Genomic DNA, 223,391 nt, shown 5'->3' on the forward strand with positions numbered 1-223,391 from the left:
CGAGCGCCTCAAGATAACTGGTCATGAAGCCTTTGGCCCCCGACGCAGAGACCTGCATTTCCATACTCATCCGACCCTCCGATTCAGCCGTGTCGTTTCAGACACGATGACCTGAATTTCCGAAAAATCGGTTAAGTCTGATTTTCTTTATTTTTGAAATGTTTGCGCGATATCCGCGATCAGGTCAGCGAAAGGATCGGGCGTGTTCACCTGCCCAGTGACCCATTGATACAGGTCCTGATCGTTTTCCTTCAGAAGCGCGTCATACAAATCCAGCCGGGCCGTATCCATCGAGTTCAGGTTGCGCTCGGCATAAGCCGACAGGATCAGATCCATCTCTTTGATCCCACGCCGCATGGAGCGCATCTGCAGGCGTTTGATCCGAACCTCGCGTGTTTCAGTCATTCTTGTCCTGCTCCAGCATCAAACGCAGTTTCTTTTCCAACCGGGCGGCGCGCTCTGCGCTGGCCCGCATCTCACCACGAATGGCGCGCAATTCGGCGACCGCGTCCGCCAGTTCCAGATTGGCTTCGCCTTCTTCCAGAGGGGCCTCCATGCCCTCACCCTCACCAGTCAGCAGCCACATGATCGAGACGTTGATCATGCCCGCCATCATCGACAAGCGATTGGCGCGCGGTTCGGACAGGTCGTTCTCCCAGGCCGCGATCGTTGCCTTTTTGACCCCCAGACGGCGTGCCAATTGTGCCTGCGTCATCCCCGCCGCTTCGCGCGCCCCGGCCAGCCTGTCTCCGAACGTTGCAGCATCCGGTCCGTACCAGTCGGTTTCGTCGTTCATCGGGGTCTCCAATTCTCGTGTGTCATACAGCTTGATCGTCAATCGGGCGCACCCTATGACAGACAGGTTGAACATACAAACCGAGGCCGACCATGAGTTTCCTGTCTGCGACATTGTCACGCGTAAAACCCTCTCCGACCGTCGCGATGACAGCGAAAGCGGCCGAGTTGAAAGCCGCCGGGCGCGATATCATCGCCCTCAGCGCAGGTGAGCCGGATTTCGATACGCCGCAGAACATCAAGGATGCAGCCGTCGCTGCCATCGCTGCGGGCAAGACCAAATACACCGCGCCCGATGGCATTGCCGAGCTGAAACAGGCGGCTTGCGCCAAGATGAAACGCGATCATGGGCTGGACTACACACCCGCGCAGATCTCGGTCGGAACGGGCGGTAAGCAGACGCTCTACAACGCGCTGATGGCAACGATGAACGAAGGCGATGAGGTTCTGATCCCCGCGCCTTATTGGGTCAGCTATCCCGATATGGTCCTGCTGGCGGGCGGAACGCCTGTTGTGGTCGAGACCACTTTGGAAAACAGTTTTAAGTTGACGGCCGCGCAGCTTGAAGCCGCGATCACGCCCAAGACCAAATGGTTCATCTTCAACTCGCCGTCGAATCCCACAGGCGCGGGCTACAGCCGGGACGAATTGAAAGCGCTGACTGATGTATTGATGCGCTATCCGCATGTCTGGATCATGTCGGACGATATGTATGAACACCTCGCCTATGACGGGTTCGAGTTCTGCACCCCGGCCGAGGTTGAACCCGGCCTCTATGATCGCACGCTGACCTGCAATGGCGTCTCCAAAGCCTATGCGATGACTGGCTGGCGGATCGGCTACGCGGCTGGTCCGGTCGAAATCATCGCCGCGATGCGTAAGATTCAGTCTCAGTCAACGTCGAACCCCTGCTCGGTCAGCCAATGGGCGGCGGTTGAAGCGTTGAACGGCACGCAGGACTTTCTGGCCCCCAACAACGAGACGTTCAAACGCCGCCGCGATCTGGTCGTCGGCATGTTGAACGCCAGCGACGGGATCACCTGCCCGACGCCCGAGGGCGCGTTTTATGTCTACCCATCAATCGCGGGGCTGATTGGCAAGACCACGCCGCAAGGCACGGTGATCAACTCGGATGAAGCCTTTGCCACCGCCCTACTTGAAGAACATGACGTTGCCGTCGTCTTTGGTGCAGCCTTTGGCCTTTCGCCCAACTTCCGGGTCAGCTACGCGACCTCGGATGAGGCATTGACCGAAGCCTGTACGCGTATCCAGCGTTTCTGTGCCTCGTTAACCTAAGCCGGAGCCACGCATGACCGCAGAGCTGCCAGAGTATTATTTCCGCATCCGAGAAAACGGGGCCGTGGTGTTCAGGATCGACACCGAGAATCGGCAGCAGCGGATCGAGATGGATCAGATCGCGGTCATCAACATCCGCAACGGAGAGGTCAAGCCGCATGGTCAACGCACCCTGACCGAGGCCGACAAGGCCGAGATCGCCCGATGGATGGATGCGCGCAAGGACCTGCTGGCCCAGCGCGATATTGACGATATTCACCGGGCCGTCGACTACCTGAACCTGACCACGCAATGGGCGCAGTCCAAAGCGTCGGAAGAACAGCTTGAAGAGGTGACCGACCGGCTGTTGATGGCGATGCACGATTTGCGCTCGGTTCTAGTGCGCAAGAAAGCGGACCGGCTGAAAGGCGGCTGAGGGCTACTCGGCCGGTACGCCCACCTCGCGGACAGATCGCATCCAGAACCGTGCCATCAGCAGGACGGCTGCAAAGGCCAGCCCAAGCACAAGGCCCATCCAGACGCCGATCCCGTCCATGCCCTGCACGAAGCCGAAATAGTAAGAGGCCGGGATTCCGATCACCCAATAGCTAAGGGCTGCCATGATCATCGGCACTTGTGCATCCTGCAGACCGCGCAGAAGGCCCAGCGCGATCACCTGAGCACCATCGACCAGCTGAAACAGGGCTGCCATGGCCAGGAGGCCGGTGCCAATCGCCAAAATCTCGCCGCGCTGCGCGTTGTCGGCCTCCATAAATAGCGAGATCAGAGGCTCGGCACAGGTCAGGAACAGTATGATCGTCAGCACGGACACGACCAGAGACATGCCGGTAACCGCAATCGCGCCACGCTCCAAATGGGCGCGGTCGCGGCGGCCCAACGCATTGCCCGCGCGAATGGTCGCCGCGTTGGACAGACCCAGATGCACCATGAAGGTCGCCGAAGCGAGGTTGAGCGCAATCCCATGCGCCGCCAGCGGCACCTGCCCCAGCCACCCCATCATGATCGCCGAAGTCGCAAACAGAGTGACTTCGGCCAGTGTGGTCAGGCCAATCGGAACGCCCAGCCGCAGAACCCGGCCAAACATATCCCAATCCGGGCGCCAGAAGCGTTGAAACAGACTGTGCTCCGGCAGAACCCGAACCGCATAGATGATAACCGCAACCAGCGACACGATCTGTGTCACCACGGACGCAATTGCTGCCCCCATGACCCCAAGCTCGGGCGCACCCCAATTGCCGAAGATCAGGGCATAATTGGTGACGCCATTCACGACCGCGGCGATAACGGTGATCCAAAGCACGATTTGAGTACGCTCCAACGCGGCCAGATAGGACTTCAGCACCATCACCAGCAGCGCAGGAAACAACCCCCATCCTGCAACGCGAAGATATTCCGAGGCGGTCTGCGCCACCTGCGGCTCCTGTTTCAGGGCAATCAGGATGGGATAGGACCACCATAGCAGAGGCATCATCAGTGCGGCATAGAGCAGTGACAGCCACAAGCCCATGCGGGTCGAGCGGCGGATGCTGGTCTCATCCTCTTCCGCCGCGGCCGTCGCCACCATGGGCATAACGGCCCAGCCAAATCCGGCCCCAAACAGGAACAACACAAAGTAGTAGCTGCTTGCCAGTGTCACTGCAGCCAGGGCCTCAACCCCGTACCAGCCGAGCATCACCGTATCGGTCAGGCCGATCGCGAACTGCGCCAAATGCCCGCCAACCAGCGGCAGTCCAAGCACAGCAATCGCCCGGAAATGGGCGGGATATGTCATCACTTTCGTCATCTCGCCAGCCATAGGCCCGCGCCCTGCCCAAAATCAAGGCAGAAAAGAAAAACTCAGTGCGAGACTTTGGATGGATGCCCGCCGAAAGAAAGAAGCCGTTGAAATTTGGCACTCAACGGCTTCTTTCCACTTTGCGTTTTAGTTGGATTTGGCGTCCGGGTGCAGCGCTGTCCCCAGAATATGATCCGAACGGTGGATCACATGATGCGCCTGACCGACGATCAGCGGATCAGGCCGATCAACTATGGACACGTCTTTGTCCGGATAATCCAGCGTCGACAGGAAATGGCGCATGCAGTTCAGGCGCGCGCGTTTCTTGTCGTTGGATTTGACGACGGTCCATGGCGCGTCAGCGGTGTCGGTGTAGAAGAACATCGCCTCTTTCGCCTCGGTATAATCGTCCCACTTGTCCAGGCTCGCTTTGTCGATGGGCGACAGCTTCCACTGTTTCAACGGATCGGTTTCACGGCTCTTGAAGCGGCGCTGTTGCTCTTCCTGCGTGACCGAGAACCAGTATTTGTAGAGATTGATGCCCGAGCGCACCAGCATCCGTTCCAAATCCGGGGTTTGACGCATGAATTCCAGATACTCGTTGGGATCGCAAAAGCCCATCACCCGCTCAACGCCGGCACGGTTGTACCAGGAGCGGTCGTAGAACACCATTTCGCCAACGGTGGGCAGCTCCTGAATGTAGCGCTGGTAATACCACTGGCCTTTCTCCTCCCACGTCGGCTTGTTGAGCGCGACGACACGCGCCTGACGCGGGTTGAGATGTTCCATGAAGCGCTTGATCGTACCGCCCTTACCCGCAGCGTCGCGACCCTCGAACAACAACACGAAACGCTGACCCGTATCCTGAGCCCAATGCTGAACCTTCAGCAATTCGGCCTGCAACTTGGCTTTCTGCGTCTCGTAATCCTTGCGTGCCATCTTGCGACCATAGGGGTACTTCCCGCTTTCGAACGCGTGCCGAATCTTCTCGGCGCTGGGTACGGCCGGTTCGGGTGCAGGTGTGGGCACTACCTTGATGTTAACGGCTTCGGGTTTCTTCTGGGCGGTCGTTTCCATTCAGCTGTCCTCTTGTTGTTCTTGTCTTGAGAACGAGCTAGCAGAAAGCGCAAGATCCTGCGTTGATTGGGATCAAATTGGAACGAATTTCGACGAAAAAACCGGGGGTTCCGAGACGAGCAGCCTAGCGATGCCCCCAATCATCGGGATTGTCGGAATTGTTGGGCGACAACCCCAGCACATCCCCCTTAGTCGAACAGCCCAAACCCAGAACCGTCCGATTGGCGTAGTTGAAATAGGCGCAGACCTGGTTGATCTCGAGGATTTCTCCGTCGTCCCACCCGGCGTCGCGCAGGGCTGTGACATCGGCCTCGACCATGGCGCCGGGTGCTTCGGTCAACTTGCGCGCATAGTGCATCGCTGCGATCTGCGCTGCGTTCAAAGGCGTGGCCTCCGGATCGCCCAACTCAATCGCCGCGCGGATCGCATCCCCCCTTGGCGGATCGGCCAGTAACCGTTGTAGACCGTTGAAGTGATGCTCAACACAATAGGAACATGTGTTCAACGCACTGACCCAAACACCAAGCGTCTCCAGAAACCATTTGGGGATCGTGTTGGCCGAATGGTGCAGCACGTTTTTGTACAGCGTCATGTGGCCTTCCATCGAATGCGGGCGCAGGGAATGCGCCATCATGATGTTGTCCACATTATTGTCGGGCCCAGTCACCCGGTCATACAACTTTTTTAGCTTACCGGTCGCTTCCTGAAATGGCACGGTTTTGATCCAGCTCATTGAAACGAGGCCCCTTTTTCCTTGAACATTTTAGGTCACACACAGCTTGGCTACATTTGAGGCGAACAATCAACCACTATTGAAAACAGATGCCAAAAGGGTTGAACTCCCTCCAGAATCTTCATCCCGGACGCGATTTCTTGCCAGAGGCCACCGTGCGTATTCTCATTATTGCTTTTCTTCTATCCTCCGCCGCAACCGCCTTTGCCGCGCTCTCTCTGATTTCTATCGATTGGCTTTTGCTAACTGCCCCTTGCGCCATGGCCAGTGCGCTTTTGATCCTGGCAAGATGGCTTAAACGCAAGCCACGCAGCTGGGCCGTTGTCGACGGATCGAATGTCATGCACTGGAAGGATGGCGAGCCTCGCATAGAAACGGTGCGAGAAGTAGTCGAGAAACTGACCGGCGCCGGTCTAACGCCCGGCGTAGTCTTCGACGCTAACGTGGGCTACAAGATCAAGGGCCGCTACTTGCACCACAACGCCCTTGCCGATCTGCTAAACCTGCCCGAGGATCGCGTCATGGTGGCCCCAAGCGGCACGCCCGCTGACCCCTTGGTGCTGCAAGTTGCAAAAGACTATGGAGCAATCGTCGTATCAAACGACCGCTTCCGCGACTGGGCCGAGGAGTTTGGCGCGGTTTTGCAACCGGAATACTCCGTGCGTGGCGGATACAGGGATGGGGCGCTTTGGCTGTCTTTGTAGCATGTCAAACGCCGACATTTAGGCAATCCATCCACAAGACCTCGGGTCCCTCTTCCCCCGACCCACATCACCTGCCATAATAGGGGAAACTCAAAAACAAGAGCAGCACCGATGCCCGACGATCTGTTGACGCCCAGCGCGACCGCCACTTATGACGCCTCCTCGATCGAGGTGCTTGAAGGGTTGGAGCCGGTTCGAAAACGCCCCGGTATGTATATCGGCGGCACGGATGAGCGCGCTCTGCACCACATGGTCGCCGAGATCCTCGACAACTCGATGGACGAAGCGGTGGCCGGTCACGCCAACCGGATTGAGGTCGAGCTTCACGCAGACTACGCCCTGACGGTGCGCGACAACGGGCGCGGTATTCCGATCGACCCGCACCCTAAATTCCCCGACAAATCCGCGCTTGAGGTCATCCTATGTACCCTGCACGCGGGCGGCAAATTCTCGGGCAAGGCGTACCAGACCTCGGGCGGTCTGCACGGCGTGGGGGCGTCGGTTGTGAACGCGCTGTCGGATTCGATGGTCGTACAGGTAGCACGAGACAAAACGCTGTTCGAGCAGCGATTCTCGCGCGGAATTCCTCTGGGTCCAGTCGAAAAAGTCGGCGCGGCGCCGAACCGGCGCGGTACGACCGTAACCTTCCACGCGGATGCCGAGATCTTTGGTCACCATAAGTTCAAACCGGCGCGGCTGTTCAAATCCATCCGCTCCAAGGCCTACCTGTTCTCGGGCGTCGAAATCCGCTGGAAATCTGCCATCGATGATGGTGAGACCCCGACCGAGGCCACGTTCCACTTCCCCGGCGGCCTCTCGGATTACCTTAAAGAAACGATGAACGGCTCCTCCACCTATGCCGAACAGCCCTTCGCGGGCACCGTGGACTTCAACGAGAAATTCGGAACGCCGGGCAAGGTCGAATGGGCGATCAACTGGACGCCCTCGCGCGACGGGTTCATCCAGTCCTACTGTAACACCGTTCCCACGCCCGAAGGCGGCACTCATGTGGCCGGATTCTGGGCCGCGGTTCTTAAGGGTATCAAGGCCTATGGGGAACTGATCAACAACAAGAAAGCCGGTCAGATCACCCGCGATGACCTGATCACGGGCGGCTGCGCGCTAGTGTCGTGCTTCATCAGCGAGCCCGAGTTTGTCGGCCAGACCAAAGATCGTCTGGCTACAGTCGAGGCACAGCGGCTGGTCGAAAACTCCGTCCGCGACCATTTCGACAACTGGCTGGCGGCTGACACGAAATCCGCCGGCGCGATCCTGGATTTCCTCATCCTGAGGGCTGAGGAACGTCTGCGCCGACGGGCCGAGAAGGAAACACAACGCAAATCCGCCACTAAGAAACTTCGTCTCCCCGGCAAGCTGGTGGATTGCTCTAGTTCAACACGCGACGGCACCGAGTTATTCATCGTCGAGGGCGACTCGGCGGGCGGTTCTGCTAAAATGGGCCGCGATCGCAAGACACAGGCCCTTTTGCCCCTGCGCGGCAAGATTCTGAACGTGCTGGGCGCGGCCAGTTCTAAACTGGGCACGAACGCCGAGATCAACGACCTGACCCAAGCTCTGGGTGTGGGCCTTGGCACCAAGTTCAACGTCGACGACCTGCGCTATGACAAGATCATCATCATGACCGACGCGGATGTGGACGGCGCGCATATCGCGTCCTTGCTGATGACATTCTTCTTCACCCAGATGCGCCCGATGATCGACGCGGGCCACCTGTATCTGGCCTGCCCGCCTCTGTACCGCCTGACCCAAGGGGCCAAACGCGTCTATTGTCTGGATGAGGCCGAGCGTGACGAATGGCTTGAAAAAGGTCTGGGCGGCAAGGGCAAGATCGACGTCTCGCGCTTCAAGGGTCTGGGCGAAATGGACGCCAAGGACCTGAAAGAAACCACAATGGACCCGGCCTCACGCAAATTGATCCGCGTCACCATCGACGAGGACGAACCCGGTGAGACCGGCGATCTGGTCGAGCGTCTGATGGGCAAAAAACCCGAACTGCGGTTTCAATACATTCAGGAGAACGCGCGGTTTGTGGAGGAGCTGGATGTTTAGTGGCTAACAAGAAAATCGGCACCTGCCTCCTCACTGGGAAGACCGACAAGCTCGTCAAATGCCATATTTTACCGCAAGCCTTCACTCGTCCTGCAATAAACGGTGAGCCGCTTCTTCAGTCGACAAAAGGTGAAGGCCATAGAAGGCGTTGGACGAGTTGGTATGACGCTTCACTAGTGACACGTGCCGGCGAAGACATTCTAAGCGCGATCGATGACGTAGCTATAAAGGAACTGAGACGAGCGAAATTGGTGTGGTCAGGTTGGGGAATCGTGCCACCGGTTTTCGAGCCGATTGGCCCGTACCTGCCAGACCATGGCCTACGTACCGTCAAAAAAATCAATCAGGAAGCCATCTGGAGGTTTTTTTGGAGTATCGCATGGCGAGCTAGTGTTTCCCAAATAGCTGATATGAAGTACTTTCAGCTTCCCGAGGAAGTTGAGGTAATGGCGCGAGATGCCATCTTGAAGCAGAGAACCTCATGCTTGGAACTTCCAGTGTCACTTATCCAGTTGTCTACCAAGGGAGAAGCACACAATCATTCCCCCATCATTGATACGAAATTACAACCAAGTTCAGATGGCAAAAACGAGAAGCAGGTACCTTTCGCTAGAATTTACGTAGATGGGTTAGTCGCGCACCTTGAGTTCTCGCCAATATCCAAAACACACGACGGGGATCTCTCAATCTGGCTTGGCGATCGACCTAACATTGCTGTCAGCACGATTTCATACGAAGCCTCATTTCACTATCAGAATATGCTGAACATAGCTTACGAAAGCTATTTTGGCCCTCTTAGTGAGCCTGCTTAACTATTCCCAAGCAATCCTTCTTGCCCATGTAAGTCGATAACGCGCGGCATCTTCGCCCCCCGAAGCAAGCGTAGGATGGGTTTCCAACCCATCAAATTTCCCGCCTCCAGATGGGTGTAAACACCCATCCTACACCACCACAATCCCGGCGTCCGATCTCAGCGATATCCCCGTAGGCCGGGCTTCAGCCCGGCACACCGCAACCCCCTTGCCTAACCCGTTGATCCCGTTCACACTTACCCTCAAACCGTCATCCAAGAACGACATTTGAGGTTCCGAGCGTCCAAGACCCAATCTAACCACGAACAGAGTTTCGAACGGGAGGACGACATGAAAACACTTACCCTAGGTCTGGCGCTGGCCGTGCTGGCCTCGACCGCCGCCGCGCAGCAAACGCTTAGCCTTGCATCGCCCATACCGGATGGGGCCGAGAGCCGGTTCTGCTATTACGAAGGCTTGGCCTATTCCGAAGACGCCTTTGTCCTGCTGGTCGGCGACAACACCGTCACCGACACAATATCCACCGTGCAGGAACGCCTGCTACGATGCCACCGCGACAGCGACGGTACCTTGAAATGGCGGCCGCAGAGTACATTCTCGACCAACAACTAACGAACCTGGCTCTCTAACCAAGCTTCTGGTCCAGCCAGTCCGCGATCTGCGCGGCTGGTCCCTCCCACCCAGGCTCCATGAACAGGAAATGCGCGTGGTTTTCGACGGGCATGAAAGTTGCTCGGTCTCCATAAAGGTCCGATAAGGCGCGGCAGGTATTGGGGTTCACGGCTCGGTCCTCGGTACCGGAGACGATCAGCACGGGGCAGTCGACCTTATCGATGTCCACTTTCATCGCGTGATGGTCGTCGAACATCCAGAAGAACATCTCGAACATCACTCGCCCGCTTTCCGGGCCAAGCCGATCGAAGACCGCGTGTTGTTGCGCCTCGGGCAGCTTATTCAGCGCAAACGGGGCCATGAGTTCAAAATCGACCCGCATGGGCTGCTTCCAGAAGGCCCCACCCTCCATCAACGCACGCGGTACGGCACGTTCATCGTCGGTCTCGGGCAGAGTGCCCCAGGCCGCGTTAGGATTAATCAGAACAATGGCTCTGGCCAAGCCGCGCGCGGCGACCTGTTGCGCCACAACACCCGCAATGGCGTGACCCAGCAGCACAGGCTTGCTGTCGAGCCCTTCGACAAACTCCGCGATATCATCCGCATAGTCCATGACGCTCGTGTCAGTCAGGCCCGGATCAGGTTCGGCCTTGGGGTCCGCATCGTGATACCGCAGAGCCGGGGTGTGGACCGTCCAACCGCGGTCACGGAAAAAACCAGCGTAGTCCTCCATACACCAAGGGCCGGCAAACGCGCCGTGGATCAGGACAATATGCTTCTTCATAAAAACCTCCCACCTATTTCCGCCCAGTATGGTCATCCTGAAAGACGAAACAACAGCGCGTGATCGCTGTTGCGTGAGGGGGCGGACCACTTAAACTTGTCTCATGACTTTTGTGACCGAAAACCAATTGCCTCTGCTGATCCTATTCTTCCTGATCGGATCGGTTGGAACGGGCTTTCTGTTTCGTAAACCAGCCGGGCACAGGGCGTGGAAGCTGGCCGATTTGGTTTGGGTGGTCCTCGGCGGGATCGGCGCTCTGGTAGCCGTTCTAGCGGGGCTTTATACATCCGACAGCTCGCGGCTGGATCGGCAGATAGACGTGGCCTACGCAGCATCCTCGGCTTTTGACCGTGATGCGGCGCGGTTCCGGTTGCGGTTTTGCGACCCCGCCTATGACCCCGACACCGGTGCCTTGTGCGAAAAGGTCGAGTTTCTGTCGGCCTCAACCGCCAGCAATACCGATCTGCCTCTTTTCATCGCGGTCACAAACGAGGTCGCCCCCCTGCAGGGTTTGCATTTCCTGTTCGGTCGGCAAGAAAAAGACGAGATGGAGGAGATGGCTGCCAAAGCCGATGCATTCGATATTGAACAATTTCTGGTCTTCACCTCGCTGGATGACGAAACCCAAACCGCCATCGACAATTTGCGCCGCAAAGTCCCCGCAATTGCCGGAGACTATCTGATCCTCGCCCAAAGCTACGATGAGCTGATCGAGCAGGTCAGCAAGCTGAAAGATGAATGGGAGTATCTGCAGGCCAACGCCCACATTCTTGTTCTACAGATCGTAGCGCTGTGTCTTGTCAGTTTTGCCGCGCCCTTCCGATTGGGGAAATCCATTGTCGAGCTGCGGACAACGCTGCATCCTGACGCGCCGCAGGAGGTGACCGATACAGCGCCTGACAGCCCTAGCAAAGCGCAGGCAGACAGCTAGTGCAGGCCTGTCAAAGCACCGAAACCTACTGGTCTCGGCCACAAAACTCCCTATATCTCGGGGCCGAGGCAGATGATAAGGACCACGCCATGCCAACCCGTCGCATATTGCGCCTGACCGGCTCGGATACCGAGAGCTTTTTGCAGGACCTGATCACAAATGACATCAGCGGGCTGGATGCAGGGCTGGTCTATGCCGCGCTATTGACGCCGCAGGGCAAATACCTGGCCGATTTCTTCCTGAAACGCGACGGCGACGCCGTGTTGCTGGATGTGGCCGAGTCGTTGGCGGATGGCCTGATCAAACGGTTAAGCATGTACAAGCTGCGGGCGGATGTGGCGATCGAGGCCTCGGACCTTAACCTGCATCGTGGCACCGGGCCTGCGCCAGAGGGCGCACTGCCTGACCCGCGTCATCCTGACTTGGGCTGGCGGGCTTACATCGCGTCGACAGAAAGCGATGATGGTACCGATTGGGACGCAATTCGCGTGCGCCATTGCATCCCTGAAACCGGCGTCGAATTGCACCCCGACAGCTATATCCTCGAATCCCGATTTGAGCCGCTGCGAGGCGTCGACTTCAAAAAGGGCTGCTATGTTGGTCAGGAAGTGACCGCGCGCATGAAACACAAGACTGAGCTGCGCAAAGGACTGTGTCGCGTCGCCATCGACGGGGCAGCCCCTGTGGGCAGCGCGATTGAGGCCAATGGCAAGCCGGTGGGCACCCTGTTTACGCAATCGGGCGGCCACGCCATCGCCTATCTGCGCTTTGATCGGGCAACCGGTGACATGCAGGCCGACGCGGCCACGGTCCGTCTGATCGACTGATATTTGTTGCCCAATCGGCACGTGGCCAAAGCGGTCTGAGCGCTGACCGTTTGAACCCCTGTCCCTGCCCTGCCACAGTGCGGCTATTCGAATGAACCGGATACCCGCATGCTACGACTTTATTCCGCAATCTGGCGCGCAAGCGCCGGGCGTCAGATCCTACTTATCCTGCTCTCAGTGGCCGTGGCCGCTCTGGCCGCTGTTCCGCTGGAGTTTCAACGCGCAATCGTCAACCACCTGACCTCGCTCGATGTCGGGGCAGAACGCCTGATCTATCTGGGGCTTGGCATGATGGGGGTGATCTTGCTGAGCCTCGCGTTGAAATGGGTTCTGGGTTACCGCGCGGGTACTTTGGGCGAGGACATGATCCGCCTGATCCGCCAACGTCTGCTTTGGCGGTCCTCAGACATCAACGAAACCGGCGAGAGCGTGCGCAAGGGCACCATGACCACCGCAATCTCGGCCGAGGCGGAGGAGCTGGGCAAATTCGCAGGCGGCGCATTCTCGGACCCGGTGGTCCAGATCGGCACGTTGATCAGTGTCATCGGCTATATCTCATCCACGCAGCCGGGGCTGGGCCTGATCGCCTTTTCGATGATCGTGCCGCAGATCATCATCGTTCTGGTCTCGCAGCGCAAAGTGAATGTCTTCGTGGCCGAGCGTGTCCGCATCCTGCGCAGTGCGACAGATCAGCTGACGACCGAGGATCTCGACGCGGTCGAGCAGGATATCAACGCCCTGTTCGACGACATCTATGAAACCCGCATGTAGAAAAGCGTGCAATTTTGACCCCCTAAGCGGGGAAATCGGCGTCCAAATTTGACCCCTCCCTATGGTTGTAGACATCCTTTTCATTGAGCAGTCGATGGAGAGGCAAGCGGGATGATTTGCGTGGAAACTATTAGAAAAGTGCGTCGCTTACACCTGATCGAAAAAAAGAGCATCAAGGAAATTTGCCGTTCGCTCAATTTGAGCCGTGCAACGGTTCGAAAGATAATCCGATCGGGAGTGACGGAGTTCAAATATGAGCGCAAATCGCAGCCATACCCGGTGCTCGGGCCTTGGCGCGCGCGTCTGGATGAAACGCTTGAGGAGAACGAGGCGCTTCCGAAGAAACACCGCAAGCGGATGACCAAAATCTGGAAGGAACTCTCCGATGATGGTTTTGGCGGCGGGTATGACAGTGTTCGACGCTACACAAAGAATTGGCGCATTGCGCACGGCCGACAACAGGCGCAGGCGTTCATCCCGCTGATCTTTGATCCTGGGGAGGCGTACCAGTTCGACTGGAGTGTGGAGACGGTTTTGATGGACGATGCACTCACGACCGTGAAGGTTGCCCATTTCAAACTTTGCCATAGCCGCATGCCATTCTCCATTGCCTATCCGCGCGAGACGCAGGAGATGGTCTTTGATGCCCACGACGAGGCCTTCAAATTCTTTGGTGGAGGCTGCATCAACGGGATCTACGATAACATGACGACCGCCGTCGATGCGATCCTGTCGGGCAAGGAAAGAAAGTTCAACAAGGCATTCTCCCGGATGTGTTCTCATCATCTGGTGAACCCGATCGCCTGTACGCGCGCGGCCGGTTGGGAGAAGGGTCAGGTTGAGAATCTGGTCAAGGAGAGCCGCGCCTATAGTTTTACACCGCGTCTGGAGGTGGCCGACTTCGATGAATTGAATGCCCGGCTGCAAAAAGACGCGATCAAACGCGCAAAAGAACTGCGGCATCCGGAAAACCTGGAGGTGACGGTCTGGGAGGAGTTCCAGCAGGAAAAGCCGCTGCTGACGCATCTGCAGAAGCCCTTCGTCGGGTTCCGTGAAAAGACGGTCGCCGTGAGCCGAACCTGCCTGATCAACTTCGAAAGAAACAAATACAGCGTTGAGGCAAGAGCTGTTGGACGTCAGGTCCAGTTGCAGGTCTACGCCACGCGGATTGTCCTGCGCCAAGACGGTGAGATTGTCGGAGAGCACGAACGGTGCTTCGGCCGAGGAAAAACGATCTTCAACCCTTGGCACTATGTGCCCGTCCTCAAGCGCAAGCCTGGCGCTCTGCGCAATGGAGCACCGTTCCGTGACTGGGACCTACCACCGGCAATGACGCAGATCTGGACCCATCTGCGGGGCACATCCGACGGAGACCGGCAACTTGCCGATATTCTTTTCGCTGCTTACCAGCACGACATTGATGTGGTCGAGGCTGCCTGCGAAGAAGCTCTAAAATCTGGCCTGCGCAAGGCCGATGCGATCCTGAACATTGTCTCTCGGCGCACCAATCCCCCGCCGCCAAAGGCGATTGAGCCGCCTGCCCACCTGCAGCTGAAAATGGCACCGATCGCGGATTGCGCTCGCTATGACAGGCTTGGAGGCTCCCATGCAACTGCGTAAGGAAATTCTCGAACTTGCCCGTCAACTGAAGTTGCCAGGCATCGTCAACTGCTTTGACGAAGTGATGCAGGCCGCAGCCAAAAACAACTGGCGGCCCCAACAGGTCGTGGCCGAACTCCTCACGGCCGAACTGGCCGAAAAGACTGCGCGCTCGATCCGGTATCAGATGGGTGCCGCAAAGTTCCCGGTCTGCAAGTCCTTACCTGAGTTCGACTTCACGGTCAGCCCCGTCAACGAGGAAGTCGTGCGCAATCTTCATGACGGCGATTTTATGGACCAGGCCAGGAATGGCGTGCTGGTCGGTGGAACCGGATCGGGCAAAACGCATCTCGCAACAGCGATCGGGGGCCACGCGGTCAATAACCGCCGGCGGGTCAGGTTCTTCAGCGCTGTGGATCTCGCGAACAAGCTGGAGGCTGAACATCGCGAAGGCAACGCCGGGCGGCTCAGCGAGCAGCTGATCCGCGTCGACCTCGTGATTATAGACGAACTCGGTTATCTGCCGTTCGCAGAGTCTGGTGGACGATTACTCTTCCATCTCATCAGCAAACTGTACGAGCGAACGTCTATTCTGCTAACAACCAACCTCGCATTTGCTGAATGGCCGAGTGTGTTCACAGATGCCAAAATGACCACTGCTCTCCTGGATCGACTGACACACCATTGCGATATCATCGAAACCGGGAACGAAAGCTGGCGAATTAACCACCGCGACTAACCTCGAAATCGGGGAATAAATTCAAAACAGACAGCAGGTCAAACCTTCAGTCGAGCTACGCTCTCTTTTCGGTTTGACCTGCTGTCCACCCCCTCCTGAATCAACCTAAACACGACCCCCTCAACGCCCCTCTTAGCTCCAAGGGGGGTCAAATTTGGACGCCGATGGGGGGTCATTATTCAATGCCGATTGACAAACCCGCAAGCGAATGTTTCTGTGGAAGCTTTCGGCCAAGTTCCTGCTGAGTGTGATCAACGGCGCAGGAACGGTCGGCATATTGATGCTGGGCGGCTGGCTGGTGCTTGAAGGCAAAACCGATGTGGGGACCGTTGTGGCCGCCACCAGTGGCCTCGGCCGCATTCAGGGGCCGACGGCCTTCTTGATCGCCTTTTACCGGCAAGTCAGCGCCAACCGGATCAAATATGAACTGATGCTAGAGCTGTTTGGCCCCGACCCGACACGCTATCGCCACCGCGATTAAAAAAACCGCGCAGCGGCAGGCTGGCGCGGTCTTTTCGGAGTACAAATGGGCGGCTATCAGGCGCGCTCGGAATATTCCATGGTTTCGGTGTTCACCACGATCATCTCGTCCTGACCCACGAATGGAGGCACCATGACCTTGACGCCATTGTCCAGAACCGCCGGTTTGAACGAGTTCGCAGCAGTCTGACCTTTGACAACCGGCTCAGTCTCGACGATCTGGCAGGTGACCTTTTGGGGCAGCGTGGCGTTCAAAGCCTCAGATTCGTAGAACTCGACCACGATGGTCATGCCGTCCTGCAGAAACGGGCGACGCTCGCCCAGCAGGTCGGCAGGCAGTTCGATCTGCTCATAGGTCTCGGCATCCATGAACACCAGCATGCCATCAGATTCGTACAGAAACTGCTGATCCTTCTGCTCAAGCCGAACACGCTCGACCTTATCCGCTGACCGGAACCGCTCGTTCAATTTAGACCCGTTGCGCAGGTTGCGCAGTTCGACCTGCGCAAAAGCGCCTCCTTTACCGGGCTTTACATGGTCTACTTTTACAGCCGCCCACAGCCCGTCATTATGCTCAAGCACGTTGCCAGGGCGAATTTCGTTCCCATTGATCTTGGGCATGACATAATTCCTTCACAAACGGTTGATGCGTCAGTTGTCGTCCCTATATCTGGCAGGACCATCCCTGACAAGACAACGACACCTAGTGCTGCACATGCAGCAAGCCATGCAAATGACGCAACGCAACTATGCATTTTAGCTGTATCCGAATCGGAGCTAATAGGTCATAAGGACCGTCACACCGAAAATGCAAGAGCAAGAACAACAAGGAAGACGAGATGAGAGATTTCGTTGACGGCACTGCCTTTAACAATGAACAAGGCAATCGTGCACGCAAACTTTTCGCGGCTGTTGTGCTGGCCGCACTGGATGATGCCATCGCCGATGACAAGAAATACGGCAATGGCTCCGAACAAATCGCCCGCTGGGCCCGCTCGCGCGATGGTCGCGAGGTGCTGTCCTGCGCGGGTATCGACCCGAACGAGCGGGTTGTTAGCGGACTGATGGACTTCGTTGGCCGTGGTGTGCGGACGTCCGTCGCCCTGTCGCGCGAAGAAAGCGAGCGTCGCAACGCCGCCCAACAAGCCGAAGCCGCCTGATCCAAGGCGATTTCACTACGAAAAAGCGCGCCTCCAGACTTTGGGGCGCGTTTTTCTTTGGCTATGTCTAGAAAAACAGAACCCATTGCCGAGCGACCCAAATCTCGGCCGCCAGCAGCAGCGCGAAGAAGAGCTTTGCGGACAGCGACAGCCCCCTGCTCCAAAGCACGACATAAGAGCCGACGCAGAGCGCGATTGACACCGGCATAACCCAAATCGAGTGATGCGACGTGTCCCAATAGCTGACCGGGCTGTGAAAGACCCAATCGCTCAGCGGCCAGAACTGAGGGCGCCCGTCCCCCGCATGCAGCCCGAAATCCATCAGCAGATGCAATAAACCCGCCGACGCAGCCACCGTCAGGACACGCCATCCCCGCCAAAGCCCCAGCGCCAGTGCCACCCCCCACAGGATGAACGAGTTGTCGATGGCGAAAACCGTCTGCCATTGCGGTGAAAAATACAGCTCGTCGAACACCACATGGGGCGGGATGTTCAGAATATGCAGCGATACCCCCGCCATCAGGTAGAGCGACAGATCCGGCAACAGCGATCCAAGCACAGCCGCCCAAAGTATGCGCCCGCGTGCAGGCCGCGCAAAGGCGGCTGCGCCGATCAAAAGATGCGCGGGTGTGTTCATCTGGGGCTTTCCCTTTAGCGTCAAATCAGGTCATTTGCCCCCAACGTATAGGAGATACCCATGGTTCGCGCCATCATGATTCAAGGCACCGGCAGCAATGTCGGCAAATCGGTTCTGGTTGCCGGGTTGGCGCGGGCGTTCACGCGGCGCGGTTTGAAGGTCGCTCCGTTCAAGCCGCAGAACATGTCGAACAACGCAGCTGTGACGGAAAACGGAGGCGAGATCGGACGCGCACAGGCCTTGCAAGCGCGCGCGGCCAAACGCCCGACTCATACGGATATGAACCCGATCCTGCTCAAGCCCGAAACGGATACTGGCGCGCAGATCATCGTGCAGGGGCAGCGTGCCGGAACCATGAAGGCGGGCGACTATCGCAAGGACAAATCCAAACTGCTGGGGGCCGCGCTGGAAAGCTTTGACCGGCTCTGCGGCGACGCTGATCTGGTCTTGATCGAGGGCGCGGGTAGCCCGGCTGAGACCAACCTGCGCAAAGGTGATATCGCCAATATGGGTTTCGCCTGCGCCGCCGGGGTTTCAGTAGTGCTGGTGGGCGATATCCACCGGGGTGGCGTGATTGCGCAGATCGTGGGCACTCAGGCCGTGCTGGACGAGGGCGATCTGGCGATGATCCGTGGCTTTGCCGTCAACCGCTTCAAAGGCGATGTATCTCTGTTTGATGAAGGGCGCGATGATATCGCCGCGCGGACCAGCTGGCCTTGCCTGGGTGTTGTGCCGTGGTTCCACGACGCCTGGAAACTACCCGCTGAGGATATGATGGACATCCGCTCTCATACCGGTGGGGCCTGCAAGGTTGTGGTGCCTCAACTGGAGCGCATGGCCAATTTCGACGATCTGGACCCTCTGTCGGCTGAGCCCGGCGTCAGTGTCGAGATCATCCCCGCAGGGCGCGCCCTGCCCGGTGATGCCGATCTGGTGCTGTTGCCCGGCAGCAAATCAACCATCGGTGATCTGACCTATTTCCGGAAGCAGGGCTGGGATATCGACCTCCACGCGCATGTACGTCGCGGAGGTCACGTTCTGGGCCTGTGTGGCGGATACCAGATGCTGGGAAAAACGATCTCGGACCCCGAAGGCGTCGATGGTCGGCCCGGCACGGTTGAGGGCCTTGGGCTACTGGACGTTGACACGGTCATGGCGGGTAAGAAACACGTGACCCTGACCGAGGCCTGCGCCCTGCCAAATCGCGAACCTGTCAGTGGGTACGAGATCCACATGGGCCGGACCGAAGGGCCCGATTGCGCCCGTGCCTGGCTTGAGGTGCAAGGACGCCCTGAAGGTGCCGCCAGTGCCAATGGGCGCATTCTGGGCAGCTATCTGCACGGGATTTTCTCATCCGATGCCTTCCGCGCGCAATACCTATCGCGTTTGGGTGTCACCTCCGAGACCGCATATGAAGACGGAGTCGAACAGGCGCTGGATGATCTGGCAGACCATCTTGAACAGCATATGGATCTGGATCTGCTGCTGGAGCTTGCTCGGACGCCGCAACGGGCCTGAGCTTTTATTCCAGCTCTTTGGCAGTCAGCGCACGGTGAATCTCGCGCCGGACCATCTTGCGGACATTGCGGGTGATGCGTTCCCCTAACGCGCCCTGAAGCTCGGACCGGACAACCTCGGCGATCATCTCACGCAAGGCCTCCTCCTCGGACGCAGACAGCCCGATCTCGTCATCGATCATATCCTCGGACGCGTCCTCAACTGGCTCGGCAGCAGGGGTCTCGCCATGCCGAACAAATGTCGCCGACTTATCCGCCTCGCCTGAGGGCGCATCCACATCCTCGGCATCCTCGTCTTCAAAGGTGGGCGCAGGTATCCAATGCAGCGCCTTCGAGGGCGTGCCGGAATAGGCGTCGTCGCTGTCTCCGTCCGGCTCCCATTGGTCCTCGGTCCGCGCGATGGCGGCCTCAAGGGCTTCGGTCTTAGCACTCAGACTACCGGACAGGTTTTCCGACGGGGTCTCGTCGCCGACCTCCTCAGCACCATCGTGATTGGCTGCGTCGCCCGGCTGAACAATATCACAGGCCCGCAGGAGCATCGGCTTGGCCGAATCCTCGGGACTGTATTTGGGTTCCAGTTTCAGGGGTTCGGATTTTGGCGCGTCACCAACGCGCAGCGCGTCCGTCAAGACCAATCGCCCCGGCTTGCGTGGAGCGGTCGCAGTATCGGCATCCGACACTTTGCGACCGTCTTCGCTCACCAGTCGTTTTACCGACGACAGTACATCCTCGATACCTGAGGTCATGACGCTATCCGACATTGTTCTCTACCGCTCTTTTCTTGAGACCAAGTGTAGCCAAACACGTCGGGCGTCACAACCAGTAGTATAGATCAGTGTCGCTAACACGCGATATGTCCGGTGTATGTAACATGCGATCTGTCCGGTTCTATTCTGTCTCTGAGAGGAGGCGTTATGAACCGAGCAGAAGTGTTACAGGAAGTTCGACTGATGAAGTTTGAAGATGTGTATTCGCGGCGAAGCGCGAACAAGCTGACGCAAGAACAGGCGGCTGAGATACTGGGTGTATCCGTGCGCACCGTCAGGCGTTGGGAGGATCGATTTGAGGCGGATGGTGCAGAAGGTCTGTACGACCGTCGGCTTGGCAAACTGGCCAACAATCGTGTTGCCACGGATAAGGTCATGGAGATGCTTGAACTGTTTGATACCAAGTACTGGGATTACACGCCGAAGCATTTCCACGAGAAGCTGGTGGCCCACCATGGTTTCACACAGAGCTACAACTGGGTGCGGCTTACACTGCAGCGCCACGGCCGGGTTCAGGCAGCACCCCGACGAGGTGCCCATCGGCGCAAGCGGCCCCGCCGTCCGATGGTTGGCATGATGTTGCATCAGGACGGCTCCAGCCATGAATGGGTTCCGGGTCAGTGGTGGGATCTGATCGTCACCATGGACGATGCCACCAACCGGGTTTATTCGGCATTCTTTGTCGAGGAAGAAGGGACGATGAGCAGTTTTCAGGGGCTGACAGAGGTGATCGAGGCGCAAGGTCTGTTTTGCTCGCTCTATGCCGATCGGGGCTCTCATTACTGGCATACGCCCGAAGCGGGCGGCAAAGTGGACAAGGACAATCTGACCCAGGTCGGGCGCGCCTTGCAGCAACTCGGCATTGAGCTGATCCCGGCCTATTCACCGCAGGCCCGTGGACGGTCTGAACGCATGTTTGGCACGTTCCAGAACCGATTGCCGCAGGAACTGCGGTCCCATGGGATCACAACCATTGAAGAGGCCAATCAGTTCCTGAAAGAGGTCTATCTTCCCGAACACAATGCCCTGTTTGCAAAGGAGCCGGAGGATACGACCTCGGCCTTCGTGCCGTTTACAGGCAATGTGCGCGACACCCTGTGTGTGCAGGAAGACCGCGTCGTCGGCAACGACAATACGGTGCGCTACAAGGGCCTGGTCATGCAGATCGCGGCAGACAGGCACCGTCATCATTTCGTCAAGGCGAAGGTCAGGGTCCACGAATACCCCGATGGTCAACTGGTCATCTTCCACGGCCCGAGATGCATTGGCCGCTACCAGCCTGACGGATCACCCATCACACAGGAGGATAGCAAACACAAAGTCGCGTGACCCGCTTCGACGTGGCGCGAACGCGGTGGCCCAAATCTACGGTCGCCTACGGCTCCCTCCGAATTGGGCCACCGCGCAATCAACTGAAGCGGACAATTGGCATGTTACCTACACCGGACAATTCAGAATGTTCTCGACACCAGTAGTATAGATCAGTCCCGCCGCAACGCTTTGAGAACTCGATCCAGATCTTTGCTTTGCTTGCTAACCTGCGCCGGAGCCTTTTTGACCAGATTGTAGTACAGCGTCGGGTAGTAGATTTGCACCGCAAGCCCCAGACGTTCAGCCGTCAGAAGACCTTGCGCCTGCAGCAGCTGGTATGCCGCCAAGGACCGCTCGGTGCGCGAGGCGACCTCGGCCAATTGCGCGTCCAGAAGATCCTGCTGAGCGGTCAGCACGTCCAGCGTGGTTCGCGCGCCCAGCGTTGCCTCTTCGCGAATCCCGTCAAAGGCCACTTGCGAGGCGCGAACCCGCTCGGTCGAGGCCGTCAGGCTGGCCGTTGCCGTTTGGAACCGCACAAAGGCGTCTGTCACGCCCTGAGTGATATTCTTCTGCACGTTCAGCAGATTGGCCCGCGACGAATCCCGGGTCGCCATCGCCCGGCGCACGTTGGCCGCAAGACGACCGCCCGCATAGATCGGCTGGTTGAAGTTCAGCGAAACCGTGGCGTCGTTGATGTAGTCATCATTGTCATATCGCTGCGTCACACCCGCATCCGCGTTCAGGCTGACATTGGGCCCAAGGTTGGCACGTTGCTGCTGCACGATCAAATCCAGCGCCCGCACCTGGTGCTGAGCCGATAGAATCGCCGGGTGATTGCGTTGCGCGAGGCTGATTGCCTCGGATTGCGAGCGTGGGAGGTTCGGAAGCCCCGGCTGCCCAGCCGTACGCCCCGGCAACTTGCCGACCGCATTAACATACTCGGCCTGAGCGGTGCTGAGATCCCCTCTGGCATCCGCAAGATCCGCGCGCGAACTGGCCAGCTGCGCCTCAGAAAGAGCCACGTCAGTCCGCGTGACTTCACCCACTTCGAAGCGGTCGTTCGAGGCCCGAAGTTCCTCGCTGGACAGATCGACGTTGTTTTGCCGAATCTGAACCGTTTCTTCTTGCAGCAGGACGCTCAGATACGCGGTTGCGGCCCGGAAAAGAACTTGCTGCTCGATATCGATTAGCGACTGGCGCGTCGACAGAACCGTTTCCTGTGCGGACTGCTTGCCCAGCACCGATGCCCCGCCATCATACAAAAGCTGGCTGAGCGTCAGACCCGAGAAGAATCGCGACGGGTCGGTGCTTGTTCTGACGGAGTCAGTTCTTGTTCTCGTGTAATCCTGACTAACCTGAACCGTCCAGTTGATGATCGGGCGCAGCGCGGAAAGCGCAATTGCCACGTCTTCATCCGCTGCCCGCAACAGGGCTCGGTTCTGTTCCAGCAGACCGCTGGTGTTATACGCTCCGATGAACGCATCTGTCAGATTGTCAGCCCAGACGGCCCGTCCGGGAACAGTACTCAGGGCAATGGCCGCAGTCACTGCAAGCGCTTTGACCAGCTTTCCCGCTGTCTTTCCACGCATACCAAATCCTCTCAAATCGAAATTACGCTGCCTCTCCGGCAGTTTGCGTCTTTATGTTCAACTAATCAAGGTGGTGGAAACAACAGTCAGCGGACTATAGCGAAAATGCACACTCTTTGGAAAAACCGTCCAAAACCAGCGCACTGGCGTTGAAGGCATCCCGCCAACTGACCACGCCACCGGCCTTGCGACCGATGCGAACTGTACCCAGTTGCCCATCCACAAACAGACAGGCGATCCGGCCCTGATCCTTCAATTGGTCCAGCACCGCGTCGGGCACCTGTTCGACACCACCTTGTATCATAATCACGTCATAAGGGCCATGCTCGGCCGCTCCCTCTTCCAGAGGCCCGACATGAATGACGGCATTGTCTACGTTTTCTTCGGTCAGCACGCTTTGCGCTTCGGACGCAAGATGTTCGTCGGATTCGACTCCAACCACCAGCTGCGCCATTCGAGCGGCGATTGCGGTCGAATACCCGTAGGCCGACGCGATATCGAGGACCATTTCGTCATTCGAGATATTCAGCGCATCCAACATCTTAGCCAGAGTGCGCGGCTCAAGAATACAGCGGTTGTTACCCAGATCTATCAGCTCTTCGACATAGGCCGCTTCGCGCTGTGCGGTCGGTACAAAGCTTTCACGCGGAACGGACAGCATCGCGTCGATGATTGGAAACTTGGTCACATCCGAGGGTCGTACCTGCGTATCAACCATCGTGCGGCGCCGGGCTGCGAAATCTGACATCTGATCTCTCTTTTCAATCCCTTGGGTAATTGGCTTGTGCCACACTCGACCTGACTCGACAACGGCCCAGATGCCGCAAGCCTGGTTCACGATCCGTTTAGTCCGGCCGCCCACAAATATTGATTTGCGGCCCAAAATCGACGGCAATACTCTGGACGCCCCCGATGAAAGCTGCTAAAACGCCCATCACACCACGGCAAGTATTTGATTTTACTTGAAAAGGCGAGTTGGCGGAGTGGTGACGCAGCGGATTGCAAATCCGTGTACACCGGTTCGATTCCGGTACTCGCCTCCACATCCCCTTCCTAAAAATTTCGTCTCTGGAAATCAGTTTTCAGAAGGAACGCCCCTGAGGCACAACCTCGTACCCTGGTTCTTCCGGCTCATCGTCCTGCATTTCCGTAGGAAAACCCGGTGCGCGGATGTCCAAGCCCGTGGCCTCTTCCAGGCGTTTGATGATGTTTGGCGACAGCTCACGCTCGCCAAACCGGGCGATGCCGTCTTCAAAGATCTTGATCATCACCGGATTGATTTCCAGCGGAACACCGGCGCGATCGGCGACGTCCTGAAACAGGCCGATATCCTTTTTCACCAAATCCATGGTAAACGAGATATCGCGCGAGCCGTTCAGGATCACCTGGCTTTCGGTTTCGTGCACGAACGACGTCCCTGACGAAATCTTGATGGCCTCATAGGTGGTGTTCAAATCCATCCCGGCGGCCTTGGCGGTGACCAGAGCTTCAGCACAGGTGATCAGGTTGGCCGTGGCCAGATAGTTGGTCAACACCTTCAGGACCGAGGCCGAGCCGAGCTCTCCGGTGTGCAGAACCCGCCGACCCATGGTCGTCAAGAAGGGCAGAATGCGTTCGAACGTATCGCGGTCGCAGCCAGCGAAGATCGAGATATTACCCGTCGCCGCGCGGTGGCAGCCACCCGAGACAGGGCAATCTACGGCGGCTCCTCCGCGCCCTTGAACCAATGCGCCCAACCGCTTGACCTCGGCCTCGTCGGTGGTGGACATCTCCATCCAGATCTTACCTGGGCCAACCTCAGGCAGCATCTCCTGCATCACCGAGTCCGAGGCCGCAGGCGACGGTAGGCAGGTGATCACGGCATCGCAATCGCGCATCATCTGGGCCGGGTTTTCAGCCGCTTTGGCGCCTTGCGCGACAAAGGCCTCGACCAGATCGGAACTCAGGTCATGAACCGTCAGGTCGATTCCATTGCGCAGCAATGACCCTGACAGCTTGCCACCCACATTCCCAAGCCCGATAAAACCTACTTTCATGGATTTCGCCTCCGTTTGCGATTTGAGGCCATGCGACCATGCATCAGCGCCCTGTTCATGCCGCCTAGCGACGCTGGCAGGTCGCTTTTCAACGTGCCGCAGCGGTCTGAGCTGCATCGCGCTTGACAAGCTGCGGGTGCGTGCCGCATGAGCCTCATGTTGGTGTCTGTGAGAACAGATGAAAAGGGAATGCGTCAACGGGTTTTCCGCCAAACGCAGCCGCCCCCGCGACCGTGACCGGAGAGGGTGCCCAAGCCACTGGCGCAAAGCCGGGAAGGCGGGACATCCGACAGAGGACGCCTCTGACATCCGCAAGCCGGGAGACCTGCCAGCGCCCGAAGATGAAACCGGACGGGGTGTTCCGGTGTCGGGTCAAGGGACCCGCATGAAACCCCGTCCCCCACGATGAGGATTTGGGGGGATGAGAGACATGACCGAGACCGCTCCGGTCGAATTGCTGGTTTGCACCACCTGTCGTCGCGGGCTGCCCGTTGAAGACGATGCGAAACGCCCCGGCACCCTGTTGCACAAGGCGCTTGAACAGGCGGACCTGCCGGAAGGGATTACCCTCAAAGCCGTGGAATGCTTGTCCAACTGCAACGAGGGCTGTTCCATCGTGCTGCGTGGCGGCCCGGAACGCTGGACCTTCGTTTATGAACATTTGAACGAAACAGACCATATCGACGTGATCGTTGACGGCGCCACCAAGTACCTCGCGACCGAGGACGGTTTGGTCAAATGGCGTGAGCGCCCCGAACATTTCCGCAAAAACTGCGCAGCCCGCATTCCCCCGATTGGAGCCCTGAAATGAGCAACTTGGAAAAACTCCCCGTCACCGTGATCACTGGCTTCTTGGGCTCGGGCAAGACGACTCTGGTTAAGCACCTGATGCAGAACCCGCAGGGCAAGCGTCTGGCCGTGGTGGTCAACGAATTTGGCGATGTCGGCGTCGATGGCGATATTCTGAAATCCTGCGCCATCCCTGATTGCCCGGCGGAAAACATCATGGAACTGGCCAACGGCTGCATCTGCTGCACTGTGGCTGACGACTTCATCCCAACCATCGAAGCCCTGATGGCGCTGGAGCCGCGCCCCGATCACATCCTGATCGAAACTTCTGGCCTCGCCCTGCCCAAGCCGCTGCTGAAGGCGTTCGACTGGCCCGATATCCGATCAAAAATCACCGTCGATGGCGTCATCGCGTTGGCCGATGCTGAGGCCGTCGCGGCCGGTCGCTTTGCTCCGAATGTCGAAGCAGTGGACGCTCAGCGTCTGGCCGATGACTCGATCGACCATGAAACGCCTCTGTCCGAGGTGTTCGAGGATCAGATTTCTTGCGCCGACATCATCCTGCTGACCAAGCCTGATCTGGCCGGTCCCGAAGGCGTGGCAAAAGCGAAAGAGATCATCGCCGCCGAAGCCCCTCGCCCGCTGCCCGTTGTCGAAGTGGCCGAAGGTGCCGTGGATGTACGTGTCGTTCTGGGGCTGGAAGCGGCTGCAGAAGACGACATGGACGCGCGGCCCAGCCATCACGATGGTCACCACGATCACGAACATGATGACTTCGAAAGCATCATCGTTGATTTGCCAGAACAGACCGATCCCGCCGATCTTGTCGCCAAGATCGAACGTCTGGCCAATGAGCTGAACATCCTGCGCGTCAAAGGCTATGCCGCCGTTCAAGGCAAGCCTATGCGCCTGCTAGTTCAGGCCGTGGGTGCGCGTGTGCGTCACCAGTATGACCGTCCGTGGGAGCCCGGTGAAGACCGCCGCTCGCGCATGGTAGTGATCGCCGAGCATGACGACATCAAGGAAGCAGAGATCCGCGAAATCCTCGCGGGTGTCACCGAGGCCGCCGAGTAAGGCCCATGCACGTCGTCTTCCGCGAAAGCCACGGGTTAGAAGAAACGGAAACCCCAACCGATCTGGGCCAGAGCCCGGCGGATTTGGTGGTGCTGTCCTTCTCGGACAGCGACCTTGGCGCTTTCGCGGCAGGCTGGCATCGCGGCGGCGGGCCGGGAGGGCGTATGCCGACCCTGCGGTTGGCCAACCTGACGGCGTTGAAACACCCTCTGTCCGTCGACACCTACGTAGAACAGACGCTGGAGGGTGCGAAGGGCATTCTGATCCGTCTTATTGGCGGCGTGCCTTACTGGGCCTACGGGCTGCAGCAAGTGCTGTCGCTGGCGCAGGCCAAGGGGATCGCGTTGGCCGTCCTACCCGCCGACGGGCGTGAGGATACGCGGCTGGATGAGTATTCAACCCTGCCCGTCTCGACCCTGCGCCGTCTGGCACATCTTTGCGACACCGGCGGTGAAGTCGCGGCACAGGCCGCCTTGGCGCAGATGGCATTGGCGGCGGGGCTCTACGCCGGCCCTGTTATGGGGGCCAAGACCCTGCCCGAATCCGGCGCGTGGTGCCCTGTGCGCGGCGTGATCCCAGTTGAGACAGCCTTTGCGGGCGACGCAAAACGTATCGTCATCACCTTCTATCGCGCCTATCTGACCTCGGCGGATACGGCCCCTGTCGCCGCCGTGATCCGCAGCTTGCGGGATCGCGGGTTTCAGGCCGTGGGCCTCTTTGCCCCCTCGCTCAAAGCACCTGCTGCCGCTGAATGGCTGCGTGACAACATCGTCGCTTTGAAACCTTCGGCGATCATCAACGCCACCTCTTTCTCGGGCAAAGGCGCATCGGGAACGTCCCCTCTCGACGCAGCAGGCGTGCCGGTATTTCAGATGGCCCTCGCCACATCCCGTCGCAAGGCTTGGGCCGAGGCGGAACGAGGCCTCTCCCCCGCCGATCTCGCCATGCATGTGGTGCTGCCCGAAGTGGACGGGCGCATTTCGGCGGGCATCGCCTCGTTCAAGGAACCTGGCAAGCGCGATCCGCATCTGGAATATTCCCGCTTTGCCCACCGGGCTGAGCAAGAACGGATCGAAGCGATAATCAACCGTGTCACCGGCTGGCTAACCCTGCATGACAAGCCAAAGGCGGATCAGGTACCCGCGCTGGTGCTGTCGACCTATCCTGGCAAAGACTGGCAAATGGCGCATGCGGTGGGCCTCGACGCGCTGGCTTCGGCCGAGGCGATGCTGACCGATCTTCAGGCCGAGGGCTACAGAACCGCGCCGGCTGAGCCGATTGCGGAAACCCTGCTGGACGCGCGCATTTCGTGGCCTCTGGAAGATTACAAGGCAGCCCTAGCTGACTTGCCCGAGCAACTGCGCGCCGATCTCCAAACCGTTTGGGGCAAGCCCGAAGACGACCCGGATTTTACTGAAGGCGCGTTCCACTTCTCCGCCCTGCGCCGAGGCAACGCGCTCGTTGCTCTACAGCCCGAACGCGGCACACCCGAACTGCGCGATGACGACTATCACGACCTGTCTCGCACCCCGCGTCACAGCTACGTCGCCTTCTATCTGTGGCTGCGCAAGGGGCTGGGCGCAGACGCTTTGATCCATATCGGCGCGCATGGCACTCTGGAATGGCTTCCGGGCAAGTCCGTTGCTCTGTCGGCGAATTGCTGGCCCGAGGCGCTGATCCGCGACTTGCCAGTGATCTACCCCTTCATCGTCAACGACCCAGGCGAGGCCGCGCAAGCCAAGCGCCGGATCGGAGCCGTAACGCTGGGCCATATCCCGCCCCCGATGAAGGAAAGCGGCACCCCGGATCGCATGGTTCGGCTGGAATCGCTGTTGGATGAGTTCTCGAATGCGGATGGCCTCGACCCGAAACGCCGCGATCGCCTGCAGGAAGATATCCGGGACGAGGCGCAGGCGATAGGGCTGGAGAGCGATCTGGGCCTCAATCAGGCCACCTGCACTGCCGCGGCGATTACCCGCATCGACCGCTTTGTCTGTGACATCAAGGAAAGCCAGTTTGGCGACGGGCTGCATATCTATGGCCGTGCGCCTGAGGTTTCCGGTACTTTCGACCCTGCGCCCTCGGCCCATGCGGAACGAAACGCTCTGATCGACGCGCTGGCCGGGAAACGGATCGAGGCCGGGCCGTCCGGTTCCCCCTATCGCGGCCGCTCGGACGTTCTGCCGACCGGGCGGAACCTCTATACCACCGACCCCCGCTCGGTTCCGACGCGGGCGGCCTACACCCAAGGCGTCAAACTGGCCGAGGAATTGGTGCGGCGTCACCTTCAGGAAGAAGGCGACTATCCCAAGGGGCTGATCGTCGATCTGTGGGGCTCAGCCACCATGCGAACGGCGGGCGAGGAATTCGCCATGGCGCTGCACCTGCTGGGCGTGAAACCGGTCTGGGATAAAGGATCCGAGCGAGTATCGGGGATCGAGGTGCTGCCGATCACCGACCTCAGCCGCCCGCGCTTGGACGTGACGCTGCGTGTGTCGGGCCTGTTCCGGGACGTCTTCCCAACTCTCTCGGCGCTTTACGGTCAGGCCATCCGCGCCTTGGCGGCGCGGGATGAGGCGACCGACTGGAACCCCTATGCCGGTCAGGCACCGTCGGCTCGCGTCTTCGGCCCCGCGCCTGGCAGCTATGGCGTCAACATGACCCAACTATCCGAGGTCTATACCGAAGAGGCTCGCGCGCAGGCAGGTGAGGCATGGCTTGAGGCCAGCTCTTTTGCGCTGGAAGGCGAGAATATCGTTCAGGACAGGGCGGGCATCACCCAACGCGTGGCGCATGCCGACAGTTTTGTTCACCTGCAGGACTTGACCGAGACAGACCTGCTTTTGGCCAATGACTACGCCACGCACGAGGCCGGTTTTGCCGCCGCCAAGAAGGCCACGGGTGGCACCGCGCAGCTGTATCATCTGGACAATACCAACCCCGCTAACCCACGCGCCCGCACCTTGCCGGAAGAGATCAGCCGCGTTGTCCACGCCCGCGCTGCCAATCCGGACTGGATCGCCGGGATGCAGCGGCATGGCTTCCGTGGCGCGGCCGAGATCGCGGCGACTTTGGATCACATGGCCTCGTTTGCGCATCTGTCGGGTTCCGTTGCGCCGCATCTGTTCGACCTCTACCACGATGCCACTCTGGGCGATAAAGATGTGGATGCCTTCCTGCAGCAGGCCAATCCGCAGGCCCATCAGGCGATGCAGGGCAGGTTCCGCGCGCTGCTGGATGCCGGTTTGTGGAACACAAGGCACAACTCGATCCGGGCGGATCTGGAGGGGCTGGGATGAGCGCGCCCGCCCCAATACCGGTCGTCCAAGGTTGGTGCCCCGGCGCGCACCGACCGATGATGTCTGGGGATGGGCTCGTGGTGCGCGTGCGCCCTCGGCTGGCGCGGCTGACCGCACTGCAAGCCCTTGGCCTGTGTGAAGTGGCCCAAAGATTCGGCAACGGCACAATCGACCTGACCAACCGTGCGAACCTACAGTTGCGTGGCGTGCAGGAAGCCGATCATCAAGCTTTGCTGTCCGAGCTGTCCTCGCTAGGGCTGCTGGACGTGGAGCCGGGTATCGAAGTCCGGCGCAACATTCTGGTCTCACCGCTCTACCAGCCGGGCGACCTGACCGCACGGCTATCGCAGGAATTGATCGACCGACTGAACGAGTTGCCTGCTCTACCGGCCAAATTCGGCTTTGCCATCGACACTGGGCCGACGCGTCTACTCACGGCGGACTCGGCCGATATCCGGGTTGAGCGTTCCGCCGATGGGCTGATCCTACGCGCAGATGGAGCACAAACCGGACGTGCAGTCTCGGAGGCCGAGGCCATTGATCAACTGATTGCTCTGGCCACATGGTTTGCCGAGGTCTTCACACCAGACACCCGCCGCATGGCCCGGGCCGTGGCGGCTTTTGGTCTGCCCGCGGAATGGCAGGGCCGCGACCCCGGACCCATCGGCGCGTCGTTGCAACCAGGCGCTTGCGATTTGGGTAACCTCTATGGCGCGGCTTTTGGGCAATTGCCCGCAAATGAGCTGCACGCGCTGATCCGCGACAGCGGCGCCTCTGCCCTACGCGTCACCCCTTGGCGACTGATCCTGCTGGAAGGCGGGGCGGCGATACCTGCACCGGGTTTTGTCACGAACGGCACCGACCCGCTTATGACCACCGACGCCTGCCCCGGCGCACCGTTCTGCCCGCAGGCGCAAGTGGAAACCCGCGATATAGCGCGCGAATTGGCCCCTCTTGTGCCCGGCACCCTTCATGTCTCGGGGTGTTCCAAAGGGTGCGCCCGGATGGACCCCTCGGATGTGACTTTAGTCGGCCAGAACGGACGATTTGATCTTGTCAAACAGGGCCGCGCGGGGGATGAGCCAATCCTGCGCGGGCTGGACCCCGAAACACTGATGACGATGGACTTCACCTGATGCCCTACACTTACGAAACCGACGGCGCGGCGATCTACAAGGAGAGCTTTGCAACCATCCGGTCCGAGGCCGATCTGGCCCGGTTTGACGCCGATGAAGAGCAGGTCGCCGTTCGGATGATCCACGCGGCTGGCATGGTCGGGCTGGAAGAGTTCGTCCATTTCTCGCCCGGTTTCGTCAGTGCCGCGCGCACCGCGCTGGAAAACGGCGCGCCGATCCTGTGTGACGCGCGCATGGTCAGCGAGGGCGTGACCCGGTTCCGCCTGCCCACCGAGAATGAGGTGATCTGTACCCTGCATGACGAGCGCGTGCGCCCTCTGGCTGCAGAAATGAGCAACACACGCTCTGCCGCAGCGCTTGAGCTGTGGCGCCCGCATCTTGAGGGCGCTGTGGTCGCTATCGGCAATGCGCCGACGGCCCTTTTTCACCTGCTGAACATGCTGGAAGACCCCGACTGCCCGCGCCCCGCCGCCATCATAGGTTGCCCTGTGGGCTTTGTCGGCGCGGTCGAATCCAAGGACGCCCTGTGGGAGGCGCAGCCGGTGCCGTCCTGCATCGTAAAAGGCCGTCTCGGCGGCAGCGCCATCACCGTCGCCGCCATCAACGCCATCGCGAGCCGCGCCGAATGAGCGCCGGCAAGATATATGGCGTTGGCCTCGGCCCCGGTGACCCCGACCTGATGAGCGTGCGGGCCGACCGCCTACTGCGCAATGCCTGCCACGTTGCGTTTTTCCGCAAGCCCGGCCGTAGCGGTCAGGCACGTAAGATCGTCAACGGTATGATCCCGGAAGGTGCGGTGGAGTTTCCGATGGAATACCCCGTCACAACCGAGATCCCTCTGAACGACCCGCGCTACAACGAGTTGTTGGCCGCGTTCTACGAGGACTGCGCGCAGCATCTGAAAGCCCTTGCTGAGAAGGGCGAAGACGTCGTGGTTCTCTGCGAGGGTGACCCGTTTTTCTACGGCTCGTTCATGCATCTTTATACCCGCCTTCGCGATATCGCCCCCGTCGAGGTTGTCCCGGCCATCACCGGCATGTCCGGCGCTTGGACAGCAACAGGAGATCCGATTACATGGGGCGACGATATTCTGACCGTTCTTGCCGCCACCCTACCCGAAGAGGTTCTGGCCGAACGCATGGCGAAGACTGACGCGGTGGTCGTGATGAAGATTGGACGCAATATCGACAAGGTGAAGCGCGCGCTCAAGACCGCTGGGATGTATGACCGCGCGTGGATCGTGGAATACGCGCAAATGCCGAACCAACGCGTCTGCAAATTGTCCGAAAATTGCGAGGGGATCACCCCCTATTTCTCGATCATCCTGGTGCACGGTCAGGGGCGACGGCCATGAGCGGATGGGTCAAGATCGCAGGTCTCGGGCCGGGCAATGAAGATTTGGTCACGCCCGAAGTCTCCGATGCTCTGGCCGATGCGACCGATGTGGTGGGCTACATCCCCTATGTCGCGCGCGTGGCTGAGCGTCCCGGCCTGACGCTGCACGCCAGTGACAACCGGGTTGAGATCGATCGTTCGCAACACGCGCTACAGATGGCGGCTGACGGGAAACGCGTGGTTGTTGTGTCCTCAGGCGATCCGGGTGTCTTTGCGATGGCCTCTGCAGTGTTCGAGGCGCTGGAGAACGGTTCAGAAGAATGGCGCAACATTCCGATTGATGTGCTGCCGGGGATCACTGCGATGCTGGCCGCGTCTGCCCGCGCCGGTGCGCCTATGGGGCATGATTTCTGCGCCATCAACCTTAGCGACAATCTCAAACCCTGGTCGCTGATCGAAAAGCGGCTACGTCTGGCGGCGCAGGCGGATTTCTCGATGGCCTTTTACAATCCGCGCTCGAAGTCGCGGCCGGAAGGCTTTGTAAAGACATTGGAAATCCTACGTGAAGAATGTGAGCCCGAACGTCTGATCCTTTTCGCGCGCGCCGTGTCGCGCGAGGACGAAGCGATCCGGATCTCCACTCTGGCCGAGGCCACGCCCGAGATGGCGGATATGCAGACGGTGGTCATTGTCGGATCATCGCGCACCCGCGTGATCAAACGCGACGGCGCGCCGATCGTCTACACCCCGAGGTTCACCCCGGAATGAGCCAGCCAGTCCAGAACCTGTGCAATCGTCGACAGCTCGGTCCGCTCTGGCAGGACCGGACGGTCGATCATCAGCACTGGCAGGCCCAACGCCCGCGCCGCGTCCAGCTTGGCTCGCGCGCCCGTGCCGCCTGCGTTCTTGGACACAACCAACTGCGTCCCGTGCCTTTGCATCAGCGCGCGGTCATCAGCCTCGGCAAACGGGCCGCGGGCGACAACGACATCGGCACTCGGCAAGGGCAGCTCATCGGGCGCATCGACCAGGCGCAGCAGATAGTGATGCTGGGGCTGGGCAGAGAACTCCTCAAGGTGCATCCGACCAACGGCAAGGAACACGCGCTGCGCCTCGACGTTCAGCGCGTCAACTGCGACGGGGATATCGGGAACGTGTCGCCAGTCATCACCGGGCTGCGCGCGCCAAGCGGGTCGCGTCAGCGCGGCCAATGGCGTTTGCGCTGCACGGCAGGACTCAATCGCATTTCGGCTCATCTGCGAGGCGAAAGGATGCGTCGCGTCGATCACATGGCTGATCCCGTTGTCGCGGATGTAAGCAACCAGACCCTGCACGCCGCCGAACCCGCCGACCCGAACCGGCAAGGGTTGCGGGCGCGGGTTCTCGACCCGTCCCGCGTAGGAATAGGTCGCCGCAAGCCCATGTTCGGAAACGGCTTTGGCCAAAGCGTTCGCCTCGGTCGTGCCGCCCAGAATAAGCACATTGGGGATCAGGAGGTTGGTCATGTCTGATACTCCGTGGCTAACCGTTCTGGGCCTAGGTGAAGGTGGGCTTGATGGCCTGTCGCCCGCAAACCGTCAAGTGCTGGATCGTGCCGAGGTCATCATGGGCCCGCCTCGCCACCTGTCACTGGTGCCCGAAACAGGGGCTGAGCGGATCGAATGGCCGGTACCTTTCTCAGACGGTCTGCCGATTCTGACCGGGCTTCAGGGCCGTGCGACCGTGGTTCTGGCCTCGGGCGATCCGTTCTGGTTCGGGGCGGGTTCGGTGATTGCACGCAACTTCGACGCTGCCGAGTGGACCGCCCGACCAGGCCAATCGACCTTTTCGCTGGCCGCCGCGCGTTTGGGGTGGCCGCTGGAGGGCACCCAGACCTTTGGCCTGCACGCCGCTCCTCTGACGCGTTTGCGACCGCACCTGTCTCCGGGGCTGCGGGCGATCATCCTGCTGCGCAATGGCGCAGCCGTTGCGGAACTTGCGACCTATCTGACTGAGACCGGGTTCGCCGATACCCAGTTGCACGTGATGGAGGCATTAGGCGGCCCGCGTGAACGCGCGCGCTCGGTCTCGTTGACCGAAGCGCTTCTGGGCACGTTCGATCACCCGGTCTGCGTCGGGCTGGAGGTTGCGGGCGAAGGGCGCGTTTTCCCCAAGGCATCCGGCAAACCCGACGATATTTTCGAGACCGACGGCCAGATCACCAAACGCCCCATCCGCGCGCTAACCCTGTCGGCGTTGGCCCCGCAACGCGGCGAGCATCTGTGGGATATTGGCGGCGGCACGGGCTCGATCAGCATTGAATGGCTGATGTGTGATCCGACCTTGACGGCCACAACCATCGAACCCCGCGTAGATCGCGCCGAACGCATCCGGCGCAATGCCGATGCGTTGGGGCAAGATCGGTTGAATGTCGTTCACGGTACGGCGCCGGATGCGCTGTCAGGTCTGCCTCTGCCCGATGTAGTGTTCATTGGAGGCGGTCTCAGCGCCGATCTCTTGGCGTGGCTGCGCGATGCCCTTCCATCAGGCGCCCGCTTGGTCGCCAACGCCGTTACTTTGGAAAGCGAAGCGCTGCTGGCCCGCTGGCACGAAGAATTGGGCGGAGATCTTTTGCGGATTGAGCTTGCGCACTCGGCACCGCTCGGCCCTCGGCGCGGATGGAAATCGGCCTATCCGGTCGTGCAATGGAGTGTGACGCTATGATCGTCGCAGGCCTTGGCTTTTCATCAAGCGCAACAGTGGACAGCCTGCGCGCGGCTTATGACGCCGCTGCCGCTGATCATGACGTTCAAGCCTTGGCAACCGTTGCCGACAAAGAGGGTCACCTGGCTCTGGCCCGTTTCGCGGAAGGCCTTGCCCTGCCCGTGCATTTCGTTGCCGCAGCCAATCTGGCCGGGCAACGCACCCTGACATGCTCGAACCGCAGCCGCGCCACCTATGGCACCGGCAGCGTGGCCGAAGCATCCGCATTGGTCGCCGCCGGAACTGGCGCGCGGCTTCTTTCACCCAGACATATCTCGGACGACCGGCTGGCGACATGCGCCATTGCCATCGGAGGACACTCATGACCGTTCATTTCATTGGCGCTGGACCGGGCGCCGCCGATCTGCTGACCCTGCGTGGGCGCGATATCATCGCCTGCTGCCACGTTTGCCTCTATGCGGGATCTCTGGTGCCCGAAGAAATTCTGAGCCACTGCCCCGAAGGCGCGAAGATCATCAACACCGCGCCCATGGATCTGGATCAGATCATGGCCGAGATCGATGCGGCGCATAAGGCCGGCCAGGATGTAGTACGCCTGCATTCGGGCGATCTGTCGGTCTGGTCGGCAATGGGTGAACAAATCCGCCGACTGAAAGAGATGGGCATCCCCGTCAGCGTTACCCCGGGGGTGCCGTCCTTCGCAGCGGCTGCAGCTTCTTTGGGCACAGAGTTGACCTTGCCCGGCCTCGCGCAATCGGTGGTCCTGACGCGGACCCCAGGCCGTGCGTCCTCGATGCCCGAAGGCGAAACGCTGGAAAACTTCGCCCGCACCGGCGCGACACTGGCCATTCATTTGTCGATCGGCAATTTGGACAAAGTGATTGCCGATCTGAGCCCTGCCTATGGCGCGGACTGTCCCGTGGCGGTCGTCTACAGGGCCAGTTGGCCGGATGAGCGGATCATCCGCGCGACGCTGGCCACGCTCAAAGACGCGCTGGATGAAAGCATTTCGCGCACCGCGTTGATCATGGTCGGGCCTGCACTGGCGGGTGAAGGATTCGACGAGAGCTGCCTGTATTCGAAAGGCTACGACCGCCGCTACCGCCCACAGAGCGCGGACAGCCCGTGGTCAAGCTGGAGCCCCGAGGATGAATGACGCGATGACGACCCCTCCGGGCATTTTGATCTCCGCGCCCTCTTCAGGGACCGGCAAAACCACCGTGATGCTGGGCCTGTTGCGGGCGCTGGCCGAGGATGGCCTGATCGTGCAGCCGTTCAAGAGTGGCCCCGACTATATCGACCCGGCCTTTCACCGCGCGGCGGCGGGGCGAGCTTCGTTCAACCTTGATAGTTGGGCGATGGGCGACGGGCTGCTTGGCGCGATCTCGGATCAGGCCGAAGGGGCGGATATCGTGGTGGCCGAAGGCTCGATGGGTCTTTTCGATGGCGTCGCCAAACCCGGCGAGCTGGGCCACGGGTCCAGTGCCGAAACCGCGCAACGCATGGGCTGGCCCGTTGTATTGGTTTTGGACGTGGGCGGTCAGGCCCAATCGGCAGCGGCGACCGCGCTGGGGTTCAAGATGTACAACCCCGATCTGCCCTTTGCCGGAGTGATCCTGAACCGCTGCGCCAGCCCTCGGCATGAGCGGTTGACACGGTTGGGTATGGAACGGGCAGGCCTGCCGGTTCTGGGCGTATTGCCCCGTCGCGGAGACCTGACTCTGCCGGAACGTCATCTGGGGTTGATCCAAGCGGTTGAGCATCCCGATCTGGAAAGTGCCATTGTGGGTTATGCGGCATTCCTGCGGGAGCATGTGGACCTTGAGGCAATCAAACTAGCGGTTTCCTCAGGCCCCAAAGGGCCATCGTCAGCCGCGCTGCCGCGGCCTCCGGCGCAACGAATCGCGCTGGCCCGGGATGCAGCATTTTCGTTCACCTATCCGCATCTGTTGGAGGGATGGCGCGCGGCGGGGGCCGAGATCCTGCCGTTTTCGCCGTTGGCCAATGAAGCCCCCGCAGATGATGCCGATCTGGTTTGGTTGCCGGGTGGGTATCCGGAGCTGCACGCAGGCACTCTGGCCGCCGCGGACACGTTCCTGACCGGTTTGCGGAAACACGCAGAAACTAAGCCGGTGCATGGGGAATGCGGTGGCTACATGGCCCTTGGTGAGGTTCTGATCGACAAAGAGGGCGTGCCGCACCAGATGGCTGGATTGCTGGGGCTGCAGACCTCGTACCAGAAGCGCAAGTTCAACCTGGGGTATCGCCGGGCAGAACTGCTGTCTCCGATGCCAGGGTTTGCGCAAGGCGCATCGCTGCGCGGGCATGAGTTCCACTATTCCTCGATCATCGAACAGCCTGATGCACCGCTGGCGCGCGTGTTCGATGCCGAAGGGGATGAAGGCCCGCAGACCGGATCGCGCTGTGGCAACGTCACTGGGACCTTCTTTCACCTCATCGCCGAGGCCTCGGCATGAGCGGGTTTGTGTCATTCATCGGGTCCGGTCCGGGAGACCCGGAATTGTTGACCTTGAAGGCCGTGGACCGGATGCAGAAGGCCGACGCCGTGCTGTTCGACGATCTGAGCAGCGGACCCATTCTGAGCCACGCGCAACCGGATGCCGATCTTGTGGGCGTCGGCAAACGGGCCGGACGGCCCTCGCCGAAACAGGATCATGTCAGCCGTCTGCTGGTGGAATACGCGCAGACCGGTCAACGGGTCGTGCGGTTAAAATCCGGCGATGGCGGCATGTTCGGACGGCTTGAGGAAGAGATCGTTGCCCTGCGCGCCGCCGGGATCGACTATGAGATCATCCCTGGCATCCCCTCGGCCATCGCGGCCGCTGCCGCTGCCGGTATTCCGCTGACACGCAGGCTGACGGCCCGGCGTGTACAGTTTGTCACCGGCCACGATGTCAGCGGGCAGCTGCCCCCCGATCTTAATCTGACCGCTTTGGCGGATGCTGCGGCGACCACCGTTGTTTTCATGGGCAAACGAACCTTTCCGTTGCTAGTCGAGGCCCTGAATGCCAACGGCCTGCCGCTGGATACGCCCGCGCTGATGGCGGAATCCGTTTCCACACCGGATCAAAAGCTGCACCGTTCAACCATTGGCGCGCTGGCCGACACGCTGAAATCCGAGATCGGAACGGCCCCTGCCCTGATCCTCTATGGTCCATTGGCGGAGTTCGAGGATGTATGAGCTGTCTCTGATCGGCATCGGCACCGGCAATCCCGATCACGTGACCCTGCAAGGCGCACAGGCAATCCGCGAGGCGGATCTGATCCTGATCCCGCGCAAGGGTGAGAACAAAGCCGATCTGGCCGGGCTGCGCGAAGAAATCATCGCCAAGGTCACTGAGACCCCTCCGCAGATCGCGTATTTCGATATCCCCAAACGCCGTTCGGATGACGGATATCTGCAAGGCGTGGATGATTGGCACGATGCTATTGCTCTGCGCTGGCAAGAAGCGATGGCGGGGCATCCTGAGGCCTCGAAGATCGCGCTGTTGATCTGGGGGGATCCATCGCTTTACGACAGCTCGCTTCGCATTGCAGCGCGGCTGGACCCACAACCGCGCAAACGGGTGATTCCTGGGATTACCGCGCTACAGGCACTGACGGCAGCCCATGCCATTCCCATCAACGATATTGGCGCGCCTTATGTTGTTACCACTGGCCGTCGTATTCGCGACGAAGGCTGGCCCTCGGACGCCACCAAGGTTGCCGTGATGCTGGACGGCGAGTGTTCGTTCCAGGCTCTGGACATGGAGGCGTTCGATATCTGGTGGGGCGCTTATGTCGGCATGAAGGAAGAAATCCTGATCCACGGTCCGCTGGATGCGGTAGCCGAGACCATCTTGACCACCCGCGCGCAGGCCCGAGCCGATCATGGTTGGATCATGGACATCTACCTGCTGCAAAAGCGGTCACCCTGAAGACGCATACGAAAATGTGAATGCAGCGATGGGCGAAACCTGCTCTAGTTGGGCACCAACAACACGGAGACCCTGTGATGAGAGCAATTTGCGCTGCACTCTATTTGCTGGCCTCGCCTGCCCTTGCGGATCAGGCCCTGCCGGGATGGGCCGTTCATGACACGGGGAAATCCTATGACGCGCTGGTGGCTGACACCAAGGCCGCCGTCAAGGAACACGGGCTGATCGTGGTCACTCAGGCCGGGCCGACCAAAGCGGCGGCGGCCCGTGGGATCACCATTCCGGGCAATCGCGTGATCGGCGTGTTCAACAACGACTATGCGGTGCGGGTACTCGAAACCTCGACCGCAGCGATGATCGAGGCTCCGATTCGCCTGTATGTCACCGAAAATGACGACGGCACCGCGAGTTTGTCCTACAAAACCCCCAGCTTTGTGTTTGAGCCTTACGCGGATCAGGGCGGTCAGGCCCTTTCCGATATTGCCGCAGAACTAGACCAAAAGTTTCAATCCATCGCAGAAACAGCCGTCAAATAGTCACACTGATGTGAACCCGCTTGCCTCTTGCCGGTGTGTCAGACATTTGCTGTCACATATCTTTTTCTCGGAGCATGACTGATGCAGGACCTCTCTCCCCGCGCGGCGGATCTACTGGCTCAACGATTGTATGAGGCAGGGTGCCGCCATGCGTTCGGCATGCCGGGCGGCGAGGTTCTGACGCTGGTAGACGCCCTCGAACGGGCCGGCATCACCTTTCATTTGACCAAGCACGAGAACGCAGCCGGGTTCATGGCCGAAGCCGTCCATCACCGCGACGGCGCGCCTGCGATACTGGTTGCAACCCTTGGTCCCGGCGCGATGAACGGGATCAACGTGGTTGCCAACGCGCTGCAAGACCGGGTGCCCATGGTCGTGCTGACCGGCTGTGTCGACGCGGATGAGGCGCTGACCTACACGCATCAGGTTATGGACCACAGCCAAGTTTATCGCTCGATCACCAAAGGGACCTTTACCCTCACCGCCGAGGGCGCGGACATCATCGCAGACAAAGCGGTGTCGCTTGCCAACCAGCCCCGGCCCGGCCCGGTGCATGTCGACGTACCGATCTCGGTCGCGGATACCCGCGTCTTATCGACGAAACGCCGCCGTCTGGCCAAAGTGGCCGCAGTGGCCCCCGAAGGCGATTGCCTATCCAAAGCCCGACGCTGGGTGGCCGAGGCCGAGCGTCCGATTGCGATCATCGGGCTGGACGTCCTCTATGACGACTCTCGCAGCGTGGTTCAGGCGTTCCTGGAGCATTTCAGCATCCCCTTCGTCACGACCTACAAAGCAAAAGGCGTAGTGCCCGAAGATCATCCCTTGTGTCTGGGCGGTGCCGGGTTGTCCCCTCTGGCCGACAAACACCTTGTCCCGCTTGTGGAACAGGCCGATCTGGTTCTCTGTCTGGGCTATGACCCTATCGAAATGCGCCCCGGCTGGCGTGAGATCTGGGACCCCGAAGAAACGCGCGTCATCGACATCTCGGCCGTGGTCAATGATCACTACATGCATCAGGCCGGGCTGAACCTTGTCGCCGATACTGGCCAGACCCTCGAAGCCATCGCCAAAGGCAACCCCGCCCGCGCCACATGGCCTGCCAAAGAACCCGCGAAGGTCAAAGCCGCTTTGGCGGAAGCCTTCCCGCAGGATGACGATTGGGGCCCAGCTGGTGTGATCGCCGAGACCCGTGCTGCCCTGCCCGCGAATACTCTGGCAACGGCGGACAGCGGCGCGCACCGCATTCTCCTCAGCCAGATGTGGGAGTGTTCGGAGCCGCGCGGGCTGATCCAGTCCTCGGCCCTTTGCACCATGGGCTGCGCTGTTCCGATGGCGATCGGGCTGAAACTGGCGGAACCGAACCGTCCCGTGATCAGCTTTTCGGGCGATGCCGGTTTCCTGATGGTCGCCGGAGAGCTTTCGACCGCCGCCGAAATGGGCGGCAACCCGATCTTTCTAGTCTTTGTCGACGCCTCCCTCGCCCTGATCGAGTTGAAACAACGCCAACGACAGATGGGCAACAACGGGGTCGATTTCGATCGTCATGACTTTGCCGCCCTGGGTCGCGCGTTCGGAGGCTATGGACACACGGTCCGCAACCGCTCAGAACTGCGTGCAGCACTGGATGAGGCGGTCAAAGCCGACCGCTTCACCGTCATCGCTGCAGAGATCGAGCGTGGAGGATATGATGGCCGAATCTAATGGGCCGCTCAAAGGCGTAAAGGTTCTGGACCTGTCGCGCATTCTGGCCGGACCGACCTGCACCCAACTTCTGGGCGATCTGGGCGCAAGTGTTATCAAGATCGAAAACCCCTCGACCGGAGGGGATGATACGCGGCAATGGGGCCCTCCGTATGTTAAGGATGAAGCGGGCAACCGTTCCGACCTGAGCGCCTATTTCATGTCGGCCAATCGGAACAAGAAATCCGTCGCCATCGACATTGCAACGCCTGACGGACAAGCCGAGATCAAACGGCTGGCCTCGCATGCCGATATCCTGATCGAGAATTTCAAACCCGGCGGGCTGGCGAAATACGGGCTGGATTACAACAGCTTGTCGCAGGATCTTCCCGGCCTCGTCTATTGCTCGATTTCCGGCTACGGGCAGACGGGCCCCAACTCCAGCAAGCCCGGCTATGACCTGATGGCGCAAGGCTATGGTGGGATCATGTCCCTGACCGGCGACCCCGAAGGCGCGCCGATGAAAGTGGGCGTCGGCATCGCCGATGTGATGTGCGGCATGTACGCAACCGTCGGCATTCTGGCCGCGCTGCGCCACCGCGATCTGACCGGTGAAGGGCAACAGATCGACCTTGCCTTGGTGGATGCCCAGATCTCATGGTTGATCAATGAGGGGACAAACTACCTGACCTCGGGCCAGGTCCCTCAGCGACGCGGCAACGGACATCCGAATATAGTCCCGTATGAGGTGTATGAGACAGCAGATGGCCACGTGATTTTGGCCGTTGGAAATGACAGCCAGTTCCGCAGGTTCTGCGCATTCATCGGCCACGCCGATCTTGCCGACGACAACCGGTTTGCAACCAACCCAGCCCGGCTGGAGCACCGTGACGAATTGAACGCGATCCTGCGCCCGGCGATGAAACAGCATCCGACGACGACTGTGATTTCCGAGCTTGAGGCCCGCAAAGTGCCCGTCGGCCCGGTGCAAACGCTGGATCAGGTGTTTGACACCGATCAGGTCGCCGCGCGGCAGATGAAGATCGCCATGCAAGCCCAACCGGGAGAGGTGAATTTGATCGGCAATCCACTGAACCTGTCGCTCACGCCTGTAACATATCGGCATGCGCCGCCGGTCTTCGGGGCCGATACTGATGATATTTTAAGCGCTGAAAACCCGTTCGAAGATTGAAACACTTGCATGTTTCGGCGGCAACTTGCTGAAACATGCCCTTGAATCGGCGGTTTTTTTCACTTTTTTCACACACGCGATTTCACCAATTCGAGAGCAGGGTCGATACTGTTACGAGGCCGTCGCAGACTCTGGTAAATCGAACAGTGTCAAATACCGCAACCAGATTGGACTCAAGTATGAAACAAGACGTTTTTGGACAGATGAACACTCTGACCCACCCGGCGGCCGTCGAGGCATGGGACGGTGTTCTGCTTGGGTTCATGGCGCATGCGGCGATTACTCCTCAGCATTTGGGAAAAGTGTTGGAGCTTGAGCCCGACTTTGCTCTGGGCCACGCGGTCAAGGGCCTGTTCATGGTTCTTCTGGGCCGACGCGAGATGCTACCCGTCGCCGTCGACGCGCTGAGCGCCGCCACAGAAGCGATGAAACGTCAGCCCGTCTCTACGCGCGAGCAGCTATTTGTTGAGGCCCTGTCCCTTTATGTGGCGGACCTGCCCTCGCAGGCCGTGCAGAAATTCGAAGAGGTGCTGCGCGCCCATCCGACGGATTCGCTGGCGATGAAGCTCAGCCATGCGACCCGGTTTGTGCTTGGCGATGCAGAGGGCATGCGGCGTTCGATCGAACGCGTCATGCCCGCTTATGAGCCGGATCATGCGGGCCGTGGCTATCTGCTGGGCTGTCATTCCTTCGCACTAGAAGAGACCGGTTCCTACGAAAAGGCCGAGATTGCCGGTCGTCAGGCCCTGTGGATGGTTTCCGACGATGCCTGGGGTCTGCACGCGGTCGCCCATGTTCACGAGATGACGGGCAATGCGCAGCTGGGTCTGGATTGGCTGGCGGGGCGTGAGGATGCCTGGGCCCATTGCAACAACTTCCGCTATCACGTCTGGTGGCACAAGGCGCTGATGCATCTGGATCTGGGTCAGGTCGATCAGGTCATTGACCTCTATGACCAGCATATCCGCAAAGACAAGACCGACGATTATCGCGATATCTCGAACGCGACCTCGCTGCTGTCCCGGATGGAGCTTGAAGGCATTGATGTTGGCGACCGCTGGGAGGAACTGGCCGATCTTAGCGCCGCACGGACCGAAGATGGCTGCCTGATTTTTGCCGACCTGCACTATCTGCTGGCGCTGACCGGCGACAACCGCTCTGACGCTACGGCCAAGATGCTACAGCGCATCCAGAAAGACGCCCAGCGCAACCAAGGCGACACGCCGATCCGCATGTCTGACCCGGGCATTGCCGCTGCCAAAGGGCTTGAGGCCTTTGGGGACGGTCTCTACGGCGCGGCGTTTGATTTCCTCTCAACCGCCCGCTCCGGCATGCAGTTGGCCGGTGGCAGTCACGCCCAACGTGATGTATTCGAGCGCATCACAATTGATTCCGGCCTGCGCGCCGGGCGCCTGGATGCGGTCGAGCGTATTCTGGATGACCGCCGCGCCAAACGCGCCGGTGGTGAGGATAATTATGCACTCGCGCGCCGCGCCCTGATCAACGCAGCCCGCGACAACGGCGACGCACAAAGCGTTCCGGCTGAATAACAAAAAGACCAAGAAGGACAGAAAACGTATGGCGACTGTTTCGCCCGCTTCTGATTTTACGCCTGTTGCGGCCTCGGCCGCAGCGCCCACTGCCCGTGTGCGCGATCCGCGACTGGATTTCTATCGCGGCATCGCGATGTTCATCATCCTGATCGCCCATATCCCGAACGATCCTTGGGCCAAATGGATCCCGGCCCGTTTCGGGTTTTCGGACGCGACCGAGATCTTTGTGTTCTGCTCGGGCATGGCCTCGGCCATCGCCTTTGGCGGCGCCTTCCTGCGCAAAGGCTGGTGGATGGGGACGGCCCGCGTGGCGTTCCGCATCTGGCAGGTCTACTGGGCGCATATCTGTCTGTTCTTCTTTGTCGCCATGAGCATGGCCGCTCTGGACAATTCCGGCCTGTTTGAAAAAAGCTACGTATCGTCGCTGAACCTGCAGCATTTCTTCAATGACCCGCTGCCGCAAATGGTCGGGATTTTCACCCTGACCTATGTGCCGAACTACTTCGACATCCTGCCGATGTATCTGGTCGTTCTGGCGATGATGCCGCTCTACATGGCCCTTTACCGCGTCAGCTTTTGGCTGATGGCGGCTGTGTCGGTCGCGATCTGGCTTGTCGCCCAGACCGGAGTGCTGGCCCTTCCGGCTGAGCCGTGGTCGGACCGCCAATGGTTCTTCAACCCATTCGGTTGGCAGTTGCTGTTCTTCACTGGGTTCGCCTTTATGCGCGGCTGGCTTCCGGCGCCTCCGGTATCAAAAGCACTGATCTGGGCGGCCATTGCATTTCTGGTTCTGTCCGCACCCTTCGGGTCGTGGAAGGTTTTCCTGTGGGTTCAATCCGCGGCTCCCGGCCTGGCCGAACAAATCCGCGAACTGTGGCCTTTGACGAAAGAACTGCGTGGAAAAACCGAGTTCGGCCTGTTCCGCTACATCCACTTCCTGTCGCTGGCCTATCTGGGCTGGGTCGTTGCCGGTGAGCATGGTCACCGCCTGATCGCCACCGGGCATTCTGTGGGTGCGCGCATCTGGCAGGTTGTTCTGAAACTGATCACCAAAGTGGGGCAGCAATCGCTGGCGGTCTTTGTCTTCTCGATGGCCGCAGCGCGCCTGATCGGGGTCGCGCTGGATCAGACCGAGCGGGATGTTGCCAGTGTCTTTGTCGCTAACATGATTGGCTTTGCCATGATCATCGGGGTGGCCTATCTGGCCGCCTGGTTCAAATCTCAGCCATGGAAATCAAAGAAATGAATTTGACTCGCCGCGCATTTCTGGCCTCAACCTCTGCGCTATTTCTGGCGCCGGCCACCTTTGCCTCGGGGTCAGAGGTTCCGTTCGACCGCAATGACGTGGTTGAACTGGCCCGAGAACTGGCCAGCCGCCCCTTTGCCGAGCGAGAGATGGTGCCGCAGGAATGGCAGGACCTGACTTATACGCAATACCGCTCGATCCGGTTCCGACTGGACCGCGCGCTTTGGTTCGAAACCGAGACTCCCTTCAACGTCGATTTCTTCACCCCCGGCTTGTATTTCCCGCGCACGGTCAAGGTCTCGACCGTCCAGAACGGGATGGCCAAGCCGGTCGCTTTCGACCTTGAGATGTTCGACAAGGCCGAAGAGGTCCCAACCCTTCCTATTGACGAAACGCTTGGGTTCTCGGGCCTGCGTCTGCGCACGGAAATGCACCGCCCCGGCAAGACCGATGAGTTCTGCGTTTGGCAGGGGGCCAGCTATTTCCGCGCCATTGGTCTGCACGAAGTGTACGGCCTGTCTGCCCGCGGCCTAGCCCTGAAAACCGGCGACCCGGATGGCGAGGAATTCCCCGAATTCATCCGCTTTTGGCTGGAACGTCCCGAACCCGGTCAACGCAACATGGTTGTCCACGCGCTGATGGACAGCCCCAGCGTGACCGGTGCCTACCGCTTTAACGTCACCGCCGGCGCAGATTGCATCATGGATATCGAGGCCACCCTCTTCCCCCGCGAAGAACTGCCGCATGTGGGTATCGCGCCTGGGACCTCGATGTTCCTGTTCGATCAGACCAATCACAGCCGGTTCGACGATTTCCGCCCCGCTGTGCATGACAGCGACGGGCTGCTGATCCGCAACGGCGCAGGTGAGGTGATCTGGCGTCCGCTGGCGAACCCAACCCGTTTGCAAATCTCGTCTTTCGTGGACATGAACCCTCAGGGTTTTGGCCTGATGCAGCGCAAGCGCGAATTCTCGGACTACGCAGATCTTGAGGCGAACTATCATAAGCGTCCCAGCCTGTGGGTCGAGCCCGGCTCCGATTGGGGCAAGGGCACGGTGACGCTGGTCGAGATACCCGCCGATCAGGAGATCTACGACAATATCGTCGCCTACTGGCGGCCCGCCGAGCCCTATGCCGCAGGCAGCCAGGTTGACCTGAGCTATCGCTTGATCTGGGGTGAGGAACCACAGCGCACGCCGATGCCACGGGTCATCAACACGGCCATGGGTGAAAACACCTTTGGCGAAGGCCGTCTGGCCGTGATCGACTTTGAGCCCAGCCCTCTGTTCGACGATCTGGAGGCGGTCAGCATTTTCGCCAATTCTCCCCACGCGGAAACCTCGGACGGTGTGTTGCAGCGCAATCCGGATACCGGCGGTGTGCGTCTGGCGTTCTCATTCCAGCCGGGGGACCGCGACCATGTCGAGCTGCGCGCGCAGCTTCTGGTCGGCAAGCAACCCGCCTCCGAAGTCTGGCTGTACCGTTGGACCGCATGAGCCGCGACCTGCATATCATGCCACCCGAGGCACCGCTGGCAATGCCCGCGCAGGACTTCCGCAGTGGGTTCCGCGATGCGCAGGTCCCCGCGGGTGCCCGCCCATCGGCCGGGTTCTGGCGCGCGCTGGCGTTTTCGCCAGCAATGGCAGCCACGCTGGGTTTGCTATGGGTCATGAGCGACTGGTTCGGATCTGAAGGCATCAACCTTGTCGAAGCCATCCTTCTAACGTTGATCTCGTTCAACTTCTTCTGGATCTCGTTCACGGTCTGCACCGTGCTGCTGGGCATGATCTCGCTGTCCCGGCAGGAGCGCCCGATCCGACAAGACCGCGCGCAACCACTGCGCGTTGCCCTGCTGATGCCAACCTACAACGAGGTGCCGTGGTTCGTGCTGGGCAATGCCCGCACCATGCTGGAAGAACTGCGCGCCCGGGGCGGGCAGCATGAATATGCGATGTTCATCCTCTCGGACACCCGCGATCCGGACATCGCCGCGCAAGAGCAAGCCAGTATTGAGGCACTGCGCACCACGCTAGCCCCCGACCTGAAGCTCTACTACCGCCGTCGCGAACAGAATACTGACCGAAAAGTTGGCAATATCGCCGATTGGGTCAGCCGCTGGGGCGCGGATTGGGACGCGATGCTGGTGCTGGATGCCGACAGCCTGATGACAGGCCGCGCGATTGCTCGGCTGACGGATTCTTTGGCGCGTGATCCCAGCGCGGGCTTGATTCAAAGCTACCCGCAACTCATTGGCGCACAGTCCGTCTTTGCCCGGATGCAGCAATTCGCCAATGGCGTCTACGGCATCGCCTTTGCCGAAGGTCTGGCCCGCTGGTGTGGGCAAGAGGGCAACTATTGGGGCCACAACGCCATCATCCGCACCAAGGCCTTTGCCACCTGTGCCGGACTGCCCAAGCTGCGCGCCTTCAACGGGCAGGAAAAGCTGATAATGAGCCACGACTTTGTCGAGGCCGGTCTGCTGCGCCGTGCCGGGTGGGCCGTTCGGTTCCTGCCGCGCATTCGTGGTTCATACGAAGAAACACCACCCACCCTTATCGACCACGCCATGCGGGACCGCCGCTGGTGTCAGGGGAACCTGCAACATCTGAAACTGCTGGGCTCGCGCGGGTTCCGGTCCGTCTCGCGGTTTCATATGTTCCACGGGGCGGTCGGCTATTTGATGTCCCCGCTGTGGTTTGCGCTACTGCTGATGTGGGCGTTGATTGGTCAGGGTGAGGACGCCTCGGTCCTGCATTATTTCAGCCCCGACAACCCCCTGTTCCCACAATGGCCGGAGATGTCTGAGACACGCCATGTGCTAATCATTCTGGTCATGTATGCGATGCTGCTGGCCCCCAAGGTTCTGGGTGTCGCCGCCCTACCCCTCAGCGGTGTACGCTATTCCGATTTCGGCGGCTGGCGGAGGTTCTTCACCTCGTTCCTTTTCGAGGTCATCCTGTCGATCCTCTACGCACCGATCCTGATGGTGCAGCAGATGATCGCCGTATTCCGCACCGCATTGGGCATCCAGAAAGGCTGGTCCCCACAGGCGCGTGACGGAGGAAGCTATTCCTTGCGAACACTGGTCCTGTGCCACGCGCTGGAAACCGTCAGTGGCGTCGCGCTGAGTGTTGGTATTCTGGCCGGGTTGGTCTCGGTCTGGCTGGCCCCGATAGCAATCAGCCTTGCGCTGGCGATCCCGTTGTCGGCGCTCAGCGGTGTATCCGCCGGAACCGCACGCCGTTTGGTCGGCATGCGCGAGGATTTTGCTGAGCCCGCCATCACCCGCTCGGCCCGTCGTCATCGCAATGAGTTGAAGCGCCTGATCGAGGGCAAGGGCAGCATGACCCCGGCGGAATAATCAACCGCCGGGCAATCCTTCGTACCAATCCAGCATCATATCCGCCCACCCGGAGGGCACCGTATGACCGCCGGGGAACAGCGCGAACTCCAGCGCGCTGCCCTCGGCACATCCCATCCAGTTGCGCCGCATGAACTGGCCCGTGGTCGAGAACCCGCTGGGCTTGGTATCAACACAGCCATTAGCCTCGCGCCAGATCTCAAGACCGGCAAAGATATCGCCTTGATGGAAACGGCCACCGCCCAGCAAACGCCCTTCGAGCGGAACGACATTGTCGATCCAGCCGTGGGTGTGAAACATTCGGATCGGCCCGGCGCAGGACTCTGGGTGCGGACGCCAGAAACCACCTGAGACGGGGACATAGGCCGAGAAGGTCTCGGGCGCGTCGCAGGCGAGGTAGTTCACCATGAAACCGCCGGCGGAAAACCCTCCTAGAACAACGCGTTCGCCGTCAATGCCAAACCGTTCTGCAGCGTCATCCACCGCTTCGCTGAGAAAGGCCGTTTCGTCACGCTCACCAAAGCCGGGATAGAAATTCCAGCTTTGAATGCCGCCCCGGTCTGGCCGCTCTAACCCCTCCGGTGCCATCACCGCATAGCCGCGCGCCAGCAGAGGCTCGACCATGCTGCGATTGTTCATGGTTCCTGAGCCGCTGCCTCCGTAGCCATGCAGAAACACGACCAGAGGCGGGTTTTCAGCTTCAGGCAGTTCGATGTGATATGCGCCCGAGGCGATCTCGCAGGTACCTTCATCCGGGCCACAATCGGCCAAGGTTGGTTGCGCCGCTGCGGCCAGACAGAAAGATAGCCAGTATTTGTGTTTCATCACGCTCCCTCGACAAAGGTCTCAACCGGCAGACCGGCCCGCACCCATCCTGGTCCGGCGGCCGAGCCCAACATACCCTCAGGCACGTCAATGATATTGGTAAACCCGGCTGCAGTTAGTTGATTGCTCAACCGTGCCGAACGGACCCCACGCGTGTAGAAAAGCGTGCAATTTTGACCCCCTAAGCGGGGAAATCGGCGTCCAAATTTGACCCCTCCCTATGGTTGTAGACATCCTTTTCATTGAGCAGTCGATGGAGAGGCAAGCGGGATGATTTGCGTGGAAACTATTAGAAAAGTGCGTCGCTTACACCTGATCGAAAAAAGAGCATCAAGGAAATTTGCCGTTCGCTCAATTTGAGCCGTGCAACGGTTCGAAAGATAATCCGATCGGGAGTGACGGAGTTCAAATATGAGCGCAAATCGCAGCCATACCCGGTGCTCGGGCCTTGGCGCGCGCGTCTGGATGAAACGCTTGAGGAGAACGAGGCGCTTCCGAAGAAACACCGCAAGCGGATGACCAAAATCTGGAAGGAACTCTCCGATGATGGTTTTGGCGGCGGGTATGACAGTGTTCGACGCTACACAAAGAATTGGCGCATTGCGCACGGCCGACAACAGGCGCAGGCGTTCATCCCGCTGATCTTTGATCCTGGGGAGGCGTACCAGTTCGACTGGAGTGTGGAGACGGTTTTGATGGACGGTGCACTCACGACCGTGAAGGTTGCCCATTTCAAACTTTGCCATAGCCGCATGCCATTCTCCATTGCCTATCCGCGCGAGACGCAGGAGATGGTCTTTGATGCCCACGACGAGGCCTTCAAATTCTTTGGTGGAGGCTGCATCAACGGGATCTACGATAACATGACGACCGCCGTCGATGCGATCCTGTCGGGCAAGGAAAGAAAGTTCAACAAGGCATTCTCCCGGATGTGTTCTCATCATCTGGTGAACCCGATCGCCTGTACGCGCGCGGCCGGTTGGGAGAAGGGTCAGGTTGAGAATCTGGTCAAGGAGAGCCGCGCCTATAGTTTTACACCGCGTCTGGAGGTGGCCGACTTCGATGAATTGAATGCCCGGCTGCAAAAAGACGCGATCAAACGCGCAAAAGAACTGCGGCATCCGGAAAACCTGGAGGTGACGGTCTGGGAGGAGTTCCAGCAGGAAAAGCCGCTGCTGACGCATCTGCAGAAGCCCTTCGTCGGGTTCCGTGAAAAGACGGTCGCCGTGAGCCGAACCTGCCTGATCAACTTCGAAAGAAACAAATACAGCGTTGAGGCAAGAGCTGTTGGACGTCAGGTCCAGTTGCAGGTCTACGCCACGCGGATTGTCCTGCGCCAAGACGGTGAGATTGTCGGAGAGCACGAACGGTGCTTCGGCCGAGGAAAAACGATCTTCAACCCTTGGCACTATGTGCCCGTCCTCAAGCGCAAGCCTGGCGCTCTGCGCAATGGAGCACCGTTCCGTGACTGGGACCTACCACCGGCAATGACGCAGATCTGGACCCATCTGCGGGGCACATCCGACGGAGACCGGCAACTTGCCGATATTCTTTTCGCTGCTTACCAGCACGACATTGATGTGGTCGAGGCTGCCTGCGAAGAAGCTCTAAAATCTGGCCTGCGCAAGGCCGATGCGATCCTGAACATTGTCTCTCGGCGCACCAATCCCCCGCCGCCAAAGGCGATTGAGCCGCCTGCCCACCTGCAGCTGAAAATGGCACCGATCGCGGATTGCGCTCGCTATGACAGGCTTGGAGGCTCCCATGCAACTGCGTAAGGAAATTCTCGAACTTGCCCGTCAACTGAAGTTGCCAGGCATCGTCAACTGCTTTGACGAAGTGATGCAGGCCGCAGCCAAAAACAACTGGCGGCCCCAACAGGTCGTGGCCGAACTCCTCACGGCCGAACTGGCCGAAAAGACTGCGCGCTCGATCCGGTATCAGATGGGTGCCGCAAAGTTCCCGGTCTGCAAGTCCTTACCTGAGTTCGACTTCACGGTCAGCCCCGTCAACGAGGAAGTCGTGCGCAATCTTCATGACGGCGATTTTATGGACCAGGCCAGGAATGGCGTGCTGGTCGGTGGAACCGGATCGGGCAAAACGCATCTCGCAACAGCGATCGGGGGCCACGCGGTCAATAACCGCCGGCGGGTCAGGTTCTTCAGCGCTGTGGATCTCGCGAACAAGCTGGAGGCTGAACATCGCGAAGGCAACGCCGGGCGGCTCAGCGAGCAGCTGATCCGCGTCGACCTCGTGATTATAGACGAACTCGGTTATCTGCCGTTCGCAGAGTCTGGTGGACGATTACTCTTCCATCTCATCAGCAAACTGTACGAGCGAACGTCTATTCTGCTAACAACCAACCTCGCATTTGCTGAATGGCCGAGTGTGTTCACAGATGCCAAAATGACCACTGCTCTCCTGGATCGACTGACACACCATTGCGATATCATCGAAACCGGGAACGAAAGCTGGCGAATTAACCACCGCGACTAACCTCGAAATCGGGGAATAAATTCAAAACAGACAGCAGGTCAAACCTTCAGTCGAGCTACGCTCTCTTTTCGGTTTGACCTGCTGTCCACCCCCTCCTGAATCAACCTAAACACGACCCCCTCAACGCCCCTCTTAGCTCCAAGGGGGGTCAAATTTGGACGCCGATGGGGGGTCATTATTCAATGCCGATTGACACCCCACGCGCGCAGATCAGAGCCACAGGGGCGGACTTGTCACCGCCAGCCATTTGCACAAGGGCCGGAATAAAATCCTCGCGCCGCATGTCCAGAGGCTGCGCCCCCTGTCCGACGCCTGTGGCCCTCCATTCCCGAGGTGTGCGGATGTCCACCAGCAACACATCTCCGGCGACGGCTTTCTGATGCGCCTGCGTCACTTCCAGTTGGCCGCCCGTGTAGTCCTGCGGGATCAAACGGTACTCACGAATGGCAAATCCTGCGGCAATTGCGCCTGCCCCGCCCATCAATACCCACCGTCGCGTTCGGCTTTTCCCGTCTGCCATATGGCGTTCTCCTGCACTCATGGCTTGGTTCTATCACAAGGGTTGCAACCGCGCGCCGGGGAATTCCGGCAGCGGGATCAAGTTCGCGTCATTATCACGCAGAAAGATAGGTCCGATATACACCTTTTAACATCTGTCAAAACCTTGCAATTTTTGGACAATCATTAAATTATCCTACAAAATCTGTCATATTGACCGCCCAGACCGGAGTATCGCACTTGTCCCTATTCCTCATCGCGGCCCTTCCCTTCCTCGGAGCTGTTTTCCCAGCCCTCCTGATACGGGCGGGACGAAATGCAGCCGCCTCGGCCGCAGGGTTGACCACGTTCCTGGCCCTGATGGGGTTGCTGATCCATATCCCCAGCGTGATGCGCGGCGATGTCGTGACAGCGCGGTTTGACTGGATACCGGGGCTGGGGCTGAACGCGAATTTCATGCTGGACGGGCTTGGTTTTCTGTTTGCCCTGCTGATCCTCGGCATCGGCCTGCTGATCATCCTGTATGCGCGGTTCTACCTGTCGCGTGAAGACCCGATGGGGCAGTTCTACACCTATCTGCTGCTGTTTCAGGGCGCGATGGTTGGGATTGTTTTATCCGATAACATCCTGCTTTTGCTCATTTTCTGGGAGCTGACTTCGCTCAGCTCATTCCTCCTGATCGGCTATTGGAAACACCTGCCCGAAGGCCGACAAGGCGCGCGCATGGCGCTGGCCGTCACCGGAGGCGGCGGATTGGCGATGATTGCCGGGATGCTGATTTTGGGGAATATCGTCGGATCCTATGACCTCAGCGTGATTTTGCAGAACAAAGAGCTGATCCAGGCCTCGCCCTACTATCTGCCCGCGCTGATCCTGATCCTGCTGGGCTGTTTCACCAAATCAGCGCAGTTCCCGTTCCATTTCTGGCTGCCTCACGCGATGGCTGCCCCGACGCCGGTTTCCGCCTATCTGCACTCGGCCACCATGGTGAAGGCCGGGTTGTTCCTGATGGCGCGGATGTGGCCGGTTCTGGCGGGGACGGAGGCGTGGTTCTATATCGTCGCAACAACCGGTTTGGTGACCATGTTGTTGGGGGCCGTGATCGCCCTGTTCAAGGACGATCTGAAAGCTCTGCTGGCGTTCTCAACCGTGTCGCATCTGGGCTTGATCACAATGCTGCTGGGCTTCGGCACCAAGTTCGCAGCCGTGGCCGCCGTGTTCCACATCATCAACCACGCAACGTTCAAAGCTGCGCTTTTTATGACCGCAGGCATCGTGGATCACGAAACCGGGACGCGCGATGTCAAACGGCTGGGCGGCTTGCGCCATCTGATGCCGATCACCTTTACCATCGGCACCATCGCAGCTTTGTCCATGGCCGGCCTGCCTCCGCTGAACGGGTTCCTGTCAAAAGAGATGATGCTGGAAGAAACCGTCCACACTACATGGCTGAACTCTCACTATCTCGTTCCGGGTCTCGCCCTGCTGGCGGCGCTGTTCTCGGCAGCCTATTCCTTCCGTTTTGTCAGCCATGTCTTCCTTGGACCAAAGCGTGAGGATTACCCGGCCCATCCGCATGACCCTCCGGTTGGGCTGTGGTTGGCACCCGCGTTTATGGTCGTTCTGGTAGTGCTGATCGGCCTTTACTCGGCGGCCATCGTCGGCCCGTTGGTAGCTGTCGTATCCAGCGCCGTAATCGGGGGCGAAAAGCTGCCCTATTATTCGCTGAAACTGTGGCACGGCTTTACGCCTGCGCTGTATATGTCCGTTGTCGCGACGTTGGGCGGTCTGTTCCTGATGTCGCAACACAAACGCGCGCAGCAGCTTTGGAACACCCTGCCCCGGCCTGAGGCCAAAGTGATCTTTGAGGCCATTATCAATGCGTTTACGCGGCTCAGCCAATGGATCACAGATGAGCTGCACAATGGTGTCCTCAGCCGGTATGCGATCATCTTTGTCGCCTTTACCGTCGGCCTTGGCTACTACGCCTATTCCACCGGGACGATCGGAGTTGAAACCCGCGTGCCGCTGCCTGCGCAGATCATACCGATCGTTGGCTGGATCTGTCTGGTGGGCGCAACGCTGGGCATCATGTGGTTCCACCGTAACCGCCTGTTGTCGCTGGTTCTGATTGGTGTTGTCGGGCTGATCGTTTCGGTTGCGTTCAACTACCTCTCGGCTCCGGATCTGGCACTGACGCAGATCTCAGTCGAGGTGGTGACGATGATCCTGTTGCTGCTGTCGCTGAATTTCCTGCCGACCGAGACCCCATGGGACAGTACCGCCGCGCGGCGTTGGCGGGATGCCGCGATCTCGGTCGTGGCCGGGATTGGGACAGGTGCTCTGGTCTATGCGATCATGCTGCGTGATTTCGCCTTCCCGACGATTTCCGAATTCCACCTTGCCAACTCGTACAAGGGCGGCGGCGGCACCAACGTGGTGAACGTCATCCTCGTGGATTTCAGGGGCTTTGATACCTTTGGCGAGATCATCGTTCTGGGCATCGCGGCGCTGATCATCTTTGCCCTGACCGAAGCGGTCCTGAGCAGCAATGTCCGGGGCTACCTGCTGAATCGCAAGCCGCATTGGCCGCAATCGGGCGACTCCCATCCGTTGATGATGGTGGTCGTGACCCGCGTGATGATGCCAATTGCCCTGATGGTGGGTGCCTACATCTTCTTCCGTGGCCACAACCAGCCCGGAGGCGGCTTTATCGCCGGCCTGATCGTCGCCATCGCCTATCTGATGCAGTACATGGCCAGCGGCTACACCTGGGCGATCGAACGGCAAAGGTTCTACTATCACGGCACCATCGGCTGGGGTGTGCTGATCGCCGCCGCTACCGGTCTCGGCGCCTGGTTCAATGAACGCCCCTTCCTCACCAGCGACTTCGGCTACATCAACTGGCCACCGCTGGAAGAGTTCGAATGGGCCACCGCAATGTTGTTCGACACCGGTGTCTTCCTCGCGGTTCTGGGCGCGGTGATGCTGGCGCTGGATAGCCTGTCCCGCTTTGCATGGCAGCCGGGCATGGCACAGGAGTTCCCGATGGATATCAACCCGCTGCGGGACGCTCCGCCGGAAGAAGAACAAGAGAAGGAGCAGGCCTGATGGAAGCGCTCGTTGCCTCTGCCGTAGGTATTCTGACCGCCGCCGGGATTTTCCTGATCCTGCGTCGCCGAACATTCCCGGTCATTCTTGGCCTGTCGCTGATCACCTATGCGGTGAACGTATTCCTGTTCGCAACCGGACGTCTGGCGCTGAATTCGCCTGCCGTTCTGAACAAATACGAAGACGTCCCTTATACCGATCCGCTGCCGCAGGCGCTGGTGCTGACGGCCATCGTGATCTCGTTTGGGATGACGGCGGTGATCGTGATGATCTCGCTCTCGGCCTATCTGTCCTCGAAGGATGACCATATCGACATGAGCCCGCATGACAGCGTGGACGCGCCGGGAGAAGACGCATGAACCATTGGATCGTTGCGCCGATCGTCCTTCCTGCGATCCTGGCCCCATTCATCATCATGGTCCTGCGCTATCACCTCGACCTGCAGCGCATTTTCTCGGTCGCGGGTGTTGTTGCCCTTCTGGGCATTGCCCTGACCATCACCGCGCAGGCCGCGGGAGGCGACATTCAGGTCTATGAACTGGGCAACTGGCCCGCCCCCTTCGGGATTGTTATGGTACTGGACCGGCTTTCAGCCATGATGGTTCTGCTGACCGCCCTTCTGGCCCTGCCCATTGTGCTCTACGCCATCGGTTCGGGTTGGGACGAGCGTGGCAAGCATTTTCACGCCCTGTTTCATTTCCAGCTTATGGGCGTATGCGGGGCCTTCCTGACCGGAGACGCCTTCAACCTCTTTGTGTTCTTCGAGGTCCTGCTGATCGCCTCCTACGGTCTGATGACCCATGGCGGTGGAGCGGTCAGGCTGAAGGCTGGTGTGCAATACGTGGCCTATAACCTACTGGGATCGACCCTGTTCCTGTTTGCTCTGGGGACGCTCTATGGTGTGACCGGCACGCTCAACATGGCCGATATCGCCCTGCGTGTGGCCGAGATACCGCCTGAGGACACCGCGTTGCTGCGGGTTGGTGCTGTGTTGCTGTTGTTGGTGTTCTGTATCAAGGCCGCCGTTCTACCGTTGCATTTCTGGCTACCGGCCAGCTACGCCAACGCTCCCCTACCCGTGGCGGCCTTGTTCGCGATCATGACTAAGGTTGGGGCGTATTCAATCATCCGAATGTACACTCTGGCCTTCGGACCCGAGGTTGAAGCGACGCAAGGGCTGATTGGCAATTGGCTGCAACCTGCTGCGCTGGTTACCCTTGCCGTCGGGGCTATCGGCATCCTCGGCTCGCAACATATCGCGCGAATGGTCGCCTTTTGTGCTATCGCCTCGATGGGTACGCTGCTGATCGCCATTTCGCTGTTCACGCCGGATGCCAGCGCGGCTGCGCTTTACTATGTGTTCCACTCGACGCTTGCAACAGCCCTGTTGTTCCTTGTCGCCGATCTGGTGATGGAACGCCGCGGCGGCTCCATATCGCCCACGCGGCCAATGGCGCAGACCGGATTGATCTCAGCGCTGTTCTTTGTGGGGGCGATTGCGATGGCCGGGATGCCTCCGCTGTCCGGCTTTATCGGCAAGCTGCTGGTTCTGGATGCGGCCCGGGATGCACCTGACGCAACCTCTGTCTGGGCGGTCATCCTGATCGGGTCCTTTGTAACCATCGTGGGTCTCGCACGGGCCGGCACGTTGATCTTCTGGAAAAGCCACGACGCGGACCATAACCCTCAGCCCGAGGGGGAAGACGCCGAGCCGCAACCCACCCCGGAACCGCACCCGGGTCTGGCATTTACGTCGGTCTTCGGTCTGGTCGGCGGTCTGATCCTGCTGACCTTGTTTGCGGGCCCCGCGCTCGAATACACCAGCAAAACCGCCGAGCAACTGTTCACACCCGAAGACTACATCTCGGCCGTATTGGGAGAAGCAGAATGATCAAGCTGCTACACCGCATATTCCCGCACCCTCACCTGAGCTTTCTGCTGACACTGGTCTGGGTTCTGCTTGCCAATAATGGGTCGTTAAACTCGCTCGTATTTGGTTTGATTCTGGGGATCATCATTCCCTTTGTCACCCAACCCTACTGGCCCGACCGCCCCAAACTGCGCAACTGGCCCATGGTAGCGGAGTACATCCTGGTGGTGCTCTGGGACATCGTTATCGCAAATATCACTGTCGCCCGGATCATCCTGTTCAAACGCGACGACGCCCGACAGCCCAACTGGATCTGCGTCCCGCTTGAACTGCGCACGCCCGAGGCAATCACCGTACTGGCCGGGACAATCACCATGACTCCGGGCACCGTCAGCTGTGATCTGTCGGCGCAAGGGCACAACCTTCTGGTCCATTGCCTCGATGCACCTGACCCTGAGGCCGTACGCGATCAGATCAAACAGCGCTACGAACGCCGCCTGAAGGAGATTTTCGAATGATCGAATACGCTATCTACTTCGCCTTCGCCTGCTTCGGAGCCGCAATCATGATGTGCCTGTGGCGGATCATCACCGCCGATGGTGTCGGCACCCGCGTTCTGGCGCTGGACACGATGGTGATCAACACCATCGCGCTTATGATCCTGTACGGGCTGGATCAAGGCACCGAGATATTCTTCGAGGCTGCCATGATCATCGCCATGCTGGGTTTTGTTTCAACCGTAGCCTATGCGCGCTTCATGCTGCGCGGCAACATTATCGAGTGAGGGCGACATGACATTTCTCGTCGAATTGCTGATCGCCGCTTTCCTGATCATGTCGGGTATCTTCGGCTTCGTTGGGTCGTTTGGAATGATCAAGCTGAAGGACCCCATGTCGCGCCTGCACGCGCCGACCAAAGCGACAACGCTGGGTGTCGGCGGCGTTCTGTTGGCCTCGATCGCACATTCCGTGCTGCTTGAGGGCAAACTGTCGATGCATGAGCTGCTGATCACGTTGTTTTTGTTTCTGACGGCCCCGATCACGGCCCTGTTCATTGCCAAATGGCACATTCATCGTCATGAAAAGCCGCAGGATCTGCCGGATGCGGGCGAGGATGAGCTTTGGGCCACCCACGCGGTCGAGCAGGTTGAAGACGTCCCTGATCACAGCACGAACTGAGCCAGATGCATAACCCTCCGCTGCCCCTGACCCGTGATCTGGTTTTGATTGGCGGAGGTCACACCCATGCTTTGCTGCTGCGCAAATGGGGCATGAACCCTCTGCCCGGCGCGCGCGTAACGGTGATCAACCCCGGCCCGACTGCGCCCTATTCAGGGATGCTGCCCGGTTTTGTCGCCGGTCATTACTCCCGCTCTGATCTGGACATTGATCTGGTCCGACTGGCCCGTTTCGCGGGCGCGCGGGTCATTCTGGGCGCGGTTGATGAGATCGACACCGACCAGCGCCATGTGTACATACCGGGGCGCCCTCCGGTGGCTTACGACGTCGCCTCGGTCAATGTCGGGATCACCTCGGACATGCCCGCCCTGCCAGGTTTTGCAGACCATGCCGTTCCGGCCAAACCTTTGGGCGCCTTTGCCGCGCGTTGGTCTGCATATCTGGACCGCACCGGCCCTGCCTCGGTGGCCGTGATAGGTGGAGGCGTCGCGGGGGTCGAACTGGCGATGGCCATGGCCCATGCGCTGAAAACCAAGAGCAGACCCGCACAGATCACGCTGATCGACAATGCCTCGGCCCTGACAGCGACCGGCCCCAAGGCCGCGGCGACGATCCGCAAAGCAATGACCGGTCTTGGCATCGACGTGCTCGAAGGAGTTTCGATCAAAGAGATCACCGCAGATCATGTCGCAATGGACGATGGCCGCCAGATCCCCGCCGAATTCGTAACCGGCGCTGCTGGGGCAAGGCCCTATAGCTGGATCCAGCACACCGGGCTGGACCTGCACGAAGGTTTCATCCGCGTGAACGGTCATCTCCAATCTAGCGACCCCGCCATCTTCGCCGCCGGAGACTGCGCCCACCTGACCGAGAACCCGCGCCCCAAAGCAGGCGTCTACGCGGTGCGCGAGGCGCCAGTATTGTTCAACAACCTGCGCGCGTCGCTGGGGGCTGGGACCATGCAGCGCTATGTGCCGCAAAAGGACTACCTGAAGCTGATCTCATTGGGCGACAAGTCTGCATTGGCCGAGCGTCTGGGCACGTCGTTCAGCGGTGCCCTGATGTGGCGATGGAAGGACCATATTGACCAGAGCTTCATAAACAAGTTCCGCAATCTCCCTACCATGGCACCCCCCGCCCTCCCGCGTGCTCATGCCGATGGGATGACAGAAACCCTTGGTGACAAACCAATGTGCGGCGGCTGTGGCGCGAAACTAGGTCGCGGCGCTCTGCGTGGCGCCCTGTCCGCGCTGCCTGAGCCATTGCGTCAAGACGTGACGGCGCTACCCGGAGACGACGCCGCGCTGCTGACAACCGGGAATGCGCGGCAGGTCATCACCACGGACCACCTGCGCAGTGTCACCGATGACCCGGTCCTGATGACCCGTATCGCCGCCGTCCACGCACTGGGGGACATTTGGGCTATGGGTGCAGAGCCTCAGGCAGCAACGGCCACTCTCATTCTGCCCCGCATGTCTTCTGACCTACAGGAACGGACACTTTCCGAGATCATGCGCACGGCCAACGACGTCATGCGAGACGCCGGAGCCGAGATCGTCGGCGGTCACAGCTCAATGGGCGATGAGATGACGATTGGCTTCACGGTGACCGGACTATGCACGAAAGACCCAATCACTCTGGCGGGCGGCAGGACCGGCGATGCGCTGATCTTGACCAAACCCATCGGCAGCGGCGTTTTGATGGCTGCCGAAATGGCCGGACGGGCCGAAGGCGCAACGGTCGCGCAAGCCTATGAGATGATGACCCAACCGCAAGACACAGCGTCCCGCATTCTGGCAGAGGCCCACGCGATGACTGACGTCACGGGGTTTGGCTTGGCCGGACACTTGAACGGGCTGTGTGAGGCATCAAATTGCGGCGCTGTGCTTGATCTTGAGGCCGTCCCCGTGATGCCCGGAGTTATCGAACTGAGCGACGCCGGAATCCAATCGACGCTTTTTGCAGACAACCGTTCTATTGCGCCTGAGCTCCCAATGGGCGGCAAAGCTGCGCTGTTGTTCGACCCACAAACAGCGGGCGGGCTGCTGGCTGCGGTAGCACCCGAGATCGCCGACAAACTGCTAGAGAATCTGCGAGCGGCGGGTTACCCGGCTGCGCGGATCGGGCATTTGACCGACACCCCGGGGTTGAAGCTTCAAAGCTGATCCAGCGTGTTTTTGATGCGATCCGCCGCGCCCTTTAGGCTTTTGTCGTCCAACTGCGCGATCTCAATCCGCGCCAAAGTCTTTGCCGGATGTTGACGCTGGGATTTGGCGTAGGCCGGATCATAGTGCTGCTCCATCAGCGCACGCGTCAAAGCCTGTTTGTCGCCGGACGACATAAGGCTCAACCACCCGTCCACGACCTCATGCCCGCGATGAGATCGCAGTGGAGACAAGCGATCTCGAAGGCGCTCAGTATCCGACAGGATGTCGTCATAGGCCTGGGTCAGGTAAGCCGACCGGGCGGACAAAGGCGCGTCTATATGAATACGCGGCGCAGCGCACATCGCGGTCCAGACGCTGGGCGGCAAGATGCGATCGCCTATTTTCGACGACTCCGCCTCGACCAACACTGGGCGAGATGGGTCCAGGGTGCAAAAGGCAGCTGACAGGGCGGATTCAAAAGCCTTCTGACTGGGTTGCCCACCTGGCCTTTCCCCCAGCAGTGAGCCACGATGGTTGGCAAGCCCCTCCAGATCAACCACTTGCACGCCGCGGCGATCCAGATGGTGCAACAACTCGGTTTTGGCGGTGCCGGTGTAGCCGTCCAGCGCGATCAGTTGGAAGGCTAATGGCTGGTCGTATAGGTTGGCCTTCACCAGCCGACGATAGGTCCGATAACCTCCATCGACGACATCCGCCTGCCAGCCGATCTGTTGCAACATCCATGTAAACGAGCCCGAGCGTTGCCCGCCGCGCCAGCAATAGACCAAGGGCCGCCAGTTCCCCTCATGATGGCTGAGGCGGTGTTCGATATGGTTCGCTGCATTGCGAAACACCAGCGCCGCCCCGAGTTTTCGCGCCAGAAAAGGGCTTTGCTGTTTGTAGATCGTACCGACCCGCGCGCGCTCTTCATTGTCCAGAACCGGCAGATTGATCGCCCCCGGCAGGTGGTCTTCGGCGAACTCTGCCGGGCTGCGGACGTCGATGACCGCATCAAACCCATGCGCGTAGAGCTGCGGTAGATCTGTGAATTTCAATGCCATATCAAGCGCCCGTCTCTTAGTCGCAAGTAAAGGGAACGCATCCGCTGTTAGTCCTCGATAACTTCGATCAGGTCCGGGCCAGACGCCCGATTGGAGTTAACGGCGGGGTCGACACGATGAAACTCCAGCACATCTTCAGCGCCCGGTTTCATCAACCGCGCGGCACCTTTGCCCGCCTCTCCCAACCAAAGGGACCAATCGTCGGGCTCTAAGATCAAAGGCATCCGGTGGTGAATGGCCGACAGGTTCTGGTTCGCCTGAGTCGTCACGATAGCACAGGTGGATTGCCGCGCCTCTTCCGGCCCCCAATCCTGCCAAACGCCTGCAAAGGCGATGGGCGCACCGTCCTTGCGGTGGATGTACCACGGCAGCCGCGTCCCTTGCTGGGTCTTCGTCCATTCATAGAACCCTGTCGCCACGATCAGGCAGCGCCGCGATCGGCAGGCGTCGCGAAAAGCGGGTTTTTCGGCCAGCGTCTCAGCCCGTGCGTTGATCAACAAGGGGCCTGCATTTTCAGCCATATACCAATGGGGCCAGAAAGCCCCAACGCAGCGCATCCAGCCGACGACCTGAATCTCCGGCACGAACGACGTGCACCTGATTGGTCGGGCAAACGTTATAATTGGGCACCTCGGGCAAGGCATTCGCTGGGCGCGCGGCAAACAGCTGCGCCATCGCGTCATTGGGCAAAGTGATTGCAAACCGTCCGCACATCAGTCCGTCGTCCAATCCCGGATCGTTGCGGGATGCGATTTCAGCCAAAAGAGAAAGCCGCACCCAAACGGGCACGGCTTTTCAGGTCTTACTTCTGCTTGATACGACCATCCAGATAAGGCTGGTAGGGCGCATTTTCTGCCAGGTACTCCGCAGTCACATCCGCCAGATCCGGGCCGAAGTCATAGGCATTCTTGTCGTCACCTTCGAAGACGCTGTAGCCGTCACCACCGTTGCGCACGTAGTTATTGGTCACCACCAGATATGTGGCCGAGGGATCAATCGGAACGAAACCGTCACCATCGGCAACCATCACCTCGGTGATGCGCCCTTCGTTCGGGGCGGCTGAGGGGTCCCATGTAAAGGTCAGACCTGCGACTTGCGGGAACCGGCCTTTGACCTCTTCAACCTGGCTGACGCCATTTTCCAGCGCGTCGATCACGCCCTGCCCGGTGATCTCAAAAGTCGACAAGGTGTTCTGGAACGGCAGGACCGTCAGGACTTCGCCCATGGTGACCTCGCCTTCGTCGATCGAGGCACGCAGACCACCTGCATTCGCAATCGCGATCTGAGCGCCCTGATCCGCAACGCGGGCCAGCATGGCATCTGCAACCAGATTGCCCATCTCGCATTCCTGCACACGGCAGACATCACGCGAGCCTTCGATGGTTGCAGCTGAGCTGGCGACAACGCGACCCTTCATCTCTTCAATCGGGGCGCCCATTTCTGCAACACGGGCCGCGATGCCCTCATCCGGTGTGACGGAGGCATCCAACAGAATTGGCTCACCTTCTGCCGAAATCAGATTGCCGTCATCATCAAAAGTCAGGGTGATTTCGCCCAAATACTTCGAATAGGCATAGGCCTGAACCACCGGAACATCGCCCACCATCACCGGGTACGCGCCTGCCGCATCCTCATCCGTGTTGGACAGCAAGGTGTGCGAATGCCCACCGACAACCAGATCAAGGCCGGGCACCTGTTCGGCGATCTTGATATCCTGAGCCAGACCGACGTGGTTCAACGCGATGATGTTGTCCACACCTTCGGCTTCCAAAGCCGCCACATCCGCCTTCAGGCTTTCGACCTCATCCTGAAAAACAACATCCTTACCCGGGCTGGACGTGTCCACCGTATCCGTGGCCAGGGCCGAGATGATGCCAATCTTTTGGCCACCCACCTCAAGCACCACGTGGTTTTGCACCTTGTCCTTCAGCTCGGCCGAAGACGACAGGTCCAGATTGCCCGAGATGACGGGAAAGCTCACCGCGTCGATGAAGGCTGCCAGACCTTCGGGGCCGTCATCGAATTCGTGGTTGCCGACGGCCATCACGTCATAACCGATCGCTTCCATAAATTCCGCCTCGGCGGCACCTTTGTAGGTCGTGTAGAACAATGAGCCCTGAAACGGATCGCCCGCATCCAGCAAAAGTACATTCTCATCCGCCAGTTCGGCGCGCTTGGCGTCAACGGCTGTTTTCAGACGCGCCACACCGCCAAAACACTTCCCTTCGGCTTCATCTTCAGCATCGCAAGTGGAATCGTATTTGTTGATCGACTCGATCCGGCTGTGAATGTCGTTGGTGTGCAGAATGGTCAGCTTGTAGTCGGCAGCAGCGATGCCTGCGCTCAGGCCGAGGATCGCGACCGACGTCAAAAGGCGGCTTACCATGTTGAAACTCCCTGTCATTGTTTTTCGGGATCGTGCGCTGATGCGGCGGAAGAGTCAAAGGGGGAAATCCGGCTTGATTCCACGGGCTATGCGGGGCATCAGACCTTCATGCTGATCTACAAGATATTCCGGGCCGAGGAATGGGCCGCGTTGCAGGCAAATGGCGCAACTGATGGCGCGCCAATTGATATCGCTGACGGGTTCGTCCACTTTTCGACAGCCGAACAGGCGGCGGAAACCGCGGCCAAACACTTTGCTGGGGTTGAAGGTCTGACACTGCTTGGCTGTAACGCTGACGCCATGGGCGACGACTTGAAATGGGAAGTGTCACGCGGTGGGGCCTTGTTTCCGCATCTCTACCGCCAAATCCGGCTGAGCGACGTGGTCTGGGCTCGCCCCCTGCCCTTCGATGGCCAAACCCACCAATTCCCGAGCGATATGGTATGACCGCCTATATTGATCCCGATCGTGAACAATTCGAAGCCTTCAAGGCATTGGATCGGGATCAACCTATCGAGATGCTGAACCTTGTCAGGTTTCGCGCCAAGGCCGACTACCCGGTGGGCCATGCTTTGGCAGATAAAGATCTGACGGGCGCTGAAGCCTATCGCCATTATGGGGCTGAAACCGCCCCGATCATCGCCAGGATCGGCGCGTCGATCCTGTGGCGTGGGGCGTTTCAGACCACATTGATCGGACCGCAGGACGAGGTTTGGGATGAAGTGTTCATTGCCCGCTATCCCACCGCCCATGCGTTTCTTGAGATGGTAACAGACCCGGCTTACCGGGCTGCGGTGGTTCACCGTCAGGCCGCTGTCGCAACCTCCCGCCTGATCCGCTGCGGTACCGCGCAAGGAGGCGCGTCTTTCGGATGAATCTGACCGAGAAACTGGGCCTCGCCGCCCTGCACCGTATGGACCCTGAAACGGCCCATGGTCTGTCGATCAAGGCCCTGCAGGCCGGCCTGGCCCCAACGCCCGGACCGGTGACGTCATCGCGTCTACAGACCGAGCTCGCAGGGCTGCGCCTGCCTAACCCCGTAGGCCTCGCCGCCGGGTTCGACAAGAACGGAGAGGTTCTGGCCCCTCTCTCCCGTGCAGGATTTGGATTCATCGAGGTCGGAGCGGTGACCCCGCGCCCGCAACCCGGCAACCCGAAACCCCGCCTGTTCCGCCTGACCGAGGACAAAGCCGCCATCAACCGTTTCGGGTTCAACAATGAAGGTATGGAGGTGATGGCTGAACGGTTAGCCAAACGCCCCAAGGATGCGGTGATCGGCCTGAACCTCGGGGCAAACAAGGATAGCGATGACCGGCCCGGTGACTTTGCCAAAGTGCTGGCCCATTGCGCCGCGCATCTGGATTTCGCGACGGTCAATGTCTCCTCCCCAAACACCGAAAAACTGCGCGATCTTCAGGGTAAGGCGGCCCTTGGCGCTTTGTTGAGTGGTGTGTTCGAAACGCGGAATGCTCTACCGCGCCCTCTGCCCATTTTCCTGAAAATCGCACCTGACCTGACCGAGGATGAATTGCAGGACATCGCCGAAGTGGCCTCGGAAACGGGTGTGGACGCGGTCATCGCCACCAACACAACTCTGTCGCGCGACGGGCTGCTTAGTGCGCACAAGGACGAAAAAGGCGGCCTGTCCGGTGCGCCACTGTTTGAGAAGTCCACCCGCGTTCTGGCCCGTTTGAGCAAGCTGACCGATGGGAAAATCCCTCTGATCGGTGTGGGCGGTGTCAGCTCGGCGGAACAGGCCTATGCCAAGATCTGCGCAGGCGCGTCGGCAGTGCAATTTTACACCGCGATGGTTTATGGCGGCCTATCCTTGGCCGCCGATATCGCGCAGGGTTTGGATGACCTTTTGGCCCGCGAAGGGTTTGACACCGTGGCTCAGGCTGTGGGCAGCAAGCGAGAGGATTGGCTGTGATCGAATATTGGCACAACCCGCGTTGTTCAAAATCCCGCATGGGATTGGCTTTGCTAGAGGAGCGCGGTGCAGAGATCGAGGTTCGGAAATACCTTGAGAACGCTCCCTCGGTCGACGAATTGCGCGCTGCGCAATCTCTGCTGGACCTGCCAGCCATCAAGATGATGCGCGCGGGCGAGAAACGGTTCAAGGAGCTGGGCCTGTCGAAGGACGCGCCGGATGCGGAGCTGATCCAAGCCATGGCCAACAACCCGATCCTGATCGAACGTCCTTTGGCCATCTCGGGCGACAAAGCCGCAATTGGCCGTCCGCCTGAAAATCTGCTCGCCCTGCTCTAGGCCACCTGAGCTTCAAGCTTCGGATAGCGCCAGCCCATCGTCACGCCGCGCGCAAGGTTCAGAACCATAAGCGCGGCCCACAGGCCATGGTTGCCGAACGCGGGTACTAGAACGAACAAAGCAACCACATAGATTGCCACAGATTGCAGCATCGCATTGCGCATGTCGCGGGTCCATGTGGCTCCAATATAGATACCGTCGAACATCCAGCTTGCGACCCCGATGATCGGGGCCAAGGCCGCCCAGAACAGGAACGTGCGTCCCGCCTCGCGTACTTCGGGAGAGGTGGACATCAGATCAATCAGCGCGGGACCTGCTAAGAAGAAAACGGCGCTGAGAAGCACCGCGCCACCGACACCCCACTGAGACGCCATGACCGAGGCGCGCCGTACTTGGTATCGGTCCCTTGCGCCAACCGCGCCTCCGACCAGCGCCTCGGCGGAAAAGGCGAATCCGTCTAGTGCAAAAGCGGTGATTTCAAGGAACTGAAGCAGCACTTGATTGGTCGCCAGATTGACGTCTCCCAAATCGGACCCGACGAAAAGGAAGGTGGTGAACGAGCCAGTCAGCAGAACCGAGCGGATCATGATGTCTCCGTTCACCTGCACCATCCGGCGCAGCCGGGTGGCATCGAATATGCGTGGCCAGTCGCGCCAGATTTGCCCGGCAAACCCGTCCCGGCAAAGCCACAAACCCAGTGCCAAACCGGTCCACTCCGCGATCAGCGTTGCAATCGCAACGCCCTCGACGCCCCAGCCCAGCCCCAGAACGAACCAAAGGTCCAGCACGATGTTGAGACCGTTCATCCAGATCTGTAGAAGGAACACGCCTCGTGTCCGCTCAACAGCGATCAGCCAGCCTGTGATCGCATATAGGGCAATGGTCGCGGGTGCTCCCCAGATCCGAATCTCGAGGTACGAGCGCGCGAGTGTTTCAACCTCTGGGCTGGCCGGGGATAGCCAGAACGCGCCACTGAAGATTGCGACCTGGGCAAGGATAAACACAAGGCCTGCCGCCCCGCCGAGCATCAACCCGCGAATGAGCAAGGCGCGCATCTCGGCGGTCTCTCCGGCCCCGCGTGCCTGCGCCGTAAGGCCCGTTGTGCCCATTCGAAGAAAGCCGAAAATCCAGTAGATCGCGGACAGGATCACCGCGCCCATGCCCACCGCGCCAATCGGAGCAGCCGCCCCCATCTGCCCCACAACGCCCGTATCCACGGCGCCAAGGATCGGCACAGTCGCGTTAGACAACACAATGGGAACCGCGATCTTCAGCACCCTTTTGTGAGTTATGGGTGCCGAGGCATCCTGCATGCTCAGCCCTTGTCGCGTGGCTGTTGCGGCATCAGGAAATGCCCCGTCGCCTGTGCAAACAGCTTGGCATGGTTGTCTTGCCAGGCCTCAACCCGAACCGAGGCGTAACGCCGTCCGGCCCGGTTCACAAAGGCGCGCGCATAGGCGTCGCGCGGCAGGCCCGAACGCAAATAGTCGACCGTAAAGTCGATAGTTTTGGGAAAGCGGATCGATTCATCCGTGACAATGGCCTCGGCATCAATTTCGCCGCTTTCGATGTCCGAGAACATATGCTCCCAGCTCAGCGTGATCACTGCAGTGACCTCAAGAAACGCCGCGGTAACGCCACCATGAAGGGCTGGAAGAAACGGGTTCCCGATCAGTTTCTCGTCAAAGTTCAGCACGCCGGTCAGTTCATCCCCGCGCCGGTCGAAACTGATATTGAGGAACCGGATATAGGGCACGCCATCGACCAATGCGCGCAAGGCGGCGTCGCGCCGTTGTTTGACCACTTGCATGGGTTCAGGACGGGAACGGGCCATATTACTTTCCCTCAACCGTGAAAGACCCCGAGGCGGTTGCCACTGGCAGGTCGAGATCGTCATCCATCGCCGTTGCCCGCACGAAGGCAACGTTTCGGGTGATGTGATAGCAATTGGCCCGCGCGGTGATGCTCTGCCCCGGCGTGGCGGCGCGCATATAGTCGATGCGCAAATCAATCGTCGCTGTACCGCCCGGAGAAGACGGGTGGCTCATGACTGCGGCCCCGCAGCAGGTATCCAGGATGGTTGAAATTGCGCCACCGTGGATCACGCCCGTGCGCGGATCTCCGATCAGATCCTCGTTGTAAGGCATTGTTATCTCGGCTTCACCTTCCCCGATCTGGCTAAGATGAAGGCCTAGCGCCCGCGCGTGCGGAATGGCTTCGATAAACTGTCGGGCTAGCTTTGCTTTGTCGACCATGATCATATCCTGTTGTCTTGCCCCTTTATGAGCCGCCATCCGATCAAAGGGCAAGCCCACCTGTTGCGCTTGTTCGCATGACGTCCTAGGTTGCTGCCGAGGAGACCCCGAATGTCCGACAACCGTTTGTCATTCAAAGAGATGTGCGCCGAGTTCGACGTGACTCCGCGCACTCTGCGCTACTACGAATACATCGAGCTCTTGCAGCCCGACCGTGAAGGGCGATCCCGGTACTATGGCCCCAGAGAATGCGCCCGCATGACGCTGATCATGCGCGGCCGGAAATTCGGATTTCCTTTGGAAGAGATTCGCCAGTGGCTGTTGATCTACGAAGATCAAGGCAACGAAGCGCAGATGGCAACTTTCGTAGAAATGGCAGATCGCCAGATGGAAGAGCTGCGTCAGCAGCGCGCGCAGCTGGACGAGGCGATGGATGCCCTCAAACAGCTTCGGGACCAAACGGCCAAGTCCATCAAGTAGAACACCCTGCCCGTCTGGATTCTGGTGAGACCAAGCAAAGCACCTTGGAATCGCGTCCTCGGACCAATCTGAGGGCGAATTTCCCTTGCCCCCAGGGAAAGAAAATTTCGCAAAACCCGTCATTACGCGACTGGAAGTTACGTCAACTTAGAAATGACGCAGCGTCTGGATTACGTAAACGTCACCTACATGTTGTAAAGCGTCCAGCAACTGCGCAACTCTATTCGGACGACGCCAGTGACGAGAGTATGACGAATGACCGAAGATCTGATGACCATCCGTGAAATGTGCGAGACCTATGATGTCACGCCCCGCACCTTGCGGTTCTACGAGGCGAAGGAACTTCTGTTTCCGATCCGCGAGGGTCAGAAGCGTCTGTTCACCAAACGCGATCGCGCGCGGCTAAAGCTGATTCTGCGTGGCAAGCGGTTTGGTTTCAGCCTTGAGGAAATTCGCCAGCTTCTGGACCTGTATCACGTGGGCGACCAGCAGGTGACCCAGATGTCGCGCACCTATGAAATCGCGTGCGAACGTCTGGCCGATATGGAATCGCGCCGTGAAGAGCTGACACAGGCCATCGACGATCTGAAAGAGCAGTTGCGCTGGGGCGAAAAAGTCATCGCCTCGATGAAACAGGAAAAGAAGGCGGCCGAATAACTTCGCCCTGCCCTCCGGACATATGAATTAAGGGAGCTTCACATGCCCGTCTACAACGCGCCAACAAAAGACACTCAGTTCATCCTGCATGATGTCCTGAAAATCTCGGAGTCTGACATTCCGGGTTACAACGAACTAGAGGCCGAGTTCACCGGCGCCGTTCTGGAAGAAGCTGGCAAGGTCGCCACCAATGTTCTTCACCCGCTGAATGTTGTCGGCGACACCGAAGGATGCCGTTTGGAAAACGGTATCGTTTACACACCCACAGGCTTCAAAGATGCCTTCGAGCAGATGAAAGAAGGCGGTTGGACTGGCCTCGACATGCCGGAAGAGTATGGCGGCCAGAACATGCCCTACGTGATTGGGACGGCCGTAGGCGAGATGTTCTCGGGCGCGAACCAGGCGTTTACGATGTATCAAGGCCTGACCCACGGCGCGGCCTCGGCGATCTTGGCGCACGGCTCGGACGAGCAAAAGAACAAATACCTGCCGAACATGATCAGCTGCGAATGGACCGGCACCATGAACCTGACCGAGCCGCATTGCGGTACCGATCTGGGTCTGATGCGCACCAAAGCGGAACCTCAGGGCGACGGCAGCTATAAAATCTCGGGCCAGAAGATCTTTATCTCGGCCGGTGATCATGACATGGCCGACAACATCATCCATTTGGTTTTGGCTAAAATCCCCGGTGGCCCAGAGGGCATCAAGGGCGTTTCGCTGTTCATCGTGCCCAAGTTCATCGTGAACGAAGACGGATCTGTGGGTGAGCGCAACGGCGTTTCGGTCGGCAAGATCGAAGAGAAGATGGGCATCCACGGCAACTCGACCTGCGTCATGAACTATGACGAGGCCACCGGTTGGCTGCTGGGTGACGAACACAAAGGCATGCGCGCCATGTTCACCATGATGAACGAAGCGCGTCTGGGTGTGGGTATGCAAGGCCTGTCGCAGGCCGAAGCTGCGTATCAGAACGCTGTTGAATACGCCAAGGATCGCCTGCAGGGCCGCGACGTAACAGGTGTGAAGAATCCGGATGGCCCTGCCGATCCGCTGATCGTTCACCCTGACATCCGCCGCAACCTGATGGACCAGAAAAGCTTCACTGAGGGCGCGCGTGCGTTCATCTTGTGGGGCGCGACAATGATCGATAAGGCGCACCGCTCGAGTGACAATGACGCCGATGGGCTGATCTCGCTGCTGACCCCGGTCATCAAGGGCTTCCTGACGGACGAAGGTTACGACATGACTGTTCAGGCCCAGCAGGTCTATGGCGGCCATGGCTACATCGAAGAATGGGGCATGTCGCAATACACCCGCGATGCCCGTATCGCCATGATCTACGAAGGTGCAAACGGCGTTCAGGCCCTAGACCTTGTGGGCCGTAAACTGGCGCAGGATGGCGGCAAGCACGTAATGGCGTTCTTCGAAATGGTCAAAACCTTCTGCAAGGAAAACGCGGGCCAGAACGAAGCCTATGACAAAGCCTTCATCGAACCGCTGAAAGCAGCGTCCAAGGATCTGCAGGCCGCTGGCATGTACTTCATGCAGGAAGGCATGAAGAACCCGAACAACGCTCTGTCCGGGTCTTATGACTTCATGCACATGTTCGGTCACGTCTGCCTGGGCCTGATGTGGGCACAGATGGCGAAGGCCGCTCAAGACGCGCTGGACGGTGGGGCCTCGGACAAAGAGTTCTACGAGACCAAGATCAACACCGGCCGTTTCTACATGGCCCGCCGCCTACCCGCGACTGCGATGCATCTTTCCCGCATTCAGACCGGCGCAGACACTGTGATGGTTCTGGACGCGGCGAACTTCTGATCAAAGTCTGGGCTCGGGCATCACAGCTCGGGCCCTACTATTCGGAGGAGACAGAATGCCCAAACGCTTTCGCCTGACCCGCCGTTTCCCGGTCGCCATGACCGAGGACGGCTATCGCAAACTCCGCGGCTTTGCCCGCGAGGCCGGGTTGGATGAAGGCGAAGCGCTGTCTTTTCTGTTCGAGAACTTCAACAGCGTCATTGACGAAGACAACCTGACCCATCGGTTGCGCCTCTTCAATTCCGAGTTGGAGGCACGCAAGCGCTAGGCACCAAGGCCGAAAAGCTTGGGCGGACGATGCACAAAACGCCACGGGAGGGGCGACCGCATGACCATAAAACTGCACTGCTTCGGTGAAAGCGGCAATTCATACAAAGCCGCTCTGGCGCTGGAAATGTCCGGCCTCGAGTGGGAGCCGGTCTTTGTCGATTTCTTCAAAGGCGTCACCCGCAGCCCCGAGTTCCGCTCGGACGTCAACGTAATGGGCGAAGCGCCCTTCCTGATCGACGGTGATTTCAAAACCTCCCAATCTGGTGCGATTCAGGCTTATGTAACCGAAAAATCCGGCAAGTTCGGCGGCAAGACGCGGGAAGAGAATTACGAGATCCTTCGGTGGGTGCTGTGGGACAACCACAAACTCAGCTCGATGGCCGGCATGACGCGGTTTCTGATGAACTTCCTGCCAGAAGAACACCGCAATGCCGATGTGATTGCCTTCAACCAAGGCCGTCTGAAAGCGGCCTACGATGTTCTGAACAACCACCTTGAGGGCCGCGACTGGATTGTTGGTGATGGCGTGACCAACGCTGATCTCAGCTGCTGCGGATACCTCTACTATCCCGAACCATTCGGCTTTGACCGTGCCGACTGGCCCAACATCGACGCCTGGCTGACTCGCCTGTCCGAGCAGCCCGGCTGGAAACACCCCTATGACCTGATGCCCGGCACCCCGCCGGATCGAGCTTAAGGAGAAGACCCATGACCGAAGCTTACATTTATGACGCCCTGCGCACTCCGCGCGGCAAGGGCCGTAAGGATGGCAGCCTGCACGAGGTAACCTCGGTGCGCCTGTCCGCCTTGACCCTGAACGCGATCAAGGAACGCAACAACCTCGAAGGCCACGCCGTTGAGGATGTGATCTGGGGCAACGTCACCCAAGTCATGGAGCAAGGCGGCTGTCTGGCGCGCTCGGCGGTTCTGGCCTCGGACCTCGACCAGTCGATCCCCGGTCTTGCGATCAACCGCTTCTGCGCCTCGGGCATGGAAGCCGTGAACCTGGCCGCGAACCAGGTTAAAGGCGGCGCGGGTGAGGCTTATATCGCGGGCGGTGTTGAGATGATGGGCCGCGTGGCCATGGGCAGCGACGGTGCTGCGATTGCCGTAGACCCGACACTGGCAATGGACACCTATTTCGTACCGCAGGGCATCTCGGCCGACATCATCGCGACCGAGTATGGGTTCACCCGCGACGACGCCGATGCGCTGGCCGTGGAATCTCAAAAACGCGCGGCAGAGGCTTGGGAAGACAACCGGTTCGAGAAGTCGGTCATCACCATCAAGGACCAGAACGGCCTGACCATTCTGGACCGCGACGAATACATGCGCCCCGGCACTGACATGCAGAGCCTTGGCGCGTTGAACCCGTCCTTCCAGATGATGGGCGAGCAAATGCCCGGCTTCGACAAAGTCGCGATGCTGAAATACCCGCATCTGGAGCGGATCAACCACATCCACCACGCGGGCAACAGCTCGGGCATCGTGGACGGTTCAGCCGCTGTTCTGATCGGCAACAAGGAATTCGGTGAGAAATACGGCCTGAAACCCCGCGCCCGCATCAAGGCAACCGCGAAGATCGGCACCGATCCGACCATCATGCTGACCGGCCCGGTTCCGGTGACCGAGAAGATCCTTGCCGACAACGGTATGAAGATCAGCGATCTGGACCTGTTCGAAGTGAATGAAGCCTTCGCCTCGGTCGTGCTGCGCTTCCAGCAGGCGTTCGATGTCGATCCGGCGCTGGTAAACGTCAACGGCGGCTCGATCGCGATGGGTCACCCGCTGGGCGCAACCGGTGCGATGATCATCGGCACGCTGCTGGATGAGCTGGAGCGTCAGGACAAGGAAACCGGTCTAGCCACGCTCTGCATTGCGTCCGGCATGGGTGCCGCAACCATTATCGAGCGGGTCTGATGCCCAAGCTGGATCTCTCTCAGATCCCGTTCAAAGGGGGATCGTCCTACCCCGGCAAGCTGGCCGAGGCGACTGCGGGTCGTTTCGTTCAGCGTGTGGGCGATGCGGGCGGTCTGACCCAATACGGGGTCAACATCGTGCGGTTGGAACCTGCGGGGATGTCCTCGCTGCGCCACTACCACATGGAGCAGGACGAGTTTGCCATCATGCTCAGCGGCAAATGCGTGCTGATCGACAACGATGGTGAGCATGAGATGCTGCCCGGTGACTGCGCCGCTTGGCCTGCAGGTGAGGCCAACGGCCATCACCTTGTGAACAAGACCGATGCGCCTGCGACCTTTCTGGTGGTGGGCACTCGGACCCCGACCGAGACCGGCTACTACAGCGACATAGACATGATGGTGAAGGATGATGAGAACGGATTCTCCTTCACCCGTAAAGACGGCAGCCCGCTGACGGCTGACCAGATTGGAGATGACAATGACTGATTTCACTCTGAGCAAGGACGCAGACGGCGTCGCTTTTGTGACCTGGGATGCCCAGGGCAAATCCATGAACGTTCTGACCCGCGAGGCCTTTCAGGAGGTCAGCCAGCTGATCGATCAGGCACTGAGCGATGATGAGATCAAAGGGATCGTTATTACCTCAGGCAAAGAAGGCTCTTTCGCTGGTGGCATGGATTTGAATACCCTCGCCACCATCCGTCAGGAGGCCGGTGATGAACCGGCGCAGGCGCTGTTCGATTTTGTCATGGGCGGCCACCACATCCTGCGCAAGATGGAACTGGCGGGCATGGACCCCAAGACCAAGAAGGGCGGCAAACCGATCGCCTGTGCCATCAACGGCACATGCGCGGGCATCGGGACTGAGATCGCGCTGGCCTGTCACCACCGCGTCATGACCAATAACTCAAAGTCCAAGATCGGCCTGCCTGAGATCCTGCTGGGCATCTTCCCCGGTGGTGGCGGCACCATGCGCTATAGCCGTATGGTTGGTGCGATGGCAGCCGCTCCGGTCCTGCTGGAAGGCAAGATGATGGACCCGAAGAAAGCCAAGGGCGCACAGCTGATCGACGATGTTTCGGACGATCCGGTCGCAGCAGCCAAGGAATGGGTTCTGAACGCCAAAGACGCCGATCTGGTCAAGCCTTGGGACGCGAAGGGCTACAAAATGCCCGGAGGCGCGCCCTACCACCCTGCTGGCTTCATGACTTTCGTTGGTGCCAACGCGATGGTGAACGGAAAGACACAAGGTGCTTTCCCAGCGGCTAAGGCTCTTCTGAGCTCGATCTACGAAGGGGCGCTGGTCGACTTCGACACCGCCCTGAAGATTGAGGCACGCTGGTTCACCAACGTCCTGATGAACCCGTCGTCGTCGGCCATGATCCGGTCGCTGTTCCTGAACAAGGAAGCGTTGGAGAAAGGCGCGGTTCGCCCCAAAGATGTGGCAGACCAACGCGTGAAAAAGGTCGGCGTTCTGGGCGCTGGCATGATGGGCGCCGGGATCGCTCTGGTCTCGGCGCAGGCCGGGATGGAGGTTGTTCTGGTCGACCGTGATCAGGCTGCAGCCGACAAGGGCAAGGCCTATAGCGAAACCTATATGGACAAGGGCATCAAGCGCGGTAAAGCCACAGCCGAGAAGAAAGAGGCCCTGCTGGCCCGCATCACCGCCACCCCTGATCTGGAGCATCTGAAAGGCTGCGATCTGATCATCGAAGCCGTGTTCGAAGACCCGGGCGTCAAGGCCGATATGACCAAGAAGGTCGAGGCGATCATCCCCGAGGATTGCATCTTTGCCTCGAACACCTCGACCCTGCCGATCACCGATCTGGCAAAAGCCTCCGTCCGGCCCGAGCAGTTCATTGGCATCCACTTCTTCTCACCGGTTGAGAAGATGTTCCTGGTCGAGATTATCAAAGGCAAGGAAACCGGTGATCGCGCCGTCGCCAAGGCTCTGGACTATGTGCGCCAGATCCGCAAGACGCCGATTGTGGTCAACGATGCGCGCTTCTTCTACGCCAATCGCTGCATCATTCCCTATATCAACGAAGGCGCGCGCATGATCACCGAGGGCGTCAGCCCGATCCTGATCGACAACGCGGCGCGTCAGTTGGGCTTCCCGGTAGGACCGATCCAGTTGACCGACGAAACCTCGATTGATCTGGGTGCCAAGATTGCGCGCGCGTCCAAGGCGGCGATGGGCAACGCTTATCCCGAAAGCCCCTCGGACGATCTGATCTTCTGGATGGAGGAACAGGGCCGTCTGGGTCGCAAGGCCAATGCCGGCTTCTTCGACTATGACGAGAAAGGCAAACGCGTCGAGTACTGGAAGGGCCTGAAGGACAAGTACCCCCTGGCCGCCGAGCAGCCTGACCTGATCGAGGTGCAGGAACGTCTGATGTTCGCACAGGTTCTGGAAGCGGTCCGTGCGCTGGAAGAAGGTGTTCTGGAAGACATCCGTGAAGGTGACGTGGGCGCGATCTTGGGTTGGGGCTTTGCGCCTTGGTCCGGTGGTCCGCTCAGCTGGCTGGACATCATTGGCACGCCCTACGCGGCCGAACGTTGCGATCAACTGGCCGAGGCCTATGGCGCGCGTTTTGCCTGCCCGCCCCTGCTGCGTGAAATGGCTGAAAAAGGTCAGAGCTTCTACGGCCGGTTCAACCCGGACGCCAAAGCCGCCTAAAACAACGACGCAGGCGCAACTCCCCTTGCGCCCGTGTCTTCCTTACTGAACAGCCGGAGCGGTTTGCCATTCAGGCCGGAGAAACAGAACCGGCGCATTCGGTCGACCCGGCCGCCCGGGCCTGCGAATACCCGCCGCAGGGCGGATAGGGAAAATCGGATCCGTCGGGATGGGAGCAGGCAAAGCGCCCAATGGGTTTGCCAGTGCCGAAATCTCACCACTTGCAGCAAGCGCACCGACCAACGCAGCGGCAGCGTCTTCGTCAGCCACCGCATACTCTTTCCTGACTTCCGACATTTTTTCGTATAAGTCATTGATATTATTATGCCTTGGTTGCCAAAAGGCACTACACGGACTTTTTTCGCCAGCGATTGTTTCGGAGTGTTGAGGGAGCTCAGGCTTTGGTCTGGCCAGTTTTTCGGGTGCGCCCGGGGGGTATCTTGAAAGGGGCTTCGTTCCAGGTCAGGCCGACGCAGGTGAGGATGCGTCTGGCATCGACCGTGGCATGGCTTGGCATGCCGTAGCGGTCAGGGGTGCCTTTGTGGCGCAGGATCGAGAGCTGCAATGCGTTCAACTCGTTGCGGATACGAGCCGGGCTCATCGGGTGTCCGAGCAGGTCCAGATGCTTGCGCAGGTGCTGCAGGCAGCAGAAGGCCATGTAGCAGATGGCGATATGGGCCCGGACCCGACGCGGCGACCAGTGATAGATGGGCCGGATTTTCAGATCGTGCTTGTTGGTGCGGAAGCAGGCTTCGATCTCCCACAACTGGTGATAGCGGGCAATGACGTCCTGTGCCTCCAGTTCGTCCGCACCATGAACAACAATGGCATGCAGCCCGTCCCATTGTGCCGCTGCCTTGATCTTTGCATCATCCAGCGTGACGTCCCCGCTGTCGGGGAAGGCCAGGAAGCGGCCATATCCCCGGCTGCTGAAGCTGCCGGGTTTGCGAGAGCGCTTGAGCTTCTTGTGCAGCTTTTCGATTGCCTTGTCGCGCTTGTGGGCATCATTGCGTGCCCGGGTGGGTGACCAGGTCACAATGACCCGCGCTCCCTCCTGGTCGATCACCTTGTACCAGCCCTTCTCGGTTGCCTCTTCAGAACCGTGTCCAGCCCAAGGCTGGCGTCCCTCCGGGCTCAAAATGTTCGCCTTCACGGCGGCCGGGGCGGACTTCATGCGATAGCCGAGGATGTAGGGCAGACCCTTGTTCTGCAACATCTGCTGGTTGTCCTTGCTGAGCATGGCGGCATCGGCCACGAACGTGACCCTGGCCACGTCGAAGCGTCCCTCCAACGCCTTCAGCGCAGCTTCCAGCGTATGACCTTCCCAGGTGTTTCCCGGGAAGAGTTCATAGCCCACAGGCAGCCCATCGGAGGTGACGATCAGCGCCAGCATGACCTGAGCGCGGTGATGCTTGCCATCCTTGCTGAAGCCCTTGGCCAGAAGATGATCCTGCTCGACCCCGTCCGCATCCTCGGCCGGGTCCTCGCGCTCGGTGTCAAAGGCCAGGGTCGTGCAATCGTAGAACAGCACGGTCACTGGCCCGCCCAGCAACTTCTCTGCCGCCGCGTGAGAGGTTTTGCAAATCCCGTCTATCACCGGCGTATTGATGTAATCCATGCTCCGATAGACCACGTCCAGATTGAGCGTGATGCCTGCCTGGTTCTCCAACGCCTCCACGGTCGCGCGCTTGCTCTCGGGCTGTGCGATCCGCGCCATAACCAGCTCTTTCACAATGCGATTGGCACTTTTACGCGCCGCCCCCAGAAGGGCCCCCCAACCCAGTTGGTCATACATCGTCCCCATGACATCCCGCAGACCCAGAGAGACCCGCGCCTCCTCACGGCACTCGGCAAGATCAACGCCAAGCTTGTCCGGCCGCGGAGCGCGGCGCACCAGCGCCTGCAGATCGGCATATTCCGTGGGCGTGAACAGTTCCATTTGCGGCGAGCGATCAATGCGTAATTGCTCCATCAAGCGGCCCGCCAGACGCTTGATATCCTCAATCTCGCTGTCGTTATGGGCCACACCCACATGGCGCAGGATCTTCTGGCGTACCTTGGAGCCGGTGCGGACGGATTCAACGATCTGGATCCGTGTGCGGTTGAGCTTTGCGTCATGTTTGGTGCGGATGAACATGGGCGAAGAGGTTAGCCATCTGAAGGCCCATGTCAATACTTTTTATAATAATGGGGCACTACAACGCGCCTCTGAGCAACCACACCTGAAAACAAACCAAAAACCCAGTCAGATCAACAAAAAGGTCGGAAGTCAGGAGAGCTTCTACGGCCGGTTCAACCCGGACGCCAAAGCCGCCTAAAACAACGACGCAGGCGCAACTCCCCTTGCGCCCGTGTCTTCCTTACTGAACAGCCGGAGCGGTTTGCCATTCAGGCCGGAGAAACAGAACCGGCGCATTCGGTCGACCCGGCCGCCCGGGCCTGCGAATACCCGCCGCAGGGCGGATAGGGAAAATCGGATCCGTCGGGATGGGAGCAGGCAAAGCGCCCAATGGGTTTGCCAGTGCCGAAATCTCACCACTTGCAGCAAGCGCACCGACCAACGCAGCGGCAGCGTCTTCGTCAGCCACCGCATACTCTTTTGCCTGACCAGACGTGCGGCTGAAGCGCCCCGAAGGGCAATAGGCTTGCAAGCCACCCTCGATATAGATCACCTCGTCCTGGTCGAAGAACAGTGTCGTGACCTCGAAGGACGATCCCGGCGACTGCGAGGACAACCGACAGGCCCCGTCCAATACCTGTCAATCGGCATTGAATAATGACCCCCCATCGGCGTCCAAATTTGACCCCCCTTGGAGCTAAGAGGGGCGTTGAGGGGGTCGTGTTTAGGTTGATTCAGGAGGGGGTGGACAGCAGGTCAAACCGAAAAGAGAGCGTAGCTCGACTGAAGGTTTGACCTGCTGTCTGTTTTGAATTTATTCCCCGATTTCGAGGTTAGTCGCGGTGGTTAATTCGCCAGCTTTCGTTCCCGGTTTCGATGATATCGCAATGGTGTGTCAGCCGATCCAGGAGAGCAGTGGTCATTTTGGCATCTGTGAACACACTCGGCCATTCAGCAAATGCGAGGTTGGTTGTTAGCAGAATAGACGTTCGCTCGTACAGTTTGCTGATGAGATGGAAGAGTAATCGTCCACCAGACTCTGCGAACGGCAGATAACCGAGTTCGTCTATAATCACGAGGTCGACGCGGATCAGCTGCTCGCTGAGCCGCCCGGCGTTGCCTTCGCGATGTTCAGCCTCCAGCTTGTTCGCGAGATCCACAGCGCTGAAGAACCTGACCCGCCGGCGGTTATTGACCGCGTGGCCCCCGATCGCTGTTGCGAGATGCGTTTTGCCCGATCCGGTTCCACCGACCAGCACGCCATTCCTGGCCTGGTCCATAAAATCGCCGTCATGAAGATTGCGCACGACTTCCTCGTTGACGGGGCTGACCGTGAAGTCGAACTCAGGTAAGGACTTGCAGACCGGGAACTTTGCGGCACCCATCTGATACCGGATCGAGCGCGCAGTCTTTTCGGCCAGTTCGGCCGTGAGGAGTTCGGCCACGACCTGTTGGGGCCGCCAGTTGTTTTTGGCTGCGGCCTGCATCACTTCGTCAAAGCAGTTGACGATGCCTGGCAACTTCAGTTGACGGGCAAGTTCGAGAATTTCCTTACGCAGTTGCATGGGAGCCTCCAAGCCTGTCATAGCGAGCGCAATCCGCGATCGGTGCCATTTTCAGCTGCAGGTGGGCAGGCGGCTCAATCGCCTTTGGCGGCGGGGGATTGGTGCGCCGAGAGACAATGTTCAGGATCGCATCGGCCTTGCGCAGGCCAGATTTTAGAGCTTCTTCGCAGGCAGCCTCGACCACATCAATGTCGTGCTGGTAAGCAGCGAAAAGAATATCGGCAAGTTGCCGGTCTCCGTCGGATGTGCCCCGCAGATGGGTCCAGATCTGCGTCATTGCCGGTGGTAGGTCCCAGTCACGGAACGGTGCTCCATTGCGCAGAGCGCCAGGCTTGCGCTTGAGGACGGGCACATAGTGCCAAGGGTTGAAGATCGTTTTTCCTCGGCCGAAGCACCGTTCGTGCTCTCCGACAATCTCACCGTCTTGGCGCAGGACAATCCGCGTGGCGTAGACCTGCAACTGGACCTGACGTCCAACAGCTCTTGCCTCAACGCTGTATTTGTTTCTTTCGAAGTTGATCAGGCAGGTTCGGCTCACGGCGACCGTCTTTTCACGGAACCCGACGAAGGGCTTCTGCAGATGCGTCAGCAGCGGCTTTTCCTGCTGGAACTCCTCCCAGACCGTCACCTCCAGGTTTTCCGGATGCCGCAGTTCTTTTGCGCGTTTGATCGCGTCTTTTTGCAGCCGGGCATTCAATTCATCGAAGTCGGCCACCTCCAGACGCGGTGTAAAACTATAGGCGCGGCTCTCCTTGACCAGATTCTCAACCTGACCCTTCTCCCAACCGGCCGCGCGCGTACAGGCGATCGGGTTCACCAGATGATGAGAACACATCCGGGAGAATGCCTTGTTGAACTTTCTTTCCTTGCCCGACAGGATCGCATCGACGGCGGTCGTCATGTTATCGTAGATCCCGTTGATGCAGCCTCCACCAAAGAATTTGAAGGCCTCGTCGTGGGCATCAAAGACCATCTCCTGCGTCTCGCGCGGATAGGCAATGGAGAATGGCATGCGGCTATGGCAAAGTTTGAAATGGGCAACCTTCACGGTCGTGAGTGCACCGTCCATCAAAACCGTCTCCACACTCCAGTCGAACTGGTACGCCTCCCCAGGATCAAAGATCAGCGGGATGAACGCCTGCGCCTGTTGTCGGCCGTGCGCAATGCGCCAATTCTTTGTGTAGCGTCGAACACTGTCATACCCGCCGCCAAAACCATCATCGGAGAGTTCCTTCCAGATTTTGGTCATCCGCTTGCGGTGTTTCTTCGGAAGCGCCTCGTTCTCCTCAAGCGTTTCATCCAGACGCGCGCGCCAAGGCCCGAGCACCGGGTATGGCTGCGATTTGCGCTCATATTTGAACTCCGTCACTCCCGATCGGATTATCTTTCGAACCGTTGCACGGCTCAAATTGAGCGAACGGCAAATTTCCTTGATGCTCTTTTTTTCGATCAGGTGTAAGCGACGCACTTTTCTAATAGTTTCCACGCAAATCATCCCGCTTGCCTCTCCATCGACTGCTCAATGAAAAGGATGTCTACAACCATAGGGAGGGGTCAAATTTGGACGCCGATTTCCCCGCTTAGGGGGTCAAAATTGCACGCTTTTCTACACCAATACCCGCGCAGGCAACACTGTTACACCTTGATCCGTCAGGTCCAGTTTGCCGCGATCCAGAGCGACGCCCTGTTCCGGCATCAACCAAACCGCGCGCCCATTATAGGCCGCCCGCGCAGGCACAAAGATGGGTAGATGGGCTGATCGTCTCTCACCTGCCGGGATATTGACCCAACTGGTCGAGACCCTGCGGACCTCTTTGAAACCGTGATCCAACGTTCGAACCAGATCACCAGCGGCGATACGTTCAATCAGCTTCCATCCACTGGTGGTCGCGATTTTGGTTCCGTGCAGGAACCCCCCTCTGCGCGATGACACTGCGTCCAGCGCAACTGGCAGATCCGCATCGTCATGATACTCGGAAACATCCGAAAAACTCACTACTTCCAACACGTGCCGAACCCCCTTTTGGCACAAATACTCACATCTCAAGAGATAGCAGACGCAGCGGTTTTCGGTCTTAGTTCCGCCGTATTTCCTGACTTCCGACCTTTTTGTTGATCTGACTGGGTTTTTGGTTTGTTTTCAGGTGTGGTTGCTCAGAGGCGCGTTGTAGTGCCCCATTATTATAAAAAGTATTGACATGGGCCTTCAGATGGCTAACCTCTTCGCCCATGTTCATCCGCACCAAACATGACGCAAAGCTCAACCGCACACGGATCCAGATCGTTGAATCCGTCCGCACCGGCTCCAAGGTACGCCAGAAGATCCTGCGCCATGTGGGTGTGGCCCATAACGACAGCGAGATTGAGGATATCAAGCGTCTGGCGGGCCGCTTGATGGAGCAATTACGCATTGATCGCTCGCCGCAAATGGAACTGTTCACGCCCACGGAATATGCCGATCTGCAGGCGCTGGTGCGCCGCGCTCCGCGGCCGGACAAGCTTGGCGTTGATCTTGCCGAGTGCCGTGAGGAGGCGCGGGTCTCTCTGGGTCTGCGGGATGTCATGGGGACGATGTATGACCAACTGGGTTGGGGGGCCCTTCTGGGGGCGGCGCGTAAAAGTGCCAATCGCATTGTGAAAGAGCTGGTTATGGCGCGGATCGCACAGCCCGAGAGCAAGCGCGCGACCGTGGAGGCGTTGGAGAACCAGGCAGGCATCACGCTCAATCTGGACGTGGTCTATCGGAGCATGGATTACATCAATACGCCGGTGATAGACGGGATTTGCAAAACCTCTCACGCGGCGGCAGAGAAGTTGCTGGGCGGGCCAGTGACCGTGCTGTTCTACGATTGCACGACCCTGGCCTTTGACACCGAGCGCGAGGACCCGGCCGAGGATGCGGACGGGGTCGAGCAGGATCATCTTCTGGCCAAGGGCTTCAGCAAGGATGGCAAGCATCACCGCGCTCAGGTCATGCTGGCGCTGATCGTCACCTCCGATGGGCTGCCTGTGGGCTATGAACTCTTCCCGGGAAACACCTGGGAAGGTCATACGCTGGAAGCTGCGCTGAAGGCGTTGGAGGGACGCTTCGACGTGGCCAGGGTCACGTTCGTGGCCGATGCCGCCATGCTCAGCAAGGACAACCAGCAGATGTTGCAGAACAAGGGTCTGCCCTACATCCTCGGCTATCGCATGAAGTCCGCCCCGGCCGCCGTGAAGGCGAACATTTTGAGCCCGGAGGGACGCCAGCCTTGGGCTGGACACGGTTCTGAAGAGGCAACCGAGAAGGGCTGGTACAAGGTGATCGACCAGGAGGGAGCGCGGGTCATTGTGACCTGGTCACCCACCCGGGCACGCAATGATGCCCACAAGCGCGACAAGGCAATCGAAAAGCTGCACAAGAAGCTCAAGCGCTCTCGCAAACCCGGCAGCTTCAGCAGCCGGGGATATGGCCGCTTCCTGGCCTTCCCCGACAGCGGGGACGTCACGCTGGATGATGCAAAGATCAAGGCAGCGGCACAATGGGACGGGCTGCATGCCATTGTTGTTCATGGTGCGGACGAACTGGAGGCACAGGACGTCATTGCCCGCTATCACCAGTTGTGGGAGATCGAAGCCTGCTTCCGCACCAACAAGCACGATCTGAAAATCCGGCCCATCTATCACTGGTCGCCGCGTCGGGTCCGGGCCCATATCGCCATCTGCTACATGGCCTTCTGCTGCCTGCAGCACCTGCGCAAGCATCTGGACCTGCTCGGACACCCGATGAGCCCGGCTCGTATCCGCAACGAGTTGAACGCATTGCAGCTCTCGATCCTGCGCCACAAAGGCACCCCTGACCGCTACGGCATGCCAAGCCATGCCACGGTCGATGCCAGACGCATCCTCACCTGCGTCGGCCTGACCTGGAACGAAGCCCCTTTCAAGATACCCCCCGGGCGCACCCGAAAAACTGGCCAGACCAAAGCCTGAGCTCCCTCAACACTCCGAAACAATCGCTGGCGAAAAAAGTCCGTGTAGCGCCTTTTGGCAACCAAGGCATAATAATATCAATGACTTATACGAAAAAATGTCGGAAGTCAGGACCCAACTGGTCGAGACCCTGCGGACCTCTTTGAAACCGTGATCCAACGTTCGAACCAGATCACCAGCGGCGATACGTTCAATCAGCTTCCATCCACTGGTGGTCGCGATTTTGGTTCCGTGCAGGAACCCCCCTCTGCGCGATGACACTGCGTCCAGCGCAACTGGCAGATCCGCATCGTCATGATACTCGGAAACATCCGAAAAACTCACTACTTCCAACACGTGCCGAACCCCCTTTTGGCACAAATACTCACATCTCAAGAGATAGCAGACGCAGCGGTTTTCGGTCTTAGTTCCGCCGTATTTACGCCTAATTTGGACTAAAACGAGGCATTTTTCGCGACAGAAAGCAGTGCAGGAGTGGGTTTATCAACCAATCGGAAACTATAAGCTGGAAGTCACGTCAAAAGCGTAGCCGAATCTCTGGATGTCTTCTGCGCAGGCTTCTGCCACAGATTGGGCGGATTTGTCGGAATAGTATACCCGATAATCCGCCTGCCGGTCCGAGGGGTTGATATGGGGCAATTCCACCTCAAACCCCAGATGGTGAAACAGAGGCAGCGCGTCTTTTTCGAACTGTTCCAACCGTATGAACAACTGGCACTGTTCGACCCCATCCGCGCGGGTCATGTAGCGCCGCGCCGGATGGTCCTGAAACGAACGACGAATGGTTGGGTGCAGGACAAAAGGCTCGAACGCCAATTGCTGCGACAGGGTGACGGCCTCATGAGCAAAGCTCTGATAGCGTAGCCAGTGATAGTAGCTGACCATGCGGTCCCACGGGTTGCGGACCAACGTGAAAGCAAACATTGCCTCAAGTTCACCCTCTGGCAACACCCCGTCGATATCCGCAAGCGTCGCGTGTTTGTGTAGCCTCCCCCGCGCGGTCAGTTCCTTGGCGCGGCGCCGCCGTTTCAGGGCCTTGGGCGTGTCTCCCAACAGGATGTCATCCTTCATGGCCCGCTGCTCCAGCGCCAAAGCAAGCGAAGTTCCCCCCGTCTTGGGCATATGCACAAACACATAGCGGCGGCCGCGAGAAATGATCATGCGACCTCCTGCTCGGGGGCCGCGCGCCTGGCTCTCCAGCCCAAAACTGCGCCGGCTGTTGCGATCAGACCGATGCCAAAGATCTGCATCACTCCGATCGTCTGTCCAAGGGCGACCCAGGCGAACAGTGGCCCGAAGATCATGATTGAATACTCGAACACAGCAACGAATGAGGGCTCACCGACCTGATAGGCCTTGATCATCATGAAGACGGCCACGGTGGACCCGACGGCCTGAACCGCGACCCATGGCAAGGCAGCGCGCATATCAAGGACCAGACCACGGGTCACAAAACCTTCGGGACCGTCGGGTCCGGACACGGGAAAGGCCGTGAAAACGATTAAACCGATGGCCCCGGCAATGCCCAGAACAAGCATGTTGTTGGCCAGAAGGGCGACTGTGCTTTCGTCCGAGCAATAGGTCCGCGTGACGATCACGCTGAGCGCGTAGAAGAACCCTCCGACAACCGGCAAAAAGGTCCTGACATCAAACTCGGTCGGGTTGGGTTGCAACACGCACAGGATGCCCACGAACCCGAGCAGGACCGCGCCGATGCGCCATGGTCCAATGACCTGTTTTAGGCCCAATGCAGAAATCAACAGCACAAACATCGGCGAGGTGAACAAACCCGCCAAGGCCTGCGCAATCGGCATCAGCGCCAGCGAGGCGAAATAGAACAACATGCCCGTCGCGATCAGAACACTGCGCAGCAAGACAAACCGCAGCCGTTTTGGCCGCAGACTTCCCAGCCCCAATAGGGACAGTCCGAAGATCAGAGGCAACATCAGAACAGCACGGCTGAGATGGAACTGCCACAGGCCGATGGTTTCGGCCAGCAGGATCACCACATTGTCGATCACACCAAGAATGGCCATGGCCGAGACCATCAGCACCGAGGCCAAAAAGGGGAGTGTTTCTTTGCCTGGCTGCATGTCCTGCCTCGGGTTAGATGCGCGCTACAGCGCTTGTGCCATCCAGCATATTTCTGAAAGCCTGCGCAACAGGTTTGCGCCCCGTGATTTCGACATGCTATGCTTTGGCAAAAGAAAAACACGAGCAGCCCAATCCAGATGACGGCCCTGAAACAGTACCAGCGGATCGAAGCCACCGGTCTGTGGCGCTCCTCGCCCGATGAACAGCGGCGCGAGGTTGTGGTCTCAATCGGTGAGGCGACCCTGACGATCTCGGATTTCAATGACCGGGCGTTGACGCACTGGTCTCTGGCCGCGTTGGAACGGCAGAATCCGGGCAGTTTCCCTGCGATTTTCAACCCCGACGGCGACCCGGACGAAACGCTGGAACTGGCCGAAAGCGAAAAGACCATGCTTGAGGCCATCGACCGGTTGCAACGCGCCATCGACCGCTCGCGTCCGCATCCCGGTCGGTTGCGCTGGTTCAGCGTCGCAGGCGTCGTCGCCGCTGTGCTGGCGGTGTTGCTGCTTTGGTTGCCCGGGGCACTGCAAAACCACGTGGTCTCGGTCGTGCCCGAGGTCAAACGGCAGGACATCGGCGACGAGATTCTGAAACGAATCGAGCGGGTTTCGGGGCGGGCCTGTGCCTCACTCGAAGCGCAGGCCTCTTTGGATCGTCTGGCCAAGCGTACGGGTGTGCGGCAGATCATTATCCTGCCCGCCGGGGTGCAGGACAGCCTCAGCCTGCCGGGCGGGACAGTCTTGTTGAACCGGGCGTTGGTCGAAGATCATGAAGACCCCGCCGTGGCCGCCGGCTATGTCATCGCCGAGCGCGCCCGCATCGCGGCACAAGACCCGTTGGATGATGTTCTGGACCGAACCGGAGCCTCCTCGGCCTTTCGCCTGCTGACGACTGGGGGCCTTACGCCCGAGATCGTCGACAGCTATACCGAGCAAGTCCTATCGGAACCCCGTCCGTCTCTGACAGATGAGGCGCTACTGGCAGTTTTTGCGCAGGCCGCCCTGCCCTCGACCCCATATGCCTTTGCGCGGGATGTGACCGGGGAAACGGTTCTTGGCCTGATCGAGGCCGACCCAATGGCCGGACGCACGCTGGAACAGGTGTTGCCGGACCGCGATTGGGTCCAGCTTCAAAACATCTGCAGCGAGTGATCCGGCTTATTTCGTGCCGAACATACGGTCTCCGGCATCGCCGAGACCGGGCATGATATAGCCCTTCGAGTTCAGCTCACGATCCAGCGCGGCAGTGACGATATGCACGTCTGGATGGGCCTCTTTCCTGACTTCCGACCTTTTTGTTGATCTGACTGGGTTTTTGGTTTGTTTTCAGGTGTGGTTGCTCAGAGGCGCGTTGTAGTGCCCCATTATTATAAAAAGTATTGACATGGGCCTTCAGATGGCTAACCTCTTCGCCCATGTTCATCCGCACCAAACATGACGCAAAGCTCAACCGCACACGGATCCAGATCGTTGAATCCGTCCGCACCGGCTCCAAGGTACGCCAGAAGATCCTGCGCCATGTGGGTGTGGCCCATAACGACAGCGAGATTGAGGATATCAAGCGTCTGGCGGGCCGCTTGATGGAGCAATTACGCATTGATCGCTCGCCGCAAATGGAACTGTTCACGCCCACGGAATATGCCGATCTGCAGGCGCTGGTGCGCCGCGCTCCGCGGCCGGACAAGCTTGGCGTTGATCTTGCCGAGTGCCGTGAGGAGGCGCGGGTCTCTCTGGGTCTGCGGGATGTCATGGGGACGATGTATGACCAACTGGGTTGGGGGGCCCTTCTGGGGGCGGCGCGTAAAAGTGCCAATCGCATTGTGAAAGAGCTGGTTATGGCGCGGATCGCACAGCCCGAGAGCAAGCGCGCGACCGTGGAGGCGTTGGAGAACCAGGCAGGCATCACGCTCAATCTGGACGTGGTCTATCGGAGCATGGATTACATCAATACGCCGGTGATAGACGGGATTTGCAAAACCTCTCACGCGGCGGCAGAGAAGTTGCTGGGCGGGCCAGTGACCGTGCTGTTCTACGATTGCACGACCCTGGCCTTTGACACCGAGCGCGAGGACCCGGCCGAGGATGCGGACGGGGTCGAGCAGGATCATCTTCTGGCCAAGGGCTTCAGCAAGGATGGCAAGCATCACCGCGCTCAGGTCATGCTGGCGCTGATCGTCACCTCCGATGGGCTGCCTGTGGGCTATGAACTCTTCCCGGGAAACACCTGGGAAGGTCATACGCTGGAAGCTGCGCTGAAGGCGTTGGAGGGACGCTTCGACGTGGCCAGGGTCACGTTCGTGGCCGATGCCGCCATGCTCAGCAAGGACAACCAGCAGATGTTGCAGAACAAGGGTCTGCCCTACATCCTCGGCTATCGCATGAAGTCCGCCCCGGCCGCCGTGAAGGCGAACATTTTGAGCCCGGAGGGACGCCAGCCTTGGGCTGGACACGGTTCTGAAGAGGCAACCGAGAAGGGCTGGTACAAGGTGATCGACCAGGAGGGAGCGCGGGTCATTGTGACCTGGTCACCCACCCGGGCACGCAATGATGCCCACAAGCGCGACAAGGCAATCGAAAAGCTGCACAAGAAGCTCAAGCGCTCTCGCAAACCCGGCAGCTTCAGCAGCCGGGGATATGGCCGCTTCCTGGCCTTCCCCGACAGCGGGGACGTCACGCTGGATGATGCAAAGATCAAGGCAGCGGCACAATGGGACGGGCTGCATGCCATTGTTGTTCATGGTGCGGACGAACTGGAGGCACAGGACGTCATTGCCCGCTATCACCAGTTGTGGGAGATCGAAGCCTGCTTCCGCACCAACAAGCACGATCTGAAAATCCGGCCCATCTATCACTGGTCGCCGCGTCGGGTCCGGGCCCATATCGCCATCTGCTACATGGCCTTCTGCTGCCTGCAGCACCTGCGCAAGCATCTGGACCTGCTCGGACACCCGATGAGCCCGGCTCGTATCCGCAACGAGTTGAACGCATTGCAGCTCTCGATCCTGCGCCACAAAGGCACCCCTGACCGCTACGGCATGCCAAGCCATGCCACGGTCGATGCCAGACGCATCCTCACCTGCGTCGGCCTGACCTGGAACGAAGCCCCTTTCAAGATACCCCCCGGGCGCACCCGAAAAACTGGCCAGACCAAAGCCTGAGCTCCCTCAACACTCCGAAACAATCGCTGGCGAAAAAAGTCCGTGTAGTGCCTTTTGGCAACCAAGGCATAATAATATCAATGACTTATACGAAAAAATGTCGGAAGTCAGGATCTCGGAATTCAATGACCGGGCGTTGACGCACTGGTCTCTGGCCGCGTTGGAACGGCAGAATCCGGGCAGTTTCCCTGCGATTTTCAACCCCGACGGCGACCCGGACGAAACGCTGGAACTGGCCGAAAGCGAAAAGACCATGCTTGAGGCCATCGACCGGTTGCAACGCGCCATCGACCGCTCGCGTCCGCATCCCGGTCGGTTGCGCTGGTTCAGCGTCGCAGGCGTCGTCGCCGCTGTGCTGGCGGTGTTGCTGCTTTGGTTGCCCGGGGCACTGCAAAACCACGTGGTCTCGGTCGTGCCCGAGGTCAAACGGCAGGACATCGGCGACGAGATTCTGAAACGAATCGAGCGGGTTTCGGGGCGGGCCTGTGCCTCACTCGAAGCGCAGGCCTCTTTGGATCGTCTGGCCAAGCGTACGGGTGTGCGGCAGATCATTATCCTGCCCGCCGGGGTGCAGGACAGCCTCAGCCTGCCGGGCGGGACAGTCTTGTTGAACCGGGCGTTGGTCGAAGATCATGAAGACCCCGCCGTGGCCGCCGGCTATGTCATCGCCGAGCGCGCCCGCATCGCGGCACAAGACCCGTTGGATGATGTTCTGGACCGAACCGGAGCCTCCTCGGCCTTTCGCCTGCTGACGACTGGGGGCCTTACGCCCGAGATCGTCGACAGCTATACCGAGCAAGTCCTATCGGAACCCCGTCCGTCTCTGACAGATGAGGCGCTACTGGCAGTTTTTGCGCAGGCCGCCCTGCCCTCGACCCCATATGCCTTTGCGCGGGATGTGACCGGGGAAACGGTTCTTGGCCTGATCGAGGCCGACCCAATGGCCGGACGCACGCTGGAACAGGTGTTGCCGGACCGCGATTGGGTCCAGCTTCAAAACATCTGCAGCGAGTGATCCGGCTTATTTCGTGCCGAACATACGGTCTCCGGCATCGCCGAGACCGGGCATGATATAGCCCTTCGAGTTCAGCTCACGATCCAGCGCGGCAGTGACGATATGCACGTCTGGATGGGCCTCTTTCATGCGTGCAACCCCTTCTGGTGCCGCCAGCAGGCAGAGGAAAAGGATCTCGGTTGCGCCCGCCTCTTTCAGCAGATCAATCGCTGCGGCCGAGCTGTTGCCGGTGGCCAGCATCGGATCCACGGCGATAACCAGCCGGTCTTTCAGGCCCTCTGGCGCTTTGAAATAATACTGAACCGGCTTCAGCGTTTCTTCGTCGCGGTAAAGCCCGACAAATCCCACGCGGGCCGAAGGGATCAGTTCCAGCACCCCGTCCAGCATCCCGTTCCCGGCACGCAGGATCGAGACCAGCGCCAGTTTCTTACCGGCGAGAATGGGCGCGTCCATCTCCTCCATCGGAGTTTCGATATGGCGGGTGGTCAGCTTAAGCTCTCGGGTCACCTCGTAGGCCAGCAACAGCGTGATTTCGCGCAGCAACTGACGGAATTCGGCGGTCGAGGTCCCCTTGTCCCGCATGAGCGTCAGTTTGTGCTGCACCAGCGGGTGGTCAACGACGGTCAGGTGTTCGCTCATATGTTCTCCAGTCTTTTCTTGACCCGCGCGCGGGTGTCTTCATCGCAAAAGGCGGCCTTCAGGGCCGTTTCATTTAGGGCTGCGAAGTCTTCGGCGCCCCAATCAAAGGCTGCCTGCAACATCTCATATTCACGCCGCATTGTGGTATGGAAAAATGGCGGGTCATCCGTTGAAACGGTGACTTTCGCCCCGGCGTCGCGCAACCGCGCAATCGGATGCGCGGCGAAATCGGGATAGAGCCCCAGAACCACGTTTGATCCCGGACAGACCTCAAGCGTGACATCCCGGTCGATCAGTTCATGCACCAGATCAGGGTCTTCAATGGCGCGAACGCCGTGGCCAAGACGCTCAACACCCAAGTCACGAACAGCGTCGCGCACGCTTTCTGGACCGCCAAACTCACCTGCATGGGTGGTCAGGCGCAAGCCGGCCTCGCGGGCGCAATCGAAGGCCCATTTGAAGTCGCCCTGAGTGCCGATGGATTCATTGCCGCCCATACCGAAACCGGTGATCCAATCGCCTGCGGTTTCCGCAGCGCAGCGGGCGCTGATCTTGGCCTGATCCGGGCCGAAATGGCGGACACAGGTGACCACGCCGCGCAGAGTGATGTCGAACTTGCGCTCGGCCTCATCGGCGGCGTCCTGAATGGCGTTCAGATAGTCGCGCCACGCGTGCAGATCGCCACCGCCGCAAAAATCGGGGCTAAGGAAGGTCTCTGAATACACCACCCCATTGGCTGCGCTTTCCTCAAGGATCGCCAGGGTCAGACGGCGGAAATCCTCGGGCGATTTGAGGACCTCACACGCGGCCTCATAGACGCTGAGGAAATGGGCGAAGTCGCGGAAGTCGTAGCTGCCATCGGGCTTGAAGATGCCGCTCAGATCGATGCGTTTTTCATGCGCCAGTTGCCGGATAAATGCGGGCGGCGCGGCACCCTCATGGTGTAGGTGCAATTCGATCTTCGGAAGGTCCGCGACACTCATAAAAAGCTCTTTCCCGGCCCTTGCGCCGGTACGTTCAGGTGATGGGCAACGCTGGCAGCGACATCGGCGAAATGGATTTGACCGAGCTGGCCTAAGCCTTGCCCGGCCACCAACACCGGCACCTGTTCACGTGTGTGGTCGGTGCCGATCCAACTGGGGTCATTGCCGTGGTCCGCGGTCAATACCAACATGTCATCCGGACGCAACTTGGGTAGGATGGCTCCGATTTCCCGGTCAAACCACTCCAGCGCACGAGCATAGCCGCTGATATCGCGACGATGACCGTAGAGGCTGTCGAACTCGACGAAATTGGCAAAACTTAGACTGCCATCCTCGGCCTGATCCACCAGGTCGGACAGGTGCACCATCAATTCGACATCGGAGCCTTTGCGCAGCGTGTCGATGCCCTGCATCGAAAAGATGTCTCCGATTTTGCCAACGGCATGCACGCGGCGGCCTGCGTCCTGAACCCAGTTCGTCAGCACCGGCGCGGGCGGCAAGATGGCAAAGTCCTTGCGGTTCGTTGTGCGGGTGAACCCCTCGTCAGATGAGCCGACGAAGGGGCGCGCAATTACACGGCCCACCTTCATCTCATGCAAACGGGGCGCGAGTGTTCGGCACATCGCAAGCAGGTTATCGAGGCCAAAGCGCTCCTCATGCGCGGCGATCTGGAACACGCTGTCGGCGGACGTGTAGCAGATCGGCCAGCCGGTGCGCATATGCTCGGCCCCCAGCTCGGCAATGATGGCTGTTCCAGATGCGTGGCAATTGCCCAGAATACCCTCGGTCCCCGCAGCTTGCGCTGCTGCTCGACTCAGATCGGGAGGAAATGCGGGCTGTGTGTCGGGAAAATAGTGCCAGTCCCACGGCACCGGCAACCCCGCCAATTCCCAGTGGCCCGAGGGCGTATCCTTGCCAGGCGACAGCTCGCGCGCGCATCCCCACAGGCCAGTCGGTTGAGCCGCCAGCCCCGGCGTTGCGTCGCCCGAGGCCAGACGCGTCGCAGCACCCAAACCCAGCGCATCCAGATGGGGCAGCGCAAGCAAGCCGCTGCGCCCGTCCTCAGCCCGCCCCTCGGCACAGGCTTGCGCGATATGGGCCAGTGTGTTGGCCCCGGTGTCAGGCACATCCCCGTTGAAGAACGCGCCTGCATCAGGTGCTCCGCCGATACCGACCGAGTCCATCACGACGAGAAAGGCGCGGCTCATGCCGTGATCCTCTCATGCACCAGATCGGGCACGGCAACCGGAGTATCTCCGATCGTGATCGCCGCCAATACGCTCTGGGTCGCCTGAGCCGCCGCGTCCTCACGCGCCGCGTGAACAGCGGCCAATGGCGCGCCTTTGGTGATCCGCTCGCCCAGCCGTACCATGTTTGACAGACCCACCGCCGGGTCGATCACATCGCTTTCCACCTGACGTCCACCGCCAAGAGCCACCACTGCCAGCCCCAAAGCTTCGCCGTCAATGGCCGTGACGTATCCGTCACGCGAGGCTGCCACCTCGGTGATCACGCTGGCTTCGGGCAGGAACCTTGACCACGTATCAACAAATTGCACTGGGCCTCCAACGGCGGCCATCATCCGACCAAACCGTTCTGCGGCGCGGCCATCCCGGATAATCTCCGCAATTTTGGCGCGGCCCTGATCCATCGTTTCAGATATACCCGCATCCGCCAGCAGTACACCGCCCAATTCTGCAGAAATTTCGGCCAGAGGAGACGCTCCCCCTTCGGTCAGGACCTTCATGACCTCTGCCACCTCCAACGCGTTGCCCAACGCCGAGGCGAGTGGTTGGTTCATATCGGTAATAACGGCCGAGGTTCGGCAGCCGGCAGCGTTAGCAGTTGCGGTCAGCGCCTGAGCTAGCTCGTGCGCGTCTTCAATGGTTTTCATGAACGCACCGCTGCCGGTTTTAACATCCAGCACCAGCGCATCAGGACTTGCCGCCAGTTTCTTGGACAGGATCGAGGCCGTGATCAGATCGAGGCTTTCCACCGTCGCCGTCACATCCCGCACCGCATAGAGACGCTTGTCCGCAGGCGCGATCTGCCCCGTCGCGCCGACAATAGCGGCCCCTGTGTCGCGCAATACCTGCGCCAGACGCTCTTGCCCGATCTGCGTAGTGACGCCCGGAATCGCCTCAAGCTTGTCCAGCGTCCCTCCTGTATGGCCCAGCCCACGGCCCGAGATCATGGGCACATAGGCCCCACATTCAGCCAGAGCCGGAGCCAAGATCAGGCTGACGCAATCGCCAACACCGCCCGTAGAGTGTTTGTCGATCACCCAGCCATCCAGATCCCAGCGCAGCACATCGCCGCTGTCTCGCATTGCAACGGTCAGGTCGGCACGACCCTTCGCGCCCAGCCCGCCCATACAGACGGCCATCGCAAAGGCTCCGGCCTGCGCATCACTTACGCTGCCATCGGCCAGACCTTGGGCAAACCATGCTAGCTCTGGCCCGGTAGGCACTTCGCTTCGGCGCAGTTTAGCGATGATCGAACGGGCATCCATGCGGTCAGCTGTCCTGCATATGCGAGGCGTCAAATGCGCCGGGCAGAAGCTGTCCGATCGTGGTTTCCAACTCGGCGCCGTCGGTAGTCGCCAAGGTGACCTTTACATCCCGCGCGCCGAACTCGGCCAGTTTCTGACGGCAGCCACCACAAGGCGGCACCGGCTGCGGGCTTTGGGCAACGACATAGACCTCAGCCAGCTCGGTCTCGCCCGAAGCGACCATGGCGGCAATTGCGCCTGCCTCGGCACAGGTGCCTTCGGGATAGGCCACGTTCTCCACATTGCATCCAACATAGAGCGCCCCCGAGCCCGACAGGATCGCCGCGCCCACCTTGAAGTTCGAATAAGGCGCATGGGCGTTTTCGCGGACCTTTAAGGCGGCATCTTTAAGCGACATGGCGATTCCCCATTTTTTGATCAGCTGGTCAGAAATTCGGACCCTACCGGAAAACCAGGGGCGAATAGAAGCCCCACCGCGCATTTATTCAAGCACCGTCTTGAACACCCCCGGCAAGGTAACCTCGAGCAGTTCCACGTCGTCAGAGGGCTGCGACAAGCGTGTGCGCATCCCCGGTGGTATCACAAAGGCATCCCCTTGCTCCAGTTGATAGGGGACACGGCCTTCGCCCTCCAGAGTGACCTCTCCGTTCATGACGAAGGTGAAATGGATGTCGGTGTCGTGGCTGGACCAGACCGGATCACCCTGCCCGCGCCGAACGACCTGAACACCGGCGACGCCTTGGGTGTTCTCGGCAATCGTGGTGTCGCGGCAGATATAACCCGGCAGTCGGAACGGCACCCAATCCGCATCTTTCGCCTGATTGTAGACAAAACGTTGCCCCTGCCATTCCCGGTCAGGGCGCAGATGCGGCGTCGGCAGTTCCATCTCGTGATCTATTTCGGTGACATGTTCGGCCGGAACGCCAATCTCGATCACCTGCACATTGTCCGAGGCTTCCAGCACGCGATGGCGGATTTCCGGCGGTTGGATAAAGCAATCCCCGGCGGTCAGACGCAATTTGTCGCCCTGATCTTCGTAAACGACATCAACCCAGCCATGTATGCAGAAGATCAGCTGAAACCCGACCTTATGGAAATGCACCATATCCGGCACAGGGCCGCCATCGGGGATGCGAATGTGACTGGCAATGATCGACCCGCCCAAACGATCCGGCACCAGATCTCGATAATGCATCCCAGCCCGTCCGATGATCCACGGCGCCTGATCCTTGAGCCTGCGCACCACAAAGGAATGTACAGTTTCAGGCATCACCAGAGGGGGATCGAGGTCCTCGATTTCGATACGCGTTCCATTCGGAGCTACCAGAACCCGATCCCCATTGGCAAAACCCTCAGGGTTCTCGGTCAGAATACGTAAAGTGCCGGGGGTTTCGGGCGCATCCTTCTCGATCCGCACCCTTAGGCCATGGCCGGAAAAAACGGCAGTTCGAGGATCGTCAGCAGGATAGATCATATCCATCTGCATCCCCAAAACCTTGGTGTAGAACGGAATATCGTCGCGCAATTCCTGCGTAGGCAAACGGATTTCAGCGCGGGTGTTCGCCGCGTGCGCTGTCTGGGTCATGCAAGCTCTCGTCAGTCGGTTCTTTCGGCCATCCGATCAGAACCGACGCCAGAATGCCAATCGAAAAATACATCTCGAGCGTTTCTTCCAGAACAAACAGCCGCGTCTTCATGACCGAAGACATCGTGGCCTCATACAGGCCCGAGATTTCTTCGAGTCCCTGCGCCACAACTGCTGCAAGTCCGGCAAGCACAAAGATCGCAAGGAAGGGCGCCTGAACCCTGACCGCCCGCCACGCGTTGGGAATGCCATGCCATAGCACGCCCCCCAGCACAACCACCGCCAGGGCGACACGCACAAGCGTCATGTCCAGCAAACCGTCCAAGCCGCTTAGCACCGCGAATGGCACAGAACCTTCCGCGTAAATATCCGCCTCAAGCTCGCGCTCTGACAGAAGCAGGCACCCCACGCCGATGTAAAGCCGCGCGAGGCCTCGGTATTTAACCAAAGCCACAACCCCAGCCATGAACAAGCAAGCCGCCGAGATCGTCTCGATCAATCCTCCTTCCTGATTGAACACCTCAGCCTGCAATGGGAACAAGGCGATACACCCGAGGATCAGAGCCGCAACGCCCAGCGCAGCCCAGAACCAGACCTGGTCCACCCCAAAGCGGAAACGGGATGGCGTGAACACCTCGGAAGATGTCATTTTGAGGTCGTTGGGCATTTTGGGGTCTCAGAGCAATTCGCAGGAGTTTGCGGTTTGTAAAAATTTTGCGACAATTAATCAAGGAAACGGTCGGGTTTTGCCAAGCTTCAGACGCGGCATAGCCAAGTCGAAAAAAATAGTTTAAGGCTAAATCAAATTTTGCAGGGGAGCTTTACCGCCGATGTCTGACACACCCAGCTTGCGGCAGGCCGCGCTTGACTATCACGCCCATCCCAAGCCCGGAAAACTTGAAATCAAGGCCACTAAGCCGATGGCAAACGGCCGAGATCTTGCCCGCGCCTATTCGCCCGGCGTGGCCGAGGCCAGTCTTGAGATCAAGGCCGACCCCTCGAACGCGGAGCATTACACCGCACGCGGCAACCTTGTGGCAGTGGTGTCGAACGGAACCGCTGTGCTGGGGCTGGGCAATATAGGCGCGCTGGCTTCGAAACCGGTGATGGAGGGCAAAGCCGTCCTGTTCAAGAAATTCGCCGGGATCGACTGCTTTGACATCGAGGTCGACCAGCCCGACCCTGAAAAGCTGGCCGATGTCGTCTGTGCGCTAGAGCCGACCTTTGGCGCTATCAACCTTGAGGACATCAAAGCCCCCGATTGCTTCATCGTCGAAAAGCTATGTCGCGAGCGCATGAACATCCCCGTTTTTCACGACGACCAGCACGGAACCGCCATTGTTGTCGGGGCCGCGGCCCGCAACGCGCTGCACGTCGCTGGCAAGAAGTTCGAGGATATCAAAATCGTCTCGACCGGTGGCGGAGCGGCCGGGATCGCCTGTCTCAACATGCTGGTCAAACTTGGCGTCAAACGAGACAATATCTGGCTGTGCGATATTCACGGGCTGGTCTATGAGGGTCGTGCCGAGGATATGAACCCGCACAAAGATCAGTTCGCCCAGAAATCCGACCTGCGCACCTTGGACGACGTGATTGGCGGGGCCGATCTGTTTCTGGGCCTGAGCGGCCCGAATGTTCTGACGCCCGAGATGGTCGAGAAAATGGCCGACCGCCCGATCATCTTCGCTCTGGCCAACCCGACGCCCGAAATCCTGCCCGAAGCCGCGCGCGAGGTCGCACCGGATGCGATCATCGCGACCGGACGCAGCGATTTTCCCAATCAAGTCAATAACGTGTTATGTTTCCCCTTCATCTTCCGGGGCGCATTGGATGTTGGCGCGACCGAGATCAATGACGAGATGCAGATTGCCTGCGTCGAAGGTATTGCCGAACTGGCTCGCGCCACTACCAGCGCCGAGGCCGCCGCCGCCTACAAGGGCGAACAGCTGACCTTTGGCCCGGACTACCTGATCCCTAAACCCTTCGACCCTCGCCTTGTGGGGATCGTATCTTCGGCGGTCGCCAAGGCCGCAATGGAGAGCGGCGTTGCCAAACGCCCGATCAAAGACCTTGAGGCCTACAAGGAAAAGCTGAACCAGACCGTCTTCAAGTCTGCCCTGCTGATGCGCCCAGTGTTCGAGGCCGCCGCAGCCTCAAGCCGTCGGATCGTCTTTGCAGAGGGCGAGGATGAACGTGTATTGCGCGCTGCACAGGCCATCCTTGAAGAAACGACCGAAACTCCGATCTTGATTGGCCGCCCCGAAGTGATCGAGGCACGTTGTGAGCGTCTGGGTCTGGTCGTCCGTCCCGGCAAAGATCTGCAGATCGTGAACCCAGAAAACGACCCGCGCTACTACGACTATTGGAACTCGTACCACCAGATCATGCAGCGCCGCGGCGTCACCCCTGATCTGGCCAAGGCGATCATGCGCACAAATTCCACCGCGATTGGCGCAATCATGGTTCACCGCGGCGAAGCCGACAGCATGATCTGTGGCACGTTCGGCGAATACCGCTGGCATTTGAATTACGTCGAACAGGTTCTGGGTACCCCTGACCTGCGTCCACATGGGGCTTTGTCGTTGATGATCCTCGAGGACGGCCCTCTATTCATCGCCGACACTCATGTAAGGCAATTGCCGAATCCGGCGGAACTAGCCGAGATCACGCTGGGCGCAGCCCGCCACGTTCGGCGTTTCGGGCTTGAGCCCAAGATTGCCTTCTGCTCGCAGTCGCAATTCGGCAACCAGGCCGAAGGCTCGGGCAAGCGACTGCGTGAGGCAATTGCCATTCTGGACAGCGAACCGCGCGACTTCACCTATGAAGGCGAGATGAACCTGGACACGGCCCTCAACCCCGAACTGCGTGAACGCATTTTCCCTGCCTCGCGCCTCAAAGGTGCCGCGAATGTCCTGATCTTCGCGCATGCAGATGCCGCAAGCGGCGTGCGCAACGTTTTGAAGATGAAAGCCGACGGAATCGAAGTTGGCCCGATCCTGATGGGCATGGGCAATAAGGCACATATCGTGACCCCTTCGATCACCTCCAGAGGCTTGCTGAACATGGCAGCAATCGCCGGCACGCCCGTAACCCACTACGGCTAGAGCGGCTAGATCAACACCAGACATCCTGTGGGTGTCTGGCTGTCCGACTCAACCAATACCCTTTGCACTCATAAATTTGCAGGTTTGCAAAACCCTATTTTGAACCTGCTAAATTCCATAAAATCTTGAGGTTTGCAAAAATTTGCAGGCTGTTTTCGGCCATCCTGCAAATATTTTGCGATAAACTGACGCGCCGTCACTCGCGCCGCTTGCCCACTGCCCTATCGCTGCCTAACAACAATTGCAGTGATTTTGGGAGGAGGGCCTGATGGCATATCAAGACGTTTACGATGGCTGGAAAAACGACCCCGAGGCGTTCTGGATGGATGCCGCCAAAGGCATTGATTGGGTCTCGGCCCCCAGCAAAGCCTTGTTCGCCGACAACGCCCCTCTGTTTGAATGGTTCAGCGATGCGCAGGTAAATACCTGCTGGAACGCCGTCGACCGCCACGTGGAAAACGGGCGCGGCGAACAGACAGCCATCATCTACGACAGCCCAATCACCCATACCAAACGCGAAATCTCGTATGTGGAGCTGCGGAACCGAGTGGCAACGTTGGCAGGTGCGCTGCGCGCAAAAGGCGTTGAAAAGGGCGACCGTGTCATCATCTACATGCCGATGATCCCCGAAGCGCTCGAAGCGATGCTGGCCTGTGCCCGTCTGGGCGCGGTGCATTCGGTGGTGTTCGGCGGCTTTGCCAGCAACGAACTGGCTGTGCGGATCGATGATGCCAAACCCAAGGCCATCATCGCCGCCTCCTGCGGGTTGGAGCCTGGTCGCGTGGTGCACTATAAACCTCTGCTGGACGGCGCCATCGACCTAGCCAGCCACAAGCCCGAGTTCTGCGTCATCTTCCAGCGCGAACAGGAAGTGGCACAACTGATCGAAGGACGCGACTTCAACTGGCATGGCTTCCAATACGGCGTCGAACCTGCCGAATGCGTGCCGGTCGCGGGCAATGATCCGGCCTATATCCTCTATACCTCAGGCACCACGGGCGCGCCCAAAGGCGTTGTGCGTCCGACCGCCGGGCATCTGGTGGCGCTGAACTGGTCGATGAAAAATATCTACAACGTCGATCCGGGCGATGTGTTCTGGGCCGCCTCGGATGTGGGTTGGGTCGTTGGCCACTCGTACATCTGCTATGCCCCGCTGATCCACGGCAACACCACTATTGTGTTCGAGGGCAAACCTGTCGGCACCCCCGACGCGGGCACCTTCTGGCGGGTCATCTCCGAACATAACGTGCGCAGTTTCTTCACCGCCCCCACCGCGATCCGCGCCGTCAAGCGTGAAGACCCAAAGGGCGAAATGATCGGCAAATACGACTTGTCCGGTCTGCGCGCCATGTATCTCGCAGGTGAACGCGCCGACCCCGATACCATCACCTGGGCGCAGGATGCGCTGAACGTTCCGATCATCGACCACTGGTGGCAAACCGAGACCGGTTGGGCCATTGCAGGCAACCCGCTGGGAATCGAGGAACTGCCCATTAAACTGGGGTCTCCGGCCAAGCCAATGCCGGGCTACGACGTTCAGATCCTCGACGAAGGCGGCCATCCGCTGAAACCGGGTGAGTTGGGCGCGATTGCGGTCAAGCTGCCGCTGCCTCCGGGCACTTTGCCAACACTTTGGAACGCCGAAGAGCGGTTCAAAAGCTCGTACCTGAACCACTTCCCCGGCTACTATGAGACCGGCGATGCCGGCATGATCGACGAGGACGGTTACCTCTATATCATGGCGCGCACCGATGACGTGATCAACGTGGCTGGCCACCGCCTGTCAACGGGCGGCATGGAGGAGGTCCTGGCCGCCCACCCCGACGTTGCCGAATGTGCCGTGATCGGTGTGTCGGACCAGTTGAAAGGCCAGATGCCGGTGGGTTTCCTGTGCCTGAATACCGGTGCCGACCGCGACCATGCCGAGGTATCGAACGAAGTCGTCAAGATGGTCCGAGACAAGATCGGCCCGGTGGCTGCCTTTAAACTGGCTGTGGTGGTGGACCGCCTGCCCAAGACCCGTTCTGGCAAGATCCTGCGGGGCACCATGGTGTCGATTGCAGATGGCAAGGAGTACAAGATGCCCGCGACCATCGACGATCCCGCTATTCTGGACGAGATCAAGGACGCGTTGCAGACGATTGGCTACGCCCAGTAACGCGGGCCCCCTCTTGCAACCTGGAACATGCCCCTTACTGTCTTGCTAAGACAGTGAGGGCCCATGACTCAAAGCAAAATCTGGCAACTCAGCGCCACTGAGCTGACCACCCTGACCCGCAACGGTGACCTGAGTGCTGAGGACGCTGTCGCATCCTCCATCTCTCGCATGAATGCCGTCAATCCCGATCTAAATGCTGTGGTCGAGGATCTGAGCCAGCAGGCCTTGAAACGCGCGCGCGCCTTGGATCAAGCACGGGCAGCAGGGGCACCGACTGGGCCGCTGCACGGGGTGCCGATAACCATCAAGATCAATGTCGATCAAAAGGGCCACGCGACGACAAACGGGGTCGTGGCGCTGAAAGATGTTATCGCCCCTGATCCTGACTTCCGACCTTTTTGTTGATCTGACTGGGTTTTTGGTTTGTTTTCAGGTGTGGTTGCTCAGAGGCGCGTTGTAGTGCCCCATTATTATAAAAAGTATTGACATGGGCCTTCAGATGGCTAACCTCTTCGCCCATGTTCATCCGCACCAAACATGACGCAAAGCTCAACCGCACACGGATCCAGATCGTTGAATCCGTCCGCACCGGCTCCAAGGTACGCCAGAAGATCCTGCGCCATGTGGGTGTGGCCCATAACGACAGCGAGATTGAGGATATCAAGCGTCTGGCGGGCCGCTTGATGGAGCAATTACGCATTGATCGCTCGCCGCAAATGGAACTGTTCACGCCCACGGAATATGCCGATCTGCAGGCGCTGGTGCGCCGCGCTCCGCGGCCGGACAAGCTTGGCGTTGATCTTGCCGAGTGCCGTGAGGAGGCGCGGGTCTCTCTGGGTCTGCGGGATGTCATGGGGACGATGTATGACCAACTGGGTTGGGGGGCCCTTCTGGGGGCGGCGCGTAAAAGTGCCAATCGCATTGTGAAAGAGCTGGTTATGGCGCGGATCGCACAGCCCGAGAGCAAGCGCGCGACCGTGGAGGCGTTGGAGAACCAGGCAGGCATCACGCTCAATCTGGACGTGGTCTATCGGAGCATGGATTACATCAATACGCCGGTGATAGACGGGATTTGCAAAACCTCTCACGCGGCGGCAGAGAAGTTGCTGGGCGGGCCAGTGACCGTGCTGTTCTACGATTGCACGACCCTGGCCTTTGACACCGAGCGCGAGGACCCGGCCGAGGATGCGGACGGGGTCGAGCAGGATCATCTTCTGGCCAAGGGCTTCAGCAAGGATGGCAAGCATCACCGCGCTCAGGTCATGCTGGCGCTGATCGTCACCTCCGATGGGCTGCCTGTGGGCTATGAACTCTTCCCGGGAAACACCTGGGAAGGTCATACGCTGGAAGCTGCGCTGAAGGCGTTGGAGGGACGCTTCGACGTGGCCAGGGTCACGTTCGTGGCCGATGCCGCCATGCTCAGCAAGGACAACCAGCAGATGTTGCAGAACAAGGGTCTGCCCTACATCCTCGGCTATCGCATGAAGTCCGCCCCGGCCGCCGTGAAGGCGAACATTTTGAGCCCGGAGGGACGCCAGCCTTGGGCTGGACACGGTTCTGAAGAGGCAACCGAGAAGGGCTGGTACAAGGTGATCGACCAGGAGGGAGCGCGGGTCATTGTGACCTGGTCACCCACCCGGGCACGCAATGATGCCCACAAGCGCGACAAGGCAATCGAAAAGCTGCACAAGAAGCTCAAGCGCTCTCGCAAACCCGGCAGCTTCAGCAGCCGGGGATATGGCCGCTTCCTGGCCTTCCCCGACAGCGGGGACGTCACGCTGGATGATGCAAAGATCAAGGCAGCGGCACAATGGGACGGGCTGCATGCCATTGTTGTTCATGGTGCGGACGAACTGGAGGCACAGGACGTCATTGCCCGCTATCACCAGTTGTGGGAGATCGAAGCCTGCTTCCGCACCAACAAGCACGATCTGAAAATCCGGCCCATCTATCACTGGTCGCCGCGTCGGGTCCGGGCCCATATCGCCATCTGCTACATGGCCTTCTGCTGCCTGCAGCACCTGCGCAAGCATCTGGACCTGCTCGGACACCCGATGAGCCCGGCTCGTATCCGCAACGAGTTGAACGCATTGCAGCTCTCGATCCTGCGCCACAAAGGCACCCCTGACCGCTACGGCATGCCAAGCCATGCCACGGTCGATGCCAGACGCATCCTCACCTGCGTCGGCCTGACCTGGAACGAAGCCCCTTTCAAGATACCCCCCGGGCGCACCCGAAAAACTGGCCAGACCAAAGCCTGAGCTCCCTCAACACTCCGAAACAATCGCTGGCGAAAAAAGTCCGTGTAGTGCCTTTTGGCAACCAAGGCATAATAATATCAATGACTTATACGAAAAAATGTCGGAAGTCAGGAAAAGGGCCACGCGACGACAAACGGGGTCGTGGCGCTGAAAGATGTTATCGCCCCTGATGACGCGCCTGTTGTATCGAACCTTCAAAACGCCGGTGCCATCGTGATCGGCCGGACCAACACGCCCGAGTTTTCCTTCCGCGCCGACACCGATAATCCGCTTTATGGACGCACGCACAATCCCTGGGGTCGGCATATCTCAGCCGGAGGGTCATCGGGCGGTGCCGGGGCGGCGGTCATGGCCGGTATTGGCGTTTTGGCGCATGGCAATGACATTGGCGGAAGCCTCAGGTTTCCGGCTGCCGCCAACGGAGCAGTCACGGTCAAACCCGGCCTTGGTCGCGTTCCCGCCTGGAACCCCAGCCAAACGACTGAGCGCGGAATACTTGCTCAATCCATGTCCGTTCAGGGTCTGATCACCCGGTCCGCGGCTGACCTGTCCCTGTCGATGCCCAGCCTGATCGCCCCAGACCCGCGCGACCCGTTTCATGTTCCTTTGCCATGGCGAGGTGAGGCTTTGGACGCCCCGATCAAAGTGGCCTATACCAAAAACACGTTCGGATACGCCCTTCACCCAGAGGTCGAAAAGGCGCTGGACACTGCGCGCGATGCGCTGGTCGATGCGGGCTATCAGGTCGACGAGGTCGATCCTCCTGATGTCTTCGAATGCGGTCGCATCGGATACCGAACATTGATGGGTGAGGTTCTAACCCTTCTGAAATCCGATATCCAGGCGGCCGGTTCCCAAACCATCCAAAATATCTTCGAGGTCTATTTTCAGGAATTTCCACCCATCGTCGAGACTGAACTGCTGCGAATGTCGCTAACACGCGATATGTCCGGTGTATGTAACATGCGATCTGTCCGGTTCTATTCTGTCTCTGAGAGGAGGCGTTATGAACCGAGCAGAAGTGTTACAGGAAGTTCGACTGATGAAGTTTGAAGATGTGTATTCGCGGCGAAGCGCGAACAAGCTGACGCAAGAACAGGCGGCTGAGATACTGGGTGTATCCGTGCGCACCGTCAGGCGTTGGGAGGATCGATTTGAGGCGGATGGTGCAGAAGGTCTGTACGACCGTCGGCTTGGCAAACTGGCCAACAATCGTGTTGCCACGGATAAGGTCATGGAGATGCTTGAACTGTTTGATACCAAGTACTGGGATTACACGCCGAAGCATTTCCACGAGAAGCTGGTGGCCCACCATGGTTTCACACAGAGCTACAACTGGGTGCGGCTTACACTGCAGCGCCACGGCCGGGTTCAGGCAGCACCCCGACGAGGTGCCCATCGGCGCAAGCGGCCCCGCCGTCCGATGGTTGGCATGATGTTGCATCAGGACGGCTCCAGCCATGAATGGGTTCCGGGTCAGTGGTGGGATCTGATCGTCACCATGGACGATGCCACCAACCGGGTTTATTCGGCATTCTTTGTCGAGGAAGAAGGGACGATGAGCAGTTTTCAGGGGCTGACAGAGGTGATCGAGGCGCAAGGTCTGTTTTGCTCGCTCTATGCCGATCGGGGCTCTCATTACTGGCATACGCCCGAAGCGGGCGGCAAAGTGGACAAGGACAATCTGACCCAGGTCGGGCGCGCCTTGCAGCAACTCGGCATTGAGCTGATCCCGGCCTATTCACCGCAGGCCCGTGGACGGTCTGAACGCATGTTTGGCACGTTCCAGAACCGATTGCCGCAGGAACTGCGGTCCCATGGGATCACAACCATTGAAGAGGCCAATCAGTTCCTGAAAGAGGTCTATCTTCCCGAACACAATGCCCTGTTTGCAAAGGAGCCGGAGGATACGACCTCGGCCTTCGTGCCGTTTACAGGCAATGTGCGCGACACCCTGTGTGTGCAGGAAGACCGCGTCGTCGGCAACGACAATACGGTGCGCTACAAGGGCCTGGTCATGCAGATCGCGGCAGACAGGCACCGTCATCATTTCGTCAAGGCGAAGGTCAGGGTCCACGAATACCCCGATGGTCAACTGGTCATCTTCCACGGCCCGAGATGCATTGGCCGCTACCAGCCTGACGGATCACCCATCACACAGGAGGATAGCAAACACAAAGTCGCGTGACCCGCTTCGACGTGGCGCGAACGCGGTGGCCCAAATCTACGGTCGCCTACGGCTCCCTCCGAATTGGGCCACCGCGCAATCAACTGAAGCGGACAATTGGCATGTTACCTACACCGGACAATTCAGAATGTTCTCGACAGACTGAACTGCTGCGAATGCTCGCCAAACGAAGCCACTATGCCCGTGAGTGGTCCCTCTTCCTTGAAGACTACCCTCTGGTCCTGTCTCCCTTCTTACCTCAACCCTTTTTCAAACCGGACCGCGACACCGAAGGGGCCGAGGGCGTGCATGAGGTTCTCGGCTGCGCGGTCTATTCCTATGCGATGAACTTCCTTGGCCTGCCTGCCGCCTGCGTTCCGGCAAGACTGGCAGAATTGCCCAACGGCCTGCAGCCCATCAATGTTCAGATCGCAGCGCGTCGTTGGCGTGAAGATCTGGCAGTCGATGCGGCGGCGGCGATCGAGGCGCGGGTCGGGCAGATGTGCAAACCTCTTTGGGAGCGAATGACCCGCTCCGACTGACCCCCCCAAAAAAATCGACCCCGGGTTTTTGTGCCCGGGGTCCGCTTGCTTAAATATGCCTGGATTTCAGATAACGAGCGTGGCACCACCCACCCTCGCCAGCGCAAAAAATGCGCAAGTATGTCGAAAACGCTGTTTGGTGGCCACTCACTCCCACCTAAGCGTGTTCTCCAGGCAAGATCACATTACCTATTGCATGCTCACTCGCATGTGAACTTGTTCACACAAGGAAAAATTATTTTTCAAAACTGACGAAATTCTAAGTGAATTGTTCAGAAATCAGGCGCTCTTCAAGGCCATGTCCGGGGTCGAAAAGAATGCGATGGGTGATTTCGGATTCCGAGCAGATCTCGACCCAATCAATGTCAGGAAAGGAAATTGAATCAGCATCGGCCATCACCGGGCGTTTTTTGGCATCCAGCACGTCTATGCGAACTGTTGCGGTTTTGGGCAGCAAGGCTCCGCGCCACCGACGGGGCCGAAATGCCGCGATCGCGGTCAAGGCCAATACATCCGCCCCGATCGGCAAAATCGGACCATGGGCCGAGTAATTATATGCGGTCGATCCCGCAGGCGTAGACAGAAGCGCGCCGTCACAGACAAGTTCTCCCATCCTTTCGCGGCCATCGACGCTGATCTTCAGACGCGCCGCTTGCGGACCTGCGCGCAACAGTGACACTTCATTAATCGCCAGCGCTTCATGCAGTTTCCCGGATTGATCCATGGCGCGCATGGCCAGAGGATTGATGACCTCCACCTCGGCGTCATCGAGACGTTCTAAGAGATCAGTGTCAGAATAGGTGTTCATCAGGAACCCAATGGTCCCGCGGTTCATCCCGTATACCGGCGCATCGAGGTGCTGCATGTTCTTGAGCGTGCGCAGCATGAACCCATCGCCACCCAATGCCACCACCACATCCGCATCGCGCGGCGCGGCGTTTCCGTATTTGGCGACCAGGACCTCGCGGGCTGATTGCGCGACGTCAGCCTCGCTTGCGAGAAAAGCGATTCTCTTTTTCATTTTTTCCGGTTTCCGGTGCTGCACATTTGGTTCCGAAACAAACATACCTTTCCCCAATAGGCCAGAGTTGACGCCCACGCCGTGCAATTCGTCGCTTTAAAGCTGTTGCCTCGGTAGGGTTTCCGATAGGAAATCCGCAAGCAATACCCCAGACATGTGGAGCTATCATGAACGCCAATCTCCGTGACACAGGTTTTTTCACCCAGTCTTTGTCGGACCGTGATCCTGAGCTTTTCGGCTCGATCACGTCCGAACTGGGCCGTCAGCGCGACGAGATCGAGCTGATCGCGTCGGAAAACATCGTCTCTGCCGCCGTGATGGAGGCGCAGGGCTCGGTGATGACTAACAAATACGCCGAAGGCTACCCCGGTCGTCGCTACTATGGCGGCTGCCAGTTCGTCGATATCGCCGAAAACCTGGCCATCGACCGCGCGAAAGAGCTGTTTGGTTGCGGTTTCGCCAACGTGCAGCCGAACTCGGGCAGCCAGGCGAACCAGGGCGTGTTCCAGGCGCTGATCCAGCCCGGCGACACCATTCTGGGCATGAGCCTGGATGCCGGTGGTCACCTCACCCACGGTGCCCGCCCGAACCAATCGGGCAAGTGGTTCAACGCCGTACAATACGGTGTCCGCAAAGAAGACAACATGCTCGACTACGATCAGGTCGAGGCGCTGGCGAAAGAGCATAACCCTAAGCTGATCATCGCAGGCGGCTCGGCCATCCCGCGTCAGATCGACTTTGCCCGCATGCGCGAGATCGCCGACATGGTTGGCGCCTATCTGCACGTGGACATGGCGCATTTCGCCGGTCTTGTGGCCGCAGGCGAGCATCCCAGCCCCTTCCCGCACGCGCATGTCGCGACGACGACAACCCACAAGACCCTGCGTGGGCCTCGTGGGGGTATGATCCTGACCAATGATGAAGATATCGCTAAGAAAGTGAATTCGGCGATCTTCCCCGGCATTCAGGGTGGCCCGCTGATGCATGTCATCGCAGGTAAAGCCGTTGCCTTCGGCGAGGCTCTGCGCCCCGAGTTCAAGACCTATATCAGCCAAGTCATCACCAACGCGCAGGCGCTGTCGGATCAGCTGATCAAGGGCGGTCTGGACACGGTGACCCACGGCACCGACACCCATGTGGTGCTGGTCGACCTGCGCCCCAAAGGTGTGAAGGGCAACGCGACCGAGAAGGCTTTGGGCCGGGCGCATATTACCTGCAACAAGAACGGCGTGCCGTTTGACCCCGAGAAGCCGACCATCACCTCGGGCATCCGTCTGGGTTCCCCAGCCGGCACCACACGCGGCTTCGGCGAGGTCGAGTTCCGCCAGATCGCGGACTGGATCATCGAAGTGGTCGACGGTCTGGCCGCCAATGGCGAAGACGGCAATGCCGAGGTCGAGGCCAAGGTCAAAGCCGAAGTCGCCGACCTCTGTGCCCGCTTCCCTATCTACCCGAACCTCTGATTCTTCTCGGATAGAAAATAAGAAAACGGCGCCAGACATGGCGCCGTTTTTCGTTGCAATAAAGTTTGAGTCAGATGTACCCGCGCCAACGCAGCACAATCATCGCCACTGCTGCCAAAGCGATCAGACCCAACGCGACCGAACCAAGAAAGCTCAGAAACCATCCCAGTCGACGGTCCGCCAAGTTGATCGCATTCAGATGGCTCTGCACCTCATCCGAGGCTTTCTCAAGCTTCGGCCCGTCCAGAACTAGACGCAGTTTCGGATGTTCTGCCATCGGTTCGGCTTGCGCCAACACCATCGCCTGCTTGTAGACTTTGCGCGGCAAACGTCGCTTGGCGCGGCGAACCGAGGCGATCAGCGTCTTGTCCTTGACCCCCAGTTTCTTACGCAGCAACTGAATGGTCTGCGCGATCTGGGTCTGGATATCGGTTTCCTGGGTCATCTGCGCCTCCTGACGGGACAACTTAACCGCCTTGTACTGGAGCGACAATGGGGCTGGTTGTTCGGTGCAGTCGCGCGTATCACATGACTATGCTGAATACGATCATCCATGGCGACCCGACGGACACCCCACCCCTGTTGATTGCGCACGGGCTTTATGGCTCGGCCCGCAACTGGGGCGTCATCTCGCGACGTCTTTCCGACGAGCGGCAGGTGATTGCCGTCGACATGCGCAACCACTCTCAGAGCCTGTGGAGCGACCAGCACGACTATCCCGATCTCGCGTCCGATCTGGCGGAAGTGATCGAGAGCCTTGGTGGATCAGCCGATGTGGTGGGGCATTCGATGGGGGGTAAGGCCGCCATGATGCTGGCTTTGCAACACGGGGATATGGTTCGCAAACTGGTGGTCGCCGATATTGCGCCGGTGACCTACGGCCATAGCCAGATCCAGTTCATCGAGGCGATGCGCGCGGTCGACTTCTCGCGGGTCACGCGCCGGTCGGACGCGGCGGAACAGCTGGCAGAGCAAGGGGTTGATCCGGCTTTGCAGAGCTTCTTCACCCAATCGCTGGATATCGAGGGGAAACGCTGGCTTCTAAACCTTGATGCTCTGGCATCCGAGATGCCCAAGATCATGGGGTTCCCAGAAATAAACGCCCATTGGGGTGGCCCAGCGCTGTTTCTGGTCGGGGCCAATTCCGATTATGTTCTGCCCGAACACCGCGACAAGATCAAAACCCTCTTTCCCGCCGCGCGCTTTGCCAAAATCCCGGGGGCAGGGCATTGGTTGCATGCCGAAAAACCCCGTGAATTTGAGGCCGCCGTCCGGGCCTTCCTGAACGCTTAACCTACGCCTCTAGGCGGACACAGTCTCGCCGCCGCCATTGACCCAATCCGCAAGGCCGCCAAGGTTGTAAACCTCGTCATAGCCCATATCCTTGAGGAGCTTCCCTGCCAGCGCCGCGCGCCCTCCCGCGGCGCAATAGAGGATAACGGCCCGGTCTTTGCGCAACTCGGGGTCATGGGATTTCAGGGTGTTATCGGCACGGAACTCAAGCATGCCGCGCGGGATGTGATGCGCGCCGGTCGCACGACCTGATTGCTGAAGCTCGACCACGTCGCGGACATCCAGCAGAAGCGCTCCGCCCTCGATCATCGCCTTGGCTTGATCCACTTCGATGCGCGCGACCACCGCATTGGCCGCTTCCATCATGTCCTTCACTGTTAGTGGCATTTGCACCGCCCCCTTTTCGCCTACACATGCGAGGATTAGCATGCGACGACGGGTTGGTGTAGCCAAATCAACCTATTGCTCGCGAAATGCCCGAGACATGCTGTCTGAGACTGGTTTGGCGATATAGGCGGCAAAAGTGCGTTCTTCGGTCTGGATCATGATCTCGGCCGGCATACCCGGAGTGGGCACGAACCCCCGGACGCGTTTCAATTCCTCAGGTGTCAGGGAAATGCGCGCCAGATAGACCTCTTGCGGGACGCCTTGGGAATCCTCGACCAGCGCATCGGCTGAGACATAGAAGACCTGACCGCTCAGAACCGGGGTTGTGCGCTGATTGAGCGCGATCAGGCGCACCGTCGCGTCCTGGCCGGTGACGACGCTGTCGATCTCGGTGCGGGGAATCTGAGCCTCGATAATCAGCGGAGCGTCGGCAGGCAGGATCTCGGCGATAGGCTCGCCGGTTTCGATCACCCCGCCAGGCGTGTGATAGTGCAGGCGTACAACTGTCCCGGTGACGGGCGCACGCACGACCGCGCGGGCCAGAACGCTGCGGGCTTGTCGGGATTTCTCACGCACACTTTCAAGGTCGGCTTCTATCACACCCAACTCATCCAGCGCAGCCTCGCGATAGGCTGACCGGGTGCGGGAGATCTGTTCTTCGTATTTCAACAGCATCTGGTTGATCTCGGCTGCTTCGGCCTGCAGGCGGGCCTGCTGACCATCGGCCTCGGCCTGAACGCGGCGGATCGTATTGAGATCGCCTTTGCGCACCAATCCTTTTTCGAACAAGGCTTCCTTTGTCTCGAACTCTTCTTGCAGGATCTCCGAGCGTCTCTGCATGCTCTTCAACTGTGCCTCAAACCCGCTGGCGCGGATCCTTAAGGCCTCCATGTTGCGCGCCAGAAGCGCGACATCGTTCAGCAGCGTTTTGCGCGAGACATCAAAGCTGAGACGTTGGCCATCGAGGATCGTCATCACCTCAACATCATTTGATGCATCGATCAGGTCGGGGGAGAAGTTGAGCTTTTCGCGCTCGCCATATTCCGCCAGCAACCGCTCGGTCATGGCTTGCAGGCGGATCTTGCGGATAAACAGCTCTCTCTCATTTGCCTCGGCCGAGGTCTGATCCAGCGTCATCAGGACCTGACCGGCCTGCACGGCCTCACCTTCCGAGACTTTGATATCCTCGATAATCCCCCCCTCAAGGTGCTGAACGATCTTGTTCCGACCGGTTGCGACAAAGCTGCCCTGCGCGATAACGGCCGCCGCCAGTGGCGCACTGAAGGCCCAGACGCCGAAGCCGCCGAAGCATACGACAAGCATCACGAACCCCACCACGATCAGACGATTGATTGAGCGCGGAACCTCGGAATACCAGACTGTCGGCTCGGACGGAGACGTGTTGACGGGTACGATATCGTTCATGATCAGCCCCCCTGCTGGCCTTCGATGCCGGGTTGTTTTCGTGGCGCATTCAGTTGCTGCAGCACCTGTTCACGCTGGCCGAACAAGGCGACGCGCCCGTCGGTCAGCAGCATGATCTTGTCCACCACATTCAGAAGCGTTGGCTTTTGCGTAATCACAACGACTGTGATCTTGCTGTCCTTTGCCTGCGCAATCGCCCGTGCCAGCGCCTGATCCCCCGCCACGTCGAGGTTCGAGTTCGGCTCATCCAACACCACCAGACGCGGGTTGCCAAAGAAAGCGCGCGCTAAAGCAATGCGCTGTTTCTGCCCTCCCGACAGGGGCGATCCATCAGCGGCGACAACGGTTTCATAACCCTGCGGCAGGGTTGCGATCATGTTGTGGACATCGGCCAGAACAGCAGCGTCGTGGATTTGTTCGTCGGTCGCGTCCTCTCGCATCCGACCGATATTGTCCTTGATGGTGCCGGGGAACAGCTGCACATCCTGCGGCAGGTAGCCGATGCTTTCACCAAACTGGCGCGGGTCCCAGTTGCGGATGTCCATCAGGTCCAGCCGCACACTGCCCGAGGTCGGCAGGATCGAACCCACAAGCGTCTTGCCCAGCGTCGTCTTGCCCGCGCCGGAATTGCCGATGATCGCCAGCGTTTCACCGGGATTAAGTGCGAATGTGATACCGTTCAGAACCACGCGTTTGGTCCCTCCGGGAACGTAAAGTAGGCGTTCAACATCCAGCCGACCTTCGGGACGCGGCAAGCGCAGTTTTTCGAACTGAAGCGCGGAATTGGACAGGAGCGCGTTGATCCGCCCATACGCCCCGCGGGTAAGAAGAAAGCCGTTCCACCCTTCAATCGAGCCTTCGATGGGCGCAAAGGCACGCCCGGCGATAATCGAGGCTGCAATGACCATGCCTCCGGTGATCTCACCTTGCAGGGCCAGAAATGCGCCCCACCCCAGGATGGCGATCTGGGTCAGCAGACGCACGGCCCGCGAAATAGCCGCGAAGATCACATTGCGATCCTGCGCGCGCACCTGCCATGTCAGCGATTGCGCGGTGTCGCGGCCCCAGATCCGAACGGCCTCGGGGATCATCGCAAGCGCGTTGATGATCTGACTGTTGCGCGACATCGAATCCAGATGCTGGTTCGCCATGGACTGGGCTTTGTTCGCCTCGGCAAACGGTTTCGCGGTCGTTTTCTGGTTGATCAGCGCAATCGTCATCAGCAACAGGGCCGTTACGACCACGATCATGCCAAGCTGCGGATGCACCAGAAAGATCATCAGGATGAAAAGAGGTGCAAAGGGCACATCCAGGAATGAGATCAGCGTACCCGAGACCAAGAAACCGCGTACCTGCTGCAGATCCCCAAGGGTCTGATACTCGCGACCATTGCCGTGCAATGAGGCATGGGCCGCAGCGCTCAGCACGGGGGCGCCCAGCCGCGCGGCCACTTCGACCGCCGTGCGCATCAGCATGAACCGACGGACCGCATCAAAGGCCGCTTGAAAGATCACCGCTCCGGCAACGATCGTGGTCAGCATGATCAGCGTATCTAGGGACCGGCTGGTCAGGACCCGGTCGCTGATCTGAAAAAGGTAGATCGGAATGGCGAGGATCAGAATATTGGTGGCGCAGGTCAGCACCAGAACGAACACCAGATTGCGGTAGATCGCGCGCATCGAGACCCGCAATGTGCGCCGGAAATCCTCGGGCGGGGTTCGCTTGTGAAAGGTGTGGGGTGGCCCATTGCCGTCACCACCGCCGGACTTGGTCGGCGGCAACGGCTCGTTTGCCTTGGCCTCAATCGTAGTGCCTATGCGATCCCCACCATCTGTGCGCGCAGAGGGGATCTTACGCGCTTTGGGTATGTTGGTGTCAACAGGATCAGAGGCCTCGGCTTCGGCCACCCCAGCGCCGCCACCTTCAGAGGTCGTATCTTGCGAAGGTTGCGGCTGTTCGCGCCGAAGGGGAGAATCGGCGCGGTGAGTGTTCTTTGGTTCTGCAGTACAAGACTTAGCTGCCATTTGCTCCTCGCCCCGCGACGCGTCTGGCGTATCGACGCGAAGCGCATCATGCAGCAGAAGCAGGGCTGAATCTTTGGGTTCTTGCGGCGTATTCGATCCCTTTTCGGTACGCGGCGCCTCGGACACGGCAACGCCGCCATTTCGATCCAAAGGGCTGGAACAGATGGAGCGGCGCGACGAAAACACAATCGACATAAACTAACCTTCCGGTCACTCGCTATAATTACAGGAAATCAGGCCAGCATGGACTGCAGGCCGTCGTCAGCGCCCGCCATCTCGGTCGGGGCTGTTTGTTTGGCGACGGTTTCGTGGATCTTGGCCAGCTCGCTATTGGCCTCTTCCATCAACACGGCGATGGCATCATTTGTCAGCTCAGAGACGCCCTCCTGATCCGGCACATCATACAGGCTGGCCTGATGCAGGAGCAGATCGGAATAGGTTTCCTCAGCCGCCATCACCACCGAGTCGATCCCAGCCTTGGCAACATTTGCCGCATTCAACAGGGCATTGCTGCCCGCGATGATTTCCGTCTCGGCCGCCTTGGGCCCAGACACGTGCACATCGTCCTGATCCAGCAGCATGGTAACCTGTTCCATGATGTTGACCTGCAGCAGATCGCCCTCGATTTTCAGGGCACGGATCTGCTCCATCCCTGCGAACATGGGATCGTTGAGCAATGCGTCCTCAAGCGCGTCCATGTCTGCTTCACCCAGCGCCATGGCATTAGCCATATCCTGGTGCAGCTCCTGGTGGCTGACCTCACCCGTTTTCGACACCGAGGCCTCGTTCATGACAAGGTTTTCATCACCCTGCGCCGAGATCGAGCCGCCGGTTACGATATCGTCATCCATCAACACGTTGGTCTGGAACAGCATATCGACCGAGATCATGTTGCCACCGATCATGATCACATCATAGTAGCTGCCCAACTGGACAATCTCGGTGACGTTGACCATCTGGTTGTCACCCATCGCATAGAGCGTCGTGCTGGCCGAGATTTCGGTCTGGATGTGGTCGATATCCGTGGCGTCGATCTCTTGCTTGATGAAATTCGCAACGACCAGATCGCCACTGATCCAATCGACTGAGGCAAAGGCGGGTTGCCCTTCGCCCCCCTCGGCCTGGTTCAGCCAATAGGCGGCTTTCGCCTCAACACTGACCGAGGCTGACTGCACCACCTTGGTTCCGCTGCTCCCGCCTTGTTCGATCTGGTCCCAGTCGGAAATCACAGCGACCTGGCTGATCACGGTCAGATCCATCGCCTTGCCGCCCACGGCTATATAGGGCGCATCGATCCAGGCAATCGTTGCCGCCACTTCGTTGACCGCAAGGTTACCGCCCGCGATGACCATATGGCCGTCCGCAAATTCTTCATCATCCGAGCGGTCCCATTCTACGGGCAGCATATCCGGCGTTTCGGTTTCCTCATCTGGTTGGTGATAGGCGGGAAGGAGATCATCCCATTCCAGGGCCTCTTCAACCTTTTCGCCGTTTATGATCACACCAACGGCGTCTTCGCCGTGGAACTGGTGAACCGTGACACCTTCGATATTGGAGTTCATCGGGTTCACGATCTGCTCGGCGATCTCAGAGAGCAGTTCAAGCGACGCATAGTCGGCCAACGCAAAGGACGGCGCCGCCACCGCATGGAATGTCAGCGCGGCCTCGAGCATGCCCTGCCCCGCACTGATCAGGGCCTCAACGTCGCGGAACGCCCCTTCTCCGACGACGTCATTGTCGCGCAGGAACAATGTCTAGAACGTGTAAGTGACTGCTGATCCAATCAGTTCGTTCTGAAACTGGAACAGCATCAAAGGCGGTGCTTCCGACGGACCCAATGCCGCCTCGCGTACCGCCTCAGAAGGACCCTCCGGTGGGTCGAGGAAAATGTTTGTCTCATAGTTCGGGCCGTTTGCCGGGGGTGGTGGCGGCAGCTCGGCCGGAGGTGTGTTGAATTTGAAAGGGATCGGGGCATAATCGCCCGGATCGGCCTTCAACGTGGCCTTGACCTCAATTCTCGTGGGATCTGACAGATCTTCAAGTTCGACTTTCCGCCTAAGCGCGGTGAACTCTTCATACTGGTCTCTCAATCGCCCTTGTTCGATTGTCAGCTCAAAAGTTCCAACAAAATGTGCAATCGTTTCAGTAATGCTGTCGAGGGACATATTAAGGTTCCTTGTCACCCGCGACGGCCGAAAATTTCCGCTTTGGGTTTGCTAAGCCGGGGCCACGTGTCGCGCCCCCGGCGGTTTTGAAATAAGCTCGGGCTCTGAAAATGGCAGAGCCCGAAACGGGTCTTAGACCTCGGTATCGTCGCTGGCGTAGGACGACGTCATCGAGCCGCCCACCATGGTCGTATCGACCGAGTTACCAAGGACGTTTGCGCCCATGACGATCGACTGGTTGAACGCCGCCGTATCGACAACAGCCGCGGCCGAAGCATAGGATTCGCCGTTCACGATGCCATCGCCACCGTTGTCGGAACCCCAGGTACCGGCGTTTCCGCCTGCACCACCTGCGCCAGAATTGGCGCCCGAGGCTTCGCCACCGGTATTGGTTGCACCATTTGTCATGCCGCCGGTCGAGCTTCCCATGACCGCGCCGCTGGTACCGCCAGCCGCTGTGGCCGCTCCACCATAGCCGCCGTCACCGGACATTGCCGATCCCGTCGCGCTGCCGGTTCCAGTCGAGGTCGCATCGTTGTCAGCAGACCCCGCGCCGCCATACCCGGCAATCGCTTCGGCCAGACTGTCAGCGGTTCCATCGGTGTCAGCTTCTGCAAACACCTCATTGTCACCACCATCGCCAGCAGTGTTGGTCGCATCCGCGGATCCAGCACCACTACCGGTCGATGTCGACGTCGGCGAGGTCATACCACCTGCGCCACCAGTACCTTCGGCAGTCGATTCACCGGTTCCGGTTGCTTCGGCCGTGCCATCGGTCGCATTGCTGCCACCGGCTCCGCCCGAACCATCGGGTGTTTGCAGGTTGTTGGTCGCACCTGTTACGTCGCCCGGGCTTTGCGAGATGTCAGGACCGGTCGCAGACTGGTCGCCAACGCCTTGCGCGTCCGAACTTGTGTCGACGCGGCCACCGCCTGCGCCACCGGCACCTGCACCGCCTGGGCCATTGCCGCCCATGCCCATGCCGCCAGTGCCTGCACCGCCAGGACCGTTACCGCCAGCACCTGCACCACCGGGACCATTCCCGCCAGCACCCGCGCCACCAGGGCCATTGCCGCCAGAACCGGCTCCGCCGGGTCCATTGCCGCCCGCTCCAGTACCACCGGGACCGTTGCCGCCCGAGCCTGCTCCGCCAGATCCAGCGCCGCCGGTTCCGGTTGCATCTCCAGCTGTGCCGCCACCGCCAGTTGTCGGATCAGGATCGGCCAGATTCAGGCCAAGACCAAGGTTCTGCTGGTTCAGGGCAGACAGGGCACCTTCGGCTGTACCTGACGTACCACCGGGACCTGCACCACCTGGGCCTGCACCGCCCGGACCATTGCCACCGGAGCCCGAACCACCCGGTCCGTTGCCACCCGTGCCAGTTCCGCCCGGTCCGTTGCCACCTGTGCCCGAACCACCCGGCCCGTTGCCACCGGTGCCGGCTCCGCCTGGCCCATTGCCGCCAGTCCCGGCACCGCCCGGACCATTGCCTCCGGTCCCATTACCACCGGAGCCGCTACCGCCCGGACCGTTGCCGCCATCTGCGTCATTGGCACCCAATGCGCCAGAACCCGCGATGCCCGCAGCATTGTTACTACCTGCGGTCGCGCCGTTGGCCTGATTGCTACCAGAGCTTGTGTTATCGGCACTGCCGCTGGATTGCGCATTACCACTGCCAGCATTCGAGCCTTGTGCGGATGCATCTGTTCCTGCAAGACCAAGGCCGGTTCCTAGCGAGCCAGACGTATTGTCGCCGCCGTTGGCGTTGCCGTCAGCGTTCGAACCAGACAGGCCAAGACCCAAGCCAAGACCAAGAGATCCGGCCGCGCCACCTTCTCCGCCATTCCCGGAGCCACTTGCGCTGGACGACCCGGTATTATTCGCGGTCGAGTTGCTGTTGGCATTGCCGCCTGCTGCGCCAGTACCAGTGCCATCCGCATGCGCACCGGACAAGCCGAGACCGAGGCTGCCGTTATGCGCCTCGCCCGAGCTTGCGCCCGCACCACCGGTTGCCGCGCCGTTCGCATCTCCGGAGTGGCCACCGAGGGCCATCGAAGTGCTGCCATGGGTATCACCCCACGCATCACCGCCATGGCTGGTGCCACCGCTGCCAGACGCTCCACCATCGGACGATGTGTCGATACCCTCTTCTGCAGTCGCGGTGCCGCCATTGGCATCACCATTCTGTTCGAACGTACCGGAGTTGGACACGGTCGCACCGTTCAGCGTGTCATTGTCCGTCAGGCTGGCATACTGGTTGTTGAACGAGGCCATGTCATTGCCTTCGCCGTTCAACGAGAAGTCCAGGTTCAGATCGTCGCCCGGATCATAGTTCACGTCGTCTCCGGCCGTGATCACGTCGCCGGTCGAGGCATCATCGGCAATTTCCACATCGACCTTGTCATCGTCGCGCGGGATCCACTCACCTTCACCAAAGTCGATATCGACCCGGTTCACATTGTCATTGGTGCTGTTGCCATTGTCGCGAACGGTATTGCTGTCGTTACCACCATTGGTGTTGCTGTCATTACCACCGTTCGTGTTGCTGTCGTTTCCGCCATTGGTGTTACTGTCGTTGCCACCATTGGTGTTGCTGTCGTCACCGCCGTTTGTGTTGTCGACAGACTGTTGTTGTTGCTGTTGCTGCTGTTGGGCGTTTTCAGCCATCTCCATTTCAGGATCTTCAACACCCGGGTCTTCAACGACCGGGTCCATGTCTTCGACATCAATTTCTTCGACGGTTGTGACTGGGGATAGAATTCCTGACTTCCGACCTTTTTGTTGATCTGACTGGGTTTTTGGTTTGTTTTCAGGTGTGGTTGCTCAGAGGCGCGTTGTAGTGCCCCATTATTATAAAAAGTATTGACATGGGCCTTCAGATGGCTAACCTCTTCGCCCATGTTCATCCGCACCAAACATGACGCAAAGCTCAACCGCACACGGATCCAGATCGTTGAATCCGTCCGCACCGGCTCCAAGGTACGCCAGAAGATCCTGCGCCATGTGGGTGTGGCCCATAACGACAGCGAGATTGAGGATATCAAGCGTCTGGCGGGCCGCTTGATGGAGCAATTACGCATTGATCGCTCGCCGCAAATGGAACTGTTCACGCCCACGGAATATGCCGATCTGCAGGCGCTGGTGCGCCGCGCTCCGCGGCCGGACAAGCTTGGCGTTGATCTTGCCGAGTGCCGTGAGGAGGCGCGGGTCTCTCTGGGTCTGCGGGATGTCATGGGGACGATGTATGACCAACTGGGTTGGGGGGCCCTTCTGGGGGCGGCGCGTAAAAGTGCCAATCGCATTGTGAAAGAGCTGGTTATGGCGCGGATCGCACAGCCCGAGAGCAAGCGCGCGACCGTGGAGGCGTTGGAGAACCAGGCAGGCATCACGCTCAATCTGGACGTGGTCTATCGGAGCATGGATTACATCAATACGCCGGTGATAGACGGGATTTGCAAAACCTCTCACGCGGCGGCAGAGAAGTTGCTGGGCGGGCCAGTGACCGTGCTGTTCTACGATTGCACGACCCTGGCCTTTGACACCGAGCGCGAGGACCCGGCCGAGGATGCGGACGGGGTCGAGCAGGATCATCTTCTGGCCAAGGGCTTCAGCAAGGATGGCAAGCATCACCGCGCTCAGGTCATGCTGGCGCTGATCGTCACCTCCGATGGGCTGCCTGTGGGCTATGAACTCTTCCCGGGAAACACCTGGGAAGGTCATACGCTGGAAGCTGCGCTGAAGGCGTTGGAGGGACGCTTCGACGTGGCCAGGGTCACGTTCGTGGCCGATGCCGCCATGCTCAGCAAGGACAACCAGCAGATGTTGCAGAACAAGGGTCTGCCCTACATCCTCGGCTATCGCATGAAGTCCGCCCCGGCCGCCGTGAAGGCGAACATTTTGAGCCCGGAGGGACGCCAGCCTTGGGCTGGACACGGTTCTGAAGAGGCAACCGAGAAGGGCTGGTACAAGGTGATCGACCAGGAGGGAGCGCGGGTCATTGTGACCTGGTCACCCACCCGGGCACGCAATGATGCCCACAAGCGCGACAAGGCAATCGAAAAGCTGCACAAGAAGCTCAAGCGCTCTCGCAAACCCGGCAGCTTCAGCAGCCGGGGATATGGCCGCTTCCTGGCCTTCCCCGACAGCGGGGACGTCACGCTGGATGATGCAAAGATCAAGGCAGCGGCACAATGGGACGGGCTGCATGCCATTGTTGTTCATGGTGCGGACGAACTGGAGGCACAGGACGTCATTGCCCGCTATCACCAGTTGTGGGAGATCGAAGCCTGCTTCCGCACCAACAAGCACGATCTGAAAATCCGGCCCATCTATCACTGGTCGCCGCGTCGGGTCCGGGCCCATATCGCCATCTGCTACATGGCCTTCTGCTGCCTGCAGCACCTGCGCAAGCATCTGGACCTGCTCGGACACCCGATGAGCCCGGCTCGTATCCGCAACGAGTTGAACGCATTGCAGCTCTCGATCCTGCGCCACAAAGGCACCCCTGACCGCTACGGCATGCCAAGCCATGCCACGGTCGATGCCAGACGCATCCTCACCTGCGTCGGCCTGACCTGGAACGAAGCCCCTTTCAAGATACCCCCCGGGCGCACCCGAAAAACTGGCCAGACCAAAGCCTGAGCTCCCTCAACACTCCGAAACAATCGCTGGCGAAAAAAGTCCGTGTAGTGCCTTTTGGCAACCAAGGCATAATAATATCAATGACTTATACGAAAAAATGTCGGAAGTCAGGCGTTACCACCATTGGTGTTGCTGTCATTACCACCGTTCGTGTTGCTGTCGTTTCCGCCATTGGTGTTACTGTCGTTGCCACCATTGGTGTTGCTGTCGTCACCGCCGTTTGTGTTGTCGACAGACTGTTGTTGTTGCTGTTGCTGCTGTTGGGCGTTTTCAGCCATCTCCATTTCAGGATCTTCAACACCCGGGTCTTCAACGACCGGGTCCATGTCTTCGACATCAATTTCTTCGACGGTTGTGACTGGGGATAGAATTCTACGGTCAGACATATTGATTTCCACTCTATTGGCGCACCTGACCACCATTCATCTCAAAGGTGGTTACCTGTGCGGTTGAAACAAAAATCCGCACGGTATGCCTAAGCGCATATCCCTGCGGTCTGTTGGTTCCGAGCTTTCTGCACCTCCTTTCCCGGCTAAGCCGACGTCCCCGCTGAAAAGAGATTCGCGAAAATGCACGAAAAGCGGGCGTTAAAGGAAAAACCTTCGCAATCTGAAGTAGAGGAAGCGTCGCAGCCTTTGACAAAGCTGCCAAGCTATCGAAAAGCTCTAGAACGGCTAGTCTGTTGAAATTCTGGCATATTGCGGGAGTGGTCGGAGTTTTCGCTAAAAAATCCGACCTAAAACCCTACCGATTGGTCTTAGACGAAAGAAGCCGTTGAATTCTGTCAATCGGCATTGAATAATGACCCCCCATCGGCGTCCAAATTTGACCCCCCTTGGAGCTAAGAGGGGCGTTGAGGGGGTCGTGTTTAGGTTGATTCAGGAGGGGGTGGACAGCAGGTCAAACCGAAAAGAGAGCGTAGCTCGACTGAAGGTTTGACCTGCTGTCTGTTTTGAATTTATTCCCCGATTTCGAGGTTAGTCGCGGTGGTTAATTCGCCAGCTTTCGTTCCCGGTTTCGATGATATCGCAATGGTGTGTCAGTCGATCCAGGAGAGCAGTGGTCATTTTGGCATCTGTGAACACACTCGGCCATTCAGCAAATGCGAGGTTGGTTGTTAGCAGAATAGACGTTCGCTCGTACAGTTTGCTGATGAGATGGAAGAGTAATCGTCCACCAGACTCTGCGAACGGCAGATAACCGAGTTCGTCTATAATCACGAGGTCGACGCGGATCAGCTGCTCGCTGAGCCGCCCGGCGTTGCCTTCGCGATGTTCAGCCTCCAGCTTGTTCGCGAGATCCACAGCGCTGAAGAACCTGACCCGCCGGCGGTTATTGACCGCGTGGCCCCCGATCGCTGTTGCGAGATGCGTTTTGCCCGATCCGGTTCCACCGACCAGCACGCCATTCCTGGCCTGGTCCATAAAATCGCCGTCATGAAGATTGCGCACGACTTCCTCGTTGACGGGGCTGACCGTGAAGTCGAACTCAGGTAAGGACTTGCAGACCGGGAACTTTGCGGCACCCATCTGATACCGGATCGAGCGCGCAGTCTTTTCGGCCAGTTCGGCCGTGAGGAGTTCGGCCACGACCTGTTGGGGCCGCCAGTTGTTTTTGGCTGCGGCCTGCATCACTTCGTCAAAGCAGTTGACGATGCCTGGCAACTTCAGTTGACGGGCAAGTTCGAGAATTTCCTTACGCAGTTGCATGGGAGCCTCCAAGCCTGTCATAGCGAGCGCAATCCGCGATCGGTGCCATTTTCAGCTGCAGGTGGGCAGGCGGCTCAATCGCCTTTGGCGGCGGGGGATTGGTGCGCCGAGAGACAATGTTCAGGATCGCATCGGCCTTGCGCAGGCCAGATTTTAGAGCTTCTTCGCAGGCAGCCTCGACCACATCAATGTCGTGCTGGTAAGCAGCGAAAAGAATATCGGCAAGTTGCCGGTCTCCGTCGGATGTGCCCCGCAGATGGGTCCAGATCTGCGTCATTGCCGGTGGTAGGTCCCAGTCACGGAACGGTGCTCCATTGCGCAGAGCGCCAGGCTTGCGCTTGAGGACGGGCACATAGTGCCAAGGGTTGAAGATCGTTTTTCCTCGGCCGAAGCACCGTTCGTGCTCTCCGACAATCTCACCGTCTTGGCGCAGGACAATCCGCGTGGCGTAGACCTGCAACTGGACCTGACGTCCAACAGCTCTTGCCTCAACGCTGTATTTGTTTCTTTCGAAGTTGATCAGGCAGGTTCGGCTCACGGCGACCGTCTTTTCACGGAACCCGACGAAGGGCTTCTGCAGATGCGTCAGCAGCGGCTTTTCCTGCTGGAACTCCTCCCAGACCGTCACCTCCAGGTTTTCCGGATGCCGCAGTTCTTTTGCGCGTTTGATCGCGTCTTTTTGCAGCCGGGCATTCAATTCATCGAAGTCGGCCACCTCCAGACGCGGTGTAAAACTATAGGCGCAGCTCTCCTTGACCAGATTCTCAACCTGACCCTTCTCCCAACCGGCCGCGCGCGTACAGGCGATCGGGTTCACCAGATGATGAGAACACATCCGGGAGAATGCCTTGTTGAACTTTCTTTCCTTGCCCGACAGGATCGCATCGACGGCGGTCGTCATGTTATCGTAGATCCCGTTGATGCAGCCTCCACCAAAGAATTTGAAGGCCTCGTCGTGGGCATCAAAGACCATCTCCTGCGTCTCGCGCGGATAGGCAATGGAGAATGGCATGCGGCTATGGCAAAGTTTGAAATGGGCAACCTTCACGGTCGTGAGTGCACCGTCCATCAAAACCGTCTCCACACTCCAGTCGAACTGGTACGCCTCCCCAGGATCAAAGATCAGCGGGATGAACGCCTGCGCCTGTTGTCGGCCGTGCGCAATGCGCCAATTCTTTGTGTAGCGTCGAACACTGTCATACCCGCCGCCAAAACCATCATCGGAGAGTTCCTTCCAGATTTTGGTCATCCGCTTGCGGTGTTTCTTCGGAAGCGCCTCGTTCTCCTCAAGCGTTTCATCCAGACGCGCGCGCCAAGGCCCGAGCACCGGGTATGGCTGCGATTTGCGCTCATATTTGAACTCCGTCACTCCCGATCGGATTATCTTTCGAACCGTTGCACGGCTCAAATTGAGCGAACGGCAAATTTCCTTGATGCTCTTTTTTTCGATCAGGTGTAAGCGACGCACTTTTCTAATAGTTTCCACGCAAATCATCCCGCTTGCCTCTCCATCGACTGCTCAATGAAAAGGATGTCTACAACCATAGGGAGGGGTCAAATTTGGACGCCGATTTCCCCGCTTAGGGGGTCAAAATTGCACGCTTTTCTACATTGAATTCCCTCTACTTACCCGAAATCACCGGAACACAACCCTAATCAATGGTTCTAGGACCAAGTATCAAATCCGAATATCCGGTTGCAGGGCGATTCAGAGAAAGGTGTTTTTGGGTTGATCTGTGACGATTCTGATAGCCCTTGCGCGGTTGTCCTGCATCATTTCGATAGCCTTTGTTGGTGATTTCGATAGCCTTTGTTGGTGATTTCGATATGCGCTTGAGCAAGGTTCTGGTCGCGCTGACAAGGGTAAAGATATTGCGTGGCGCGTTGTCAGATCGGTTGGTGTAGCGATCCTCTCCCAGAGTGACATCCTTGTCGCGGTGCATGGTCTCGATGCGCCAATGGTTACGGTTCAGGCGCAGGATGTCTTTGGGTTTGGGCCGCGTCAGGCTGGTGATGAGATACACTGTCTCGGCCTGTGTTCTGGTAATCTGCCCGGCGCGGATATGCTCGCGGGTTCGGCTGATGCAGGCGATACTGCGGATCGTTGGCCACTGCTTGCGCATGTGCTCACTCAATGCCTCGACGGGAAGGATCTCGATGCGGCGCTGGTCGATTCTGCCGTGCCCCGATTGCGGCGTCTCCCGCCATTCCAACAGGGGGAAAAACCGGCGTCTTGAACGCCGTTTCGATTTCTCCCCGCAGGTCTTTCTGATTGTTCTTTACAGGGAACACGTAATCGCCACCCCTTTCCACAACTTTGGAAGTGACTGTTTTTTGGCAGAAAATGGCATCCCCGGTGACGATCTGTCCCGCAAGGTCAATCTGGTTCAGCAGCCGCAGGGCATCAGGTATTTCCATGCCCTTGCCGCGCGATGATGTGTGTCCGACGGATTGTTCAAGCGTCGCGCAGAACCCCGACAACACATGTTCCGCCTTGCCTGCCGCGTCCTTGCTGCCACGTAGAGTTTTGCCATCAATAGCGATCTGATGGTGATCTTCATCATCTTGTGCTGGTGCCGTAAGCCGCCCAAAGGCCTGCGCCAGGGTGGCCGGGTCGAGAATACGTAGCGTTTCCGTTAGCGTTGCATGGCAGGGTGACGCGCGCCCGCGACGGAACCCCAAGCGCATGAGTTGACGCGGCGTGAGCGTACGACCAAGGCGGAACGCCGCCATCATACCCTTGCGCCCACTGAGCATGGAGAGAAGCATCAACCCGACCAGCGCTTCAAGTGGGTGTTGACGGCCCTTTTTGCCGCGCGGGTCGGGAATTTGACGCAATACTGAACGAACCGATACCATCGCTGAAACCTCCTGTACCTGACATCCATAGAATGGATTCACTCAATCAAATGATTTGCAAGCGCTTTTTGACGTCTGGTAAATAGCCCTGATCCGGTTGCTGACCCCCTACATTTCATCTACAATAAGTCTATATTTTTAAGACTATTTCGGCTTTCGAACTGCCCGAATTACTTGTGTGAAAAACTGCGAATTGCAGTTCGGTTTTTTAGTGGGGGGACAGTAATGATTGACTCGTCTGAGCGTGACTACGCCTACCAGAATATCAAGACCGAAGACCTTTCAATTCACTTCATTGGTCGAGAGCTTTTTCTCTCCAATCAGACCCTCAGAAGCGTCCAGAACGAATTTGACGTTCGCGCATCGCGTTTCGATTCACTGGACGACCTAACATCTGCCAAAGCAAATGCTAGCCGCGTTCTGGTCGTAGATCAGGTCATGCTGGAGGATCTGCTGGAACGGCCAAGTAAATACGCGGCACAGGTTCCGTTTGGATGCCTCGCGTTTTCTTATCGCAAGGATGCCGCAGCCCGGCATCTGTTTGAACGCTGGGATCGCAGTCGGTACGGCGAGATCGGCTTTCTGCCTATGAACGTCGCCCCTGATGTGTGGCGGTCGATCCTGAGGCTTCTGATGCATGAGCAGCTGCACCTGCCCAGCTTCCTCGCGGATTGTGTCGCGGGCCCTAAGGCGAACCCCTGCAAGGCCCCAGCATCATCTGTAACGCCCAAGCCCGCCGACTCACAGCAGGTTGAACTCTTCGACAGGCTGACAAAACGGGAAAAAGAGGTCCTCAGGTTGGTGTCTCAAGGTCAGAGCAACAAGGTCATCGCCGCCGGGCTGGGGATTACGGAACATACCGTCAAGTTGCATATGCATAACGTGGTCGGCAAGATCGGGGTCAGCAACCGGACCGCCGCCGCTCATTTCTATTTCGAGGTTGCGCCTTTTGATGCGCAAAGCCCCCGTGTTGGCTGATCTCGTGGAAGAACGGTTTGACCGGCTTATCCTGTTGGTGGGGCGGTTAAACTATATGTGGACCAACACCGAAAGCCTGTTGATCCACCTGATTGCCGGTCTGGCTGGAACCAGCAAAGACTCTGCCGTTATCATCTTTCTGACCCTGAACACGACCCGCGCCCGGATTGATCTGGTTGAGCGGCTAGCGAAAATGGATGGCCGCCCCGAGGGCATTCGGGACCCGATCCTGGAGCACACAAAACGGCTAGGGAAACTATCCGGCATTCGCAACCGGTTCAATCACTGCATCTATTCGTTTGACCCAGAAAGCGGCAACCCCAAGACCATTCTGATGCGCATTGCGGACCGGAAAACAGACATCAAAATGGGTCGCACGGATACTCTGGATGGTGAGGCCCTGCGCGAGATAGAACAGGTTGTCGAAGATCTATCCACCCTGAACCGAGATATCTGGCAGCTGATCACAAGGCTCGACTATCCGGTCTAAGGAGCTGTGTGTGGTACCCGCGGCCGGACTCGAACCGGCACGGCCTTCCGGCCCAGAGATTTTAAGTCTCTTGTGTCTACCATTCCACCACGCGGGCAACCTGTGTCGACCCGAGGTCGGCACGCGTTGAGAACTACGCCCATAGCTTTGCGAATTCAATGCGCTTCGCGGTGAAAAACGGCTGAAAAATCGCGCAAGTATCGCTGTGCTATCGGAGTCAATTCCTGACTTCCGACCTTTTTGTTGATCTGACTGGGTTTTTGGTTTGTTTTCAGGTGTGGTTGCTCAGAGGCGCGTTGTAGTGCCCCATTATTATAAAAAGTATTGACATGGGCCTTCAGATGGCTAACCTCTTCGCCCATGTTCATCCGCACCAAACATGACGCAAAGCTCAACCGCACACGGATCCAGATCGTTGAATCCGTCCGCACCGGCTCCAAGGTACGCCAGAAGATCCTGCGCCATGTGGGTGTGGCCCATAACGACAGCGAGATTGAGGATATCAAGCGTCTGGCGGGCCGCTTGATGGAGCAATTACGCATTGATCGCTCGCCGCAAATGGAACTGTTCACGCCCACGGAATATGCCGATCTGCAGGCGCTGGTGCGCCGCGCTCCGCGGCCGGACAAGCTTGGCGTTGATCTTGCCGAGTGCCGTGAGGAGGCGCGGGTCTCTCTGGGTCTGCGGGATGTCATGGGGACGATGTATGACCAACTGGGTTGGGGGGCCCTTCTGGGGGCGGCGCGTAAAAGTGCCAATCGCATTGTGAAAGAGCTGGTTATGGCGCGGATCGCACAGCCCGAGAGCAAGCGCGCGACCGTGGAGGCGTTGGAGAACCAGGCAGGCATCACGCTCAATCTGGACGTGGTCTATCGGAGCATGGATTACATCAATACGCCGGTGATAGACGGGATTTGCAAAACCTCTCACGCGGCGGCAGAGAAGTTGCTGGGCGGGCCAGTGACCGTGCTGTTCTACGATTGCACGACCCTGGCCTTTGACACCGAGCGCGAGGACCCGGCCGAGGATGCGGACGGGGTCGAGCAGGATCATCTTCTGGCCAAGGGCTTCAGCAAGGATGGCAAGCATCACCGCGCTCAGGTCATGCTGGCGCTGATCGTCACCTCCGATGGGCTGCCTGTGGGCTATGAACTCTTCCCGGGAAACACCTGGGAAGGTCATACGCTGGAAGCTGCGCTGAAGGCGTTGGAGGGACGCTTCGACGTGGCCAGGGTCACGTTCGTGGCCGATGCCGCCATGCTCAGCAAGGACAACCAGCAGATGTTGCAGAACAAGGGTCTGCCCTACATCCTCGGCTATCGCATGAAGTCCGCCCCGGCCGCCGTGAAGGCGAACATTTTGAGCCCGGAGGGACGCCAGCCTTGGGCTGGACACGGTTCTGAAGAGGCAACCGAGAAGGGCTGGTACAAGGTGATCGACCAGGAGGGAGCGCGGGTCATTGTGACCTGGTCACCCACCCGGGCACGCAATGATGCCCACAAGCGCGACAAGGCAATCGAAAAGCTGCACAAGAAGCTCAAGCGCTCTCGCAAACCCGGCAGCTTCAGCAGCCGGGGATATGGCCGCTTCCTGGCCTTCCCCGACAGCGGGGACGTCACGCTGGATGATGCAAAGATCAAGGCAGCGGCACAATGGGACGGGCTGCATGCCATTGTTGTTCATGGTGCGGACGAACTGGAGGCACAGGACGTCATTGCCCGCTATCACCAGTTGTGGGAGATCGAAGCCTGCTTCCGCACCAACAAGCACGATCTGAAAATCCGGCCCATCTATCACTGGTCGCCGCGTCGGGTCCGGGCCCATATCGCCATCTGCTACATGGCCTTCTGCTGCCTGCAGCACCTGCGCAAGCATCTGGACCTGCTCGGACACCCGATGAGCCCGGCTCGTATCCGCAACGAGTTGAACGCATTGCAGCTCTCGATCCTGCGCCACAAAGGCACCCCTGACCGCTACGGCATGCCAAGCCATGCCACGGTCGATGCCAGACGCATCCTCACCTGCGTCGGCCTGACCTGGAACGAAGCCCCTTTCAAGATACCCCCCGGGCGCACCCGAAAAACTGGCCAGACCAAAGCCTGAGCTCCCTCAACACTCCGAAACAATCGCTGGCGAAAAAAGTCCGTGTAGTGCCTTTTGGCAACCAAGGCATAATAATATCAATGACTTATACGAAAAAATGTCGGAAGTCAGGAGAGATTTTAAGTCTCTTGTGTCTACCATTCCACCACGCGGGCAACCTGTGTCGACCCGAGGTCGGCACGCGTTGAGAACTACGCCCATAGCTTTGCGAATTCAATGCGCTTCGCGGTGAAAAACGGCTGAAAAATCGCGCAAGTATCGCTGTGCTATCGGAGTCAATTCGGCAAGCATGGCCATTCCGCGATCACCTGCCCTTCTCGCACCGCTAAAACCGTTCCGAACTGGTTCAGAACAGCCTCGCTCTGGCTCGGGCGGATCAACGCGATGTCACCGGGTTTGACGGCATGGCTAGAGCGGCCGGTCCAAACCTCCTGATTGCTGGACCGCCCAAAGACCGAGGAATAGGTGAACCCGCCGGGGTGTACGGGTTGGCCGAGAAAATGTCCTCCGAAGATCGCGATATGAGTTTTGCGCTGGGGCAGGAACTCCAAACCCGGCAGAGGGTTTGAAGGCATGGACTTGAGGACAGGGGTGGCCAGAAACGCAGCCGGTTGAAAGCCAGTGGTGGTCGCGTGGTCGAAATCGGATGGCTTCACGAGGATCGAGCCAAACGCAACCTCGGTGGCTGGCCCGGGTGTGTGATAGCTATGAAAGGTCAGGCTGCCGCCGGTGTTCAGGCAATAAACCGCGCCTTCAGGCAGTGCAGCCACGGCATGTTCAAACGCTTTGGCGCTGGCCTTCGTTGCCCGTGACTTCAGGAGACCGGGCAGCTTCGCCAGATGCGCCTCATACCCCATAAGCCCGCTTAAGCGCGCGTTTGGATGCGCAGAGATAACCCGTGCGAGTTCGGCAACCTGATCCACTTTCAACCCGCCACGGTGCAGGCCGATATCCACCTCAAGCGACAAACGCAGGGCCGTTTGGCTTGTTTCCGCCAAAGCCAGATACTCGCGCAGGCGTTCTGGGGTGTCGATCAGCCATTGCACCCGATCTGTGGCGTCCGGGCTGGTCTGCAACACACGCGTCGCAGAAGTAACGGGCAGCGGTTTTCCGATCAGATGGTCCGTATCTTTTTCCGCTTGCAGTAGCTCCATTAGCATCGGTTCGGAGAAGCTCATCAAGCCTGAGCTGGGGATCAGCCCGCGGATATGATCCAGCAACGGCAGGCAAGGCAGAGATTTTGCGACCAAGCGCCGGTCCAGTCCGGGGTCAGCTGCGGCCTGTGCTGCCCGGCAATTTGCCTCGACCCGATCCAGGTCTATTGCGACGACAGGCTGATCGACCCCGTGGGTGCGCAAAGCCTCGGACAACCTGGTGAGGTAGGGATCGCTCATGGCCGGAACAACCGAGCCAAGGCGGGCGTCATGAATTTGCCCTGTGGGTCCAATTCCTCACGCAGGGCGCAGAACCGGTCGAAATCCGGAAACAGGCCGGACAAGTCTTTGTAGGAAAGACTGTGCATCTTGCCCCAATGCGGGCGCCCTCCAGCCTCGAGAAATAACGGTTCCAGAGCGTTGAAATAGCGGCTGTGATCTTCACCCGCATCCGTGTGCAGCGCGATCGAGATCCGTGGGCCGCCCTGAAAAGGCGACAGGCAGGCCGTGTCACCCGCCGTCTGGCGCACTTCGATCGGAAAATAGATGTCCTTGTGGTCACGCTCTAGTCGGAGAAAGACCTCGGCCAAAATATCACCGGCAACGTCAACTGGCAGATGATACTCCATCTCCTTGAACCGAATATGTCTGTCGCTGCACAGCACCCGCCAACTTTCGCCGACGTAATCCTCATCCGAATGGGCCAACGTGAGCAGGTTCAGCAGCAGCTTGCGCAGACCGGGACTGAAGCGCCCAGCGTTTCGGGCGAGCTTCAGCACCTTGACCGCCAGCATATCCAGATCGCGAGGGGCCTTGCTTTCGGGGGCATCGGTGACGGCGTGGCGCAGCTCGACCGCTTTGCCGGTGAAGGGGATGTAGAAGAACTCAAAATTCCGGTTCTCGGCCCAATTCTAATGCATGTTGGCCAAGACATCCGGCAGATCGGTCAGCGTGACCCGACGGCGCAGATTGTATTTCGGCACGACATTGATCCGCGCCTCGGTCAGAATGCCCAATAGACCCAGCGTCACCTGCGCCATCTCCAGCGGGATTTGCGAAGTGGTCAGTATGTCACCAGTCGCCCCAATGAACTTGGCATCTGCAATCTCGGCCGCCAGGCAGGGCAAAGTGCGTCCAGTGCCATGAGTAGCCGTGGATGCAGCCCCGGCCAGAGATTGCGTGTTGATGTCGCCCAGATTGCGGAACGCCACACCCTGTTCAGCTAAGGCGGGCGAAAGATCACGCAGACGCGCATTGGCATTGGCCCAGACCTGCCCATCTTCGACAGGTCCAACCGTAGGCAAATGCAACTGTGACAGATCCAATATCCGCTCGGCGCCACATACGATTGGGGTAAAGGAGTGCCCTGCCCCGACGACCCGCAGGTTCTCAGGTTCCGCAACCGTCGCCCGCAGCTGATCCAACCCCAAAGGGCGCGAAATCGGAGCGGTGGCGGTTTCGTTCCCGGCCCAGTTTGTCCACATGCCTATAATCCTCCCTGAACGAGGATTGCAGCGAAGGCACGGCCAAACAAGTCAGGATATCAGCGCATTACGCTACGTGAGGCTGCTCTCAGGCGGCATCCGCCCGCTGGGCTGAGACCTTTTCGAACCAGCTGACAATCGCCTCAAGATCCGGGGTCAGTTGTTCTGCCGCGCCGCCCGTGAAGGCCTGAAACTTCTCGTCATTCAACCCGTTCACGCCCAGCAGAACAGGAAGGTCCTGCGCCAGCGCCTCGGCGATGACAGGGCGGAAGCCGCGCCCGTCGGCCTCATGCTTGCCGAACTTGTTGATAATCATCAGCTGCGGGTCATCGGCAAGCGTTGCCATGACCTGTCCCACAGCCTGCTCGAGCGCCGCAGGGTCCAGACGGCAGCCGCGCGCATGCTCGCCTAAGGTTTGCGAGATACGGATAGTCTCGCCATCTGGCAAAACCTGCACATCCATATCGCATTTGCTGCTATCGGTGCATTCCGTGTTGGTCTGCACGACCCCCGCCAGTTTGGCACCACGCGCCAGCAGGTGTGCGGCCACGGCGCTTAACAAGCGGTCAGTCGCGCCGCGATCGGTGGTGGTAACATAGGCCAGATGCATTTTTGGACCTCGTAAGTCAAACTTCAGCGTATCAGATAGCACGGTACTCGCGGGTCGACCACTCCTTGCTTCACGGAATGTCGCTAACACGCGATATGTCCGGTGTATGTAACATGCGATCTGTCCGGTTCTATTCTGTCTCTGAGAGGAGGCGTTATGAACCGAGCAGAAGTGTTACAGGAAGTTCGACTGATGAAGTTTGAAGATGTGTATTCGCGGCGAAGCGCGAACAAGCTGACGCAAGAACAGGCGGCTGAGATACTGGGTGTATCCGTGCGCACCGTCAGGCGTTGGGAGGATCGATTTGAGGCGGATGGTGCAGAAGGTCTGTACGACCGTCGGCTTGGCAAACTGGCCAACAATCGTGTTGCCACGGATAAGGTCATGGAGATGCTTGAACTGTTTGATACCAAGTACTGGGATTACACGCCGAAGCATTTCCACGAGAAGCTGGTGGCCCACCATGGTTTCACACAGAGCTACAACTGGGTGCGGCTTACACTGCAGCGCCACGGCCGGGTTCAGGCAGCACCCCGACGAGGTGCCCATCGGCGCAAGCGGCCCCGCCGTCCGATGGTTGGCATGATGTTGCATCAGGACGGCTCCAGCCATGAATGGGTTCCGGGTCAGTGGTGGGATCTGATCGTCACCATGGACGATGCCACCAACCGGGTTTATTCGGCATTCTTTGTCGAGGAAGAAGGGACGATGAGCAGTTTTCAGGGGCTGACAGAGGTGATCGAGGCGCAAGGTCTGTTTTGCTCGCTCTATGCCGATCGGGGCTCTCATTACTGGCATACGCCCGAAGCGGGCGGCAAAGTGGACAAGGACAATCTGACCCAGGTCGGGCGCGCCTTGCAGCAACTCGGCATTGAGCTGATCCCGGCCTATTCACCGCAGGCCCGTGGACGGTCTGAACGCATGTTTGGCACGTTCCAGAACCGATTGCCGCAGGAACTGCGGTCCCATGGGATCACAACCATTGAAGAGGCAATCAGTTCCTGAAAGAGGTCTATCTTCCCGAACACAATGCCCTGTTTGCAAGGGAGCCGGAGGATACGACCTCGGCCTTCGTGCCGTTTACAGGCAATGTGCGCGACACCCTGTGTGTGCAGGAAGACCGCGTCGTCGGCAACGACAATACGGTGCGCTACAAGGGCCTGGTCATGCAGATCGCGGCAGACAGGCACCGTCATCATTTCGTCAAGGCGAAGGTCAGGGTCCACGAATACCCCGATGGTCAACTGGTCATCTTCCACGGCCCGAGATGCATTGGCCGCTACCAGCCTGACGGATCACCCATCACACAGGAGGATAGCAAACACAAAGTCGCGTGACCCGCTTCGACGTGGCGCGAACGCGGTGGCCCAAATCTACGGTCGCCTACGGCTCCCTCCGAATTGGGCCACCGCGCAATCAACTGAAGCGGACAATTGGCATGTTACCTACACCGGACAATTCAGAATGTTCTCGACACTCCTTGCTTCACGGAAGTGGAGAGACACCGATCAAAGCACCGTGCAAACCGATCAGAACGGCAAAGACGGCAAGCGAGGCAAGCCACACGTGAAGGGGCGGCCACGGTGAGGGCGCGCGCAGCGAAAACCGCGCCGTATTACGCGATAGCTGCGGCCAATCTGCTCCCAAGGACCGGGTCGTGCGGCGGTCGATCAGCGCCATGCCCAGCGCGGCAAAACCGGCGAACAGGCCAAACAGGATCACATGAGACAAACTGCCATTCGCGAGAAGATGCGCCCCGGCCCACAGCGTCAGAGCCGCCAGAAGCGGATGGCGGGTGGTGCGCAGAATTCCGGGGCGGTCCGGATCAAAAGCCGCCTTCCCCAACCCACCAAACGAAAACGGGCTACTGATGGTCAGTCCGGCCACAGCCAGCCAACACACCACTGGCATCACGACCAACGGCACCCAGCGCAGCACCGGCCACGGGGGGATGATCTCGACATAGGGTGCATTCGCCGCGGCCACGATCAGCCATGCAAGGACGACGAGGGACAATAGCGAATACGCCAGCAGATACCCCCTGTGCCCTAAAACCGTGATCAATCTGGCCCGCACCGGTGCCCGCGCGGGGATGGCGTGGCTTAGGAAAAACGCCGTCAAAGCCGATATGAATGGCACCCAACTGGACATGTACTCTCCGATAGATGTTTCGACCCGTGTAAAGGTATCGTGCAGATTTGGTCTTGTGCCAGATCAAGTACCGGCGGCGGCCCGGCCACGTCTACGTGAAATCGCCTTGCGCAACGCAAGTGACGCACTAGGGTTGATCACATGGTTTTGCGCATTCTGTTTATGCTCCTTTTGCTTCTGTCCTCCTGCGGGCGTCCCCTGACCGAGCAGGAGCGTGGCTTTGCAAGCGCGGTGCAAGGCACGACGCTGGATCTGGATAGTGTCCGGCTGGTCAAAGGGGCCCCTGTCGTGCCAGTCACCTATTTCCGCGAAGCCCGCCCGCGTGAGGCCTGTCGGGAACGTATCCTTCCGCCTGTTGAGGCTGGCGTGGTCACTGGAAAACCGGCCGCCGTAGCCCTGTTCAACAAGGTCTATTTCGCACGCGATTGGTATCTTGAGGACTATATGTCCGACTATCCCGAAGAGATGAACCTGATCGCCGCGATGTTACTGGCACACGAACTGACCCATATCTGGCAGTGGCAGAACCGCGAGACCACGGGCTATCACCCTCTGCGCGCCGCAGCGGAACATGGCGGGCGCAAAGATCCGTATTTGTTCGATCTGGAAACCTCGCCCGATTTCCTGTCCTACGGGTTCGAACAGCAGGGCGCGATTGTCGAGGAATACGTTTGCTGCCGCGCACTGGACCCTCAGGCGCAGCGCACCAAACGGTTGCACGATATGCTGGGCGAACATTTCGATCTGTCCCCGCTGCCACAGACCGGCCGCGAGCGTGACATCGCAATCCCGTGGAGCGAGGCAAAGATCGAAGGCATCTGCAGCTGAGGTTTAGCCGTCCTGCAGGGTTTTCAGAAATTCCACCAGATCGACAATGGGCTGGCTGGTGAGGATCGGTTGCCCCTCAAGCGTTTTGATCGCGGTGTCCTGCCCTTCGAAATACGGGCCATAAACTGGCATCGGACTGCCATGGCTCACCAACGGATCACGCCCGTCTATCCGCGCCACCACGCGGGCCGTGGGGAATACGCCGTCCGCGTTTGCCAGTGTCTTCAGGTTGGTCGGCTGAATGACAAGAACTCCGGCCATCGGCCCATGGCCGGTGGCATCAATCCCATGGCAGGTGGCGCAATAGTGCTGGTAAAGCTCGGCGCCTTTCTCTGCATCCTGCGCCCAGAGGGGGGCAGACATGGCAATCAGAGCTGACGCCGTTGCAAAACAAAGCTTTGTGATCATCGCATCCTCCTACCACAACTGCTGTCAACAGGCTTGCCCGCTGCGCGGCTTGGCGCAATGATCCAGATCAACGAATACGGGTAAAGAGGGATCGGGCCATGACACAATACGCAGCCATCATGCTGGCCGCCGGGATCGGAGTCCCCATCCTGGCCGCTTTGAACGCGGCGCTCGGCAAGCTCATCGGCTCGCCGACCACAGCGGCTGTGATCCTGTTTGCCATCGCCTTCGGGTCTAGCGCGCTGGTGATGGTGGTCTTTCCCGGTTTTGAGGCGCTGTCAAAAGTGGCACAGGCCCCAAAACACCTGTTGCTTGCGGGCGTTCTGATTGCTTTCTACGTCCTGTCGATCACCCATGTCGCGCCGCATTTCGGCGTCGGCAACGCCGTGTTCTTTGTCCTTCTGGGGCAATTGATCAGCACGGCCGCCATCGACCATTTCGGCCTGTTCGGCGCGCAGGTCACACCGCTCACCATGATGCGCGCAGGCGGGATTGCGGTGATGGCAATTGGAGTGGCGATCACTCAACTGGCTTGAGCACCCCACCTTCCAGCCTGACGATGCGGTCCATCCGCGCGGCCAGGTCCAGATTATGCGTGGCGATCAGAGCAGACAGGCCCTGGTCGCGAACCAGGGTCATCAGAGCCTCGAACACCTGATCCGATGTATCCGGGTCAAGGTTACCTGTCGGTTCATCCGCCAGCAGAACGCGCGGTGCGTTGGCCAGAGCGCGACAGAACGCGACCCGCTGCTGCTCGCCCCCGGACAGCGCCGCTGGACGGTGATCGGCGCGTTGGGCGACACCGACGCGGTCCAACAGGGACTTCGCCCTGTCCTGCGCATCCCGCTCGGACACACCGTTGGCGAGTTGTGGCAGGGTGATGTTCTCCAACGCTGTGAACTCGGGCAGCAGATGGTGGAACTGGTAGACGAACCCGACATCCTGACGCCGCACAGAGGTGCGCGTGCGGTCGCCTTTTCCCGCAAGATCCTGACCCGCAATCTCAACGTTACCGCTGTCCGGCGTGTCCAGCAGCCCGGCGATATGCAAAAGGGTCGACTTGCCCGCACCCGATGGCGCAACAAGCGCGACGGCCTCCCCCGGCTGCAACTCCAGATCAATCCCGCGCAAAACCTGCACCTCACCCGGAGTGCCCTGCAGGTAGGTTTTCGTCAGACCGCTCAGCCGCAAACTCACATCATTCATAGCGCAGCGCCTCAACCGGGTTCAGCCGCGCGGCGCGGCGGGCGGGGAAATAGGTGACAAGAAAAGACAAGCCCAGAGACAAGCCAATCGCCTTCAGAACATCGCTGAGGTGAAGCTCGGCGGGCAAGGCGTAAATCCCTCGGATCGACGGATCCCAGACGCCGCCGCCCATGGCGTAGTTCACAAACGAGAAGATGGGGTCGATATAGAGCGCGAAGAGGCAACCCAAGATCACGCCCATGGCCGTGCCGATGATGCCCGTGAACGCGCCGCAGATGAAAAACACCCGCAGGACCGAGCCCTCGCTGAGACCAATGGTGCGCAGGATACCGATGTCTCGGCCCTTGTTTTTGACAAGCATAATCAGGCCTGAGACGATGTTCATTGCCGCAATGAGGACAAGGATCGACAGGATGATGAACATCACGTTGTCCTCAACCTCCAGTGCCCTCAAGAACCCGCCCGAGGCATCCTGCCACGTCCAGATTTGGCTGCGCTCACCTGCGGCCTCAAGGATCGGAATTAGGATTGGATTGAGGTTTTCGGGGCGTTCGACCATGACCTCGATCTCGTCGGCGACGCCCTCACGGTTGAAGAAACTCTGCGCCTGCGAGAACGGCATATAGACCCGCGTGCGGTCGATGTCGTAGCGCCCGGCCGAGAACACGTAGACAACGCGATAGGCGTTTACCCGTGGTGAGGTGCCAAAGGCCGTCTTGACCCCGTTCGGCGAAGTCAGTTTGACGGTGTCGCCAACCGTGGCGCCAATACTGCGGGCCACGCCGGAACCGATGGCGATGACGTCTTCGCCCGTCCGAAACTCGGACAGATCGCCAACCGCTTCCTCGCTTTCCGCAATACCCGGCAAGTCACGCAGATCGCCGGGGCGCATCCCGAACACCTGAACCCCACTGCTGCGGTCGCGGTTGGTGATCAGCACCTGCCCTTTGACCAAGGGGGCGACCCGTTCAACGCCGGGCACCTGCGCCAGACGCGCCGTACGCTCCTCAAAATCTGCAATGGTCCGATCAACCCGCCCCTGCGCGTCGATCTCACCCGAGGAATAGACCGTCACATGTGCGTTGGCTCCCAGAATGGTGCCAACGAATTCGGCCCGAAATCCCGAGCGCACCGCTAAAGTGGCAATCAGGGCAAAAACAGCCAATGTGATCCCGATCAGCGAGATCCAGGTCATCACGCTGACGCCACCCTCGGCCCGACGCGCGCGTAGGTAGCGCCAGGCGATCTTCCATTCAAAAGGGGCGAAAGGCGGGGGTGTTTTGGCCATGCCTGCTCCGGGTTTTTTCTGGTTTGGCGCGACCCTTTAGGCATTTCGCCCGAGGGTCAAGCCGCTTGTCCTTGTGTGTCAGCTCGAAAACGCGGAAGTTCGCTGCAGAACCTCTTCGGTCACTTGGCGATCGCATATGCCACGCGTTTCAAGGGCCGCATAAACCTGCCCGCGCAAATCCTCCGGCAAATTCGCGACCGCCCTGTTGTGCAGCCCGAGGGTCAGTGATCTGTCGTCCTGCAGCCGCGCGACCAGCTTAGCCAGTTCATCCGTGGAATAAGTCGGCCACATCCCAATATGCGCAGGGTTAGCGGGTTCGAACCACGGCGCATAGCCATCACGTGACATCAGACAGAACGCGTTCATCAACATGAACTCCGATGGCCGCCGTTTAGACGCGAAAAGCGCCTGAACCGAGCCGTAGCGTGTATTGATCTCATCAAGCAGCGAAAGAACCAGCGTCCGGCGTACCGGAAAAGGCGTTGAAAACGTCGTAGTGCGCAGGTCGTCCGTCAGCGTTTGTTCAACACCCAAAGCCTCAAGGCTCTGGAGCAACCATTTGCGGTGATAGTCGCTGTGAACTGGCATGAACTGAATGCGAGCAGGCCCTTGGGGTGAGAAGAATTCGCCTTCTTCGAACGACCGCAGGAACAGGTTCTTGGTGTCGAGAATGACGATATTCTCGGCCTCTGCCACCCGCGCCGCGCCAAGTTTCAGCACCTGCTGCATGCGGTAGCCATTGTTGCCCCGCCAACCGCCTTTGCGGATCAGGGGAAGGCGATAGCGGTTTTCGGTCAATATCCGATCATTCAGCGGCCGCTTGGCAGTGTGCCCCTCGCCCAGCAACACCTCTTCGCCCTTTAGAAGCCGTACCTTGGAGCGTAGCGGGCCGTAGTGCCGCAGCATCGGTTCGATCTTCGCTGCCAACCCGGCCTCATCTACATCGTTCAGAATGACATGGATCGATGCCACCTGATCCGGCGCAACAAACCTGGCCATAGACATCGCCTGAAGCGTGAGCAGCGGATAATCCTTGGAATAGACGATAGTGGCGAAACTCAGCACGAACCTGCGGCCTTTCTCTGGGGCGTGCCCTCGTCTATCAGCAAATCTGCCGAGGTCAAATTGCACTGCCTCCAGATCGAAACGAATCACTTAACGGTCCTTTGGCAGGGTAAAAGTAGTCTTGCCCGCCAATCGGTTACACCAGAGGTTGTGACAACCTTCACAGACAGGCCGCTATTGTTTCAGCTATGAAGTCAATATTGGCATTGTGTGAGGCACTGAACTCAAAATGCCACAACAATTAAGCAATTTTATTTCGCTTTTTGCTTAATATCAGAAACTTTGTCACCCTGACTTTGGGGGAACACATTTGAAAGAGCGGGGGTCGCTCATGAATATTCAAAATACAACACTTGGGACGGGCCCGATTTTGGCCCACAAACCTTCATCAGATTTGGATTGTGAGACTGCGGCACTGCTTCGTGCTGCGATCCGTCCGATCTTTGCAAGCGCAGTTAGCTGGAACAATTTGGCCGAGGTCCTGAGGGACAAAGGCTATCGCCTTGCCTTTCGCGAAGGGCGTCTTTGCGTAACCGACCGCGACACCGGCGCACGCATCTGCGGGATCCGGTTTCTGGGCTTTGAGCTTCGGGAACTTGTACGCCGCATGGGGCGTCCGATCGTTGTGGCCCGCGGGAACGACGCAGACGGCGACATTCTGACTGCGCGGCCGGCCGTACGGGCCTAAAAACTGCGCCAGAATTGAACGGACCGGCGCAGGGTTTTTGCCAGACTGTGGCGCGCGGCGGTCTTGATCGGCTCGGGTGTGTCGGGTCGCCGTAACAGTTCCCAGATCAGACGAGCAGGCATGTGACCACGTCGATAGAACCCGGCGAAATCATCCAGACTGCGGACTTTGGCGGATTTGAATCCCGTGTAGTAGTTCATCCAGACCCGAGCGTAATCCTTGCCGGTCGCGTCCTGATCACTGGTCGCGCCACGATCCCAGAATAGTGAGATCGGCTCATCCATACGCTCACCCTGATAGCCCGACCCGATCAAGCGCAGCATCAGGTCATAGTCGGCAGCAATACGGAACTGGCTATCGTGCCCGCCCAACGCCTGAAACACATCACGACGAATGAAAACCGAGTTATGGCAGAACGGCATGCGCTGCAGGATGGCTTTCAGCGACATGCGCTTTTCCATCGTCTCGCCACCATCCTCATAACGGCGCAGCGTTGAGCCATATAGGAAGTCAGGCTTGGTCGCCTCCAGCCGATCTGCGGCTTGGTTGAGAATAGCATCCGAGGCCAGCGAGTCGTCAGAGTTCAGGAACAAAAGGTACTCACCCTTCGCTGCCTGCGCGCCCTTGTTCATCGCGTCATACAAGCCGCCATCCGTTTCGCTTATCACGGTCGTACGCGGCATCCTTTCGGTCAACTCGTGCAACATAGCGACAGTGCCGTCGGTTGAGGCACCATCCTGGATGATATGCTCAGCCCGCGCGCAATTCTGGCGCTGCATGCAATCCACAACGCCTTTGAAACTGTCCTGCCGCCCTTGGGACAGCAGGTTGTAGGTCGCAGTGATGACCGAGATGAGCGGATCAGGCGATCTGCTCATAAATCCCGGCGATTTTGGTGACGGCGGCTTCGGGGCTCAACTCTTCGCTTTCGCCCGTTCGGCGGCAAGTCAGTTCTACCACACCGTTTTTCAACCCGCGCGGCCCGACGGTGATGCGCCATGGCAAGCCGATCAGGTCCATGGTGGCGAACTTGCCCCCTGCCCGCTCATTACGGTCGTCGTAAAGCGGCTCAAGACCCAGAGCGGTCAGGGCGCCATAGAGCTTGTCACAGGCCGCGTCTGCTTCTTCATCACCTTGCTTCAGGTTGACGATGCCACAGTGGAACGGGGTCACGCCTTCGGGCCAGACAATCCCTTTGTCATCGTGGCTGGCCTCGATGATCGCGCCGATCAGGCGGCTGACGCCGATACCGTGGCTGCCCATGTGAACCGGAGTCGGCTTGCCATCGGGGCCTTGAACGGTCGCGCCCATGGCTTCCGAGTACTTGGTGCCGAAGTAGAAGATCTGCCCCACTTCGATCCCACGCGCCACGCGGCGGCGCTCTTCAGGGATCTGGTTGAACAGCGCCTCATCATGAGTTTCGTCCGTGCGCGCGTATTTCGAGGTGAACTCCTCCAAAATCGCCTGGCACTGCGCGCGGTCATCGTAATCGATCTGACGGTCGCCGAAGGTCAGGTCGGTGACGGCGCTGTCATAGAAAACCTCGGATTCGCCGGTTTCGGCCAGTACGAGGAATTCGTGGGTGTCATCACCGCCGATGGGGCCGGAATCGGCGCGCATCGGGATCGCCTGCAGGCCCATACGTTCGTAAGTGCGCAGGTAGCTCACCAGATGGCGGTTGTAGGCGTGCAGCGCGTCTTCCTTGGTCAGGTCGAAGTTATAACCATCCTTCATGTAGAACTCACGCCCTCGCATCACGCCGAAACGCGGGCGGATTTCATCGCGGAATTTCCACTGGATTTGGTAGAGGGTCAGCGGCAGGTCCTTGTAGCTGCTGACATGGCCGCGGAAGATATCGGTCACCAGCTCCTCAGCCGTGGGCGTATACAGCATGTCGCGACCATGACGGTCCTGCATCCGCAGCATCTCTTGGCCGTAGTCATCATAGCGACCGGATTCGCGCCACAGGTCCGCCGATTGCAGGATTGGCATCTGGATCGCGATATGGCCTGCCCGCGCCTGCTCCTCATGCACAATGTTTTCAAGCTTGCGCAGGACTTTGAAGCCCAACGGCAGCCAGGAATAGATGCCGGCAGCAGCCTGCTTGATCATCCCGGCGCGCAACATCAGCCGGTGGCTGACGATCTGGGCCTCGGAGGGGTTTTCCTTGAGAACGGGCAGAAAGTAACGGCTAAGGCGCATTGGGTGACCTTCAAAGGTGGATTTGAGCTTTTCAAGGTGATTATGCCAAACCCCCGCCGGGGGCAATCGGCCATTGGTGATTTTGCGACCTCAGGTCCGTCGGATTTTTGATTGACCCGCCGATCAGGAACCTCAAATGTGACGGAAATGTAAAATCATGAGGCCCCGATGCAGACAATCTCGGAACCCGCCCGTCAAATCCCTGTTGTTCACCAGACGGATGTTCTGGTCGTCGGCTCTGGCCCTGCCGGGCTGGCGGCAGCCTTGGCTGCCGCAGGCGCAGGCGCCGAAGTGTCGCTAGTCGATCGTTTCGGCTGCATGGGCGGCAATATCACCGCCGTGGGGGTTGAGGGCTTCGCCTGGTATCGCCACGAACAAACGGTCGAGGCTGGCGGTATCGGCATGGAGTTCGAGACTCGCGCCAAAGACATGGGCGCCGCCGTGCCGGAAAGCCAATCGCTCAGCTATGAACTGGACAGCGAAGGGTTCAAGCTGGTGGCCGACAAGCTGGTCGAAGAGGCGGGTGTGTATCCCATGCTGCACCGTCAGTTCGTCGCCCCCATCATGGACGGCGACCGGATCACCGGCATCATCACCGAATCCAAAGCCGGGCGCGAGGCGATTCTGGCCAAGGTCGTGATCGACGCGACCGGAGACGCCGATGTCGCCCACCGCGCCGGCGCCCCTACTTACAAGACCGCGCGCGAGGATATGATGGCCGCCTCGGTCATGTTCCATCTCGCCGGTGTCGACAAACGCGCCTTTATGGAAGGCGTCAAAGCCGACCCGCAGACCTATAAAGACTGGGGCGGCGGTGGCGAATGGAACATCGAAACCTCGGGCAAAGAGGACGACATGTTCTCTCCCTTCGTTCACAAGCCTTTCCAGCAGGCGATTGATGAGGGTCTGATCCCGCCTCATCTGAACACCATCGCAGGCACCTGGGGCGCGATGCACGACACGGGTGAGCTGACCTATATGAACCTCATCCATCTGGCTGAAATCGACGGCACCGACCCCGACAGCCTCACAAAGGGTGAAATCGAAGGCCGCCGCCAGTCGATGCTGGCCATCGAAGCGCTGCGCCGCTTCATGCCGGGATGTGAAAACGCCCGCCTGCGGAATTTCGGGATGACCATCGGCATCCGCGACACGCGCAAGATCGACGCGGTCTACAACATGACCGAAGAGGACGCGCGCCATCAGGGCCGGTTCGAGGACACAATAGGCATTTATCCCGAGTTTATCGACGGCTACGGCATCCTGATCCTGCCAACCACTGGCCGCTATATGCAGGTGCCCTATCGCTCGATGCTGCCCAAAGGTGTCAAAGGGCTTTTGGTTGCCGGACGTTCACACGGGGCCGACAAGGTGGCCCATGCGGCCACGCGCAACATGGCGTGCTGCGCGGTCATGGGGCAAGGGGCCGGCATCGCGGCAGCCTTGTCACTGAAAAGCAACCAGGAGCTGCACAGCATGAACCTTGCCCCTGTTCACGCTGAACTGGACCGTCAAGGCGTCAGGATTCACTGATGGACTACATTCCGACAATCGACCTCAACCCACTGCGCGACGCCACGCATCCCGACCGGGACCAAACCGTGCAGCAGATCATGGAAGCCTGCACTGAGATCGGTTTCCTATCGATCACGGGCACTGGCGTTCCCGAGGCTACTGTTGATAAGGTGCGCGACATGGCGCGCGCGATTTTTTCGGTCGAAGAGGCCTCTAAATGGCAACAAGCCATCACCCGCGAGAACTATCGCGGGTTTATCCCGATGGGGTTCTTCACGCCCAATGACGGCTCGGGTAAAGCCGACAAATATGAAGGCTACAAGCTGCATCACGAAGTCGACGCCGAGGCTGCAATCCGTGAAGATTGCGGGCTGTATGGCCCAAACATCTGGCCGGTCGAAGTGCCGGGGGCGCGCGATGTCATCCTGACCTACTGGTCGATGCTGGATGACGTGGCAGACCTTCTGCTCGCAGCGCTCGAAACCGGGCTGGAGTTGCCGGAACGCCAATTGCGCGACGCGTTTCGAGACCCGATGACCAACATGACCCTGCTGCACTACCCTCCGCAGGCACCGGATGAGGGCGGCTATGGCATTCACCCACACAAGGATACGGATGCCCTGACCATCATCGCACCAGATCCCGTCGGAGGGCTGGAGGTGCAAACCCGCACCGGAGACTGGATCACGCCCGACTGCCCGCCCGGCGGCTTCGTCGTCAATATCGGCGACATGTTGGAACTGTGGTCGGGCGGCCGATTGAAATCCACGCCGCACCGCGTCGTCAACCGATCAGGGCGCGAGCGGTACTCGTTCCCCTATTTCGCCGTTCCGCGCCATGATGTGGTTGTTGAGCCTCTGCTGCCCGCCCTGCCCGGCTTTGATCGCCCCGCCGTTCATTGCGGCCATTGGTCCGCCGAAATCTGGCGCACCAACTGGCCGGACGAGACCGCGACAGGGGATACTCCGGAATTGGGAACGCTGACCGACTGACCCGCAGAAACCAAGGCCCATGAACCGCTTGCATCGCCGCGCATCATGGGCCAAGAACATGGCAACGCTGTGCAACAAAGGGATGCGCCATGGCTTTGCCGGTTAAGGATCAGCTGAGATACTGGGGCATCGCCACGGTTGTCTTTGTCGTGATCCTGTGGGCCTTGGGCGATGTGCTTTTGCCCTTCGTGATCGGCGGCGCAATCGCCTATTTCCTCGACCCCGTCGCCGATCGGCTGGAAAAGCTGGGGCTGTCGCGGATGGCTGCCACCGGGATCATCACCGTGGTCGGCGTCCTTGGATTTGTGCTTGCGATTCTGATGGTTGTGCCAGCTCTGGTCACACAGTTGATCGACCTGGTCGACATAGTGCCCAGCCTGTTCCAGGAACTGCGCGCCTTCATCGAGAAGCAATTCCCTTCGATTCTGGACCGCGAATCCAGCTCGCACCAGTTCCTTGTCGGGTTGGGTGAAACGCTAAAATCCAAGACTGGGGATGTTCTGGAATCCGTTGTGGCCTCGCTTGGCTCGGCAATCAACGTGGTAGTGCTGCTTGTCATCGTGCCTGTGGTCTCGGTCTACCTGCTGCTGGATTGGGACCGTATGGTCGCCCGGATCGGAGAGCTGCTGCCCCGCGACCACGCCCCCACGATCAAACGTCTCGCGGGTGAGATTGACAATGTGCTGGCCTCTTTCGTGCGGGGCATGGGCACTGTCTGTTTGATCCTAGGCACTTACTATGCGGTTGCCCTGATGCTGGTCGGGCTGCAATTCGGCCTGATCGTCGGCTTCATCGCAGGGCTGGTGACTTTCATCCCCTATCTGGGCGCGTTGATCGGCGGCACTTTGGCCATCGGGCTAGCGCTGTTCCAGTTCTGGGGGGATTGGGCGCATATCGGGCTGGTCGCAGGCATCTTTGCATTAGGACAAGTGACCGAAGGCAACTTCCTGACCCCCAAACTGGTCGGCGACTCTGTCGGGTTGCACCCGGTCTGGCTGTTGTTGGCCTTGTCGGTTTTTGGTGCACTTTTCGGCTTTGTCGGGATGCTGGTCGCCGTTCCGGTTGCCGCAGCGCTGGGTGTGCTGGCGCGGTTCGGCACGTCGGTTTATCTGGATAGCCGCCTCTATACCGGCCTCGAAAGCCAGGATCAGGACAACGCATAAATGGCCCGACAATTAAGTTTCGATTTGCCCGCCAAAACTGCGCTGGGGCGAGAGGATTTCTTTGTCTCTCCGGCAAACGCGCTGGCAGTTGCGATGATTTCGGCCACCTCATGGCCCGGCAACAAACTGGTGCTGAGCGGTCCGGCAGGAGCAGGTAAGACCCACCTGGCCCATGTCTGGGCGGCTGAAACAGGCGGGCGCATAATCAAAGCCGAGGCACTGCGGTACGAGGACGTGCCCGATCTGGCGCGCAGCCCGATTGCGGTTGAAGACGTTCCGATGATCGCAGGTGATATCGAGCGGCAGAAAGTGCTGTTTCACCTACACAACCTTGTTCTGGCCGAGGGGCACGCCCTGCTGATGACGGGTCGTTTGGCCCCGAAGTTCTGGCAATTGCCGCTGGCGGATCTGCAAAGCCGGGTCGAGGGCGCGCATCACGTTGCACTCGATCCACCGGATGACGCGTTACTCTGCGCAGTGCTTGCGAAACTGTTTGTCGACCGGCAGCTAAACCCCGGCCCCGAGGTGATTGCCTATCTAGTCAAGCACATGGATCGCCGCTTTGAGACCGCCGCCGATGTGGTCGCACAGCTGGACGATTTCGCGCTGTCCGAGAAACGGGATATCACGCGCGCTCTGGCGATCCGCGTCTTGAAAATGGACCCGGACGAAGGCGATACGAATGATTGACCCAAGCGCGCCAATTGCGCATTCTGACAGCGAAATTTCTGGGTAAGACATGGACCAGACCGTCGAAACCGACATTCCTGATTGGGGGCCTTTCGGAAGACCTCTGTTCGACGACCCCGGCACAAGGGCGCTGTCCCGGGTGGGCGTGGTTGATGTCGGGTCAAACTCGGTCCGGATGGTGGTCTTTGATGGCGCGGCGCGGTCACCTGCCTATTTCTACAACGAAAAGGTCATGTGCGAGCTGGGCGCGGGCCTGTCCGAGACCGGCCACCTGAATCCCCGAGGGCGTGAGAGGGCGATGGCCGCCCTGCAGCGCTTTCAGCGGATCGCAGAGGATCTCGGCCTGCCGGGGCTGCATGTCGTAGCCACCGCCGCCGTGCGTGAGGCGAAAGACGGCCCCGAATTCTGTCAGGACGTGAAAGCAAAAACCGGGCTGCATGTGGCTGTGATCGACGGTCAGGAAGAGGCGCGCCTATCAGCCCAAGGCGTTATGCTGGGCTGGCCCGGAGCGTATGGCCTGATCTGCGACATAGGCGGCTCGTCTATGGAATTGGCCGAGATCGGAGGTGGCGATGTAGGCCGTCGCGTGACCTCGGCCCTTGGTCCGCTGAAGCTGCGCGATATCAAGGGCGGGCGCCGCGCGCGCAAGGCCCATATCAAATCCACAATGGAAGAGTTGCACGGCCAGATGGGCCCGCAGCGCGACCGGCTGTTTCTGGTGGGCGGCAGCTGGCGTGCCTTTGCACGACTGGACATGCTGCGGCGGGGCTATCCGCTGAACGTCCTGCACGAATACCGCATGACCACCAAGCAAGTTCGCGAAACAATCAAATTCATTGACGCGAACGATCATGACAAACTGCGCAGTCAGGCCGGGGTCTCAAGCTCTCGTATGGCGCTGATCCCTTATGCGATGGACGTGCTTGCGCGTCTGATCCGCACCTTCAAACCCAAGGATATCGCGATCTCAAGCTATGGTATCCGCGAAGGGCTGCTGTACGAACAGATGTCGCAGGAACAGCGTGACCGCGATCCCCTCATTGAGGCCAGCCGTTTTTCGGAGGCGAAAGACGCCCGCCTGCCCGGTATGGGCCGCACACTGTTCGATTTTGTGATGCCTCTGTTCAAATCTGCGCCTGCGACGCAGGTCCGTCTGATCAAGGCCGCCTGCCTCTTGCATGATGTCAGCTGGCGCGCGCATCCCGACTACCGGGCCGAGGTCTGTTTCGACTATGTCACCCGCGCCAATCTCGGGGGGCTGAAACACTCCGAACGCGTTTTCATCGGCCTTGCGCTGCAACATCGCTATCGCAACAAACGCGAAGGCAACCGTTTTGCGCCGCTCTATGAGTTGCTGGATGAAAAGGGCCAAAAACAGGCCGAGATTCTGGGCAAGGCTATGCGGTTCGGGGCCATGTTGTGCATGGACAGCGACGCACATGTGGGCAAGCTACGCTTTTATCCCAAAAAGCGTGAGCTTGATCTGGTGCTGCCCAAATCCGTGCAGCCCCTGTTCAACGAAGTCGCCGAGTCCCGTCTGAATTCACTGGCAAATGCCCTGAAATCCGAAGTGCGTGTGGTCATCAAGGGCTGAGCTGCCCCTAGATGTCCGTGGCTCCGTCCGGGGCCTCTGGCAAAGCTTCGGGTGTTTCAGGCGCATCTTCGGTCTGTTTCCTGACTTCCGACATTTTTCGTATAAGTCATTGATATTATTATGCCTTGGTTGCCAAAAGGCACTACACGGACTTTTTTCGCCAGCGATTGTTTCGGAGTGTTGAGGGAGCTCAGGCTTTGGTCTGGCCAGTTTTTCGGGTGCGCCCGGGGGGTATCTTGAAAGGGGCTTCGTTCCAGGTCAGGCCGACGCAGGTGAGGATGCGTCTGGCATCGACCGTGGCATGGCTTGGCATGCCGTAGCGGTCAGGGGTGCCTTTGTGGCGCAGGATCGAGAGCTGCAATGCGTTCAACTCGTTGCGGATACGAGCCGGGCTCATCGGGTGTCCGAGCAGGTCCAGATGCTTGCGCAGGTGCTGCAGGCAGCAGAAGGCCATGTAGCAGATGGCGATATGGGCCCGGACCCGACGCGGCGACCAGTGATAGATGGGCCGGATTTTCAGATCGTGCTTGTTGGTGCGGAAGCAGGCTTCGATCTCCCACAACTGGTGATAGCGGGCAATGACGTCCTGTGCCTCCAGTTCGTCCGCACCATGAACAACAATGGCATGCAGCCCGTCCCATTGTGCCGCTGCCTTGATCTTTGCATCATCCAGCGTGACGTCCCCGCTGTCGGGGAAGGCCAGGAAGCGGCCATATCCCCGGCTGCTGAAGCTGCCGGGTTTGCGAGAGCGCTTGAGCTTCTTGTGCAGCTTTTCGATTGCCTTGTCGCGCTTGTGGGCATCATTGCGTGCCCGGGTGGGTGACCAGGTCACAATGACCCGCGCTCCCTCCTGGTCGATCACCTTGTACCAGCCCTTCTCGGTTGCCTCTTCAGAACCGTGTCCAGCCCAAGGCTGGCGTCCCTCCGGGCTCAAAATGTTCGCCTTCACGGCGGCCGGGGCGGACTTCATGCGATAGCCGAGGATGTAGGGCAGACCCTTGTTCTGCAACATCTGCTGGTTGTCCTTGCTGAGCATGGCGGCATCGGCCACGAACGTGACCCTGGCCACGTCGAAGCGTCCCTCCAACGCCTTCAGCGCAGCTTCCAGCGTATGACCTTCCCAGGTGTTTCCCGGGAAGAGTTCATAGCCCACAGGCAGCCCATCGGAGGTGACGATCAGCGCCAGCATGACCTGAGCGCGGTGATGCTTGCCATCCTTGCTGAAGCCCTTGGCCAGAAGATGATCCTGCTCGACCCCGTCCGCATCCTCGGCCGGGTCCTCGCGCTCGGTGTCAAAGGCCAGGGTCGTGCAATCGTAGAACAGCACGGTCACTGGCCCGCCCAGCAACTTCTCTGCCGCCGCGTGAGAGGTTTTGCAAATCCCGTCTATCACCGGCGTATTGATGTAATCCATGCTCCGATAGACCACGTCCAGATTGAGCGTGATGCCTGCCTGGTTCTCCAACGCCTCCACGGTCGCGCGCTTGCTCTCGGGCTGTGCGATCCGCGCCATAACCAGCTCTTTCACAATGCGATTGGCACTTTTACGCGCCGCCCCCAGAAGGGCCCCCCAACCCAGTTGGTCATACATCGTCCCCATGACATCCCGCAGACCCAGAGAGACCCGCGCCTCCTCACGGCACTCGGCAAGATCAACGCCAAGCTTGTCCGGCCGCGGAGCGCGGCGCACCAGCGCCTGCAGATCGGCATATTCCGTGGGCGTGAACAGTTCCATTTGCGGCGAGCGATCAATGCGTAATTGCTCCATCAAGCGGCCCGCCAGACGCTTGATATCCTCAATCTCGCTGTCGTTATGGGCCACACCCACATGGCGCAGGATCTTCTGGCGTACCTTGGAGCCGGTGCGGACGGATTCAACGATCTGGATCCGTGTGCGGTTGAGCTTTGCGTCATGTTTGGTGCGGATGAACATGGGCGAAGAGGTTAGCCATCTGAAGGCCCATGTCAATACTTTTTATAATAATAGGGCACTACAACGCGCCTCTGAGCAACCACACCTGAAAACAAACCAAAAACCCAGTCAGATCAACAAAAAGGTCGGAAGTCAGGAGGCGTTATGCTGGGCTGGCCCGGAGCGTATGGCCTGATCTGCGACATAGGCGGCTCGTCTATGGAATTGGCCGAGATCGGAGGTGGCGATGTAGGCCGTCGCGTGACCTCGGCCCTTGGTCCGCTGAAGCTGCGCGATATCAAGGGCGGGCGCCGCGCGCGCAAGGCCCATATCAAATCCACAATGGAAGAGTTGCACGGCCAGATGGGCCCGCAGCGCGACCGGCTGTTTCTGGTGGGCGGCAGCTGGCGTGCCTTTGCACGACTGGACATGCTGCGGCGGGGCTATCCGCTGAACGTCCTGCACGAATACCGCATGACCACCAAGCAAGTTCGCGAAACAATCAAATTCATTGACGCGAACGATCATGACAAACTGCGCAGTCAGGCCGGGGTCTCAAGCTCTCGTATGGCGCTGATCCCTTATGCGATGGACGTGCTTGCGCGTCTGATCCGCACCTTCAAACCCAAGGATATCGCGATCTCAAGCTATGGTATCCGCGAAGGGCTGCTGTACGAACAGATGTCGCAGGAACAGCGTGACCGCGATCCCCTCATTGAGGCCAGCCGTTTTTCGGAGGCGAAAGACGCCCGCCTGCCCGGTATGGGCCGCACACTGTTCGATTTTGTGATGCCTCTGTTCAAATCTGCGCCTGCGACGCAGGTCCGTCTGATCAAGGCCGCCTGCCTCTTGCATGATGTCAGCTGGCGCGCGCATCCCGACTACCGGGCCGAGGTCTGTTTCGACTATGTCACCCGCGCCAATCTCGGGGGGCTGAAACACTCCGAACGCGTTTTCATCGGCCTTGCGCTGCAACATCGCTATCGCAACAAACGCGAAGGCAACCGTTTTGCGCCGCTCTATGAGTTGCTGGATGAAAAGGGCCAAAAACAGGCCGAGATTCTGGGCAAGGCTATGCGGTTCGGGGCCATGTTGTGCATGGACAGCGACGCACATGTGGGCAAGCTACGCTTTTATCCCAAAAAGCGTGAGCTTGATCTGGTGCTGCCCAAATCCGTGCAGCCCCTGTTCAACGAAGTCGCCGAGTCCCGTCTGAATTCACTGGCAAATGCCCTGAAATCCGAAGTGCGTGTGGTCATCAAGGGCTGAGCTGCCCCTAGATGTCCGTGGCTCCGTCCGGGGCCTCTGGCAAAGCTTCGGGTGTTTCAGGCGCATCTTCGGTCTGTTTCTTGCGGATTATGATGTCGCCATTGGGCAGGATTTCGGGCATCTCGTAGACGCTCCAATCCTTTACCTCGGCGGCGAGCTCTGCCAGCGCGGGTCCCATCTCCTGCATGAAAGAACGCATCGCGGGGCCAAATTGATCTGCAAGGCCAAGCAACTCATCCAAAGCCGGCTCCATCTCGCGGCGCAGGCCCTCGAAAAACAACTCGGCCCCCTGCTCCATCAGCGTTGGGGCATCTTCTTCCTCGGCCGTTGCAGGCAGCGCAAAAGCGGCTGTCATCGCGCCGATCATCAGAATATGTTTCATATGCTGAATGTAAGCCTTTCCGCGCCCAGTTGAAAGGTCACAGCTCAAAATCCAACGTGACCGGAAAGTGATCCGACGCGGTCAAAAGGGCCTCTCGTAGGTCAGGTTTGGCCCAGCAGGCAGCATCTCGAAACGGATGCCAGATGCGCCAGACGGGTCGCCGAGACTGCAAATCCTCGCTGATCATGATGTAGTCCAGCAACGCCTCAAGGAACGTGCCGTTCTCGGGCCGCGCAAATCGTGCGGTAGCAGGCACAGATCCGGGACGCGGCCCATACGCCGTAGCCGCATGGGGATCATAGAGACCCGCCTGCAACAGAATCTCGACCGAGGAGCGCCCGAACAGATGTTCGAACTCATCCAGACCGGGGCCGTCATTTAAGTCGCCCAACAGGATCACTGGATCATCCTCAGCCAAGTGATGCGCGACCCGACGGGACAACCAGATCGCCTGTGCCAACTGCTTGCGGCGGTTGGCGATCGAGATACGGATCGCCTCATCCCGTGACTCCGCCCCATGCGGAGCCTTGGATTTCAGATGCGCGCCGATCAGGCGAAACTCAAACCCCGCTTTGGTCTGGACCGACAGCTCCATTGGCGGCTTGGAGAACCGTACCACGTCCTGCGTCGCATCCACGTCCAGATCTATGCGAAACTCCGCGTCAAAGCGCGGGGCGTCATCTGCCGCCCTTGGGTCATGGCGAACCGACAGAACCTCCGGGTCGTAGAGAAGCGCCAATTCCTGATGCGTGTCATTGGGAAATCCCATGGTCGCCTGCGAGGTGCGAAGGTCAAAAACCTCGGCAAATGCCTGTAGTGCGCGCACCGTGTTCTGCCGTTTGCCCGTATTCGGTGCTTCGACGACCAGAACCGCATCCGCGTCAATCGCGGTGAGAACCTTGGCGATCGCCTCGACCTGCTGGGCCTTGGTCACGTCATGCCGACCCGACCAGCTTTCGTCGACGATCAGTCTGTCATTGCGATCAAACAGGTTGGCAAACCATTCGATATTGTAGGTCGCCAGACGCATCGCCTAAACCGTCGCGCCGTTGATCTCATCCCAGGCGCGGTTGATGTCGATCATCTTCTTCTCGGCCAGGCGGATCGCCTCTTCCGGCACACCACGCGACATCATCGCGTCGGGGTGGGTTTCCCGCACGAGTTTGCGCCAGACCTTCCTGATCTCAGCGATCGACATATCGCGCGAGACGCCCAGAACCACATAAGGGTCGTTCGGCGCATCCGGCACAAACCGCGCACGCAGGGCCAGAAACTGAGCATCCGTCTGTCCGAAAATGCGGCTGACCTCTTCTAGAAACTGGTTCTCGTTCGGGTGATAGAACCCGTCGGCCATGGCGATGTGGAACAGCCCCTCCATGAGATCGCAAAGCGTGGTGCTGTCCTCCGAGAACATCCGCGCGATCTTGCGGGCATAGTCCTGATAGCCCGCCACATCGGTGCGGGCCATGTTGAAGACACGGGCCGCGCCCTCTTCATCTTCGCGCGCAATCTGGAACACGTCGCGGAAGGCCGTCACCTCATCGCGTGTCACCTGTCCATCGGCCTTGGCCATCTTGGCCCCCAGCGCGATCACCGCAATGGTGAACGCGACCGAACGTTCAGGCGGTGAGCGCAGCTTTTCGAAAACAGCCGTCAGGCTTTCACCTTGGGCAAGAGCGCTCAGCGCGTCGGATATGCGGGTCCAGATCGACATGGGCGTACACTAGCGTTCCATTGCAGGACTGTCAGGTGCGATAGATCATTCGGGCGAAAGAATTTTCTGCATCAGCACAAGGTCCAGATACTGCCCCCATTTGCGCCCAACCTCGGGCATACGCCCCACCTCGGCGAACCCCAGCGCCGAGTGAAAGGCGATCGCCCCCGGGTTGGCCGAAGAAATCCCGGCGACCAGAACATGCACCCCTTCGCTGCGGGCCACTTGCTGCAACCGCTCCATAAGGGAGCGCCCGACGCCACGGCCCCGCGCATTGTCTGCCAATTGGATCGAATGCTCACGGCACTTGGCATAGCCCGGCCCGGACCGGAACGATGCATAGGTTGCAAAGCCAATGACCTGCCCTTGATCCTCAGCCACAAGAAACGCTGCGCCACGCGCCTGGATATCATCGGCAATCGACGCGGCGCTGCGTTCATCGGTCGTGAAGGTCACCAATGTGTCGCGAATAATCGCGTTGGTGATCAAAGCGATCTCTGCTGCATCCGCTGGTTGGGCCTGACGGACCCTCATCGCAAAATACGTACCCCATGAGGCGTTTCGATCTCGGCCTGCATGGACGCTGGTCCTGTGTCAAAAACAACCGGATCAAGCGGACCCAGTTGTTTTGCCAAGCGCAGCGCATCCGGGTGATAGACAACCAGACGTTTGAGGCGGCACCCGTGATCCTCCAACATACGCGCGGGATGAAGATCACCCTGCCACTGGATCAGCGCCGGAAACAAGTTGTCAAAAGGCAAACGCCCATTTGGCGGAACCGCCATCCGCCACCGCAAGGCCCCTCGGGCCAAATCAATCGGCGTCCCGACACCATCGGGAAACACAGACAGAGAGAGCTCGATATCAGGTACGCGGCATATCCAGTTGGTCAGACGTGGCGCACCCTCGAACCGGTCCAGATCGAACCACCGCGTCCTGTCGGGACGAGGCGCATCCGGGTCGATGGCAATCGCCTCCAGATACAGCCCGTCCTTCAGGCCAAGCAACCGATTATGCGTGCCAAATACCTCATGCTTGCCACCGGCCTGAAGTCTGACACCCAGCGCATCTTTTACATGCGCCGTGGCCTCTTCCAACGTGGCACCCGCCACCGCAATATGATCCAACTCCATCGCGCCCTCCACGATGACACCCTACGCACACACCAAAAGGGCGCAAGCCAAACCCGCGCCCTTCTTCTGTTTGAAAATACCTTCGGGGGTGAATTTGCCGTTAGGCAAAGAGGGGGCAGACAGCCCCCTGCCCCGCCTCAGTCCCGCGCGTCGCGGATCAGGCGCAAGATGTCCTGTGCAGCGTCGGGTATATTCGTTCCCGGGCCGAAGATCGCCTTGACCCCATTATCATACAGGAACTGATAATCCTGCTGAGGGATCACCCCACCGCAAATTACGATGATGTCCTCAGCCCCGGCTTTCTTGAGCTCCTCAACAAGCTGCGGTGCCAGCGTCTTGTGGCCTGCCGCCTGAGACGAGATACCCACCACATGCACGTCATTGTCCACGGCGTCCTGTGCGGCCTCGGCCGGGGTCTGGAACAGAGGGCCAACGTCCACGTCAAACCCGATATCGGCAAAGGCCGTTGCGATTACCTTGGCGCCCCGGTCGTGACCGTCCTGCCCCATCTTGACCACCAACAGACGGGGGCGACGCCCCTCAACCTCGGCAAAATCTTCGATGGATTTCTGGATGGCGGCAAAACCCTCGTCACCCTCGTAGGCCGCGCCATATACGCCCGCCAGAGTCTTCACTTCGGCACGGTGGCGGCCGAACTCTTTCTCCATTGCCATACTGATCTCTCCTACCGATGCGCGGGCGCGGGCGGCCTCGACCGCAGCAGCCAGCAGGTTTCCGCCTTCTTGGGCGGCCTTGGTCAGCGCGTCCAACGCGGCCTGACAGGCGGCCTCGTCGCGGGTGGCGCGGATCTCTTCCAGCCGCGCGACCTGAGATTCGCGCACGGCCACGTTGTCGACGTCCAGAATGTCGATCGGGTCTTCCTGTTCTTTGCGGTATTTGTTGACCCCAACAATCACCTCATCGCCCCGGTCGATCATCGCCTGACGCCGCGCGGCGCTTTCTTCGATCCGCAGCTTGGGCATGCCCGAGGCAACGGCTTTGGTCATGCCGCCCATTTCCTCGACCTCTTCCATCAGGGCCCAGGCTTTCTCGATCAGATCATTGGTCAGGCTTTCAACGTAGTAAGAGCCCGCCAGCGGATCGACCACGTCGGTCACGCCGGTCTCTTCCTGCAAAACCAACTGCGTGTTCCGCGCAATGCGGGCCGAGAAATCGGTGGGCAAGGCAATCGCCTCGTCCAGAGCGTTGGTGTGCAGCGACTGGGTGCCGCCCAGAACCGCGCTCATCGCCTCATAGGCGGTGCGGATCACATTGTTATAAGGGTCCTGCTCCTGCAGCGAGACACCTGAGGTCTGGCAGTGTGTCCGCAGCATCTTGGAACGTTCGGACTTCGCCCCGAACTCGGTCATCACGCGATGCCACAGGGTCCGCGCGGCGCGCAGTTTCGCGATCTCCATGAAGAAATTCATGCCGATGGCAAAGAAGAACGACAAACGGCCTGCGAACTTGTCCACATCCATGCCCGCATCTAGCGCAGCCCGCACATATTCGCGCCCATCTGCGATGGTATAGGCCAGCTCCTGCACAAGGTTCGCGCCGGCCTCTTGCATGTGATAGCCCGAAATCGAGATCGAGTTGAACTTGGGCATCTCGTTCGACGTGTACTCGATAATGTCCGAGATGATCTTCATCGACGGCTCAGGCGGGTAGATATAGGTGTTGCGCACCATGAACTCTTTCAGAATGTCATTCTGAATGGTGCCGGACAGGACCGATTTGTTGTGCCCTTGCTCTTCGCCCGCCACGATGAAACTTGCCAGAACCGGGATGACAGCGCCGTTCATGGTCATCGAAACCGAGACCTTGTCGAGTGGGATACCGTCGAACAGGATTTTCATATCCTCAACGCTGTCGATCGCGACACCGGCCTTGCCGACATCGCCGACAACGCGCGGGTGGTCGCTGTCATAGCCGCGGTGCGTTGCCAGATCGAAGGCGACAGAGACACCTTGCTGACCTGCAGCCAGATTGCGCCGGTAGAAGGCGTTTGATTCCTCGGCGGTCGAGAACCCGGCATATTGGCGGATGGTCCATGGCCGCCCGGCATACATCGTCGCCTTCACACCGCGCGTGAACGGGCCAAACCCTGGCAGAGTGCCCATATGCGGCAAATCGGCGGTGTCGTCCTGCGTGTAAAGCGGTTTGACGCTGATGCCTTCCAGCGTTTCCTTGGTTAGATCGTCCAGTGGCCGTCCGCGCAATTCTTTCTCGGCCAGCGCGCGCCAGTCGTTCTTGTCGGTCATCGAGGTGTCCTCTCGTCAGTTCGGCCTGCAGCAGCCTGCAATCCGTGCGTATCGTGGTTGAGCAGATGCCGGGCATGGCCCACGCGCGACAAATTGAGCGTCTTGTGCAAATCGCCGGTCGCATTCGCGCGCGCAGAGGCTATATTCAACGGGACAGGAGGCCCCATGAACAAAACGCTTGCCCTTGTTTTCTCGGCACTTATCCCGCTGGCTGCCTTGGCCGCCGACGGAACAACACCTGCTGATGATGAATATGTTCGCCCTGTCGGCGACAGTGAGTTGAGCGATTTCATGTGGACCCACCGGCCCATTGTCGTCTTCGCCGATACTCCCGCCGATCCCCGGTTCCAGCAGCAGATCGACATGTTGCTGGACGGCGAGGACGCAATGCGGGATCGGGATGTCATCGTTTTAACAGATACCGATCCGTCCGCACGATCCGCGATCCGGTCCAAGCTGCGCCCGCGCGGGTTCCAGATGGTTTTTGTCGACAAGGACGGCGTGGTCAAACTGCGCAAACCGTCCCCGTGGAGCGTGCGCGAGATCGGCCGCTCGATCGACAAAACCCCATTGCGCGAACGCGAAATCCGCGAACGGCGCGAGGGCGGCTGAACGCTTTTGCCACGCCTCAAGCCACCGGCGCAGAACGCCGGTGAGACCTGAGGATATGCCAAAAGCGCGGTCATGATCATTCGAACTCGATGATCACTTCGTCTACGGCGAGGCTATCGCCCGGGCCTGCGTTGATTTTGGCAACGGTGCCCTTCTTCTCGGCGCGCAGGATGTTTTCCATCTTCATCGCCTCAATGGTACACAGCGCCTGACCCTCCTGGACCTCCTGACCGACTTCCACGTCGATCTTCACGACCAGACCCGGCATCGGGCAGAGCAGCATTTTTGACGTGTCCGGCGGGAGTTTCTCCGGCATTAGCTTGGCCAACTCAGCCTGACGCGGACGGCGCACATGGACCTTCAAATCCGCACCCCGGTTTCGAATGCGGAATCCGCCCGAGACCTTGCCAACTTTCAGAACCAGAGGGCTTCCATTCACATCCAGCACTGCCAGCTGATCGCCCGGTGTCCAGTCTGTTGTGACGCGAACGGTCGAGCCGTCTTCGAATTTGACGGTCGCGCCTTCCTTGTCTGCGTTGACCTGAACGGCCAGCTCGTGGCCTTCCAGCGAAACGACCCAGCGCTTGCCGACCTTGCGCTCGTCGTTGTCCATCCGGCCCGAGACACGGGTACGTCGAATCTCAGCAACCCTGTGCATCGCCGCGCATGAGGCCGCGATCCGGCGCAGGTCGCCTTCGGGCAGCGTCACGCCTTCGAACCCGTCTGGGTATTCTTCGGCGATAAAGGCGGTGGTCATGTCACCGCTGACGAATTTAGGGTGATCCATCACCGCCGACAGGAACGGCAGGTTGTGGCCAATCCCTTCAACCTCGAAACTGTCCAGCGCCACGCGCATCGCCTCAATCGCGGCTTCGCGGGTCGGGGCCCATGTGCAAAGCTTGGCGATCATCGGATCGTAGTACATGCTGATCTCGCCGCCCTCATAAACGCCGGTATCGTTGCGCACGGCAGCCTCACCCTCGGGCGCGTCGCCTTGCCATTTGCCATTGACCAGCATCGGACCGGCGGCGGTTTCCTGCGGCGGGCGATAGCGGGTCAGACGGCCAATCGAGGGCAGGAAGTTGCGATAGGGATCTTCGGCGTACAAACGGTTCTCGATCGCCCAGCCTGTCAGCGTTACATCATCCTGCGTGATGGTCAGCTTTTCGCCATTCGCCACGCGGATCATCTGTTCCACCAGGTCGACACCGGTGATCAGTTCGGTCACCGGGTGTTCCACCTGAAGACGGGTGTTCATTTCAAGGAAGTAGAAGTTCTTCTCGCCATCGACAATGAATTCCACCGTACCCGCGCTGGAATAGCCAACGGCCTTGGCCAGTGCGACGGCCTGTTCGCCCATGGCCTTTCGGGTCTCAGGATCCAGGAAGGGCGACGGGGCCTCTTCCACGACTTTCTGGTTCCGACGCTGGATCGAGCATTCGCGTTCGCCCAGATAGATGCCGTTGCCATGGCTGTCGCAGAGAACCTGAATTTCGATGTGACGCGGTTGGGTCACGAATTTCTCGATAAAGATCCGATCATCGCCAAACGAGTTCGCAGCCTCGTTCTTAGAGGACTGGAACCCCTCGCGGGCCTCTTCGTCATTCCAGGCGATCCGCATACCCTTGCCGCCGCCCCCGGCGCTGGCTTTGATCATGACGGGGTAACCGATGTCGTTCGAGATCTTGACCGCCTCATCGGCATCTTCGATCAGGCCCATATAGCCGGGTACGGTGGAAACACCGGCCTCCTGCGCGATCTTTTTCGAGGTGATCTTGTCGCCCATGCTTTCAATCGCGCCAACCGGGGGGCCGACAAAGGCCACGCCTTCGGCGTCCAGCGCCTCGGCGAATTTGGCGTTCTCCGAAAGGAAGCCATAGCCGGGGTGGACAGCCTGTGCGCCACTCTGGCGGATGGCATCCATGACCTTGTCGATCACGATATACGACTGGTTGGCAGGCGGCGGGCCGATATGGACTGCCTCATCCGCCATCGACACGTGCAGAGCGTTCTTGTCCGCGTCCGAATAGATGGCAACGGTGCCGATACCCATTTTACGGGCGGTCTTGATAACCCGGCAGGCGATCTCGCCCCGGTTGGCGATCAGGATCTTATTGAACATGGAACGTCCTTTGGCTTGGTGTTCTGGAAACGCAAAAAGCCGCCGCAGGGAGAGCATCCCCACGTCGGCGCAATGCGTGACGACGTACGGGGCGGCTTGCGCCCCGAAAATTCGCGTTAGTTACAGGTGTTCTGCGTCTTACAGTACAGCACGTTGCCTGCGGCCCCGACGGCCGCACCGACCAACGGATCGGCACTGAGAACGGCTGCCCCGACAGCGCCCGCGCCGCCGCCCAGGATGGCCTGTTCGCCGAGAGTATCGCCGCAGGCCGAGAGGCCCGCACAGGTTGCCAGTGCAAGGAACACTTTTGAAATACGCATGATGTCTGCCTCGTGGTTTTTTGTATTGCTCTTAAAGGCAGATGCAGGAACTCGGTACCGTTATTCAATAACAACGAGGTAAAATCTGCGTTTTGCGCAGGTTTATGCCCATTCAGGCCAGCTTTTTGTGCAAAGAAAAACGCGGACAGGACGATGTGGGGAACACAAGCCTGCCCGCGCAAGGAAGGGGTACGGAATAGTAGGTGCATGTGCGACGCAGGCAAAGTAGTGTCGCACGGCTGGATCAAGATGCACTGCACAATCTTGTCTGCAAACAAGTTATTGTTTCCAGCTAAGATTCCGGCCAGAATCTGCCCAACAGGCGAAACTCCGCGCAAATTTATGCCGAAAAGACTTGTATGGTTTTGCCAGGTTGAAGCCGCCCAAACCGTCACAGTTTCGTTACATTTCTCTGCCGCTACCTTGATTTCTGCGCCTGCAGCATCACGGGCATTCACACCTGTTCGCAGATTATTTTTGCGCACATGCCGTGGGTTAACCGATCTGTTCACCCTACTGTGAATCACGAGCTTGTTTTCAGCACAAATACTTGAGCAAAAACGCGTTTTCCGTCCCTCTTTCGTGATTTCCCTGATCGCTGGGCGCGTGGAACTTTGGCCACGCACACTTGCAAACAAGGAAACACCCACATGTTTACAAAGAGAAAAAAGGCAATCCTGCTTGCTGCCACTGCGTTTAGTGTGACCAGCACGCTTGCCTTTGCTCAGGACGCTCAAACCCAGGCCGAGCTTGATGCTCTGCGGGCTCGGGTCGAAGCGCTCGAGGCTTCCAGCGCCGGTCCGGCGAATGGCGATTTCCGCCTTGGGAACACCAGCCTGGACCTTTACGGCTACATCAAAGCCGACTTCTTTTATGATTTCGACTTCGACCAGGGCGACACCGCGTTCGTGAACGTCATCGGCGAGCCTTCGACCGCAACCAGCGGAACCTTCGGCAGCACCGTACGCCAGTCGCGCATCGGCCTGCGCACCAGCACGCCCAGTGCCCTGGGTGACATCGGCGGTCAGTTGGAGCTGGACCTGTTTGCCTCCAACGGCACGGCCGAACTGCGTCTGCGTCATGCCAACATCACCATTGGTGACAATTGGCTGATCGGTCAGTACTAGACAAACTTCCAGCCACTGGACACCTACCCTACGTCGGTTGAATTCAACGGCCCGGTTGGCATCGCCTTCGCCCGTCAGCCGCAAATCCGGTACACGAACAGCTTCGGCGCGAACACTGAGTTCAGCGTGTCGCTCGAGGAAAACGTCAGCGGCTCCAACTCGAACGACCCGGTTTTGACCGCGGCGGCTGAATACAATGACGGTACTTACGTCGCGCGTATCTCGGGCCTCTACGGTAAAGCCGAAACCAGCGATGGTGCCACCGAAGTGGACCAGTGGGGCGTGACCCTTTCGGGATCGGTTCGCCCATGGGAGGGCGGTCTGTTCCAGGTCAACTACGTGACTGGTCAAGCGATCGGCCCCTACCTGATCGGCCTTGGCAACGCCATCGTCAACGGCCAGGCCAATGACGTTGACGGCTACACGATTGAGCTCCGTCAGGATCTGGGTGCGAAATGGAATGTCGGCATCGCCTATGGTCGGGAAGACTATGATCTGGCGACCAACAGCTTCTCGGACGGCAGCGGATCCCTCAACTTCACCGAGTTGGAGACAATCCACGTCAACGCCTTCTATCAGGCGACCGACAGCCTGACGCTGAGCGCCGAGTACATCTATGGTGAGCGCAACGACGCAACAACCGGTGACACCTTCGACGGCAGCCGGGTTCAGGTCGCCGCGCAGCTGAACTTCTGACGCCATATACCCGCCCTGCCCGTCTTCGGGCAGGGTTTTACCCATGCGGGCAAGGATATGAGGCACAGGGTGGATCACCGCTCAGCCCACCCCGAAAACTTCGGGAAAAGACGCACGTGCCGCTTCCAGATCAATGACCAACAACGCATCATAGCTAGCCGGGTCGAAGGGATCTTCGGCTGGCACGACCTCACGCTCAATCAGCCAGCTCAGCCGCCCTGCATCCAGATTGCCGCGTTCAAAGGGCTGATCCCCGAAGTTCTGCCAAAGCGCCTCCATAAAGGCGGTATCTGCGCGACGGTCCGCAGGTTTGCGGTCGCGGAACCGCTCACGCCGGGTGATCGGCGTCACGCCCTTAGGGTTGGCACGGCGGATAGTGAATTGAAAATCCGTCCCTGGCAGACGGCCCGGAAAACCCCGATGCTTCAACATCCTGGCACCTCGTTGACTGCTGTCATCGGGAATAAGAATTCGCACCCGAAAGGGGGAAAAGTCATAGCGCGCACCTCCAAAGCCGCATCCGTTGTCTGAGATGCTCTGCTTTCATGACGACAGATCATGGTCAGAGCCCCTCCCAGATACACCGGGACTGCTCCAGCCGGTAGGCTTCGAAAAACTGAGTTGCATCGGGGGCGGCATCGCCGAATTGGATCGGACGGTCGGACAGTGAAATCACCACCAGGGCCGGGTCCAAATCATGTTGGGCGACATAGGCAACCGCCAGCGTCTGGCACAGATGCTCCATATCGTTCGAGGCCACGTCATAGCCGATCCGCCCAACCGTCGCGCCGATCTTCGGGGCGATGAACCGGAACCGCACCCACAGCTCACCGGGGTTGTTGTCCAACAAAACGTCGCTCAGATGCACAGGTTGGCCTGAGGGTACGGGCAGAGAGGTTTCGCCCACTGAAATGCTTGGCAGAGATAGGATGCTAAACATCAGACCCAAGGCGCGACCCCGGACCCGCCAGCGGCAGGCTCCTCCTTCCGGGATCGCGCGCGCAGTGCTATGTGCCCGCGCGGTTCTATGTCTGACGGATCGGATCATTCGACGATTTTTCGCTCGTTGTCAATTCTGCCTTGATTTCGGGCAAATTGCGGAGGAGTACCGCAATTTTCAGCGGATTGGGGTGGGCCGCCCCACCCCGCACGCTCAGAGAGGGATGTTGTCGTGCTTTTTCCACGGGTTTTTCAACTGCTTGCCGCGCAAGCTGGCAAAAGCCCGTGAGACACGACGGCGCGTTGATTGCGGCATGATCACCTCATCCACAAAGCCGCGTTCAGCCGCCACGAATGGGTTGGCGAAACGGTCTTCGTAGTCGGCAACGTGCTGCGCGGTCTTCTCAGCGTCGCTGAGGTCAGCACGGTGGATAATCTCGGTCGCGCCTTTCGCACCCATCACCGCGATCTCAGCCGTGGGCCACGCATAGTTGAAATCGCCACGCAGGTGCTTCGAGGCCATCACAACATAAGCACCACCATAAGCCTTACGGGTAATCACAGTCACCTTTGGCACAGTCGCTTCGCCGTACGCATAAAGCAGCTTGGCACCATGCTTGATCACGCCGCTATATTCCTGCTGCGTTCCGGGCAAGAAGCCGGGAACGTCCACAAGCGTCAGAATAGGGATCTCAAAACAGTCACAAAAGCGCACAAACCGCGCCGCCTTGCGAGAGCTGTCGATATCCAGACATCCAGCCAGAACCATGGGCTGGTTGGCCACGACACCAACAGTCTGCCCTTCAAGCCGGATGAAGCCAGTGACGATATTCTTGGCGAAGTCTTCCTGAATCTCGTAGAAATCGCCTTCATCCGCAATCTTCGTGATCAGTTCCTTCATGTCATACGGTGTGTTCGGGTTGTCCGGAACCAATGTATCCAATGAGGTTTCGACACGGTTGGGATCGTCAAAGAAAGGCCGAACCGGAGGTTTTTCCTGGTTGTTGAGCGGCAGGAAGTCGACCAGCCGGCGCACCTCGGCCAAAGCTTCGACATCGTTTTCAAAAGCGCCATCCGCCACCGAGGACTTTTTGGTATGCGTAGAAGCTCCACCCAGTTCCTCAGCTGTGACGACCTCATTCGTGACGGTCTTCACCACGTCCGGACCGGTGACGAACATGTAAGACGAGTCCTTCACCATGAAGATAAAGTCTGTCATCGCCGGGCTGTATACCGCACCACCCGCACAGGGGCCCATGATCACGCTGATCTGAGGCACCACGCCCGATGCGGTAATGTTGCGCTGGAACACTTCGGCATATCCGGCAAGCGAGGCAACGCCTTCCTGGATTCGCGCACCACCCGAGTCGTTGATCCCAATGATCGGCGCGCCGTTCTGAACGGCCATATCCATGATCTTGCAGATCTTCTGCGCATGGGTCTCGGACAGAGAGCCACCAAACACAGTGAAATCCTGGCTAAATACATAGACCATACGGCCATTGATCGTGCCCCAGCCGGTGACCACACCATCCCCGGCAGGCTTTTGTTTTTCCATCCCGAATTCGGTGCAACGATGGCTGACGAACATGTCGAATTCTTCAAAACTGCCTTCGTCCAGCAGCAGCTCGATCCGCTCGCGCGCGGTCAGCTTGCCCCGCCCATGCTGCGCGTCGATCCGTTTTTGCCCACCACCCAGACGGGCCGCGTTGCGGCGTTCTTCAAGCTCGGAAAGGATGTCTTTCATGGCGATAGTCCCCTGTGAAATCTGACCGGACCCTACAGCGGGCGACCCTTCAGCCAAAGATATTTTCGGCAAATTTGCAAAGTTTTGAAAATCTCGTTTGCTCAAACTGTAAATTTGCGAATTTTTACCAGCAGCATCAAGCGTCTGGCCTTTGCCCACCCAACAGCTATACAAGCAAACCATGCAGTTCAGAACGTCGTCGGCTTATCGCACACCACCCACAATCGGCACTTTGGTTCTTCTCTCGGGACTATCGGCGTTGAGCATGAATCTATTCCTGCCAAGCCTGCCGAACATGGCCCTGCATTTCGACACGCATTACAAGGTCATGCAACTGTCGATCGCCCTTTACCTGCTGGTAAACGCGGTCCTGCAGATCATCATCGGACCAATTGCAGACAAGGCGGGACGACGCCCGGTTCTGCTTTGGGGACTGGCACTCTTTCTACTGGCGACACTCGGCTGCATCTACGCACCGACGGTCGAGGTGTTCCTACTTTTCCGCATGTGTCAGGCGGTCGTGGTGGTCGGGATGGTCCTCAGTCGGGCCGCGGTTCGGGACATGTATGATCAGGATCAGGCGGCCTCGATGATCGGCTATGTCACCATGGGAATGGCTGTTGTCCCGATGATTGGCCCGGCCATAGGCGGGTTGCTGGAAGAGAGCTTTGGCTGGAAAGCGAATTTCTGGCTGCCCTTCGCTTTGGGCGCCCTAACCCTTGCCCTGACCTATGTCGATTTCGGGGAAACTTCAGCCAAAAGCGGCAAAACCCTGCTACAGCAATTTCGGGAATACCCCGAGCTGCTGATGTCTCCTCGGTTCTGGGGCTATTCGCTGTCCTCGGCCTGCTCGTCGGGCGCGTTCTTTGCCTATCTGGGCGGAGCGCCCTTCATCGGAACCGAAGTCTTCGGGATGAGCGCCGCCGAAGTCGGGATTTATTTTGGCGCGCCTGCATTGGGCTATTTTCTGGGCAACTTCTTCAGCGGGCGGTATTCGGTCAGGTTCGGCATCAACCGCATGGTACTTTGGGGAACCTGGCTGAACGCCGCCGGCGTCGCCCTGTCTGCCGCTTTGTTCCTGACAGGCTTCGGAACAGCGCTCAGCTTTTTCGGCTTCATGACGTTCGTCGGATTGGGCAATGGGATGACGATCCCAAACGCAACATCCGGTGCCCTGTCCGTTCGACCACATCTGGCCGCCACCGCCTCGGGCCTCAGCGGCGCAATCATGCTGGGCGGAGGAGCAGGCCTGAGCGCACTGGCAGGGGCGCTACTGACCGTCGAAACAGGCGCAATGCCTCTGCTCTGGCTCATGCTGGTCACGGCGATCCTTGCCATCGCAGCGATCTGCTCGGTCATTTGGCGCGAACGACAATTGGGCCTCTAAGACGCCTTGCTCAAGGGGGGTTTGCAAAGCTAACGTGCCGAAATAGAAAAGTTGCAAAGGCACGCCCATGGCCACCCAAAAACTCTATGCCGGCGCTAAATTGCGCGAAATGCGCACGCGCCTAACACTGACCCAGAAGGAATTTGCCACAAAACTGGGTGTTTCCCTGCCCTACCTGAACCAGATGGAAAACAACAACCGGCCGATCTCGACCACGGTTGTTCTGGCTTTGGCGCAGGAATTCGGCATGGATGTGACCGAACTGAGTACGGGCGACAGCGAACGACTGGTCTCGGATATGCGTGAGGCGCTGGCCGATCCGGTCTTTGCCGACGACATCCCCCCTCTGGCTGATCTGCGCCTGACCGCCTCAAACGCCCCAGCCCTTGCCCGCGCCTTTATCGAGTTACACCGAAGTTATCGCCAAACCCACGAACGCCTCGCCTCACTAGACGAAGCACTAGGCCGCGAAGACTCCCGCACCCAAGCCAGCCCATGGGAGGAAGTTCGCGACTTCTTCCACTATTGCGACAACTATATCGACGCGGTTGACCGCGCAGCCGAGCTGTTCGCAAAACGCGCCGACGGCCCGGGCGGCATCCGTCAGGCCGCGCTGCAAAGTTTGGAAGAGCGCGGCATTCAAGTGATCTTCTCAGACATAAACCCGCTGCGTAGCTACGACAAGGAAAGCAGAACCCTGCGCCTATCTTCACGCGCCGCGCCGCAAACGCAGGTCTTTCAGCTGCTGCTTCAGGTTGCTCTAATCAGTCAAGACAAGCTGTTAGAGGCCACGCTCGATTTCGCCAAATTCCAGAGTGAAGAGGCTCGCGCCATCGCCAAAATCGGCCTTGCCAACTACTTCGCCGGCGCGTCCCTGATGCCCTACAGCGCGTTTCTGGCTGCCGCCCAAGAGGACCGGCATGATCTGGAGATGCTGAGCAACCGCTTTGGAGCCTCAATCGAACAAGTCGCGCACCGCTTGTCCACGTTGCAGCGGCCCGGCGCAAAAGGCATCCCGTTCTTCTTCGTCCGCGTGGATCAGGCCGGAACGATTACCAAGCGCCACTCGGCCACGCGGCTGCAATTTGCCCGCTTTGGCGGTGCCTGCCCGTTGTGGAACGTCCACCGCGCCTTTGAAACACCGGGGCATTTCCTGCGGCAACTGGCGGAAACACCCGATGGTGTCCGCTATATCTCGCTGGCAAGGGATGTCTCAAAACCCGGTGGCTCATTCGGTGCGCCGGTGCGTCGCTATGCCATTGCACTTGGCTGCGAAACCCGCCACGCCGAAGCCCTAGTCTATGCAGACAATCTGGATATCAACAACGCCAGCGCCTATGAACCGATCGGCATTTCCTGTCGCATCTGCGAGCGTGCAAATTGCCACCAGCGGTCAGTTCCGCCACTGGAACGGCGCTTGGCCATCGACACGCATACCCGAGGCACACTGCCCTACGAGGTCACTTGATCTTCATCTGGTCAAAAATATCCAGGGGGTGCGGGGGCAGAGCCCCCGCTCTTGGCGTTAAGCCTTGGACACGATCGCCCAGATCTCATCCTTGAGCGCGGCGCGTTTCTTGCGCATCTCGCCCTCGGCCAGTTCTTCAACCGGCTCGATATTGGTTTCTGCGCGGTGAACGCGGCGGTTGATTTCGTGATACTCATCAGCCAGCCGCGCAAAATGAGCGTCCGTCTGCTTGAGCTGGCTCATCACCTCAACTTTGTCCGGAAACTCTTCGGCCAGTTCATGCGGGGTGTGGGACATTCCTGTTCGCTCCTGAATAAATGTCGTTGCGATTCAGGTTTATCGGATGTCGCCCCACCCCACTTTGACGCGGATCAAATCAGCGCTGCGCCACCTCCCATTGCGGGTGAATCCACGGGCGGTCATTGGCCTTCGGCAGCGCATCCTTGCCCAGCACGTGGTCCGACATCTTCTCACCCACCATAATCGACGGCGCGTTGAGGTTACCATTGGTGATCTGCGGGAAGATCGAGCTGTCCGCCACGCGCAAACCATCCACACCGATGACACGACCTTCGGGGTCGACCACGGCGTTCTTGTCATCCGCGCGCCCCATCCGGCAGGTGCCACAGGGGTGATAGGCGCTCTCGGCATGCTCTGCGATGAAGGCATTCAGCTCCTCATCCGTCTGCACCGAAGCGCCGGGCTGGATCTCTTTGCCCGCATAAGGTTTGAAGGCGTCCTGACCAAAAATCTCACGGGTGAGGCGGATACATTTGCGGAAGTCTTCCCAATCTTTTTCGTGGCTCATGTAGTTGAACCGGATCACCGGCGCGTCTTCAGCCTTGTTCGACCGCAAAGTCACAGCCCCACGCGACGGAGACCGCATCGGCCCTACATGCGCCTGGAACCCATGCCCCTCGGCTGCGGCCTGACCGTCGTAGCGCACTGCGATCGGCAGGAAGTGGTACTGGATGTCGGGGTATTCCACACCCGGGTTCGACCGGATGAAGGCCGCGCTCTCGAATTGGTTCGAGGCCCCAAGACCGGTTTTGGTGAACAGCCACTGCGCGCCAATCAGACCTTTGCTGAACAGGTTCCAGTGCTTGTACAGCGTGATCGGCTGCAACGAGGCCTGCTGGATATACAACTCCAGATGGTCCTGCAGGTTCGCACCCACGCCGGGGCGGTCGGCGATCACGTCAATGCCGTGCTCTGCCAGATGTGATGCCGAACCGATCCCCGAGAGCATCAGCAGTTTGGGCGAATTGATCGACGAAGCGGCCAGAATAACCTCACGCCGGGCACGAACGACCTCTTTCTTGCCGCCACGCACCAGTTCTACACCAACAGCGCGACCCTCTTCCATCACAACGCGCGACGCCAAACCTTTGACAAGGTCGCAGTTGGGACGTTTCAGAGCAGGTCGCAGATAAGCATTTGCAGCTGACCAGCGCCGTCCTTTCCAGACGGTCTGCTCCATCGGGCCAAAACCCTCCTGCTTCTCGCCGTTATAGTCGCCCGTGACTTCATAGCCCGCTTGCTGACCTGCATCGACGAAGGCCTGGAACAGAGGGTTTTTGCGCGGACCGCGTGACACATGCAGCGGACCATCCTTGCCGCGCCATTCCGGGTCACCGCCATGGCCGCCATCATGCCAGTTTTCCATGCGTTTGTAGTAAGGCAGCACATCCGCATAGGACCACCCATCCGCACCCATATCGGCCCAAGTATCAAAATCCCGCGCGTGGCCGCGCACATAGACCATCCCGTTGATCGACGACGACCCACCAATCACCTTTCCGCGCGGGCACGCCATCCGGCGGTTGTTCATGTTGGGTTCGGGTTCCGAGCTGAATCCCCAATCATAAAGCGACATATTCATCGGGTAACTCAGCGCCGCGGGCATCTGAATGAAGGGCCCGGCATCCGTGCCACCATGTTCAATCACCAGAACCGAGGCCCCGGCCTCGCTCAGGCGATAGGCCATCGCACAGCCGGCAGAGCCAGCACCCACAATGACAAAATCTGCTTCCATTTCACGTCTCCATAGATCCGCCGTGAGAGGTTGCGAAACCTGCTCTGCCTCCGGCGGGCGTATTTTCAAAAAGAAGAAGAGGTCACTCGCCGCGCGGGAACCGCTGGCTTTCCTCGACGATATTCAAGTCCATGTGGTTGCGCATGTAGCGCTCGGATGCCTTTTGCAGCGGCTGGTAGTCCCACGGGTAGTACCCACCCTGCCGCAACGCCTCGTAGACAACCCAGCGGCGCGCCTGGCTGGCGCGGACATCCGCATCAAACCGGTCCAGGTCCCAGCGCGCCTCAGACTTCGCACGCAGCGTTTGCAAGGTCCCAGAGTGCGCGGGATCATCGGCGAGGTTGTTCTGTTCATGTGGGTCGGCCTCAAGATCAAACAGCTGATCAGGGTCCAGCGCGCAACGATTGTATTTCCATTTGCCATAGCGCAACGAGACCAGCGGCGCATAGGAGGCCTCGGCCGCGTATTCCATCGCCACGGGCGCTGTCCGTTCTGCACCTTTGGCCAGAGGCACGAGGTCTTCGCCATCCGTCCATGAGGCAATCTCGGCCATATCAACACCGGCCAAAGAGCCCAGAGTCGGGGTCACGTCGATGGTCGACACAGGTGTTTCGATCAGGCCCGTAGGTAAATCCGGGGCGGAGATCATCAGTGGCACGCGCGAGGAGCCCTCGAAGAACGTCATCTTGAACCACAACCCGCGTTCGCCCAGCATGTCGCCATGGTCCGAGACAAACATGATGATCGCCTCTTGGCGTGTCGTCTCCAGCACTTCGAGGATCTCGCCGATCTTGTCGTCCAGGTACGAGATATTGGCGAAATACGCGCGGCGGGACTTGCGGATATCTTCTTCTGTGATGTCGAAGCTGCGCCAGTCGTTGGCGTCGAAAATACGCTTGGAATGCGGGTCCTGATTGTCATAGCCAAGATCAGCGATCTCGGGCAGCAGATGTTCGCAATCCTCATAAAGATCCCAGTATTTACGGCGCGCGACATAGGGGTCATGAGGATGCGTGAAGCTGACGGTCATAGCCCACGGACGGTCGTCCTTGCCGCGCGCCAGATCATAGAGCTTGGCCTTGGCGTGGTAAGCGACCTCGTCGTCATACTCCATCTGGTTCGAGATTTCGGCCACGCCCGCGCCGGTGACGGACCCCATGTTGTGATACCACCAGTCGATCCGCTCACCCGGTTTGCGGTAATCCGGAATCCAGCCAAAGTCGGCGGGGTAGATATCGGTGGTCAGGCGGTCTTCGAACCCGTGCAACTGGTCTGGCCCGACAAAATGCATCTTGCCCGACAGACAGGTGTAGTAACCTGCGCGGCGCAGGTGGTGAGCATAGGTCGGGATGTCACTGCCAAACTCGGCCGCGTTGTCGTAAACCCCTGTGCGTGAAGGCAACTGACCCGACATGAAGCTCGCCCGTCCCGGCGCGCAAAGCGGTGAGGCCGTGTAAGTATTGGCAAAACGAGTCGAGCGTTCGGCCAGTTTCTTCAGGTTCGGCGCGTGCAACCAGTCGGCCGGACCATCTGGAAACAAGGTGCCGTTCAGCTGATCCACCATCAGGATCAGAATGTTTGGTTTTGTCATTTTTCGCCCTCGAGCAGAGTATTCAGGACGCGCAAAGCGTGATTGGCAGCCAGCTGAGGCTCCTCCGGGGCGCTCAGCGCCGAGTGGATATACAGCCCGTCGATCAAGGCAATCATGGTCTCGGCCGCGTTGACCGGTTCGGCAATTTGCGGGCGCAACGCATGGATCAGGTTCGAGCGGATGCGCGCCTGATAGACCTTCCACAGCCGCAGCGCGTCGTCATTGGTTTGCGCAAGGACATAGAAGGTCATCCACGCCGCAATCACGTCCGGGGTGAAACACGAATGCGCGAAACATGCGCGGATGATGGCTTGCGCCCGTTGGTCCGGGGCTGCGGCGGCCAGCTCGGTCCGGGCTTCCTTGCCGAAATCCGTCAGGATTTGCCGCATGGCGGCCAGAAAGATCTGATCCTTACCGCCAAAATAATGGTGCGCCAGCGCGCTGGACATGCCTGCGCGTTTGGCGATCTGGCTGACGGTCACGTCCAGAGATTTCTGCACGCCCAATTCGGCAATCGTCGCACGTACGATCGCATCACGGCGTATAGGCTCCATTCCGACTTTTGGCATCGCGTCCCCCTGGGCAACAGGATTTCCCGACGACGCTAGGCGCTTTTTATTGACTCGTCAATCAATCTCGTTTTCGGACGGATGTTTTCATGCTTTGGGTGCAAAAGCCGATGGTGTCACATCGCGCTTGTTCAGCATCGCCTCACGCCAGGAAATAAAGCTGACGGCGGTCAGGATCAGCGTACCGCCAGCCACGACCCAGATGTCAACGCTTTCGTGGAACACCAAGGCTCCGACAATCGTGGCCCAGATCAGCTGCAGGAAGGTGACCGGCTGCGTCACCGCAACCGGCGCGGCCTGCAGCGCCAATGTCATGAAGTAATGCCCTGCCGTTGCAAAGCTTGCGACCAGAAACAGCACCCCGATGTCCCGCAGAGTAGGCGGCGACCAGACTGCAATCGCAAAGGGGATCAAGGCCAGCGTTACCCAGATCGAAAGATGGGCCACCACGACCGAGGGCGGGATATCCCGCACCAGCAGTTTGGCCAGCAGGTAGGACCCACCCAGCGTCAACGCCGTTCCCAGCATGGCGAGATGCCCGCTAGAGACCTCGCGAAATCCGGGGCGCAGAATGATCAGCACGCCAATCAGGGCGACCAGAATGGCGGCCAATCGGCGAAAGGCCAGCTTCTCACCCAGAAACAGGGCCGCGCCAAGGGTGACATAGACCGGGGTCATGTAGTTCATGGCCGTCACCTCGGCCAAAGGAATGCGGGTCATCGCGTAGAACCACAGCATGACGGCAACTCCGTGAATGACCCCTCTTAGCCCGAATAGTGAGAGATCGCGCTTGCTCAACCGTGTTGCCAGGATCGACCGCAGAGCAGGCAACAGAAACACCAACCCAAGGACGTAGCGCAAAAACGCGGCCTGAATCGGGTCCATGGTCGAGCCGAGCGATTTCACCAGCGCTGTCATCACCACAAAGGCCAGACCCGCGGCGAACATCCAAAACATCCCCACAACGGGGCGCGAAGGGGCGGAAGCTGTTGTCATGGTCCCGGTTGAACACCGAATTCACCGGCAGAACAACCCTTCACATGACAAGTAACTTCCACGCAATTCCGAGCATCACAATCCCAATCAGCGCGTCCAGCACCTGCCATGCGCGTGGGCGTGCGAAAAACGGCGATAGTATCCTGGCTCCGTATCCCAGCGTGAAGAAGAAAACAAAGCTTGAGGTCACGGCCCCAATGGCAAAGCTGAACCGGTCCTCATACTGGGCCGAGATCGAGCCGATCAGCACCACAGTATCCAGATAAACGTGCGGATTCAGCCAGGTGAAGGCCAGAACGGTCAGCATCGCCGAGCGCAGGCTTGTGCGTTGGCTCTCGCCCAGTTCCATCGCCGCCCCGCCCTGCCAGGCTGACCACAGGCTGCGCAATCCGTACCATGTCAGAAACGCAGCGCCGCCATAGCGCATCACCGTCTCAAACCACGGCGCGGCCTGTGCCAGAGTGCCAAACCCGGCGATCCCGGCGGTAATTAGGATCGCATCCGAAACAGCGCAAGTCAGGCACAGGATAAACACATGCTCGCGCCGCAGACCCTGCCGTAGGATGAACGCGTTCTGTGCACCAATGGCCAGAATCAGACTGAAGCTCAGGACAAAACCAGCGATGAGGGGGGCGGACATGAAACCTCCTGTCGTTTGAAGGTTTGACTAGCGACTTCGCCTCGGCCTATCAAATTAAAGATACTGAACAAGATTAAGTCTGACTAATGCTGATCGATCCACATCACCTGAACGCGCTGGCCGCGATTCTGCGGCACGGCAGCTTTGATGCCGCCGCCTCAGAACTGTCCGTCACGCCCTCGGCAATATCCCAGCGGATCAAAGCGTTGGAGGATCGCATCGGTACCAGCCTGATCAATCGCGGCTCCCCCTGCACCGCCACGCCTGCAGGGCTGCGGATTGCCAAACATGCCGAGGATATCGGGCTGCTGGAGTCCCAGCTTGCACGCGAACTGACCCTCGAGAACGGCCCCCGTCCCGCGCGGGTGCGCATCGCCCTTCCGGCCGATGTTCTGGCCGCGTGGTTCATCGATGTGATGACGCAGGTGCGGGGCCTGTTGTTCGATCTGGTGATCGACGATCAGGAGCATTCGGCAGACTGGCTGCGCCGGGGCGAGGTTAGCGCCGCAATCACCGTCGGAGGGCAACCGGTCACTGGATGTGATACACATGCCCTTGGCGCGATGCGGTATCTCGCGACGGCAAGCCCGGAGTTCACCACGCACTGGTTCAGTGAGGGATTGTCCGCGCGGTCGCTGGCAAAAGCGCCCTGCCTTGTATTCAACCGCAAGGACAGCCTTCAGCGGGTCTGGATATCCAATCAAACCGGGCAGCGACTTTCGCCACCTTCGCATTTCGTCCCTTCCTCCCATGGGTTTGTCGACGCCGCTATTGCAGGATTGGGTTGGGGCATGAATCCCGAGCCCTTGGTACGCGAAGCGTTGCGGGACGGAAGGCTTTGCGAAGTCGCGCCCGATGCGCCTTTGGACGTGCCCCTCAATTGGCAGATTGGGCGCGTGTTGTCATCTGCCCTGACCCCCTTGACCAAAGCTGAAAAACAAGCCGCTGCAAAGGCCTTGATCCCGGATGCCGACCGCCAGATAAACAGCAAAAATCCGGAGTAAGACAATGTTCTCACGCGATGCGCTCAGCTATGATCCGATCCCGTTGCCCGACCGAAGCGAGATGAGCGATGCCGAGATGCAGCAGGCCGCGCAGGCATTCCACGAAAAAATGCGCCAGCGCCATACCGTTCGAGATTTCATTGACCGCTCCGTTGATCGCGAAGTTATCGAGACCTGCTTACGAACCGCAGGCACCGCTCCGTCCGGCGCCAACCACCAGCCATGGCATTTTACGGCCATCGCTGACCCGGCTTTGAAACAACGCATCCGTGAAGAGGCCGAGGAAGAAGAACGTCGTTTCTATGCTGGCGGCGCAGGGGATGAGTGGATCAAAGCGCTAGAACCCATCGGGACCAACGCGGTCAAAGAACACCTGACCATTGCGCCTTGGCTGATCGTGGTTTTCGCCCAGCGCTGGGGTGAGTTCGAGGATGGCACGCGTTACAAAAACTACTACGTCCCGGAAAGCGTCAATATCGCAACGGGCTTTCTGTTGGCTGCCCTTCATCACGCCGGGCTTTCGACACTGACACACACGCCGAACCCTATGAAGTTCCTGAATGACGCGCTGGGACGGCCGACATCGGAAAAGCCCACAATGATTATCGCCGTTGGTCACCCATCAGAGGCCGCGACTGTCCCCTCCGTTGCCAAGCTGAAGAAACCTCTGGGCGAGATTTCGTCGTTCTTCTGATTGGACCGCTGGCGACTTCAGCTGCCCTGCAAATCAGGTGTCGCTGGCTTGGGCAAGACGACCATGTAACAGGCAGCGGTTGCGACCAGACTGCACAGCACAATGAACGCAACCGCCAGCGAAACCTCATGCATATGCGCGACCGCTGCCAATGCGGCTGACATGGCAACAGCGGTCAGGCGCGCAATGCTCTTGATCGCGGCAGAGGCCTGAACCCGCTGCTCTTTCGGGGCGACATCCAGAAAGTAGAGCTTGCGCGCGCTGCTGATCCCCGTGACGGCAACCGTTGCGATGAACAGGGCAATCGCATGCAGGTGAACTTCGTGGTCGATGCCCAGATAGTGAAACGCCAAAAGGACGATCCCCGTGATCGCCACCATCAAAGTCCCTGCGACCATGACGGTACGATGGGATTTCATGTTTAACAGCTGCCACAGCGGGGCCGAGACCAGATAGCCAGACGCCGAAGACACAATCATCGCGGTCAGCCCCTTGGCCGAGCTATGATGCGCCTCGGCCGCAATCAGAGCGAAAAACGGCACGGACAAGGACACCACGACAAGCGGCATGCGCATGACCAGGTAGCGGCGAAACCAAGCATGTTCGAACATGCTGAAGATGGACTTGATATTGGCTTTCAAAGACAGGCCCAAGTGTTTGGCTTCATTGGATTCTGAACTGTTGGTCTTGCGGATCTCAAACATCGCAAGGATCGACAGGGCAGATAGTAGAAAGAACGTGGCGGACACCGCGATGACGACCGAGTGGCGCGAAAATGGCGGATTGTCCTTGGTCAACTCATGCAACAAAAGCGCCAACCCTATGGCACCCAGCCCTCCGGCCCCCAGTTGCAAATATTGCATCATCATTCGGGATTTCGAATGCACATGATCGCCCAGTAGATCGGTTAACATGAGGTTCTGCACCTCATCGATAAGCCCGATCAGGAAAAAGACTGCGATGAAGGCAATGGCGATCAGCGGCACGATGCCTGTGGCGGCTACCCCCATGGCGACCAAAAGGCAGGTTCCGATTGCAATCTCGGTCATCGCAATCCCGCGTTTCTTCTCGGGCCGCGCGGCAATCGAACGCGCCAGAAAGAAATCTGCGATCATGCTGCCGACCATGCGTACCGAGACCAACGCCCCCGCGATGAACATCGGCAACTCGAATGAGACTGCCAGAAACGGCAAAACCACCGACGGGCTTCCTAGCGTCCAAGCGACCTGAGACAGAATGCTCTGCCCGGCGAGAACCGGGACATTGCGTTTTGCCAGATCTGACGGGTCACGCGCCATGTATCACTCTGGCATCAAAGCCAGCCTTTTTGTTTTCTCGCCCACATTTCAAAGAGTAATCGCTTGAGCCTGATCAGCCAAGCAACACTTCGGAAGCTGAAAAAACAAAAGCCCGACCAAACGGGCCGGGCTTTTCGATACCAGTTGTCGAGTGCAATCAGAGCTGCGCCATGACCTCATCGGTCGCTTCAAAGTTGGTTGTCACGCGCTGAACGTCATCGTCATCTTCCAGCGCATCGACCAGCTTCATCAGCTTCTGCATGTCTTCCAGACCCAGCTCAGTGGTCGTGGTGGGTTTCCAGACCAGCTTGGTGGATTCGGATTCGCCTAACGCCTCTTCCAGCGCATTCGATACGTCGTTCAGATCGGTATCGGCGCACCAGATGATGTGACCATCTTCCGAACTTTCGACGTCCTCGGCACCTGCCTCGATCGCGGCTTCAAAGATAGTATCCGCGTCACCTGCATCCGCCTGATAGACCACCTCACCCTTGCGGTCGAACATGAACCCGACCGAGCCGGTTTCGCCCAGGTTTCCACCATTCTTGGAAAAGGTCGAACGCACGGTCGAGGCCGTCCGGTTGCGGTTGTCCGTCATGGTCTCGACGATCACAGCCACACCGTTGGGGCCGTAGCCCTCGTACCGGATTTCTTCGTATTCGTCGCCTTCGCCCGCAACCGATTTCTTGATCGCGCGGTCGATCACGTCCTTGGGGACCGAGTTCGACTTGGCCTCTTTCACCGCCAGACGCAGGCGCGGGTTTTTGTCGGGATCAGGGTCGCCCATCTTGGCGGCCACGGTGATCTCTTTCGACAGTTTGGAAAACAGTTTGGACCGCGCGGCGTCCTGACGTCCCTTGCGGTGCTGGATATTGGCCCATTTGGAGTGGCCTGCCATGGTGCGTCCTCGTCATCATGTTAGCGTATTCGGCGCTCATATAGACGTTTGCGGGGCAAAGGATCAAGAGAGCGGCTTGCGGGACGCCCATCTGAGGGTAAGGTGGCCGCATGACGACCGATCAAATCATTCTGTTTGCGCTTTTCATTACAGTCTTTGGAATGCTTCTGTGGGGACGTTTCCGGTATGACCTTGTGGCCTTCGCCGCCCTGATGATCGGGGTCACGCTGGGCGTTGTACCAGTCGACAACGCCTTTGCCGGGTTCGGGCATCCTGCAACAATCATCGTTGCCTTGGTGCTGGTAGTTTCGGCTGGGCTGGTCCGATCCGGGGCCGTATTCCTGATCACGCGCACTCTTGTGGATGCCTCGCGTGGACTTGGCGCCCATATTGCACTGATGGGCGGAATCGGCGCGGTTCTGTCGGCTTTTATGAACAACGTCGCTGCACTAGCCCTCCTGATGCCGGTCGACATACAGACCGCGCGCAAAGCGGGGCGCGCGGTGGGGCTGACGCTCATGCCGCTCAGCTTTGCGACGATCCTGGGTGGCATGGCGACCCTGATCGGGACACCGCCAAACATCATCATCGCCTCGATCCGGGCCGAGACCTTGGGCGAGCCGTTCAAGATGTTCGACTTCGCCCCCGTTGGCGGGATTGCGGCCATCGCCGGTTTGGCGTTCGTGTCGCTGATTGGCTGGCGGCTGATCCCGAACCGAGGCGCGCAGGACGAAGCAACCGAGGCGCTGGCGGAATACATCGCCGAACTCACCCTACCCCCCGAGTCGCCTCATATCGGCAAGCGTGTTAGCGAGCTGTACGAGGATGCCGAAAAGTCCGATGTGGCAATCATTGGCCTGATCCGCGACGGCAAGCGGCGCTATGGCCGGTCCGCCCACGCCACGCTGAAAGAAGGCGACGCGCTGGTGCTGGAAGCGCGGCCCGAAGCGCTGGATGAGTTTCGCGCGGCGCTTAAGCTGGATTTCTCGGACACCCGTCGGCAAGAGGTGCTGACCGCAGAAGGCGACGGGCTTGAGGTGATCGAAGTTGTCGCCACGGAAAGCGCGCGCATCACCGGTCGAACCGCGCAAGGGTTGGGTCTGGCGTGGCGGCAAAGTACGGTTCTGATGGGCATCTCGCGCCAGGGTCGCCGCATCACTGAACAGGTCCGCAAGACCGAGGTCGAGGCCGGCGACATCCTGCTTCTGCTCTGCCCCCGCGATCGGGGTGCCGACGTGACGGAATGGCTGGGTTGTTTGCCACTGGCGCAACGGGGCCTGAACGTGACGGCCAACGAAAAAGCCTGGCTCGCCATCGGTCTGTTCGCCACTGCGGTTTTGGCGGCCAGCATTGGGTTGATCTACCTCCCCATCGCGCTGGGTTTTGTCGTGGTGGCCTATGTCCTGACCAAAATCATGCCGATCAGTGACATCTACAACCATATCGAATGGCCCGTTGTGGTGCTGCTCGGCTCGATGATCCCTTTGGGCAGCGCGCTGGAAACCTCAGGCGGCACCGAATTGATCGCCAATGCCCTAATACAGCTGACCGATGGCCTGCCCGCCTGGGCCATCCTCACCGTTCTTATGGTTGTGACGATGACCCTGTCGGACGTACTGAACAACACAGCCACTGCCATTGTCGCCGCCCCCGTCGGCATCCAGATGGCCCGCACTTTGGAGGTCTCTCCCGATCCGTTCCTGATGACGGTGGCCGTTGCCGCCTCGGCCGCGTTCCTCACGCCGATCGGGCACAAGAACAACACGCTGGTTCTGGGGCCCGGAGGCTATCGGTTCGGTGACTATTGGCGCATGGGTCTACCGCTTGAGATCCTGATCATCGCGGTCTCAATCCCCACGATCCTTGTCTTTTGGCCGCTTTGACAGGTAAAGCCCCACTATGAAACGCTTTCTGATCCTTCAATTGCGCCCCGAAGCTGACGCATCCGACGCCGAATATGCCTCGATCCTCGACAAAACCGGCCTGACGCCCGAGCAAACCCACCGCATCAGGCTGGATTGCGAAGACCTGCCCAAAGGCTTGAATGTCACCAACTATGCAGGTGTCATCGTTGGCGGAGGTCCGGGTTGCGTCAGCGACGATCCAGCGACGAAATCCGAGTTGGACGAAAAGATCGAAAACGCGGTCATGGGGCTGATGCCTCAGATCACCGCGCAGGATCACCCCTTCATGGGCTGCTGCTATGGCTTAGGCGTTCTGGCCGCGCATTTGGGTGGCGACGTCAGCAAAACCCGTTTCGGCGAGCCGGTCGGCCCCTCGGCCTGCCGCCTGACCGAAGACGGTGCCACTGATCCGTTGACTGCGGGCCTCACGCCCAAGTTCGACGCCTTCGTCGGCCACAAAGAAGCCGTCCAGACGCTGCCCGATGGATGCGCGCATCTTGTCGCCTCAGACCCCTGCCCGTTTCAGATGATCCGCTGGGGGCAGAACGTCTATGCCACTCAGTTCCATCCGGAGGCCGATGCCAAAGACTTTGAACAGCGTATCAACATCTACAAGCATCACGGCTATTTCCCGCCCGAGGACGCCCAGCGCCTGATCGATATCTGCAACGCCGCCGACGTCACACAGCCGGGCGAAATCCTGCGCCGGTTTGTAGAACGCTATAGATGACCTAACGACGCGGTTGCCTGACGGTTTCCCCCTCGCTTAGTCTGCATTGAAACGACTTTGGGAGGAGTTGTTCTTGGATTTTCTAATCAATGTCGGCCTGCCTGTTTCGCTGGCTATCATCATGCTGTCTTTGGGTATCGGGCTTGAGATCGCCGATTTCCGGCGTGTCCTTACCCGCAAATACCCGTTTGCAATCGGTGCGCTGTGTCAGGTCGTGCTGCTGCCAATCGCCGCGTTTGCAACCGTCAAACTACTTGGCCTGACGCCAGAGATTGCCGTCGGTTTCATGCTGCTCAGCTTTTGTCCCGGTGGTGTAACCAGCAACATCCTGACGAAATTTGCCAGGGGCGATGTGGCGCTTTCGGTCAGCCTGACAGCGGTGATTAGTATCCTGTCGATCCTGACTGTGCCGATCCTAGCCGCATGGACCATCGCGCATTTCATGGGCGAAGACGCGCCCGAAGTGTCGATCACTGGGCTGGCGGTTGCCATGTTCCTGATCACGACCCTGCCCGTCGCCATCGGCATCACGGTCCGCAGGTTTGCAACGGGGTTTGCAAACCGTATCGAGGGCGGGTTGTCCAAACTGGCTGGCGCTCTGTTCCTGCTGATCGTCATCGCCGCCGTGGCCGGGAACTGGCAGCTCTTTATTGAGAACCTTGGCATCATGGGCACCGGGTTGGTGTCTTTGAATATCGCCCTGCTTCTGATCGGTTTGGGCGTCTCACGCGCGGCGAACCTGTCCTGGGCCGAGTGTAAAAGCATCTCGATTGACACCGGCATCCAGAACTCGACCCTTGGGCTGACCTTGGCGGCGCTGATCACGGGGACCGAGACCGGGTTCAGCACTCTGGCTTTGCCCTCGGCGGTTTATGGCGTCACTATGTATGTCGTTGTGTTCCCCTTCCTCCTTTGGTTTCGCAAACGCTGAAAGGACCTGACATGGCCAATAACACGGCAGATGCGATCGTTGTCGGATGCGGGCTGGCCGGGCTGGCGGCTGCGGCTGAGCTGGGCGACCGGGGCAAGACTGTGATCGTTGTGGATCAGGAACCCGAGAGCTTTCTGGGCGGCCAAGCGTTCTGGAGCCTCGGTGGCCTGTTCATGGTCGACACGCCCGAGCAGCGCAGGATGGGCATCAAAGACAGCCACGACCTGGCCCTGCGGGATTGGATGGGCAGCGCGCAATTTGATCGCGACGACGATCTGTGGCCCCGGAAATGGGCCGAAGCCTATGTTGAATTCGCCGCAGGGGAAATGCGCCCTTGGCTGCACGATATGGGTCTGCGCTGGTTTCCGGTGGTTGGTTGGGCCGAGCGTGGAGGCTCCTACGCGGACGGGCATGGCAACTCGGTGCCGCGGTTTCACATCACTTGGGGCACCGGCCCAGGCGTGCTGGAACATTTCATCCGCCGCGTGAAAGAGCATGTCAGTGCGGGGTTGATCCAGCTAAAGTTCCGCCATCAGGTCAGCCACATCATCATGCAAAACGGCTGCGCCAAAGGCGTCTCGGGCGAAGTTCTGGCCGAGGATACAGCCCAGCGCGGCGCCAAGACCAACCGCGAAGAGCTGGGCGAGTTTGAATATTACGCCCCTTCGGTCATCGTCACCTCGGGCGGGATCGGAGGGAATTTTGAGATGGTCCGAAAGAACTGGCCCCGCGACCGTCTGGGCGAACCTCCGCAAGACATGGTCGCAGGTGTCCCGTTTCACGTGGACGGACGTATGATCCCGATCAGCGAAAAGGCGGGCGGCCATGTGATCAACGGCGACCGCATGTGGCATTATACGGAAGGCGTCCGAAACTGGGATCCGATCTGGCCCGCACACGGAATTCGCATTCTGCCCGGTCCAAGCTCGATGTGGTTCGATGCCAAGGGCAACCGCTTGCAACCGCCCTGCTTGCCGGGGTTCGACACGCTAGGGACGCTGCGCGAAATTCTGAAAACAGGACACGAGTATAGCTGGTTCGTTCTGACCCAGAAGATCATCAAAAAGGAATTCGCTCTGTCGGGTTCAGAACAGAACCCCGATTTCACCTCGGGCAGTTGGAAAGAGGTGATCCGCCAGCGCATCCTGTCGGGCAGCAAAGCAACAGCCCCCGTTGAGGCGTTCAAGGAAAAGGGCGAGGATTTCATCGTCGCGAACACTCTGACCGAGCTGGTCAGCGGAATGAACCAGCTGGGTGGAGGTCTGATTGATGAAGCCCATCTGAGGGCGCAGATCGAGGCGCGGGACTCTCAGGTCGACAATCCGTTCTCGAAAGACGCTCAGATGATGGCGATTCTGGCGGCACGCAACTATCGCGGAGACAAGCTGATCCGGACGACCAAGCCACACAAGTTCCTCGATCCCTCAAACGGTCCGTTGATTGCGGTCAAGCTGCACGTGCTGACCCGCAAGACGCTTGGGGGTTTGCAGACCAATCTGGACAGTCAGATGATCGGAGAGGACGGGCAAGTGGTGCCCGGCCTGTTTGCCGCCGGCGAGGTCGCCGGTTTCGGCGGCGGGGGCTATCATGGCTACAACGCGCTTGAAGGCACGTTCCTTGGCGGCTGCATATTCTCAGGCCGCAACGCAGGGCGATCCCGCGCTGTGGCCTGATTCGTCACTGCTTGCGAACCAGTTTGATGACGGGTTCGCCCGCCTCATCCAAAAGGGCCAACGCGTCGCCCTGCACGGCGAAGGTAGTGACGCTCTGCATTGTTTTCAGGAAGGCGCGTTCGATCTCATCCAAGGGTGGCGGGCAAGCCATGAGTGTGGCCGCCATATTGTCCGGAAACTCGATGCGGTTGCCTGAGATTTCGGCCTGACCGGTGAACCGATTGCATCCGCCGGTGCCCGAGAACGCGCCACCTTGGCCAAAGATCAGCTCAGGCCGTCTCTCCGTTTCGATCGGCTCACCGTTTAGCGATGCGGCGATCCAGTCCGAATTCTCCAGCATTGTCGCCCCCTGCGCCTGAACTTGCACGAGCATCAGATCGACGGAATTGCCCGCCTCATCTGAAATTACCGGATACACCGTGTCCGTCGTGAAAAGCAGCTTTTGCCCTTGAGTAATTGTCGCCCTTACAGAGTACCGGTGCCCGTCCTTGATCAGAGCGTCGTCATAGCTCAGCTTGAAGGGCGCGGGAACGGCTGACAGAGCGTATCGCTGCGCCGCCAGCGTCACGGCTGGCGCGTCGGCAAGCGAGACATCCTGAAGCTCAACAAACAGGGTTGCATCGGGCGGAACGGCGATCCTTTCGCGATAGCTGGCCGAGCCTTCGACTGTTCCGGCAAAGCCAGTGCTCGCCATCATCGCGCAGGCGATCGCGGCAATTGCGGTTCCTTTTGCAGGCATGATCCAATCCTCTTGTCGCAAAATACATTCATAGAGCTTTGTGTATCGGCCAAGATTTGCAAGAGGCACCGCGAAATGACGGCGGGTCAGTGCCGATCTTACAGTGGCCAGAACAGCGGAATGAGAAGTGATGCCAACAGCCCAACGGTCAGGTTCAGCGGAATACCCACCTTCATGAAATCCGTGAACCGATAGCCGCCGGGGCCATAGACCATCATATTTGTCTGATACCCGATTGGCGTCGCGAAGGAGGCCGAGGCCGCGACCATGACAGCAACCACAAGGGGACGTGGGTCCATCCCAACGGCTTGCGCCAGACCAATTGCAATCGGCGTGACAACTACGGCGACCGCGTTGTTTGAGACCAGCTCGGTCAGAACCGAGGTCAGCAGATACACCGCCCAGATGATCAGGAACGGCGGCAAAACACCCAGCGACGGCGCGACCGCTTCGACAATCAGGGATACCGCACCTGACGCGTCCAAGGCGGCCCCAATGGCCAGCATGGCAAAGATCAACGCCAGCAGGCGACCCTCGACAAAGGAAAACGCTTCATCCGCGTCGATGCAGCGCGTCAGAAGGACTGCAGCGACGGCTAGGATGGACAGCAGCAGGATCGGCGCGACGCCTAGCGCCGCCATAACCACGATTCCGATCAGAGAGCCAATCGCAATTGGCGCATGGCTTCGGCGGAAGGCCCGCGCCGAGGGTTGGGTGACATCCACCATGTCCATGTCGGCGGCCAGCTTCTGTATGTCAGCGGGCGACCCTTCGAGCAGCAGCGTATCCCCCACCCGCACGACAAGTTCATCGAGCTGCAAACCGATATTCTGGTTCCGCCGATGCACCGCCAGCACATAGACACCATAACGACGGCGCAGACGCATCGTACCCAGCGCTCGACCTACCATCCGACAGCCCGGAGTGATCAGAACCTCGACCGTTTTGGTCTCGACAGCCGAAAGCTGATCAACCCTCTTGAGCTCCTTGTTGCTCTGCAGACTCAAAAGCTCAGTCATTTCGGTGCGCAGAACCACTCGGTCGCCGACATTCAGCGTCACCCCTTTGAGGTTGCGCCGCAAAGAGTCGTCACCGCGCAGAACGTCGATCAGACGCACACCGGGACGCTTGAACAGCTGCACGCCGGTGACCTCACGCCCAATCAGGTTACTTTCCGGGGGAATGACGGCCTCGGTAAAGAATTTCATCTTGGACCGGTCGCTCAGCATCGAGGCCATGCTGTCCCGTTCCGGCAAAAGTCGCGGCGCGATGAAGCGCAGGTAGACCATGCCATAGATCACCAGCACGATACCCAGCGGCGTGACTTCGAAAATCGTAAACGCTTGCATGCCCTGCGCCCGGGCCACACCGTCCACCAGCAGGTTGGTCGAGGTCCCGATCAGAGTCAGTGTGCCTCCCAGAATGGCGGCATAGCTGAGCGGGATCAGCAGCTTAGAGGCAGGCACGTTCAACGTTCGGGCGATTTGAACAAAGACCGGGATCATCACTACGACCACCGGCGTGTTTGACACCACCGCCGATGCCACCACCACGAACGCCATCAGCAAGGCGATCGCTATGCGCGGGTTCACTTGCGCTTGCTTTTGGGCCGTCGAGGTGAATGCATCCAGCGCTCCGGTCCGCACCAAGGCCCCCATGATGATGAACATCGCGGCAATCGTCCAAGGCGCGGGGTTCGAAAGCACGGCCAGCGCGCTTTGATACGGCAGAATGCCCGTCACCAGCATTAGTGCGACGCCACCAATGGCCACGACCTCGGTCGGGTAGACCTCGCGCAGGAACATCACGAACATGCCTGCGACCACCAAAAGCGCCAGTATTGCGCTGCCCGTGTCTGTCAGTGAGAGGAATTGCATTCGTGGTTTTCAGTCCGAACCCTAGGCCCAAGCGCCTGACTTCCAGTTTCCCGCATTGCGCGGATCAGGGCAAGCATTTAGGGCCCGGCCTGCTCCAACCGACCGCCCACGCGCACCATGCGCACTGATTTTGCGCTGCCATCCTGATCATTGGTCTCGACGAACACTCCGCTGAGGGTTGCCTCACCATTGGCCGGGGAAAAGCGCGCTTTGGGCATGCCGGTGATGAACCGCCGCATCGGCTCGACCTTGTCCATACCGATGACCGAGTCATAGTCACCGCACATCCCAGCATCCGTCAGATAAGCAGTGCCGCCGGGCAGAATCTGCGAATCCGCCGTCGGCACGTGCGTATGTGTGCCCACCACAAGGCTGGCGCGCTTGTCACAATAGTGGCCCATCGCCATTTTCTCGGATGTCGCCTCGCAATGCATATCGACGATGATAGCATCGGCCTGCCCGCCGCGCGGGTGTGACTTCAAGATCGGCTCGACCGCCGAGAACGGATCATCAAAGGGCCGCTTCATGAAAACCTGGCCCAGAACCTGAACCACCAGAACCTTGCGCCCTCCGGGTGCGTTGAACAGGCGATGACCCCGCCCCGGCGCGCCCTTGGCAAAGTTCACCGGGCGCACGATGCGCGACTCTTTCTCGATGTGTTGCAGCATGTCTTTCTGGTCGAAGGCATGATCGCCCAGCGTCACGCAATCCGCGCCCGCATCGAGCAGCAGTTTGGCATGATCCCCGGACAGCCCCATCCCGTTCGATGCGTTCTCGCCATTAACCACAACAAATTCCAACCGCCATTCGTCGCGCAGACGCGGCAGATGCTGTTGGATGGCCGTGCGTCCCGCGCGGCCCATGACGTCACCCAGAAAAAGTATCCTCATCCCAACGGTCGTAAGTCTGGTCAACGCGAAGCACAAGTGGTTATGCTGCCGTAATAAACCGTCAAAGCCCTTTAGATCGGAGAAACTTGATGTCGCGTATCCTATTGTCTGCCCTTGGCCTCACTGCGCTTGCCGCTTGCGATCAGGCGGGAACGAGCGATTCCAACACGCAGATTGCCAACCCTGCAGCCACATTCTGCGTGGAAAGCGGCGGCAAATATGAAATTCGCGACGGTGCCGACGGGCAAACCGGCGTTTGCATATTGGCCAGCGGCCGCGAGGTAGACGCTTAGGAGTACTTCCGTGAGAACCACTCGATCTAAGGAGGGAGCCTTAGAACGTCAGAACACGGCTTTCCGTGACAACCATATCCAGCGGCTGATCGGTGGGCTCTAAAGGCAGCCCTTCGGCCTCTTGCCCATCGAAGGCAAAGCCGATCGCCAGCGTTGGGCGTTTGGCGCGCAGTCCTTCCAAGGTGCGGTCGTAGAACCCGCCGCCATAGCCCAGACGGCCACCCTTGGCGTCAAAAGCCACCAGAGGAACAATCAGGATTTCGGGGTCGAAGTAATCGTCGATCTCGGGCACTTTCGCTCCGAACGGCCCGTCCTTCAACGCGCCCTCAGGCGTCCAGCGTGAGAATTTCACCGGCTGCCCTGCGGCCTGAATCACCGGCACACCAACGGGGCCGTAAGCTGTAGCCTCGGCCATTGCTGGCAGCGGGTCGATCTCGGTCCGGATTGGCATGTATCCGGACATGGGCACGCCCCGGTGGCCTGCCAGTATCTCGGACAAGCGGCCTGCAGCGCCCGGCACACGCGCGTCAAACGCCGCTTTGCGACGAGCAAACGCGGCCTTGCGCGCCATCGCTTTGATTTCAGTCAGATCGGTCACAGAAGCACCACGCTGGCAAGTCCCAAGAAGATGAAGAAGCCCATGACATCCGTTGTGGTTGTCACAAACGTCCCAGATGCCAGCGCCGGGTCAATGCCCATTCGGTCCAGCAAGACCGGTACTACCGTACCTGCAAAGCCCGCGATGATCATGTTCACGACCAAAGCAGACCCGATCACGACCCCAAGCAGCGGCGAATCGAACCAAAGCATCCCCACCGTGCCCAGAACAATCGCAAAACACAGGCCGTTCAGCATGCCGACCAACAGCTCGCGTCGGATCACGCGCATGACGTTCGAGGCGGTCAGGTCGCGCGTGGCGAGTGCCCGCACCGCAACCGTCAGCGACTGCGTCCCCGCATTGCCACCCATCGAGGCGACAATTGGCATCAGGATCGCCAGCGCCACCAGCTGATCAATTGCAGCCTCGAATTGCGAAATCACCAGCGAGGCACAGATCGCCGTACACAGGTTCACCGCAAGCCACGGCAAACGCCGACGACTGGTCGCGGCGACACTGTCCGAGATCGAGCTTTCGTCGCTCACCCCCGCCAAGCGCAGAATGTCTTCCTCATGTTCTTCGTCCAGAACCACCATGGCATCGTCGATGGTGATGACACCGACCAGACGGCCATCGGCATCGACCACTGGGGCCGAGATCAGGTGGTACTGGTTGAAAGCATAGGCCACATCCTCTTCGTCCTGATCGACAGGGATGATGTGGAATTCCTCTTCTGCCAGGTCCCGCAGCGGGACCTCGCGCCGTGCGGCCATCAGTTTGCCCAAGGTTATCTGCGCGACAGGTTTCAGACGCGGATCAACCAGCACGACATGATAGAACTGTTCCGGCAGGTCATCATTGGCGCGCATGAAATCAATGGCCTGCCCCACCGTCCAATGCTCGGGCGCCATGACGACCTCGCGCTGCATCAAACGACCAGCCGAGTTTTCGGGGTAGGACAGCGCCTGCTCTGCCGCGACCCGCTCGGAATCCTCAAGCGCGTCCAGAATCGTCTCCTGTTGCGGCTCTTCCAGATCCTCCAGCAAGTCGACGACATCGTCGCTGTCCATGTCCCGCACGGCTTCGGCCAGAACGTCGGGTTTTAGGACACCAATGACCTCTTCCCTAACGGCCTCATCCAGTTCCGACAGGATGTCGCCATCGAACTCTTTGTCATAGAGGCGGATCAGGCGCGCACGGTCATAGGGATTGATCTGTTCCAGAAGGTCGGCGATGTCGGCTGCGTGCAGCGGCTCCATCAACTCGACCAACTTGTCGCGATCATCCACGTCAACGGCAAACAGGATCGCCGCAACGGTACGGCGGTCCAGCGCGTAGACGTCTTCGTCAGCGGAGTCGGTTACGGGATCATCAATGCCTGTGGTCATGTGCTGCTCCCGTTCTTAGTCATGCCATTGGCCCCTAATTAGAAGAAGCAGCTACCGGAAAACAATGACAATGCGCCGATTTACGCTCATCTTTCGCACGCATATGCTGATGAACGGGCTAAAACAGCTAAGGAACAAGGCGAATGGTGCAAAAGACGCTTTTGAAAGGGCGCGTTCTGAGTTTTGACGGCTCCCCTTTTGAGGGAGAGCCAACGGATTGCACCAAACTCGACGAAGCGGTCGTGATCGAGGATGGGCGTGTTCAAGCCGTTGGTGCGCTGGATCGCTTGCGTGCCGTGCATCCGGATGCTGAGGTTAGGGACTACGGCAAGCACCTGATCATGGCCGGGTTCGTTGACCCGCATGTGCATTTCCCTCAAACCGCCATGATCGCGAGCTGGGGCAAGCGGCTGATCGACTGGCTGAACACCTATACCTTCCCCGAAGAGATGAAGTTCGGCGATATCGACTACGCCACCGAGATCGCCAACCGTTACCTCGACCTGACAACGGCGCATGGAACGACGACCATGTGCAGTTTCTGCACGATTCATCCTGAAAGCGTCGATGCCTTTTTCTCGGTCGCCCAACAGCGCGGCCAACGGGTTGTTGCAGGCAAAACCTGCATGGACCGCAACGCACCCGAAGGGCTGCGTGATACCGCACAAACGGCCTATGATCAGTCCCAGGCCCTGTTGGAGAAATGGCACCACGTGGATCGTCTGTCTTATGCGATCACGCCACGGTTCTCGCCCACCTCGACGCCCGAACAGCTTGAGGCTTTGGGCGCGCTTTGGGCAGAGCATCCGCATTGTCTGATGCAAACCCATCTGAGCGAGCAAACCGATGAGATTGAGTGGGTCCGGTCCCTGTTCCCGGATGCGCGCGACTATCTGGATACCTATGAGAAGTTCGGTCTGCTGGGTCAGAACGGCCTCTATGGTCACGTCATCCATCTGGAGGATCGTGAGCGGGATCGGCTGCGCGAGGTGGACGCCGGCTTGGTGCATTGCCCGACCTCGAACACCTTCATCGGGTCGGGCCTGTTCGACATGAATGGGTTGATCCGAGATGGCCACCGCGTTGGCCTGGCCACTGATACCGGTGGCGGGTCCAGCTTTTCGATGCTGCGCACCATGGCCGCTGCTTATGAGATCGGCCAGCTGCGCGGTCGCCCTTTGCACCCGGCGCAATTGCTTTGGCTGGGTACAGTCGGGTCGGCTCGAACGCTGCGAATGGATGACTGCATCGGGAATGTCGCCCCGGGGATGGAGGCCGATCTGGTGGTGATCGACCTAGCCTCGACCCCAGCCATCGCCCAGCGCGAGGCCCATGCCGATGATCTGTGGGAGGCCGTGTTCCCCACCATCATGATGGGCGACGACCGCGCTATCGCTGATGTCTGGATCGGAGGGGCACAGGTCGCCCGTTGAATGCGCCTTCGGCACATGCCTCCGGCGTGGATATTTTTAGCCAGATGAAGGGCGGATTCCGCTATTGGGCAAGTGCGCGGGCCAGACGTTTTTGGGTTTCGATGGTGCGCGGCAGGTCAATCGTCGTGATCTGACCGTCGCGCACGATCTGGCGGCCTTCAACGAACAGATGTTTGACCTGCATTGGACCCGCCAGAAGCAAGGCTGCCGGGTCCCAACTGCCCGCGCTTTCGAGGCTTGTGCGGGTATCCCAGACGGCAATATCGGCCCGTTTACCCGGCATCAGTCGGCCGCAATCGGGCCGTCCAAGCACGTCGGCGCCACCCCGTGTCGCGATCTCAAGCGCTTCGCGGGCGGACATGGCGTCTGCGCCATTCACCACGCGTTGCAGCAACATAGCTTGCCGCGCCTCGAGCATCAGGTTGCCGTTGTCATTGCTGGCCGACCCGTCCGCGCCCAGCCCCACCTTCACGCCTTTATCCCTCATGGTTCTTACTGGCGCTATGCCAGACCCGAGGCGACAGTTCGAGCAGGGGCAATGGGCCACTCCGGTTCCCGTCCTTGCGAACAGATCGATCTCGACCCCATCCAGTTTCACGCAATGGGCATGCCAGACATCTGCTCCGGTCCAGCCCAGCTCCTCGGCATATTGACCGGGACGACAGCCGAATTGAGCTTCGGAATAGGCGATATCTTCGTCATTCTCGGCCAGATGCGTATGCAGCATCACCCCCTTGTCGCGCGCCAGTAGTGCTGCGTCTCGCATCAGGTCGCGGCTGACGGAAAAGGGCGAACACGGTGCAAGGCCCACCCGGCACATCGACCCCTCGGAAGGATCGTGAAACGCATCCACCACGCGGATCATATCGTTGAGAATGTCTTTCTCACGCTCGACAAGACTATCGGGCGGCAGGCCTCCGTCACTTTCACTGATACTCATCGCCCCGCGCGTGGGATGAAAGCGAATCCCCAATTCCGAGGCGGCGGCAATCGTGTCCTCAAGCCGCGCTCCGTTCGGGTAGAGGTACAAGTGGTCGGAACTGAGCGTGCATCCCGACAGAGCCAATTCGGCCAGCCCGATCTGCGCCGAAGTGAACATCTCATCCGGTCCGAACCGCGCCCAGATCGGGTAGAGCGTCTGCAGCCAGCCGAAAAGCAAGGCGTCCTGCCCGCCCGGAACCGCCCGTGTCAGCGTTTGGTAAAGGTGGTGATGCGTATTCACCAACCCAGGTGTGATGACGCAGCCCGAGGCATCGTGAATCTCTCCGGTTGTTGTCAGACCCTGGGCAATTTCGACGATCTGGCCGCCCCGGATCAGGATATCCGCGCCGTGCAGCTCTTGGCGATTATCATCCATTGTCAGGATGGTGTCGGCGTTTTTGATCAGTATTTCGGGCATTTTACGCTCCTGCTTCTGCCCGTCTCAAGCAAGGAGTGCATTAGCCAGCGGAAAACGGGCGCAAGAACCGGCTCAGTACAGTCTACTCACGCGCGACCATTGCGGCAATGAAATTCAATAGCTATGTCGCTAACACGCGATATGTCCGGTGTATGTAACATGCGATCTGTCCGGTTCTATTCTGTCTCTGAGAGGAGGCGTTATGAACCGAGCAGAAGTGTTACAGGAAGTTCGACTGATGAAGTTTGAAGATGTGTATTCGCGGCGAAGCGCGAACAAGCTGACGCAAGAACAGGCGGCTGAGATACTGGGTGTATCCGTGCGCACCGTCAGGCGTTGGGAGGATCGATTTGAGGCGGATGGTGCAGAAGGTCTGTACGACCGTCGGCTTGGCAAACTGGCCAACAATCGTGTTGCCACGGATAAGGTCATGGAGATGCTTGAACTGTTTGATACCAAGTACTGGGATTACACGCCGAAGCATTTCCACGAGAAGCTGGTGGCCCACCATGGTTTCACACAGAGCTACAACTGGGTGCGGCTTACACTGCAGCGCCACGGCCGGGTTCAGGCAGCACCCCGACGAGGTGCCCATCGGCGCAAGCGGCCCCGCCGTCCGATGGTTGGCATGATGTTGCATCAGGACGGCTCCAGCCATGAATGGGTTCCGGGTCAGTGGTGGGATCTGATCGTCACCATGGACGATGCCACCAACCGGGTTTATTCGGCATTCTTTGTCGAGGAAGAAGGGACGATGAGCAGTTTTCAGGGGCTGACAGAGGTGATCGAGGCGCAAGGTCTGTTTTGCTCGCTCTATGCCGATCGGGGCTCTCATTACTGGCATACGCCCGAAGCGGGCGGCAAAGTGGACAAGGACAATCTGACCCAGGTCGGGCGCGCCTTGCAGCAACTCGGCATTGAGCTGATCCCGGCCTATTCACCGCAGGCCCGTGGACGGTCTGAACGCATGTTTGGCACGTTCCAGAACCGATTGCCGCAGGAACTGCGGTCCCATGGGATCACAACCATTGAAGAGGCCAATCAGTTCCTGAAAGAGGTCTATCTTCCCGAACACAATGCCCTGTTTGCAAAGGAGCCGGAGGATACGACCTCGGCCTTCGTGCCGTTTACAGGCAATGTGCGCGACACCCTGTGTGTGCAGGAAGACCGCGTCGTCGGCAACGACAATACGGTGCGCTACAAGGGCCTGGTCATGCAGATCGCGGCAGACAGGCACCGTCATCATTTCGTCAAGGCGAAGGTCAGGGTCCACGAATACCCCGATGGTCAACTGGTCATCTTCCACGGCCCGAGATGCATTGGCCGCTACCAGCCTGACGGATCACCCATCACACAGGAGGATAGCAAACACAAAGTCGCGTGACCCGCTTCGACGTGGCGCGAACGCGGTGGCCCAAATCTACGGTCGCCTACGGCTCCCTCCGAATTGGGCCACCGCGCAATCAACTGAAGCGGACAATTGGCATGTTACCTACACCGGACAATTCAGAATGTTCTCGACATGAAATTCAATAGCTACGCAGGATTTCCAACGCCGCGGCGTGAATTTCAGCGTTGGCGGCTGCCAATGCCCTTCCGCCATTGTGAGCCGGGCCACCCTGCCAATCGGTGACGATACCGCCTGCGGCTTCAATCACTGCAATCGGCGCCTGAATGTCATAGGCGTTCAACCCGGCTTCGATCACCAGATCTGCCTGACCGGCAGAAAGCAGGGCGTAGGCATAGCAGTCCATGCCATAGCGGGTCAGTTGAACCAACTCAGCGACGGCCTGAAAACCTGCACGATCCTCTGACGTGCCAACCTCAGGGAAGGTCGTGAACAGGGTTGCCTGCTCCAACACCTGTGTGCCACGCGTTTTCAACGGAGTTGTGCCCAAAGGCCCAGTCAGTTGAGCTATGCCTGATCCGCCCACAAAACGCTCACCGATATAGGGCTGATCCACAACGCCCACGATCGGACCATCTTGCGTAGACAGGGCGATCAGAACGCCCCAGGTCGGCGTACCGCTGACGAACCCTCGAGTGCCGTCGATCGGATCAAGCACCCAGGTCCTGCCCGAAGACCCCTCAACCTGACCGAACTCTTCTCCCAGAATTCCGTCATCTGGCCGACGCTGTGCCAGAACCGCCCGCATGGCTTGCTCCGCCGCTCGATCAGCCACGGTAACGGGGTCATACCCGCCAGCCAGCTTGTTGTCAGTTTCGAGATTGGTCTGCCTGAAATATGGAAGGATGGCTGCGCGCGCGGCGTCAGCCATTTCTTCGGCAACTTCAAGGTCGGTCAGGTCGGTCTGGCTCATGCAGCACAGGTGCTGCGAACACGGGCCGGTGTCAAGCCGTAGTGATCAGGCAACGTCGCTGAGAACGCGTGCCAGTTCAAACAAGCGGCGACGCTGGTTTTCCGGAATCGCGTAGTAAGAGCGCACCAGATCCAGGGCTTCCTTGTCCCCCATCAGGTCAGCAGGAAGCGCGCTCTTGTCGGATTTCTCTTTTTGGCCTTCTTCAAGACCTTCAAAGAAAAAGCTGACCGGTACGTCCAGCGCATCGGCAATGTCCCACAGACGGGAGGCACTGATTCGGTTCGCCCCGGTTTCGTATTTCTGAATTTGCTGAAACTTGATACCAACTTGCTGCGCCAACTGCTGTTGGGTCATGCCAATCAGCCAGCGGCGATGTCGGACACGCTTGCCCACATGGACATCGACGTGATGAGTCATTGGTATTCTCCTCTACTACACACACATCTGTTGCGGGACTTCGCGCCGTTCACATAAACAGAAGTTAGAGAAGTCCCCATAAGCATCCCCCAACCAGACATGTGCGATCCCCCGATACAGCACTGCCGTCCAATATTGCCGCTTTTGACTTTTTTTCAAGTTGGTTGAATTGGAATCTCTGTACATTGGTTTATGGTTGTGCATCTCTGGGATTTTGGCGACACGGTCTAACCAAACTGTCTTCGTTAGCGCGCACAATTAGCTGAACGCATTGACAATTTCGCTCATACTGCGACCTATTCCCTGAAAACCAAGATGAACCATCATGCTTGCATATCGCATTGAATCCAAAGGCGCCGACGCGCGAATTGTCGAATTGCCCACGCCGACACCTGCCGAGGGACAGGTCAGAATCGCCATCAAAGCATGCGGCCTGAACTTCGCCGATTTGCTGATGCAGAAGGGCACGTATCAGGATACGCCAAAGCCTCCGTTTACTTTAGGCATGGAAATCGCCGGTGTTGTCGACGAACTGGGACCAGCAGTCTCTGGCTTGAAGGTTGGTGACCGTGTCGCCGTGTACTCGGGCCAGGACGGGTTGGCCGAGTACGGCGTGTTCGACGCGGATCGGGCCATCCCCATCCCGGATGAGACCAGTTTTGAGGAGGCTGCCGCCGTTCAGATCGCCTACGGGACCAGCCATCTGGCACTGGACCATCGCGCCCGGTTGCAGCCAGGTGAAACCCTGCTCGTGGCCGGAGCCGCCGGTGGCGTCGGACTGACCGCGGTGGAAATCGGCAAACTGATGGGCGCGACCGTGATCGCCCAAGCGCGCGGTGCGAATAAGCTGGCCGTTGCACAGGCTGCCGGGGCAGATCACTTGATCGACGCCTCTGAAGACCTGCGCGCCCGCGTCAAAGAATTGGGAGGCGCCGATGTCGTCTATGACGCGATTGGCGGCGACGTGTTCAAAGCCGCCTTCCGCGCCACCAACCCCGAAGGTCGTCTGCTGCCAATCGGCTTTGCTGGTGGCGAAGTCCCTCAAATCCCGGCCAACCACCTGTTGGTTAAGAACCTGACGGTAATCGGCTTCTATATCGGCGGCTACCTCAGGTTCCGCCCCGATATCGTGCGCAACAGTTTTCAGACGTTGTTCCAGTGGCATGCCGAAGGGAAGATCACGCCTCATATCAGCCACACCCTGCCGTTGAACGAAGTCGAACACGGCCTCCGCCTGTTGAAAGAGCGCAAATCCACCGGCAAGATCGTGATTACGCCCTAGCCCACCACGGCCCGAAGGGGCGTGCTGCCCAGCATGCGGAAATTCTGGCGCACCAGTTGCGCCAACGCCTCGATGACTGCATCGCGCCCCGGCTCTCCTCCGTAGAGGTTGATCATATGCGCGGGCAGCTCGGGCAAAACACCACCCGAGTCGATCTGTTCAAGGTGTGCAGCCTCGGTGCCATCTAGCATTGCGTGAATCGCAAGATCAGCGCTGACCGTGGCTTCGATGGTGCGGTCGTTCTCGGTTTCGACGGAAAGCTCCCACGGGATACCCGCGGCATCCAGCGCCGCGATAACCTGCGGACGGAACATGCAGCGCCGCCCCAGCGCAATCGGCACCGGATTCTTGCGCCAAGCCGACCCACCCGGTGCCCCGATCCAGCGCAGCGGAAGCTCGGCAATGGTCTCAGACCCGTCTGATGAGGAAGGCTCGGTCGTCAGGATCAGGTCACATTCCCCGCGTTTGAACATATCCTTAAGCTGCAACGAATAGGACGAGATCAACTGCACGCGCACACGCGGGAAATCGGCGTTGAACCGCTGAAGAACACGCGGAATCGCCGGGTAGACAATGTCATGAGGGACACCCAGAACCACCTCGCCCTCAAAGGCCTGATCCGTGAGTTTTGAGATCACCTCATCATTTAAAGCGATCATCCGGCGGGCATAAGCCAGCAACTGCTCGCCCGAGGCGGTCAGCGCGATGGTCCGCCCGCTGCGATCCAGAAGCTCCAAATCCAAAAGCTCTTCCAGGCGTTTCAACTGCATGGAGACGGCTGATTGCGTCAGATGCAGAAACCCCGCCGCGCGTGTGACGCCACCCTGATCGGCCACGGCCACAAAGGATCGCAATGTGGTGATGTCCAGATTTCTCATGTTCACGAATCCTTATGCATCCAATCAAAAATATTCGTTTTTAAAATGTGCACCAACTCGCCATATAAATCAAGGAAGTTGATGAGACCGATTTAAACCATCTGAAAAACGAAAGGATAGACCATGAACTCGATCGCCCTGAACCGACACTGCCCCCGACACAAGCAATCCCTGTTTGCGCGTATACGGTTCGTCCTGTCCGTAAGACGTCAACGTCAACAACTGGCTCAGCTGGATGCCCGCGCCCTGAACGACATCGGCATCACCCGTGCCCAGGCCGACGCCGAGGCCCGCCGCCCCATCTGGGATGCCCCGCAGTTCTGGAAAAGCTGCCTTTAATACTCATGTTTTTTCGGCGATAGGCGATCTGCGGCAGCAGGTCGCCGTTTTTGTTGCGTATTTTAGGCGGAAATACTGCAGAAACTCTTGAAACACAGCCTACAGTTGCCGATATTCAGCAGGAAAGTGGCCAATACTCACGGGCCGCACGCAGATACGTTTAGGGAGACCTTTGTAAATGGCACAATTCGATACGATTCGGACGGCCGCAGGCGCACGCGCCGCCGAGATTGATGAGGGCCTTCGCGCCCATATGAACAAAGTCTATGGAACGATGTCCGTGGGCATGTTCATCACCTTCCTCGCAGCCTGGGCGATCTCGGGTCTGTCGATCACCACCGATCCGTCGGCAGCCGTGGCGCAACTGAACGCGAACACTTACCTGACCGCGCTGGGTCATTCGATCTATGTCTCGCCGCTGAAATGGGTAATCATGTTCGCACCGCTGGCCTTTGTGTTCGGCTTCAGCGCCATGATCAACCGCATGTCGGCTGCGGCTGCACAGCTGGTGTTCTACTCGTTCGCCGCCGTAATGGGCCTGTCGATCAGCTGGATCTTCATCGCCTTCACCGGTCAGTCGATCATTCAGGTCTTCCTGATCACCTCGATCGCCTTCGCGGGTCTATCGCTCTACGGCTACACGACCAAGAAAGACCTGTCGGGTATGGGAACCTTCCTGATCATGGGCGTTATCGGTCTGATCGTCGCGATGGTGGTCAACATCTTCCTGGCCTCTTCAGCCATGGCCTTCGCGATCTCGGTCATCGGCGTTCTGATCTTCGCCGGCCTGACCGCCTATGACACGCAGCAGATCAAGAACACTTACCTGCAGATGGCACATGCCGGTGATCAGGAGTGGCTGGGCAAAGCCGCCATCATGGGCGCGCTGAGCCTGTACCTGGACTTCATCAACATGTTCATGTTCCTGCTGCAACTGCTGGGGAACCGAGAGTAAACCCCTCCCCCAATGTAGAAACAATTCAAACCTGCCAGGACGCGATCTTGGCAGGTTTTTTCTTTCCGGAATATGCGTGACGGCAACGGCTGTTTACAGGCGATGTCCGAGCGTCACCCCTCTAGCTTGCGCGCCACCAGATACGAGGCCGGAAAGGCCGCCACAAACCCCACCGCCGCCGCCAGCACGATTGGCAGGACTGCGGTGTATCCCATCACCAGAACAGCGATAACCGCTGTGCCTGCGAGGGTAGAGCCAAGGAAGATATGTACGATCAACATCAGGGGGAGCATTGCGACCTCATTCAAGTATTCAACAGTGCGGGAACACTAGCGCTTTGATCGAATTCGGTCCTTGATCTGGGTCAGAGGTTTGGGGGTCGCGGATCACTTGCAACGAGCGGCGGGATGCGCTCGAGGAAGCGCGTGGGGCGGCTGAATGAAGGCGGTAAGAATCGCGACCAATCCAAGCGGATGAGCGGCGTCCCGGAAGTCGTCCAGTGGACGAACTCAGCCGCAAACGCTGAGCCCCAGAGCGCTAAAGCGCTCGCAACGGTTGATCAGTAGAACGGAGGGCAGCGCCGGCCCGAGGGGAGGCGCAAACGCGCCGCCCCATGAGGGCGGGTCGGCGCGGCCCGGCGGTACCGCCGGGCGGGTGGGTTGGCCTGTTGGCCTGTTGGCCTGTTGGCCTGTTGGCCTAGAGTGAACTTTCAATAAACAGACAGAGGGAAACTAAATGGAAGCTTGTTCATAATTCAGTTCTTCACCTAGAGCATCACGGACTTGCTCTATCAACATGCATGACGCGTGACTCCCAAAAGTAACTCCAGTCAAAGCATAGTTAGGAACTTGGACATACCCATCTTCTTTCAATGAGTATTTTATTAATCGTGTCTCAGCCTCAGGAAGCCATTCCTCAGTTTTACAGACCGAAAAGGCCTGCAGAATCGCCATCCATTGCTTTGGATTGGCATCGAAGACAGGCACTCCAGTTAGATGAAATTCAGCGGCTAGAAGTTCCGCTTCAGACACTCGTTTTCTGTCTAGATTGTCGCAGTAAAATACCTGTGCCCAATATGGAGCATCTTCCTTTAAACAGTTACTCTCTTTAGTAAAATGAAGCCTGAACCCCTGACCAGCGCTTGAGTACTTTCGCCACATGTACTGCTCATCATGTTTCTCTGGTTGCGAAAAACAGGAAATCCGAATGCGCTCGGGGGCAACTCTTACGAATTGTTTTTGCCAACGGCGCCTGTCGCGAAGAAACGCTCGAAACTCTTTGACTGACCGGTACTTCCGGCAGAATTCATGACTTGGTGGCAAATGCTTCATTGCCGAAACGCGAAGATCTTTGAAAAGTCCTCGCAACTTTTCTTCGGATGACCGCACAATAGGTACGACACCTTCTGCATCGTCGTTTTGGCCTCCAAGGTGACGAAACCAGACCTTACCATTTGCAAGATTTCCCAGTTCCTCAGGCAGGTAGCTGTTGCACGCGGGACGGTAGCGAAGAAGACTATGAGGAAGATTAGAAAAACTGCTCATAAATTTCTGATTTAACGATGAAAAATTCTTTGTTCACACCATTCATAGACAAACTACCGATGTGCGAAAGATCACGTTAGTTGGCTGCGCCAACTGCTTTCGCCAACCAACGAAAAAGTGGCAACCTTTAGTGACCCACCAGCACCATAACTGCCACCGGGTGCCGCACGCGTTTGGCCTTGCCAAACGCTTTCGCGCACTCGCACTAAAAATGGATTAAGAATCCATTTTTAGTGCGGAAATAAACGCCTCCTGAGGTATATCCACCTTCCCGAACTGACGCATCTTTTTCTTACCCGCCTTCTGCTTGTCCAGCAGTTTGCGTTTCCGCGTGGCGTCGCCTCCGTAACACTTCGCGGTCACGTCCTTGCGTAGGGCCGAGAGGGTCTCGCGGGCGATGACCTTGCCGCCGATGGCGGCCTGGATCGGGATTTTGAACATGTGGCGCGGGATCAGGTCTTTGAGCTTTTCGCACATCGCCCGGCCCCGCATCTCGGCCCGGTCGCGGTGAACCATTGTCGACAGCGCATCGACCGGCTCGTCATTCACCAGCACCGACATCTTGACCAGATTGTCCTCGGTATAGCCGGTCATCTGGTAGTCGAACGAGGCATAGCCCTTGGTCACCGATTTCAGGCGGTCGTAGAAGTCAAAGACGACCTCGTTCAGCGGTAGGTCATAGACGACCATGGCGCGGCTGCCTGCATAGGTCAGGTCCAGTTGGATGCCGCGGCGGTCCTGGCAGAGTTTCAACACGTCTCCGAGGTATTCGTCGGGCACCAGAATGGTCGCCTTGATGCGCGGCTCCTCGATATGGTCGACCTTGGAGGGGTCGGGCATGTCGGCGGGGTTGTGCAGCTCGATCATCTCGCCGTCTTTCATGTAGACGTGATAGATCACCGACGGCGCGGTGGTGATGAGCTCGATATCATATTCGCGTTCGATGCGGTCGCGGATGACCTCAAGGTGCAGAAGGCCAAGGAAGCCGCAGCGGAAGCCAAAACCCAGTGCGGCCGAGGTTTCCATTTCAAAGCTGAAGCTGGCGTCGTTCAGGGCCAGTTTGTCGATCGCGTCGCGCAGGTCTTCGAATTCGGAACTGTCGACGGGGAAGAGGCCGCAGAACACCACCGGCTGCGCGGGTTTGAAGCCTGTAAGAGCCTCTTCGGTGCCGTTGCGGTCATTGGTGATCGTGTCACCCACGCGGGTGTCGCGGACCTGTTTGATGGACGCGGTGAGAAAGCCGATCTCACCGGGGCCAAGCGAGTCCACCATCTCCATCTCGGGGCGGAAAACGCCGACGCGGTCCACATGGTGCAAGGTGCCGTTCGACATGAACTTGACCCGCATGCCCTTTTTCAGCGTGCCGTCCATGATGCGGACCAGAACGATGACGCCGAGATAGGCGTCGTACCAAGAATCCACCAGCATCGCCTTGAGCGGCGCGTCCAGATTGCCCTGCGGTGCGGGCAGTTGCTGCACGATGGCTTCCAGCGTCTCATGGATGCCCTGCCCCGTCTTGGCGCTGACCTGAATGGCGTCGGTCGCGTCGATGCCGATCACATCCTCGATCTGCTCGGCCACGCGATCACAATCGGAGGCAGGCAGGTCGATCTTATTCAGCACCGGCACAATCTCATGATCGGCGTCGATGGCCTGATAGACATTCGCCAGCGTCTGCGCCTCAACCCCTTGGGTCGAGTCCACAACCAGCAGCGAGCCTTCGACCGCGCGCATAGAGCGGCTGACCTCATAGGCAAAGTCCACGTGGCCGGGGGTGTCGATCAGGTTCAGCACATAAGCCTCGCCATTGTCGGCGGTATAATCGATGCGGACAGTGTTGGCCTTGATGGTGATGCCGCGCTCACGCTCGATATCCATGCTGTCGAGCAGCTGTTCCTTCATGTCGCGATCCTTGACCGTTCCGGTCTCTTGGATGAGCCGGTCGGCAAGGGTTGATTTGCCATGGTCGATATGCGCGACGATGGAGAAATTGCGGATATGAGCGAGGTCTGTCATGGATTGGGATATGTCCGGAGTTTGTGGTCTCGTCAAGCGCTGAAGCGTTGCAAAAAAGGCCATCCTCGCAGCTTTCTGACCAGTAGCATTTACCGGATTCTAGCCAATGGGTAGAATGATAAAAGCGACTGATCCGAATAAGAACCAGAAAGCAGCTATCAGGTGGCCGACTATTCTATCTTCGTTTTGGGCGAAAGCCAGTTAACGGTTTCGGTCGCGCAAGGGCTGGACGGCCTCACCCAAGGCACCGGCATCCATCTGATTGGTGAAACAATTACGTTCGACACTCTAGCTGTTACAGAAGTCTTCATCACGGACGCAGGTTCAGACACGAGCTTTGCAGACAATGATGGCAATCAGCGCTTGGATGGCGACCAAACAATTGATGGGACCCTGTTTTCCAGTGGTACGCGGGTTGAGGCCGAGTATGGAATTACCCTGACGGATGGAACCAATGCCTACCAGGCTGTTGCCTTCAATGTGAATAACTCCTCCCCCGCCTTTGGTACAGTTGAAGGGATAGCATTCATCGGCGGCCCGGGCGAGTTTCCTCCGTCAGGTATCCCACTGACCGTCGTCAGCACACAAGAGGGCCCGAGCTTTGAATCCTCAGATTATGTGAGCCCAATCTGCTATTGCCGTGGAACACTCATAGAGACCCCAGAGGGTGATATCCCGATTGAGAAGCTTCAGGTGGGCGACTTGGTCTGGACGAAAGATGACGGGCACCTGCCAGTCACTTGGGTCGGATCCCAAGATGTCATCGCGAGCGGCAGTTTTAGACCTGTCGAAATCCCCCCGGGCCCATTGCAAAATCCAATTGCGCTCAGTGTTTCACAGCAACATCGGCTGCTGATCACGCATCCTGCGGCTGAGCTAATGTTTGGGGCGCCGGACGTGTATGTTCCTGCAATCAGCCTTGTTGATGTTGGCCTTGCGCACTTCTCCGATGCACGCGCCGTTAGTTATCATCACATCTTGCTTGATCGACATAGCATCCTAAAGGCCAACGGGCTTGAGTCAGAAAGTATGTTTGTTGCGAAAGCACCTCGGGACGCAGAGCCAGACGCTTTGTTTTTTCAGAATTTCAGCCCCTTAGTGGCCGAGCCGATGCAGATCGCGCGAATGCCACTTCGACGTCGTGAAGCCACGGTTTTGCTTTGTGAAGTCCTACGTATTGATCCCAAGCCCCGTTTGATTCATACTCCCGCGTAGATTGAGAGGGGCGCAAGATCCCTCCAAGCAGGCAAAAACGAGGCATGAGCATGAAACAGTTCCTCCTAATCGCATTTTGTGCGGCGTCGCTGACGACAGTGGCTCCAGTTGCGGACGCATCGCAGATCAAGCGGGCGTGTTTGGCGTCGGATCGTCAGGCGGCGACGCGGGCACGGTGTTCTTGTATCCAGCGCGTGGCAGATCAGGCGTTGACGCGCAGTGATCAGAAGACCGTCTCGAAATGGTTCACAGACCCCCATCAGGCGCAGCAATTAAAGATGTCTCAGACGGCACGCGATGACGCGCTGTGGGATCGCTATCAGAACTTTGGCCAAATGGCGCAGGCGATCTGCAGCTAGGCCGTTCTGAAACCTTGACCTGATGCCCGCTGCGCCCCAGAAAAGGCGCAGCGAAAGGTGTATCTTATGGTGATGAAAGGGCTGACCCTCCGGGGCCTTGAGGTGTTTGAGGCGCTGGCCCGGACAGGATCGGTGGCACAAGCGGCCGAGATCACGGGGCTCAGCCAGCCCTCGGTTTCTCAGCAATTGCGCAATCTGGAAAAGGCCATCGGCACCGACCTGGTGGACCACGGGCGAAGGCCGATGCGACTGACGCAGGCCGGGCGCAGTTTTCTGACACGCGCGCAGGCGGTTCTGTCCGAGCTGCAGATGGCCCAAAGCGAGCTGACCGTGATGGATCTTGGCCATCTCACGACGCTCTCGATCGGATTGATCGACGATTTCGACAACGACCTGACACCGCGGCTTGCGACCCTTTTGGCCGACAGCCTGACGCGCTCGAAATTCAAGCTGATCACCCTGCCCAGCCTTGACTTGTTTTCCGAGCTTGAAGCACAGCGCCTGCATATGGCCGTCTCAGCCCATAGCGGCGAGGTGTTGGAGGGGGTCGTAGAGTACCCTCTGGTGCAGGACCCCTTCATTCTGGTCGCGCCGAGCAGCGTCAGCAATGGAACCGAGGCTGTCGAGAAACTCCCTTTCCTGAGATATGCGCGCGAGCAGCTGATCAGCCGCCAGATCGAGGGTCATATCGCCCGACAACAGATCGAGTTCGAAGAGCGGTTCGAGATCGGCTCACACCTGGCCCTGATGGCGATGGTGGCGCGGGGCTTGGGCTGGGCGATCACCACACCGCTGGGATACATGCGCGCGGCCCGGTTCCATGAAGACCTGCAGGCCCATCCTTGCCCCCTCGGGGCGTTTTCACGCACGATTTCGTTGTTCACCCGCACCGACTGGTCCGATCAGGTCCCGCAAGAAGTCTCTGGCATGATGCGACGGCTGATGCAAAGCCAGATGATCGACCCGGCCATTGCCAAGCTGCCTTGGCTCAGCGGACAGTTGAAGGTGATTGACAGCTAGCCCTCAAGATGCGCGGCAAGCCCTTCGACGGCGGTCTCGATCAGATCCAGCGCACCGTCAAAATCCCGCGTGTAGTACGGGTCGGGCACGTGATCCGCGCCGGTCTGTGGCGCGAAATCGGTCAATAGACGCACCGGGGTCTGATTGCCCAATGGGCGCAAGGCCTCGATATTCGCGATGTTTTCTGCGTCCATCCCAACAATCAGATCGAACCGCTCGAAATCCTCAACCACGAATTGCCGGGCCCGCAGATCGTCCAGCTTGATATCCCGGGCTATCGCTGCGGATTGCATCGGGCCATAAGGCGGCTTGCCGATATGCCAGCCTGCCGTCCCGGCGCTGTCGATTTCATGGTGGGGCGCGCGAGTGCGAAAAGTGCCCTCGGCCGCAGGAGACCGACAGATATTGCCCAGGCAAACAAAGAGGATACGATGTGTCATGGGCCAATCTGTAACGCGTGAGGGGCATATGGAAAAGATCGTCATTCTGACCGGAGCCGGGATTTCCGCCGAAAGCGGCCTCAGCACCTTTCGCGAAGAGGGCGGCCCATGGGCGCAACACCGGATCGAGGATGTGGCAACGCCCGAAGGTTTCGCCCGCGATCCTGCCTTGGTTCAGGGGTTTTACAACGCCCGCCGCGTGCAGGCCGCCAAGGTGGAACCCAACGCAGCGCATAAGGCGCTTGCCCGGCTGCAACGGGACTTTCCGGGCGAGGTTGTGATCGTCACACAGAATGTCGACGGGCTGCACGAGGCCGGCGGCGCGCAGGATGTGATCCACATGCACGGGAAACTATCCGGCGCGCTCTGCGCATCCTGTGGCCACCGCTGGACAGCACCGCCTGAGATGGAGGTGGGCGAGCCCTGCCCGGCCTGACTTCCGACATTTTTTCGTATAAGTCATTGATATTATTATGCCTTGGTTGCCAAAAGGCACTACACGGACTTTTTTCGCCAGCGATTGTTTCGGAGTGTTGAGGGAGCTCAGGCTTTGGTCTGGCCAGTTTTTCGGGTGCGCCCGGGGGGTATCTTGAAAGGGGCTTCGTTCCAGGTCAGGCCGACGCAGGTGAGGATGCGTCTGGCATCGACCGTGGCATGGCTTGGCATGCCGTAGCGGTCAGGGGTGCCTTTGTGGCGCAGGATCGAGAGCTGCAATGCGTTCAACTCGTTGCGGATACGAGCCGGGCTCATCGGGTGTCCGAGCAGGTCCAGATGCTTGCGCAGGTGCTGCAGGCAGCAGAAGGCCATGTAGCAGATGGCGATATGGGCCCGGACCCGACGCGGCGACCAGTGATAGATGGGCCGGATTTTCAGATCGTGCTTGTTGGTGCGGAAGCAGGCTTCGATCTCCCACAACTGGTGATAGCGGGCAATGACGTCCTGTGCCTCCAGTTCGTCCGCACCATGAACAACAATGGCATGCAGCCCGTCCCATTGTGCCGCTGCCTTGATCTTTGCATCATCCAGCGTGACGTCCCCGCTGTCGGGGAAGGCCAGGAAGCGGCCATATCCCCGGCTGCTGAAGCTGCCGGGTTTGCGAGAGCGCTTGAGCTTCTTGTGCAGCTTTTCGATTGCCTTGTCGCGCTTGTGGGCATCATTGCGTGCCCGGGTGGGTGACCAGGTCACAATGACCCGCGCTCCCTCCTGGTCGATCACCTTGTACCAGCCCTTCTCGGTTGCCTCTTCAGAACCGTGTCCAGCCCAAGGCTGGCGTCCCTCCGGGCTCAAAATGTTCGCCTTCACGGCGGCCGGGGCGGACTTCATGCGATAGCCGAGGATGTAGGGCAGACCCTTGTTCTGCAACATCTGCTGGTTGTCCTTGCTGAGCATGGCGGCATCGGCCACGAACGTGACCCTGGCCACGTCGAAGCGTCCCTCCAACGCCTTCAGCGCAGCTTCCAGCGTATGACCTTCCCAGGTGTTTCCCGGGAAGAGTTCATAGCCCACAGGCAGCCCATCGGAGGTGACGATCAGCGCCAGCATGACCTGAGCGCGGTGATGCTTGCCATCCTTGCTGAAGCCCTTGGCCAGAAGATGATCCTGCTCGACCCCGTCCGCATCCTCGGCCGGGTCCTCGCGCTCGGTGTCAAAGGCCAGGGTCGTGCAATCGTAGAACAGCACGGTCACTGGCCCGCCCAGCAACTTCTCTGCCGCCGCGTGAGAGGTTTTGCAAATCCCGTCTATCACCGGCGTATTGATGTAATCCATGCTCCGATAGACCACGTCCAGATTGAGCGTGATGCCTGCCTGGTTCTCCAACGCCTCCACGGTCGCGCGCTTGCTCTCGGGCTGTGCGATCCGCGCCATAACCAGCTCTTTCACAATGCGATTGGCACTTTTACGCGCCGCCCCCAGAAGGGCCCCCCAACCCAGTTGGTCATACATCGTCCCCATGACATCCCGCAGACCCAGAGAGACCCGCGCCTCCTCACGGCACTCGGCAAGATCAACGCCAAGCTTGTCCGGCCGCGGAGCGCGGCGCACCAGCGCCTGCAGATCGGCATATTCCGTGGGCGTGAACAGTTCCATTTGCGGCGAGCGATCAATGCGTAATTGCTCCATCAAGCGGCCCGCCAGACGCTTGATATCCTCAATCTCGCTGTCGTTATGGGCCACACCCACATGGCGCAGGATCTTCTGGCGTACCTTGGAGCCGGTGCGGACGGATTCAACGATCTGGATCCGTGTGCGGTTGAGCTTTGCGTCATGTTTGGTGCGGATGAACATGGGCGAAGAGGTTAGCCATCTGAAGGCCCATGTCAATACTTTTTATAATAATGGGGCACTACAACGCGCCTCTGAGCAACCACACCTGAAAACAAACCAAAAACCCAGTCAGATCAACAAAAAGGTCGGAAGTCAGGAAAGAGGATACGATGTGTCATGGGCCAATCTGTAACGCGTGAGGGGCATATGGAAAAGATCGTCATTCTGACCGGAGCCGGGATTTCCGCCGAAAGCGGCCTCAGCACCTTTCGCGAAGAGGGCGGCCCATGGGCGCAACACCGGATCGAGGATGTGGCAACGCCCGAAGGTTTCGCCCGCGATCCTGCCTTGGTTCAGGGGTTTTACAACGCCCGCCGCGTGCAGGCCGCCAAGGTGGAACCCAACGCAGCGCATAAGGCGCTTGCCCGGCTGCAACGGGACTTTCCGGGCGAGGTTGTGATCGTCACACAGAATGTCGACGGGCTGCACGAGGCCGGCGGCGCGCAGGATGTGATCCACATGCACGGGAAACTATCCGGCGCGCTCTGCGCATCCTGTGGCCACCGCTGGACAGCACCGCCTGAGATGGAGGTGGGCGAGCCCTGCCCGGCCTGCAACGCCCCCACCGCACGTCCTGACGTGGTCTGGTTTGGAGAAATGCCTTATCATATGGAGGAGATTTTCGATCACCTTGCCTCTGCCACGATCTTCGCTGCGATAGGCACATCAGGCCAAGTCTATCCGGCGGCGGCTTTTGTCCACGAAGCTCAAGCGGTTGGGGCGCGGACAGTTGAAATCAATCTGGAGCCGACAGGCGGTGGCTTCGACGACCATCTTCTGGGCAAAGCGTCCGAAACTGTGCCAAAATGGGTTGATCGCTTACTACAGATCCAAACCTAGTGCGAACGACATAGCGGGACTATCCCGCTCAATTTCAACAAGGTTTTTCAAGAGGCCGCGAAATGACCGATCAAAACCCCCAAACCGGCGAAATCCTGGACGATGACAGCATGACCGAGCGAGACAGGCTGAGCGCGCAACTCTCAAGCCTGTGGTGGACGTTCCTGATACGTGGAGTGCTGGCGGGTGCGGTTGGTATCGCTGCGCTGTTCTGGCCGTCCGGCAGCATCGCGCTGTTGCTGCGGCTGGTTGGGGCACTGTTGATCATCGACGGTGGCTTGACCCTGCTTGGGGTTGGGCGTCGCGGGCTGTTGGGCGGGGCGGCCATCGGCGCTGTTCTTATCGGCCTGGTCCTGCTTATTTGGCCGGAAGGCACCGTCAAGCTGGCCTTCTTCCTGCTGGGCGCTTGGGCATTGATCATTGGCATCGGTTCACTGGCCGCTTCACAACAAATGAATGAACGCGACCCTCAACGCGGCTCGATGCGTGTGTCAGGGATCGCAGCTTTGATCATCGGCCTCGTCCTGATGATATGGCCAGCGGTTGCATTGATCGCACTGGGATGGGCCATAGCCTTTTCAGCCCTTGCGATTGCAGCCGTAATGTTCTGGCTCGCTACCCGCCTGCACAGCGCCAGCGACAGGGTCGGCATGAAAACCATCAATCGTTAGAACGCCAACATCAACCTAGGGACGCAAAAGGCCGGGCTACGTGCCCGGCCTTACGCATGGATGACGGCCGCAGCGCGGCCCGAAGACAGGCGTTCACCTAGTTCGAATGCGACCCGTGGTTATCATGGCCATGCTTGTCCTGGCGCTCCAGATCAACCGGAATCTCGACCACGACCTCACCTGCGTTTTCAAAAACCAGCGTAACCGGCACCGTCTCGCCTTGCTCAAACGGGTCCTTCAGACCCATGAACATCACATGGGCGCCCCCGCGCTTGAGCGCTAAGCTCTCACCCGCTGGAATCACAAAGCCCTCCTCGACATGCACCATCTTGGCCACGCCCGCATCGTCGATCATATGGGTGTGCAGCTCGACCCGAGCCGATACGTCCGAAGTCGCACTGATCAGGCGATCATCGGTATCACTGGTGTTCTGTATCACCATAAAGGCCGCACCCGCCTTGGCTGCCTTACCAGACGACCGAGCGTATGCGTCGTCTACAACGATGATATCGGCGGCAAGGGCTGGAACGGCCAACACACAACCGGCCAGTGTTGCGAACAGAGTGGATTTGAGGGACATCGCGCCTCTCCTCTTTCATTTGGTCTGACTTGTATCGAAAGGAAATCAGACCGTTGCCGGAGGGGCCCGCGCCGGTTTCCGCGGCAACGGCAGCGCGATCAGGTTCTCATCGCGGCTGAGCGGATGAACACCACCCAACAGCGGCGCATCAGGTACGACCGGAGGATGCGGATGAACCGCCCCCAGCAGAGCTAAAGCATAGTCAGGACAATAGTGCGGAGGCGCTGTCGGCTGCCCGTCCTCATCCATATAGACGACAACGGGTCCTGTGCCCGTACACAGCATCATCTGGCCTACGGCGCGGTCAACTCCGCGCGAAACGGCCAATCCCTGCCCTGTCAGAACAACCAACAGGCACATCACAACAGGCAGGATTCGAGGCACGAAACGTTTCATTAGGCCTCGATATAGGCCGCTGAGCTAACGGGCTTCAAGCGCCAAACCGTCGCGCCCGAAATCGCTTCAGTATTCCAGGCCGCGCCGCTTAACTGTTCCCTTTGTGAGGCTGGTATGAGACCGGTTCACCCGGCGCTGCATCCGGGAACATGCGGAAATTGTCTTACTTGCCAGCTTACTCAGCAAAAGAAAGAAATAAAAACTCTTAAATGACATTGGACAACACTCGTTGCTGATAAACCAATAATGTCAAAAATAGGGCGCCCCGGTCTGTGAACAAGATCACTCAAGAGGATTTTGTTTCCTAAATCTTCACAGTTCCCACTGATCGTTTCCAAACAAAAAAGCCCCGAACCACTTAGGTTCGAGGCCTTGAAATTCTTATAAGTGTAAGGACTTATGCTGCGGCTTGTGCCTTGGCGATTTCCTTTTTCACTTTCAGAGCGTTTGCCGACAACTCTTCGTCCTTGGCTTTCGCCAGGAACGCGTCCAGACCACCACGGTGGTCGACGGAGCGCAGGGCAGCCGCCGAGATGCGCAGCTTAACGCCGCGACCCAGGGTCTCGGACTGCAGGGTAACGTCGTTCAGGTTCGGCAGAAAACGACGACGAGTTCTGTTTTTGGCGTGGCTGACATTGTTGCCAGTCATCGGGCCTTTTCCGGTCAGTTCGCAACGGCGCGACATGGTTTCTTCCTTTGTTTCTGGAGGCCCGGCAAAATGCCTGCGGCCAAATCACAAGGGGCACAACCCGAAGTCGCGCCCGAAAACTGGTTGGATGCGTGTAGTGGGAATCGCTGGAAGGGTCAAGACACAGAGGACGGATTCTTTTCCGAAACCTCTTGCAACAGAACGGCCCGCAGGGCCGCACCTGCGGCGCGCGTATTTTGGAAAAGGTGAAAGCACCTTTAGACCAGACTCGCCAGCATTTTCTCGGCGGCTGCAGCAGGGCTGAGGCGACCTTGGGATACCTCGGCATCAAGCTGCGCCATCTGCGCCTTGGCCTGTGCTGTTTCGAGGCGAGCAAGCAGAGAAAGCCGCACCTCTTGATCAAACCAATAGCGGGCTTGTGCGGCGCGGTTGGATTGCCAGTGTCCTGCCTCGCGCCGCCAATCGGTCAGGCTCTGGATTTCCGCCCATGCCGTGTCCAGTCCATGTTCCTCAACCGCTGAGACAGCCATGGCCTTCGGGAAACCTTCGGGGTCCTGAGGCCGCTTGCGCAACAGGCGCAGGGCACCGGCGTAGTCGGCACAGGTGCGGGTTGCGGTTGCCTTAAGGTCTCCGTCGGCCTTGTTGATCAGGATGATGTCGGCCATCTCCATGATACCGCGCTTCACGCCTTGCAACTCATCCCCGCCTGCCGGGGCCAGTAGCAGCAGGAACAGGTCCGACAACTCCGAAACCACGGTTTCGGACTGACCGACGCCCACGGTTTCGATCAGGACGACGTCGTAGTCCGCTGCCTCGCACAGGGCGATGGCCTCGCGGGTGCGGCGGGCTACGCCGCCAAGGTGGCTCTGGCTGGGAGATGGCCGGATAAAAGCGTTTTTCTCGCGGCTCAAACGCTCCATCCGGGTTTTGTCGCCCAGAATGGAGCCGCCCGAACGAGCCGAACTGGGGTCGACGGCAAGAACTGCAACGCGCAGCCCCTGCCCGATCAGCATCATACCAAAGCTTTCGATGAAGGTGGACTTGCCGACACCCGGCGTACCCGACAGGCCGATCCGCAGGGATTGCCGCCCGGACTGCGCCAGATGAGACAGCAATTCGGTCGCTTGCGCCCGGTGATCCTCGCGCTGACTTTCGACCAAGGTAATCGCACGTGCCAAGGCCCGACGCTCACCCTGCAATATCCTGTCGCCCAAGTCAGCTATGTCCATCCGTCCGGTCCCTTTAGAATCCGCCCTAGATGAATGTGCAGAGCATGGTTTGTCCAGAGGCCCTGCGGGATTAACCGCGCTGCTTCTGGACGTCGGGTCCCGCTTTGGCGATAAGGCCGCATGAGCCGTTTGCCGATAGATGACGCCCTTCCTGACTTGCTGGAGGCCCTGAGAGCCCATGGTCGTGCCGTGCTGCAGGCCCCGCCGGGTGCGGGCAAAACGACACGGGTGCCTCTGGCGATGCTAGAGGCCGGAATATGCGCCGGTCGGATTGTGATGTTGGAGCCCCGGCGGCTGGCCGAGACGCTGGGCGAACGCGCCGGGCAAAGGGTAGGTTACCGCGTCCGGGGTGATGCGAAAGTGTCGAAATCCACCCGGATCGAGGTGGTCACCGAAGGCATCCTGACCCGCATGTTGCAATCGGATCCGGACCTGCCCGGCATCGGCGCGGTGATTTTCGATGAGTTCCACGAACGCTCTCTGAACGCCGATCTGGGGCTGGCGCTGTGTCTTGAGGTGACCGGAGCCCTGCGCGATGATCTGATCCTATTGGCCATGTCTGCGACGCTGGATGCAGACCCCGTGGGGAGGTTGATGAAGGCGCCGCTGGTGACCTCGGAAGGTCGCAGCTATCCGGTTGAAACGCGATGGTTGGAGAAACCACTGGGTGCGCAGGCCCGGCGGCTGGATGCGCTGATTGATCTGGTCGTTAGGGCGGAGCGGGACAGCCAGGCCATCGGTGGCGGTATCCTCGTGTTCCTCCCAGGCGAGGGTGAGATCCGCCGCGCAGAAAGCGCACTGTCCGGGCGACTGCCACAGGATTGCGTTGTGCGCCCTATCTTTGGGGCCATGCCCTTTGCCGCCCAGCGCGCGGCCATTGCGCCGGTTGAGAGCGGGCGGAAGGTGGTACTGGCAACCTCGATTGCCGAAACCTCGCTGACGATCCCCGATATCCGCGTCGTGGTTGATATGGGACAGGCACGGCGGGCACGGTTCGATCCCGGCTCGGGCATGTCGCGGCTGGTGACGGAGCGGGTGACGCGGGCCGAAGCTACCCAGCGCGCAGGCCGGGCGGGTCGGGTTTCAGACGGGCTGTGCTATCGGTTGTGGTCGAAAGGTGAGGAGGGCGCATTGGCCGCATACCCGCCTGCCGAGATCGAAGCCGCCGACCTGACCGGACTTGCGCTGGAACTGGCACTATGGGGCGCTGAGGCCAGCGATCTGGCATTTCTGACGGCTCCGCCCGAGGGCGCTCTGGCTGAGGCGCAGGCGTTGCTGACATTACTGGGCGCTTTGGATGGCAAGGGGCGTATCACGGATCATGGGCGTGCATTGGCTGCCCTGCCCTTGCATCCCCGCTTGGGTCATATGCTGGTGACGGCGGGGGCGCAGGCAGCCCCTCTGGCCGCACTGATGGCGGAACGTGACCCGCTAAAGGGCGCTCCGGTTGACCTGTCCTTGCGGCTTGAGGCTCTGCGCGACGCCCGTGCGTTTCAGCGCAACCGGGTCTGGCAAGTCAATATGGGCGTGTTGGACCGGGTGAAGGCCGAGGCCAAACGGCTGCGGGTGCAGGCCGGATCTGTGGCTGAAAACCTCAGCCCCGCCTCCATGGCCGCGCTGGCCTATCCCGACCGAATTGGCCAACGGCGCAAGGGCGATGCACCGCGCTATGTGCTGTCCGGTGGCAAAGGCGTTGTGCTGGACAACGACGACACGCTGGCCGGCGCGTCCTATTTGGTGGTCATAGATACGGACGGCAATCCGCGCGAGGCAAAGGCGCGCATGGCTGTACAAATCAGCGACGACGAAGTCCGAGACCTGTTTGCAGATCAGATCGGATGGGAGACCACCTGCGCTTGGTCAAAACGCGACCGACGGGTCATTGCACGGCGGCAAGAACGCCTCGGCGCAATCACGCTAGAGGACCGGATCTGGAAAGACGTTCCCGAAGACGCGATCGCACGTGCCATGTTGGACGGCGCTCGCGATCTGGGGCTGCGGTTGGAGGGAGCAGCCGCCCGGCTGGCCGCACGGGTCGAACTGGTGCGTGCCGATGGGATCGACCTGCCCGACTTCTCGGGCCAAGGGCTGATCGAAACAATGGAAGATTGGCTGCTGCCGATGCTCTCGGGCGTGCGCAGTGCAGAGGACTGGAAGCGCTTTGACCTGCTGCCCGCGCTGCGGGCCCGTTTGGACTGGGCGCAGACGCAAGAGCTCGACCGCCGTGCTCCGGGATCCTTCGTCACTCCACTGGGCCGCAAGGTTCCCATCGACTATGGCGGCGACGCGCCTGAAATCTCGGTGCGTCTGCAAGAGCTATTCGGTGTCACGCGCCATCCTGTGGTCGGAGGCACACCGCTGAAGATCACCCTGCTGTCTCCCGCACAACGCCCGATCCAAATCACCCGCGACCTACCAGGGTTCTGGGCTGGCTCTTACGCGGATGTACGCAAGGACATGCGCGCGCAATACCCCAAACACCCCTGGCCCGAAGATCCAACTCTGGCCGATCCGACGTTGCGAGCCAAACGAAGGCCCGGCTGAGGCATCAGCAAGCGCCGGATTTTGTCTAATTACCCCCAAATTGCGACAAAATTGCCGCCAAACCCCTAAGAAAAGCCGTTTTTTCGGGGTTACGTTGCATTCATCTATTCCGACGACTATCTGAACATGCATTGAGGTAAAATGTTTTCCGAGCGGCAGAACAATGAAAGCGCAGTTGCAGAGAATCTGGGATGAGGTCGGACGACCTATGATACAGCGACCTAAGCGCGTGCAGGTGGCCGCCCTCTGTACGCGTCAGACCAAATCAGGCCACGAGGTACTTTTGGTGACCAGCCGCGACACCGGGCGCTGGATCATTCCCAAAGGCTGGCCGATCGACGGGTTAGACGGCGCCGGAACTGCCCTGCAAGAGGCTTGGGAAGAGGCTGGCGTTCGCGAGGCCAAAGCCAAAAAAGAGCCGGTGGGTCACTTCACCTATGACAAGGTCCTCAAAGACGGCTCAGTCGAGGCGGTGTTGACCAGCGTCTACCATCTGCGCGTGACGAAACTGCTGGATGACTTCCCCGAAGCAGATCAGCGCCAGCGGAGCTGGGTGACGCCGAAGATTGCCGCTGAACGTGTGGATGAGCCTGAACTCAAGGCCCTGCTAAGGCATCTGTAAAGGTCAAGTGGCGTCATGGTTGCCCTCAGGTCGCGAAACCTGTAGGGACCGGCGTCACTCTTTTTGGACCTTGTCACACCCATGTCGAACACGAACTCCAAACCGCGCTGGAAGGCGCTGGACAGCGACCTGCATCGCATCTCGCGGGTCGAGACGGCGAATGCACATGTCGCCCGCCCCTTGCTGGCGCCGGGCGTCGCCCTGGCCTTTATGGCACTGGCCGGGCTGACAGCGGCGGTTCTGTTCGGACAGGCGGATGGTGGCGTGATCGTCGTCGCAGCGGCTGCGTTCGGGGCCTATATGGCAATCAATATCGGCGCCAACGACGTTGCCAACAACATGGGCCCGGCCGTTGGTGCAAATGCCCTGACCATGGGGGGCGCGATTGCCATCGCGGCCATTGCCGAAAGCGCTGGCGCGTTGCTGGCGGGCGGTGATGTGGTCTCGACCATCTCCAAGGGGATCATTGATCCGGCCTCGGTCCAGAACAGCAACGTGTTCATATGGGCGATGATGGCGGCGCTGATCTCCTCGGCCATGTGGGTCAATCTTGCGACTTGGCTGGGCGCGCCTGTTTCGACCACACATTCTGTCGTAGGCGGAGTCATGGGTGCTGGCGTCGCCGCGGCAGGGCTGAGCGCGGTCAGTTGGGGCACCATGGGGGCCATCGCGGCCAGCTGGGTGATCTCTCCGGTTCTGGGCGGCGTGATTGCGGCTGTGTTTCTGGCGCTGATCAAGGCCAAAATCCAGTATCAAGACGACAATATTGCAGCCGCACAGCGCTGGGTGCCGATCCTCGTGGGGCTGATGGCCGGTGCGTTCGCCACCTATCTGGCGGTGAAGGGGCTGAAGAAAATCGTTGCGATTGATCTGAACACTGCCGTTCTGATCGGTCTCGGCGCTGGTCTGCTGGCATGGGCCGTGACGGTGCCGTGGGTGCGCCGCCGCTCGATAGGGCTGGAGAACCGCACGCGGTCGCTGAAAACTCTGTTCGGGTTGCCTCTGGTGATTTCTGCGACCTTCCTCAGTTTTGCGCATGGGGCCAATGACGTGGCGAATGCGGTCGGCCCTCTGGCCGCTATCGTACACGCAGCCGAGTTCGGAGATTTCGCCGCCAAAGTCACCATTCCCACATGGGTCATGGTGATCGGAGCATTCGGGATTTCCTTTGGTCTGTTCCTGTTCGGGCCGAAACTGATCCGAATGGTGGGCAGTCAGATCACCAAATTGAACCCGATGCGCGCCTTCTGCGTTGCTTTGTCTGCCGCCATCACTGTGATCCTAGCCAGCTGGTTGGGCCTGCCAGTCAGTTCGACCCATATCACTGTGGGCGCCGTCTTTGGCGTGGGATTCTACCGCGAATGGCATTCCGACCGACGCTGGGCACACTCCAACCGCCAACGCCCTCCCGAGCAGCGCCTGGCGCGGGAAGAGCATCAGCGGCGCAAGCTGGTTCGCCGGTCGCATTTCATGACGATCGTGGCCGCTTGGGTGGTGACCGTTCCGGCAGCGGCTGTGTTGTCCGCTGTGATTTTCTGGATGCTGACTGCATTTGGATAAGCTGGGGACTTGCGAGGCTCTGCCTTGCGCTCCGGGATATTTTTAGCCAGATGAAGAGCGGATCAGGGACTGATCTGGGTAGGTCGCATGGGTTCTGTGGGGGTTGCGCGGATCAATTCGGCGACCCGGCTGTTGATTGGAGTTGGTCTGTTTAGAGACTGGCCAAGACGGACGATTTCGCCTTGTAGGCTGTCGATTTCCGTGGGGCGGCCAGCGCTAAGGTCATAGGCCATCGAGGTTCGCGCGCTGGGGTCGATGGTTAGCATTTTAGAGGCGATGCGCTTGAACAGAGGTGTCGGCAGGCGCAGGATATGCGGCGTCATCCATGCAGGCAGCGGCGTGGTCGAGGCGACCGGGTGACCGGCGGCTTTCAGAACCGCAAGCGCTTCGGCCATCTGATCGGCCATCAGGCGACGCCAATTGTGGTCCGTCAGTTGTTCGACCAGCGTAAGGCCAGATAGCGCATTCAGCGCGTTGTTGAGGTTGATGACGAGCTTGCCCCACTGAACGGCCTCTATCTCGCCGCTTTCGGCGATTGGAAGTCGGGTGCTGGTCAGATGTTCAGCCAAGGACCCCGGGCCCGCTTGTATGACGATATCCCCGGATGTGGCGCGGTGATAGGCGGCTGGGCGGGTTGGAACTACGTTAAAGGGGACCATCCCTGCGCGGACATCGTGGTTGGGCAATGCGGCGCGCAGGGTTCGGGCGTTCTCCATCCCGTTTTGCCACGAAAGGACCGGAGCCGACTGCGACGCGTGCGCAGCGATCAGCGCCGCCATGTATTCGGTCGCGCCAGATTTCACAGTGACGATGATCAGATCGGCTTTGGCCAGACAAGTGGGATCTGTGCTGAGCGTCAGCGACGTCGCCGAAACCGTGAGGCTGAGACCCGAGAAATCGGTGACCGTCAGTCCCTGCTCTCGGATCGGGTCCAAGACGCGGGCGCGGCCGAGCAGAGTGACCGTATGCCCGGCGTCAACCAGCAACGCGCCGCAATAGCAACCGATACTGCCCGCTCCTGCAATGACAATCTTCATGGCGATCCCTCCGTTGCGGGAAGGATCACCGGGTTGGCGCGTCGGGGCAAGCCCAGCGCGAGGTAACGTGGCGTTCAGCGGGCCAGTCTGGGTTTAGTGCGCTCCAGTTCTGGCGAGATTGGAATGAACTCCTGATCATCGCCGGGGGGCAAGTGGAAGGCTCCGTTCGCCCAGTCGGCGTTCTTCCATTCGCGCGTCGCGTGCTCGATCTTTTCCTTCGACGAGGACACGAAATTCCACCAGATATATCTCTCTTCGTTGAGGGTCGCGCCGCCGAGCAACATAAGCCGCGCCCCCATTGGCCCGGCCGTGACCGAAAGCTTGTCGCCCGGACGGAAGACCATCATGCGCCCTGCCTCGAACTTATCGCCCGCAATCTCGACCGAGCCTTCGGTGACATAGACGCCCCGATCCTCATGATCGTCCGGCAGCGGGAACGAGGCACCAGGGTCCAGTTGGACATCCAGATAGAAGGTCTCGGACAGCATGGTGACCGGGCTTGTCTCACCATAGGCCGAGCCGAGGATCAGGCGGGCGCTGACGCCTTTGTCCTGAATATGGGGCAGCGCGCCTTGTTTGTGATGCTCAAAATCCGGTGCCATATCCTCATGCGCTTCGGGCAAGGCGATCCAGGTCTGGATACCGAAAAGCTTGTTTTCGCGGGCGCGCGTCTCAGCACTTGTGCGTTCAGAGTGGGTCACGCCGCGACCGGCGACCATCCAGTTGACCTCACCGGGGTAGATCATTTGGTGGGTGCCCAGACTGTCCCGATGTTCGAACTCGCCCTGATACAGATAGGTCACCGTCCCCAGCCCGATATGAGGATGCGGGCGGACGTCGATGCCGCCTTCGGTGATGAACTCGGCTGGACCCATCTGATCGAAGAAGATGAACGGCCCGACCAGTTGGCGTTCGACCGATGGCAGCGCCCTGCGCACTTCGAACCCGCCCAGATCGCGGGCACGCGGGATGATCAACGTCTCAAGCGCCGGGTTTTCCGTGACGCAGTCGGGGGTGTGAGTCGGGTTCCAGCTCATGCCTGATCTCCTATGATGTTTGTCCAGCGGTTTGTCTGGTATTTTTGATCTTGAAGGCTGGGAAGTCCTCGAATATCCAATTGTTTTTCAATGTGTTGTAGATGATGGTCAGGAGCTTTCGAGCGGTGGCGATGATGGCTTTTCCCGACCCGCGCCGCTCCTTGATGCGGCGGTAGAACGTGTTGAGATAGCCGGAATATCGGATGGCGCTGAGCGTGCATTGCACCAGCGTCGTACGCACCAGCTTGTTGCCCTGCTTCGTAATCCTGCCGTGTATTTCAACGCCGTTTGAGGCGGCAACACGCGGCACGATCCCCACATAAGCGGCCAGTTTGTCGGCGGTGGCAAAGTCGTTCACATCGCCAATCCCGGACAGGAAAATCGCAGCGGCCCGCGCTCCAATGCCCTTGATTGAGGTGATTTCCTCAAACCCATCAAGCGCTGCAGCGGTCTCTTCCAGCGCCTTATCCAGCCTGCGGATCGCGGCACTCAACTGCAACGCCTGATCCCGCAGCTCCGTCAGTTCGATCCGTTCGACGTCGCTGAAGCGTTCAATCTCCAAAGCGCGCAACCGTTTGTCCGAGAAACCCGCCTTCTTGAGTTTGATCCCGTGCCGATTGAACATGCCATGGATCTTGTTGAGTACCCTGGTACGCGATTTCACCAACATGTCTCGAGTCTGTGCCAGAGAGGCCAGTTCGGTTTCACCTGCACGTTTCAGGCGTGTCTCGGGGAGCATGTCTTTAGACAGGAACGTCGCCAGAGCGCGCGCATCGTTGCGGTCGGTTTTCTTCACCGATTTGCGGATCACCTGGAACTGGCGTGGGTTCACCACGACGATCCGGCCCACGCAGGGGCGAATTTCTCGGCAGAACCATGCCGAGTTGCCGGTCGCTTCTACCGCCACTTCATCCTCCGCATCCACGCTCAGGCAGAACCGCTCAAGATCAGCCGCCGCGAGTTGAAACGTCTCAAACGCCTCTGAGCCATCCCCACCAATGCGGCAGATCGTGAAGGAATTCGTATGTAAATCGACACCAATAAAGGCCATGTGCTATACTCCCATCGTTGGGAGGCGGAACCCCGGATGGGGCGTGAACGGCCAAACCAAACTCCTATTCGAGGTCAGGGCAACAGCCCACGCCTCAGGATGGTCGTTCGGAAACAGGTGAAGGGTAATCTCCTTTACAGGGTCAAACGCCCTAGATTGCTCATACATCCTGAAACCTATCCGCCTCTCCCAACTCAATAACAGAATCAGGAATTTTGACCGTTCACAGCACATTCATCCCATCTCCTTTGGTCGGACGGGCTAACTTTCTAACGTTCCTGAATGCACTGTAGCGCAGAGTTCACGACATGTATCGCGCAACCATGCACATACTTGGTGCGGCGTCTGGTTCGTTGAAGCTCGGTGGGCCATGCACCCTCACATAGCCGTGAACATTAAATCGTCCACGCTTGGACGGCGCGCGCTCGGTTTTCCAATCAAGCGTGCTATGTTTTGGGATAGGCGAACCCGGCCAGTCAGGTCGGGCTAGAATGTGGGCCACATGACAGGAGAGTTTCCATGACGCGCCTTCAGATAACCCGCCGGTCTCTTCTAGTTGCCGGCATTGGCACCCTCGCGACGGGTTTATCGGGGGGAGCGCATGCCAGCGGGCTCGCTGCGACCCCTTCGATGCGCGGTGGGTCCAACAACTATCGCCCCGGCGCGCCGATCGTCGACAGGATCGGTGGCGGAGGGTTCTGGATGACGGGCACCGTGCGACGCGCCGGAGACGGAGCGCCCCTGCCCGGTCAACGCATCCAGATCTGGGCGCACACCACCGAAGGGCATGAGCGCGATCCTCACAGTCACGGAGCGACCTTGACCGACGCCAATGGCGCGTTTCGGCTGGAGATGCCGCAGATCGTGCCTGCCTTCGGGCAACCGCATGGCCATTTGGCCTATGACAGCGGTGAGTTCCAGACGGTGTTCCTGCGGCCTGTGATGTCCAGCGCGAAAGACAAAACGCTTGCCGCACATTTCGTGCTGCAACCTGCCTGAACCAAGTGATCCGCAACGCTCTGATTTGGCTGGGGGTTGGGGCGGCGTTGCTTGTTCCGTTGATCGCGGCTGCGACGAGCCCTTATCTGGCTTGGCGTGACCCCATCTACATCCTGGCAGGGTTTGCCGGGGTTCTGAGCCTTGGGTTGCTATTGCTGCAACCTCTCTTGGCGGCCAGGATTCTGCCGGGACTTTCCCCGATGACCAGCCGTCGCGTGCATAGGTGGGTTGGGGTTGCGTTGGTCATAGCCATTGTGATCCATGTTGCCGGTCTCTGGATCACCAGCCCTCCGGATGTGGTGGATGCGTTGCTCTTCGTCTCGGCGACCCCGTTTTCTGCGTGGGGAGTGATCGCCATGTGGGCGGCTTTATTCGCGGCTTTTCTGGGTATTTACCGACAACGCTTGGCCTTGCGGTTTCGCGTCTGGCGGCTAACGCATACGACGCTGGCTTCTGTAACGATCGTCGGAAGCGTTGTGCACGCCATGCTGATCGAGGGGACGATGGAGATCATGACCAAAACAGCCCTCTGCGTTTTGGTGCTATTGGCGAGCGGGCGGGCGCTCGCCAAACTACGTGTTTGGGACGTGAGGAGACGGGCTTAAACGCCCAGACACCACCGCATCACTGCCTTTTGCGCATGAAGGCGGTTCTCGGCCTCATCAAAGATCACGGAGTTCGGGCCGTCCATCACCTCGGAGGTCGCCTCTTCCTCGCGGTGGGCGGGCAGGCAATGCATGAACAGCGCGTCCGGTTTGGCATGCGACATCAGCTCGGTGTTAACCTGATAGGGCCGCAGCATGTTGTGGCGACGCTCTTTCGCGGATTGGCTGTCATGCATCGAGACCCAGGTGTCGGCAACCACCAAATCTGCGCCCTCAACGGCCTTGTAAGGATCACGCTCAACAACGATTTGCGAGCCTTTCTGACGGGCAAAACCCATGAATTCTTCCTCGGGGTCGAACTGTGCCGGGCCGGTGAACGTCAGGTCAAAGCCGAACTGCCCTGCCGCGTGTAGGAACGAGGCGCAAACGTTGTTACCGTCGCCAGCCCAGACCACTTTTTTGCCCGCAATCGGGCCGCGGTGTTCTTCGTAGGTCAGGATATCGGCCATGATCTGGCAGGGATGGGTGCGGTCGGTCAGGCCGTTGATCACAGGCACGTCCGAGTATTCGGCCATCTCGGTCAAGACGGTCTCGTCAAAGGTGCGGATCATGATCATATCCACATAGCGTGACAGGACACGGGCTGTGTCGGCGATGGTTTCGCCATGGCCAAGTTGCATGTCCTTGCCGGACAGGACCATGGTCTGACCGCCCATCTGACGTACACCGACATCAAAGGACACGCGCGTCCGGGTCGAGGGTTTTTCGAAGATCAGCGCAACCATATGGTCTTTGAGCGGCTGTTCATCATCCAGCGCGGCTTTTGGCCGTCCAAGGCGGGCCTGTTTCATCGCGCCCGCTTGATCAATCATGTTGCGCAGGTCGGCTGCGCCGGTTTTGTGAATATCAAGGAAATGGTTCATATCGTTTCGCTTTTGGCTATCAACGGTCGGGGGCGCTGCCCCCGAGGTATTTGTGAACAGAAGAAGGATCAGGCAGTGGCGAGGTTGGCTTCGATTTGCGTTGCGGCCTTGTCGAGGCGGATCATCGCCTGGGCGATATCGTCTTCGGTCAGGGTCAGTGGCGGCAGCAGGCGAATGACGTTGTCGGCAGCGGGAACCGTGATGACCTCGTTATCATAGCCCGCGTTGACCACTTCGATATTTGTCGCTTTGCACTTCAGACCCAGCATCAGGCCGGCGCCGCGCACCTCTTCGAAAACCTCAGGGTGATCGGCGACTAGGCCTTCGAGTTTCTGGCGCAGTAAGCCAGCCTTACGGTTGACACCTTCGAGGAAGGCGGGCGTGGCAACTTGGTCGATCACGGCGCAGCCAACGGCGCAGCCCAGCGGGTTCCCCCCGTAGGTCGAGCCATGGGTGCCTGCGGTCATGCCGCTGGCGGCCTCTTCCGTGGCCAGCACCGCGCCCAGAGGGAAGCCTCCGCCGATGCCTTTGGCGACCATCATGATATCCGGCGTGATACCCGCCCATTCATGTGCGAACAGCTTACCAGTGCGGCCCACGCCACACTGGACCTCGTCAAGGATCAACAACAGGCCGTGTTCGTCGCATATCTGACGCAAGGCCTTGAGTTCGGCGTCGGGAACGGGGCGAATGCCGCCCTCGCCTTGCACCGGCTCGATCATGATTGCCGCTGTTTTTTTGGTAATCGCGTTGGTGACGCCATCGAGATCTCCGAACGTGAGATGCACGAAGCCGGGCAGCAAGGGGCCGAAGCCTTTGGTCATCTTCTCGGACCCGGCGGCGGCGATACCAGCCGAAGACCGGCCGTGGAACGAGCCATCGAAGGTGATGATCTCGACCTTCTCCGGCTGGCCTTTGTCATAGAAATACTTGCGGGCCATTTTCACGGCCAGTTCGCATGACTCGGTGCCCGAGTTGGTGAAAAACACCGTGTCGGCAAAGGTATGCTCGACCAGCTTATCGGCCAGCGCCTGCTGCTGCGGAATGTGGTAGAGGTTCGAGACATGCCACAGCGCGTGTGCCTGCTCGGTCAGCGCGTTCACAAGCGCCGGATGCGCGTGACCCAGCGCGTTCACTGCAATACCTGCTCCGAGGTCCAGAAAACGTCGGCCATCCGCCTCGGTCAGCCAGGCGCCTTCGCCCTTCACGAAAGTCAGGGGCGCACGATTATAGGTCGGCAGAACGGACGGGATCATCGGATCATCCTTTTAAGATAGCTTAAGCCCTGTGAGTGATACACCGGGGCCATGGTCGTCAACTGATTTGGTGGAGAATGCGCAGATTTGGTCAGCGCAAATAGATCAAACGGGCCGGTTACGCGGTCAGGCGTCGGCGTCGAAGGCGCAGGATATGTGCGGTTTTGATCATGGCGGCTCGTATAGCGAGGTTCGATCTGTCTGGGAAGACCAATAATTGGAAAGCCCTAAAATTTCACAGTGAGATGAGAAGCCGCCATTTCACGCTTGCTATTTCAACTCCTGTGGCGCACCGCTTGGCCATGACGCCTACACCTCAGAATCCGCCCCTTGCGGCCCTGTTGATCTTTGCCGCCAGCGCCCTGCTGGCAGGGACAACATTGCTGGCCAAAGCGTTGGGGACAGACACGCTTGGCCCTGCGCTGCATCCGATGCAGATCAGCCACGGGCGGTTTCTGTTTGCCTTTGTGGTGATCGTGACCGCCACAGTTGTTCTGCGCCCGGCGCTGAGGCGCCCTCATTGGGGGCTGCATATCGGCCGCACCAGTTTCGGATGGCTGGGGATCACGCTGATGTTTGCATCCGTCGCTTATATCCCGATCGCGGACGCCACGGCGATTTCCTTCCTTAACCCGGTTTTTTGCGATGGTTCTGGCCATCCCGCTGCTGAAAGAAGGTGTCGGCCCTTGGCGTTGGCTGGCCGCAGCGGTGGCTTTAACCGGGGCACTGATTCTCTTGCGCCCGACGCCTGCCAGTTTCCAACCGGCCGCCCTGTTGGCCCTGACGGCGGCCGTGGTGATCGGGATGGAGCTGATTTTCATCAAAAAACTCTCGGGCCGCGAGATTCCGATCCAGATTCTTTTGGTGAACAACGGATTGGGCCTGACCATCGCCTCGGTCGCGGTGATTGCCGTGTGGCAGGCGCCGACCCCTGCACAATGGGCAGCTTTGGCCGGAATCGGGGGGTTGATGGCCTGCGCGCAGGCCTGTTTCGTCAACGGAATGGCCCGCGCCGATGCCTCGTTCGTTGCGCCCATCAGCTATGCCACATTGATCTTCGCGGCGTTCTACGACTTTGCGATCTTTAGCGTGATCCCGGATCGGATCAGTATCATCGGCTCATCCATAATCCTGACAGGCGCGTTGATTCTGGTCTGGCGCGAAACCATTCACCGTCAGGCCTTGAGCCGGTAGCCCGTCCGTAACATCTGCCAGGTCACCGCACCGACGAACAGCGTCGCCCCGGTGCAAACTGCCATTCCCAGCCACGGAGAGCCGTCGGACACTCCGATCATCCCATAGCGCAGACCGTCAATCAGATAGAAAACTGGGTTCAAGTGGCTGAGTTT

Annotated in this window: 218 protein-coding genes, 2 tRNA genes, 10 pseudogenes and 1 riboswitch (2 of these 231 running past the window's edge); of the genes and pseudogenes, 117 read left to right on the forward strand and 113 right to left on the reverse strand. The window is 59.2% G+C overall.

The window, feature by feature from the left end; all coding sequences use genetic code 11:
- The 3 genes from ACOERD_RS18380 to ACOERD_RS18390 all read right to left on the reverse strand — a co-directional run.
- Positions 1–70, reverse strand: partial view of a winged helix DNA-binding protein gene (locus ACOERD_RS18380; RefSeq protein WP_170374133.1) — the 5' end (the start) only. The gene continues 428 nt to the left of window position 1, outside the view; 70 of the gene's 498 nt are visible here — the first part of the coding sequence; it begins with the start codon at positions 68–70; the stop codon falls past the left edge of the window.
- A gap of 77 nt (positions 71–147) precedes the next feature.
- Positions 148–405, reverse strand: coding sequence for a succinate dehydrogenase assembly factor 2 (locus ACOERD_RS18385; protein WP_419739977.1), 258 nt, complete (start codon positions 403–405; stop codon positions 148–150).
- Complete coding sequence (locus tag ACOERD_RS18390; protein ID WP_419739978.1) at positions 398–796, reverse strand: helix-turn-helix domain-containing protein; 399 nt, start codon at positions 794–796, stop codon at positions 398–400. Before ACOERD_RS18390 ends, ACOERD_RS18385 begins: the two co-directional genes overlap by 8 nt.
- 92 nt (positions 797–888) lie before the next feature.
- Here ACOERD_RS18390 and ACOERD_RS18395 point away from each other — a divergent pair, with 92 nt between their 5' ends.
- Positions 889–2,091, forward strand: a complete 1,203-nt coding sequence (locus ACOERD_RS18395; RefSeq protein ID WP_419739979.1) for a pyridoxal phosphate-dependent aminotransferase — start codon at positions 889–891, stop codon at positions 2,089–2,091.
- 13 nt (positions 2,092–2,104) lie between these two features.
- Positions 2,105–2,506 carry a hypothetical protein gene (locus tag ACOERD_RS18400; RefSeq protein ID WP_419739980.1) on the forward strand — a complete coding sequence of 134 codons (402 nt, stop codon included), beginning with the start codon at positions 2,105–2,107 and terminating at the stop codon, positions 2,504–2,506.
- A 3-nt stretch (positions 2,507–2,509) separates the two neighbouring features.
- Here ACOERD_RS18400 and ACOERD_RS18405 read toward each other — a convergent pair whose 3' ends face one another.
- The 3 genes from ACOERD_RS18405 to ACOERD_RS18415 form a co-directional block, all read right to left on the reverse strand.
- Positions 2,510–3,874 (reverse strand): MATE family efflux transporter, encoded by a 1,365-nt coding sequence (locus tag ACOERD_RS18405; RefSeq protein ID WP_170467664.1) that lies wholly within the window; start codon positions 3,872–3,874, stop codon positions 2,510–2,512.
- A gap of 138 nt (positions 3,875–4,012) precedes the next feature.
- Positions 4,013–4,942 (reverse strand): polyphosphate kinase 2, encoded by a 930-nt coding sequence (gene ppk2 / locus ACOERD_RS18410; protein ID WP_419739981.1) that lies wholly within the window; start codon positions 4,940–4,942, stop codon positions 4,013–4,015.
- A gap of 124 nt (positions 4,943–5,066) precedes the next feature.
- Positions 5,067–5,675: a peroxidase-related enzyme gene (locus tag ACOERD_RS18415; protein WP_170721657.1), complete on the reverse strand. Its 609-nt coding sequence runs from the start codon at positions 5,673–5,675 to the stop codon at positions 5,067–5,069.
- 89 nt (positions 5,676–5,764) lie between these two features.
- Here ACOERD_RS18415 and ACOERD_RS18420 point away from each other — a divergent pair, with 89 nt between their 5' ends.
- From ACOERD_RS18420 to ACOERD_RS18435, 4 genes are all read left to right on the forward strand, one after another.
- Complete coding sequence (locus tag ACOERD_RS18420; protein ID WP_419739982.1) at positions 5,765–6,379, forward strand: NYN domain-containing protein; 615 nt, start codon at positions 5,765–5,767, stop codon at positions 6,377–6,379.
- Positions 6,380–6,490: 111 nt separating this feature from the next.
- Positions 6,491–8,449: a DNA topoisomerase IV subunit B gene (gene parE / locus ACOERD_RS18425; protein ID WP_170676583.1), complete on the forward strand. Its 1,959-nt coding sequence runs from the start codon at positions 6,491–6,493 to the stop codon at positions 8,447–8,449.
- Positions 8,449–9,261 carry a hypothetical protein gene (locus ACOERD_RS18430; protein ID WP_170465842.1) on the forward strand — a complete coding sequence of 271 codons (813 nt, stop codon included), beginning with the start codon at positions 8,449–8,451 and terminating at the stop codon, positions 9,259–9,261. Before parE ends, ACOERD_RS18430 begins: the two co-directional genes overlap by 1 nt.
- Positions 9,262–9,591: 330 nt before the next feature.
- The gene (locus ACOERD_RS18435) at positions 9,592–9,873 is read left to right on the forward strand and encodes a hypothetical protein (RefSeq protein WP_170676585.1); all 282 of its coding nucleotides are present in this window, start codon (positions 9,592–9,594) and stop codon (positions 9,871–9,873) included.
- 13 nt (positions 9,874–9,886) lie between these two features.
- Here the strand turns inward: ACOERD_RS18435 and ACOERD_RS18440 are convergent, their stop codons facing one another.
- A complete protein-coding gene (locus ACOERD_RS18440; RefSeq protein ID WP_419739983.1) occupies positions 9,887–10,657 on the reverse strand; it encodes an alpha/beta hydrolase in 771 nt (256 codons plus the stop codon).
- Positions 10,658–10,760: 103 nt separating this feature from the next.
- On the opposite strand from ACOERD_RS18440, the gene ACOERD_RS18445 reads away from it, so the two are divergent.
- From ACOERD_RS18445 to ACOERD_RS18470, 6 genes are all read left to right on the forward strand, one after another.
- The gene (locus ACOERD_RS18445; protein WP_419739984.1) at positions 10,761–11,588 is read left to right on the forward strand and encodes a hypothetical protein; all 828 of its coding nucleotides are present in this window, start codon (positions 10,761–10,763) and stop codon (positions 11,586–11,588) included.
- 89 nt (positions 11,589–11,677) lie between these two features.
- Entirely contained in the window at positions 11,678–12,415 is a 738-nt protein-coding gene (locus ACOERD_RS18450; RefSeq protein WP_419739985.1) for a YgfZ/GcvT domain-containing protein, read from the forward strand.
- Positions 12,416–12,523: 108 nt separating this feature from the next.
- The gene (locus ACOERD_RS18455; protein ID WP_419739986.1) at positions 12,524–13,186 is read left to right on the forward strand and encodes an ABC transporter transmembrane domain-containing protein; all 663 of its coding nucleotides are present in this window, start codon (positions 12,524–12,526) and stop codon (positions 13,184–13,186) included.
- 111 nt (positions 13,187–13,297) lie between these two features.
- Entirely contained in the window at positions 13,298–14,806 is a 1,509-nt protein-coding gene (gene istA, locus ACOERD_RS18460) for an IS21 family transposase (RefSeq protein WP_419737976.1), read from the forward strand.
- Positions 14,793–15,524, forward strand: a complete 732-nt coding sequence (gene istB / locus ACOERD_RS18465; protein ID WP_419737606.1) for an IS21-like element helper ATPase IstB — start codon at positions 14,793–14,795, stop codon at positions 15,522–15,524. Before istA (ACOERD_RS18460) ends, istB (ACOERD_RS18465) begins: the two co-directional genes overlap by 14 nt.
- A 208-nt stretch (positions 15,525–15,732) precedes the next feature.
- A complete protein-coding gene (locus ACOERD_RS18470) occupies positions 15,733–16,005 on the forward strand; it encodes a hypothetical protein (RefSeq protein WP_419739987.1) in 273 nt (90 codons plus the stop codon).
- 56 nt (positions 16,006–16,061) lie between these two features.
- Here the strand turns inward: ACOERD_RS18470 and efp are convergent, their stop codons facing one another.
- A complete protein-coding gene (efp, locus tag ACOERD_RS18475) occupies positions 16,062–16,625 on the reverse strand; it encodes an elongation factor P (RefSeq protein ID WP_170700249.1) in 564 nt (187 codons plus the stop codon).
- A 218-nt stretch (positions 16,626–16,843) separates the two neighbouring features.
- Here efp and ACOERD_RS18480 point away from each other — a divergent pair, with 218 nt between their 5' ends.
- Positions 16,844–17,164: a DUF6280 family protein gene (locus ACOERD_RS18480; RefSeq protein WP_419739988.1), complete on the forward strand. Its 321-nt coding sequence runs from the start codon at positions 16,844–16,846 to the stop codon at positions 17,162–17,164.
- Between the two features lie 67 nt (positions 17,165–17,231).
- On the opposite strand, the gene ACOERD_RS18485 is transcribed toward ACOERD_RS18480, so the two are convergent.
- The gene (locus tag ACOERD_RS18485; RefSeq protein WP_419739989.1) at positions 17,232–17,801 is read right to left on the reverse strand and encodes a cobalamin biosynthesis protein CobQ; all 570 of its coding nucleotides are present in this window, start codon (positions 17,799–17,801) and stop codon (positions 17,232–17,234) included.
- 60 nt (positions 17,802–17,861) lie between these two features.
- On the opposite strand from ACOERD_RS18485, the gene ACOERD_RS18490 reads away from it, so the two are divergent.
- Positions 17,862–19,319: a cobyric acid synthase gene (locus ACOERD_RS18490; protein ID WP_419739990.1), complete on the forward strand. Its 1,458-nt coding sequence runs from the start codon at positions 17,862–17,864 to the stop codon at positions 19,317–19,319.
- Positions 19,320–19,323: 4 nt separating this feature from the next.
- Here ACOERD_RS18490 and ACOERD_RS18495 read toward each other — a convergent pair whose 3' ends face one another.
- A complete protein-coding gene (locus ACOERD_RS18495) occupies positions 19,324–20,064 on the reverse strand; it encodes a hypothetical protein (RefSeq protein ID WP_419739991.1) in 741 nt (246 codons plus the stop codon).
- A 168-nt stretch (positions 20,065–20,232) separates the two neighbouring features.
- On the opposite strand from ACOERD_RS18495, the gene ACOERD_RS18500 reads away from it, so the two are divergent.
- Positions 20,233–21,414: an ISNCY family transposase gene (locus ACOERD_RS18500; RefSeq protein WP_419737631.1), complete on the forward strand. Its 1,182-nt coding sequence runs from the start codon at positions 20,233–20,235 to the stop codon at positions 21,412–21,414.
- Between the two features lie 152 nt (positions 21,415–21,566).
- On the opposite strand, the gene ACOERD_RS18505 is transcribed toward ACOERD_RS18500, so the two are convergent.
- Both ACOERD_RS18505 and ACOERD_RS18510 read right to left on the reverse strand, forming a co-directional pair.
- Positions 21,567–22,985: a TolC family outer membrane protein gene (locus ACOERD_RS18505; RefSeq protein WP_419739992.1), complete on the reverse strand. Its 1,419-nt coding sequence runs from the start codon at positions 22,983–22,985 to the stop codon at positions 21,567–21,569.
- A gap of 94 nt (positions 22,986–23,079) precedes the next feature.
- Complete coding sequence (locus ACOERD_RS18510; protein ID WP_419739993.1) at positions 23,080–23,733, reverse strand: protein-L-isoaspartate O-methyltransferase family protein; 654 nt, start codon at positions 23,731–23,733, stop codon at positions 23,080–23,082.
- 221 nt (positions 23,734–23,954) lie between these two features.
- On the opposite strand from ACOERD_RS18510, the gene ACOERD_RS18515 reads away from it, so the two are divergent.
- Positions 23,955–24,028, forward strand: a tRNA-Cys gene (locus ACOERD_RS18515).
- Positions 24,029–24,067: 39 nt separating this feature from the next.
- Here ACOERD_RS18515 and ACOERD_RS18520 read toward each other — a convergent pair.
- Entirely contained in the window at positions 24,068–25,138 is a 1,071-nt protein-coding gene (locus ACOERD_RS18520) for an NAD(P)-dependent oxidoreductase (protein WP_419739994.1), read from the reverse strand.
- A gap of 26 nt (positions 25,139–25,164) precedes the next feature.
- A riboswitch (cobalamin riboswitch) is annotated at positions 25,165–25,369 on the forward strand.
- 82 nt (positions 25,370–25,451) lie between these two features.
- Between ACOERD_RS18520 and ACOERD_RS18525 the strand changes: the two genes are divergently transcribed.
- Genes ACOERD_RS18525 through cobJ form a run of 7 tightly spaced genes read left to right on the forward strand, consistent with a single transcriptional unit; the run spans position 25,452 to position 33,422 of the window.
- On the forward strand, positions 25,452–25,832 hold the full coding sequence (locus ACOERD_RS18525) for a DUF1636 family protein (RefSeq protein ID WP_419740168.1): 381 nt from the start codon (positions 25,452–25,454) through the stop codon (positions 25,830–25,832).
- Positions 25,829–26,884 carry a cobalamin biosynthesis protein CobW gene (cobW, locus tag ACOERD_RS18530; RefSeq protein ID WP_419739995.1) on the forward strand — a complete coding sequence of 352 codons (1,056 nt, stop codon included), beginning with the start codon at positions 25,829–25,831 and terminating at the stop codon, positions 26,882–26,884. The genes ACOERD_RS18525 and cobW overlap by 4 nt, the downstream gene beginning before the upstream one ends.
- 5 nt (positions 26,885–26,889) lie before the next feature.
- The gene (cobN, locus tag ACOERD_RS18535) at positions 26,890–30,183 is read left to right on the forward strand and encodes a cobaltochelatase subunit CobN (protein ID WP_419739996.1); all 3,294 of its coding nucleotides are present in this window, start codon (positions 26,890–26,892) and stop codon (positions 30,181–30,183) included.
- Positions 30,180–31,319 (forward strand): precorrin-3B synthase, encoded by a 1,140-nt coding sequence (gene cobG / locus ACOERD_RS18540; RefSeq protein ID WP_419739997.1) that lies wholly within the window; start codon positions 30,180–30,182, stop codon positions 31,317–31,319. The genes cobN and cobG overlap by 4 nt, the downstream gene beginning before the upstream one ends.
- Complete coding sequence (locus ACOERD_RS18545; RefSeq protein WP_419739998.1) at positions 31,319–31,948, forward strand: precorrin-8X methylmutase; 630 nt, start codon at positions 31,319–31,321, stop codon at positions 31,946–31,948. The genes cobG and ACOERD_RS18545 overlap by 1 nt, the downstream gene beginning before the upstream one ends.
- Entirely contained in the window at positions 31,945–32,673 is a 729-nt protein-coding gene (locus ACOERD_RS18550) for a precorrin-2 C(20)-methyltransferase (protein WP_419739999.1), read from the forward strand. The genes ACOERD_RS18545 and ACOERD_RS18550 overlap by 4 nt, the downstream gene beginning before the upstream one ends.
- Positions 32,670–33,422 carry a precorrin-3B C(17)-methyltransferase gene (gene cobJ / locus ACOERD_RS18555; RefSeq protein WP_419740000.1) on the forward strand — a complete coding sequence of 251 codons (753 nt, stop codon included), beginning with the start codon at positions 32,670–32,672 and terminating at the stop codon, positions 33,420–33,422. Before ACOERD_RS18550 ends, cobJ begins: the two co-directional genes overlap by 4 nt.
- Here the strand turns inward: cobJ and ACOERD_RS18560 are convergent.
- Positions 33,395–34,159, reverse strand: a complete 765-nt coding sequence (locus tag ACOERD_RS18560; RefSeq protein ID WP_419740001.1) for a cobalt-precorrin-6A reductase — start codon at positions 34,157–34,159, stop codon at positions 33,395–33,397. The genes cobJ and ACOERD_RS18560 overlap by 28 nt on opposite strands.
- Between ACOERD_RS18560 and cbiE the strand changes: the two genes are divergently transcribed.
- From cbiE to mdoH, 13 genes are all read left to right on the forward strand, one after another.
- Entirely contained in the window at positions 34,158–35,357 is a 1,200-nt protein-coding gene (cbiE, locus tag ACOERD_RS18565; RefSeq protein ID WP_419740002.1) for a precorrin-6y C5,15-methyltransferase (decarboxylating) subunit CbiE, read from the forward strand. The genes ACOERD_RS18560 and cbiE overlap by 2 nt on opposite strands.
- A complete protein-coding gene (locus ACOERD_RS18570) occupies positions 35,354–35,722 on the forward strand; it encodes a cobalamin biosynthesis protein (RefSeq protein ID WP_419740003.1) in 369 nt (122 codons plus the stop codon). The genes cbiE and ACOERD_RS18570 overlap by 4 nt, the downstream gene beginning before the upstream one ends.
- Positions 35,719–36,513, forward strand: a complete 795-nt coding sequence (cobM, locus tag ACOERD_RS18575) for a precorrin-4 C(11)-methyltransferase (RefSeq protein ID WP_419740004.1) — start codon at positions 35,719–35,721, stop codon at positions 36,511–36,513. The genes ACOERD_RS18570 and cobM overlap by 4 nt, the downstream gene beginning before the upstream one ends.
- On the forward strand, positions 36,506–37,834 hold the full coding sequence (locus ACOERD_RS18580; RefSeq protein WP_419740005.1) for a cobyrinate a,c-diamide synthase: 1,329 nt from the start codon (positions 36,506–36,508) through the stop codon (positions 37,832–37,834). The genes cobM and ACOERD_RS18580 overlap by 8 nt, the downstream gene beginning before the upstream one ends.
- Positions 37,831–38,559, forward strand: coding sequence for a uroporphyrinogen-III C-methyltransferase (gene cobA, locus ACOERD_RS18585; protein WP_419740006.1), 729 nt, complete (start codon positions 37,831–37,833; stop codon positions 38,557–38,559). The genes ACOERD_RS18580 and cobA overlap by 4 nt, the downstream gene beginning before the upstream one ends.
- A complete protein-coding gene (gene cobF / locus ACOERD_RS18590; protein WP_419740007.1) occupies positions 38,552–39,295 on the forward strand; it encodes a precorrin-6A synthase (deacetylating) in 744 nt (247 codons plus the stop codon). The genes cobA and cobF overlap by 8 nt, the downstream gene beginning before the upstream one ends.
- Before the next feature lie 77 nt (positions 39,296–39,372).
- Entirely contained in the window at positions 39,373–39,831 is a 459-nt protein-coding gene (locus ACOERD_RS18595) for a DUF302 domain-containing protein (protein WP_419740008.1), read from the forward strand.
- Between the two features lie 81 nt (positions 39,832–39,912).
- Positions 39,913–41,532, forward strand: coding sequence for a thiamine pyrophosphate-binding protein (locus ACOERD_RS18600; protein WP_419740009.1), 1,620 nt, complete (start codon positions 39,913–39,915; stop codon positions 41,530–41,532).
- Entirely contained in the window at positions 41,519–42,703 is a 1,185-nt protein-coding gene (locus ACOERD_RS18605) for a CaiB/BaiF CoA transferase family protein (RefSeq protein ID WP_419740010.1), read from the forward strand. Before ACOERD_RS18600 ends, ACOERD_RS18605 begins: the two co-directional genes overlap by 14 nt.
- Positions 42,704–42,882: 179 nt before the next feature.
- Entirely contained in the window at positions 42,883–44,253 is a 1,371-nt protein-coding gene (locus tag ACOERD_RS18610; protein ID WP_419740011.1) for a tetratricopeptide repeat protein, read from the forward strand.
- 28 nt (positions 44,254–44,281) lie between these two features.
- The gene (locus ACOERD_RS18615; RefSeq protein WP_419740012.1) at positions 44,282–45,502 is read left to right on the forward strand and encodes an OpgC family protein; all 1,221 of its coding nucleotides are present in this window, start codon (positions 44,282–44,284) and stop codon (positions 45,500–45,502) included.
- Positions 45,499–46,998, forward strand: a complete 1,500-nt coding sequence (locus tag ACOERD_RS18620) for a glucan biosynthesis protein (RefSeq protein ID WP_419740013.1) — start codon at positions 45,499–45,501, stop codon at positions 46,996–46,998. Before ACOERD_RS18615 ends, ACOERD_RS18620 begins: the two co-directional genes overlap by 4 nt.
- Positions 46,995–48,863 (forward strand): glucans biosynthesis glucosyltransferase MdoH, encoded by a 1,869-nt coding sequence (mdoH, locus tag ACOERD_RS18625; RefSeq protein ID WP_419740014.1) that lies wholly within the window; start codon positions 46,995–46,997, stop codon positions 48,861–48,863. The genes ACOERD_RS18620 and mdoH overlap by 4 nt, the downstream gene beginning before the upstream one ends.
- Here mdoH and ACOERD_RS18630 read toward each other — a convergent pair whose 3' ends face one another.
- A complete protein-coding gene (locus tag ACOERD_RS18630; protein WP_419740015.1) occupies positions 48,864–49,688 on the reverse strand; it encodes an alpha/beta hydrolase family esterase in 825 nt (274 codons plus the stop codon).
- Positions 49,688–49,852: pseudogene (locus ACOERD_RS18635) on the reverse strand (rhodanese-like domain-containing protein); the annotation flags it as partial. The gene ACOERD_RS18630 and the pseudogene ACOERD_RS18635, both read right to left, overlap by 1 nt.
- Before the next feature lie 106 nt (positions 49,853–49,958).
- Here ACOERD_RS18635 and istA (ACOERD_RS18640) point away from each other — a divergent pair.
- Both istA (ACOERD_RS18640) and istB (ACOERD_RS18645) read left to right on the forward strand, forming a co-directional pair.
- Positions 49,959–51,466, forward strand: a pseudogene (gene istA / locus ACOERD_RS18640) (IS21 family transposase).
- Positions 51,453–52,184: an IS21-like element helper ATPase IstB gene (gene istB / locus ACOERD_RS18645; RefSeq protein WP_419737606.1), complete on the forward strand. Its 732-nt coding sequence runs from the start codon at positions 51,453–51,455 to the stop codon at positions 52,182–52,184. Before istA (ACOERD_RS18640) ends, istB (ACOERD_RS18645) begins: the two are co-directional and overlap by 14 nt.
- Positions 52,185–52,359: 175 nt before the next feature.
- On the opposite strand, the gene ACOERD_RS18650 is transcribed toward istB (ACOERD_RS18645), so the two are convergent.
- Entirely contained in the window at positions 52,360–52,704 is a 345-nt protein-coding gene (locus ACOERD_RS18650; RefSeq protein ID WP_419740016.1) for a rhodanese-like domain-containing protein, read from the reverse strand.
- A gap of 218 nt (positions 52,705–52,922) precedes the next feature.
- On the opposite strand from ACOERD_RS18650, the gene ACOERD_RS18655 reads away from it, so the two are divergent.
- Genes ACOERD_RS18655 through selD form a run of 7 tightly spaced genes read left to right on the forward strand, consistent with a single transcriptional unit; the run spans position 52,923 to position 61,006 of the window.
- Positions 52,923–55,793 (forward strand): monovalent cation/H+ antiporter subunit A, encoded by a 2,871-nt coding sequence (locus ACOERD_RS18655; protein ID WP_170767037.1) that lies wholly within the window; start codon positions 52,923–52,925, stop codon positions 55,791–55,793.
- Positions 55,793–56,152, forward strand: coding sequence for a Na+/H+ antiporter subunit C (locus tag ACOERD_RS18660; protein WP_170374216.1), 360 nt, complete (start codon positions 55,793–55,795; stop codon positions 56,150–56,152). The genes ACOERD_RS18655 and ACOERD_RS18660 overlap by 1 nt, the downstream gene beginning before the upstream one ends.
- Entirely contained in the window at positions 56,149–57,684 is a 1,536-nt protein-coding gene (locus ACOERD_RS18665; RefSeq protein WP_419740017.1) for a monovalent cation/H+ antiporter subunit D, read from the forward strand. Before ACOERD_RS18660 ends, ACOERD_RS18665 begins: the two co-directional genes overlap by 4 nt.
- The gene (locus tag ACOERD_RS18670) at positions 57,684–58,181 is read left to right on the forward strand and encodes a Na+/H+ antiporter subunit E (RefSeq protein ID WP_170374373.1); all 498 of its coding nucleotides are present in this window, start codon (positions 57,684–57,686) and stop codon (positions 58,179–58,181) included. The genes ACOERD_RS18665 and ACOERD_RS18670 overlap by 1 nt, the downstream gene beginning before the upstream one ends.
- Positions 58,178–58,447, forward strand: coding sequence for a K+/H+ antiporter subunit F (locus tag ACOERD_RS18675; protein WP_170459173.1), 270 nt, complete (start codon positions 58,178–58,180; stop codon positions 58,445–58,447). Before ACOERD_RS18670 ends, ACOERD_RS18675 begins: the two co-directional genes overlap by 4 nt.
- A 7-nt stretch (positions 58,448–58,454) precedes the next feature.
- A complete protein-coding gene (locus tag ACOERD_RS18680) occupies positions 58,455–58,841 on the forward strand; it encodes a Na+/H+ antiporter subunit G (RefSeq protein ID WP_170374220.1) in 387 nt (128 codons plus the stop codon).
- A 5-nt stretch (positions 58,842–58,846) separates the two neighbouring features.
- Positions 58,847–61,006, forward strand: a complete 2,160-nt coding sequence (gene selD, locus ACOERD_RS18685; protein ID WP_419740018.1) for a selenide, water dikinase SelD — start codon at positions 58,847–58,849, stop codon at positions 61,004–61,006.
- On the opposite strand, the gene mnmH is transcribed toward selD, so the two are convergent.
- The 3 genes and pseudogenes from mnmH to ACOERD_RS18700 form a co-directional block, all read right to left on the reverse strand.
- A complete protein-coding gene (mnmH, locus tag ACOERD_RS18690) occupies positions 60,997–62,049 on the reverse strand; it encodes a tRNA 2-selenouridine(34) synthase MnmH (protein ID WP_419740019.1) in 1,053 nt (350 codons plus the stop codon). The genes selD and mnmH overlap by 10 nt on opposite strands.
- A gap of 47 nt (positions 62,050–62,096) precedes the next feature.
- A pseudogene (locus ACOERD_RS18695) lies at positions 62,097–62,763 on the reverse strand (SOS response-associated peptidase).
- Positions 62,764–62,851: 88 nt separating this feature from the next.
- Complete coding sequence (locus tag ACOERD_RS18700) at positions 62,852–64,435, reverse strand: bifunctional metallophosphatase/5'-nucleotidase (protein ID WP_419740020.1); 1,584 nt, start codon at positions 64,433–64,435, stop codon at positions 62,852–62,854.
- A 108-nt stretch (positions 64,436–64,543) separates the two neighbouring features.
- Between ACOERD_RS18700 and ACOERD_RS18705 the strand changes: the two genes are divergently transcribed.
- The 4 genes from ACOERD_RS18705 to arsC are packed head-to-tail and all read left to right on the forward strand — an operon-like array spanning position 64,544 to position 66,703.
- Complete coding sequence (locus ACOERD_RS18705) at positions 64,544–64,882, forward strand: DUF952 domain-containing protein (RefSeq protein WP_419740021.1); 339 nt, start codon at positions 64,544–64,546, stop codon at positions 64,880–64,882.
- Positions 64,879–65,310 carry a DUF1330 domain-containing protein gene (locus ACOERD_RS18710; protein ID WP_419740022.1) on the forward strand — a complete coding sequence of 144 codons (432 nt, stop codon included), beginning with the start codon at positions 64,879–64,881 and terminating at the stop codon, positions 65,308–65,310. Before ACOERD_RS18705 ends, ACOERD_RS18710 begins: the two co-directional genes overlap by 4 nt.
- On the forward strand, positions 65,307–66,365 hold the full coding sequence (locus ACOERD_RS18715) for a quinone-dependent dihydroorotate dehydrogenase (RefSeq protein ID WP_419740023.1): 1,059 nt from the start codon (positions 65,307–65,309) through the stop codon (positions 66,363–66,365). The genes ACOERD_RS18710 and ACOERD_RS18715 overlap by 4 nt, the downstream gene beginning before the upstream one ends.
- Positions 66,362–66,703, forward strand: coding sequence for an arsenate reductase (glutaredoxin) (gene arsC / locus ACOERD_RS18720; protein WP_419740024.1), 342 nt, complete (start codon positions 66,362–66,364; stop codon positions 66,701–66,703). Before ACOERD_RS18715 ends, arsC begins: the two co-directional genes overlap by 4 nt.
- On the opposite strand, the gene ACOERD_RS18725 is transcribed toward arsC, so the two are convergent.
- Genes ACOERD_RS18725 through ACOERD_RS18735 form a run of 3 tightly spaced genes read right to left on the reverse strand, consistent with a single transcriptional unit; the run spans position 66,700 to position 68,958 of the window.
- Positions 66,700–68,016, reverse strand: a complete 1,317-nt coding sequence (locus ACOERD_RS18725; RefSeq protein ID WP_419740025.1) for an MATE family efflux transporter — start codon at positions 68,014–68,016, stop codon at positions 66,700–66,702. The two genes, arsC and ACOERD_RS18725, sit on opposite strands and share 4 nt — an antisense overlap.
- A 2-nt stretch (positions 68,017–68,018) precedes the next feature.
- A complete protein-coding gene (locus ACOERD_RS18730) occupies positions 68,019–68,537 on the reverse strand; it encodes a PaaI family thioesterase (protein ID WP_170374239.1) in 519 nt (172 codons plus the stop codon).
- Position 68,538: 1 nt separating this feature from the next.
- Complete coding sequence (locus tag ACOERD_RS18735) at positions 68,539–68,958, reverse strand: PaaI family thioesterase (RefSeq protein ID WP_170374241.1); 420 nt, start codon at positions 68,956–68,958, stop codon at positions 68,539–68,541.
- Positions 68,959–69,069: 111 nt separating this feature from the next.
- On the opposite strand from ACOERD_RS18735, the gene ACOERD_RS18740 reads away from it, so the two are divergent.
- The 8 genes from ACOERD_RS18740 to ACOERD_RS18775 all read left to right on the forward strand — a co-directional run bounded on the left by ACOERD_RS18740 (position 69,070) and on the right by ACOERD_RS18775 (position 76,791).
- Positions 69,070–69,438 carry a MerR family transcriptional regulator gene (locus tag ACOERD_RS18740; protein WP_170374244.1) on the forward strand — a complete coding sequence of 123 codons (369 nt, stop codon included), beginning with the start codon at positions 69,070–69,072 and terminating at the stop codon, positions 69,436–69,438.
- 255 nt (positions 69,439–69,693) lie between these two features.
- Positions 69,694–70,095, forward strand: coding sequence for a MerR family transcriptional regulator (locus ACOERD_RS18745; RefSeq protein ID WP_170374246.1), 402 nt, complete (start codon positions 69,694–69,696; stop codon positions 70,093–70,095).
- Positions 70,096–70,137: 42 nt separating this feature from the next.
- Positions 70,138–71,919, forward strand: coding sequence for an acyl-CoA dehydrogenase C-terminal domain-containing protein (locus ACOERD_RS18750; protein ID WP_419740026.1), 1,782 nt, complete (start codon positions 70,138–70,140; stop codon positions 71,917–71,919).
- Positions 71,920–71,974: 55 nt separating this feature from the next.
- Positions 71,975–72,187, forward strand: coding sequence for a hypothetical protein (locus ACOERD_RS18755; protein ID WP_170374251.1), 213 nt, complete (start codon positions 71,975–71,977; stop codon positions 72,185–72,187).
- A gap of 60 nt (positions 72,188–72,247) precedes the next feature.
- Positions 72,248–72,886 carry a glutathione S-transferase family protein gene (locus ACOERD_RS18760; protein WP_419740027.1) on the forward strand — a complete coding sequence of 213 codons (639 nt, stop codon included), beginning with the start codon at positions 72,248–72,250 and terminating at the stop codon, positions 72,884–72,886.
- A gap of 11 nt (positions 72,887–72,897) precedes the next feature.
- Positions 72,898–74,109: an acetyl-CoA C-acetyltransferase gene (locus tag ACOERD_RS18765; RefSeq protein WP_419740028.1), complete on the forward strand. Its 1,212-nt coding sequence runs from the start codon at positions 72,898–72,900 to the stop codon at positions 74,107–74,109.
- Positions 74,109–74,597, forward strand: coding sequence for a cupin domain-containing protein (locus tag ACOERD_RS18770; protein ID WP_419740029.1), 489 nt, complete (start codon positions 74,109–74,111; stop codon positions 74,595–74,597). Before ACOERD_RS18765 ends, ACOERD_RS18770 begins: the two co-directional genes overlap by 1 nt.
- A complete protein-coding gene (locus ACOERD_RS18775; RefSeq protein ID WP_419740030.1) occupies positions 74,590–76,791 on the forward strand; it encodes a 3-hydroxyacyl-CoA dehydrogenase NAD-binding domain-containing protein in 2,202 nt (733 codons plus the stop codon). Before ACOERD_RS18770 ends, ACOERD_RS18775 begins: the two co-directional genes overlap by 8 nt.
- 394 nt (positions 76,792–77,185) lie before the next feature.
- Here the strand turns inward: ACOERD_RS18775 and ACOERD_RS18780 are convergent, their stop codons facing one another.
- Positions 77,186–78,928, reverse strand: a complete 1,743-nt coding sequence (locus tag ACOERD_RS18780; protein ID WP_419737624.1) for an IS1634 family transposase — start codon at positions 78,926–78,928, stop codon at positions 77,186–77,188.
- Between ACOERD_RS18780 and ACOERD_RS18785 the strand changes: the two genes are divergently transcribed.
- Complete coding sequence (locus ACOERD_RS18785; protein ID WP_419740031.1) at positions 78,921–79,109, forward strand: hypothetical protein; 189 nt, start codon at positions 78,921–78,923, stop codon at positions 79,107–79,109. The two genes, ACOERD_RS18780 and ACOERD_RS18785, sit on opposite strands and share 8 nt — an antisense overlap.
- A 42-nt stretch (positions 79,110–79,151) precedes the next feature.
- On the opposite strand, the gene ACOERD_RS18790 is transcribed toward ACOERD_RS18785, so the two are convergent.
- The 5 genes from ACOERD_RS18790 to ACOERD_RS18810 form a co-directional block, all read right to left on the reverse strand.
- Positions 79,152–79,526 carry a hypothetical protein gene (locus ACOERD_RS18790; RefSeq protein ID WP_419740032.1) on the reverse strand — a complete coding sequence of 125 codons (375 nt, stop codon included), beginning with the start codon at positions 79,524–79,526 and terminating at the stop codon, positions 79,152–79,154.
- 217 nt (positions 79,527–79,743) lie between these two features.
- The gene (gene istB / locus ACOERD_RS18795; protein ID WP_419737606.1) at positions 79,744–80,475 is read right to left on the reverse strand and encodes an IS21-like element helper ATPase IstB; all 732 of its coding nucleotides are present in this window, start codon (positions 80,473–80,475) and stop codon (positions 79,744–79,746) included.
- Entirely contained in the window at positions 80,462–81,970 is a 1,509-nt protein-coding gene (istA, locus tag ACOERD_RS18800; protein ID WP_419737605.1) for an IS21 family transposase, read from the reverse strand. Before istA (ACOERD_RS18800) ends, istB (ACOERD_RS18795) begins: the two co-directional genes overlap by 14 nt.
- A 111-nt stretch (positions 81,971–82,081) precedes the next feature.
- Positions 82,082–82,483 (reverse strand): Hint domain-containing protein, encoded by a 402-nt coding sequence (locus tag ACOERD_RS18805; RefSeq protein WP_419740033.1) that lies wholly within the window; start codon positions 82,481–82,483, stop codon positions 82,082–82,084.
- Between the two features lie 67 nt (positions 82,484–82,550).
- Positions 82,551–82,712: a hypothetical protein gene (locus ACOERD_RS18810; RefSeq protein ID WP_419740034.1), complete on the reverse strand. Its 162-nt coding sequence runs from the start codon at positions 82,710–82,712 to the stop codon at positions 82,551–82,553.
- On the opposite strand from ACOERD_RS18810, the gene ACOERD_RS18815 reads away from it, so the two are divergent.
- Positions 82,705–84,447 carry an IS1634 family transposase gene (locus ACOERD_RS18815; RefSeq protein ID WP_419737624.1) on the forward strand — a complete coding sequence of 581 codons (1,743 nt, stop codon included), beginning with the start codon at positions 82,705–82,707 and terminating at the stop codon, positions 84,445–84,447. The genes ACOERD_RS18810 and ACOERD_RS18815 overlap by 8 nt on opposite strands.
- Before the next feature lie 6 nt (positions 84,448–84,453).
- On the opposite strand, the gene ACOERD_RS18820 is transcribed toward ACOERD_RS18815, so the two are convergent.
- The 3 genes from ACOERD_RS18820 to ACOERD_RS18830 form a co-directional block, all read right to left on the reverse strand.
- Positions 84,454–84,783, reverse strand: coding sequence for a Hint domain-containing protein (locus ACOERD_RS18820; RefSeq protein WP_419740035.1), 330 nt, complete (start codon positions 84,781–84,783; stop codon positions 84,454–84,456).
- Between the two features lie 162 nt (positions 84,784–84,945).
- Positions 84,946–85,608 (reverse strand): sulfotransferase family 2 domain-containing protein, encoded by a 663-nt coding sequence (locus tag ACOERD_RS18825; RefSeq protein WP_419740036.1) that lies wholly within the window; start codon positions 85,606–85,608, stop codon positions 84,946–84,948.
- The gene (locus ACOERD_RS18830; protein WP_419740037.1) at positions 85,605–86,540 is read right to left on the reverse strand and encodes a DMT family transporter; all 936 of its coding nucleotides are present in this window, start codon (positions 86,538–86,540) and stop codon (positions 85,605–85,607) included. Before ACOERD_RS18830 ends, ACOERD_RS18825 begins: the two co-directional genes overlap by 4 nt.
- 138 nt (positions 86,541–86,678) lie before the next feature.
- Here ACOERD_RS18830 and ACOERD_RS18835 point away from each other — a divergent pair, with 138 nt between their 5' ends.
- Positions 86,679–87,692 carry a hypothetical protein gene (locus ACOERD_RS18835; RefSeq protein ID WP_419740038.1) on the forward strand — a complete coding sequence of 338 codons (1,014 nt, stop codon included), beginning with the start codon at positions 86,679–86,681 and terminating at the stop codon, positions 87,690–87,692.
- A gap of 6 nt (positions 87,693–87,698) precedes the next feature.
- On the opposite strand, the pseudogene ACOERD_RS18840 reads toward ACOERD_RS18835, so the two are convergent.
- A pseudogene (locus tag ACOERD_RS18840) lies at positions 87,699–87,818 on the reverse strand (uracil phosphoribosyltransferase); the annotation flags it as partial.
- On the reverse strand, positions 87,769–87,963 hold the full coding sequence (locus ACOERD_RS18845) for a hypothetical protein (protein WP_419740039.1): 195 nt from the start codon (positions 87,961–87,963) through the stop codon (positions 87,769–87,771). The gene ACOERD_RS18845 and the pseudogene ACOERD_RS18840, both read right to left, overlap by 50 nt.
- Here ACOERD_RS18845 and ACOERD_RS18850 point away from each other — a divergent pair.
- Positions 87,956–89,698: an IS1634 family transposase gene (locus ACOERD_RS18850; RefSeq protein WP_419737624.1), complete on the forward strand. Its 1,743-nt coding sequence runs from the start codon at positions 87,956–87,958 to the stop codon at positions 89,696–89,698. The genes ACOERD_RS18845 and ACOERD_RS18850 overlap by 8 nt on opposite strands.
- A gap of 97 nt (positions 89,699–89,795) precedes the next feature.
- The gene (locus tag ACOERD_RS18855) at positions 89,796–90,713 is read left to right on the forward strand and encodes a hypothetical protein (RefSeq protein ID WP_419740040.1); all 918 of its coding nucleotides are present in this window, start codon (positions 89,796–89,798) and stop codon (positions 90,711–90,713) included.
- A gap of 6 nt (positions 90,714–90,719) precedes the next feature.
- On the opposite strand, the gene upp is transcribed toward ACOERD_RS18855, so the two are convergent.
- From upp to ACOERD_RS18890, 7 genes are all read right to left on the reverse strand, one after another.
- Entirely contained in the window at positions 90,720–91,352 is a 633-nt protein-coding gene (gene upp, locus ACOERD_RS18860; RefSeq protein ID WP_170374268.1) for a uracil phosphoribosyltransferase, read from the reverse strand.
- Positions 91,349–92,335 (reverse strand): adenosine deaminase, encoded by a 987-nt coding sequence (locus ACOERD_RS18865; RefSeq protein WP_170374270.1) that lies wholly within the window; start codon positions 92,333–92,335, stop codon positions 91,349–91,351. The genes upp and ACOERD_RS18865 overlap by 4 nt, the downstream gene beginning before the upstream one ends.
- Entirely contained in the window at positions 92,332–93,543 is a 1,212-nt protein-coding gene (locus tag ACOERD_RS18870; RefSeq protein WP_170465635.1) for a phosphopentomutase, read from the reverse strand. The genes ACOERD_RS18865 and ACOERD_RS18870 overlap by 4 nt, the downstream gene beginning before the upstream one ends.
- A complete protein-coding gene (locus tag ACOERD_RS18875) occupies positions 93,540–94,847 on the reverse strand; it encodes a thymidine phosphorylase (protein WP_419740041.1) in 1,308 nt (435 codons plus the stop codon). Before ACOERD_RS18875 ends, ACOERD_RS18870 begins: the two co-directional genes overlap by 4 nt.
- A gap of 4 nt (positions 94,848–94,851) precedes the next feature.
- Positions 94,852–95,244, reverse strand: coding sequence for a cytidine deaminase (locus ACOERD_RS18880; RefSeq protein ID WP_170459220.1), 393 nt, complete (start codon positions 95,242–95,244; stop codon positions 94,852–94,854).
- A gap of 84 nt (positions 95,245–95,328) precedes the next feature.
- Entirely contained in the window at positions 95,329–96,432 is a 1,104-nt protein-coding gene (locus ACOERD_RS18885) for a cupin domain-containing protein (protein ID WP_419740042.1), read from the reverse strand.
- Positions 96,395–97,081: a hypothetical protein gene (locus ACOERD_RS18890; protein ID WP_419740043.1), complete on the reverse strand. Its 687-nt coding sequence runs from the start codon at positions 97,079–97,081 to the stop codon at positions 96,395–96,397. The genes ACOERD_RS18885 and ACOERD_RS18890 overlap by 38 nt, the downstream gene beginning before the upstream one ends.
- 181 nt (positions 97,082–97,262) lie before the next feature.
- Between ACOERD_RS18890 and ACOERD_RS18895 the strand changes: the two genes are divergently transcribed.
- The 3 genes and pseudogenes from ACOERD_RS18895 to ACOERD_RS18905 form a co-directional block, all read left to right on the forward strand.
- Complete coding sequence (locus tag ACOERD_RS18895; protein ID WP_419740044.1) at positions 97,263–99,536, forward strand: NADP-dependent malic enzyme; 2,274 nt, start codon at positions 97,263–97,265, stop codon at positions 99,534–99,536.
- Between the two features lie 268 nt (positions 99,537–99,804).
- Positions 99,805–101,694, forward strand: a complete 1,890-nt coding sequence (gene prpE / locus ACOERD_RS18900; RefSeq protein WP_419740045.1) for a propionate-CoA ligase PrpE — start codon at positions 99,805–99,807, stop codon at positions 101,692–101,694.
- Positions 101,695–101,757: 63 nt separating this feature from the next.
- Positions 101,758–102,075, forward strand: a pseudogene (locus tag ACOERD_RS18905) (amidase family protein); the annotation flags it as partial.
- Here the strand turns inward: ACOERD_RS18905 and ACOERD_RS18910 are convergent.
- A complete protein-coding gene (locus tag ACOERD_RS18910; RefSeq protein WP_419740046.1) occupies positions 102,062–102,220 on the reverse strand; it encodes a hypothetical protein in 159 nt (52 codons plus the stop codon). The pseudogene ACOERD_RS18905 and the gene ACOERD_RS18910 sit on opposite strands and share 14 nt — an antisense overlap.
- Between ACOERD_RS18910 and ACOERD_RS18915 the strand changes: the two genes are divergently transcribed.
- The 4 genes and pseudogenes from ACOERD_RS18915 to ACOERD_RS18930 all read left to right on the forward strand — a co-directional run bounded on the left by ACOERD_RS18915 (position 102,213) and on the right by ACOERD_RS18930 (position 106,664).
- Positions 102,213–103,955, forward strand: a complete 1,743-nt coding sequence (locus ACOERD_RS18915) for an IS1634 family transposase (protein WP_419737624.1) — start codon at positions 102,213–102,215, stop codon at positions 103,953–103,955. The two genes, ACOERD_RS18910 and ACOERD_RS18915, sit on opposite strands and share 8 nt — an antisense overlap.
- 114 nt (positions 103,956–104,069) lie before the next feature.
- Positions 104,070–104,897 (forward strand): annotated as a pseudogene (locus ACOERD_RS18920) (amidase family protein); the annotation flags it as partial.
- A 64-nt stretch (positions 104,898–104,961) separates the two neighbouring features.
- The gene (locus ACOERD_RS18925) at positions 104,962–106,143 is read left to right on the forward strand and encodes an ISNCY family transposase (RefSeq protein WP_419737631.1); all 1,182 of its coding nucleotides are present in this window, start codon (positions 104,962–104,964) and stop codon (positions 106,141–106,143) included.
- An 11-nt stretch (positions 106,144–106,154) separates the two neighbouring features.
- Positions 106,155–106,664: an amidase family protein gene (locus ACOERD_RS18930; RefSeq protein ID WP_419740169.1), complete on the forward strand. Its 510-nt coding sequence runs from the start codon at positions 106,155–106,157 to the stop codon at positions 106,662–106,664.
- A 259-nt stretch (positions 106,665–106,923) separates the two neighbouring features.
- On the opposite strand, the gene ACOERD_RS18935 is transcribed toward ACOERD_RS18930, so the two are convergent.
- Complete coding sequence (locus ACOERD_RS18935) at positions 106,924–107,730, reverse strand: NAD kinase (protein WP_419740047.1); 807 nt, start codon at positions 107,728–107,730, stop codon at positions 106,924–106,926.
- A gap of 122 nt (positions 107,731–107,852) precedes the next feature.
- Between ACOERD_RS18935 and glyA the strand changes: the two genes are divergently transcribed.
- The gene (glyA, locus tag ACOERD_RS18940; protein WP_170800314.1) at positions 107,853–109,148 is read left to right on the forward strand and encodes a serine hydroxymethyltransferase; all 1,296 of its coding nucleotides are present in this window, start codon (positions 107,853–107,855) and stop codon (positions 109,146–109,148) included.
- A gap of 70 nt (positions 109,149–109,218) precedes the next feature.
- Here the strand turns inward: glyA and ACOERD_RS18945 are convergent, their stop codons facing one another.
- Complete coding sequence (locus ACOERD_RS18945; protein WP_419740048.1) at positions 109,219–109,593, reverse strand: hypothetical protein; 375 nt, start codon at positions 109,591–109,593, stop codon at positions 109,219–109,221.
- An 89-nt stretch (positions 109,594–109,682) separates the two neighbouring features.
- Here ACOERD_RS18945 and ACOERD_RS18950 point away from each other — a divergent pair, with 89 nt between their 5' ends.
- Positions 109,683–110,441 carry an alpha/beta fold hydrolase gene (locus tag ACOERD_RS18950; RefSeq protein ID WP_419740170.1) on the forward strand — a complete coding sequence of 253 codons (759 nt, stop codon included), beginning with the start codon at positions 109,683–109,685 and terminating at the stop codon, positions 110,439–110,441.
- A 9-nt stretch (positions 110,442–110,450) separates the two neighbouring features.
- Here ACOERD_RS18950 and ACOERD_RS18955 read toward each other — a convergent pair whose 3' ends face one another.
- The 7 genes from ACOERD_RS18955 to ACOERD_RS18985 form a co-directional block, all read right to left on the reverse strand.
- Positions 110,451–110,828 (reverse strand): rhodanese-like domain-containing protein, encoded by a 378-nt coding sequence (locus ACOERD_RS18955; RefSeq protein WP_419740049.1) that lies wholly within the window; start codon positions 110,826–110,828, stop codon positions 110,451–110,453.
- A 72-nt stretch (positions 110,829–110,900) separates the two neighbouring features.
- Positions 110,901–112,253 carry an HlyD family type I secretion periplasmic adaptor subunit gene (locus tag ACOERD_RS18960; protein ID WP_170765951.1) on the reverse strand — a complete coding sequence of 451 codons (1,353 nt, stop codon included), beginning with the start codon at positions 112,251–112,253 and terminating at the stop codon, positions 110,901–110,903.
- A gap of 2 nt (positions 112,254–112,255) precedes the next feature.
- A complete protein-coding gene (locus ACOERD_RS18965) occupies positions 112,256–114,277 on the reverse strand; it encodes a type I secretion system permease/ATPase (RefSeq protein WP_419740050.1) in 2,022 nt (673 codons plus the stop codon).
- A gap of 233 nt (positions 114,278–114,510) precedes the next feature.
- A complete protein-coding gene (locus tag ACOERD_RS18970; protein ID WP_419740051.1) occupies positions 114,511–116,028 on the reverse strand; it encodes a type I secretion protein in 1,518 nt (505 codons plus the stop codon).
- A gap of 3 nt (positions 116,029–116,031) precedes the next feature.
- Positions 116,032–116,442: a hypothetical protein gene (locus tag ACOERD_RS18975; RefSeq protein ID WP_419740052.1), complete on the reverse strand. Its 411-nt coding sequence runs from the start codon at positions 116,440–116,442 to the stop codon at positions 116,032–116,034.
- A gap of 132 nt (positions 116,443–116,574) precedes the next feature.
- On the reverse strand, positions 116,575–118,899 hold the full coding sequence (locus tag ACOERD_RS18980) for a hypothetical protein (protein ID WP_419740053.1): 2,325 nt from the start codon (positions 118,897–118,899) through the stop codon (positions 116,575–116,577).
- Positions 118,896–119,348, reverse strand: a complete 453-nt coding sequence (locus ACOERD_RS18985) for a hypothetical protein (protein WP_419740054.1) — start codon at positions 119,346–119,348, stop codon at positions 118,896–118,898. Before ACOERD_RS18985 ends, ACOERD_RS18980 begins: the two co-directional genes overlap by 4 nt.
- On the opposite strand from ACOERD_RS18985, the gene ACOERD_RS18990 reads away from it, so the two are divergent.
- Positions 119,341–121,083, forward strand: a complete 1,743-nt coding sequence (locus ACOERD_RS18990) for an IS1634 family transposase (RefSeq protein WP_419737624.1) — start codon at positions 119,341–119,343, stop codon at positions 121,081–121,083. The genes ACOERD_RS18985 and ACOERD_RS18990 overlap by 8 nt on opposite strands.
- A gap of 107 nt (positions 121,084–121,190) precedes the next feature.
- On the opposite strand, the gene ACOERD_RS18995 is transcribed toward ACOERD_RS18990, so the two are convergent.
- The 5 genes from ACOERD_RS18995 to ACOERD_RS19015 all read right to left on the reverse strand — a co-directional run bounded on the left by ACOERD_RS18995 (position 121,191) and on the right by ACOERD_RS19015 (position 125,651).
- Positions 121,191–121,469 carry a hypothetical protein gene (locus tag ACOERD_RS18995; protein WP_419740055.1) on the reverse strand — a complete coding sequence of 93 codons (279 nt, stop codon included), beginning with the start codon at positions 121,467–121,469 and terminating at the stop codon, positions 121,191–121,193.
- 591 nt (positions 121,470–122,060) lie between these two features.
- The gene (istB, locus tag ACOERD_RS19000; RefSeq protein ID WP_419737606.1) at positions 122,061–122,792 is read right to left on the reverse strand and encodes an IS21-like element helper ATPase IstB; all 732 of its coding nucleotides are present in this window, start codon (positions 122,790–122,792) and stop codon (positions 122,061–122,063) included.
- Positions 122,779–124,287 carry an IS21 family transposase gene (istA, locus tag ACOERD_RS19005; protein WP_419740056.1) on the reverse strand — a complete coding sequence of 503 codons (1,509 nt, stop codon included), beginning with the start codon at positions 124,285–124,287 and terminating at the stop codon, positions 122,779–122,781. The genes istB (ACOERD_RS19000) and istA (ACOERD_RS19005) overlap by 14 nt, the downstream gene beginning before the upstream one ends.
- A 157-nt stretch (positions 124,288–124,444) precedes the next feature.
- A complete protein-coding gene (locus ACOERD_RS19010; RefSeq protein WP_419740057.1) occupies positions 124,445–125,005 on the reverse strand; it encodes an ISAs1 family transposase in 561 nt (186 codons plus the stop codon).
- Positions 124,920–125,651 carry an ISAs1 family transposase gene (locus tag ACOERD_RS19015; protein ID WP_419737836.1) on the reverse strand — a complete coding sequence of 244 codons (732 nt, stop codon included), beginning with the start codon at positions 125,649–125,651 and terminating at the stop codon, positions 124,920–124,922. The genes ACOERD_RS19010 and ACOERD_RS19015 overlap by 86 nt, the downstream gene beginning before the upstream one ends.
- 225 nt (positions 125,652–125,876) lie before the next feature.
- Between ACOERD_RS19015 and ACOERD_RS19020 the strand changes: the two genes are divergently transcribed.
- A complete protein-coding gene (locus ACOERD_RS19020; protein ID WP_170677261.1) occupies positions 125,877–126,629 on the forward strand; it encodes a response regulator transcription factor in 753 nt (250 codons plus the stop codon).
- Positions 126,604–127,119, forward strand: coding sequence for a hypothetical protein (locus ACOERD_RS19025; RefSeq protein ID WP_170691295.1), 516 nt, complete (start codon positions 126,604–126,606; stop codon positions 127,117–127,119). Before ACOERD_RS19020 ends, ACOERD_RS19025 begins: the two co-directional genes overlap by 26 nt.
- Before the next feature lie 11 nt (positions 127,120–127,130).
- Here ACOERD_RS19025 and ACOERD_RS19030 read toward each other — a convergent pair.
- Together ACOERD_RS19030 and ACOERD_RS19035 are read right to left on the reverse strand one after the other, a co-directional pair.
- A tRNA-Leu gene (locus tag ACOERD_RS19030) sits at positions 127,131–127,216 on the reverse strand.
- A gap of 58 nt (positions 127,217–127,274) precedes the next feature.
- Positions 127,275–127,487 carry a hypothetical protein gene (locus tag ACOERD_RS19035; RefSeq protein WP_419740058.1) on the reverse strand — a complete coding sequence of 71 codons (213 nt, stop codon included), beginning with the start codon at positions 127,485–127,487 and terminating at the stop codon, positions 127,275–127,277.
- Between ACOERD_RS19035 and ACOERD_RS19040 the strand changes: the two genes are divergently transcribed.
- Positions 127,480–129,222: an IS1634 family transposase gene (locus ACOERD_RS19040; protein ID WP_419737624.1), complete on the forward strand. Its 1,743-nt coding sequence runs from the start codon at positions 127,480–127,482 to the stop codon at positions 129,220–129,222. The two genes, ACOERD_RS19035 and ACOERD_RS19040, sit on opposite strands and share 8 nt — an antisense overlap.
- A 275-nt stretch (positions 129,223–129,497) precedes the next feature.
- Here ACOERD_RS19040 and ACOERD_RS19045 read toward each other — a convergent pair whose 3' ends face one another.
- The 4 genes and pseudogenes from ACOERD_RS19045 to ACOERD_RS19060 form a co-directional block, all read right to left on the reverse strand.
- Positions 129,498–130,616, reverse strand: a complete 1,119-nt coding sequence (locus ACOERD_RS19045) for an alanine racemase (protein ID WP_419740059.1) — start codon at positions 130,614–130,616, stop codon at positions 129,498–129,500.
- Positions 130,613–131,272: pseudogene (locus ACOERD_RS19050) on the reverse strand (D-arabinono-1,4-lactone oxidase); the annotation flags it as partial. The pseudogene ACOERD_RS19050 and the gene ACOERD_RS19045, both read right to left, overlap by 4 nt.
- Before the next feature lie 15 nt (positions 131,273–131,287).
- Entirely contained in the window at positions 131,288–131,860 is a 573-nt protein-coding gene (locus ACOERD_RS19055) for an FAD-binding protein (protein WP_419740060.1), read from the reverse strand.
- A gap of 88 nt (positions 131,861–131,948) precedes the next feature.
- The gene (locus ACOERD_RS19060) at positions 131,949–132,470 is read right to left on the reverse strand and encodes a DUF2478 domain-containing protein (protein WP_419740061.1); all 522 of its coding nucleotides are present in this window, start codon (positions 132,468–132,470) and stop codon (positions 131,949–131,951) included.
- Positions 132,471–132,626: 156 nt separating this feature from the next.
- Here ACOERD_RS19060 and ACOERD_RS19065 point away from each other — a divergent pair, with 156 nt between their 5' ends.
- Together ACOERD_RS19065 and ACOERD_RS19070 are read left to right on the forward strand one after the other, a co-directional pair.
- Entirely contained in the window at positions 132,627–133,475 is an 849-nt protein-coding gene (locus ACOERD_RS19065; RefSeq protein ID WP_419740062.1) for an ISNCY family transposase, read from the forward strand.
- A gap of 68 nt (positions 133,476–133,543) precedes the next feature.
- Positions 133,544–133,807 carry a hypothetical protein gene (locus ACOERD_RS19070; RefSeq protein WP_419740063.1) on the forward strand — a complete coding sequence of 88 codons (264 nt, stop codon included), beginning with the start codon at positions 133,544–133,546 and terminating at the stop codon, positions 133,805–133,807.
- Between the two features lie 148 nt (positions 133,808–133,955).
- Here ACOERD_RS19070 and ACOERD_RS19075 read toward each other — a convergent pair whose 3' ends face one another.
- Positions 133,956–134,621, reverse strand: a complete 666-nt coding sequence (locus ACOERD_RS19075; protein ID WP_419740064.1) for an NnrU family protein — start codon at positions 134,619–134,621, stop codon at positions 133,956–133,958.
- Between the two features lie 141 nt (positions 134,622–134,762).
- On the opposite strand from ACOERD_RS19075, the gene ACOERD_RS19080 reads away from it, so the two are divergent.
- Positions 134,763–135,449, forward strand: coding sequence for a hypothetical protein (locus ACOERD_RS19080; RefSeq protein ID WP_170719286.1), 687 nt, complete (start codon positions 134,763–134,765; stop codon positions 135,447–135,449).
- 3 nt (positions 135,450–135,452) lie between these two features.
- Here ACOERD_RS19080 and ACOERD_RS19085 read toward each other — a convergent pair whose 3' ends face one another.
- Positions 135,453–135,857 (reverse strand): cytochrome c, encoded by a 405-nt coding sequence (locus ACOERD_RS19085; protein ID WP_419740065.1) that lies wholly within the window; start codon positions 135,855–135,857, stop codon positions 135,453–135,455.
- Positions 135,858–135,955: 98 nt separating this feature from the next.
- Between ACOERD_RS19085 and ACOERD_RS19090 the strand changes: the two genes are divergently transcribed.
- Positions 135,956–136,393 (forward strand): DMT family transporter, encoded by a 438-nt coding sequence (locus tag ACOERD_RS19090; protein WP_170765974.1) that lies wholly within the window; start codon positions 135,956–135,958, stop codon positions 136,391–136,393.
- On the opposite strand, the gene ACOERD_RS19095 is transcribed toward ACOERD_RS19090, so the two are convergent.
- From ACOERD_RS19095 to ACOERD_RS19105, 3 genes are all read right to left on the reverse strand, one after another.
- Positions 136,377–137,063: an ABC transporter ATP-binding protein gene (locus ACOERD_RS19095; protein ID WP_419740066.1), complete on the reverse strand. Its 687-nt coding sequence runs from the start codon at positions 137,061–137,063 to the stop codon at positions 136,377–136,379. The two genes, ACOERD_RS19090 and ACOERD_RS19095, sit on opposite strands and share 17 nt — an antisense overlap.
- Entirely contained in the window at positions 137,056–138,351 is a 1,296-nt protein-coding gene (locus ACOERD_RS19100; RefSeq protein WP_419740067.1) for a lipoprotein-releasing ABC transporter permease subunit, read from the reverse strand. Before ACOERD_RS19100 ends, ACOERD_RS19095 begins: the two co-directional genes overlap by 8 nt.
- Before the next feature lie 78 nt (positions 138,352–138,429).
- Positions 138,430–139,506 carry a DUF6492 family protein gene (locus ACOERD_RS19105; RefSeq protein WP_419740068.1) on the reverse strand — a complete coding sequence of 359 codons (1,077 nt, stop codon included), beginning with the start codon at positions 139,504–139,506 and terminating at the stop codon, positions 138,430–138,432.
- Positions 139,507–139,786: 280 nt separating this feature from the next.
- On the opposite strand from ACOERD_RS19105, the gene ACOERD_RS19110 reads away from it, so the two are divergent.
- Positions 139,787–140,104: a hypothetical protein gene (locus ACOERD_RS19110; RefSeq protein WP_419740069.1), complete on the forward strand. Its 318-nt coding sequence runs from the start codon at positions 139,787–139,789 to the stop codon at positions 140,102–140,104.
- On the opposite strand, the gene ACOERD_RS19115 is transcribed toward ACOERD_RS19110, so the two are convergent.
- Both ACOERD_RS19115 and proS read right to left on the reverse strand, forming a co-directional pair.
- On the reverse strand, positions 140,101–140,982 hold the full coding sequence (locus ACOERD_RS19115; RefSeq protein WP_419740070.1) for a glycosyltransferase family 2 protein: 882 nt from the start codon (positions 140,980–140,982) through the stop codon (positions 140,101–140,103). The genes ACOERD_RS19110 and ACOERD_RS19115 overlap by 4 nt on opposite strands.
- Entirely contained in the window at positions 140,966–142,306 is a 1,341-nt protein-coding gene (proS, locus tag ACOERD_RS19120) for a proline--tRNA ligase (RefSeq protein WP_419740071.1), read from the reverse strand. Before proS ends, ACOERD_RS19115 begins: the two co-directional genes overlap by 17 nt.
- Positions 142,307–142,474: 168 nt before the next feature.
- On the opposite strand from proS, the gene ACOERD_RS19125 reads away from it, so the two are divergent.
- The 5 genes from ACOERD_RS19125 (at position 142,475) to ACOERD_RS19145 (ending at position 148,260) form a co-directional block, all read left to right on the forward strand.
- Complete coding sequence (locus ACOERD_RS19125) at positions 142,475–143,839, forward strand: FAD-dependent oxidoreductase (RefSeq protein WP_419740072.1); 1,365 nt, start codon at positions 142,475–142,477, stop codon at positions 143,837–143,839.
- The gene (locus tag ACOERD_RS19130; protein WP_419740073.1) at positions 143,839–144,813 is read left to right on the forward strand and encodes an isopenicillin N synthase family dioxygenase; all 975 of its coding nucleotides are present in this window, start codon (positions 143,839–143,841) and stop codon (positions 144,811–144,813) included. Before ACOERD_RS19125 ends, ACOERD_RS19130 begins: the two co-directional genes overlap by 1 nt.
- Positions 144,814–144,902: 89 nt before the next feature.
- A complete protein-coding gene (locus tag ACOERD_RS19135) occupies positions 144,903–145,976 on the forward strand; it encodes an AI-2E family transporter (protein WP_170378059.1) in 1,074 nt (357 codons plus the stop codon).
- Positions 145,977–146,666: a chromosomal replication initiator DnaA gene (locus ACOERD_RS19140; RefSeq protein ID WP_419740074.1), complete on the forward strand. Its 690-nt coding sequence runs from the start codon at positions 145,977–145,979 to the stop codon at positions 146,664–146,666.
- Positions 146,667–146,715: 49 nt separating this feature from the next.
- Positions 146,716–148,260: a Ppx/GppA family phosphatase gene (locus tag ACOERD_RS19145; protein WP_419740075.1), complete on the forward strand. Its 1,545-nt coding sequence runs from the start codon at positions 146,716–146,718 to the stop codon at positions 148,258–148,260.
- Between the two features lie 190 nt (positions 148,261–148,450).
- On the opposite strand, the gene ACOERD_RS19150 is transcribed toward ACOERD_RS19145, so the two are convergent.
- Positions 148,451–150,193: an IS1634 family transposase gene (locus ACOERD_RS19150; RefSeq protein WP_419737624.1), complete on the reverse strand. Its 1,743-nt coding sequence runs from the start codon at positions 150,191–150,193 to the stop codon at positions 148,451–148,453.
- On the opposite strand from ACOERD_RS19150, the gene ACOERD_RS19155 reads away from it, so the two are divergent.
- Positions 150,186–150,368, forward strand: coding sequence for a hypothetical protein (locus ACOERD_RS19155; RefSeq protein ID WP_419740076.1), 183 nt, complete (start codon positions 150,186–150,188; stop codon positions 150,366–150,368). The two genes, ACOERD_RS19150 and ACOERD_RS19155, sit on opposite strands and share 8 nt — an antisense overlap.
- A pseudogene (locus tag ACOERD_RS19160) lies at positions 150,332–151,441 on the forward strand (exopolyphosphatase); the annotation flags it as partial. The gene ACOERD_RS19155 and the pseudogene ACOERD_RS19160, both read left to right, overlap by 37 nt.
- 7 nt (positions 151,442–151,448) lie before the next feature.
- Here ACOERD_RS19160 and ACOERD_RS19165 read toward each other — a convergent pair.
- The 6 genes from ACOERD_RS19165 to scpA all read right to left on the reverse strand — a co-directional run bounded on the left by ACOERD_RS19165 (position 151,449) and on the right by scpA (position 156,934).
- A complete protein-coding gene (locus ACOERD_RS19165; RefSeq protein ID WP_170378053.1) occupies positions 151,449–151,823 on the reverse strand; it encodes a hypothetical protein in 375 nt (124 codons plus the stop codon).
- Between the two features lie 37 nt (positions 151,824–151,860).
- Positions 151,861–152,853 (reverse strand): endonuclease/exonuclease/phosphatase family protein, encoded by a 993-nt coding sequence (locus ACOERD_RS19170; protein WP_419740077.1) that lies wholly within the window; start codon positions 152,851–152,853, stop codon positions 151,861–151,863.
- 3 nt (positions 152,854–152,856) lie between these two features.
- Positions 152,857–153,537 carry a TerB family tellurite resistance protein gene (locus ACOERD_RS19175; protein ID WP_170665555.1) on the reverse strand — a complete coding sequence of 227 codons (681 nt, stop codon included), beginning with the start codon at positions 153,535–153,537 and terminating at the stop codon, positions 152,857–152,859.
- A gap of 45 nt (positions 153,538–153,582) precedes the next feature.
- Positions 153,583–154,071 (reverse strand): N-acetyltransferase family protein, encoded by a 489-nt coding sequence (locus tag ACOERD_RS19180; protein ID WP_419740078.1) that lies wholly within the window; start codon positions 154,069–154,071, stop codon positions 153,583–153,585.
- A complete protein-coding gene (locus tag ACOERD_RS19185; protein ID WP_419740079.1) occupies positions 154,068–154,670 on the reverse strand; it encodes a VOC family protein in 603 nt (200 codons plus the stop codon). Before ACOERD_RS19185 ends, ACOERD_RS19180 begins: the two co-directional genes overlap by 4 nt.
- A gap of 137 nt (positions 154,671–154,807) precedes the next feature.
- On the reverse strand, positions 154,808–156,934 hold the full coding sequence (scpA, locus tag ACOERD_RS19190; protein ID WP_419740080.1) for a methylmalonyl-CoA mutase: 2,127 nt from the start codon (positions 156,932–156,934) through the stop codon (positions 154,808–154,810).
- Between the two features lie 165 nt (positions 156,935–157,099).
- On the opposite strand from scpA, the gene ACOERD_RS19195 reads away from it, so the two are divergent.
- The gene (locus ACOERD_RS19195; RefSeq protein WP_419740081.1) at positions 157,100–157,546 is read left to right on the forward strand and encodes a DUF4174 domain-containing protein; all 447 of its coding nucleotides are present in this window, start codon (positions 157,100–157,102) and stop codon (positions 157,544–157,546) included.
- A gap of 76 nt (positions 157,547–157,622) precedes the next feature.
- Here ACOERD_RS19195 and ACOERD_RS19200 read toward each other — a convergent pair whose 3' ends face one another.
- On the reverse strand, positions 157,623–159,668 hold the full coding sequence (locus tag ACOERD_RS19200) for an acetyl-CoA carboxylase biotin carboxylase subunit (RefSeq protein ID WP_419740082.1): 2,046 nt from the start codon (positions 159,666–159,668) through the stop codon (positions 157,623–157,625).
- A 116-nt stretch (positions 159,669–159,784) separates the two neighbouring features.
- Positions 159,785–159,988, reverse strand: coding sequence for a hypothetical protein (locus ACOERD_RS19205; protein WP_170554505.1), 204 nt, complete (start codon positions 159,986–159,988; stop codon positions 159,785–159,787).
- A gap of 650 nt (positions 159,989–160,638) precedes the next feature.
- Here ACOERD_RS19205 and ACOERD_RS19210 point away from each other — a divergent pair.
- Both ACOERD_RS19210 and ACOERD_RS19215 read left to right on the forward strand, forming a co-directional pair.
- Positions 160,639–161,115 (forward strand): DcaP family trimeric outer membrane transporter, encoded by a 477-nt coding sequence (locus ACOERD_RS19210; protein WP_419740083.1) that lies wholly within the window; start codon positions 160,639–160,641, stop codon positions 161,113–161,115.
- Between the two features lie 126 nt (positions 161,116–161,241).
- Positions 161,242–161,811: a hypothetical protein gene (locus tag ACOERD_RS19215; RefSeq protein WP_419740084.1), complete on the forward strand. Its 570-nt coding sequence runs from the start codon at positions 161,242–161,244 to the stop codon at positions 161,809–161,811.
- Positions 161,812–161,892: 81 nt separating this feature from the next.
- Here the strand turns inward: ACOERD_RS19215 and ACOERD_RS19220 are convergent, their stop codons facing one another.
- The 3 genes from ACOERD_RS19220 to ACOERD_RS19230 all read right to left on the reverse strand — a co-directional run bounded on the left by ACOERD_RS19220 (position 161,893) and on the right by ACOERD_RS19230 (position 164,497).
- Positions 161,893–162,243 (reverse strand): hypothetical protein, encoded by a 351-nt coding sequence (locus ACOERD_RS19220; protein WP_419740085.1) that lies wholly within the window; start codon positions 162,241–162,243, stop codon positions 161,893–161,895.
- A 130-nt stretch (positions 162,244–162,373) separates the two neighbouring features.
- The gene (locus tag ACOERD_RS19225) at positions 162,374–162,859 is read right to left on the reverse strand and encodes a DUF6497 family protein (protein WP_419740086.1); all 486 of its coding nucleotides are present in this window, start codon (positions 162,857–162,859) and stop codon (positions 162,374–162,376) included.
- Positions 162,860–162,964: 105 nt separating this feature from the next.
- A complete protein-coding gene (locus ACOERD_RS19230; protein ID WP_170378028.1) occupies positions 162,965–164,497 on the reverse strand; it encodes an acyl-CoA carboxylase subunit beta in 1,533 nt (510 codons plus the stop codon).
- Between the two features lie 181 nt (positions 164,498–164,678).
- Between ACOERD_RS19230 and ACOERD_RS19235 the strand changes: the two genes are divergently transcribed.
- Positions 164,679–165,884, forward strand: coding sequence for a multidrug effflux MFS transporter (locus ACOERD_RS19235; protein ID WP_419740087.1), 1,206 nt, complete (start codon positions 164,679–164,681; stop codon positions 165,882–165,884).
- 67 nt (positions 165,885–165,951) lie between these two features.
- Positions 165,952–167,352: a helix-turn-helix domain-containing protein gene (locus ACOERD_RS19240; protein WP_170378023.1), complete on the forward strand. Its 1,401-nt coding sequence runs from the start codon at positions 165,952–165,954 to the stop codon at positions 167,350–167,352.
- 57 nt (positions 167,353–167,409) lie between these two features.
- On the opposite strand, the gene ACOERD_RS19245 is transcribed toward ACOERD_RS19240, so the two are convergent.
- The 6 genes from ACOERD_RS19245 to ACOERD_RS19270 form a co-directional block, all read right to left on the reverse strand.
- Complete coding sequence (locus ACOERD_RS19245) at positions 167,410–167,649, reverse strand: YdcH family protein (protein ID WP_170378021.1); 240 nt, start codon at positions 167,647–167,649, stop codon at positions 167,410–167,412.
- A gap of 79 nt (positions 167,650–167,728) precedes the next feature.
- Positions 167,729–169,387, reverse strand: coding sequence for a choline dehydrogenase (betA, locus tag ACOERD_RS19250; protein ID WP_419740088.1), 1,659 nt, complete (start codon positions 169,385–169,387; stop codon positions 167,729–167,731).
- Between the two features lie 82 nt (positions 169,388–169,469).
- Entirely contained in the window at positions 169,470–170,978 is a 1,509-nt protein-coding gene (betC, locus tag ACOERD_RS19255; protein WP_419740089.1) for a choline-sulfatase, read from the reverse strand.
- Complete coding sequence (gene betI, locus ACOERD_RS19260) at positions 170,975–171,547, reverse strand: choline-responsive transcriptional repressor BetI (protein ID WP_170462042.1); 573 nt, start codon at positions 171,545–171,547, stop codon at positions 170,975–170,977. Before betI ends, betC begins: the two co-directional genes overlap by 4 nt.
- A gap of 87 nt (positions 171,548–171,634) precedes the next feature.
- The gene (locus ACOERD_RS19265; protein WP_371812059.1) at positions 171,635–172,504 is read right to left on the reverse strand and encodes a DMT family transporter; all 870 of its coding nucleotides are present in this window, start codon (positions 172,502–172,504) and stop codon (positions 171,635–171,637) included.
- Between the two features lie 79 nt (positions 172,505–172,583).
- Positions 172,584–173,183, reverse strand: a complete 600-nt coding sequence (locus ACOERD_RS19270) for a LysE/ArgO family amino acid transporter (protein ID WP_170378011.1) — start codon at positions 173,181–173,183, stop codon at positions 172,584–172,586.
- Between the two features lie 86 nt (positions 173,184–173,269).
- On the opposite strand from ACOERD_RS19270, the gene ACOERD_RS19275 reads away from it, so the two are divergent.
- Together ACOERD_RS19275 and ACOERD_RS19280 are read left to right on the forward strand one after the other, a co-directional pair.
- Positions 173,270–174,187 (forward strand): ArgP/LysG family DNA-binding transcriptional regulator, encoded by a 918-nt coding sequence (locus ACOERD_RS19275; protein ID WP_419740090.1) that lies wholly within the window; start codon positions 173,270–173,272, stop codon positions 174,185–174,187.
- 4 nt (positions 174,188–174,191) lie between these two features.
- A complete protein-coding gene (locus tag ACOERD_RS19280; RefSeq protein WP_419740091.1) occupies positions 174,192–174,881 on the forward strand; it encodes a nitroreductase family protein in 690 nt (229 codons plus the stop codon).
- A gap of 17 nt (positions 174,882–174,898) precedes the next feature.
- Here the strand turns inward: ACOERD_RS19280 and ACOERD_RS19285 are convergent, their stop codons facing one another.
- On the reverse strand, positions 174,899–176,179 hold the full coding sequence (locus tag ACOERD_RS19285; RefSeq protein ID WP_419740092.1) for an MFS transporter: 1,281 nt from the start codon (positions 176,177–176,179) through the stop codon (positions 174,899–174,901).
- A gap of 157 nt (positions 176,180–176,336) precedes the next feature.
- Positions 176,337–177,077, reverse strand: coding sequence for a YebC/PmpR family DNA-binding transcriptional regulator (locus ACOERD_RS19290; protein WP_170352472.1), 741 nt, complete (start codon positions 177,075–177,077; stop codon positions 176,337–176,339).
- Between the two features lie 110 nt (positions 177,078–177,187).
- Here ACOERD_RS19290 and ACOERD_RS19295 point away from each other — a divergent pair, with 110 nt between their 5' ends.
- The 4 genes from ACOERD_RS19295 to ACOERD_RS19310 all read left to right on the forward strand — a co-directional run bounded on the left by ACOERD_RS19295 (position 177,188) and on the right by ACOERD_RS19310 (position 182,315).
- Positions 177,188–178,960, forward strand: coding sequence for an SLC13 family permease (locus tag ACOERD_RS19295; protein ID WP_419740093.1), 1,773 nt, complete (start codon positions 177,188–177,190; stop codon positions 178,958–178,960).
- A gap of 16 nt (positions 178,961–178,976) precedes the next feature.
- Complete coding sequence (locus ACOERD_RS19300) at positions 178,977–179,711, forward strand: glutamine amidotransferase (RefSeq protein ID WP_419740094.1); 735 nt, start codon at positions 178,977–178,979, stop codon at positions 179,709–179,711.
- Positions 179,712–179,784: 73 nt separating this feature from the next.
- Positions 179,785–180,642 (forward strand): bile acid:sodium symporter family protein, encoded by an 858-nt coding sequence (locus tag ACOERD_RS19305; protein ID WP_419740095.1) that lies wholly within the window; start codon positions 179,785–179,787, stop codon positions 180,640–180,642.
- A gap of 11 nt (positions 180,643–180,653) precedes the next feature.
- On the forward strand, positions 180,654–182,315 hold the full coding sequence (locus tag ACOERD_RS19310) for an FAD-binding dehydrogenase (RefSeq protein WP_419740096.1): 1,662 nt from the start codon (positions 180,654–180,656) through the stop codon (positions 182,313–182,315).
- A 4-nt stretch (positions 182,316–182,319) separates the two neighbouring features.
- Here ACOERD_RS19310 and ACOERD_RS19315 read toward each other — a convergent pair whose 3' ends face one another.
- From ACOERD_RS19315 to ACOERD_RS19325, 3 genes are all read right to left on the reverse strand, one after another.
- On the reverse strand, positions 182,320–183,054 hold the full coding sequence (locus ACOERD_RS19315) for a YbaY family lipoprotein (protein WP_419740097.1): 735 nt from the start codon (positions 183,052–183,054) through the stop codon (positions 182,320–182,322).
- Between the two features lie 98 nt (positions 183,055–183,152).
- On the reverse strand, positions 183,153–184,931 hold the full coding sequence (locus tag ACOERD_RS19320) for an SLC13 family permease (RefSeq protein WP_419740098.1): 1,779 nt from the start codon (positions 184,929–184,931) through the stop codon (positions 183,153–183,155).
- Positions 184,932–185,008: 77 nt separating this feature from the next.
- Positions 185,009–185,821, reverse strand: a complete 813-nt coding sequence (locus tag ACOERD_RS19325; RefSeq protein WP_419740099.1) for a TIGR00282 family metallophosphoesterase — start codon at positions 185,819–185,821, stop codon at positions 185,009–185,011.
- Between the two features lie 89 nt (positions 185,822–185,910).
- Between ACOERD_RS19325 and ACOERD_RS19330 the strand changes: the two genes are divergently transcribed.
- Positions 185,911–186,114, forward strand: coding sequence for a DUF333 domain-containing protein (locus ACOERD_RS19330; protein ID WP_419740100.1), 204 nt, complete (start codon positions 185,911–185,913; stop codon positions 186,112–186,114).
- A 40-nt stretch (positions 186,115–186,154) separates the two neighbouring features.
- Here the strand turns inward: ACOERD_RS19330 and ACOERD_RS19335 are convergent, their stop codons facing one another.
- Both ACOERD_RS19335 and mgtE read right to left on the reverse strand, forming a co-directional pair.
- Positions 186,155–186,712: a 5-formyltetrahydrofolate cyclo-ligase gene (locus tag ACOERD_RS19335; RefSeq protein ID WP_419740101.1), complete on the reverse strand. Its 558-nt coding sequence runs from the start codon at positions 186,710–186,712 to the stop codon at positions 186,155–186,157.
- Positions 186,709–188,100 (reverse strand): magnesium transporter, encoded by a 1,392-nt coding sequence (gene mgtE / locus ACOERD_RS19340; protein ID WP_170665608.1) that lies wholly within the window; start codon positions 188,098–188,100, stop codon positions 186,709–186,711. The genes ACOERD_RS19335 and mgtE overlap by 4 nt, the downstream gene beginning before the upstream one ends.
- A gap of 143 nt (positions 188,101–188,243) precedes the next feature.
- On the opposite strand from mgtE, the gene guaD reads away from it, so the two are divergent.
- A complete protein-coding gene (guaD, locus tag ACOERD_RS19345) occupies positions 188,244–189,533 on the forward strand; it encodes a guanine deaminase (protein WP_419740102.1) in 1,290 nt (429 codons plus the stop codon).
- Between the two features lie 61 nt (positions 189,534–189,594).
- On the opposite strand, the gene ACOERD_RS19350 is transcribed toward guaD, so the two are convergent.
- The gene (locus ACOERD_RS19350; protein ID WP_419740103.1) at positions 189,595–190,932 is read right to left on the reverse strand and encodes an 8-oxoguanine deaminase; all 1,338 of its coding nucleotides are present in this window, start codon (positions 190,930–190,932) and stop codon (positions 189,595–189,597) included.
- 202 nt (positions 190,933–191,134) lie between these two features.
- Here ACOERD_RS19350 and ACOERD_RS19355 point away from each other — a divergent pair, with 202 nt between their 5' ends.
- Positions 191,135–192,316, forward strand: coding sequence for an ISNCY family transposase (locus ACOERD_RS19355; RefSeq protein ID WP_419737631.1), 1,182 nt, complete (start codon positions 191,135–191,137; stop codon positions 192,314–192,316).
- A 145-nt stretch (positions 192,317–192,461) separates the two neighbouring features.
- On the opposite strand, the gene hisN is transcribed toward ACOERD_RS19355, so the two are convergent.
- Together hisN and ACOERD_RS19365 are read right to left on the reverse strand one after the other, a co-directional pair.
- Positions 192,462–193,253, reverse strand: coding sequence for a histidinol-phosphatase (gene hisN, locus ACOERD_RS19360; protein WP_419740104.1), 792 nt, complete (start codon positions 193,251–193,253; stop codon positions 192,462–192,464).
- A gap of 45 nt (positions 193,254–193,298) precedes the next feature.
- On the reverse strand, positions 193,299–193,670 hold the full coding sequence (locus ACOERD_RS19365; protein ID WP_170377978.1) for a helix-turn-helix domain-containing protein: 372 nt from the start codon (positions 193,668–193,670) through the stop codon (positions 193,299–193,301).
- A gap of 325 nt (positions 193,671–193,995) precedes the next feature.
- On the opposite strand from ACOERD_RS19365, the gene ACOERD_RS19370 reads away from it, so the two are divergent.
- Positions 193,996–194,952 carry an NADPH:quinone oxidoreductase family protein gene (locus ACOERD_RS19370; protein WP_419740105.1) on the forward strand — a complete coding sequence of 319 codons (957 nt, stop codon included), beginning with the start codon at positions 193,996–193,998 and terminating at the stop codon, positions 194,950–194,952.
- On the opposite strand, the gene ACOERD_RS19375 is transcribed toward ACOERD_RS19370, so the two are convergent.
- Positions 194,949–195,830 (reverse strand): LysR family transcriptional regulator, encoded by an 882-nt coding sequence (locus tag ACOERD_RS19375; protein ID WP_170665615.1) that lies wholly within the window; start codon positions 195,828–195,830, stop codon positions 194,949–194,951. The genes ACOERD_RS19370 and ACOERD_RS19375 overlap by 4 nt on opposite strands.
- A 123-nt stretch (positions 195,831–195,953) precedes the next feature.
- Here ACOERD_RS19375 and ACOERD_RS19380 point away from each other — a divergent pair, with 123 nt between their 5' ends.
- Both ACOERD_RS19380 and ACOERD_RS19385 read left to right on the forward strand, forming a co-directional pair.
- The gene (locus ACOERD_RS19380; RefSeq protein WP_419740106.1) at positions 195,954–196,169 is read left to right on the forward strand and encodes a DUF1127 domain-containing protein; all 216 of its coding nucleotides are present in this window, start codon (positions 195,954–195,956) and stop codon (positions 196,167–196,169) included.
- A gap of 178 nt (positions 196,170–196,347) precedes the next feature.
- A complete protein-coding gene (locus ACOERD_RS19385) occupies positions 196,348–197,124 on the forward strand; it encodes a Bax inhibitor-1 family protein (RefSeq protein ID WP_170377970.1) in 777 nt (258 codons plus the stop codon).
- Positions 197,125–197,237: 113 nt separating this feature from the next.
- Here the strand turns inward: ACOERD_RS19385 and ACOERD_RS19390 are convergent, their stop codons facing one another.
- From ACOERD_RS19390 to lepA, 3 genes are all read right to left on the reverse strand, one after another.
- A complete protein-coding gene (locus ACOERD_RS19390) occupies positions 197,238–197,417 on the reverse strand; it encodes a CTP synthetase (protein ID WP_170377967.1) in 180 nt (59 codons plus the stop codon).
- Between the two features lie 438 nt (positions 197,418–197,855).
- Positions 197,856–198,668 carry a DUF2971 domain-containing protein gene (locus tag ACOERD_RS19395; RefSeq protein WP_419740107.1) on the reverse strand — a complete coding sequence of 271 codons (813 nt, stop codon included), beginning with the start codon at positions 198,666–198,668 and terminating at the stop codon, positions 197,856–197,858.
- A gap of 216 nt (positions 198,669–198,884) precedes the next feature.
- The gene (gene lepA / locus ACOERD_RS19400) at positions 198,885–200,684 is read right to left on the reverse strand and encodes a translation elongation factor 4 (RefSeq protein WP_419740171.1); all 1,800 of its coding nucleotides are present in this window, start codon (positions 200,682–200,684) and stop codon (positions 198,885–198,887) included.
- Between the two features lie 162 nt (positions 200,685–200,846).
- Between lepA and ACOERD_RS19405 the strand changes: the two genes are divergently transcribed.
- From ACOERD_RS19405 to ACOERD_RS19415, 3 genes are all read left to right on the forward strand, one after another.
- Complete coding sequence (locus ACOERD_RS19405; RefSeq protein WP_419740108.1) at positions 200,847–201,899, forward strand: Hint domain-containing protein; 1,053 nt, start codon at positions 200,847–200,849, stop codon at positions 201,897–201,899.
- Between the two features lie 50 nt (positions 201,900–201,949).
- Positions 201,950–202,258, forward strand: coding sequence for a hypothetical protein (locus tag ACOERD_RS19410; RefSeq protein WP_170660004.1), 309 nt, complete (start codon positions 201,950–201,952; stop codon positions 202,256–202,258).
- A 66-nt stretch (positions 202,259–202,324) separates the two neighbouring features.
- A complete protein-coding gene (locus ACOERD_RS19415) occupies positions 202,325–203,278 on the forward strand; it encodes a LysR family transcriptional regulator (RefSeq protein WP_170660003.1) in 954 nt (317 codons plus the stop codon).
- On the opposite strand, the gene ACOERD_RS19420 is transcribed toward ACOERD_RS19415, so the two are convergent.
- The gene (locus tag ACOERD_RS19420; protein WP_170660002.1) at positions 203,275–203,718 is read right to left on the reverse strand and encodes a low molecular weight protein-tyrosine-phosphatase; all 444 of its coding nucleotides are present in this window, start codon (positions 203,716–203,718) and stop codon (positions 203,275–203,277) included. The two genes, ACOERD_RS19415 and ACOERD_RS19420, sit on opposite strands and share 4 nt — an antisense overlap.
- A 28-nt stretch (positions 203,719–203,746) precedes the next feature.
- On the opposite strand from ACOERD_RS19420, the pseudogene ACOERD_RS19425 reads away from it, so the two are divergent.
- Positions 203,747–204,151 (forward strand): annotated as a pseudogene (locus ACOERD_RS19425) (Sir2 family NAD-dependent protein deacetylase); the annotation flags it as partial.
- A gap of 110 nt (positions 204,152–204,261) precedes the next feature.
- On the opposite strand, the gene ACOERD_RS19430 reads toward ACOERD_RS19425, so the two are convergent.
- Positions 204,262–206,004, reverse strand: coding sequence for an IS1634 family transposase (locus ACOERD_RS19430; protein ID WP_419737624.1), 1,743 nt, complete (start codon positions 206,002–206,004; stop codon positions 204,262–204,264).
- Here ACOERD_RS19430 and ACOERD_RS19435 point away from each other — a divergent pair.
- The 3 genes from ACOERD_RS19435 to ACOERD_RS19445 all read left to right on the forward strand — a co-directional run bounded on the left by ACOERD_RS19435 (position 205,997) and on the right by ACOERD_RS19445 (position 207,554).
- On the forward strand, positions 205,997–206,176 hold the full coding sequence (locus ACOERD_RS19435; protein WP_419740109.1) for a hypothetical protein: 180 nt from the start codon (positions 205,997–205,999) through the stop codon (positions 206,174–206,176). The genes ACOERD_RS19430 and ACOERD_RS19435 overlap by 8 nt on opposite strands.
- Positions 206,177–206,190: 14 nt before the next feature.
- The gene (locus ACOERD_RS19440) at positions 206,191–206,883 is read left to right on the forward strand and encodes an NAD-dependent deacylase (RefSeq protein WP_419740172.1); all 693 of its coding nucleotides are present in this window, start codon (positions 206,191–206,193) and stop codon (positions 206,881–206,883) included.
- Positions 206,884–206,945: 62 nt separating this feature from the next.
- Positions 206,946–207,554 (forward strand): DUF308 domain-containing protein, encoded by a 609-nt coding sequence (locus ACOERD_RS19445; protein ID WP_170660001.1) that lies wholly within the window; start codon positions 206,946–206,948, stop codon positions 207,552–207,554.
- A gap of 97 nt (positions 207,555–207,651) precedes the next feature.
- On the opposite strand, the gene ACOERD_RS19450 is transcribed toward ACOERD_RS19445, so the two are convergent.
- The 4 genes from ACOERD_RS19450 to meaB form a co-directional block, all read right to left on the reverse strand.
- A complete protein-coding gene (locus tag ACOERD_RS19450) occupies positions 207,652–208,134 on the reverse strand; it encodes a copper chaperone PCu(A)C (protein ID WP_419740110.1) in 483 nt (160 codons plus the stop codon).
- A gap of 45 nt (positions 208,135–208,179) precedes the next feature.
- A complete protein-coding gene (locus tag ACOERD_RS19455; RefSeq protein WP_419740111.1) occupies positions 208,180–208,530 on the reverse strand; it encodes a hypothetical protein in 351 nt (116 codons plus the stop codon).
- Positions 208,531–208,927: 397 nt separating this feature from the next.
- Entirely contained in the window at positions 208,928–209,215 is a 288-nt protein-coding gene (gene rpmB, locus ACOERD_RS19460) for a 50S ribosomal protein L28 (protein ID WP_085794823.1), read from the reverse strand.
- Between the two features lie 221 nt (positions 209,216–209,436).
- Positions 209,437–210,408 (reverse strand): methylmalonyl Co-A mutase-associated GTPase MeaB, encoded by a 972-nt coding sequence (meaB, locus tag ACOERD_RS19465; protein ID WP_419740112.1) that lies wholly within the window; start codon positions 210,406–210,408, stop codon positions 209,437–209,439.
- A gap of 120 nt (positions 210,409–210,528) precedes the next feature.
- On the opposite strand from meaB, the gene hrpB reads away from it, so the two are divergent.
- The 3 genes from hrpB to ACOERD_RS19480 all read left to right on the forward strand — a co-directional run bounded on the left by hrpB (position 210,529) and on the right by ACOERD_RS19480 (position 215,134).
- A complete protein-coding gene (hrpB, locus tag ACOERD_RS19470; RefSeq protein WP_419740113.1) occupies positions 210,529–212,952 on the forward strand; it encodes an ATP-dependent helicase HrpB in 2,424 nt (807 codons plus the stop codon).
- Positions 212,953–213,115: 163 nt separating this feature from the next.
- Entirely contained in the window at positions 213,116–213,574 is a 459-nt protein-coding gene (locus ACOERD_RS19475; RefSeq protein WP_170640323.1) for an NUDIX hydrolase, read from the forward strand.
- An 81-nt stretch (positions 213,575–213,655) separates the two neighbouring features.
- A complete protein-coding gene (locus ACOERD_RS19480) occupies positions 213,656–215,134 on the forward strand; it encodes an inorganic phosphate transporter (protein WP_419740114.1) in 1,479 nt (492 codons plus the stop codon).
- Positions 215,135–215,196: 62 nt separating this feature from the next.
- Here the strand turns inward: ACOERD_RS19480 and ACOERD_RS19485 are convergent, their stop codons facing one another.
- The 3 genes from ACOERD_RS19485 to ACOERD_RS19495 form a co-directional block, all read right to left on the reverse strand.
- Positions 215,197–216,171 carry a 2-dehydropantoate 2-reductase gene (locus ACOERD_RS19485; RefSeq protein WP_419740115.1) on the reverse strand — a complete coding sequence of 325 codons (975 nt, stop codon included), beginning with the start codon at positions 216,169–216,171 and terminating at the stop codon, positions 215,197–215,199.
- 74 nt (positions 216,172–216,245) lie between these two features.
- Complete coding sequence (locus ACOERD_RS19490; RefSeq protein ID WP_170640329.1) at positions 216,246–217,208, reverse strand: pirin family protein; 963 nt, start codon at positions 217,206–217,208, stop codon at positions 216,246–216,248.
- A gap of 10 nt (positions 217,209–217,218) precedes the next feature.
- Positions 217,219–218,259 (reverse strand): IS110 family transposase, encoded by a 1,041-nt coding sequence (locus ACOERD_RS19495; protein WP_419738393.1) that lies wholly within the window; start codon positions 218,257–218,259, stop codon positions 217,219–217,221.
- 519 nt (positions 218,260–218,778) lie between these two features.
- Here ACOERD_RS19495 and ACOERD_RS19500 point away from each other — a divergent pair.
- Both ACOERD_RS19500 and ACOERD_RS19505 read left to right on the forward strand, forming a co-directional pair.
- Complete coding sequence (locus ACOERD_RS19500; RefSeq protein WP_419740116.1) at positions 218,779–219,258, forward strand: twin-arginine translocation pathway signal; 480 nt, start codon at positions 218,779–218,781, stop codon at positions 219,256–219,258.
- Between the two features lie 8 nt (positions 219,259–219,266).
- A complete protein-coding gene (locus tag ACOERD_RS19505) occupies positions 219,267–219,863 on the forward strand; it encodes a ferric reductase-like transmembrane domain-containing protein (RefSeq protein WP_419740173.1) in 597 nt (198 codons plus the stop codon).
- Here ACOERD_RS19505 and argF read toward each other — a convergent pair.
- Both argF and ACOERD_RS19515 read right to left on the reverse strand, forming a co-directional pair.
- Complete coding sequence (gene argF, locus ACOERD_RS19510) at positions 219,860–220,786, reverse strand: ornithine carbamoyltransferase (protein WP_419740117.1); 927 nt, start codon at positions 220,784–220,786, stop codon at positions 219,860–219,862. The genes ACOERD_RS19505 and argF overlap by 4 nt on opposite strands.
- 68 nt (positions 220,787–220,854) lie before the next feature.
- Positions 220,855–222,042, reverse strand: coding sequence for an aspartate aminotransferase family protein (locus ACOERD_RS19515; protein ID WP_419740118.1), 1,188 nt, complete (start codon positions 222,040–222,042; stop codon positions 220,855–220,857).
- 302 nt (positions 222,043–222,344) lie between these two features.
- Between ACOERD_RS19515 and ACOERD_RS19520 the strand changes: the two are divergent.
- A pseudogene (locus ACOERD_RS19520) lies at positions 222,345–223,236 on the forward strand (DMT family transporter).
- Here ACOERD_RS19520 and ACOERD_RS19525 read toward each other — a convergent pair.
- Positions 223,218–223,391, reverse strand: partial view of an ABC transporter permease gene (locus ACOERD_RS19525; RefSeq protein WP_419740119.1) — the 3' end only. It continues 630 nt past the right edge of the window; the window shows 174 of its 804 coding nt (coding positions 631–804); its start codon lies off the right edge, out of view; the stop codon is at positions 223,218–223,220. The pseudogene ACOERD_RS19520 and the gene ACOERD_RS19525 sit on opposite strands and share 19 nt — an antisense overlap.

Source organism: Ruegeria sp. (assembly GCF_965199275.1).
Classification (GTDB): domain Bacteria; phylum Pseudomonadota; class Alphaproteobacteria; order Rhodobacterales; family Rhodobacteraceae; genus Ruegeria.

Excerpts from the sequence above, each read along its gene's own strand:
- ACOERD_RS18385 (WP_419739977.1), bottom strand. The coding sequence starts at position 405 with ATGACTGAAACACGCGAGGTTCGGATCAAACGCCTGCAGATGCGCTCC.
- ACOERD_RS18390 (WP_419739978.1), bottom strand. The coding sequence starts at position 796 with ATGAACGACGAAACCGACTGGTACGGACCGGATGCTGCAACGTTCGGA.
- ACOERD_RS18395 (WP_419739979.1), top strand. The coding sequence starts at position 889 with ATGAGTTTCCTGTCTGCGACATTGTCACGCGTAAAACCCTCTCCGACC.
- ACOERD_RS18400 (WP_419739980.1), top strand. The coding sequence starts at position 2,105 with ATGACCGCAGAGCTGCCAGAGTATTATTTCCGCATCCGAGAAAACGGG.
- ACOERD_RS18405 (WP_170467664.1), bottom strand. The coding sequence starts at position 3,874 with ATGACGAAAGTGATGACATATCCCGCCCATTTCCGGGCGATTGCTGTG.
- ppk2 (WP_419739981.1), bottom strand. The coding sequence starts at position 4,942 with ATGGAAACGACCGCCCAGAAGAAACCCGAAGCCGTTAACATCAAGGTA.
- ACOERD_RS18415 (WP_170721657.1), bottom strand. The coding sequence starts at position 5,675 with ATGAGCTGGATCAAAACCGTGCCATTTCAGGAAGCGACCGGTAAGCTA.
- ACOERD_RS18420 (WP_419739982.1), top strand. The coding sequence starts at position 5,765 with ATGCCAAAAGGGTTGAACTCCCTCCAGAATCTTCATCCCGGACGCGAT.
- parE (WP_170676583.1), top strand. The coding sequence starts at position 6,491 with ATGCCCGACGATCTGTTGACGCCCAGCGCGACCGCCACTTATGACGCC.
- ACOERD_RS18435 (WP_170676585.1), top strand. The coding sequence starts at position 9,592 with ATGAAAACACTTACCCTAGGTCTGGCGCTGGCCGTGCTGGCCTCGACC.
- ACOERD_RS18440 (WP_419739983.1), bottom strand. The coding sequence starts at position 10,657 with ATGAAGAAGCATATTGTCCTGATCCACGGCGCGTTTGCCGGCCCTTGG.
- ACOERD_RS18445 (WP_419739984.1), top strand. The coding sequence starts at position 10,761 with ATGACTTTTGTGACCGAAAACCAATTGCCTCTGCTGATCCTATTCTTC.
- ACOERD_RS18450 (WP_419739985.1), top strand. The coding sequence starts at position 11,678 with ATGCCAACCCGTCGCATATTGCGCCTGACCGGCTCGGATACCGAGAGC.
- ACOERD_RS18455 (WP_419739986.1), top strand. The coding sequence starts at position 12,524 with ATGCTACGACTTTATTCCGCAATCTGGCGCGCAAGCGCCGGGCGTCAG.
- istA (WP_419737976.1), top strand. The coding sequence starts at position 13,298 with ATGATTTGCGTGGAAACTATTAGAAAAGTGCGTCGCTTACACCTGATC.
- istB (WP_419737606.1), top strand. The coding sequence starts at position 14,793 with ATGCAACTGCGTAAGGAAATTCTCGAACTTGCCCGTCAACTGAAGTTG.
- ACOERD_RS18470 (WP_419739987.1), top strand. The coding sequence starts at position 15,733 with ATGTTTCTGTGGAAGCTTTCGGCCAAGTTCCTGCTGAGTGTGATCAAC.
- efp (WP_170700249.1), bottom strand. The coding sequence starts at position 16,625 with ATGCCCAAGATCAATGGGAACGAAATTCGCCCTGGCAACGTGCTTGAG.
- ACOERD_RS18480 (WP_419739988.1), top strand. The coding sequence starts at position 16,844 with ATGAGAGATTTCGTTGACGGCACTGCCTTTAACAATGAACAAGGCAAT.
- ACOERD_RS18485 (WP_419739989.1), bottom strand. The coding sequence starts at position 17,801 with ATGAACACACCCGCGCATCTTTTGATCGGCGCAGCCGCCTTTGCGCGG.
- ACOERD_RS18490 (WP_419739990.1), top strand. The coding sequence starts at position 17,862 with ATGGTTCGCGCCATCATGATTCAAGGCACCGGCAGCAATGTCGGCAAA.
- ACOERD_RS18495 (WP_419739991.1), bottom strand. The coding sequence starts at position 20,064 with ATGACCTCAGGTATCGAGGATGTACTGTCGTCGGTAAAACGACTGGTG.
- ACOERD_RS18500 (WP_419737631.1), top strand. The coding sequence starts at position 20,233 with ATGAACCGAGCAGAAGTGTTACAGGAAGTTCGACTGATGAAGTTTGAA.
- ACOERD_RS18505 (WP_419739992.1), bottom strand. The coding sequence starts at position 22,985 with ATGCGTGGAAAGACAGCGGGAAAGCTGGTCAAAGCGCTTGCAGTGACT.
- ACOERD_RS18510 (WP_419739993.1), bottom strand. The coding sequence starts at position 23,733 with ATGTCAGATTTCGCAGCCCGGCGCCGCACGATGGTTGATACGCAGGTA.
- ACOERD_RS18520 (WP_419739994.1), bottom strand. The coding sequence starts at position 25,138 with ATGCAGCTCAGACCGCTGCGGCACGTTGAAAAGCGACCTGCCAGCGTC.
- ACOERD_RS18525 (WP_419740168.1), top strand. The coding sequence starts at position 25,452 with ATGACCGAGACCGCTCCGGTCGAATTGCTGGTTTGCACCACCTGTCGT.
- cobW (WP_419739995.1), top strand. The coding sequence starts at position 25,829 with ATGAGCAACTTGGAAAAACTCCCCGTCACCGTGATCACTGGCTTCTTG.
- cobN (WP_419739996.1), top strand. The coding sequence starts at position 26,890 with ATGCACGTCGTCTTCCGCGAAAGCCACGGGTTAGAAGAAACGGAAACC.
- cobG (WP_419739997.1), top strand. The coding sequence starts at position 30,180 with ATGAGCGCGCCCGCCCCAATACCGGTCGTCCAAGGTTGGTGCCCCGGC.
- ACOERD_RS18545 (WP_419739998.1), top strand. The coding sequence starts at position 31,319 with ATGCCCTACACTTACGAAACCGACGGCGCGGCGATCTACAAGGAGAGC.
- ACOERD_RS18550 (WP_419739999.1), top strand. The coding sequence starts at position 31,945 with ATGAGCGCCGGCAAGATATATGGCGTTGGCCTCGGCCCCGGTGACCCC.
- cobJ (WP_419740000.1), top strand. The coding sequence starts at position 32,670 with ATGAGCGGATGGGTCAAGATCGCAGGTCTCGGGCCGGGCAATGAAGAT.
- cbiE (WP_419740002.1), top strand. The coding sequence starts at position 34,158 with ATGTCTGATACTCCGTGGCTAACCGTTCTGGGCCTAGGTGAAGGTGGG.
- ACOERD_RS18560 (WP_419740001.1), bottom strand. The coding sequence starts at position 34,159 with ATGACCAACCTCCTGATCCCCAATGTGCTTATTCTGGGCGGCACGACC.
- ACOERD_RS18570 (WP_419740003.1), top strand. The coding sequence starts at position 35,354 with ATGATCGTCGCAGGCCTTGGCTTTTCATCAAGCGCAACAGTGGACAGC.
- cobM (WP_419740004.1), top strand. The coding sequence starts at position 35,719 with ATGACCGTTCATTTCATTGGCGCTGGACCGGGCGCCGCCGATCTGCTG.
- ACOERD_RS18580 (WP_419740005.1), top strand. The coding sequence starts at position 36,506 with ATGAATGACGCGATGACGACCCCTCCGGGCATTTTGATCTCCGCGCCC.
- cobA (WP_419740006.1), top strand. The coding sequence starts at position 37,831 with ATGAGCGGGTTTGTGTCATTCATCGGGTCCGGTCCGGGAGACCCGGAA.
- cobF (WP_419740007.1), top strand. The coding sequence starts at position 38,552 with ATGTATGAGCTGTCTCTGATCGGCATCGGCACCGGCAATCCCGATCAC.
- ACOERD_RS18595 (WP_419740008.1), top strand. The coding sequence starts at position 39,373 with ATGAGAGCAATTTGCGCTGCACTCTATTTGCTGGCCTCGCCTGCCCTT.
- ACOERD_RS18600 (WP_419740009.1), top strand. The coding sequence starts at position 39,913 with ATGCAGGACCTCTCTCCCCGCGCGGCGGATCTACTGGCTCAACGATTG.
- ACOERD_RS18605 (WP_419740010.1), top strand. The coding sequence starts at position 41,519 with ATGGCCGAATCTAATGGGCCGCTCAAAGGCGTAAAGGTTCTGGACCTG.
- ACOERD_RS18610 (WP_419740011.1), top strand. The coding sequence starts at position 42,883 with ATGAAACAAGACGTTTTTGGACAGATGAACACTCTGACCCACCCGGCG.
- ACOERD_RS18615 (WP_419740012.1), top strand. The coding sequence starts at position 44,282 with ATGGCGACTGTTTCGCCCGCTTCTGATTTTACGCCTGTTGCGGCCTCG.
- ACOERD_RS18620 (WP_419740013.1), top strand. The coding sequence starts at position 45,499 with ATGAATTTGACTCGCCGCGCATTTCTGGCCTCAACCTCTGCGCTATTT.
- mdoH (WP_419740014.1), top strand. The coding sequence starts at position 46,995 with ATGAGCCGCGACCTGCATATCATGCCACCCGAGGCACCGCTGGCAATG.
- ACOERD_RS18630 (WP_419740015.1), bottom strand. The coding sequence starts at position 49,688 with ATGAAACACAAATACTGGCTATCTTTCTGTCTGGCCGCAGCGGCGCAA.
- istB (WP_419737606.1), top strand. The coding sequence starts at position 51,453 with ATGCAACTGCGTAAGGAAATTCTCGAACTTGCCCGTCAACTGAAGTTG.
- ACOERD_RS18650 (WP_419740016.1), bottom strand. The coding sequence starts at position 52,704 with ATGGCAGACGGGAAAAGCCGAACGCGACGGTGGGTATTGATGGGCGGG.
- ACOERD_RS18660 (WP_170374216.1), top strand. The coding sequence starts at position 55,793 with ATGGAAGCGCTCGTTGCCTCTGCCGTAGGTATTCTGACCGCCGCCGGG.
- ACOERD_RS18665 (WP_419740017.1), top strand. The coding sequence starts at position 56,149 with ATGAACCATTGGATCGTTGCGCCGATCGTCCTTCCTGCGATCCTGGCC.
- ACOERD_RS18675 (WP_170459173.1), top strand. The coding sequence starts at position 58,178 with ATGATCGAATACGCTATCTACTTCGCCTTCGCCTGCTTCGGAGCCGCA.
- ACOERD_RS18680 (WP_170374220.1), top strand. The coding sequence starts at position 58,455 with ATGACATTTCTCGTCGAATTGCTGATCGCCGCTTTCCTGATCATGTCG.
- selD (WP_419740018.1), top strand. The coding sequence starts at position 58,847 with ATGCATAACCCTCCGCTGCCCCTGACCCGTGATCTGGTTTTGATTGGC.
- mnmH (WP_419740019.1), bottom strand. The coding sequence starts at position 62,049 with ATGGCATTGAAATTCACAGATCTACCGCAGCTCTACGCGCATGGGTTT.
- ACOERD_RS18700 (WP_419740020.1), bottom strand. The coding sequence starts at position 64,435 with ATGGTAAGCCGCCTTTTGACGTCGGTCGCGATCCTCGGCCTGAGCGCA.
- ACOERD_RS18705 (WP_419740021.1), top strand. The coding sequence starts at position 64,544 with ATGCTGATCTACAAGATATTCCGGGCCGAGGAATGGGCCGCGTTGCAG.
- ACOERD_RS18710 (WP_419740022.1), top strand. The coding sequence starts at position 64,879 with ATGACCGCCTATATTGATCCCGATCGTGAACAATTCGAAGCCTTCAAG.
- ACOERD_RS18715 (WP_419740023.1), top strand. The coding sequence starts at position 65,307 with ATGAATCTGACCGAGAAACTGGGCCTCGCCGCCCTGCACCGTATGGAC.
- ACOERD_RS18725 (WP_419740025.1), bottom strand. The coding sequence starts at position 68,016 with ATGCAGGATGCCTCGGCACCCATAACTCACAAAAGGGTGCTGAAGATC.
- ACOERD_RS18730 (WP_170374239.1), bottom strand. The coding sequence starts at position 68,537 with ATGGCCCGTTCCCGTCCTGAACCCATGCAAGTGGTCAAACAACGGCGC.
- ACOERD_RS18735 (WP_170374241.1), bottom strand. The coding sequence starts at position 68,958 with ATGGTCGACAAAGCAAAGCTAGCCCGACAGTTTATCGAAGCCATTCCG.
- ACOERD_RS18740 (WP_170374244.1), top strand. The coding sequence starts at position 69,070 with ATGTCCGACAACCGTTTGTCATTCAAAGAGATGTGCGCCGAGTTCGAC.
- ACOERD_RS18745 (WP_170374246.1), top strand. The coding sequence starts at position 69,694 with ATGACCGAAGATCTGATGACCATCCGTGAAATGTGCGAGACCTATGAT.
- ACOERD_RS18750 (WP_419740026.1), top strand. The coding sequence starts at position 70,138 with ATGCCCGTCTACAACGCGCCAACAAAAGACACTCAGTTCATCCTGCAT.
- ACOERD_RS18755 (WP_170374251.1), top strand. The coding sequence starts at position 71,975 with ATGCCCAAACGCTTTCGCCTGACCCGCCGTTTCCCGGTCGCCATGACC.
- ACOERD_RS18760 (WP_419740027.1), top strand. The coding sequence starts at position 72,248 with ATGACCATAAAACTGCACTGCTTCGGTGAAAGCGGCAATTCATACAAA.
- ACOERD_RS18765 (WP_419740028.1), top strand. The coding sequence starts at position 72,898 with ATGACCGAAGCTTACATTTATGACGCCCTGCGCACTCCGCGCGGCAAG.
- ACOERD_RS18770 (WP_419740029.1), top strand. The coding sequence starts at position 74,109 with ATGCCCAAGCTGGATCTCTCTCAGATCCCGTTCAAAGGGGGATCGTCC.
- ACOERD_RS18775 (WP_419740030.1), top strand. The coding sequence starts at position 74,590 with ATGACTGATTTCACTCTGAGCAAGGACGCAGACGGCGTCGCTTTTGTG.
- ACOERD_RS18785 (WP_419740031.1), top strand. The coding sequence starts at position 78,921 with ATGAACATGGGCGAAGAGGTTAGCCATCTGAAGGCCCATGTCAATACT.
- ACOERD_RS18780 (WP_419737624.1), bottom strand. The coding sequence starts at position 78,928 with ATGTTCATCCGCACCAAACATGACGCAAAGCTCAACCGCACACGGATC.
- istB (WP_419737606.1), bottom strand. The coding sequence starts at position 80,475 with ATGCAACTGCGTAAGGAAATTCTCGAACTTGCCCGTCAACTGAAGTTG.
- istA (WP_419737605.1), bottom strand. The coding sequence starts at position 81,970 with ATGATTTGCGTGGAAACTATTAGAAAAGTGCGTCGCTTACACCTGATC.
- ACOERD_RS18815 (WP_419737624.1), top strand. The coding sequence starts at position 82,705 with ATGTTCATCCGCACCAAACATGACGCAAAGCTCAACCGCACACGGATC.
- ACOERD_RS18810 (WP_419740034.1), bottom strand. The coding sequence starts at position 82,712 with ATGAACATGGGCGAAGAGGTTAGCCATCTGAAGGCCCATGTCAATACT.
- ACOERD_RS18825 (WP_419740036.1), bottom strand. The coding sequence starts at position 85,608 with ATGATCATTTCTCGCGGCCGCCGCTATGTGTTTGTGCATATGCCCAAG.
- ACOERD_RS18830 (WP_419740037.1), bottom strand. The coding sequence starts at position 86,540 with ATGCAGCCAGGCAAAGAAACACTCCCCTTTTTGGCCTCGGTGCTGATG.
- ACOERD_RS18835 (WP_419740038.1), top strand. The coding sequence starts at position 86,679 with ATGACGGCCCTGAAACAGTACCAGCGGATCGAAGCCACCGGTCTGTGG.
- ACOERD_RS18850 (WP_419737624.1), top strand. The coding sequence starts at position 87,956 with ATGTTCATCCGCACCAAACATGACGCAAAGCTCAACCGCACACGGATC.
- ACOERD_RS18845 (WP_419740039.1), bottom strand. The coding sequence starts at position 87,963 with ATGAACATGGGCGAAGAGGTTAGCCATCTGAAGGCCCATGTCAATACT.
- ACOERD_RS18855 (WP_419740040.1), top strand. The coding sequence starts at position 89,796 with ATGTCGGAAGTCAGGATCTCGGAATTCAATGACCGGGCGTTGACGCAC.
- upp (WP_170374268.1), bottom strand. The coding sequence starts at position 91,352 with ATGAGCGAACACCTGACCGTCGTTGACCACCCGCTGGTGCAGCACAAA.
- ACOERD_RS18865 (WP_170374270.1), bottom strand. The coding sequence starts at position 92,335 with ATGAGTGTCGCGGACCTTCCGAAGATCGAATTGCACCTACACCATGAG.
- ACOERD_RS18870 (WP_170465635.1), bottom strand. The coding sequence starts at position 93,543 with ATGAGCCGCGCCTTTCTCGTCGTGATGGACTCGGTCGGTATCGGCGGA.
- ACOERD_RS18875 (WP_419740041.1), bottom strand. The coding sequence starts at position 94,847 with ATGGATGCCCGTTCGATCATCGCTAAACTGCGCCGAAGCGAAGTGCCT.
- ACOERD_RS18880 (WP_170459220.1), bottom strand. The coding sequence starts at position 95,244 with ATGTCGCTTAAAGATGCCGCCTTAAAGGTCCGCGAAAACGCCCATGCG.
- ACOERD_RS18885 (WP_419740042.1), bottom strand. The coding sequence starts at position 96,432 with ATGACCCAGACAGCGCACGCGGCGAACACCCGCGCTGAAATCCGTTTG.
- ACOERD_RS18890 (WP_419740043.1), bottom strand. The coding sequence starts at position 97,081 with ATGACATCTTCCGAGGTGTTCACGCCATCCCGTTTCCGCTTTGGGGTG.
- ACOERD_RS18895 (WP_419740044.1), top strand. The coding sequence starts at position 97,263 with ATGTCTGACACACCCAGCTTGCGGCAGGCCGCGCTTGACTATCACGCC.
- prpE (WP_419740045.1), top strand. The coding sequence starts at position 99,805 with ATGGCATATCAAGACGTTTACGATGGCTGGAAAAACGACCCCGAGGCG.
- ACOERD_RS18915 (WP_419737624.1), top strand. The coding sequence starts at position 102,213 with ATGTTCATCCGCACCAAACATGACGCAAAGCTCAACCGCACACGGATC.
- ACOERD_RS18910 (WP_419740046.1), bottom strand. The coding sequence starts at position 102,220 with ATGAACATGGGCGAAGAGGTTAGCCATCTGAAGGCCCATGTCAATACT.
- ACOERD_RS18925 (WP_419737631.1), top strand. The coding sequence starts at position 104,962 with ATGAACCGAGCAGAAGTGTTACAGGAAGTTCGACTGATGAAGTTTGAA.
- ACOERD_RS18935 (WP_419740047.1), bottom strand. The coding sequence starts at position 107,730 with ATGTTTGTTTCGGAACCAAATGTGCAGCACCGGAAACCGGAAAAAATG.
- glyA (WP_170800314.1), top strand. The coding sequence starts at position 107,853 with ATGAACGCCAATCTCCGTGACACAGGTTTTTTCACCCAGTCTTTGTCG.
- ACOERD_RS18945 (WP_419740048.1), bottom strand. The coding sequence starts at position 109,593 with ATGACCCAGGAAACCGATATCCAGACCCAGATCGCGCAGACCATTCAG.
- ACOERD_RS18950 (WP_419740170.1), top strand. The coding sequence starts at position 109,683 with ATGCTGAATACGATCATCCATGGCGACCCGACGGACACCCCACCCCTG.
- ACOERD_RS18955 (WP_419740049.1), bottom strand. The coding sequence starts at position 110,828 with ATGCCACTAACAGTGAAGGACATGATGGAAGCGGCCAATGCGGTGGTC.
- ACOERD_RS18960 (WP_170765951.1), bottom strand. The coding sequence starts at position 112,253 with ATGAACGATATCGTACCCGTCAACACGTCTCCGTCCGAGCCGACAGTC.
- ACOERD_RS18965 (WP_419740050.1), bottom strand. The coding sequence starts at position 114,277 with ATGGCAGCTAAGTCTTGTACTGCAGAACCAAAGAACACTCACCGCGCC.
- ACOERD_RS18975 (WP_419740052.1), bottom strand. The coding sequence starts at position 116,442 with ATGTCCCTCGACAGCATTACTGAAACGATTGCACATTTTGTTGGAACT.
- ACOERD_RS18990 (WP_419737624.1), top strand. The coding sequence starts at position 119,341 with ATGTTCATCCGCACCAAACATGACGCAAAGCTCAACCGCACACGGATC.
- ACOERD_RS18985 (WP_419740054.1), bottom strand. The coding sequence starts at position 119,348 with ATGAACATGGGCGAAGAGGTTAGCCATCTGAAGGCCCATGTCAATACT.
- ACOERD_RS18995 (WP_419740055.1), bottom strand. The coding sequence starts at position 121,469 with ATGTCTGACCGTAGAATTCTATCCCCAGTCACAACCGTCGAAGAAATT.
- istB (WP_419737606.1), bottom strand. The coding sequence starts at position 122,792 with ATGCAACTGCGTAAGGAAATTCTCGAACTTGCCCGTCAACTGAAGTTG.
- istA (WP_419740056.1), bottom strand. The coding sequence starts at position 124,287 with ATGATTTGCGTGGAAACTATTAGAAAAGTGCGTCGCTTACACCTGATC.
- ACOERD_RS19015 (WP_419737836.1), bottom strand. The coding sequence starts at position 125,651 with ATGGTATCGGTTCGTTCAGTATTGCGTCAAATTCCCGACCCGCGCGGC.
- ACOERD_RS19020 (WP_170677261.1), top strand. The coding sequence starts at position 125,877 with ATGATTGACTCGTCTGAGCGTGACTACGCCTACCAGAATATCAAGACC.
- ACOERD_RS19025 (WP_170691295.1), top strand. The coding sequence starts at position 126,604 with ATGCGCAAAGCCCCCGTGTTGGCTGATCTCGTGGAAGAACGGTTTGAC.
- ACOERD_RS19040 (WP_419737624.1), top strand. The coding sequence starts at position 127,480 with ATGTTCATCCGCACCAAACATGACGCAAAGCTCAACCGCACACGGATC.
- ACOERD_RS19035 (WP_419740058.1), bottom strand. The coding sequence starts at position 127,487 with ATGAACATGGGCGAAGAGGTTAGCCATCTGAAGGCCCATGTCAATACT.
- ACOERD_RS19045 (WP_419740059.1), bottom strand. The coding sequence starts at position 130,616 with ATGAGCGATCCCTACCTCACCAGGTTGTCCGAGGCTTTGCGCACCCAC.
- ACOERD_RS19055 (WP_419740060.1), bottom strand. The coding sequence starts at position 131,860 with ATGTGGACAAACTGGGCCGGGAACGAAACCGCCACCGCTCCGATTTCG.
- ACOERD_RS19060 (WP_419740061.1), bottom strand. The coding sequence starts at position 132,470 with ATGCATCTGGCCTATGTTACCACCACCGATCGCGGCGCGACTGACCGC.
- ACOERD_RS19065 (WP_419740062.1), top strand. The coding sequence starts at position 132,627 with ATGAACCGAGCAGAAGTGTTACAGGAAGTTCGACTGATGAAGTTTGAA.
- ACOERD_RS19075 (WP_419740064.1), bottom strand. The coding sequence starts at position 134,621 with ATGTCCAGTTGGGTGCCATTCATATCGGCTTTGACGGCGTTTTTCCTA.
- ACOERD_RS19080 (WP_170719286.1), top strand. The coding sequence starts at position 134,763 with ATGGTTTTGCGCATTCTGTTTATGCTCCTTTTGCTTCTGTCCTCCTGC.
- ACOERD_RS19085 (WP_419740065.1), bottom strand. The coding sequence starts at position 135,857 with ATGATCACAAAGCTTTGTTTTGCAACGGCGTCAGCTCTGATTGCCATG.
- ACOERD_RS19090 (WP_170765974.1), top strand. The coding sequence starts at position 135,956 with ATGACACAATACGCAGCCATCATGCTGGCCGCCGGGATCGGAGTCCCC.
- ACOERD_RS19095 (WP_419740066.1), bottom strand. The coding sequence starts at position 137,063 with ATGAATGATGTGAGTTTGCGGCTGAGCGGTCTGACGAAAACCTACCTG.
- ACOERD_RS19100 (WP_419740067.1), bottom strand. The coding sequence starts at position 138,351 with ATGGCCAAAACACCCCCGCCTTTCGCCCCTTTTGAATGGAAGATCGCC.
- ACOERD_RS19115 (WP_419740070.1), bottom strand. The coding sequence starts at position 140,982 with ATGAGCAGATCGCCTGATCCGCTCATCTCGGTCATCACTGCGACCTAC.
- proS (WP_419740071.1), bottom strand. The coding sequence starts at position 142,306 with ATGCGCCTTAGCCGTTACTTTCTGCCCGTTCTCAAGGAAAACCCCTCC.
- ACOERD_RS19125 (WP_419740072.1), top strand. The coding sequence starts at position 142,475 with ATGCAGACAATCTCGGAACCCGCCCGTCAAATCCCTGTTGTTCACCAG.
- ACOERD_RS19130 (WP_419740073.1), top strand. The coding sequence starts at position 143,839 with ATGGACTACATTCCGACAATCGACCTCAACCCACTGCGCGACGCCACG.
- ACOERD_RS19135 (WP_170378059.1), top strand. The coding sequence starts at position 144,903 with ATGGCTTTGCCGGTTAAGGATCAGCTGAGATACTGGGGCATCGCCACG.
- ACOERD_RS19140 (WP_419740074.1), top strand. The coding sequence starts at position 145,977 with ATGGCCCGACAATTAAGTTTCGATTTGCCCGCCAAAACTGCGCTGGGG.
- ACOERD_RS19145 (WP_419740075.1), top strand. The coding sequence starts at position 146,716 with ATGGACCAGACCGTCGAAACCGACATTCCTGATTGGGGGCCTTTCGGA.
- ACOERD_RS19155 (WP_419740076.1), top strand. The coding sequence starts at position 150,186 with ATGAACATGGGCGAAGAGGTTAGCCATCTGAAGGCCCATGTCAATACT.
- ACOERD_RS19150 (WP_419737624.1), bottom strand. The coding sequence starts at position 150,193 with ATGTTCATCCGCACCAAACATGACGCAAAGCTCAACCGCACACGGATC.
- ACOERD_RS19165 (WP_170378053.1), bottom strand. The coding sequence starts at position 151,823 with ATGAAACATATTCTGATGATCGGCGCGATGACAGCCGCTTTTGCGCTG.
- ACOERD_RS19170 (WP_419740077.1), bottom strand. The coding sequence starts at position 152,853 with ATGCGTCTGGCGACCTACAATATCGAATGGTTTGCCAACCTGTTTGAT.
- ACOERD_RS19175 (WP_170665555.1), bottom strand. The coding sequence starts at position 153,537 with ATGTCGATCTGGACCCGCATATCCGACGCGCTGAGCGCTCTTGCCCAA.
- ACOERD_RS19180 (WP_419740078.1), bottom strand. The coding sequence starts at position 154,071 with ATGAGGGTCCGTCAGGCCCAACCAGCGGATGCAGCAGAGATCGCTTTG.
- ACOERD_RS19185 (WP_419740079.1), bottom strand. The coding sequence starts at position 154,670 with ATGGAGTTGGATCATATTGCGGTGGCGGGTGCCACGTTGGAAGAGGCC.
- scpA (WP_419740080.1), bottom strand. The coding sequence starts at position 156,934 with ATGACCGACAAGAACGACTGGCGCGCGCTGGCCGAGAAAGAATTGCGC.
- ACOERD_RS19195 (WP_419740081.1), top strand. The coding sequence starts at position 157,100 with ATGAACAAAACGCTTGCCCTTGTTTTCTCGGCACTTATCCCGCTGGCT.
- ACOERD_RS19200 (WP_419740082.1), bottom strand. The coding sequence starts at position 159,668 with ATGTTCAATAAGATCCTGATCGCCAACCGGGGCGAGATCGCCTGCCGG.
- ACOERD_RS19205 (WP_170554505.1), bottom strand. The coding sequence starts at position 159,988 with ATGCGTATTTCAAAAGTGTTCCTTGCACTGGCAACCTGTGCGGGCCTC.
- ACOERD_RS19210 (WP_419740083.1), top strand. The coding sequence starts at position 160,639 with ATGTTTACAAAGAGAAAAAAGGCAATCCTGCTTGCTGCCACTGCGTTT.
- ACOERD_RS19220 (WP_419740085.1), bottom strand. The coding sequence starts at position 162,243 with ATGTTGAAGCATCGGGGTTTTCCGGGCCGTCTGCCAGGGACGGATTTT.
- ACOERD_RS19225 (WP_419740086.1), bottom strand. The coding sequence starts at position 162,859 with ATGATCCGATCCGTCAGACATAGAACCGCGCGGGCACATAGCACTGCG.
- ACOERD_RS19230 (WP_170378028.1), bottom strand. The coding sequence starts at position 164,497 with ATGAAAGACATCCTTTCCGAGCTTGAAGAACGCCGCAACGCGGCCCGT.
- ACOERD_RS19235 (WP_419740087.1), top strand. The coding sequence starts at position 164,679 with ATGCAGTTCAGAACGTCGTCGGCTTATCGCACACCACCCACAATCGGC.
- ACOERD_RS19240 (WP_170378023.1), top strand. The coding sequence starts at position 165,952 with ATGGCCACCCAAAAACTCTATGCCGGCGCTAAATTGCGCGAAATGCGC.
- ACOERD_RS19245 (WP_170378021.1), bottom strand. The coding sequence starts at position 167,649 with ATGTCCCACACCCCGCATGAACTGGCCGAAGAGTTTCCGGACAAAGTT.
- betA (WP_419740088.1), bottom strand. The coding sequence starts at position 169,387 with ATGGAAGCAGATTTTGTCATTGTGGGTGCTGGCTCTGCCGGCTGTGCG.
- betC (WP_419740089.1), bottom strand. The coding sequence starts at position 170,978 with ATGACAAAACCAAACATTCTGATCCTGATGGTGGATCAGCTGAACGGC.
- betI (WP_170462042.1), bottom strand. The coding sequence starts at position 171,547 with ATGCCAAAAGTCGGAATGGAGCCTATACGCCGTGATGCGATCGTACGT.
- ACOERD_RS19265 (WP_371812059.1), bottom strand. The coding sequence starts at position 172,504 with ATGTTTTGGATGTTCGCCGCGGGTCTGGCCTTTGTGGTGATGACAGCG.
- ACOERD_RS19270 (WP_170378011.1), bottom strand. The coding sequence starts at position 173,183 with ATGTCCGCCCCCCTCATCGCTGGTTTTGTCCTGAGCTTCAGTCTGATT.
- ACOERD_RS19275 (WP_419740090.1), top strand. The coding sequence starts at position 173,270 with ATGCTGATCGATCCACATCACCTGAACGCGCTGGCCGCGATTCTGCGG.
- ACOERD_RS19280 (WP_419740091.1), top strand. The coding sequence starts at position 174,192 with ATGTTCTCACGCGATGCGCTCAGCTATGATCCGATCCCGTTGCCCGAC.
- ACOERD_RS19285 (WP_419740092.1), bottom strand. The coding sequence starts at position 176,179 with ATGGCGCGTGACCCGTCAGATCTGGCAAAACGCAATGTCCCGGTTCTC.
- ACOERD_RS19290 (WP_170352472.1), bottom strand. The coding sequence starts at position 177,077 with ATGGCAGGCCACTCCAAATGGGCCAATATCCAGCACCGCAAGGGACGT.
- ACOERD_RS19295 (WP_419740093.1), top strand. The coding sequence starts at position 177,188 with ATGACGACCGATCAAATCATTCTGTTTGCGCTTTTCATTACAGTCTTT.
- ACOERD_RS19300 (WP_419740094.1), top strand. The coding sequence starts at position 178,977 with ATGAAACGCTTTCTGATCCTTCAATTGCGCCCCGAAGCTGACGCATCC.
- ACOERD_RS19310 (WP_419740096.1), top strand. The coding sequence starts at position 180,654 with ATGGCCAATAACACGGCAGATGCGATCGTTGTCGGATGCGGGCTGGCC.
- ACOERD_RS19315 (WP_419740097.1), bottom strand. The coding sequence starts at position 183,054 with ATGCCTGCAAAAGGAACCGCAATTGCCGCGATCGCCTGCGCGATGATG.
- ACOERD_RS19320 (WP_419740098.1), bottom strand. The coding sequence starts at position 184,931 with ATGCAATTCCTCTCACTGACAGACACGGGCAGCGCAATACTGGCGCTT.
- ACOERD_RS19325 (WP_419740099.1), bottom strand. The coding sequence starts at position 185,821 with ATGAGGATACTTTTTCTGGGTGACGTCATGGGCCGCGCGGGACGCACG.
- ACOERD_RS19330 (WP_419740100.1), top strand. The coding sequence starts at position 185,911 with ATGTCGCGTATCCTATTGTCTGCCCTTGGCCTCACTGCGCTTGCCGCT.
- mgtE (WP_170665608.1), bottom strand. The coding sequence starts at position 188,100 with ATGACCACAGGCATTGATGATCCCGTAACCGACTCCGCTGACGAAGAC.
- guaD (WP_419740102.1), top strand. The coding sequence starts at position 188,244 with ATGGTGCAAAAGACGCTTTTGAAAGGGCGCGTTCTGAGTTTTGACGGC.
- ACOERD_RS19350 (WP_419740103.1), bottom strand. The coding sequence starts at position 190,932 with ATGCCCGAAATACTGATCAAAAACGCCGACACCATCCTGACAATGGAT.
- ACOERD_RS19355 (WP_419737631.1), top strand. The coding sequence starts at position 191,135 with ATGAACCGAGCAGAAGTGTTACAGGAAGTTCGACTGATGAAGTTTGAA.
- hisN (WP_419740104.1), bottom strand. The coding sequence starts at position 193,253 with ATGAGCCAGACCGACCTGACCGACCTTGAAGTTGCCGAAGAAATGGCT.
- ACOERD_RS19365 (WP_170377978.1), bottom strand. The coding sequence starts at position 193,670 with ATGACTCATCACGTCGATGTCCATGTGGGCAAGCGTGTCCGACATCGC.
- ACOERD_RS19370 (WP_419740105.1), top strand. The coding sequence starts at position 193,996 with ATGCTTGCATATCGCATTGAATCCAAAGGCGCCGACGCGCGAATTGTC.
- ACOERD_RS19375 (WP_170665615.1), bottom strand. The coding sequence starts at position 195,830 with ATGAGAAATCTGGACATCACCACATTGCGATCCTTTGTGGCCGTGGCC.
- ACOERD_RS19380 (WP_419740106.1), top strand. The coding sequence starts at position 195,954 with ATGAACTCGATCGCCCTGAACCGACACTGCCCCCGACACAAGCAATCC.
- ACOERD_RS19385 (WP_170377970.1), top strand. The coding sequence starts at position 196,348 with ATGGCACAATTCGATACGATTCGGACGGCCGCAGGCGCACGCGCCGCC.
- ACOERD_RS19390 (WP_170377967.1), bottom strand. The coding sequence starts at position 197,417 with ATGCTCCCCCTGATGTTGATCGTACATATCTTCCTTGGCTCTACCCTC.
- ACOERD_RS19395 (WP_419740107.1), bottom strand. The coding sequence starts at position 198,668 with ATGAGCAGTTTTTCTAATCTTCCTCATAGTCTTCTTCGCTACCGTCCC.
- lepA (WP_419740171.1), bottom strand. The coding sequence starts at position 200,684 with ATGACAGACCTCGCTCATATCCGCAATTTCTCCATCGTCGCGCATATC.
- ACOERD_RS19410 (WP_170660004.1), top strand. The coding sequence starts at position 201,950 with ATGAAACAGTTCCTCCTAATCGCATTTTGTGCGGCGTCGCTGACGACA.
- ACOERD_RS19415 (WP_170660003.1), top strand. The coding sequence starts at position 202,325 with ATGGTGATGAAAGGGCTGACCCTCCGGGGCCTTGAGGTGTTTGAGGCG.
- ACOERD_RS19420 (WP_170660002.1), bottom strand. The coding sequence starts at position 203,718 with ATGACACATCGTATCCTCTTTGTTTGCCTGGGCAATATCTGTCGGTCT.
- ACOERD_RS19435 (WP_419740109.1), top strand. The coding sequence starts at position 205,997 with ATGAACATGGGCGAAGAGGTTAGCCATCTGAAGGCCCATGTCAATACT.
- ACOERD_RS19430 (WP_419737624.1), bottom strand. The coding sequence starts at position 206,004 with ATGTTCATCCGCACCAAACATGACGCAAAGCTCAACCGCACACGGATC.
- ACOERD_RS19440 (WP_419740172.1), top strand. The coding sequence starts at position 206,191 with ATGGAAAAGATCGTCATTCTGACCGGAGCCGGGATTTCCGCCGAAAGC.
- ACOERD_RS19445 (WP_170660001.1), top strand. The coding sequence starts at position 206,946 with ATGACCGATCAAAACCCCCAAACCGGCGAAATCCTGGACGATGACAGC.
- ACOERD_RS19450 (WP_419740110.1), bottom strand. The coding sequence starts at position 208,134 with ATGTCCCTCAAATCCACTCTGTTCGCAACACTGGCCGGTTGTGTGTTG.
- ACOERD_RS19455 (WP_419740111.1), bottom strand. The coding sequence starts at position 208,530 with ATGAAACGTTTCGTGCCTCGAATCCTGCCTGTTGTGATGTGCCTGTTG.
- rpmB (WP_085794823.1), bottom strand. The coding sequence starts at position 209,215 with ATGTCGCGCCGTTGCGAACTGACCGGAAAAGGCCCGATGACTGGCAAC.
- meaB (WP_419740112.1), bottom strand. The coding sequence starts at position 210,408 with ATGGACATAGCTGACTTGGGCGACAGGATATTGCAGGGTGAGCGTCGG.
- hrpB (WP_419740113.1), top strand. The coding sequence starts at position 210,529 with ATGAGCCGTTTGCCGATAGATGACGCCCTTCCTGACTTGCTGGAGGCC.
- ACOERD_RS19475 (WP_170640323.1), top strand. The coding sequence starts at position 213,116 with ATGAAAGCGCAGTTGCAGAGAATCTGGGATGAGGTCGGACGACCTATG.
- ACOERD_RS19480 (WP_419740114.1), top strand. The coding sequence starts at position 213,656 with ATGTCGAACACGAACTCCAAACCGCGCTGGAAGGCGCTGGACAGCGAC.
- ACOERD_RS19485 (WP_419740115.1), bottom strand. The coding sequence starts at position 216,171 with ATGAAGATTGTCATTGCAGGAGCGGGCAGTATCGGTTGCTATTGCGGC.
- ACOERD_RS19490 (WP_170640329.1), bottom strand. The coding sequence starts at position 217,208 with ATGAGCTGGAACCCGACTCACACCCCCGACTGCGTCACGGAAAACCCG.
- ACOERD_RS19495 (WP_419738393.1), bottom strand. The coding sequence starts at position 218,259 with ATGGCCTTTATTGGTGTCGATTTACATACGAATTCCTTCACGATCTGC.
- ACOERD_RS19500 (WP_419740116.1), top strand. The coding sequence starts at position 218,779 with ATGACGCGCCTTCAGATAACCCGCCGGTCTCTTCTAGTTGCCGGCATT.
- argF (WP_419740117.1), bottom strand. The coding sequence starts at position 220,786 with ATGAACCATTTCCTTGATATTCACAAAACCGGCGCAGCCGACCTGCGC.
- ACOERD_RS19515 (WP_419740118.1), bottom strand. The coding sequence starts at position 222,042 with ATGATCCCGTCCGTTCTGCCGACCTATAATCGTGCGCCCCTGACTTTC.